The 229,163-nt window shown below is 69.5% G+C and carries 200 protein-coding genes, 3 tRNA genes and 1 pseudogene (2 of these 204 running past the window's edge); 126 read left to right on the top strand and 78 right to left on the bottom strand.

What is annotated here, in order from left to right:
• Positions 1-611, top strand: partial view of an Fpg/Nei family DNA glycosylase gene (locus tag ACRWNM_RS01495; RefSeq protein WP_431962632.1) — the 3' portion only. 190 nt of this gene lie to the left of the window's left edge; 611 of the gene's 801 nt are visible here — the last part of the coding sequence; its start codon lies off the left edge, out of view; it ends in the stop codon at positions 609-611.
• Between the two features lie 59 nt (positions 612-670).
• On the opposite strand, the gene ACRWNM_RS01500 is transcribed toward ACRWNM_RS01495, so the two are convergent.
• Positions 671-1,627, bottom strand: a complete 957-nt coding sequence (locus ACRWNM_RS01500; protein ID WP_431962634.1) for a diguanylate cyclase domain-containing protein — start codon at positions 1,625-1,627, stop codon at positions 671-673.
• A 708-nt stretch (positions 1,628-2,335) separates the two neighbouring features.
• On the opposite strand from ACRWNM_RS01500, the gene ACRWNM_RS01505 reads away from it, so the two are divergent.
• Positions 2,336-2,406: transfer RNA gene (locus tag ACRWNM_RS01505), tRNA-Gly, on the top strand.
• A gap of 46 nt (positions 2,407-2,452) precedes the next feature.
• Positions 2,453-2,529, top strand: a tRNA-Pro gene (locus ACRWNM_RS01510).
• Between the two features lie 223 nt (positions 2,530-2,752).
• Here ACRWNM_RS01510 and ACRWNM_RS01515 read toward each other — a convergent pair.
• Positions 2,753-3,241 carry an FBP domain-containing protein gene (locus ACRWNM_RS01515; protein WP_431962636.1) on the bottom strand — a complete coding sequence of 163 codons (489 nt, stop codon included), beginning with the start codon at positions 3,239-3,241 and terminating at the stop codon, positions 2,753-2,755.
• A gap of 255 nt (positions 3,242-3,496) precedes the next feature.
• Here ACRWNM_RS01515 and ACRWNM_RS01520 point away from each other — a divergent pair, with 255 nt between their 5' ends.
• Positions 3,497-4,147: a peptide deformylase gene (locus tag ACRWNM_RS01520; protein ID WP_431962638.1), complete on the top strand. Its 651-nt coding sequence runs from the start codon at positions 3,497-3,499 to the stop codon at positions 4,145-4,147.
• A gap of 203 nt (positions 4,148-4,350) precedes the next feature.
• Positions 4,351-4,509: a hypothetical protein gene (locus ACRWNM_RS01525; RefSeq protein WP_431962640.1), complete on the top strand. Its 159-nt coding sequence runs from the start codon at positions 4,351-4,353 to the stop codon at positions 4,507-4,509.
• A 25-nt stretch (positions 4,510-4,534) separates the two neighbouring features.
• Here ACRWNM_RS01525 and ACRWNM_RS01530 read toward each other — a convergent pair whose 3' ends face one another.
• Genes ACRWNM_RS01530 through ACRWNM_RS01540 form a run of 3 tightly spaced genes read right to left on the bottom strand, consistent with a single transcriptional unit; the run spans position 4,535 to position 6,200 of the window.
• Positions 4,535-5,254: an ESX secretion-associated protein EspG gene (locus tag ACRWNM_RS01530; protein WP_431962642.1), complete on the bottom strand. Its 720-nt coding sequence runs from the start codon at positions 5,252-5,254 to the stop codon at positions 4,535-4,537.
• Complete coding sequence (locus ACRWNM_RS01535) at positions 5,251-5,835, bottom strand: hypothetical protein (RefSeq protein ID WP_431962644.1); 585 nt, start codon at positions 5,833-5,835, stop codon at positions 5,251-5,253. Before ACRWNM_RS01535 ends, ACRWNM_RS01530 begins: the two co-directional genes overlap by 4 nt.
• Complete coding sequence (locus ACRWNM_RS01540) at positions 5,832-6,200, bottom strand: hypothetical protein (RefSeq protein ID WP_431962646.1); 369 nt, start codon at positions 6,198-6,200, stop codon at positions 5,832-5,834. The genes ACRWNM_RS01535 and ACRWNM_RS01540 overlap by 4 nt, the downstream gene beginning before the upstream one ends.
• 192 nt (positions 6,201-6,392) lie before the next feature.
• Between ACRWNM_RS01540 and ACRWNM_RS01545 the strand changes: the two genes are divergently transcribed.
• On the top strand, positions 6,393-6,785 hold the full coding sequence (locus ACRWNM_RS01545; RefSeq protein ID WP_431962648.1) for a DUF1801 domain-containing protein: 393 nt from the start codon (positions 6,393-6,395) through the stop codon (positions 6,783-6,785).
• 9 nt (positions 6,786-6,794) lie between these two features.
• Here the strand turns inward: ACRWNM_RS01545 and ACRWNM_RS01550 are convergent, their stop codons facing one another.
• The 4 genes from ACRWNM_RS01550 to ACRWNM_RS01565 form a co-directional block, all read right to left on the bottom strand.
• Positions 6,795-8,042, bottom strand: a complete 1,248-nt coding sequence (locus tag ACRWNM_RS01550) for a serine hydrolase domain-containing protein (protein ID WP_431962650.1) — start codon at positions 8,040-8,042, stop codon at positions 6,795-6,797.
• 582 nt (positions 8,043-8,624) lie between these two features.
• Positions 8,625-11,300, bottom strand: coding sequence for a polynucleotide kinase-phosphatase (locus ACRWNM_RS01555; protein WP_431962652.1), 2,676 nt, complete (start codon positions 11,298-11,300; stop codon positions 8,625-8,627).
• Positions 11,297-13,021, bottom strand: coding sequence for a 3' terminal RNA ribose 2'-O-methyltransferase Hen1 (locus ACRWNM_RS01560; protein ID WP_431962654.1), 1,725 nt, complete (start codon positions 13,019-13,021; stop codon positions 11,297-11,299). Before ACRWNM_RS01560 ends, ACRWNM_RS01555 begins: the two co-directional genes overlap by 4 nt.
• Before the next feature lie 132 nt (positions 13,022-13,153).
• Positions 13,154-15,622 carry a phosphoketolase family protein gene (locus tag ACRWNM_RS01565; RefSeq protein ID WP_431962656.1) on the bottom strand — a complete coding sequence of 823 codons (2,469 nt, stop codon included), beginning with the start codon at positions 15,620-15,622 and terminating at the stop codon, positions 13,154-13,156.
• 133 nt (positions 15,623-15,755) lie between these two features.
• Here ACRWNM_RS01565 and ACRWNM_RS01570 point away from each other — a divergent pair, with 133 nt between their 5' ends.
• From ACRWNM_RS01570 to ACRWNM_RS01595, 6 genes are all read left to right on the top strand, one after another.
• Positions 15,756-16,307 carry an FKBP-type peptidyl-prolyl cis-trans isomerase gene (locus ACRWNM_RS01570; protein WP_431962658.1) on the top strand — a complete coding sequence of 184 codons (552 nt, stop codon included), beginning with the start codon at positions 15,756-15,758 and terminating at the stop codon, positions 16,305-16,307.
• A 152-nt stretch (positions 16,308-16,459) separates the two neighbouring features.
• Positions 16,460-17,824: a trigger factor gene (tig, locus tag ACRWNM_RS01575; protein ID WP_431962660.1), complete on the top strand. Its 1,365-nt coding sequence runs from the start codon at positions 16,460-16,462 to the stop codon at positions 17,822-17,824.
• 407 nt (positions 17,825-18,231) lie between these two features.
• Positions 18,232-18,819: an ATP-dependent Clp protease proteolytic subunit gene (locus ACRWNM_RS01580; protein WP_431962662.1), complete on the top strand. Its 588-nt coding sequence runs from the start codon at positions 18,232-18,234 to the stop codon at positions 18,817-18,819.
• 71 nt (positions 18,820-18,890) lie between these two features.
• Positions 18,891-19,556, top strand: a complete 666-nt coding sequence (locus ACRWNM_RS01585; protein ID WP_067787453.1) for an ATP-dependent Clp protease proteolytic subunit — start codon at positions 18,891-18,893, stop codon at positions 19,554-19,556.
• 439 nt (positions 19,557-19,995) lie between these two features.
• The gene (gene clpX, locus ACRWNM_RS01590) at positions 19,996-21,276 is read left to right on the top strand and encodes an ATP-dependent Clp protease ATP-binding subunit ClpX (RefSeq protein WP_067787500.1); all 1,281 of its coding nucleotides are present in this window, start codon (positions 19,996-19,998) and stop codon (positions 21,274-21,276) included.
• Between the two features lie 231 nt (positions 21,277-21,507).
• On the top strand, positions 21,508-21,912 hold the full coding sequence (locus ACRWNM_RS01595; RefSeq protein WP_431962665.1) for an STAS domain-containing protein: 405 nt from the start codon (positions 21,508-21,510) through the stop codon (positions 21,910-21,912).
• 64 nt (positions 21,913-21,976) lie between these two features.
• On the opposite strand, the gene ACRWNM_RS01600 is transcribed toward ACRWNM_RS01595, so the two are convergent.
• Both ACRWNM_RS01600 and ACRWNM_RS01605 read right to left on the bottom strand, forming a co-directional pair.
• Complete coding sequence (locus ACRWNM_RS01600; RefSeq protein WP_431962667.1) at positions 21,977-22,354, bottom strand: nuclear transport factor 2 family protein; 378 nt, start codon at positions 22,352-22,354, stop codon at positions 21,977-21,979.
• 296 nt (positions 22,355-22,650) lie between these two features.
• Positions 22,651-23,262 (bottom strand): dihydrofolate reductase family protein, encoded by a 612-nt coding sequence (locus ACRWNM_RS01605; RefSeq protein ID WP_431962669.1) that lies wholly within the window; start codon positions 23,260-23,262, stop codon positions 22,651-22,653.
• Between the two features lie 183 nt (positions 23,263-23,445).
• On the opposite strand from ACRWNM_RS01605, the gene mihF reads away from it, so the two are divergent.
• Positions 23,446-23,760 (top strand): integration host factor, actinobacterial type, encoded by a 315-nt coding sequence (gene mihF, locus ACRWNM_RS01610; protein WP_068062535.1) that lies wholly within the window; start codon positions 23,446-23,448, stop codon positions 23,758-23,760.
• Positions 23,761-23,887: 127 nt separating this feature from the next.
• On the opposite strand, the gene ACRWNM_RS01615 is transcribed toward mihF, so the two are convergent.
• The 4 genes from ACRWNM_RS01615 to ACRWNM_RS01630 all read right to left on the bottom strand — a co-directional run bounded on the left by ACRWNM_RS01615 (position 23,888) and on the right by ACRWNM_RS01630 (position 29,311).
• Entirely contained in the window at positions 23,888-24,424 is a 537-nt protein-coding gene (locus tag ACRWNM_RS01615) for a hypothetical protein (protein ID WP_431962671.1), read from the bottom strand.
• A 94-nt stretch (positions 24,425-24,518) separates the two neighbouring features.
• A complete protein-coding gene (gene fdhD / locus ACRWNM_RS01620) occupies positions 24,519-25,355 on the bottom strand; it encodes a formate dehydrogenase accessory sulfurtransferase FdhD (protein ID WP_431962673.1) in 837 nt (278 codons plus the stop codon).
• A 316-nt stretch (positions 25,356-25,671) separates the two neighbouring features.
• The gene (locus ACRWNM_RS01625; protein WP_431962675.1) at positions 25,672-27,981 is read right to left on the bottom strand and encodes an FdhF/YdeP family oxidoreductase; all 2,310 of its coding nucleotides are present in this window, start codon (positions 27,979-27,981) and stop codon (positions 25,672-25,674) included.
• Positions 27,982-28,132: 151 nt separating this feature from the next.
• Positions 28,133-29,311 carry an FHA domain-containing protein gene (locus ACRWNM_RS01630; protein ID WP_431962677.1) on the bottom strand — a complete coding sequence of 393 codons (1,179 nt, stop codon included), beginning with the start codon at positions 29,309-29,311 and terminating at the stop codon, positions 28,133-28,135.
• A gap of 353 nt (positions 29,312-29,664) precedes the next feature.
• On the opposite strand from ACRWNM_RS01630, the gene ACRWNM_RS01635 reads away from it, so the two are divergent.
• Positions 29,665-30,192: a GNAT family N-acetyltransferase gene (locus ACRWNM_RS01635; RefSeq protein ID WP_431962680.1), complete on the top strand. Its 528-nt coding sequence runs from the start codon at positions 29,665-29,667 to the stop codon at positions 30,190-30,192.
• Positions 30,193-30,261: 69 nt separating this feature from the next.
• Here ACRWNM_RS01635 and ACRWNM_RS01640 read toward each other — a convergent pair whose 3' ends face one another.
• Positions 30,262-31,809 carry a glycerol-3-phosphate dehydrogenase/oxidase gene (locus tag ACRWNM_RS01640; RefSeq protein WP_431962682.1) on the bottom strand — a complete coding sequence of 516 codons (1,548 nt, stop codon included), beginning with the start codon at positions 31,807-31,809 and terminating at the stop codon, positions 30,262-30,264.
• Positions 31,810-31,823: 14 nt separating this feature from the next.
• Positions 31,824-32,426: a TetR/AcrR family transcriptional regulator gene (locus ACRWNM_RS01645; protein WP_431963567.1), complete on the bottom strand. Its 603-nt coding sequence runs from the start codon at positions 32,424-32,426 to the stop codon at positions 31,824-31,826.
• A 62-nt stretch (positions 32,427-32,488) separates the two neighbouring features.
• Between ACRWNM_RS01645 and ACRWNM_RS01650 the strand changes: the two genes are divergently transcribed.
• Together ACRWNM_RS01650 and ACRWNM_RS01655 are read left to right on the top strand one after the other, a co-directional pair.
• Positions 32,489-34,138, top strand: a complete 1,650-nt coding sequence (locus ACRWNM_RS01650) for an FAD-binding oxidoreductase (RefSeq protein WP_431962684.1) — start codon at positions 32,489-32,491, stop codon at positions 34,136-34,138.
• Positions 34,138-35,106 carry a diacylglycerol kinase family protein gene (locus ACRWNM_RS01655; protein WP_431962686.1) on the top strand — a complete coding sequence of 323 codons (969 nt, stop codon included), beginning with the start codon at positions 34,138-34,140 and terminating at the stop codon, positions 35,104-35,106. The genes ACRWNM_RS01650 and ACRWNM_RS01655 overlap by 1 nt, the downstream gene beginning before the upstream one ends.
• Before the next feature lie 6 nt (positions 35,107-35,112).
• Here the strand turns inward: ACRWNM_RS01655 and ACRWNM_RS01660 are convergent, their stop codons facing one another.
• Positions 35,113-35,805 (bottom strand): AAA family ATPase, encoded by a 693-nt coding sequence (locus ACRWNM_RS01660; protein ID WP_431962688.1) that lies wholly within the window; start codon positions 35,803-35,805, stop codon positions 35,113-35,115.
• Positions 35,806-35,920: 115 nt separating this feature from the next.
• A complete protein-coding gene (locus ACRWNM_RS01665; protein ID WP_431962690.1) occupies positions 35,921-36,511 on the bottom strand; it encodes a helix-turn-helix domain-containing protein in 591 nt (196 codons plus the stop codon).
• Positions 36,512-36,756: 245 nt separating this feature from the next.
• On the opposite strand from ACRWNM_RS01665, the gene ACRWNM_RS01670 reads away from it, so the two are divergent.
• From ACRWNM_RS01670 to proB, 10 genes are all read left to right on the top strand, one after another.
• Complete coding sequence (locus ACRWNM_RS01670; RefSeq protein WP_431962692.1) at positions 36,757-37,791, top strand: NAD(P)/FAD-dependent oxidoreductase; 1,035 nt, start codon at positions 36,757-36,759, stop codon at positions 37,789-37,791.
• A gap of 144 nt (positions 37,792-37,935) precedes the next feature.
• A complete protein-coding gene (locus ACRWNM_RS01675; RefSeq protein WP_431962694.1) occupies positions 37,936-40,617 on the top strand; it encodes a valine--tRNA ligase in 2,682 nt (893 codons plus the stop codon).
• Positions 40,614-42,071, top strand: coding sequence for a bifunctional tetrahydrofolate synthase/dihydrofolate synthase (folC, locus tag ACRWNM_RS01680; protein WP_431962696.1), 1,458 nt, complete (start codon positions 40,614-40,616; stop codon positions 42,069-42,071). Before ACRWNM_RS01675 ends, folC begins: the two co-directional genes overlap by 4 nt.
• A 48-nt stretch (positions 42,072-42,119) precedes the next feature.
• Positions 42,120-42,557 carry a DUF4233 domain-containing protein gene (locus ACRWNM_RS01685; RefSeq protein WP_431962698.1) on the top strand — a complete coding sequence of 146 codons (438 nt, stop codon included), beginning with the start codon at positions 42,120-42,122 and terminating at the stop codon, positions 42,555-42,557.
• Between the two features lie 113 nt (positions 42,558-42,670).
• Complete coding sequence (gene ndk, locus ACRWNM_RS01690) at positions 42,671-43,087, top strand: nucleoside-diphosphate kinase (RefSeq protein ID WP_431962700.1); 417 nt, start codon at positions 42,671-42,673, stop codon at positions 43,085-43,087.
• A gap of 527 nt (positions 43,088-43,614) precedes the next feature.
• On the top strand, positions 43,615-46,857 hold the full coding sequence (locus tag ACRWNM_RS01695; protein WP_431962701.1) for a translation initiation factor IF-2 N-terminal domain-containing protein: 3,243 nt from the start codon (positions 43,615-43,617) through the stop codon (positions 46,855-46,857).
• Between the two features lie 297 nt (positions 46,858-47,154).
• Positions 47,155-47,466, top strand: coding sequence for a 50S ribosomal protein L21 (gene rplU, locus ACRWNM_RS01700; RefSeq protein WP_068065454.1), 312 nt, complete (start codon positions 47,155-47,157; stop codon positions 47,464-47,466).
• A gap of 22 nt (positions 47,467-47,488) precedes the next feature.
• Positions 47,489-47,755 (top strand): 50S ribosomal protein L27, encoded by a 267-nt coding sequence (gene rpmA, locus ACRWNM_RS01705; protein ID WP_068065451.1) that lies wholly within the window; start codon positions 47,489-47,491, stop codon positions 47,753-47,755.
• A gap of 142 nt (positions 47,756-47,897) precedes the next feature.
• On the top strand, positions 47,898-49,358 hold the full coding sequence (gene obgE / locus ACRWNM_RS01710; RefSeq protein ID WP_431962704.1) for a GTPase ObgE: 1,461 nt from the start codon (positions 47,898-47,900) through the stop codon (positions 49,356-49,358).
• Between the two features lie 130 nt (positions 49,359-49,488).
• On the top strand, positions 49,489-50,604 hold the full coding sequence (gene proB, locus ACRWNM_RS01715; RefSeq protein WP_431963569.1) for a glutamate 5-kinase: 1,116 nt from the start codon (positions 49,489-49,491) through the stop codon (positions 50,602-50,604).
• 1,390 nt (positions 50,605-51,994) lie between these two features.
• Here proB and ACRWNM_RS01720 read toward each other — a convergent pair.
• The 3 genes from ACRWNM_RS01720 to ACRWNM_RS01730 all read right to left on the bottom strand — a co-directional run bounded on the left by ACRWNM_RS01720 (position 51,995) and on the right by ACRWNM_RS01730 (position 54,667).
• Entirely contained in the window at positions 51,995-53,455 is a 1,461-nt protein-coding gene (locus ACRWNM_RS01720) for a hypothetical protein (RefSeq protein ID WP_431962706.1), read from the bottom strand.
• On the bottom strand, positions 53,452-53,826 hold the full coding sequence (locus ACRWNM_RS01725; protein WP_431962708.1) for a hypothetical protein: 375 nt from the start codon (positions 53,824-53,826) through the stop codon (positions 53,452-53,454). Before ACRWNM_RS01725 ends, ACRWNM_RS01720 begins: the two co-directional genes overlap by 4 nt.
• A gap of 127 nt (positions 53,827-53,953) precedes the next feature.
• A complete protein-coding gene (locus tag ACRWNM_RS01730) occupies positions 53,954-54,667 on the bottom strand; it encodes an ESX secretion-associated protein EspG (protein ID WP_431962710.1) in 714 nt (237 codons plus the stop codon).
• Between the two features lie 218 nt (positions 54,668-54,885).
• Here ACRWNM_RS01730 and ACRWNM_RS01735 point away from each other — a divergent pair, with 218 nt between their 5' ends.
• The 8 genes from ACRWNM_RS01735 to ACRWNM_RS01770 are packed head-to-tail and all read left to right on the top strand — an operon-like array spanning position 54,886 to position 66,087.
• A complete protein-coding gene (locus ACRWNM_RS01735; RefSeq protein WP_431962712.1) occupies positions 54,886-57,606 on the top strand; it encodes a phosphoenolpyruvate synthase in 2,721 nt (906 codons plus the stop codon).
• Between the two features lie 16 nt (positions 57,607-57,622).
• Complete coding sequence (locus ACRWNM_RS01740; RefSeq protein ID WP_431962714.1) at positions 57,623-61,276, top strand: AMP-binding protein; 3,654 nt, start codon at positions 57,623-57,625, stop codon at positions 61,274-61,276.
• Entirely contained in the window at positions 61,273-61,542 is a 270-nt protein-coding gene (locus ACRWNM_RS01745; RefSeq protein ID WP_431962716.1) for an acyl carrier protein, read from the top strand. Before ACRWNM_RS01740 ends, ACRWNM_RS01745 begins: the two co-directional genes overlap by 4 nt.
• Entirely contained in the window at positions 61,535-62,626 is a 1,092-nt protein-coding gene (locus tag ACRWNM_RS01750) for an SDR family oxidoreductase (RefSeq protein ID WP_431962718.1), read from the top strand. Before ACRWNM_RS01745 ends, ACRWNM_RS01750 begins: the two co-directional genes overlap by 8 nt.
• Positions 62,623-63,555 (top strand): nucleoside-diphosphate kinase, encoded by a 933-nt coding sequence (locus tag ACRWNM_RS01755; protein WP_431962720.1) that lies wholly within the window; start codon positions 62,623-62,625, stop codon positions 63,553-63,555. Before ACRWNM_RS01750 ends, ACRWNM_RS01755 begins: the two co-directional genes overlap by 4 nt.
• Complete coding sequence (locus tag ACRWNM_RS01760; protein WP_431962722.1) at positions 63,552-64,538, top strand: ScbA/BarX family gamma-butyrolactone biosynthesis protein; 987 nt, start codon at positions 63,552-63,554, stop codon at positions 64,536-64,538. The genes ACRWNM_RS01755 and ACRWNM_RS01760 overlap by 4 nt, the downstream gene beginning before the upstream one ends.
• Positions 64,535-65,155, top strand: a complete 621-nt coding sequence (locus tag ACRWNM_RS01765) for a nitroreductase family protein (RefSeq protein WP_431962724.1) — start codon at positions 64,535-64,537, stop codon at positions 65,153-65,155. The genes ACRWNM_RS01760 and ACRWNM_RS01765 overlap by 4 nt, the downstream gene beginning before the upstream one ends.
• Positions 65,131-66,087, top strand: a complete 957-nt coding sequence (locus ACRWNM_RS01770; RefSeq protein WP_431962726.1) for a hypothetical protein — start codon at positions 65,131-65,133, stop codon at positions 66,085-66,087. The genes ACRWNM_RS01765 and ACRWNM_RS01770 overlap by 25 nt, the downstream gene beginning before the upstream one ends.
• A gap of 3 nt (positions 66,088-66,090) precedes the next feature.
• Here the strand turns inward: ACRWNM_RS01770 and ACRWNM_RS01775 are convergent, their stop codons facing one another.
• The 3 genes from ACRWNM_RS01775 to ACRWNM_RS01785 form a co-directional block, all read right to left on the bottom strand.
• Complete coding sequence (locus tag ACRWNM_RS01775; protein WP_431962728.1) at positions 66,091-66,273, bottom strand: hypothetical protein; 183 nt, start codon at positions 66,271-66,273, stop codon at positions 66,091-66,093.
• Between the two features lie 30 nt (positions 66,274-66,303).
• Positions 66,304-67,404 (bottom strand): methyltransferase, encoded by a 1,101-nt coding sequence (locus ACRWNM_RS01780; protein WP_431962730.1) that lies wholly within the window; start codon positions 67,402-67,404, stop codon positions 66,304-66,306.
• Between the two features lie 178 nt (positions 67,405-67,582).
• Positions 67,583-70,207, bottom strand: a complete 2,625-nt coding sequence (locus tag ACRWNM_RS01785; RefSeq protein ID WP_431962732.1) for a cytochrome P450 — start codon at positions 70,205-70,207, stop codon at positions 67,583-67,585.
• 68 nt (positions 70,208-70,275) lie between these two features.
• Here ACRWNM_RS01785 and ACRWNM_RS01790 point away from each other — a divergent pair, with 68 nt between their 5' ends.
• Positions 70,276-71,556: a glycosyltransferase gene (locus ACRWNM_RS01790; RefSeq protein ID WP_431962734.1), complete on the top strand. Its 1,281-nt coding sequence runs from the start codon at positions 70,276-70,278 to the stop codon at positions 71,554-71,556.
• A gap of 76 nt (positions 71,557-71,632) precedes the next feature.
• The gene (locus ACRWNM_RS01795) at positions 71,633-72,388 is read left to right on the top strand and encodes an ABC transporter permease (RefSeq protein WP_431962735.1); all 756 of its coding nucleotides are present in this window, start codon (positions 71,633-71,635) and stop codon (positions 72,386-72,388) included.
• 6 nt (positions 72,389-72,394) lie between these two features.
• Here ACRWNM_RS01795 and ACRWNM_RS01800 read toward each other — a convergent pair whose 3' ends face one another.
• The 7 genes from ACRWNM_RS01800 to ligD form a co-directional block, all read right to left on the bottom strand.
• Positions 72,395-73,156 carry a MerR family transcriptional regulator gene (locus ACRWNM_RS01800; protein ID WP_431962737.1) on the bottom strand — a complete coding sequence of 254 codons (762 nt, stop codon included), beginning with the start codon at positions 73,154-73,156 and terminating at the stop codon, positions 72,395-72,397.
• Between the two features lie 153 nt (positions 73,157-73,309).
• Positions 73,310-74,815, bottom strand: a complete 1,506-nt coding sequence (locus ACRWNM_RS01805; RefSeq protein WP_431962739.1) for a flavin-containing monooxygenase — start codon at positions 74,813-74,815, stop codon at positions 73,310-73,312.
• Positions 74,816-74,826: 11 nt separating this feature from the next.
• A complete protein-coding gene (locus ACRWNM_RS01810) occupies positions 74,827-75,756 on the bottom strand; it encodes a ferritin-like domain-containing protein (protein WP_431962741.1) in 930 nt (309 codons plus the stop codon).
• Between the two features lies 1 nt (position 75,757).
• Entirely contained in the window at positions 75,758-76,657 is a 900-nt protein-coding gene (locus ACRWNM_RS01815) for an SDR family NAD(P)-dependent oxidoreductase (protein WP_431962743.1), read from the bottom strand.
• A 1-nt stretch (position 76,658) separates the two neighbouring features.
• Positions 76,659-77,645: an alpha/beta hydrolase gene (locus ACRWNM_RS01820; protein WP_431962745.1), complete on the bottom strand. Its 987-nt coding sequence runs from the start codon at positions 77,643-77,645 to the stop codon at positions 76,659-76,661.
• Positions 77,646-77,867: 222 nt separating this feature from the next.
• Positions 77,868-78,818 (bottom strand): D-isomer specific 2-hydroxyacid dehydrogenase family protein, encoded by a 951-nt coding sequence (locus ACRWNM_RS01825; RefSeq protein ID WP_431962747.1) that lies wholly within the window; start codon positions 78,816-78,818, stop codon positions 77,868-77,870.
• A 158-nt stretch (positions 78,819-78,976) separates the two neighbouring features.
• Positions 78,977-79,936, bottom strand: coding sequence for a non-homologous end-joining DNA ligase (gene ligD / locus ACRWNM_RS01830; RefSeq protein ID WP_431962749.1), 960 nt, complete (start codon positions 79,934-79,936; stop codon positions 78,977-78,979).
• 118 nt (positions 79,937-80,054) lie between these two features.
• Here ligD and ACRWNM_RS01835 point away from each other — a divergent pair, with 118 nt between their 5' ends.
• Positions 80,055-80,306, top strand: a complete 252-nt coding sequence (locus tag ACRWNM_RS01835) for a DUF6364 family protein (RefSeq protein ID WP_431962751.1) — start codon at positions 80,055-80,057, stop codon at positions 80,304-80,306.
• Positions 80,303-80,611, top strand: a complete 309-nt coding sequence (locus ACRWNM_RS01840; protein ID WP_431962753.1) for a hypothetical protein — start codon at positions 80,303-80,305, stop codon at positions 80,609-80,611. Before ACRWNM_RS01835 ends, ACRWNM_RS01840 begins: the two co-directional genes overlap by 4 nt.
• A gap of 9 nt (positions 80,612-80,620) precedes the next feature.
• Here the strand turns inward: ACRWNM_RS01840 and ACRWNM_RS01845 are convergent, their stop codons facing one another.
• Positions 80,621-82,753: a RecQ family ATP-dependent DNA helicase gene (locus tag ACRWNM_RS01845; protein WP_431962755.1), complete on the bottom strand. Its 2,133-nt coding sequence runs from the start codon at positions 82,751-82,753 to the stop codon at positions 80,621-80,623.
• Between the two features lie 189 nt (positions 82,754-82,942).
• Between ACRWNM_RS01845 and ACRWNM_RS01850 the strand changes: the two genes are divergently transcribed.
• Positions 82,943-83,425, top strand: a complete 483-nt coding sequence (locus tag ACRWNM_RS01850) for a hypothetical protein (RefSeq protein WP_431962757.1) — start codon at positions 82,943-82,945, stop codon at positions 83,423-83,425.
• Between the two features lie 179 nt (positions 83,426-83,604).
• Here ACRWNM_RS01850 and ACRWNM_RS01855 read toward each other — a convergent pair whose 3' ends face one another.
• The 5 genes from ACRWNM_RS01855 to ACRWNM_RS01875 all read right to left on the bottom strand — a co-directional run bounded on the left by ACRWNM_RS01855 (position 83,605) and on the right by ACRWNM_RS01875 (position 90,070).
• On the bottom strand, positions 83,605-85,023 hold the full coding sequence (locus ACRWNM_RS01855; protein WP_431962759.1) for a lipase family protein: 1,419 nt from the start codon (positions 85,021-85,023) through the stop codon (positions 83,605-83,607).
• A 139-nt stretch (positions 85,024-85,162) separates the two neighbouring features.
• Entirely contained in the window at positions 85,163-86,386 is a 1,224-nt protein-coding gene (locus ACRWNM_RS01860; RefSeq protein ID WP_431962761.1) for an RtcB family protein, read from the bottom strand.
• 222 nt (positions 86,387-86,608) lie between these two features.
• Positions 86,609-87,709 carry an amidohydrolase family protein gene (locus ACRWNM_RS01865; RefSeq protein WP_431962763.1) on the bottom strand — a complete coding sequence of 367 codons (1,101 nt, stop codon included), beginning with the start codon at positions 87,707-87,709 and terminating at the stop codon, positions 86,609-86,611.
• Positions 87,709-89,070, bottom strand: coding sequence for a glutamine synthetase (locus ACRWNM_RS01870; RefSeq protein WP_431962765.1), 1,362 nt, complete (start codon positions 89,068-89,070; stop codon positions 87,709-87,711). The genes ACRWNM_RS01865 and ACRWNM_RS01870 overlap by 1 nt, the downstream gene beginning before the upstream one ends.
• 121 nt (positions 89,071-89,191) lie before the next feature.
• On the bottom strand, positions 89,192-90,070 hold the full coding sequence (locus ACRWNM_RS01875) for a ribokinase (RefSeq protein WP_431962767.1): 879 nt from the start codon (positions 90,068-90,070) through the stop codon (positions 89,192-89,194).
• 117 nt (positions 90,071-90,187) lie between these two features.
• Between ACRWNM_RS01875 and ACRWNM_RS01880 the strand changes: the two genes are divergently transcribed.
• The 18 genes from ACRWNM_RS01880 (at position 90,188) to ACRWNM_RS01965 (ending at position 113,263) form a co-directional block, all read left to right on the top strand.
• Positions 90,188-91,453, top strand: coding sequence for a glutamate-5-semialdehyde dehydrogenase (locus ACRWNM_RS01880; protein WP_431962769.1), 1,266 nt, complete (start codon positions 90,188-90,190; stop codon positions 91,451-91,453).
• Between the two features lie 64 nt (positions 91,454-91,517).
• Positions 91,518-92,393 carry an AAA family ATPase gene (locus tag ACRWNM_RS01885; protein WP_068065360.1) on the top strand — a complete coding sequence of 292 codons (876 nt, stop codon included), beginning with the start codon at positions 91,518-91,520 and terminating at the stop codon, positions 92,391-92,393.
• A gap of 3 nt (positions 92,394-92,396) precedes the next feature.
• Positions 92,397-93,824: a vWA domain-containing protein gene (locus ACRWNM_RS01890; protein ID WP_431962772.1), complete on the top strand. Its 1,428-nt coding sequence runs from the start codon at positions 92,397-92,399 to the stop codon at positions 93,822-93,824.
• Between the two features lies 1 nt (position 93,825).
• The gene (locus ACRWNM_RS01895; RefSeq protein ID WP_431962774.1) at positions 93,826-94,164 is read left to right on the top strand and encodes an MmcQ/YjbR family DNA-binding protein; all 339 of its coding nucleotides are present in this window, start codon (positions 93,826-93,828) and stop codon (positions 94,162-94,164) included.
• A gap of 70 nt (positions 94,165-94,234) precedes the next feature.
• Positions 94,235-95,113 carry a hypothetical protein gene (locus ACRWNM_RS01900; protein WP_431962776.1) on the top strand — a complete coding sequence of 293 codons (879 nt, stop codon included), beginning with the start codon at positions 94,235-94,237 and terminating at the stop codon, positions 95,111-95,113.
• 101 nt (positions 95,114-95,214) lie between these two features.
• Positions 95,215-95,892: a hypothetical protein gene (locus ACRWNM_RS01905; protein WP_431962778.1), complete on the top strand. Its 678-nt coding sequence runs from the start codon at positions 95,215-95,217 to the stop codon at positions 95,890-95,892.
• Between the two features lie 175 nt (positions 95,893-96,067).
• Positions 96,068-98,200, top strand: coding sequence for an ATP-binding protein (locus ACRWNM_RS01910; RefSeq protein ID WP_431962780.1), 2,133 nt, complete (start codon positions 96,068-96,070; stop codon positions 98,198-98,200).
• Between the two features lie 13 nt (positions 98,201-98,213).
• Positions 98,214-98,645: a hypothetical protein gene (locus tag ACRWNM_RS01915; protein WP_431962782.1), complete on the top strand. Its 432-nt coding sequence runs from the start codon at positions 98,214-98,216 to the stop codon at positions 98,643-98,645.
• Positions 98,646-98,793: 148 nt separating this feature from the next.
• A complete protein-coding gene (gene nadD, locus ACRWNM_RS01920) occupies positions 98,794-99,444 on the top strand; it encodes a nicotinate-nucleotide adenylyltransferase (protein WP_431962784.1) in 651 nt (216 codons plus the stop codon).
• Positions 99,441-99,845, top strand: a complete 405-nt coding sequence (gene rsfS / locus ACRWNM_RS01925) for a ribosome silencing factor (protein ID WP_431962786.1) — start codon at positions 99,441-99,443, stop codon at positions 99,843-99,845. The genes nadD and rsfS overlap by 4 nt, the downstream gene beginning before the upstream one ends.
• On the top strand, positions 99,842-100,501 hold the full coding sequence (locus ACRWNM_RS01930; protein WP_431962788.1) for a histidine phosphatase family protein: 660 nt from the start codon (positions 99,842-99,844) through the stop codon (positions 100,499-100,501). Before rsfS ends, ACRWNM_RS01930 begins: the two co-directional genes overlap by 4 nt.
• A 1,219-nt stretch (positions 100,502-101,720) precedes the next feature.
• Complete coding sequence (gene octT / locus ACRWNM_RS01935; protein WP_431963571.1) at positions 101,721-102,404, top strand: diglucosylglycerate octanoyltransferase; 684 nt, start codon at positions 101,721-101,723, stop codon at positions 102,402-102,404.
• Positions 102,405-103,247 (top strand): DegV family protein, encoded by an 843-nt coding sequence (locus ACRWNM_RS01940; protein ID WP_431962790.1) that lies wholly within the window; start codon positions 102,405-102,407, stop codon positions 103,245-103,247. It begins immediately after the preceding gene.
• A 286-nt stretch (positions 103,248-103,533) separates the two neighbouring features.
• On the top strand, positions 103,534-103,797 hold the full coding sequence (locus tag ACRWNM_RS01945) for a GNAT family N-acetyltransferase (protein WP_431962792.1): 264 nt from the start codon (positions 103,534-103,536) through the stop codon (positions 103,795-103,797).
• A 1,228-nt stretch (positions 103,798-105,025) separates the two neighbouring features.
• Positions 105,026-105,937 (top strand): ComEA family DNA-binding protein, encoded by a 912-nt coding sequence (locus tag ACRWNM_RS01950; protein ID WP_431962794.1) that lies wholly within the window; start codon positions 105,026-105,028, stop codon positions 105,935-105,937.
• Positions 105,934-109,911, top strand: a complete 3,978-nt coding sequence (locus tag ACRWNM_RS01955; RefSeq protein WP_431962796.1) for a ComEC/Rec2 family competence protein — start codon at positions 105,934-105,936, stop codon at positions 109,909-109,911. Before ACRWNM_RS01950 ends, ACRWNM_RS01955 begins: the two co-directional genes overlap by 4 nt.
• A gap of 764 nt (positions 109,912-110,675) precedes the next feature.
• Positions 110,676-111,647, top strand: a complete 972-nt coding sequence (gene holA, locus ACRWNM_RS01960) for a DNA polymerase III subunit delta (RefSeq protein ID WP_431962798.1) — start codon at positions 110,676-110,678, stop codon at positions 111,645-111,647.
• A 62-nt stretch (positions 111,648-111,709) separates the two neighbouring features.
• The gene (locus tag ACRWNM_RS01965) at positions 111,710-113,263 is read left to right on the top strand and encodes an LCP family protein (protein ID WP_431962800.1); all 1,554 of its coding nucleotides are present in this window, start codon (positions 111,710-111,712) and stop codon (positions 113,261-113,263) included.
• Between the two features lie 75 nt (positions 113,264-113,338).
• Here the strand turns inward: ACRWNM_RS01965 and ACRWNM_RS01970 are convergent, their stop codons facing one another.
• Positions 113,339-113,485 carry a hypothetical protein gene (locus ACRWNM_RS01970; RefSeq protein WP_431962802.1) on the bottom strand — a complete coding sequence of 49 codons (147 nt, stop codon included), beginning with the start codon at positions 113,483-113,485 and terminating at the stop codon, positions 113,339-113,341.
• A 197-nt stretch (positions 113,486-113,682) separates the two neighbouring features.
• Between ACRWNM_RS01970 and ACRWNM_RS01975 the strand changes: the two genes are divergently transcribed.
• The gene (locus ACRWNM_RS01975) at positions 113,683-113,931 is read left to right on the top strand and encodes a hypothetical protein (protein WP_431962804.1); all 249 of its coding nucleotides are present in this window, start codon (positions 113,683-113,685) and stop codon (positions 113,929-113,931) included.
• Positions 113,932-114,025: 94 nt separating this feature from the next.
• Here ACRWNM_RS01975 and ACRWNM_RS01980 read toward each other — a convergent pair whose 3' ends face one another.
• Together ACRWNM_RS01980 and rpsT are read right to left on the bottom strand one after the other, a co-directional pair.
• Positions 114,026-114,271 (bottom strand): hypothetical protein, encoded by a 246-nt coding sequence (locus ACRWNM_RS01980; protein WP_431962805.1) that lies wholly within the window; start codon positions 114,269-114,271, stop codon positions 114,026-114,028.
• Positions 114,272-114,432: 161 nt separating this feature from the next.
• Complete coding sequence (gene rpsT, locus ACRWNM_RS01985; protein ID WP_067840826.1) at positions 114,433-114,696, bottom strand: 30S ribosomal protein S20; 264 nt, start codon at positions 114,694-114,696, stop codon at positions 114,433-114,435.
• 251 nt (positions 114,697-114,947) lie between these two features.
• On the opposite strand from rpsT, the gene ACRWNM_RS01990 reads away from it, so the two are divergent.
• The 4 genes from ACRWNM_RS01990 (at position 114,948) to ACRWNM_RS02005 (ending at position 119,382) form a co-directional block, all read left to right on the top strand.
• Positions 114,948-116,681, top strand: a complete 1,734-nt coding sequence (locus ACRWNM_RS01990; protein WP_431962807.1) for a circularly permuted type 2 ATP-grasp protein — start codon at positions 114,948-114,950, stop codon at positions 116,679-116,681.
• 3 nt (positions 116,682-116,684) lie between these two features.
• On the top strand, positions 116,685-117,659 hold the full coding sequence (locus tag ACRWNM_RS01995) for an alpha-E domain-containing protein (protein WP_431962809.1): 975 nt from the start codon (positions 116,685-116,687) through the stop codon (positions 117,657-117,659).
• The gene (locus ACRWNM_RS02000) at positions 117,656-118,498 is read left to right on the top strand and encodes a transglutaminase family protein (protein ID WP_431962811.1); all 843 of its coding nucleotides are present in this window, start codon (positions 117,656-117,658) and stop codon (positions 118,496-118,498) included. The genes ACRWNM_RS01995 and ACRWNM_RS02000 overlap by 4 nt, the downstream gene beginning before the upstream one ends.
• A gap of 95 nt (positions 118,499-118,593) precedes the next feature.
• Positions 118,594-119,382, top strand: coding sequence for an aquaporin (locus tag ACRWNM_RS02005; protein WP_431962813.1), 789 nt, complete (start codon positions 118,594-118,596; stop codon positions 119,380-119,382).
• Between the two features lie 55 nt (positions 119,383-119,437).
• Here the strand turns inward: ACRWNM_RS02005 and ACRWNM_RS02010 are convergent, their stop codons facing one another.
• Positions 119,438-119,989 carry a type II toxin-antitoxin system PemK/MazF family toxin gene (locus ACRWNM_RS02010; RefSeq protein ID WP_431962815.1) on the bottom strand — a complete coding sequence of 184 codons (552 nt, stop codon included), beginning with the start codon at positions 119,987-119,989 and terminating at the stop codon, positions 119,438-119,440.
• Between the two features lie 247 nt (positions 119,990-120,236).
• Between ACRWNM_RS02010 and lepA the strand changes: the two genes are divergently transcribed.
• The 3 genes from lepA to ACRWNM_RS02025 all read left to right on the top strand — a co-directional run bounded on the left by lepA (position 120,237) and on the right by ACRWNM_RS02025 (position 126,337).
• Positions 120,237-122,087 (top strand): translation elongation factor 4, encoded by a 1,851-nt coding sequence (lepA, locus tag ACRWNM_RS02015; protein ID WP_431962817.1) that lies wholly within the window; start codon positions 120,237-120,239, stop codon positions 122,085-122,087.
• A gap of 224 nt (positions 122,088-122,311) precedes the next feature.
• Positions 122,312-124,480 carry a hypothetical protein gene (locus ACRWNM_RS02020; protein WP_431962819.1) on the top strand — a complete coding sequence of 723 codons (2,169 nt, stop codon included), beginning with the start codon at positions 122,312-122,314 and terminating at the stop codon, positions 124,478-124,480.
• Between the two features lie 66 nt (positions 124,481-124,546).
• The gene (locus ACRWNM_RS02025; protein WP_431962821.1) at positions 124,547-126,337 is read left to right on the top strand and encodes a dynamin family protein; all 1,791 of its coding nucleotides are present in this window, start codon (positions 124,547-124,549) and stop codon (positions 126,335-126,337) included.
• A gap of 23 nt (positions 126,338-126,360) precedes the next feature.
• On the opposite strand, the gene ACRWNM_RS02030 is transcribed toward ACRWNM_RS02025, so the two are convergent.
• Entirely contained in the window at positions 126,361-128,349 is a 1,989-nt protein-coding gene (locus ACRWNM_RS02030; RefSeq protein WP_431962823.1) for a glycoside hydrolase family 15 protein, read from the bottom strand.
• Between the two features lie 84 nt (positions 128,350-128,433).
• Here ACRWNM_RS02030 and ACRWNM_RS02035 point away from each other — a divergent pair, with 84 nt between their 5' ends.
• Complete coding sequence (locus ACRWNM_RS02035) at positions 128,434-128,712, top strand: hypothetical protein (protein ID WP_431962825.1); 279 nt, start codon at positions 128,434-128,436, stop codon at positions 128,710-128,712.
• 156 nt (positions 128,713-128,868) lie between these two features.
• On the opposite strand, the gene ACRWNM_RS02040 is transcribed toward ACRWNM_RS02035, so the two are convergent.
• On the bottom strand, positions 128,869-129,930 hold the full coding sequence (locus tag ACRWNM_RS02040) for a M48 family metallopeptidase (RefSeq protein WP_431962827.1): 1,062 nt from the start codon (positions 129,928-129,930) through the stop codon (positions 128,869-128,871).
• Between the two features lie 71 nt (positions 129,931-130,001).
• Between ACRWNM_RS02040 and ACRWNM_RS02045 the strand changes: the two genes are divergently transcribed.
• From ACRWNM_RS02045 to ACRWNM_RS02080, 8 genes are all read left to right on the top strand, one after another.
• Complete coding sequence (locus ACRWNM_RS02045) at positions 130,002-130,091, top strand: Ms4533A family Cys-rich leader peptide (RefSeq protein WP_309546086.1); 90 nt, start codon at positions 130,002-130,004, stop codon at positions 130,089-130,091.
• A 212-nt stretch (positions 130,092-130,303) separates the two neighbouring features.
• Entirely contained in the window at positions 130,304-131,350 is a 1,047-nt protein-coding gene (locus ACRWNM_RS02050; RefSeq protein WP_431962829.1) for a sulfate ABC transporter substrate-binding protein, read from the top strand.
• A 36-nt stretch (positions 131,351-131,386) separates the two neighbouring features.
• Positions 131,387-132,280: a sulfate ABC transporter permease subunit CysT gene (gene cysT, locus ACRWNM_RS02055; protein WP_431962831.1), complete on the top strand. Its 894-nt coding sequence runs from the start codon at positions 131,387-131,389 to the stop codon at positions 132,278-132,280.
• Positions 132,277-133,083 (top strand): sulfate ABC transporter permease subunit CysW, encoded by an 807-nt coding sequence (gene cysW, locus ACRWNM_RS02060; RefSeq protein WP_431962833.1) that lies wholly within the window; start codon positions 132,277-132,279, stop codon positions 133,081-133,083. The genes cysT and cysW overlap by 4 nt, the downstream gene beginning before the upstream one ends.
• A complete protein-coding gene (locus tag ACRWNM_RS02065) occupies positions 133,080-134,075 on the top strand; it encodes a sulfate/molybdate ABC transporter ATP-binding protein (RefSeq protein WP_431962835.1) in 996 nt (331 codons plus the stop codon). The genes cysW and ACRWNM_RS02065 overlap by 4 nt, the downstream gene beginning before the upstream one ends.
• A gap of 420 nt (positions 134,076-134,495) precedes the next feature.
• On the top strand, positions 134,496-135,569 hold the full coding sequence (locus ACRWNM_RS02070) for an Hsp70 family protein (RefSeq protein ID WP_431962837.1): 1,074 nt from the start codon (positions 134,496-134,498) through the stop codon (positions 135,567-135,569).
• 180 nt (positions 135,570-135,749) lie between these two features.
• Positions 135,750-136,754, top strand: a complete 1,005-nt coding sequence (locus tag ACRWNM_RS02075) for an AurF N-oxygenase family protein (RefSeq protein WP_431962839.1) — start codon at positions 135,750-135,752, stop codon at positions 136,752-136,754.
• A gap of 13 nt (positions 136,755-136,767) precedes the next feature.
• Positions 136,768-138,357, top strand: a complete 1,590-nt coding sequence (locus ACRWNM_RS02080; RefSeq protein WP_431962841.1) for an FAD-dependent oxidoreductase — start codon at positions 136,768-136,770, stop codon at positions 138,355-138,357.
• 137 nt (positions 138,358-138,494) lie between these two features.
• On the opposite strand, the gene ACRWNM_RS02085 is transcribed toward ACRWNM_RS02080, so the two are convergent.
• A complete protein-coding gene (locus tag ACRWNM_RS02085) occupies positions 138,495-139,256 on the bottom strand; it encodes an SDR family NAD(P)-dependent oxidoreductase (protein ID WP_431962843.1) in 762 nt (253 codons plus the stop codon).
• A gap of 543 nt (positions 139,257-139,799) precedes the next feature.
• On the opposite strand from ACRWNM_RS02085, the gene ACRWNM_RS02090 reads away from it, so the two are divergent.
• Positions 139,800-142,142, top strand: coding sequence for an Hsp70 family protein (locus ACRWNM_RS02090; RefSeq protein ID WP_431962845.1), 2,343 nt, complete (start codon positions 139,800-139,802; stop codon positions 142,140-142,142).
• Positions 142,143-142,182: 40 nt separating this feature from the next.
• A complete protein-coding gene (locus ACRWNM_RS02095) occupies positions 142,183-142,983 on the top strand; it encodes an HAD family hydrolase (RefSeq protein ID WP_431962847.1) in 801 nt (266 codons plus the stop codon).
• A gap of 1 nt (position 142,984) precedes the next feature.
• On the opposite strand, the gene ACRWNM_RS02100 is transcribed toward ACRWNM_RS02095, so the two are convergent.
• Positions 142,985-143,398 (bottom strand): VOC family protein, encoded by a 414-nt coding sequence (locus tag ACRWNM_RS02100; protein WP_431962849.1) that lies wholly within the window; start codon positions 143,396-143,398, stop codon positions 142,985-142,987.
• Between the two features lie 96 nt (positions 143,399-143,494).
• Here ACRWNM_RS02100 and ACRWNM_RS02105 point away from each other — a divergent pair, with 96 nt between their 5' ends.
• The 3 genes from ACRWNM_RS02105 to ACRWNM_RS02115 all read left to right on the top strand — a co-directional run bounded on the left by ACRWNM_RS02105 (position 143,495) and on the right by ACRWNM_RS02115 (position 145,985).
• The gene (locus ACRWNM_RS02105) at positions 143,495-144,442 is read left to right on the top strand and encodes a helix-turn-helix transcriptional regulator (protein ID WP_431962851.1); all 948 of its coding nucleotides are present in this window, start codon (positions 143,495-143,497) and stop codon (positions 144,440-144,442) included.
• 258 nt (positions 144,443-144,700) lie between these two features.
• On the top strand, positions 144,701-145,426 hold the full coding sequence (locus tag ACRWNM_RS02110; protein ID WP_431962853.1) for an MspA family porin: 726 nt from the start codon (positions 144,701-144,703) through the stop codon (positions 145,424-145,426).
• 136 nt (positions 145,427-145,562) lie between these two features.
• Positions 145,563-145,985 carry a hypothetical protein gene (locus ACRWNM_RS02115; RefSeq protein ID WP_431962855.1) on the top strand — a complete coding sequence of 141 codons (423 nt, stop codon included), beginning with the start codon at positions 145,563-145,565 and terminating at the stop codon, positions 145,983-145,985.
• 103 nt (positions 145,986-146,088) lie between these two features.
• On the opposite strand, the gene ACRWNM_RS02120 is transcribed toward ACRWNM_RS02115, so the two are convergent.
• Positions 146,089-146,781 (bottom strand): SGNH/GDSL hydrolase family protein, encoded by a 693-nt coding sequence (locus tag ACRWNM_RS02120; protein ID WP_431962857.1) that lies wholly within the window; start codon positions 146,779-146,781, stop codon positions 146,089-146,091.
• Between the two features lie 8 nt (positions 146,782-146,789).
• Complete coding sequence (locus ACRWNM_RS02125; protein ID WP_431962859.1) at positions 146,790-148,211, bottom strand: MFS transporter; 1,422 nt, start codon at positions 148,209-148,211, stop codon at positions 146,790-146,792.
• Positions 148,212-148,313: 102 nt separating this feature from the next.
• Between ACRWNM_RS02125 and ACRWNM_RS02130 the strand changes: the two genes are divergently transcribed.
• Positions 148,314-148,913 carry a TetR/AcrR family transcriptional regulator gene (locus ACRWNM_RS02130; RefSeq protein ID WP_431962861.1) on the top strand — a complete coding sequence of 200 codons (600 nt, stop codon included), beginning with the start codon at positions 148,314-148,316 and terminating at the stop codon, positions 148,911-148,913.
• A 55-nt stretch (positions 148,914-148,968) separates the two neighbouring features.
• Here ACRWNM_RS02130 and ACRWNM_RS02135 read toward each other — a convergent pair whose 3' ends face one another.
• The 7 genes from ACRWNM_RS02135 to ACRWNM_RS02165 form a co-directional block, all read right to left on the bottom strand.
• Positions 148,969-149,322: a hypothetical protein gene (locus tag ACRWNM_RS02135; protein ID WP_431962863.1), complete on the bottom strand. Its 354-nt coding sequence runs from the start codon at positions 149,320-149,322 to the stop codon at positions 148,969-148,971.
• Between the two features lie 425 nt (positions 149,323-149,747).
• Complete coding sequence (locus ACRWNM_RS02140; RefSeq protein WP_431963573.1) at positions 149,748-150,512, bottom strand: sirohydrochlorin chelatase; 765 nt, start codon at positions 150,510-150,512, stop codon at positions 149,748-149,750.
• 43 nt (positions 150,513-150,555) lie between these two features.
• Positions 150,556-151,851: a sulfate adenylyltransferase subunit 1 gene (locus tag ACRWNM_RS02145; protein WP_431962865.1), complete on the bottom strand. Its 1,296-nt coding sequence runs from the start codon at positions 151,849-151,851 to the stop codon at positions 150,556-150,558.
• A gap of 1 nt (position 151,852) precedes the next feature.
• On the bottom strand, positions 151,853-152,785 hold the full coding sequence (gene cysD, locus ACRWNM_RS02150) for a sulfate adenylyltransferase subunit CysD (RefSeq protein ID WP_141812355.1): 933 nt from the start codon (positions 152,783-152,785) through the stop codon (positions 151,853-151,855).
• Positions 152,782-153,501, bottom strand: a complete 720-nt coding sequence (locus tag ACRWNM_RS02155; RefSeq protein ID WP_431962868.1) for a phosphoadenylyl-sulfate reductase — start codon at positions 153,499-153,501, stop codon at positions 152,782-152,784. The genes cysD and ACRWNM_RS02155 overlap by 4 nt, the downstream gene beginning before the upstream one ends.
• 36 nt (positions 153,502-153,537) lie before the next feature.
• The gene (locus tag ACRWNM_RS02160; protein ID WP_431962870.1) at positions 153,538-155,334 is read right to left on the bottom strand and encodes a nitrite/sulfite reductase; all 1,797 of its coding nucleotides are present in this window, start codon (positions 155,332-155,334) and stop codon (positions 153,538-153,540) included.
• 125 nt (positions 155,335-155,459) lie between these two features.
• Positions 155,460-155,552 carry an Ms4527A family Cys-rich leader peptide gene (locus ACRWNM_RS02165; protein WP_355000761.1) on the bottom strand — a complete coding sequence of 31 codons (93 nt, stop codon included), beginning with the start codon at positions 155,550-155,552 and terminating at the stop codon, positions 155,460-155,462.
• 214 nt (positions 155,553-155,766) lie between these two features.
• Between ACRWNM_RS02165 and ACRWNM_RS02170 the strand changes: the two genes are divergently transcribed.
• Together ACRWNM_RS02170 and hemW are read left to right on the top strand one after the other, a co-directional pair.
• Positions 155,767-156,174 carry an SgcJ/EcaC family oxidoreductase gene (locus ACRWNM_RS02170; RefSeq protein ID WP_431962872.1) on the top strand — a complete coding sequence of 136 codons (408 nt, stop codon included), beginning with the start codon at positions 155,767-155,769 and terminating at the stop codon, positions 156,172-156,174.
• Between the two features lie 205 nt (positions 156,175-156,379).
• The gene (gene hemW / locus ACRWNM_RS02175) at positions 156,380-157,585 is read left to right on the top strand and encodes a radical SAM family heme chaperone HemW (protein WP_431962874.1); all 1,206 of its coding nucleotides are present in this window, start codon (positions 156,380-156,382) and stop codon (positions 157,583-157,585) included.
• Between the two features lie 91 nt (positions 157,586-157,676).
• On the opposite strand, the gene ACRWNM_RS02180 is transcribed toward hemW, so the two are convergent.
• Entirely contained in the window at positions 157,677-158,432 is a 756-nt protein-coding gene (locus ACRWNM_RS02180; protein ID WP_431962876.1) for an SDR family oxidoreductase, read from the bottom strand.
• A gap of 143 nt (positions 158,433-158,575) precedes the next feature.
• Between ACRWNM_RS02180 and ACRWNM_RS02185 the strand changes: the two genes are divergently transcribed.
• The 4 genes from ACRWNM_RS02185 to ACRWNM_RS02200 all read left to right on the top strand — a co-directional run bounded on the left by ACRWNM_RS02185 (position 158,576) and on the right by ACRWNM_RS02200 (position 162,239).
• Positions 158,576-158,791 carry a hypothetical protein gene (locus ACRWNM_RS02185; protein WP_431962878.1) on the top strand — a complete coding sequence of 72 codons (216 nt, stop codon included), beginning with the start codon at positions 158,576-158,578 and terminating at the stop codon, positions 158,789-158,791.
• A gap of 376 nt (positions 158,792-159,167) precedes the next feature.
• Entirely contained in the window at positions 159,168-160,199 is a 1,032-nt protein-coding gene (gene hrcA, locus ACRWNM_RS02190; RefSeq protein ID WP_431962880.1) for a heat-inducible transcriptional repressor HrcA, read from the top strand.
• A 140-nt stretch (positions 160,200-160,339) separates the two neighbouring features.
• The gene (dnaJ, locus tag ACRWNM_RS02195; RefSeq protein WP_431962882.1) at positions 160,340-161,494 is read left to right on the top strand and encodes a molecular chaperone DnaJ; all 1,155 of its coding nucleotides are present in this window, start codon (positions 160,340-160,342) and stop codon (positions 161,492-161,494) included.
• 4 nt (positions 161,495-161,498) lie between these two features.
• On the top strand, positions 161,499-162,239 hold the full coding sequence (locus ACRWNM_RS02200; RefSeq protein WP_431962884.1) for a 16S rRNA (uracil(1498)-N(3))-methyltransferase: 741 nt from the start codon (positions 161,499-161,501) through the stop codon (positions 162,237-162,239).
• Between the two features lie 106 nt (positions 162,240-162,345).
• Here the strand turns inward: ACRWNM_RS02200 and ACRWNM_RS02205 are convergent, their stop codons facing one another.
• Entirely contained in the window at positions 162,346-163,611 is a 1,266-nt protein-coding gene (locus ACRWNM_RS02205; protein WP_431962886.1) for an MFS transporter, read from the bottom strand.
• Positions 163,612-163,710: 99 nt separating this feature from the next.
• On the opposite strand from ACRWNM_RS02205, the gene ACRWNM_RS02210 reads away from it, so the two are divergent.
• The 7 genes from ACRWNM_RS02210 to ACRWNM_RS02240 all read left to right on the top strand — a co-directional run bounded on the left by ACRWNM_RS02210 (position 163,711) and on the right by ACRWNM_RS02240 (position 172,402).
• Positions 163,711-164,643, top strand: coding sequence for a LysR family transcriptional regulator (locus ACRWNM_RS02210; protein ID WP_431962888.1), 933 nt, complete (start codon positions 163,711-163,713; stop codon positions 164,641-164,643).
• Between the two features lie 139 nt (positions 164,644-164,782).
• Positions 164,783-165,838, top strand: a complete 1,056-nt coding sequence (locus tag ACRWNM_RS02215; protein ID WP_431963575.1) for a PhoH family protein — start codon at positions 164,783-164,785, stop codon at positions 165,836-165,838.
• 409 nt (positions 165,839-166,247) lie between these two features.
• Positions 166,248-166,802 carry an rRNA maturation RNase YbeY gene (gene ybeY, locus ACRWNM_RS02220; protein WP_067787232.1) on the top strand — a complete coding sequence of 185 codons (555 nt, stop codon included), beginning with the start codon at positions 166,248-166,250 and terminating at the stop codon, positions 166,800-166,802.
• Positions 166,799-168,151, top strand: a complete 1,353-nt coding sequence (locus ACRWNM_RS02225) for a hemolysin family protein (protein WP_431962891.1) — start codon at positions 166,799-166,801, stop codon at positions 168,149-168,151. The genes ybeY and ACRWNM_RS02225 overlap by 4 nt, the downstream gene beginning before the upstream one ends.
• The gene (locus tag ACRWNM_RS02230) at positions 168,144-168,503 is read left to right on the top strand and encodes a cytidine deaminase (protein WP_431962893.1); all 360 of its coding nucleotides are present in this window, start codon (positions 168,144-168,146) and stop codon (positions 168,501-168,503) included. The genes ACRWNM_RS02225 and ACRWNM_RS02230 overlap by 8 nt, the downstream gene beginning before the upstream one ends.
• Positions 168,496-169,413, top strand: a complete 918-nt coding sequence (gene era, locus ACRWNM_RS02235; RefSeq protein ID WP_431962895.1) for a GTPase Era — start codon at positions 168,496-168,498, stop codon at positions 169,411-169,413. The genes ACRWNM_RS02230 and era overlap by 8 nt, the downstream gene beginning before the upstream one ends.
• 103 nt (positions 169,414-169,516) lie before the next feature.
• A complete protein-coding gene (locus tag ACRWNM_RS02240) occupies positions 169,517-172,402 on the top strand; it encodes a hypothetical protein (protein WP_431962897.1) in 2,886 nt (961 codons plus the stop codon).
• Between the two features lies 1 nt (position 172,403).
• On the opposite strand, the gene ACRWNM_RS02245 is transcribed toward ACRWNM_RS02240, so the two are convergent.
• Complete coding sequence (locus tag ACRWNM_RS02245) at positions 172,404-173,864, bottom strand: amidase (protein ID WP_431962899.1); 1,461 nt, start codon at positions 173,862-173,864, stop codon at positions 172,404-172,406.
• 224 nt (positions 173,865-174,088) lie between these two features.
• On the opposite strand from ACRWNM_RS02245, the gene ACRWNM_RS02250 reads away from it, so the two are divergent.
• From ACRWNM_RS02250 to ACRWNM_RS02270, 5 genes are all read left to right on the top strand, one after another.
• The gene (locus ACRWNM_RS02250) at positions 174,089-174,955 is read left to right on the top strand and encodes an alpha/beta fold hydrolase (protein ID WP_431962901.1); all 867 of its coding nucleotides are present in this window, start codon (positions 174,089-174,091) and stop codon (positions 174,953-174,955) included.
• The gene (locus tag ACRWNM_RS02255) at positions 174,942-175,541 is read left to right on the top strand and encodes a TetR/AcrR family transcriptional regulator (protein WP_431962903.1); all 600 of its coding nucleotides are present in this window, start codon (positions 174,942-174,944) and stop codon (positions 175,539-175,541) included. Before ACRWNM_RS02250 ends, ACRWNM_RS02255 begins: the two co-directional genes overlap by 14 nt.
• A gap of 168 nt (positions 175,542-175,709) precedes the next feature.
• The gene (gene recO / locus ACRWNM_RS02260; RefSeq protein ID WP_431962905.1) at positions 175,710-176,471 is read left to right on the top strand and encodes a DNA repair protein RecO; all 762 of its coding nucleotides are present in this window, start codon (positions 175,710-175,712) and stop codon (positions 176,469-176,471) included.
• A 109-nt stretch (positions 176,472-176,580) separates the two neighbouring features.
• The gene (locus tag ACRWNM_RS02265) at positions 176,581-177,402 is read left to right on the top strand and encodes an isoprenyl transferase (RefSeq protein WP_431962907.1); all 822 of its coding nucleotides are present in this window, start codon (positions 176,581-176,583) and stop codon (positions 177,400-177,402) included.
• 14 nt (positions 177,403-177,416) lie between these two features.
• Entirely contained in the window at positions 177,417-177,827 is a 411-nt protein-coding gene (locus ACRWNM_RS02270; RefSeq protein ID WP_431962909.1) for a YbjN domain-containing protein, read from the top strand.
• Between the two features lie 10 nt (positions 177,828-177,837).
• Here ACRWNM_RS02270 and ACRWNM_RS02275 read toward each other — a convergent pair whose 3' ends face one another.
• A complete protein-coding gene (locus ACRWNM_RS02275) occupies positions 177,838-178,446 on the bottom strand; it encodes a TetR/AcrR family transcriptional regulator (protein ID WP_431962911.1) in 609 nt (202 codons plus the stop codon).
• 103 nt (positions 178,447-178,549) lie between these two features.
• Here ACRWNM_RS02275 and ACRWNM_RS02280 point away from each other — a divergent pair, with 103 nt between their 5' ends.
• Positions 178,550-179,530: a hypothetical protein gene (locus ACRWNM_RS02280; RefSeq protein WP_431962913.1), complete on the top strand. Its 981-nt coding sequence runs from the start codon at positions 178,550-178,552 to the stop codon at positions 179,528-179,530.
• Between the two features lie 63 nt (positions 179,531-179,593).
• On the opposite strand, the gene ACRWNM_RS02285 is transcribed toward ACRWNM_RS02280, so the two are convergent.
• From ACRWNM_RS02285 to ACRWNM_RS02295, 3 genes are all read right to left on the bottom strand, one after another.
• A complete protein-coding gene (locus ACRWNM_RS02285; protein ID WP_431962915.1) occupies positions 179,594-180,022 on the bottom strand; it encodes a Fur family transcriptional regulator in 429 nt (142 codons plus the stop codon).
• A gap of 3 nt (positions 180,023-180,025) precedes the next feature.
• Positions 180,026-180,376 carry an ArsR/SmtB family transcription factor gene (locus ACRWNM_RS02290; RefSeq protein ID WP_067787209.1) on the bottom strand — a complete coding sequence of 117 codons (351 nt, stop codon included), beginning with the start codon at positions 180,374-180,376 and terminating at the stop codon, positions 180,026-180,028.
• Between the two features lie 94 nt (positions 180,377-180,470).
• Positions 180,471-181,454: a hypothetical protein gene (locus ACRWNM_RS02295; protein WP_431962917.1), complete on the bottom strand. Its 984-nt coding sequence runs from the start codon at positions 181,452-181,454 to the stop codon at positions 180,471-180,473.
• 317 nt (positions 181,455-181,771) lie between these two features.
• Here ACRWNM_RS02295 and ACRWNM_RS02300 point away from each other — a divergent pair, with 317 nt between their 5' ends.
• A complete protein-coding gene (locus ACRWNM_RS02300; RefSeq protein WP_431962919.1) occupies positions 181,772-183,172 on the top strand; it encodes a glycine--tRNA ligase in 1,401 nt (466 codons plus the stop codon).
• Between the two features lie 111 nt (positions 183,173-183,283).
• On the opposite strand, the gene ACRWNM_RS02305 is transcribed toward ACRWNM_RS02300, so the two are convergent.
• The gene (locus ACRWNM_RS02305; RefSeq protein ID WP_431962921.1) at positions 183,284-183,895 is read right to left on the bottom strand and encodes a TenA family protein; all 612 of its coding nucleotides are present in this window, start codon (positions 183,893-183,895) and stop codon (positions 183,284-183,286) included.
• Positions 183,896-183,957: 62 nt separating this feature from the next.
• Here ACRWNM_RS02305 and ACRWNM_RS02310 point away from each other — a divergent pair, with 62 nt between their 5' ends.
• Together ACRWNM_RS02310 and ACRWNM_RS02315 are read left to right on the top strand one after the other, a co-directional pair.
• Complete coding sequence (locus tag ACRWNM_RS02310) at positions 183,958-185,271, top strand: phthiocerol/phthiodiolone dimycocerosyl transferase family protein (protein ID WP_431962923.1); 1,314 nt, start codon at positions 183,958-183,960, stop codon at positions 185,269-185,271.
• A gap of 64 nt (positions 185,272-185,335) precedes the next feature.
• Positions 185,336-186,805: a molybdopterin-dependent oxidoreductase gene (locus tag ACRWNM_RS02315; RefSeq protein ID WP_431962925.1), complete on the top strand. Its 1,470-nt coding sequence runs from the start codon at positions 185,336-185,338 to the stop codon at positions 186,803-186,805.
• A gap of 320 nt (positions 186,806-187,125) precedes the next feature.
• On the opposite strand, the gene ACRWNM_RS02320 is transcribed toward ACRWNM_RS02315, so the two are convergent.
• Both ACRWNM_RS02320 and ACRWNM_RS02325 read right to left on the bottom strand, forming a co-directional pair.
• A complete protein-coding gene (locus ACRWNM_RS02320) occupies positions 187,126-187,944 on the bottom strand; it encodes a MerR family transcriptional regulator (RefSeq protein ID WP_431962927.1) in 819 nt (272 codons plus the stop codon).
• 56 nt (positions 187,945-188,000) lie between these two features.
• Complete coding sequence (locus tag ACRWNM_RS02325; RefSeq protein WP_431962929.1) at positions 188,001-189,983, bottom strand: TPM domain-containing protein; 1,983 nt, start codon at positions 189,981-189,983, stop codon at positions 188,001-188,003.
• Positions 189,984-190,033: 50 nt separating this feature from the next.
• Here ACRWNM_RS02325 and ACRWNM_RS02330 point away from each other — a divergent pair, with 50 nt between their 5' ends.
• The 9 genes from ACRWNM_RS02330 to dnaG all read left to right on the top strand — a co-directional run bounded on the left by ACRWNM_RS02330 (position 190,034) and on the right by dnaG (position 199,842).
• Complete coding sequence (locus ACRWNM_RS02330; RefSeq protein WP_431962931.1) at positions 190,034-190,711, top strand: MBL fold metallo-hydrolase; 678 nt, start codon at positions 190,034-190,036, stop codon at positions 190,709-190,711.
• A gap of 31 nt (positions 190,712-190,742) precedes the next feature.
• Complete coding sequence (locus ACRWNM_RS02335; protein WP_431962933.1) at positions 190,743-191,888, top strand: serine hydrolase domain-containing protein; 1,146 nt, start codon at positions 190,743-190,745, stop codon at positions 191,886-191,888.
• A 71-nt stretch (positions 191,889-191,959) separates the two neighbouring features.
• Positions 191,960-193,210: a PucR family transcriptional regulator gene (locus ACRWNM_RS02340; protein WP_431962935.1), complete on the top strand. Its 1,251-nt coding sequence runs from the start codon at positions 191,960-191,962 to the stop codon at positions 193,208-193,210.
• A 121-nt stretch (positions 193,211-193,331) separates the two neighbouring features.
• On the top strand, positions 193,332-194,330 hold the full coding sequence (locus ACRWNM_RS02345; protein WP_431962937.1) for an alpha/beta hydrolase: 999 nt from the start codon (positions 193,332-193,334) through the stop codon (positions 194,328-194,330).
• A 54-nt stretch (positions 194,331-194,384) separates the two neighbouring features.
• Positions 194,385-194,600: a hypothetical protein gene (locus ACRWNM_RS02350; protein ID WP_431962939.1), complete on the top strand. Its 216-nt coding sequence runs from the start codon at positions 194,385-194,387 to the stop codon at positions 194,598-194,600.
• Positions 194,601-194,606: 6 nt separating this feature from the next.
• Positions 194,607-195,590: a hypothetical protein gene (locus tag ACRWNM_RS02355; RefSeq protein WP_431962941.1), complete on the top strand. Its 984-nt coding sequence runs from the start codon at positions 194,607-194,609 to the stop codon at positions 195,588-195,590.
• Positions 195,591-195,820: 230 nt separating this feature from the next.
• Positions 195,821-196,516, top strand: a complete 696-nt coding sequence (locus tag ACRWNM_RS02360; RefSeq protein ID WP_431962943.1) for a YdcF family protein — start codon at positions 195,821-195,823, stop codon at positions 196,514-196,516.
• A gap of 4 nt (positions 196,517-196,520) precedes the next feature.
• A complete protein-coding gene (locus ACRWNM_RS02365) occupies positions 196,521-197,780 on the top strand; it encodes a deoxyguanosinetriphosphate triphosphohydrolase (RefSeq protein ID WP_431962945.1) in 1,260 nt (419 codons plus the stop codon).
• A 151-nt stretch (positions 197,781-197,931) separates the two neighbouring features.
• Entirely contained in the window at positions 197,932-199,842 is a 1,911-nt protein-coding gene (gene dnaG, locus ACRWNM_RS02370; RefSeq protein WP_431962947.1) for a DNA primase, read from the top strand.
• A 173-nt stretch (positions 199,843-200,015) separates the two neighbouring features.
• Here the strand turns inward: dnaG and ACRWNM_RS02375 are convergent, their stop codons facing one another.
• Positions 200,016-200,264 (bottom strand): hypothetical protein, encoded by a 249-nt coding sequence (locus ACRWNM_RS02375; protein ID WP_431962949.1) that lies wholly within the window; start codon positions 200,262-200,264, stop codon positions 200,016-200,018.
• Positions 200,265-200,486: 222 nt separating this feature from the next.
• Here ACRWNM_RS02375 and ACRWNM_RS02380 point away from each other — a divergent pair.
• A tRNA-Asn gene (locus ACRWNM_RS02380) sits at positions 200,487-200,559 on the top strand.
• 24 nt (positions 200,560-200,583) lie between these two features.
• Here the strand turns inward: ACRWNM_RS02380 and ACRWNM_RS02385 are convergent.
• Entirely contained in the window at positions 200,584-200,802 is a 219-nt protein-coding gene (locus tag ACRWNM_RS02385) for a hypothetical protein (protein WP_431962951.1), read from the bottom strand.
• Positions 200,803-201,031: 229 nt separating this feature from the next.
• Between ACRWNM_RS02385 and ACRWNM_RS02390 the strand changes: the two genes are divergently transcribed.
• Positions 201,032-202,147, top strand: coding sequence for an MAB_1171c family putative transporter (locus ACRWNM_RS02390; RefSeq protein ID WP_431962953.1), 1,116 nt, complete (start codon positions 201,032-201,034; stop codon positions 202,145-202,147).
• Positions 202,148-202,191: 44 nt separating this feature from the next.
• Here the strand turns inward: ACRWNM_RS02390 and ACRWNM_RS02395 are convergent, their stop codons facing one another.
• On the bottom strand, positions 202,192-205,479 hold the full coding sequence (locus tag ACRWNM_RS02395; protein WP_431962955.1) for a protein kinase domain-containing protein: 3,288 nt from the start codon (positions 205,477-205,479) through the stop codon (positions 202,192-202,194).
• Between the two features lie 257 nt (positions 205,480-205,736).
• Between ACRWNM_RS02395 and ACRWNM_RS02400 the strand changes: the two genes are divergently transcribed.
• Together ACRWNM_RS02400 and ACRWNM_RS02405 are read left to right on the top strand one after the other, a co-directional pair.
• Positions 205,737-209,027: a protein kinase domain-containing protein gene (locus ACRWNM_RS02400; protein ID WP_431962956.1), complete on the top strand. Its 3,291-nt coding sequence runs from the start codon at positions 205,737-205,739 to the stop codon at positions 209,025-209,027.
• Between the two features lie 184 nt (positions 209,028-209,211).
• Entirely contained in the window at positions 209,212-209,685 is a 474-nt protein-coding gene (locus ACRWNM_RS02405) for a flavodoxin family protein (protein WP_431962958.1), read from the top strand.
• A gap of 185 nt (positions 209,686-209,870) precedes the next feature.
• Here the strand turns inward: ACRWNM_RS02405 and ACRWNM_RS02410 are convergent, their stop codons facing one another.
• Positions 209,871-211,424 (bottom strand): acyl-CoA carboxylase subunit beta, encoded by a 1,554-nt coding sequence (locus ACRWNM_RS02410; protein WP_431962960.1) that lies wholly within the window; start codon positions 211,422-211,424, stop codon positions 209,871-209,873.
• 293 nt (positions 211,425-211,717) lie between these two features.
• Between ACRWNM_RS02410 and ACRWNM_RS02415 the strand changes: the two genes are divergently transcribed.
• The gene (locus ACRWNM_RS02415; RefSeq protein WP_431962962.1) at positions 211,718-212,248 is read left to right on the top strand and encodes a flavodoxin family protein; all 531 of its coding nucleotides are present in this window, start codon (positions 211,718-211,720) and stop codon (positions 212,246-212,248) included.
• 102 nt (positions 212,249-212,350) lie between these two features.
• On the opposite strand, the gene ACRWNM_RS02420 is transcribed toward ACRWNM_RS02415, so the two are convergent.
• Positions 212,351-213,118, bottom strand: a complete 768-nt coding sequence (locus tag ACRWNM_RS02420) for an SDR family oxidoreductase (protein WP_431962964.1) — start codon at positions 213,116-213,118, stop codon at positions 212,351-212,353.
• 68 nt (positions 213,119-213,186) lie between these two features.
• Here ACRWNM_RS02420 and ACRWNM_RS02425 point away from each other — a divergent pair, with 68 nt between their 5' ends.
• From ACRWNM_RS02425 to ACRWNM_RS02435, 3 genes are all read left to right on the top strand, one after another.
• Positions 213,187-213,534: a winged helix-turn-helix transcriptional regulator gene (locus ACRWNM_RS02425; protein WP_431962966.1), complete on the top strand. Its 348-nt coding sequence runs from the start codon at positions 213,187-213,189 to the stop codon at positions 213,532-213,534.
• Between the two features lie 335 nt (positions 213,535-213,869).
• Positions 213,870-215,045: a serine hydrolase domain-containing protein gene (locus ACRWNM_RS02430; protein ID WP_431962968.1), complete on the top strand. Its 1,176-nt coding sequence runs from the start codon at positions 213,870-213,872 to the stop codon at positions 215,043-215,045.
• 204 nt (positions 215,046-215,249) lie between these two features.
• Positions 215,250-215,561, top strand: a complete 312-nt coding sequence (locus tag ACRWNM_RS02435) for a pyrimidine/purine nucleoside phosphorylase (protein ID WP_431962970.1) — start codon at positions 215,250-215,252, stop codon at positions 215,559-215,561.
• 59 nt (positions 215,562-215,620) lie between these two features.
• On the opposite strand, the gene ACRWNM_RS02440 is transcribed toward ACRWNM_RS02435, so the two are convergent.
• The 3 genes from ACRWNM_RS02440 to ACRWNM_RS02450 all read right to left on the bottom strand — a co-directional run bounded on the left by ACRWNM_RS02440 (position 215,621) and on the right by ACRWNM_RS02450 (position 218,156).
• Positions 215,621-216,502 (bottom strand): SDR family NAD(P)-dependent oxidoreductase, encoded by an 882-nt coding sequence (locus tag ACRWNM_RS02440; protein WP_431962972.1) that lies wholly within the window; start codon positions 216,500-216,502, stop codon positions 215,621-215,623.
• A gap of 110 nt (positions 216,503-216,612) precedes the next feature.
• On the bottom strand, positions 216,613-217,203 hold the full coding sequence (locus ACRWNM_RS02445; RefSeq protein WP_431962974.1) for a TetR/AcrR family transcriptional regulator: 591 nt from the start codon (positions 217,201-217,203) through the stop codon (positions 216,613-216,615).
• Positions 217,204-217,277: 74 nt separating this feature from the next.
• A complete protein-coding gene (locus ACRWNM_RS02450; protein WP_431962976.1) occupies positions 217,278-218,156 on the bottom strand; it encodes a helix-turn-helix domain-containing protein in 879 nt (292 codons plus the stop codon).
• 146 nt (positions 218,157-218,302) lie between these two features.
• On the opposite strand from ACRWNM_RS02450, the gene ACRWNM_RS02455 reads away from it, so the two are divergent.
• On the top strand, positions 218,303-218,722 hold the full coding sequence (locus ACRWNM_RS02455) for a nuclear transport factor 2 family protein (RefSeq protein WP_431962978.1): 420 nt from the start codon (positions 218,303-218,305) through the stop codon (positions 218,720-218,722).
• Between the two features lie 100 nt (positions 218,723-218,822).
• The gene (locus ACRWNM_RS02460; RefSeq protein ID WP_431962980.1) at positions 218,823-220,355 is read left to right on the top strand and encodes an HD domain-containing phosphohydrolase; all 1,533 of its coding nucleotides are present in this window, start codon (positions 218,823-218,825) and stop codon (positions 220,353-220,355) included.
• 330 nt (positions 220,356-220,685) lie between these two features.
• On the opposite strand, the pseudogene ACRWNM_RS02465 reads toward ACRWNM_RS02460, so the two are convergent.
• From ACRWNM_RS02465 to ACRWNM_RS02475, 3 genes and pseudogenes are all read right to left on the bottom strand, one after another.
• Positions 220,686-222,107 (bottom strand): annotated as a pseudogene (locus ACRWNM_RS02465) (BTAD domain-containing putative transcriptional regulator); the annotation flags it as partial.
• A 20-nt stretch (positions 222,108-222,127) separates the two neighbouring features.
• Positions 222,128-223,951 carry a flavin-containing monooxygenase gene (locus tag ACRWNM_RS02470; protein WP_431962982.1) on the bottom strand — a complete coding sequence of 608 codons (1,824 nt, stop codon included), beginning with the start codon at positions 223,949-223,951 and terminating at the stop codon, positions 222,128-222,130.
• A 52-nt stretch (positions 223,952-224,003) separates the two neighbouring features.
• A complete protein-coding gene (locus ACRWNM_RS02475; protein WP_431962984.1) occupies positions 224,004-224,492 on the bottom strand; it encodes an acyl-CoA thioesterase in 489 nt (162 codons plus the stop codon).
• Positions 224,493-224,593: 101 nt separating this feature from the next.
• Between ACRWNM_RS02475 and ACRWNM_RS02480 the strand changes: the two genes are divergently transcribed.
• The 4 genes from ACRWNM_RS02480 (at position 224,594) to ACRWNM_RS02495 (ending at position 226,940) form a co-directional block, all read left to right on the top strand.
• On the top strand, positions 224,594-224,830 hold the full coding sequence (locus ACRWNM_RS02480) for a hypothetical protein (RefSeq protein ID WP_431962986.1): 237 nt from the start codon (positions 224,594-224,596) through the stop codon (positions 224,828-224,830).
• 131 nt (positions 224,831-224,961) lie between these two features.
• Positions 224,962-225,408: an ester cyclase gene (locus ACRWNM_RS02485; protein ID WP_431962988.1), complete on the top strand. Its 447-nt coding sequence runs from the start codon at positions 224,962-224,964 to the stop codon at positions 225,406-225,408.
• A gap of 3 nt (positions 225,409-225,411) precedes the next feature.
• Positions 225,412-226,341, top strand: a complete 930-nt coding sequence (locus ACRWNM_RS02490) for an NADP-dependent oxidoreductase (RefSeq protein WP_431962990.1) — start codon at positions 225,412-225,414, stop codon at positions 226,339-226,341.
• 176 nt (positions 226,342-226,517) lie between these two features.
• The gene (locus ACRWNM_RS02495) at positions 226,518-226,940 is read left to right on the top strand and encodes a PaaI family thioesterase (protein ID WP_431962992.1); all 423 of its coding nucleotides are present in this window, start codon (positions 226,518-226,520) and stop codon (positions 226,938-226,940) included.
• 149 nt (positions 226,941-227,089) lie between these two features.
• Here the strand turns inward: ACRWNM_RS02495 and ACRWNM_RS02500 are convergent, their stop codons facing one another.
• On the bottom strand, positions 227,090-227,974 hold the full coding sequence (locus ACRWNM_RS02500) for a LysR family transcriptional regulator ArgP (RefSeq protein WP_431962994.1): 885 nt from the start codon (positions 227,972-227,974) through the stop codon (positions 227,090-227,092).
• A gap of 74 nt (positions 227,975-228,048) precedes the next feature.
• Between ACRWNM_RS02500 and ACRWNM_RS02505 the strand changes: the two genes are divergently transcribed.
• The gene (locus ACRWNM_RS02505) at positions 228,049-228,672 is read left to right on the top strand and encodes a LysE/ArgO family amino acid transporter (protein WP_431962996.1); all 624 of its coding nucleotides are present in this window, start codon (positions 228,049-228,051) and stop codon (positions 228,670-228,672) included.
• Between the two features lie 354 nt (positions 228,673-229,026).
• Here the strand turns inward: ACRWNM_RS02505 and ACRWNM_RS02510 are convergent, their stop codons facing one another.
• Positions 229,027-229,163, bottom strand: partial view of a glucose 1-dehydrogenase gene (locus ACRWNM_RS02510; RefSeq protein WP_431962998.1) — the final stretch only. The gene runs 604 nt beyond the window's last position; the window shows 137 of its 741 coding nt (coding positions 605-741); its start codon lies beyond the right edge, outside the window; its stop codon occupies positions 229,027-229,029.

The raw sequence follows: 229,163 nt of genomic DNA on the forward strand, positions 1-229,163 counted from the left end.
TGCACGTGCACCTCGGGCTCTACGGCAAGTTCTACGACTCGGAGCTGCCGATGGGCGCGCCGGTCGGACAGGTCAGGATGCGGATGATCGGCGGCGCGGGCGTCGGCACCGACCTGCGCGGCCCCGCCGCGTGCGAGGTGCTGCTCCCGCCGGAGGTCGAGGCGCTGACCGACCGTCTCGGCGCCGACCCGCTGCGCACCGACGCCGACCCGGATCGCGCCTACGCGCGAATCCGCCGTTCTCGCAGGCCGATCGGCGCGCTGCTGATGGACCAGAGCGTGATCGCCGGTGTCGGGAACGTCTACCGGGCCGAAGTGCTCTTCCGGCACGGCATTTCGCCCTACCGTCCCGGCGTCGATCTGAGTGCCGAAGAGTGGCGCGCCCTCTGGGCGGATCTGGTCGAGCTGATGCCGGTCGGTGTGGCGACCGGGCGCATGCACGTGGTGCGCCCCGAACACGACCACGGCGAGCCGTCTTACGCCCCCGATCGTCCGCGCACCTATGTGTACCGCCGCCCCGGCGCGGGTTGCCGAGTGTGTGCCGGACCGGTTGCTCACGCGGTGCTGGAGGGGCGCAACCTCTTCTGGTGCCCTGCCTGCCAGCCGAGTTGAGCGCGTTCCGCGCGTCTGCCGGGCCCCGGTGCGCCCGCGGGCGCACCGGGTTGCCGAGTTCAGCCGGCGACGGCCGCGTCTACCTCCGGTTCGTCGGAATCGGAGAACGCGAACCGTCGCCCACCCGCCGTCTTGGCCGTGTACATCGCCCGGTCGGCGCGTCGGAGCAGATCGGTGAAGTCGCACGGGGCGCCCGGCGGGTTGTAGGCGGTGCCCACACTCGCGGAGACCGGCACCGGGCCCGCCGACGACCACACCGGGTCGCGCAGCGCACCCACGATGCGGTTGGCGATCTCGGTGAGGGTCTTGCCGTCCCGGTTCACCGCGAGCACGAACTCGTCACCGCCGTACCGGCAGATCACCGTGTCCGGCGGGCACACCTCCCGCAGCCGGTTGGCCAGCTCGACCAGCACCTCGTCGCCCACCGCGTGCCCGTAGCCGTCGTTGATCTGCTTGAACCGGTCCAGGTCGATCAGCAGCAGGCCGACGCAGCTGTTCGGGTCGGTGGCCATCCTGCGCACCTGATCCTGGAGCAGGGTGCGGTTGGCCAGGTCGGTCAGCGCGTCGTGGGTGGCCTCGTGGCGCAGCCGGTGCTGTAAGGCGGCGATCTCCTGCACGCGCAGCGACACCTTGGCCGACAGGCTCTGCTCCTGCTGGGCCAGCGCCCGCTCCTGCAAGGCCTGGGCGTAGCTGTCGATGGCCTGGCTGGCCACGAACGGCCAGCGGGTCGCCACCAGCGAGCCCGGCCTGCCCGACGGGAAGCCGAGCAGCCAGCGGCTGGCCTGGGCCAGCATCCTGGTCCGCTCGAAGGGCGGCTCGGCGAGGCGCGCGCCGAGCATCCGCGCCTCCGGCACGGGGAAGGGTTCGTGCTTGGCCAGATACAGCAGCCGTTCGACCAGCTCGATGAGAACAGGTTCCAGCTGCTGCGGTGTCGTGTGCGAGCCCGGCTCGGAGCACACGGCCCGTGCCCAGGCGCGACACATCGCGGCGACTGGCGGTTCGATGTCGGTCGCCATCGTCTTCACCGATCGCGGGCGACGTCGGTACCCGGGTGCCCTGTGTGCACACAGGTGCCGGCTTCACCCCGATCACTACTGCTACGCGGTTCTGTCCACCTCGCTCGGTGCACGCTCACCGCCCCCTTTCCAGATACCCCCGTCCGGCAAAAAGGATCCTAGCAAGCCACCCGGCACTGAAAAACGGCGTTTTACAACGAGTTTTCGATGCCTCGCGAATGGCGATCTGATGTGTGATCGTTACAGCGGCCCGGGCGTTACACAACGATTCGGGTTCGCTGGTGAGTCGCGCGTCGACACGCCGGGAGTGTGCTGAATCACCCGCTCGGGTGGGCTCTTCGGGCTCCGGCGGAGTGCGGGCCGCGTGGTTCGAGATGTCGGGATCGGGGTGGTCGGCGTCGGTGATGTTTTCGGTGTGTCGCCAGGGTCGGCGTGTCGTGTCGGTCGGCTCGCGGTCCGTTCCGTGCGGGACCTTCGTGCGGCCTGCCCGGATCCTGGTGCGCGCGGGGTGGGTCGGTATCGGTTCGGCGTGGGACCGCCGTTCCCGGGGACGGCTCGCTCGGCTTCGGAATATCGCGCACTGGATGATCAGGGCCGACGGCTCGAAGGGCGCCGTGTGGACGGGGGCGATTGGCGTTTCCGGAACCGGATTCGGTACAGTGCGTGGTGCACACGACATCGTGGCGATCCCATCGATGTCGTATGCCTGCGGGTGTAGTTCAATGGTAGAACCTCAGCCTTCCAAGCTGATGGTGCGGGTTCGATTCCCGTCACCCGCTCAAGGAACGATTCATACTCGTCGGTGGCCCCGCCACCGCGAGGCCACGGGGTGTAGCGCAGCTTGGTAGCGCATCCGCTTTGGGAGCGGAGGGTCGCAGGTTCAAATCCTGTCACCCCGACCATCTTTCGACCTTCCCGGCCCCGATGGTGTCCGGCTCGGTGAATGTGGCTGGGATTCCTCTCCGGACGGGGCGGTCCGGTCGCTGTCGGCGCGTCTCGATCGGAGAGGAATCCCGGGCGCCCCGAGTTTCGATGGGGGAGTGGGGGACTCGGGGCGCTGTCGGGATGCGCGGTAACGAGTGTCGGCGCATGGCATCTACCTCCTTTCGGGTGGGCGACCGTGAGTCAGCTGTAGAGCCGCGTGAGGAAGGCGTCGATGTTCTCGCGGACCCGGTCGATCTTCTCGTCGAGCGTCAGGTCTTCGCGGTAGCGGCTGCCGAGGGCGGGGCGCTTCTTCCCGCGCGCGTACAGCGAGCAGGCCAGATCGGTGCACATGTAGGTGCCGATCGAGTTGCCGCGGCGGCCGGAGTCGCCCGCCTTGTGCGCGGTCATCAGGACCACGTCGCCGCCGGTGTGCGTGGTCAGGCAGATCGCGCACATCTGCGGTTTGCCGGTCCCGCCCGTCTCGTGGCGCAGTGCGACGCCGATCAGCCGCTCGTCTCGCGGAACCACCAGGTAGCAGCGGCCGGGCAGCGATGGATCACCCCAACCGAGGAAATCCAGATCGTCCCATGGGCGCTCCTCGAGGTCGCGCGGCACGGACAACCGCTTCGCGTCTCCTTTGGAACAGTTGACGAACGACGACCTGATGTCGCGTTCGGTGACAGGTTTCATGACAGTGTCGACTCCTTTCGGTCGATAGCGGACAAACCGACGCGACGTTACGGACCCCGGCGCCCGCGAACAACGGATTTTCCGGCGCGGGACGCGGCGCACCGCGAGACCGCGGGCGCGTCGGCCGAGCCCCATGTCTTCCGTCGCGAGCCGGGGAGGAATCGGGCCCGCACCGCTCCGGCCCGGATCGCTTCGTGGCCGCGAATCGGCTGCCCCGGCGCGGAACCGATCCCGCTCGGTTGCGATGCTGGCGGCATGGAGGTCCCTTTCGATGATGCGCGGCCGCTGGCGGCTCGGGTAGCCCAACTTCTCTCCGTCGACGGCCCCTTGCCGATCGTCGCGGCGGGCGACCCCGTGCTGCGCAGGCCGAGCGCACCATTCGACGGACAGCTCGACGACGACCTGCTGGCGCGGTTCATCGCCGCACTGCGCGAGACGATGCACGCTGCACCGGGCGTCGGCCTCGCCGCCGCGCAGGTCGGAATTCCGTTGCGCCTGGCCGTGATCGAGGACTTCGCAGAGGTCTCGGACGAGGTCCGCGCCGCCCGTGAGCGGCGGCCGGTGCCATTCCGCGTCCTGATCAACCCGAGGTATCGGCCGACCGGCCCGGCCGAGGCCGCCTTCTTCGAGGGTTGCCTCAGCGTCCCCGGTTGGCAGGCCGTCGTCGCCCGTCCCGCCGAAATCCACCTCACCGCCCACGACGAACACGGCCACCCGATCGACGAGATCGTCCGAGGCTGGCCCGCCCGCATCGTCCAGCACGAAACCGACCACCTCGACGGCACCCTCTACCTGGACCGCGCCGAACTCCGCTCCCTGTCGACCAACGACGCCGTCGCCACCCGCTGGCCGCACCCCACCCCGCACTCCGCCGCCGAATCCCTCGGCTTCGACCTCCCTGGGTGAGTCACCCGTAACGGATTCGCGTGCAACACTTTCGACCGCCTGTGTCGGCGTTCTGGGGGGTATCCTCGAATACGCCGAGCCGCCCTGCGGCGCGGGCTCAGTCAGGGCACCCGTACGTCGGTGCCGAACCGCCACCGAGATGACCCGGCCACCCGGTGTCGCCGGATCGGCCTTTCACGATGGATCACCTCAAAGTATTCAACGTGCGAAACTTCGGCGGGCCCGGTGGGAGCGATGAGGGCCTGCGCCAAGACGGCCCCGCGCTGATCACCGAGATCGACCGGATGATCACCGGGGTCCAAGAGTTCCTGGCGTCCTTCCTCGGCCAAGCACGAGAAGACCTCGGAATCGGCGACTCCTGAGCCGCACGCGGCGCGCGATCCGCCCTCAGCGGATGGCGGCCAACCGCGTCAGGTGGCCGGCGAGGGCGGGTTGGGTGACAGGGGCCAGTGTGAGATCGGTGCTGGTGGTCAGCAGGTAGCGTCCGTCGTCGGTGAAGTCCAGCCAGGTGCGGTGGCGGGTCGGTGGCGACATCGGGTCTTCCGGTGCGACGGTGACGGTGATGAAGCCGCGGGCGTCGATCGGCCGGTGCAGCGTCTGGCGCAGGGCGGCGGCGCGCAGCGCGTCCTCGGACTGCTGCTGCCAGTGATTGGGGTCGTCGTAGAGGACGGCTTCCCGTGGTTCCCGCATCGGGGCGAGCTTGCCCGCTGGCGCGGAGCCCATAGCCGCCACCAAGTGCTGCGCGACTTTCTTTGCGTGGCAAGCGATCACGGTGACGTCGCAAGGGCCGGCGACGATCGCAGTGCCCCACACCAGGTGGGCGGCGCCGAAAGCGAGGATGGGTTCGTCGGTCCGCCCGTCCCGCGCGTACCGGTCGCCGGAGACCGTGATGGTGGTGACGTCGCCGCGGGCGCAGAGGGTGAGCGCGCCGGTCAGGTCGGGGTCGGCGTTGGGCGCGAAGCGTTCGGCGAGTTTGAGCTTGTCCCAATCGTTCTCGCTGCGGACCGTGCCGCGGTGAGCCATGTTGATGGGGTAGGGACGACGGTCGAGACCGGTCTCCGCCGACCACACGTAGGTGAACTCGTCCGGCGTGAAGACCCACCTCACCGCGCGGCCTCGCCGCTCGGATCGGGCCTGCCGAAGACGGGCACGGCGTCGCCGGACGCCACCAGGGTCGAGTTGTAGCCGAAGGTCAGGGTGTCCTGGGCGTCGGCGAGCGCCTCGGCGGCGGCGATGTCGTGCGCCATCTTGCGCGGTCCGCCCTCGATGGCCTCCAGCACCGGGTCGGGATTCGGCGCGTAGGGTTCGGGCGGCGGCGCGATGGCGTCGCGGATCGCCTGCGCCGCCGCGGAATTCGCCTCCATCAGCCGGTGCAGTTCGGCACACACGTCGCGGACGGCCGCGCCGGCGCGGAGGAAATGTTCGGTCGATTCGCGGGCGGCTGCTGCCGCCTCACCGTGCCAGTCCGCGAATTCGTGGCGCACCGCGGCCGCGAATGCCGTGAACAACTCGTCGAGCGCGTCGGCGCCCGCCTGCCAGCCCTCGGCGACGCGGCCGAGTTCGGCGGGACGCAGCGCCTCGTGCACGAGTTCCCAGATCTCACGATGGGTGTAGGCGTCGAAGGACTCCCGATCGGTGACGTACGGCGGGTCGGTCGCCGCATCGACGCGGTCGGGCGCGCTGTTCATGCGCCGTCGTCCAAGCGGTCGGCGGCCAGTTCCAGCGCCGCGCGGTGGGCGGCGTCGGCCTCGGACACCAAGTGTCCGGCCGCCAGGTATCCGGCTTTGTAGCGCAGCGTCGCCTCTTGGAGCGCGGTCAGCGTATCCGCGAATTCCCTTCCCTTGGTGGCGAAGCCGCGAGCGAGCGCGATACCGGAGGGTAGCTCGGGAAAGCCGTTCACCTCGGCGAGGTCGGTCGTGCGTAGCTGCCGCAATCCGTCCAGGAGCGCGTCGCAGGCGGAGGCGAGTCGCAGCGCCGTCTGCTCCGACATGCGCAGTTCGCCGGTCAGCGCGGCGTCGAACAGTCCGGCGGCCCGTGCCTGTTCCGGTTGCACTGGATTCGGCCCCCTAGCTGTCGCTCGGCACGACGGTCGTCGAGCACAGCAGCCTATCAGCGCCCGACCGTGCGTTTCCGCCGAATGGCGCTGGGTTCATCGATCGCACAACACCGTCGGCGAGGTGCTGTGTCGGGTCATCGGTGCGCCGAGAGCCTGTCGACGGACCGGTATCTGTGCCACGATCGGCACATGTCCTATGTAGCCGACCCACGTGTCGATGCCTACATCGACGCACTACCCGACTGGCAGCGGGCGATCTGCCGCGAGGTCCGCGATCTGGTGCACGCCGCGGATCCGGAGGTTCAGGAGACCGTCAAGCGCACCGTCCAGCCGTACTTCGTGCTCGACGGCAATATCTGCGCGCTGCTCGCCGCGAAGACGCACGTCAACGTGTTCCTCTACGACGGCGGCATCGTCCCCGATCCCGAGGGCATCATCACCGGCGGGCACGACAACAAGACCGCGCGGACGGTCGCGATTCGTGAAGGCGAGACCGTCAACGCCCGCGCGCTGTCGGCCATGTTTCGCCGGATCATCGCCGACAATCGCGCGGGCGGCTGGCGAAAACTGAAGGGCCGCTGACCTTTCCGCTCAGCTGGCTGCGGCCTCCGGCTCGGCCGGAATGGGATCTCGGCCGCGGGCGGTGCGGGCGATGCGCTCGGCACAAGCGGCCAGCATCGGCAGGCGCGCGTCGCCGACCGACATGGCGTGGTTGCCGAGGTGATTGGTGACGAAGGCGACGGACAGGCCGAGCCCGGGGAACGCGATCCCGCCGGATCCGCCGATCCCGAAGTGGCCCAACGCCCTTCGCGTGACGCGCGGGCCGACAATGGCGCGGTGGTAACCGAGTGCGAAGTGCGGCGGCGCGCCGAGTACGTAGTCGTAACGGCTGTTCGGCGGCATCTCCGCGATGCGGCGGGTCGACTCGGCGCGCAGCAGCCGTCGGCCGTCCACCATGCCGTCGTTGGCGATCGCGCCGTACATCTTGGCCAGCGCGCGGGCGGTGAACACGCCGTTCCATCCGGGCATCATCGCGTCGTAGGGGTGGGTGCCGAGCGACATGTCGGCCCAGCCGTCGTAGAACGCGCCGCGGGCGGCGTACATCAGTTGCAGCGGCGCGAACGGCGCGATCAGGCGATCGAGCGGGACCCTGGCGATGCCGAGTCGCGGCGCGAGCTTGGCCACCCGAGGCCGCTCGCGTTCGGGGACGCCGAAGAAGAAGTCGCGCTCGCCCAGCGGTCCGGCGAGTTCCGACCGGACCAGGTCGGTGAAGTCGCGACCTGTCGCGCGCTGGGCGATCTCGGCCACCAGGGTGCCGAAGGTGATGGCGTGATATCCGGAGGCGCGCAGCCGCAACGGATCCGGCGCGGAAGCCGCCATCGCGGCCGCGACCGCGTCGTGGTTCAGCAGGTCACGCGGGTCGGGCAGCAGGCCGCGGATGCGCTGCAGACCCGCGCGATGGTTCAGCACCTCGCGCAGCGTGATGTCGGCCTTGCCGTTGGACGCGAAATCGGGCCAGTAGTCGCCCACCGGGGCATCCAGGTCGAGCAGCCCGCGGTCGACGAGCCGATGGGCGACGGTCGCCGCCACGCCCTTGCCGGTGGAATACGACAGCGACATGGAGTCGGCCCGCCAGCGACGGTCGCTGTCCGCCCAGCCGGCCCACACGTCGAGCACCGGTTTGCCGTCCAAATAGACCGCGAGTGCGCCGCCGCCCTGGTTCCTGCGGCGGAACATGCCGAAGAATTTCGCGGCCAGCCCGGTGAAGCGGTCATCGATCAGCATCGTCCGTGCGTCGGCGTCCTCGTACCCAGGGCCGTGTGTGCTGGCAGCAGGCATGGTCAGACTCCTTTGTCTGTCGGCTCCGCGCGATCGAGCCGCGCACGCCTGCGCTTACTCTTGCAAGCGCCTTGCTAGCAAATGTAACGGCCGTCACGGAGCGCCCGCAATGGTCGTTCCCGCTGAATGGGGAGTACCCCGCGTGAACCATGGGACACCTCAGCGCTTCTCGTTGCGCGCTCGTCTCGCCGATGGCACCGTCTCTGACCTGCGATGATCAACAGAAGCCGCTATGCGGCAAGCATCGTCGGCCGAAGCCCGAGGCGCCGACGAACTTGCAAGCACGGACCGGAAGCCCTCTGGACGCTCGTGTGCGCCCCGACTGCCTGAACCAGCGGTGAGATCGGACGGCGCCGCGCCCCTGCGGGTGGCGATCGCCGCACGTCCGCGTGGCCCGTTGTTCGTGTCGCCGAGGTCGCGCGCCGACCGTCGCTACACGGCCGCGCACCTCGATGTTCGTGCCGCCGAGGTCACGCGCTGGCCATCGCCACTTGGCCGTGCACCCCGATGTTCGTGCCGCTGAGGCCGCGGTTGCGGGTCCTGGCAGACCTTCCCATCCGGGCCGCGCGCCGGGGCCGCCGTTCACAGGCGCGGGTCCACGGGTTCCGATTCGAGGGCCAGCACCGCGAACACCGCCTCGTGCACCCGCCACAGCGGCTCGCCCGCGACGAAACGGTCCAGCGCCTCCAGCCCGAGCGCGTACTCGCGCAGCGCCATCGACCGTTTGCGCCCGAGGCCGCGGGTACGCAGACGACGCAGGTTCGGTTCGCGTAGGTACTCCGGTCCGTAGATGATCCGAAGGTATTCGGGTCCACGGCATTTCACACCCGGCTGGACGAGACGCGTGGACTCGCCCCGAGTAGCGGCGCTGCCCGGCCCCGAAGCATCCGGTGCCGGACCGGTTCCGTCGGCATCCGGACCGCGCTCCCCGGGCGCGTCGGCGCCAGGGCGGTCGACCGAGCGGCTCCGGACCAGGGAATCGAGCGGCTTCACGACCATCCCTTCGCCGCCTGCGGTAGTGAGTTCGGTCCACCATGCGGTCGCGATGGCTTCGCCGTCGGGATCCGCGAGGTCCACCACCATCCGGCGCGTCGGTGTGAACAGGTCCGAATCCGCGGCGACCAAGCGATCGATCACGGCCAGGTGCCAGGCGTGATCACGGGTCGCGTGGTTGACGCCTTCCGTGGCCAGCAGCTGGAACGGCGCGAGGCGCAGCCCGGCCAGGCCGTCGGTCGTCCAGCAGTAGCGGCCGTAGGCGGCGGTGAAGGCCGCGGCGTCGGCGCGTCGTCCCGCGGTGCGCTCGGCCAGCTCGGTGACGTCGTGGCCGCGTGCGGCGACCGCGCTGAACACCGCCTCGGCGCCGACGAGCGCGGCCTTGGCGGCGGCGCCGACCGCCGCGTACTGGGAGCGCAACAGGCCGATTGCCTTGGCCGACCACGGCAGCAGCTCCGCGTCGAGCAACAGCCATTCGCTGCGCAGCTCCTCGAACAACCCGGCGGCCTCGGCAGCCGCACGGATGCGCGCCAGCAAGCTTTCCGTCACCGCGGGATCGTCGAAGAACGGTCGGCCGGTGCGCGTGTAGATCGCGCCCGTACCGTCGTCCTCGACGCCGAAACGGTCCCGCGCGGCCGCAGCCGAGCGGGTCACCAGAACAACGGCGCGCGAGCCCATGTGCTTCTCCTCGCACACCACGCGGTCCACACCTTCGCCCCGGTAGTAGGCGAACGCCTCGGCCGGGTGCTCGAGGTAGCCGTCCAGCGACGAGGTCGCGCACGGCGACATCGTCGGCGGCAGGTACACCAGCCAGCGGGGATCGATGGCGAAGCGGCTCATCACTTCGAGCGCCGCTCCCGCGTTCTCCTCTTGCACGCCGATGCGGCCGTGGCTGCGCGTGTGCACGACGCGGCGGCCGATCACGTCGTCGAGATCCAGCACTCCGGGATCACGGTGCGCCACGGCCTCGGTCGCCTCGGCGGGGGCCAGCGGACGTGTCGGCTCGTACCAAACCTGTTCGGCCGGAACCGAAACCGGCTCGCGCTCGGGATAGCGCAGCGCGGTGAGGCGCCCGCCGAACACCACGCCGGTGTCCAAGCAGAGTGTGTTGTTCACCCAGCGCAGCTCGGTCATCGGCGTGTGCCCGTACAGCACGGTGGCCCGGCCGCGATAGTCCTGCGCCCACGGGTAGCGCACCGGAAAGCCGTATTCGTCGGTCTCCCCGGTGGTTTCGCCGTACATGGCGAACGCGCGAACGCGACCGGACGCGCGTCCCTGGTACTCCTCCTTCAGTCCCGCGTGCGCGACGACGAGATTGCCGCCGTCGAGCACGTAGTGACTGAGCAGTCCGCGGCAGAAGTCGAGCGCCGCCTTGCGGAAGTCCTCGTCCTCGGCCTCGAGCTGGTTCAGCGATTCGGCGAGACCGTGCGCGACCTTGACCTTCTTCCCGGTAAGGGCGCGCACCAGCTTGTTCTCGTGATTACCGGTGACGCACAATGCCGTTCCCGCGCCGACCATGCCCATCGCCAACCGCAGGACGCCGGGGGTATCGGGTCCGCGGTCCACCAGGTCGCCGACGAACACCGCGGTGCGTCCGTGCGGATGACGGGCGCCGACCGCGCGTCCGGCCGCGTCGCGCTCCACCGCGTACCCGAGCTCGTCGAGCAGCGTCTCCAATTCGGCGCGGCAACCGTGCACGTCGCCGATCACGTCGAACGGGCCGGTGAGCTCGCGCTTGTCGTTCCACGCCTTCTCGTCGACGAGGGTCGCGCCGTCGATCTCCTCGACCCCGCGCAACACGTACACCTTGCGGAAGCCCTCGCGCTCCAGCCCGCGCAGGCCGCGGCGCAGCTCGCGCTGCTGGCGATGCACCACGTGCGCCGCGAGGTGCGACCGATCCGAACGCAGCGAATTACGTTCCAGGCATACCGAATCCGGCACATCGAGCACGATCGCCACCGGCAGCACATCGTGGGCGCGCGCCACCGCGACGAGTTCCTGACGCGCCCGCGGCTGCACATTCGTGGCGTCGATCACCGTGCGCAGCCCGCGGCGCAGCCGGATGCCCGCGATGTGGTGCAGCAGCGCGAACGCTTCCGGCGTGGCCGACTGGTCGTTCTCGTCGTCGCTGACGATGCCGCGGCAGGCGTCCGACGAGACGATGGCCGTGTGCGGGAAGTGCCTGCGCGCGAACGTGGACTTGCCCGAGCCGGTGCTGCCGATCAGAACGACGAGCGAGAGCTCGGGGACGGACAGTTCGGTCATCGCGCGGCTGCTTTCGTGTCCTCGCCGGTGGGCCCGGGTGCTTCGGTCTTGGTGAACAGTGCGAGCTGGGTGGGCGCACCGAACTCGGGATGCTCGGCGCCGACGGGCCGCAGCTGAACGTGGTATCCGTTGCGCTGCGCGACGCCGGTCGCCCAGGAGGTGAATTCCGCCCGAGTCCATTCGAAACGGTGGTCGTCGTGGCGGAACTTGCCCGCGGGCAGGCTCTCGTAGGCCGTGTTGTATTCCGAGTTCGGCGTCGTCACCACGACGGAACGCGGTGCGGCCGTGGCGAATACAGCGTGCTCCAGCGCGCCGAGCCGAGGCGGGTCGACGTGCTCGATCACCTCCATCAGCACCGCGGCGTCGTAGCCGCGCAGTCGCGCGTCGGTGTAGGTGAGCGAGCCCTGGAGCAGGGTGAGCCTGCCCGCGACGCGCTCCGGCATCCGGTCGACCCGCAGCTTGCGCTTGGCGATGTGCAGCGCCCGCATCGACACGTCGACGCCGACGATCTCGGTGAACATCCGGTCAGCCAGCAACTCTCGCAGCAGCGCGCCCTCGCCGCAGCCGAGATCGAGTACCCGTCGCGCGCCGACATCCCCCAACGCGGCGAGCACGGCGGCCCGCCGCTGCACGGCCAGGGACGGCGCCCGGCCTACCGCTTCGTCGCTGTCCGGACCGGCGCCGTGCTCGGGCGTCATCGCATCGGCGGCAGGCGCGCCGGGCGAGTGGCCGCTCCCGTCGGCCTCCTCGGCGTCGGGTCCGACGAGTGCGTCGGTCCGCACCGGTGTGTCGTCGTCTGGTGAACCGGAGGAGCGCGCCGAAATCGTGAGACTATCTGGTGAATCGGCGGCGTCCGCGCCGTGCGTCCCGCTCGCCGGTGCGTCGACCGGCGAACCGGAAGTGATGTCGCCCACCCCGTTCTCGGCCTCGACATAGTCCTCCTCCGCGCCGAGTTCGTCCGGATCCGTCTCATCGATCTCCGCCAGGCGCGCCAGCGCCGTGCGTACCAGCGACTGACGGCGGGCCAGATAGCGCCGGGTGATCCACCCGCGTTCGGGGTGCTCGGCCAACCAGCCGCCGCCGGCGCGGATGAGCTTGTCGACCTCGTCGGCGGCCATCCAGTAGTGCTTGGCGCCGTCGAGGACCGGCAGCAGAACGTAGAGGTGCGACAGGGCGTCGGCGAGCCGGATCTCGCCGGTCAGCGCCAGACGCAGGTAGTGCGAATCGCCCCACTCCGGGAAGGCCGGGTCGAGGGGGATCGGTGTGGTCGACACGGTCCAGCCGAGCGGCTCGAAGACCCGCTCGGCGACCTCGGCCCCGCCTTTGCACGGCACCGCGGGCAGTTCGATGCGCAACGGCAGTGCGGCGAGCGCGAGTTCGGGGCGGGCCTTGCACTGCCCGTGCAGCGCCGTGCGGAACACCGCGCCGATCGCGACCGACAGCAGCGACGACGCCGCGTACGGCCGGTCGTTGACGTACTGACCGAGGCTGAAATCCGGTGTGCCACGGGAACGTCCGCGCACCAGGCGGATCGGGTCCACCTCCAGGACCAAGGCCGCCGTGCAGCGCGCCGGATCCGCCTCCGGATACACCACGTGCGCGGTGCCGTACGACTGCTCGAACGCCTGCACCCGCTCGGGGTTCTTGTGCAGCAAGAATCCGAGATCGGTCGCGGGCCAGGCCGCGCCTTCGGGTCGCGTGCAGGTGATCGTCAACAGCATGCTGCGATCGTCGCCGACCCGCCCGGCACCCGCAAGGAAGTTTCCACAGGTGCCGCGTATTTCCATATGGCACAAAATGATCGGCCGCCGCCCTGTGGACAACTGGTTGCGGCGGCCGATGTCGTGCGATCCTCAGAGACCGGGTTCGGGCCAGGCCCACTCCGCGACGCAGGGGATATCGGTGCCGTTCGCCCTGGTCCACGCGCGGGCCCGCCAGCGGGCGTCGACCATCTCCTGACGCAGCCCAGCGGCCTTCTCACGCAGGTCGGGTACCCGATCGATCACATCCATCACGAGGTGGTAGCGATCCAGGTCGTTGAGCATCACCATGTCGAAAGGCGTTGTGGTGGTGCCCTCTTCTTGATACCCGCGGACGTGCATCTCCGCGTGGTTGGTGCGTCGGTAGGTCAGCCTGTGCACCAGCCAGGGATAGCCGTGGAAGGCGAAGATCACCGGACGATCCCTGGTGAACAGGGTGTCGAACTCGCTGTCCGGCAGGCCGTGCGGATGGGCGTCGGCGGGCAGCAGCCGCATCAGGTCGACGATGTTGATCACGCGAACCCGCAAGTCCGGCAACCGGTCACGCAGGATCGCCGCGGCGGCGAGCGTCTCCAGCGTCGGCACGTCGCCTGCGCACGCCAGCACGACATCCGGTGTGCTGCCCACGGTGTCGTTGTTGCCCGCCCAGTCCCAGATGCCCACGCCGCGTGCGCAGTGCACCGCCGCGTCGGGGACGGACAGCCAGTCCTCCTGCGGCTGCTTGCCCGCCACCACCACGTTGACGTAGTGCCGCGAGCGCAGGCAGTGGTCGTACACCGAGAGCAGCGTGTTGGCATCCGGCGGCAGGTACACCCGCACGATCTCGGGCTTCTTGTTCAGCACCACGTCGAGGAAACCGGGGTCCTGGTGGGTGAACCCGTTGTGGTCCTGCCGCCAGACGTGCGAGGACAGCAGGTAGTTCAGGCTGGCGATGGGCCGCCGCCACGGCACCGCCGCGCTGGCGTCCAGCCACTTGGCGTGCTGGTTGAACATCGCGTCGACGATGTGGATGAAGGCCTCGTAGCAGGTGAACACGCCGTGCCTGCCGGTCAGTAGATACCCCTCCAGCAGGCCCTGGCACATGTGCTCGGAGAGCACCTCGATCACCCGGCCGGTGCGGTCGAGCGCGACGTCGTACTCGCCGATCTCGGCCTGCCAGTCGCGTCCGGTCACCTCGAGGATGTCCTGGAGCCGGTTGCTGGCCAGCTCGTCCGGGGCGAACGTCAGGAAGTTGTGCGGATTGCGGCGGGTCACCTCGCGCAGCCAGCCGCCGAGCACGCGGGTGGCCTCGTGTTTCGTGCCGCCGGGCGTGGCCACCTCGACGCCGAAATCGCGCCAGTCCGGCAGGCGTAGATCGCGAACGAGCATGCCGCCGTTGGCCACCGGGTTCGCGCTCATCCGCCGATCGCCCTCGGGCACTAGTTCGAGCAGTTCCGGCGCCGGGTGACCCTCGGCGTCGAACAGTTCCTCCGGCCGGTAGGAACGCAGCCATTGCTCCAGCACCTGGCGGTGTGAATCGTTGCCGCGGGCGGCGGGCAGCGGTACTTGGTGCGCCCGGAAGGTGCCCTCGACGGGTTCGCCGTCGACGACCGGTGGACAAGTCCAGCCCTTCGGGGTGCGCAAGACGATCATCGGCCAGCTGACCGGTCCGCCGTTGGCGCCCGACCTGGCGGCCTGCTGGATCCGCTCGATCCGGTCGAGGCAGCCGTCCATCGCGCGGGCCATCGCCTGGTGCACGGTCGCCGGGTCGTCGCCCGCGACGACGACCGGCTGGTAGCCGCAGCCGCGCAGCAGTTCCACCAGCTCGTTCTCCGGAATCCTCGCGAGGATGGTCGGGTTGGCGATCTTGTACTGGTTGAGGGCCAGTATCGGCAGCACCGCGCCGTCGCGGCCCGGGTTGAGGAACTTGTTCGCGTGCCAGCTCGCCGCGAGCGGGCCGGTCTCGGCCTCGCCGTCGCCCACCACACAGAACACGGTCAGGTCCGGATTGTCCAGCGCCGCGCCGTACGCGTGCAGCAGGGAATAGCCCAGTTCGCCGCCCTCGTGGAAGGAGCCGGGCGTCTCGGGCGCGCAGTGACTCGGCACACCGCCGGGAAAGGAGAACTGGGCGAACAGCGAACCCATTCCCTCGGCATCGCGCGGAATGTGGCTGTACAGCTCGGAATAGGTGCCCTCCAGCCAGGCGCACGCGTTCGGGCCCGGCCCGCCGTGCCCGGGCCCCGCGACGAACACCGCGTTGAGCGCGCGCAGGCGGATCGCCCGATTGGCGTGCACCCAGACCAGATTCAGCCCTGGCACCGTGCCGAAATGGCCGAGCAGCCGTGGCTTGATGTGCTCGGGCAGCAGCGCTTCGCGCAGCAGCGGGTTCCGCATCAGATAGATCTGGCCGACGGAGAGGTAGTTCGCCGCGCGCCACCAGGCGTCGATCGCGGTCAGCTCCGCGCGATCCAGCGGGCCGGGCGCCTCGTCCAGTCGATAGGGCCGGGGCGCGATGGAGACGCCTCCCTGCGCGCCGGCATTGTCCGCCGAGGTGTCGCCCCCGGGACTGGCCATCTTGGTCATTCGCCGACTCTCCTCACGCTCGCTGGGAAATCCGCCTCACCGGCGGCATTACCCGTTTCCGTGCGGCGACACCGCGACACGGCGGGAAAGCGTCGCTGGGCGCGCGGGCGTCCGGTGGTCTAGGGTCCGCCGCATGCACACACTCGGCAGGATCATCGGTGTCGGCGCCATCGCCGCGGCCGCGTTCACGCTGGCCGCCTGCGGCTCCGACGACAAGGACACCGCCGCCACCACGACGGCCACCACCGGCGCCGTCGGCCAGGCGAAGCACGGCCGGGAATGCACCGCCGAGGACATCGGGGTGACCGGCGGCTTCGGTCAAACGCCGATCGTGACCATTCCCGGCGACTGCGACCCGCCCACGAAACTGGTCGTCAAGGACCTGGTCGAGGGCAGCGGTCCCGGCGCGGTGGCCGACCAGCCGCTCACCATGAACTACGTGCTGGTGACCTGGTCGGACAAGAAGAAGCTGGACAGCTCGTTCGACCGCGGCAAGCCCTTTCAGCTGAACCTCGGCGCGGGCGAGGTCATCCCCGGCTGGGATCAGGGTCTCGTCGGTGTTCAACAGGGCGCGCGCAGGCTGCTGATCATCCCGCCGAACCTGGGCTACGGCGCGGGCAGCGGCGGCATCAAGCCCAACGAGACGCTGGTTTTCGTCACCGACGCGGTCGGCGTCGGCAACTGAACCCGGTCGGTCGGGGCGCGGCAGGGGTGCGCCGCACCGTGACCGATTGCAGGCCGCACAGGCCGGTCAACTACCCTGGCAGGGATGCGTACGCGCACCCCGCTGGGAGTCGCGCCTCAACCCGAACGAACACCGAACCAAGGAGCATGTCCGTGAAGAGCACCGTCGAGCAGCTGAGCCCGACCCGGGTCCGGATCAATGTCGAGGTGCCCTTCGAGGAACTGAAGCCGGACTTCGACCGCGCCTACAAGGCTCTCGCCAAGCAGGTCCGCATCCCCGGCTTCCGCCCGGGCAAGGCCCCCGCGAAGCTCCTCGAAGCCCGCCTCGGCCGCGGCGCCGTCCTCGAGCAGGTCGTCAACGACGTGCTGCCCGGTCGCTACAGCGAGGCCGTCACCACTTCCGAGGTGAAGGTCATCGGCCAGCCCGACATCGAGATCACCAAGATCGAGGACGGCCAGGAGCTCGCCTTCACCGCCGAGGTCGACGTGCGCCCCGAGATCGACCTGCCGACCTACGAGGACATCGAGGTCACCGTCGACGCGTTCAGCATCGGCGACGAGGACATCGAGGAGCAGCTCACCTCGCTGCGCCAGCGCTTCGGCACCCTGACCGGCGTGGAGCGCGCGGTCGAGAACGGCGACTTCGTCTCCATCGATCTCGCCGCCACCGTGGACGGCCAGGAGGTGGCCGACGCCGCCACCAGCGGCCTGTCCCACGAGGTCGGCTCCGGCCAGCTCATCGAGGGCCTCGACGAGGCGATCATCGGCCTCTCCGCCGGTGAGTCGAAGGAGTTCGCCTCCACGCTGGTCGCGGGCGAGCACGCGGGCAAGGAAGCCGTCATCACCGTGACGGTGCAGTCGGTGAAGCAGCGCGAGCTGCCCGAGGCCGACGACGAGTTCGCTCAGCTCGCTTCCGAGTTCGACACCCTCGACGAGCTCAAGGAAGACCTGAAGAGCCGCGTCGAGCGGGTCAAGAAGGTGCAGCAGGCGGGCGAGATCCGCGACAAGGTCCTGGAGACCTTGCTGGAGACGACCGAGATTCCGCTGCCGGAGAAGGTCGTGCAGGCCGAGATCGACGCCGTGCTGCACGACGCCGTGCACGGCTTCGACCACGACGAGGACAAGCTGGCCGAGGCGCTCGAGGCGCAGGGCTCCAGCCGCGAGGAGTTCGACAAGGACACCAAGGAAGCCGCCGAGAAGTCGGTGAAGACCCAGCTGCTGCTGGACGCCATCGCCGAGGCGGAGAACACCCAGGTCGGCCAGGAGGAGCTCACCGAGCGGATCCTGTTCCAGTCGCAGCGCTACGGCCTGTCGCCGGAGCAGTTCATCCAGCAGGTGCAGCAGGCCGGCCAGCTCGGCGCCGTGTTCGCCGACGTGCGCCGCGGCAAGGCGCTCGCCGGTGTCGTCGGCAAGGTGAAGGTCACCGATTCCGAGGGCAACGCCGTGGACACCGCCGAAATGTTCGGCGCGCCTGCGGATTCCGCTGACGAGGCCGAGGGCGCGGAGAGCGCCGAGTAAATCCGTGGAACACCAGCGGCATATTACGGCCGTGTGGTTTCGTGGGCGCACAGCGCGGCTGAGCGCCAGCGAAGTTGCGCAGTGAGGGAGCGGAGCGAGTGAACCAGAATCGCAGCGCGCCCTCGCGCACAGCGCGGCTGAGCGCCAGCGAAGTTGCGCAGTGAGGGAGCGGAGCGAGTGAACCAGAATCGCAGCGCGCCCTCGCGCACAGCGCGGCTGAGCGCCAGCGAAGTTGCGCTGTGAGCGAAGAAAGGGCGGTACCGGGAGTTCGGTGCCGCCCTGCTTCGTTAATGTTTGTGACAGACGAACCAGTGATGGCTGTGTGGCACTCAGCGCTGTTTAGCTTTCAGTGACAAGCCGGTGAGAAGAGAAGGCAGGTATCCGTGACAAACAACCAGGCAGGGGTCATGACATCCGCGACTGCTGGTCTCAACCTCAGTGATTCGGTCTACGAGCGCCTGCTGCGGGAGCGCATCATCTTCCTCGGCACCCAGGTCGACGACGACATCGCGAACAAGCTGTGCGCGCAGATCCTGCTGCTCACGGCGGAGGATCCGACCAAGGACATCTCGCTCTACATCAACTCGCCCGGTGGCTCGGTGACCGCGGGCATGGCCATCTACGACACCATGCAGTTGTCCGAGTGCGACATCGCCACCTACGGCCTGGGCCTGGCGGCATCGATGGGCCAGTTCCTGCTGACCGCGGGCACCAAGGGCAAGCGCTACGCCCTGCCGCACGCGCGCATCATGATGCACCAGCCCTCGGCGGGCATCGGCGGTTCCGCGGCCGATATCGCGATCATGGCCGAGCAGTTCGCCCACACCAAGCGCGAGCTCAACGAGCTCCAGGCGCTGCACACCGGCAGGCCGGTGGAGCAGGTCACCGCCGACGCCGACCGCGACCGCTGGTTCACGGCGAAGGATGCCCTCGAGTACGGGTTCATCGACCACGTGATCAGCCACGCCAACCAGGCCAATGGCTTAGCCAAGTGAGCGGCGGCCGGACCGGTTCCGGCCCGCGCCGTCAGTGAACCGTCGTTGAACACACAGACTTTGGAGACGAAATGGCTCTGATCGACCCACGCGCCGGCCTCTCCGGCATCGCGCCTGCCTCGCCGCAGTCGCGCTACATTCTGCCTTCGTTCATCGAGCACTCGAGCTTCGGTGTCAAGGAGTCCAACCCGTACAACAAGCTGTTCGAGGAGCGCATCATCTTCCTCGGCGTGCAGGTCGACGACGCCTCGGCGAACGACATCATGGCGCAGCTGCTGGTGCTGGAATCGCTGGATCCCGACCGCGACATCACGATGTACATCAACTCGCCGGGTGGTTCGTTCACCTCGCTGATGGCCATCTACGACACCATGCAGTACGTGCGCGCCGACGTGGCCACGGTCTGCCTCGGCCAGGCGGCCTCCGCCGCGGCCGTGCTGCTCGCCGCGGGCACCCCCGGCAAGCGTGCCTGCCTGCCCAACGCTCGCGTGCTGATCCACCAGCCTTCGCTGGAGGGCGGCATCCAGGGTCAGGTCTCGGACCTGGAGATCCAGGCCGCCGAGATCGAGCGCATGCGCCGCCTGATGGAGACCACGCTGGCGCGGCACACCGGCAAGGACGCGGACACCATCCGCAAGGACACCGACCGCGACAAGATCCTGACGGCCGAGGAGGCCAAGGAGTACGGGATCATCGACACGGTGTTCGACTACCGCAAGCTCAGCGCGCAGAAGTAAGACGCTCGCGGGCGGCGCCGAGTCCGGCGATCGCTCGCAAGTTGCTGTGCGTCAGGCGAATCCGGCCGGGCGGTGTGCCGACGGCACACCGCCCGGCCGCTTCCGCTACGGTGACATCGACCGTTCGCGAGGGTGGCGGACGGCGCGAACACCATGGCGGTCGGCCGGGCGTCGGGACCGGCCTCTCACGGGTGGAACGTGTGCCGAACGTGTTTCGATGTCGTGAGAACCCGCACAACCCCGGCGAGAAACATGCTCGAGTTGTCGACCTCCGTCGCGCACACCGGGTACGGTCAACCTAGGGACCTTTGCTCTCGGTTGACGGCAAGCTCGACCCGCCCGAATTACTCGAAGTGTTCGCGATTACACCCGAGTTCGGCGGATTGCTGGCAACCTGGACAGACGGTTGCACGCGGACAAGGAAGTAGGGACCCACGAGATGGCGCGCATCGGAGACGGCGGCGATCTGCTGAAGTGCTCGTTCTGTGGAAAGAGCCAGAAGCAGGTCAAGAAGCTCATTGCGGGACCTGGCGTGTACATCTGTGACGAGTGCATCGATCTATGCAACGAGATCATCGAGGAGGAACTCGCCGAGTCCAGCGAGGTCAAACTCGATGAGCTGCCGAAACCCGCCGAGATCCGTGAGTTCCTCGAGAACTACGTGATCGGGCAGGACACCGCCAAGCGCACCCTCGCCGTGGCCGTGTACAACCACTACAAGCGCATTCAGGCGGGGGACAAGGGCCGTGACAGCCGGGGCGAGACGGTCGAGCTGACCAAGTCGAACATTCTGATGCTCGGCCCCACCGGCTGCGGCAAGACCTACCTGGCGCAGACCCTCGCGAAGATGCTGAACGTGCCGTTCGCCATCGCGGACGCCACGGCGCTCACCGAGGCGGGCTACGTCGGCGAGGATGTCGAGAACATCCTGCTCAAGCTGATCCAGGCCGCCGACTACGACGTCAAGAGGGCCGAGACCGGCATCATCTACATCGACGAGGTGGACAAGATCGCCCGCAAGAGCGAGAACCCCTCGATCACCCGTGACGTCTCCGGCGAGGGCGTGCAGCAGGCGCTGCTGAAGATCCTGGAGGGCACCCAGGCCAGCGTGCCGCCGCAGGGCGGACGCAAGCACCCGCACCAGGAGTTCATCCAGATCGACACCACGAACGTGCTGTTCATCGTGGCGGGCGCGTTCGCGGGCCTGGAGAAGATCATCTCCGACCGCACCGGCCACCGCGGCATCGGCTTCGGCGCCGAGGTGCGCTCCAAGGCCGAGATCGACACCACCGATCACTTCGCGGAGGTGATGCCCGAGGATCTGATCAAGTTCGGTCTGATCCCGGAGTTCATCGGCCGCCTCCCCGTCGTCGCGTCGGTGACGAACCTGGACAAGGAATCCCTGGTCAAGATCCTGTCCGAGCCGAAGAACGCGCTGGTCAAGCAGTACATCCGGCTGTTCGAGATGGACGGCGTCGAGCTGGAGTTCACTCAGGACGCCCTGGAGGCGATCGCCGACCAGGCCATCCTGCGTGGCACCGGCGCTCGCGGTCTGCGCGCCATCATGGAGGAAGTCCTGCTGCCGGTGATGTACGACATTCCCAGCCGCGACGACGTCGCGAAGGTGGTCGTGAACGCCGATACGGTCAACGACAATGTGCTGCCGACCATCGTGCCGCGCAAACAGCAGCGTGCCGAGCGCCGGGAGAAGTCGGCGTAATTCCGAAGTCGCGATCCGGGCCCGTGGGAATTGTCCCCCGGGCCCGGATTTGTTTTCGAAATGTCCGAATTGTCGAGATTTGCTCGAAATTGTAGGTGTATCGGAGTCTTCGTTCGGGTACTCGAATCTCAGGGTTGAGTAGCCAGCCCAGCTCCGGGGCCTCGGGCGCCCGGCGCGAATACATCGCCCGGCGCGGGTTCAGCTGCCGGGTGCGACGGGACTGGGTTCCTCATGTCGACCATTCTTTCCACTCACTTCACCGAAGTCCGACCGCATCGTTCCGATCCCGCTGCGCGGGTGCGGGTTTCGATCACCTCCCCGAGCGACGAGATCACGCTGTGCGCCGTCGCGGGTGAGGTGGATCAATTCACCGTCGACGAGCTGCGTCGGCATCTGATCGGTGCGCTCGACACGGCCGCGCCTCGCGTGGTCGTCGATCTGTCCATGGTGTCGTTCTTCGGCGTCGCGGGCCTCCGGGTGCTGTTCGACGCACGTTCACGGATCGACCAGGCCGGCGGCAGGCTGCTCCTGGTCACCGGCCCGCCATGCGTGGACCGGCTGCTTCAGGTGGCTGCCGACGTCGTGGCCTTCGAGACGACGCACGTTCTGGCTGGTGCGCTGCTCGACGCCGCATAACCCTGGAGAAACCTCGACGCCGCCCGGGATGCGATTCCCGGGCGGCGTCGGCGGCGTGGACGGCTCAGATCGGCTCGCCGCGCATGTCGTCCTGGCTCCAGTAGGCGCGCATCTTGATGATCTTGCCCTGCTCGTCGAACTCCATCGTGTCGATCGGCGTGAGCGTGAAACGCTGATCGCCGACCATGGTGACGACGTCGAACATGAAGGCGGCGTGGTTGCCCGCGACCCGCACGGTGTCGGCGTGCAGCGCGGTCGACCGGTCCAGGTTGTCGAACACGGAGTAGAACTCGCGGATGGCGTCGTGGCCTTGGCGGACGGGGGTGCCCGCGGGATCCTCGACGGTCGCGTCCGGCGCGTAGAGCTCCACGATGGATTCCGTGGGCCCGGTGCCGACCAGCTTGACGTACTGCTCGACGACATCGCGAATCTGTTGTGTCATGTCAACCCCTGACGAATTGAAACGTGTTCCAATTCGGAGGCTAGCAGTCCATGCCCGCGCCGGATAGCCCGAAGGCCGTTCATCGGGACGCGGGTCGTTGTGCGGTTGTGTCTGCCTCGCCGGGACGCGGTGACGATTCGTCGTGGACGAATCGCGCCCGAGGTGGGGAGCGCCGTTGATCCCCCTGGTTCGCCATTGAACCTTGATCCCGTTGCGAAGGCTGCTGTATTTTCTTTCGCCGCCGTCACGCGATGTGTTACGTGGGTCACATTTTTTCGTTCGGTGGTGTGTGCCGGCTACTCGCCGAGGGTGCCGTATTCGGGGACGCCTGCGGCGCGGTAGGTGCCGATGTGGACGCCGGCCGGTGTCGTGCGCGAGTCGGTCAGGTGGAAGGCGGCGGGGCTGGATCCGGTCCGGAAGAGACGTTTGCCGGTGCCGAGGAGCACGGGGAAGGTCAGCAAGTACAGGGTGTCGACGAGGCCGGCGGCGAGCCGGGTGTGCGCGAGGCCGCCGCTGCCGTGGACCTGCAGTTCGCGGCCCGGGCGGGATTTGAGGTCGGCGACTTGCCGGACGAGGTCGTCCCGCAGCAGTTCGGTTCCCGTCCACTCGGCGCGCTCGAGGGTATGGGTGCCAACGTATTTCGGCAGCGCGTTGAGTTTCGAGGCGATCGGGTCGGCGGGGTCGTCGTGCTGTGGCCAGTATCCGGCGAAGATCTCGTAGGTCCGCCTGCCGAGCAGGAAGGCATCCGCGCGAGCGAACACCTCGCTGACGAATTGACCCCCTGCCTCGTCGAAGTACGGTGCGGTCCAGCCGCCGTGCGTGAAGCCGCCCTCGGTGTCCTCGTGCGGCCCGCCCGGCCCCTGGCAGACGCCGTCGATGGTGACGAACTGGGTGAGCGACAGTTCCATGGGCGGGCTTCCTTTCGTCCGTTTCGCGCACTTCGCGCGGGTTGTTCACCTGTTCTGACGACGACGCGCCAGAAAACTCATCGCAACATTTGACCGGTGTGTCGGCGGTCCGCCACCGGTGCCGTGCTGTTTACTCGGTGCGGTCAACCAGATGTTCGAGTGACGAGTGAAAGCGGAGGAGACATGGCACTGCCCACGATGACCGCCGAGCAGCGCACCGAGGCGTTGGCCAAAGCGGCTGCGGTGCGCAAAGCGCGCTCCGAACTGATCGGCAAGGTCAAGGCCGGCAAGGTGTCGGTCGCCGACCTGCTGAAGAAGGCGGAGTCGGATGATCTGGTGAAGAAGACCAAGGTCGCGGCGGTGATCAAGGCCCTGCCCGGCGTCGGTCCGGTGAAGGCCGCGAAGCTGATGGATCAGGCCGAGATCCCCGAGGACCGCCGCATCGGCGGCCTGGGCGCCCGGCAGCGCGAGGCGCTGCTCAAGGCTCTCGACGCCTGACGGCGTCGCAGCGACCTCGCTCGAGCCGGAGGCGCACGCCAGTACGCCCGAGGCGACCTACCCGGCCACGCGCCGACGGTCGCCCGGGCCCCTCGTGCGACGCCTCCGGCCAGGCACCTTCCGGGCCTCAGCGCATCGGACGGCGGCGCGGGAAGCGGAACTCGATGGGCCGGGGATCGGGCGCCTCCGGCCCACGCGGAGTCACCAGCAGACAGGCCGCGCCGAGCGCCAAGAGGGCCGCGGCGGCCAGCAGGCTCAGCGTGAAGCTGACGCCGCTCATCGCGTCCGGCTTGTGAAACGCGTGGTAGATCACATGCGGGGTGGCGAAGACGAGCCAGCCCAGCCCCGCGGCCTGCGCCAGCGCGCTGCCTCCGCGCCACAGCGCGAAGCCGCTCGCCGCAGCGAGGGCAAGGAAGAAGGCCCCGACGTCGCTGGCCAAGTGGTGGTTGTAGGGGCCGTCCACGGCGACCCACTGCATCCCGAATCCGGGGAAACTCGTATACCAGGAGTGCGGCGCGAGCACCGCCCACAGACCCACCACCGCGCCCTGGAAGGTCAGTATCCCCAACATGATTCGCACGGCCAGCCACCGGCGGCGGTGCTGCTCGAAACGCATCCGGACGCGCACGCCGCCGGACTTTCCTTCCACCGAGATCCGCATCATCGCTCCGTTCCTCGCCGGGGGGTGTTCGGGCGTGCAGTCACGGTAGAACGGACATCGAGTACCGGGCAATAGGCGTCGCGGCGGCGAGCCGACATCAGCTCGCGGGACGCGCCGCCGATCGCCGGTCCACGCGGTGCGCGCCGGCATAGATGTTCATGGTGTCGCCGCGCAGGAAGCCGACCAGGGTGAGACCGGATTCGTCCGCCAGGTCCACCGCCAGCGAGCTCGGGGCCGACACCGCTCCGAGCATCGGCACACCGGCCATCACCGCCTTCTGGACCAGCTCGAAGGACGCCCGCCCGCTCACGATGAGCACCAGATCGGACGCGGGGATCCGGTTTTCACGCAGGGCCCAGCCCAGCACCTTGTCCACCGCGTTGTGCCTGCCGATGTCCTCCCGCACCGCGAGCGCCGTCCCGTCGGCGGTGAACAAGCCCGCCGCGTGCAGGCCGCCGGTGGCGTCGAAGACCGATTGCCGCTCGCGCAGCGTCTCGGGCATGCCTGCGAGTACGGCCGAGTCGACGGCGGGCGTGTCGTCCGGGAGTGGATAACGGGTGTGGGCCCTGACCTCGTCGAGGGCGGTCTTGCCGCAGAGCCCGCACGAACTGGTGGTGAGGAAGTTGCGCGCGCGGGCGGGTACGGGGACACGCAGCTCGACGTCGAGCACGTTGTAGGTGTTGCGGCCGTCGGCGTCGGTGCCCGCGCAGTAGCGGGCGCTCACCATGTCATCGGCCGATTCGATGATGCTCTCGCTCAACAGGAATCCGTGCACCAGGTCGACATCGGCGCCGGGGGTGCGCATGGTGACGGTCAGCGACCGCCCGCCGAGCCGGATCTCCAGCGGCTCCTCCACTGCCAGGGTGTCGGGTCGCTGGATCTCTCCGGACGGGGACAGGCGCAGTGTGCGACGGCGCGCGGTCACCCGGCTCACGACGCAGCCTCGCTGCCGCTCGGCCGCGTCGTGCGCCGGGACGCGCTGTGCCTTTGGTTCACTCGCTGACGCTCCTTCACGACCCAGCCTCGCTGCCGCTCGGCCGCGTCGTGCGCCGGGACGCGCTGTGCCTTTGGTTCACTCGCTGACGCTCCTTCACGACCCAGCCTCGCTGCCGCTCGGCCGCGTCGTGCGCGGGGATGCGCTGTGCTTTCGGTTCACTCGCTGACGCTCCTTCACGACTCAACCTCGCTGGCGCTCGGCTGCGTCGCGCGCGGGGATGCGCTGTGCTTTCGATTCACTCGCTGACGCTCGCTCATGATTCGGCTCCGACGTGCACATGCCGCTCCAGCCGGATGGTCACCGCCTTGGAAACGGGCGTATTGGATCGCGCCGCGACGTGATCCAGCGGGACGAGTGCGTTGGTCTCGGGGTAGTACGCGGCGGCGTTGCCGCGCGGCGTCGGGTAGCCGACGACGCGGAAGGCTCGGACACGTCGCTCGATGCCGTCGGTCCACTCCGAGACCAGATCGACGAGATCGCCGTCGGCGAAGCCGAATTCGGCGATGTCGTCGGTGTTCACCAGGATCACCCGGCGTCCGCCGTGCACGCCGCGGTAACGGTCGTCGAGGCCGTAGATGGTGGTGTTGTATTGGTCGTGGCTGCGCAGTGTCTGGAGCACGAGCCTGCCCTCGGGTACCGGAACCCAGGTCAGCTCGTTCACCGCGAAATTGGCGCGGCCGGTGGCGGTGCGGAACTCGCGGCTGTCGCGCGGGGGATGTGGTAGCACGAAGCCGTTGCGCTGCCGGACTTTGGTGTTGTAATCGGCGCAACCGGGCACCACGCGCGCTATTGCGTCGCGAATCTTGTCGTAATCGCGCCGGTATCGCGCCCACGGCACCGGATGGTCCTCGCCGAACAGCGCGAGGGCCAGTTCGCAGACGATGGCGACCTCGCTGCGCAGCTGATCGCCGACGGGTTCGAGGCGGCCGGTGGACAGGTGCACCATCGACATCGAATCCTCCACCGACACATGCTGTTTCACGCCGCCCACGACGTCCTTGTCGGTGCGACCGAGGGTGGGCAGGATCAGCGCGGTGCGTCCGTGCACCACGTGGCTGCGGTTCAGCTTGGTCGAGACCTGCACGGTCAGTGCGCAATTGCGCAGCGCGGCCTCGGTGACCTCGGTGTCGGGCGTGGCCGAGACGAAGTTGCCGCCCATGCCGAAGAACACCTTGGCCCTGCCGTCGCGCATGGCGCGGATGGAATGCACTGTGTCCCATCCATGTTCGCGGGGGCTGGTGATGCCGAACTCGCGGTCGAGCGCGTCGAGGAAGGAGTCGGGCATCTTCTCCCAGATGCCCATGGTGCGGTCGCCCTGCACGTTGGAGTGCCCGCGCACCGGGCACACGCCCGCGCCCGGTTTGCCGATCATGCCGCGCAACAACAGCAGATTGGTCGCCTCCTCGATGGTGGCGACGCCGTGCGCCTGCTGGGTCAGACCCATCGCCCAGCAGATGATGGTGCTGCGCGATTCGGCGAGCAGGCGCGCGGTGCGCCCGAGTTCCGCCCTCGACAGTCCGGTCGCGGCTGCGACGACGTCGAGATCCACCGCGCGCGTGTGGCTTTCGTATTCGGCGAAGCCGGCGCAGTGCGCATCGACGAACGCGCGGTCCACGACGGTGCCCGGCGCTCGGTCCTCGGCCTCGAACAGCAGCTTGCCCAGACCTTGGAACAGGGCCATGTCGCCGCCGAGCCGGATCTGGAGGAAGTCGTCGGCGATCGCGACGCCCGTGGTGACGCCGCGCACGGTCTGCGGATCGCGGAAGCCGAGCAGACCCGTCTCCGGCAGCGGGTTGACCGCGACGACCCTGGCGCCGTTGGCCTTCGCGTCGGCGAGGGCGCTGAGCATGCGGGGATGGTTGGTGCCGGGATTCTGGCCCGCGACGATGATCAGATCGGCCTTGCCGAAGTCGTCGATCGAGACCGAGCCCTTACCGATGCCGATGGAGCCGATGAGCGCCGCGCCAGAGGATTCGTGGCACATGTTCGAGCAGTCCGGCAGATTGTTGGTGCCGTAGCTGCGGACCAGCAATTGGTAGAGGAACGCGGTCTCGTTGGCGGTGCGGCCCGAGGTGTAGAACACGGCCTCGTCGGGCGAGGCCAGCTCGCGCAGCTGATCGGCAATCACGCGGTACGCCTCGTCCCAGGAGAGGGGCGAGTAATGGGTGTCGCCCGGGCGCAGCACCATCGGATGGGTCAGCCTGCCCTGCTGGCCGAGCCAATATCCGGATTTCCCGGCGAGCTCGGCGACCGAGTGGGCGGCGAAGAACTCCGGCGTGACGGTGCGCAGCGTCGCCTCCTCGGCGACGGCCTTGGCGCCGTTCTCGCAGAACTCGGCGGGCCGCCGGTGCCCGGTGGGCTCCGGCCACGCGCAGCCGGGGCAGTCGAAGCCGTTGACCTGGTTGAGCCTGGTCAGCGTGCGCGCGGTGCGGACGACCCCCATCTCCTCGACCGAGCGTTTCAGCGCCACGGCCACGGCGGTGATGCCCGCTGCCTGCTCCTTGGGCGCGGTGACGGTCAGCGCGGATTCATCGATGTCCTCGGTGGGGCCCTGTCGATGCATGTCCTTATTGTCCTCTCCGCGCACTGACTGTCTCAGCAGGACTGCTGCCGCGCTCTTCGCATCGTAGGCCGCGGCGCGGGGCCCGGCATACCTCGTCGGGCCGGAATCGGCCGTCGCACCGCGGCAGCGCTGAGCAACGGCCGGGCGAGGCTCAGGAACGACGCGTTTGGGCGGTGGCCGGGTGGCGTTCGTCGGTGCGGTGGGTGAGCACCTTCTCGCCGATGCGGATGCGCCAGCCTGGCGGCAGCTCGACGGGGGCGGTGCCGATGCGCGTCCAGGTGTCGGTGCCCGGCCCCGCGACATAGGTGCCCGCGGGTGTGGACGCGTCGCGGACGAAGACCTTGCCCCGGTTCAGCGAGATGTAGGCGTGCACGCGGGAGACGTGCCGGTCCCTGGGCACCGACAGCGGGGACGCGATGGCGTTGCGCACCGAATCGTCGGTGGTGGGACTGCGGCCGATGACATACGGACGGTCGAGCGGGTAGGCGGTGTCCTCGAAGACCAGCGCCCCCGTCGGGGCTTCGGGCGAGCCCTTCGGCGGACGTGGCGGCGGGACGCGAACGCCGCGCGTGGCCGGATTCTTCTGCAACGCAACGGGTTCGGGTCGCGCGGAACCGAAGCCTGCGGTCTGGGACCAGGCGAGTGGCATCGCCCTGGTGCCGATGTCCTGCGGGTGAGCGGCGGACGGCCGACCGGATCCGGCGTTCGACTCGACGGGGGAGTCGGCGTCCTTTCGCGTGTCGTCGGAGTCGTCCGTCAACGCTTCGAAGCCCGCGGGCGCGGTCGCCGGTGGTTCGGCGGATCCGGGGTTCGCGGTGGCGGCGGCGCGTGGCGGAGTCTTCGGTGCGCTCGCCTTGCGCACGGCGACGCGCCATTCGAAGCCGCCGCCGGGCACGGCGCCCGCGCGGAGGTCGGTGCGGGGCAGCGGGGTGATCGGGGAGCCGGTGTCGGCGCCCACGGTGATCCGGCGCACCGGTTCGCGCACGATCTCGTCCACCCAGGTGAACGCCCGCGCGCCGGAGAGCCTGCGGGCGCCCTCCGCGCCGTGGATCTCGGCGGCGACCGGTCCGCGCAGCAGGATCACGGTGCCGTCGTCGGTCGGGGCGACCACGCCGAACGGCGGTGGCTCGGAGCCGCTGCCGAACACGACGGCGGCCAGCCGCTGGGCGATCGCGGCCCCGGGATGATCACCTTCGGCGACGGCCTCGATGGCGCCGAGGATCCGGTCGGTGGAAGCGGTTTCACCCGCGAGATACACCACCACCGCGCCGAAGCGTGCAATCAGACCATCGCCCGGCGCGATCCCTACGGTCGACGGGTTCTTGCGCACCCGCGCCTCCTTCCCGCGCACTACCGGCGTCCAGCATAGAGGCTCGCACAGGACGTGACGGGGCGGATCGGAACAGCAACAGGCCGCGGGGACCCGCCCGACCGGTCGCTCCGGCCGTGGAATCCGCAGGGCAGCGCGGAGAGTCGGGCGAGGTCGGCTGTCCGGTCCTCGCCCGGCGGATCGGTCGGCCGTGATCGAGCCGACTTCGCGGTCGTCCGGTGTTCTCGGGCTCTCCGCTGTCGTCCCGATCACGTGACGTCGCCTGCCCGGGTGTGCGTCTCATGGAGAGTGATCTCCTCGATGATCTGGAAATCCCCGCGACTTTCGCCCGGTGATCCGGCAATACTCCTGGCATGCCCTCCATCAGACCGGCGACCGAGGCCGACCTGCCCGTTCTGCGGGACATCGAGCGGGCGGCCGGAAAACCGTTCGCCGACATCGGTATGACCGCCGTCGCTGACGACGAGCCGCCGACGCTCGCCACGCTGCGCGAATTCCAGCAGGACGGGCGGGCCTGGGTCGCGACCGACGTTGTCGACCGGCCGATCGCCTATCTCGTCCTCGGCCTCGTCGACGGCAACGCGCACGTCGATCAGGTGTCGGTCGATCCGGAGTACGCCGGGCAACGCCTGGGCAAGCGGCTCATCGACCGCGCCGTCCACTGGGCGCGGGCCAACGGAGTGCTCACCATCACCCTGACCACGTTCGTCGAGGTGGCGTGGAACGGCCCGTACTACGAGCGCCTCGGCTTCCGGTACCTGACGGCCGCCGAGGAGACGCCGGGCCTGCGCGCCCTGCGCACCGCCGAAGCCGAGCACGGACTCGACCGCTGGCCCCGCGCTTGCATGCGCGCCGAACTCGATACGTGGGTCTTCGACTGACGTCGCGGACGCTCGGCCTGTCCCGCGCAGCCCGGAATACACGATGAGCGCGGAGCCGATCGCCGTCGATCAGATCGTGGCGAGCGCCGTGGTGGCCGCGGGCAGAGCTGCGGCGCGGTCCTCCGGAACCAGGCCGATGCGGGTGCGCCGATCGAGCAGGTCGTCGACGTGCAGTGCGCCCTCGTGCGAGAGGGCGAAGGCGAATTCGGCTCCGATGACGTCCATCCCGGGGGCGACCGGCTCGCGCAGGGCCGGGTCGAGGGCGGCGAGGGCGGCGACGGCGGGCGCTTCGCTGCCGTAGCGTTCCACCAGCAGCGGGGCGGCGGCGAGGCGATCTCGTGACGCACCGGAGACCGCGCCGACCAGCGGCAGACGTTTGGTCGGGCAGGGCGCCGCGTCGAGGCGGGCATGGCGCACCGCCGCGTCGACGACGTCCTCGGCCATCCGGCGGTACGTGGTGAGCTTGCCGCCGACGATCGTGATCACGCCGGTCGGCGAGGTCAGCACCGCGTGCCGGCGGGAGATGTCGGCGGTGCTGCCGTCGCCGGTCTTCAGCAGCGGACGCAGGCCCGCGTATCGGCCGCGAATATCGGCGTGGGTCAACGGTTCTCGCAACACGGTGTTGATGGTGTCGAGCAGGAAATCCACCTCGGCCTCGGTGGGCTGCGGTTCGTCGGGCACCGGGCCCGGCGCGTCTTCGTCGGTCAAGCCGAGGTACACCCGCCCGTGCGCGGCGGGGAAGGCGAAGACGAACCGGCTGGTGCTGCCGGGCACCGGCACCGTCAGCGAGGCGCTCAGACCGCCGAACGACTCGGCCGAGAACACCAGGTGGGTGCCCCGGCTCGGACGCAGCTCGATGCTCGAGTCGACCTGATCGGCCCACACGCCGGTGGCGTTGACGACCGCGCGAGCCCGCACGGAAAGCGTCTCGCCGGAAAGGGTGTCGCGCAGCGTGGCCGAATCCCCGGTCACGTCGAGGGCTTCCACCCTGGTGAGGATGGTGGCGCCCTGGGCGGCCGCGGTGCGAGCCAGCGCGACGACGAGCCGCGCGTCGTCCACCAGTTGCCCGTCCCAGGCCTGGAGCCCACCGCGCAGACCCGCCCTGCGCACGGTCGGAGCCAAGCGCAGCGCCTCCGCGGTGGCGACCCGTCGCGACCGCGGCAGGGTCGCGGCCGGGGTGCCCGCGCCGCGCCGCAAGGCATCGCCCGCCACGAAGCCCGCGCGGATCAATGCCTGTTGCGCCGCACCGATATTCGGCAGCAGGGGCACCAGCTGTGGCAACGGACGCACCAGATGCGGTGCGGTGGCGCCGATCAGGATGCCGCGCTCGACCGCGCTCTCGTGCGCGATCCCGATCCGGCCGCCCGCCAGATATCGCAGACCGCCGTGCACCAGCTTCGAACTCCACCGGCTGGTGCCGAACGCCAGGTCGTGCCGTTCCACCAGCACGGTGCGCAGTCCGCGCGCGGCGGCGTCCAGCGCGGCGCCCGCGCCGGTGACGCCGCCGCCGATCACCAGCACGTCGATCTCGCCGCCGTCGCCGAGGGCGCGCAGCTCGCGCGCGCGGCGCTCGGCATCGAGCGCGGAATCCCCTCGGGTCGCCGGATTGTCGGTCATGGCACAGCCTTTCGTCATTCGGGGTCGCCGGGGCGGAGGTAGCCGTCGATGGCGCGGGCCAGTTCGGTGTCCAGCTCGGGGGCGGGCAGCAACCCCGCGACAGTGCCCGCGGATTGCACCGCCGACTGCACGATGAGCAGCATCATGGTGGCCAGCTGGACGGGATCGCCGGGCCGGATGGAGCCGTCGTTCTGGCCGTCCCTGATCCCGGCGGCGAACAGTTCGACGAGGATGCGCTGATTGCGGCCGAGCCTGCCGAAGACATAGGTGAGCATCAGGTCGGTGTCGGTGCGAAAGATCTTGCCGAACAATGGGTTCGAGCGCACCATCCCCGCGCCCTCGACCACGCCCTCGACCAGCCGCGTCCGCGCCGGGCCCGCGTCGGGCATCGCGGCGGTGAGAATGCCGCGCAGTTCGCGAACCAACAGCTCGGCGACCAGCGCGCCGGTGTCGGACCAGCGGCGGTATACGGTCGGCCTGCTGACGCCCGCGCGGCGCGCGACCTCGGTGAGCGTGGTCCGGCGTACCCCGAACTCTTGGACGCAGGCGCGTGCGGCGTCGAAGATCGCCAGGTCGATGGCCGAAAGTTCGGCGTCCGGGTCATCGGTCACGGGAATCACCACCGGGCTGAGTGCGGGACGATAGTTACTGCTTGACAGTATATGTCAAACTGTAACGCATGGTCGAGACGCAGCAGGCAGGCGGGCATTCCGAGCCCGCGGCAAAGCCGGGCGCACACGCGCGGGTACCGAGTATGGTGTGGGACGCCTGGGGTATCCCGGCCGGACACAAGCCGCTTTCGGCGCAGATCCGCGGTCTGCTCGCGCAGGTCTTCGGAGTGTCCGGCGAACCGGTGGCGCGCCGCGATGAGGGTGATGTGCCACTCCGCGCGTCGGCGTTGACGCCGGCGCAGCGGGACGGGTTGGTCGCGGTGGTCGGTGCGGACAATGTGTCGGCCGACCATCACGATCGACTGCGGCACGCGGGCGGCAAGAGCACCCTCGATCTGCTGCGCCGCCGCGCCGAGGGCCCGCAGGACGCCCCCGACGCCATCGTCTTTCCCGCCGACCACGAGCAGGTGCTCGCGGTACTGGCCTACTGCGCCGAGCACGGAATCGCGGTGGTGCCCTTCGGCGGTGGCACCAGCGTGGTCGGCGGCGTGGATCCGGTGCGCGGGCAATTCGACACCGTCATCGCCCTCGACCTGCGCCGCATCGACGGGATCAGCGATGTCGACCCGGTGAGCGGCACGGCGACCCTCGGCGCGGGCCTCACCGGACCGCGGGCCGAGGAACTGCTCGCCGCGCAAGGACTTTCGCTCGGCCACTTCCCGCAGAGCTTCGAATTCGCCAGCATCGGCGGCTTCGCGGCCACCAGATCCTCCGGCCAGGCCTCGGCGGGATACGGCCGGTTCGACGACATGGTGCAGCGACTCAGGATCGCGACGCCGACCGGCTCGCTGGAGTTGGGGCGCGCGCCCGCCTCCGCCGCAGGGCCGGACCTGCGCGAGCTGTTCGTCGGCTCGGAGGGCGCGCTCGGCGTGATCACGGAGGTCACGCTGCGCGTGCATCCGCTCCCGGAAACCACCGCCTACCAGGCGTGGTCGTTCCCCGACTTCGCCACCGGCGCGGCCGCGCTGCGCGCCGTGGTGCAGGCGGGCGCGGCTCCGACGGTGCTCCGGCTCTCCGACGAGGCCGAGACCGGACTGAACCTGGCCCGCTCGGGTGACGTCGGCGGCCAGGCGGTGTCGGGCTGCCTGGCCATCACCACCTTCGAGGGCAGCGCGGAGCACGTCGCGTCGCGCTCGGCCGAGGCGACCGCGTTGCTGGCGGCTTCGGGCGGCACCGCGCTCGGCGAGCAGGCGGCCCGCGAATGGGAGCACGGCCGGTTCGCCGCGCCCTACATGCGTGACGCGCTGCTCGATGTCGGGGTGCTGTGCGAGACATTGGAGACCGCGACGACCTGGTCCAATATCGCCGAGCTGAAGGCGAAGACGACCGCGGCGCTGACCGATTCGCTCGGCGCGCAGGGCACGCCCGCACTGGTGATGTGCCACATCTCGCACACCTATCCGACCGGCGCTTCGCTGTACTTCACCGTCGTCGCCAAGCAACTCGACGACCCGATCGCGCAGTGGCAGACCGCCAAACGCGCGGTGGGCGACGCGATCATGGCCGCGGGCGGCACGATCACCCACCACCACGCGGTCGGCGCCGACCACCGGCCCTGGTTGCCCACCGAGGTCGGTGAGCTCGGCATCCGGGTGCTGCGCGCGGTGAAACGGGAATTGGACCCCGCGGGCATCATGAACCCTGGGAAACTGATCTGATGAGCCGCGAGGCGTCGAGCAGCATCCGCTCCGCACTGGTCGTCACGAACCGGTTGTCCGGCGCGGGCAAAGGACACGACACCGCGACGGTGGCCATCGCACGGCTCGCCGAGCGCGGCGTCGAGGTCACCGAGATCCGCGCGCCTTCGGCCGCCGAATCCGTTCGGCTGGTCCGTGATTCGCTGGCGAATCCGGATCCGGCCGCTCGCCCCGACGCGGTGGTGTGCGTCGGCGGCGACGGCCTGATCTGTGTGATTCTCGAGGCCGTCGCGCAGACCGGCGTGCCGCTCGGCTTGGTGCCGAGCGGCACGGGCAACGATCTGGCGCGGGCGCTCGGCGTCCCCACCGACGACCCGGCGGCCGCGGTCGACGTGGTGCTCGCGGGGCGCACCGCGGTGATGGACCTCGGCCGGATCGAGTCGGACGCACCGGATGCCACCCCGATGTGGTTCGCGACCGTCACGGGCACCGGTTTCGACGCGCGGGTGACGTTGCGCGCGAACGACATGCGCTGGCCCAAGGGCAGGCTCCGCTACACCGTCGCGGCGCTGGCCGAGATCACCGGTGGTTTCACCGTGCCCTATCGGATCGCACTGTCCGGCATCGCCGAAGGCGCGGTGGACAATCCGCCGGGCGACGGCGTGATCGAGACCGACGCGGTGATGGTCGCGGTGGGCAACACCCGCACCTATGGCGGCGGCATGTTGATCTGCCCCGACGCCGAGATGGACGACGGGCTGCTCGATCTCACGGTGGTCGGCGCAGTGTCGCGACTGGAGATGCTGCGCTTGCTGCCCGCGCTGTCGGCGGGCAAGCGCATCGATCATCCGGCCGTCGCGCAATATCGCGCCGCCGCGGTCACTCTCACCGCACCGGGCGCGCCCGCCACCGCGGACGGCGAACCGGCCGGGATGTTGCCCATCACGTTGCGCGCGGTGCCCGCGGCGCTGACGGTCCTGGTGCCCTGAGCGCGCTCACCCGTCGAACGCGACGCGGGACAGGCGATTGACGGTGGAACGGTCCACGATGACGACGGAGGAGGACGGAGCGGGCGCGGCGCGGTCGCCGGTGTCGAGCTCGCGGATCAAGCGGTCCCAGCGGCGGCAGTGCAGGGTGAAGAACATCCCGTTGATGCGGCGGCCGCGGGCATACTGTCCGGCCCTGGCCACCGTCGCAGGCACGTCGAGCATGATTACGTGCAGGTCCCTGCGGTAGCCGGCCGCCCAGCGCGCGATCATCCTGCGGCTCCAGCCGAAGGTGCCGCAGTCGTGGATCACCACCGGGCCGTCGGCGTCGCGCAGCGCCGCCCGGATGCTCGCGTAGTGCACGACGTGCACGACCGGACGCCACAGCGGATAGGGGAGCCAGCCGAGCCGGTGCCGCCAGCGGTTCCGCGCGTGCTGCGAATCCAGGACGATCGAACCGGACGGCCCGCTGAGCGGCGTCTCGGCCGTGGCGTCCGCGCCGAAGAACCTCCGCAACGCCGTGCTCTTGCCCGCGCCCGGCACTCCGGCGAAGATCAGTGCCGCCGTTGGGGGGTAACGCAATTCGTCGACCGTCTGGCCGCGCATGTCGTGCACGCCGACCGGCGTCACCGTGCAGGCGGCGGCCAGCGGGAAGCGCGGCTCGGGGGAGTACAGGGGTAGAGCATCGAGCGGGGGGTTCACCCCTTCCAGACTCCCTAGTCCGGTCCGATTCGGCAACCGGGAAAACCCTGAGATTCCAGCGGCGAATGGATGATTCGTCGCCGACCGGCCGGCTTTCCCGGCGCGCCCTGGCAACTCACCGCGCGCTGCGGCGCGGCCTCGCTCGCACATGCATGCGCTCGCCCTGGCTGCCGAACAGACTCAGGATCTCGACCGGACCGCGCCCGGCGCTGCCGAACCAATGCGGTTGCCGTGTATCGAATTCCGCGGTCTCGCCGGGGCCCATGATCAGGTCGTGTTCGCCGAGGATCAACCGCAGCCTGCCGGAGAGCACGTACAACCATTCGTAACCCTCGTGCACGCGGGGATCGGGGTCCTTGCGCTCGGGCGGGAGGATCATCTTGAACGCTTGCAGCGGGCCGGGGCGTGCGGTCAGCGGCAGCACGGTGTATCCGTCGACCTGCCGCGGTGTGGCGTGCACGCGCGGGTCCGCGATCTTGGGCGCCGCCACGAGCTCGTCCAGCGGCACCTGCAACGCCATCGCGATGGGCAGCAGCAACTCCAGGCTCGCCTTGCGCTGCCCGGATTCCAGCCGCGACAGCGTGCTCTTGGAGATGCCGGTGGTCGCCGACAGCGCCGTCAGGGTGAGGGAGCGGTGGGTGCGCAGCGCCTTCAGCCTGGGGCCGATGTCGGCGAGCGCCCGCATGATGCCCGGTTGGTCATACATGTCCCCAGTGCACGCCCCTTTCCCGGAAACGGCAAATTTCGTTGCCGGTATCGGGCCACGACCGGCAGCCTGAACGCGGAGGTGATCGCGCATGAGTGAACGGAGACAACGAATCATGTGCCAGCGCGCTTCGCGCATGCCGGAGCCGAGCGTCTGCGAGGTGGAGGCATGAGCGAACGGAGTGAGCGAATCATGTGCCAGCGCGCTTCGCGCATGCCGGAGCCGAGCGTCAGCGAGGTGGAGGCATGAGCGAACAGAACACGGAGCGGGCGACCTATGACGTGGTCGTCGTCGGCGGCGGCGCGGCGGGGCTGTCGGCGGCGCTGGTGTTGAGCAGGGCGCGGCGGCGAGTCGCGGTGGTCAAGGGCGGCGCGCCGCGCAACGCGCCCGCCCAGCACATGCACGGCTTCCTGTCCCGGGACGGCCTGCCGCCCGCCGAGTTGCTGGCGACCGGCGCCGCCGAGGTGGCTGGATACGGTGGCGAGCTGCTCGACGACGACGACGTCACCGGCGCCGAAAGAAACCGTGACACCGGCGAATTCACGCTCCACCTCGCGTCGGGCGGACAGCTGACGGCCCGCCGCGTGCTCATCGCCACCGGACTGCGCGACGTGCTGCCCGACCTGCCCGGTGTGCGCGAGCGCTGGGGCGCGGACGTCCTGCACTGCCCGTACTGCCACGGCTACGAGGTGCGCGATCGACCGCTCGGCGTGCTCGGCGGCACCGAACCCGGTGCGGTGGCCAGGGCCGTGCACGTCGCGCTGCTGCTGCCGCAGTGGTCGGCCGACGTGACGTTCTTCCCGCACACGATGGAGCCAAGCCGCGACGAGCTGGATCGGCTCGCCGCGCGAGGCGTGCGCGTCGTGACCGGCGAGGTCGCGCGGTTGGCGGTCGAGGACGGCAGGCTGCGCGGTGTGGAGCTGGCCGACGGACGCGCGGTGCCGCGGTCCGCGGTGTTCGTCGCGCCGACGTTCGTGCCCAACGGCGACGTGCTGACCGCGCTCGGGTGCGAGACGGGCCCGGACGGCTGGGTCGTCACCGACGCGCGCGGGCGGACCAGCGTGCCCGGGGTCTGGGCGGCGGGCAATGTCGCCGACCCGGGCGCCCAGGTGATCTCCGCCGCGGGCGCGGGATCGGCGGCCGCCATCGCGATCAACGGCGACCTGGTCGAACAGGAGTCGGCGCCGCGCGTCCTGGCGGATGCGGCGGACCCGGTGATGACGTCGGCGGAAGCTGAGAATTACTTGTGTATTCAGGGTCGCCCTCTGGATCGCCGGTAAGCTGTGAGGCGTAGGCGGAGTGTTCGGTGTCCCTCATCCACCGAAGGCTCCGCCTCCTTTCGTTTCCGCACCCCGGTCGCGCCGTGGAGCGCGGGCTGCGGGGAGGCGGCGAGGCCATGTCGAGCCAACCCCTAGAATCACGGAGTGACCAGCGCAGCCCCTGACAACTCGCGTAATCGTGCCGATGCCCTCCCCAAGAGCTGGGACCCCAGCGTCGTGGAGACCGAGACGTACGAGCGCTGGGTAGCGGCTGGGTACTTCCAGGCCGACACCGCGAGCGGCAAGCCCGCGTACTCCATCGTGCTGCCGCCGCCGAATGTCACCGGCACCCTGCACATGGGCCACGCCCTCGACCACACCCTGATGGACACCCTCGCCCGCCGCAAGCGGATGCAGGGCTACGAGGTGCTGTGGCTACCCGGCATGGACCACGCGGGCATCGCGACCCAGACCGTGGTGGAGAAGCAACTCGCCGTCGACGGCAAGACCAAGGAAGACTTCGGCCGCGAACTGTTCGTCGAGAAGGTCTGGGACTGGAAGCGCGAGTCCGGCGGCGCCATCCAGTGGCAGATGCGCGCCCTCGGCGACGGCATCGACTGGAGCCGCGACCGCTTCACCATGGACGAGGGCCTCTCGCGGGCCGTGCAGACCATCTTCAAGCGCCTCTACGACGCGGGCCTCATCTACCGCGCCGAGCGCCTGGTGAACTGGTCGCCCGAGCTGCGCACCGCCATCTCCGACATCGAGGTCAAGCACGAGGAAGTCGCGGGCGAGCTGATCTCGCTGCGCTACGGCTCGTTGAACGACGACGAACCGCACGTCATCGTGGCGACCACCCGGGTGGAGACGATGCTCGGCGACACCGCGGTCGCGGTGCACCCGGAGGACCCGCGCTACCAGGCGCTGATCGGCTCCACCCTGGAGCACCCGATCACCGGCCGCCAGATCCCGATCGTGGCCGACGACTACGTCGACCCCGAGTTCGGCTCCGGCGCCGTGAAGATCACGCCCGCGCACGACCCGAACGACTTCGAGATCGGCCTGCGGCACAACCTGCCGATGCCGACGATCATGGACGAGCGCGGCCGGATCGCGAACACCGGAACCGAACTCGACGGGATGGACCGTTTCGAGGCCCGCGTCAAGGTCCGCGAGCGGCTCGCCGCGGAAGGTCGTGTCGTCGCGGAGAAGCGTCCGTACCTGCACAGCGTCGGCCATTCCGAGCGCACCGGCGAGCCCATCGAGCCCAGGCTCTCCATGCAGTGGTGGGTCAAGGTGGAGTCGCTGGCCAAGGCCGCGGGCGACGCGGTCCGCAACGGGGACACCGTCATCCACCCGGCCAGCCAGGAGCCGCGCTGGTTCGAGTGGGTCGACAACATGCACGACTGGACCATCTCGCGTCAGCTGTGGTGGGGCCACCGTATCCCGATCTGGTACGGCCCCGAGGGCGAAGTGATCTGCGTCGGCCCGGACGAGACCGCCCCCGAAGGCTGGGTGCAGGACCCGGACGTGCTCGATACCTGGTTCTCCTCCGGCCTGTGGCCGTTCTCCACGATGGGCTGGCCCGACGCGACGCCGGAGCTGGCGAAGTTCTATCCGACCAGCGTGCTGGTCACCGGCTACGACATCCTCTTCTTCTGGGTGGCCAGAATGATGATGTTCGGCATGTTCGTCTCCGAGGATCCGGCCATCGTCGCGGGCAAGACCTCCGGCGCGGTGCAGGTGCCGTTCAAGGACGTCTTCCTGCACGGCCTGATCCGCGACCAGTTCGGCAAGAAGATGTCGAAGTCGCGCGGCAACGGCATCGACCCGCTGGACTGGATCAAGGGCTATGGCGCGGACGCGCTGCGCTTCACCTTGGCTCGCGGCGCCCAGCCCGGCGGCGACCTGTCCGTCGGCGAGCCGCACGCGCTGGCCTCGCGCAGCTTCGTCACCAAGCTGTTCAACGCCACCAAGTTCGCGCTCATGAACGGCGCCGAGCCCGGTGCGCTTCCCGACCGCGCGGCGCTCACCGACGCCGACCGCTGGATCCTGGATCGCCTGGATCAGGTTCTGGCCGAGGTGGATTCGGCCTTCGACGCCTACGAGTTCGGCAAGGCGTGCGAGGCGCTGTACCACTTCGCCTGGGACGAGCTGTGCGACTGGTACCTGGAGCTGGCCAAGGTGCAGTTCGCCGAATCCGAGGAGCGGGCGGCCACGACCAGGATCGTGCTCGGCAACGTGCTGGACTCGGTGCTGCGGCTGCTGCACCCGGTGATCCCGTTCGTCACCGAGGAGCTGTGGCAGGCGCTCACCGGCGGCGAGTCCGTGGTGATCGCGGCCTGGCCGCAGGTCAGCGGGATCGCCGCCGACACCGGTGCGGCACAGCGTGTTTCGGACGCTCAGCGGTTGATCACCGAGATCCGCCGGTTCCGCAGCGATCAGGGCCTGGCCGACAAGCAGAAGGTGGCGGCCAAGCTGATCGGCCTGGAGCAGGCCGACCTCACCGGGCTGGAGCCGTCGGTCGCCAACCTGGCCCGGCTCACCGCGCCCGGCGCCGCGTTCGCCGCCACCGCCTCGGTGGAGGTGCGGCTGAGCGGCGCGACGGTGACCGTCGAACTGGACACCTCGGGCGCGGTCGACCTGGACGCCGAACGCCGCCGCCTGGAGAAGGACCTGGCCGCCGCGGAGAAGGAGCTGGCGGGCACCGAGGCCAAGCTCGGTAACGAGGCGTTCCTGGCCAAGGCCCCGGAACCGGTGGTGGCCAAGATCAAGAACCGTCGCGATGTCGCCGCCGCCGAGGTGGACCGCATCGGGGCGCGGCTCGCGGAACTGGCAGTCAAATGAACGACGAGCCGGAGCGGCAGTACCGCGATGACAGCGGCGGCACCCGGCTCGGGTCGGGGCCATCGCCGGTGGAGCTCGCCGAGATGGCGCTGGTCGAGGCGGAACTCGACCAGCGCTGGCCGGAGACCAAGATCGAGCCCTCGCTCACCCGCATCGCCACCCTGATGGATCTGCTCGGCTCCCCGCAGCAGAGCTATCCGGCGATCCACATCGCGGGCACCAACGGCAAGACCTCGGTCACCCGCATGATCGACGCCCTGCTCACCGCGCTGCACCGGCGGACAGGCCGCATCACCAGCCCGCACCTGCAACTGGCCACCGAGCGGATCAGCATCGACAACGCGCCGATCAGCCCGGCCAAGTACGTCGAGACCTACCGCGAGCTACAGCCCTGCGTCGAGATGATCGACGCGCAGTCCGCCGCGGCCGGCGGTCCGGCGATGAGCAAGTTCGAGGTGCTCACCGGCATGGCCTACGCCGCGTTCGCGGAGGCCCCTGTCGACGTGGCGATCGTGGAGACCGGCATGGGCGGCACCTGGGACGCCACCAATGTGATCGACGGCCAAGTCGCGGTGATCACCCCGATCGGACTGGACCACGTCGACTACCTCGGCCCCGACCTCGCCGCCATCGCGGGGGAGAAGGCCGGAATCATCAAACGCGCTCCGGAGAGCCTGGTCCCGCGCGACAACGTCGCGGTGATCGCGCAGCAGGAGCCCGAGGCGATGGAGGTGCTGCTGCGCCGGGCCGTCGAGGTGGACGCCGCGGTGGCCCGTGAGGGCGCGGAGTTCCGGGTGCTGGCGCGTCGCGTCGCCGTCGGCGGTCAGCAGCTCGAGTTGCAGGGTCTCGGCGGGGTGTACGACGAGATCTTCCTGCCGCTGCACGGTGAGCACCAGGCCCGCAACGCGGTGCTCGCGCTGGCCGCGGTCGAGGCGTTCTTCGGCGCGGGCTCGGAGCGTCAGCTCGACATCGACGCCGTGCGCGCCGGGTTCGCTTCGGTCACCAGCCCAGGCCGTATGGAGCGGATGCGCAGCGCGCCGACCATCTTCATCGACGCCGCGCACAACCCGGCGGGCGCGCGAGCGCTCGCCGCCACCCTCGGCGAGGAGTTCGACTTCCGCAAGCTGGTCGGCGTCGTCGCCGTGCTCGGCGACAAGGACGCCGCGGGCATTCTCGAGGCGCTGGAGCCGGTGTTCGACGAGATCGTCGTCACCACCAACGGTTCGCCGCGCGCCATGGACATCGACAGCCTGGCGAATCTGGCGGTGCAGCGGTTCGGCGACGAACGCGTGGTCACCGCCGACACGCTGCCCGACGCGCTGGAGACCGCGATCGCCATCGCCGAGGAGGTCGGCGACCCGGTCGAAGCCGTCTCGGGCGCAGGCGTCGTCGTCACCGGCTCGGTGGTCACCGCGGGCGCGGCCCGGGCACTGTTCGGAAAGGACCCCGCGTGAACGGGGAATCCAGCATGCGACATCCACGAAGGGGCCGGTGAGCACGGCATGAGTGAGCCCAGCGAGCGCCGCGAGGACGCGGCCGCCGCCGAGCAACCCGGCACGAGCGCGGCCGCCGCGCCCGATCCGTGGAAGGGCCTGCGCGGCGTCATGGCGGGCACGCTGATCCTGGAGTCCATCGTGGTGCTGCTCGCGCTGCCGGTGGTCGCCGACGTCGGCGGTGGCGTCAGCTGGTTGTCCGGCAGCTACCTGGTGATTCTCGCGCTGCTGATGATTCTCGGCGCGGGCCTGCAACGCCGGTCCTGGGCGCTGCCGTTCAACCTCGGCCTCCAGGTCCTGGTGATCCTCGGTGTGTTCATCCACCTGTCCATCGGCATCATCGGCGTGCTCTTCGCGGCCGTCTGGGCGTTCATCCTGATACTGCGCTCCGAGGTCAAGCGACGGATGGACCAGGGGCTGCTGCCCAGTCAGCGGATGAACCGGTAGCGATCCGGAATCGGCTGCGAATTCGTCGAGCCGACGCGGATCGAACGCGGCCGGGAGCATCGCGGCCGATGCTGGTTCGGTAGTGGGCGGCGGGGTCAATTAGGCTGTGCGCCGTGACTGAGCAGACGTTGGTACTCATCAAGCCGGACGGCGTGGCCCGTGGCCTGGTCGGCGAGGTGCTGGCCCGTATCGAGCGCAAGGGCCTGAAGATCGTGGCCCTGGAGCTGAAGCAGGTGTCCGGGGAACTGGCCGGGGAGCACTACGCCGAGCATGCCGAGAAGCCGTTCTTCGGCTCCTTGATCGAGTTCATCACCTCCGGCCCGGTCGTGGCCGCAGTCCTGGAGGGCCCGCGCGCCATCGCCGCGTTCCGGCAGATCGCCGGCGGCACCGACCCCGTGGAGAAGGCCGTGCCGGGCAGCATCCGTGGCGACTTCGCCCTCGAGACCCAGTACAACCTCGTGCACGGCTCGGACTCCCCGGAGTCGGCCAAGCGCGAGATCGGGCTCTGGTTCCCCGAGTTCCCCGCCTGAGTTCCACCGCACACTCGCCGCGCCGCACCGGCGCGGCAAGACCCGCGCGGGCTCGCGCATCACATCATCCCTTGTCACGCCGGGTCGTGCCGATGCGGCAAACCCGGGGCATCGGGCCGCTCACGCGCCGATGGCGAACCATGGGCGCACGATGTGGGATACTGGCAGTGGTCGTCAACGACACCGACAGTTCGCGCAGGTACGCGAATGGTCGGTTGCGATGACGACCGGATGACACCGCGGTTCGATGCCGATCATCGCTGCCACGGACAATCGCGCCCGGTTGCTGAGGGTGTGGCGGTCCGCGCAGGCACGCTGGATGAGCGCTCGTTTCCGCGGAGTTCAGCCAACAGCCAGGCGCCGCGTGACCAGTTAGCCCGAAGACGAAGAACCAGGTGACAACCGGGCACGCGGGGCGAGACCACAGGACCTCGCGTCGACGGCGTGAGGTGTACGGACAGCGTCCCCCGCGTTGGCCGCGTCACTCCGTACCGGGAGGGACGCGCCCGGGGGCCCGAGGAGACTTCGTGGCCGATCAAGAGCCGCTGGAAACAACATCACAGGATGCCGATCAATTGCCGGAGCGAATCCGAGTTCACGCGCTTGCCAAGCGGCTGGGAGTGACGAGCAAGCGCATCCTGGCCAAACTCACCGAGCTGGGTGCCGACGCGCGCAGCGCGCAATCCAACGTCGACCGGGCGGTCGCGGAGTCGGTGCGCGACGCGCTCGGCGCCGCCGAACCCGATGCGGCGACTCCCCCCGCGACAGCCGAACCGCCTACCGCCGAGCCCGAGGCGGCGGAGGCGGCAGCGCCGGAGCCCGAGAAGCCCGAGGCCGCACAGCCGAGCGGGCTGCTCTTCTCCGCCCCGGATCCGGTGCACACGGGACTATCGACGGCGAGCGCCGAGCCGACGCAGCTGTTCACCCACGCCGAACCCGGCGAGCCGCAGGTCGCGGCGCCGTCGGTCTTCGAGGCGCCCTCCATCGCTGCGCCGCTGTTCCTGTCGCCCGACGCGGCGGCCGCCGAGCAGATGCGCAAGCAGCGCCGTGCCGAGCGCGAGGCCAAGCGCGCCGAGGAGGCCGCCACTCAGGAGGTCGTCGCGCAGGAGGTCGTCGAGGAGGAACCCGAGACCACCGAGGACGAGCAGGACAGCGCCGAGCAGCATGGCGACGGTGAAGGCCAGCCGCGCCGTCGCCGACGTGGCAGGCGCGGTCGCGGCCGTGGCCGCGGCGAGCAGCACGGCGACTCCGACACCGAGGGCGACGAGGGCGATCAGTCCGAGTCCGACACCGAGGACGAGTCCGCCGCCGAGACCGCCGAGGGCGCGGAAGCCGCCGAGGCGACCGAAGAGGGCGACGCCGACAGCGAGACCGAGGACGCGGTGCCCGAGGGCGCGAGCCGTCGTCGCCGTCGTCGCCGCCGCCGCAAGGTCGGCGGTGAGGGCGAAGCCGAGCCCGCCGACGACGACCCGCCGAACACTGTCGTGCACGAGCGCGAGCCGCGCGCCAAGAGCCGCGGCCGGGCCGCCTCGGACGAGGTGCAGGGCATCACCGGCTCCACCCGCCTCGAGGCGAAGCGTCAGCGTCGCCGCGACGGTCGCGAGGCCGGTCGCCGCCGCCCGCCGATCCTGACCGAGTCGGAGTTCCTGGCCCGCCGCGAGGCGGTGGACAGGGTGATGGTGGTGCGCGAGAAGTCGTTCCCCGAACACCCGGCCGCCACCCAGGTCGCGGTGCTCGAGGACAACATCGTCGTCGAGCACTTCGTCACCAACACCGGCCAGGCCTCCATGGTCGGCAACGTCTACCTCGGCAAGGTGCAGAACGTGCTGCCCAGCATGGAGGCGGCGTTCGTCGACATCGGCCGCGGCCGCAACGGCGTGCTGTACGCGGGCGAGGTGAACTGGGAGGCCGCCGGGCTCGGCGGCAAGGAGCGCAAGATCGAGCAGGCGCTCAAGCCCGGCGATCAGGTGCTCGTCCAGGTGTCCAAGGACCCGGTCGGGCACAAGGGCGCCCGGCTGACCACCCAGATCAGCCTGGCCGGTCGCTTCCTGGTGTACGTGCCCGGCGGCACCTCCACCGGCATCAGCCGCAAGCTGCCCGATACCGAGCGCAAGCGCCTCAAGGAGATCCTGCGCGACATCGTGCCCGCCGACGCGGGCGTGATCATCCGCACCGCCTCCGAGGGCGTCAGCGAGGCCGAGCTGGCCCGCGACGTGGAACGGTTGCAGACCACGTGGCGCTCCATCGAGAAGCAGGCGAACAAGGACGGCGGCGCGCCGAAGACGCTGTACGAGGAGCCCGATCTCCTGGTCAAGGTCATCCGCGACCTGTTCAACGAGGACTTCTCGCGGCTGGTCATCGAGGGCGACCGGGCGTGGAGCACGGTCGAGAGCTACATCCGCACCGTCGCGCCCGACCTGCTCGCGCGGGTCTCCCGGCACGACAACAACGGCGTGGACGTCTTCGAGACCTTCCGCATCGACGAGCAGCTGGCCAAGGCGCTCGATCGCAAGGTGTGGCTGCCCTCCGGCGGCACCCTGGTGATCGACCGCACCGAGGCCATGACCGTCATCGACGTCAACACCGGCAAGTTCACCGGGTCGGGCAACAGCAACCTGGAGGAGACCGTCACCAGGAACAACCTGGAGGCGGCCGAGGAGATCGTGCGCCAGATGCGGCTGCGCGACATCGGCGGCATGATCGTCGTCGACTTCATCGACATGGTGCTCGAGTCGAACCGCGACCTGGTGCTGCGCCGCCTGACCGAGGCGCTCGGCCGGGACCGCACCAGGCACCAGGTGTCCGAGGTGACCTCGCTCGGCCTGGTCCAGATGACCCGTAAGAAGCTGGGCACCGGGCTGGTCGAGGCGTTCTCGACTACCTGCGAGCACTGCCACGGCCGCGGCATCCTGGTGCACACCTACCCGGTGGAGCTCACGCCCGCCGAGGACACCTCGGCCCGTCGCGAGGGCGGCTCGCGTCGTCGGCGCGGCCGGGACAAGAGCGCGGCTCCCGCGGCCGCCACCAACGGCACGCCGCCGCCGAGCGAGGCGGCCGAGGAAGAGGCCGCCGTCAAGCGGGCGCATCCGGTGGCGCTGGCCATGGCCGCGCACAACGCCGATGCCGAGCAGGGCGCGGAGGCAGTCGCCGAGGCCGAGGTCGTCGCGACCGATGCCGATGCGGTGGCGGCGAATGTGGCCGACGCCGTGGCTGCCGCACAGGAGGCGGTTGCCGAGGAGGCCACCGAGGTCGAGCCGTGGGCCGAGGCGGTCGCCGAGGTCGAAGCGGTGACCGAGGAAGCCGTCGCGGTCGTGGCCGAGGAGGCCGTCGCGGAAGCGGTGGTCGCCGAGGAGGCCGAGGTCGAGAAGGTGGCCGAGCAGGTCGCCGAGGCGCTGGAGGAGCAGGTCGAAGCCGTCGTGACGGCGCCGGCGGAGGTCGCTCGGGTTTCGGTGACGGAGGAGCCCGCGCCGTCGGTGCGGGAGGAGGTGGCGGTCGCGGAAGCCGCTGTCGCCGCCGCCGATCGAGCGGTTGCCAACGGTGAACCGGAGCCCCGGCAGGTGCCTCGCCGTCGTCGGGTGGCGCGTTCGGCGGCCGCGCCCGCGGCCGACAGCGCCGGAGCCGTGTTCGTGCTGTCCAGCGCCGACCAGGGCGGCGCGCCCGCGGTCGACTATTCGCAGCAGCCCGAGCCGGTCGAACTGCCGCAGCGTGGGCGTCCGCGCCGCAGGGCCGTCGGCCGTCCCGCAGGCCCGCCGGTCGATTCGCCCAGCTGAGCGAGTGTGGTGATTCGGCCGGTCGGACCCGAGAGGGGCGACCGGCCGAATCCGTTCGGGCGTCGGACAGCTCGGTGAAATCCGCGCGTGACCGGGTTGCCGAGCGGGTGCCAGCCGCCGAATTGGGTCGTAGACCGGGGGTCTGGTAGCCTTGGACGGTCGCTGCCTGGCGATGCGCCCGAAGCTGCTTGACGCAGCGAGGTATGCGCCCCGTGCGGCAACCAGCCAAGACAATTCACGTCGCGACCTGTGGCGTGAATGAAGCACGAGAAGACATCGAGTGGAGGAAGCCGACCGATGGCAACGTACGCGATCGTCAAGACCGGCGGAAAGCAGTACAAGGTCGCGGTCGGTGACCTGGTGAAGGTCGAAAAGATCGAGGGTGCGCCGGGTTCCGCCGTCGAGCTCTCGCCCGTCCTCGTGGTGGACGGCGCCGAACTGACCACCGACGCGGCCAAGCTGGCCGAGCGTTCGGTGACCGCGGAGCTGGTCGAGCAGACCAAGGGCCCCAAGATCCGCATTCACAAGTTCAAGAACAAGACCGGCTACCACAAGCGCCAGGGTCACCGTCAGCCGCTGACGGTCCTGAAGGTCACCGGCATCAAGTAAGACATCCCGAGGAGACTCAGCTATGGCACACAAGAAGGGCGCGTCCAGCTCCCGGAACGGACGCGATTCCAACGCCCAGCGACTCGGCGTCAAGCGCTTCGGCGGCCAGACCGTCAAGGCAGGCGAGATCCTGGTGCGTCAGCGTGGCACCCACTTCCACCCCGGCGTGAACGTCGGTCGTGGCGGTGACGACACCCTGTTCGCCCTCGAGGCGGGCGCGGTCCAGTTCGGCACCAAGCGTGGCCGCAAAACCGTCAACATCGTCGTCCCGGAGCCGGTTCAGGCCTGACCGCCTAGCCGATCCAGACAAAGCCGAGCGGGTCAGGGTACGTCACCCTGACCCGCTTTTCGCGTTCTCATGGCGGCGAGCGCCGAAGAATCCGCGCGAGCCCTCGAAGAACGACCAGCCCAGAAGGAGGATGATTCGACCCATGTCGAAATTCATCGACCGTGTCGTGCTGTACGTGCGTGCCGGAAAGGGCGGTCATGGGTGCGCGTCGGTGCACCGCGAGAAGTTCAAGCCGCTCGGCGGACCGGACGGCGGCAATGGCGGCAACGGCGGCGACGTCGTCCTCGAGGTCGACGGCAACGTGCACACCCTGCTGGACTTCCACTTCCACCCGCACGCCAAGGCTGGTAACGGCAAGCCCGGCGAGGGCGGCAACCGGGACGGCAAGACCGGCGGCGACCTCTTGTTGAAGGTGCCGGACGGCACCGTCGTGCTGGGCAAGGACGGCGAGATCCTGGCCGACCTGGTCGGCGTGGGCAACCGTTACATCGCCGCCCGCGGCGGACGCGGCGGTCTCGGCAACGCGTCGCTGGCGTCGAAGGCGCGCAAGGCGCCCGGTTTCGCGCTGCTCGGCGAGGACGGCGAGGAGCTCGATCTCGTCCTGGAACTGAAGTCGGTCGCCGACGTCGGTCTGGTCGGCTTTCCGTCGGCGGGCAAGTCCTCGCTGGTCTCGGTGCTCTCCGCGGCCAAGCCGAAGATCGCCGACTACCCGTTCACCACGCTCGTTCCGAACCTCGGCGTGGTGGCCAGCGGCGACACCACCTTCACCATCGCCGACGTGCCCGGCCTGATCCCCGGCGCCAGTGAGGGCCGCGGTCTCGGCCTGGACTTCCTGCGCCACCTGGAGCGCTGCGCGGTACTCGCGCACGTCGTCGACTGCGCGACCCTCGAACCGGGCCGCGACCCCGTCTCCGACGTCGACGCGCTCGAGGCCGAGCTGGCCGCGTACAAGCCCGCGCTCGCCGCCGACGCCGGTCTCGGTGATCTGGCCGATCGCCCCCGCGTGGTGATCCTGAACAAGACCGACGTCCCCGACGCCGCCGAGCTGGCCGAGATGGTGACGGCCGAGTTCACCGAGCGCGGCTGGCCGGTCTTCGAGATCTCCGCCGTGAGCCGAGCGGGCTTGCGCCCCTTGACCTTCGCGCTCGCCGACCTGGTGCGCGAATACCGCGAGGCGCACCCGAAGGCCGCGCCGAAGCGTCCGGTGATCCGGCCGATCGCGGTGGACGAGTCCGGCTTCAGCGTGATCGCCGATCCGGAGGAGCCGGGCGGCTTCATCGTGCGCGGCACGCGCCCGGAGCGCTGGGTGCGGCAGACCCAGTTCGACAACGACGAGGCCGTCGGCTACCTGGCCGACCGGCTGGCCCGCCTCGGCGTCGAGGACGAGCTGGTGCGCCTCGGCGCCGAACCGGGCGCCCCGGTCACCATCGGCGACGTCAGCTTCGACTGGGAGCCGCAGATCTCGGCGGGTATCGATCGCGTGCCGACCGGTCGCGGCACCGATGTTCGTTTGGAGCAGAGCGACCGGGTCGGCGCCGCCGAGCGCAAGCACGCCTCGCGGGTGCGCCGCGGCCTGGTCACGGAGGACGAGGACCGGTCGTGAAAAGCGCCGCCGCCGAACGGTTTCTACCGTCCGGCGGCGGGACGGCCGGTGTGGTAGGCCGGACAGCACTTTCGGTTGCGGTACAGGGAGTTCAGTTGTGACGCAGGTGAATTCGGAGCTAGCGGACGCGGTGTCGCCCGGCGGGCTCAGTGAGGCGCGGCAGGCGATCGCCTCGGCGCGCCGTGTCGTGGTGAAGATCGGCTCGTCGGCCTTGACCAGCCTGAAGGGCGGTCTGGACACGACGCGGTTGGACCGTCTCGCCGACGCCGTCGAGGCCCGCATGCGCGCGGGTTCGGACGTCGTCGTCGTCTCGTCCGGCGCCATCGGCGCGGGTATCGCTCCGCTCGGGTTGTCCAGCCGCCCAAGGGATCTGGCGACAAAGCAGGCGGCGGCGAGCGTCGGTCAGCTGGCGCTGGCGCACGCGTGGGGCACCTCCTTCGCACGCTACGGCCGCACCGTCGGGCAGGTGCTGCTCAGCGCCGATGATTTCTCCCGCCGCGAGCACCACCGCAATGCCCAGCGCACCCTGGACCGGCTGCGTTCGCTCGGCGCGGTCGCGGTGGTGAACGAGAACGACACGGTCGCCACCGAGGAGATCAGGTTCGGCGACAACGACCGGCTCGCGGCCCTCGTCGCGCACCTGGTCGGTGCCGATGCCCTGATCTTGCTCTCCGACGTGGAAGGCCTCTACGACGGCGATCCGCGCAAGGGCGCCGCGAAGTTCATCCCCGAGGTCCGCAGCAGCGCCGATCTGGACGGCGTCATCGCGGGCAGCGGTGGCGCGCTCGGCACCGGCGGCATGGCCTCCAAGCTCTCCGCCGCGCGGCTGGCCGCCGACGCGGGCGTCCCCGTCCTGCTCGCCGCCGCCGAGGAGGCCGCCATCGCACTCGCCTCCGGCACCGTCGGCACCGCCTTCGCCGCCCGCCCGGTCCGCCTGTCGGCCCGCAAATTCTGGGTCCGCCATGCGGCCGACAGCCGCGGCGCCCTGGTCCTCGACGACGGCGCCGTCCAGGCCGTCGCCCAACGCCGCCGCTCCCTGCTCGCCGCGGGCATCACCGCCGTCCGAGGCCGCTTCTACGGCGGCGACGTGGTCGACCTCCTCTCGGCCGATCACCGCCTGATCGCCCGCGGCGTCGTTGAATACGACAGCACCGAACTCTCCACCATGCTTGGCCGCTCCACCACCGAACTCCCGGACACCATGCAACGCCCGGTAATTCACGCCGACGACTTGGTCAAAGCCTGAACCCTCCCCCTGGGCCACCCCGCCCGGCGCGCATCCCTCATCCACCCACCGGCTGTGCGGGGCGTATGCGACGCTGTGCGTATCGCAACAGCCCAGCGCCGCAACGGTACTGGCGTCAGAGTCACGCGCATCGGATACCGCCTGCACCCCCGCGGGGCTTGGGGCGGTGTACGAGGCCGCGCGAAACCGATTGTCGCAGTTGGTTTAGCCCGTGCTGGTACTGCGTGTCAGCGCCATACGCATCGGATACTGTCTCTACCCCTCGTGGGTCTTGTGGCGTGTGCTAGCGGTGCGAGATGTCTGCGAGGAGTACGAGCGGTGTACGAGGCCGCGCGAAACTGCCTGCCGCAGTTGGTCTAGCGCGTGCCGGTGCTGCCGTCAGCGCAATGGGTATCGGAACCGTCCGTACCCCGCGCGGCGCTTGTAGCGTGTACGAGGAGTGCGAAGCGGTGTACGAGGCTGCGCGAAATCGCCTGTCGCAGGCGGCTTAGCGCCGTGCTGGCACTGCCGTCAGCGTCACGCGCGTCGTATACCTATCTGTACTCCTCGCAAGGGGTTCCGCCGTGTGCGAGGAGCACGGAGGGTCTGCGAGGAGCAGCAGCGGTAGGCCGGACCGCGTACCGCAGCCCAGTTGCGCGTTGGTGCTGGGTGAGGCTGCGCTCTTCGCAATGCTGTGCGCGTGTGAGGTGTACACCGCTGTGCGGGACCGGGCGAAACCGCGTGCCGCAGATGGCGTAGCAGCCGAGGTTCTCGTCTGCCGACCATGGCGCATACCGCACTCTTCGCAGCGGTTACGGCATGTACGAGCGTGTTCGAGGCGGCGCGAAACCGATTGTCGCAGTTCGCCTAGCGCCGCGCTGGCACTGCTGTCAGCGCCATGCACAGCGGATCTGTCTGTACCCCTCGCGGGTGTGGCGTGTGCCTGGCGGTGCGAAATGTCTGCGAGGAGTACGAGCGGTGTGCAAGGCCGCGCGAAACTGCCTGCCGCAGTTGGCCTGGCGCCGCGCTGGTACTGCCGTCAGCGTCACGCGCCTCGCATACCGTCTGCACTCCTCGCAGGGGTTGCGGCGTGTGCGAGGAGTGCGGAGGGTCTGCGAGGAGTAGGGGCGCCATGTGCGCGACTGTGCGAACCACGTGCGTGCCGCAGCAGGTCAGCGCCGCCTAGGATCTGGTCTGCCGACCATGGCGCATATCGGACTCTTCGCGGCGTGGCGTGTGTCAGGCATGCGAGCGGTGTGCGTGGCCGCGCGAAACCGCTTGCCGCAGTGGGGCTTAGCGCCGAATTGGTGCTGGTAGGGCCACATGCAGCTCGCATACCTCTGCACTCCTCGCGGTGTTGTGGTGTGGGCGAGGAGTGCGAAAGGGGCGAGGCTCTGGGGGTTCCGGTGTGTTAGCTGGTTGCACCGGATTGGGGGACCACGCCGGGTTGGTCGGTGTGGGAGGAGCCCTGGTTTTGGGCTTCGGGGATGGGGCCGGTGACGCCGGGTTGGCCGCCCAGGTCGGGGAGCGGCTGGGTTTCGCCGGATGGTGGGGCGGGTGGCGGCGGAGCCTCCTGGGTGGGTGGCGGAGCGGGTGTGTGGTGGGGAGGCGGGGGTGCCTGCTGGGTCGGCGGAGCCGGGGGTTCCTGCGGAGGCGGTGCCTGGGTGGGCGGCGGGGCAGGAATGTCCTGGGTCGGCGGGGCTTGCGGTGCCGGGGGCTCTTGGGCGGGCGGGGGTGTGTCCAGGGTCGGTGGCGCCTGGGTTGGTGGCGGTGCCGGGGCTTCCTGGGTAGGGGGTGGGACGTCCTGAGTAGGCGGCTCGTGGATCGGCGGCGGCACCGGAGCCTCTTGGGTAGGCGACGGCGGGTTCTGGGTCGGCGGTGCCGGAGTTTCCTGGGTTGGTGGCGCGTCGAGAGTGGGTGGCGGTGCTGGAGCCTCTTGCGTGGGCGCTGGTGCGTCCTGGGTCGGCGGGGCCGGGATGTCCTGGGTAGGCGGTGGCGTGTCTTGGGTAGGCGGCGGTGCCTCGGTGGTCGGCGGTGCCGGGGCCTCCTGAGTCGGCGGTGGCACGTCTTGGGTAGGCGGCGGTGCCTCGGTGGTCGGCGGTGCCGGGGCCTCCTGAGTCGGCGGTGGCACGTCTTGGGAAGGCGGTGCGTCGGGGGTCGGCGTCCGCGATTCCGGGGCCGACGGATCGGGTACCGAATCGATGGGCGGTTCCGGCTGCGAATCCGACTCCGGCGGAACGCTTTCCGTCCCTTCGGGAGCTTCGCTGCCCGGTGCCCCGTACCCCGCGGATCCGTTCGACGACTGCGGGATCACCCCGGCATCCGGAACGGCGGACAGCACAGGCGGTTCCGGCAGTGCGGGGACGCCGTTGCCTGCCATCGTGTAGGCGGGCTTGTACACCATGTTCATCGCGAGCACGGCTTCCTGCCGCAGCGCTTCCTGCGCCATCTGCGCGTCGATGACGTTCGCCGCCTCGAGCAGTTGCGCGATGGCGCCGATCGGTCCGGAGCTGCCGGGCGGCACGACTGCCAGCTTGACCGCTTCGGCCGCCGCCGCCACGCCGCCGAGCCGCGCGCCGACCTGTCCCATCACGGCGCTGAGTTCGTCGACGGAGGAAGCGAAGCTGCGGGTGCTCGCATAGGCGGCGCTCGCGGCCGCGCCCTCCCATTCCATGCCGTTCATGACGCGATCAGCCCCGCCGCGGGTGAGCGGCATCGATGTGGCCAGCGCGGCGGCGACCTCGAGCCAGGTGACCGACGCGCGCAGGATCTCACCGGCGTCGATCTGCTGGGTCTTGGCGTAGATCTCCTCGTGCGGTATCGACTCGAAGTGCTCCATCGAGTTGATGTAGGTGGGGTCGGTGCCGGTCATCGGGGCAGCCTCGTTTCCACCGCGCGCAGCGCGGCCGCGTTGGCGGCGTCGGCTTCTTCGTAGAGTCCGGCGCTGATCAGGAACGCCTCCTTCATGCGGTAGGCGGCCTCGATGTAGTGGTCGAGCAGTGCCGCCGCGTCGCGTGCTTTGTGTCCGAAGCCTGCCTGTAGTTGCTGCGCGGAGACGAAGCCGCCGAATCCTTGTAGTTCGGCTACGGATTCGAGCCGTTGCTGCAGATAGATCAGCCGGTCGGCCTGATTCTCGTACATCTCGGCGCACCGCCGCGCGGCGTCCGGGTCGAACTTGACGGTGCCTGTCTGCGCTTCCTGCTTGAACCGCGCTATATCGGCTCGGCTGCTCTCGATCGTCATGCGCACCCCCGTTGATCGGTCGGTCCGCCTAAGCCTAATGGGTGCCGCCGGACGGAGTCCGTCGAAAACCGCAGCGAAGACGAAGGTATGCCTAACATGCGCCGCCGGACGAACCCGCGGCGACCGCTCACCTGGCCTGTGCCGGAATGCGTTTCTGGAGTTGTGTGGCGATCTGCTCCGGCGAGGCAGGCACGATGTGCACCGTGTCGCCTGCTTTGATCAGATAACGCCCGTCGCCCTGGACATCGATCCAGGTGTAGTGGATCGCGGGGACTGGTTCGTCCCGGTCCAGCCGCGCTTCGATGCGCAGGTGTCCCTCGGCGGTGTGCGGCTTGAGCAACAGCCTGCGGATGAGGGTCGCGGCGGGCTGGGCGGCGACGACGGTCTCGGTGTCGCGGACCGCGGCGGCGGTGGCGGCGCGGGCGGGTTCGCGCCCGGCGGGTGTTCTCGGCAGCAGCGTGGCGATGCGGCTGCCGAGCTTGCTCGCGTGCCCGATCGAGATGCGCACGCGGCCGCCGAAATCGGCGCGGGCGCCGGGTTCCTGGACGGCGAGCACCGCGCGGTCGTACACCGTGCAGGCCAGCAGGCGCAGTTCGGTGTTCGGGGTGTGCGCGCCGCCGATGGCGACGATCCTGGTGTGCGGTTCGGCGAGGATTCGCAGGCAAGCCGACAGATCAGGGTCGGCGCCGAGCGGCAGGCGCTGGTTCAGCTGCGCGCGAAGCGCCTCGGCCTCGTGTTCGGTGCGCGGCGTCTCCAGGATGCGCAGCGGGTACGGGTGACGATCCACCGCTGTTTCCCGCCAGACGTGGGCGAACTCGTCCGGGGTGAACGTCCAACCCACGCCGAATCACTCCTCACCGAACCCACGAACTGCCCGCAGCATATCGGTGTCACGCGCCGCGCGACGAACTGTTCGGGAACTGGTACCACTGGATCAGGGGCTAACGCCAAGCCGACAACTCGGATATATCCAGACAAACCCTTGGTTTTCGCGTGGCCGATACCGAGCCCGGGGCGCCCGGCTCCGGCGCGTCGATCAGGGGCGATGGGAGAGATGCCGTGCAGGTACTCGGGTCGTGGGACGAACTGGCGACGATCGTCGCGCGGGCGGGCGGCAAGGCGCGCGGATTGCACGCCGTACAGAACGGCGGCTTCCGCGTTCCGGAGTGGGTGGCGCTCGGGACCGACGCGTTCGAGCGCTTTCTCGCCGAACACGGACTGGCCGAGCGGGTTTCCGCGATCGGCGCGGCGGACGACCTGGAGCGCGCGCTGGCGCTGGGCGCAGAACTGCGCGCCGCGATCGAATCCGCGCCGCTGCCCGCCGAGCTGCGGGAACTGATCGCCGACGGGTACGCCAGGATCGGCGGCGGGCCGATCGCGGTGCGCTCCTCGACGGTTGCCGAGGACGGCGCCGAGCACTCCTACGCGGGACAGTTCGACTCCTTCCTCAACGTCAACGGGGTCGCCGCGGTGGCCGACCGGGTGCGGGACTGCTGGGCGTCCGCCTTCTCCGAGCGGTCGATACGGTACGCCTTCGCGCGGGCGCTTCCGGTCGGCGGCGCGCCGGGCGTGGTGCTGCAACGGCTGGTGGCGGCACGGGCCGGCGGCGTGCTGTTCACCGCTAATCCCAGCACCGGCGCGCCCGGTGAACTGGTGATCAGCGCGGTGTACGGCCTCGGCGAGGGCCTGGTGTCCGGTGCGGTGGACGCGGACACGGTGACCGTCGAGAAGGCGACCGGCGCCGTGCTGGACACGGTCGTCGGCGACAAGGAGAGCCGCTACACCCCCGCCGCGGAGCAGGGGTGCGAGGTCGGCGAGGTGGCGGCGGCGCTGCGCGAGCGCGCCGTGCTCACCGACGCCGAGATCGCCGAGCTGGCGGAACTCGGTCGCAAGATCGAAATCGTTTGCGGCGCACCGCAGGACATCGAGTGGGCGCTCGACGACGTGGGATTGTGGGTACTCCAGTCCCGCCCGATCACCACCGAACTGCGGCCCGCGAACACACCGGACGCACTGCTGCGCGGCGCGGGTGAGCGGCTCGCGCCCGGCGAACTGCGGATCTGGGACAACTCGAACATCATCGAGAGTTTCAGCGGCATCACCTCCCCGCTGACCTACACCACCGCCGCGGACATCTACGGTCGCGTGTACCGCGGCTACGCCGCCTCGCTGCGGGTGCCGACCGCCCAGCTGCGGCAGACCGACACGTGGACTCCGGTGCTGCTCGGCTACTTTCACGGCCGGGTGTACTACAACCTGCTGCACTGGTACCGGATGGTGGGCATCGCGCCGGGCTACCCGCTCAATCGCCGGGTGCTGGAGGCCGCGCTCGGGGTGGCCGAGCCGCTGGCCGAGGATCTCGCGAAGACATTGCGGCCCTTCGTCTTCCGCAACCCGCTCGCCCGCCTGCGCTCCCGCGCGGTGACCACGGCGACCTATCTGCGCCGGCTGTTCGGCATCGACGTCATGGTCGACGACTTCCTCGCCGAGTTCTACCGCGTCTACGACGAATACGACGGACTCGACTACGCGTCGCTGTCCGGCGAAGAGGCCTATGTCGCCTACCGCAGGGTCGATCGCGATCTCGTCGAGCGGTGGGGCCCGCTGATGGTGCTCGACGCGATCCTGCTGACCTGTACCGGCCTGCTCTACGCGCTGACCAAAGCGTTGCTACCGAAGGCGCCCGAGTGGTTCCTCTACGCGGTCGTCGGGCCCGGCGCCGACGTCGAATCGGCCGAGCCCGCCCGCGCGATGACCGCGCTCGCCAGGACGGTGGACGCGGATCCGGAGCTGACGGCGCTGGTGCGGTCGACCCCGCCGGACCGGCTGTTCGCCGCACTGGCCGATCATCCCGGCTTCGGCGCCGAGGTGGACGCCTACCTGGACCGCTACGGCTACCGCAGCCTGGACGAACTGAAGCTGGAGACGCCGGATCTGCGTGAGGACCCCTCGGGGCTGTTCATCATGCTGCGCAGCGCGCTCGGCCGGGTGCACGAGGCGGCCGCGCCGTCGGATCGGGGCGACGAGGCGGAGGCTTATCTCGACGCCCATGTGCGCGGCGCACGCCGCCGGGTCTACGAGCGCCTGCGGGGCAAGGTGTCGCGGTGCGCCGCCCATCGCGAGCGCCTGCGGTTCTGCCGCACCAGGGCTTTCGGCATGGTGAAGCGGATGATCCGGGCGATGGGCCGGGATCTGGCGGAACGCGGCGTGCTGGACGAGTTCGCCGACGTGTTCCACCTGACGGTGGACGAACTGCGCGGCTGCTACGAGGGCGCCGACACCGGTCCGTTGCGCGCGCTGGTCGCCGCCCGCAAGGCGCAGTGCGCCGCCGACGCCGAGCTGGTCGCGCCCGCGCGGTTCGTCACCAGGGGTGGCGCGTTCGGTCGGGCGGAACTGGCCGCGCAGGGCTGGGTGCCGGTCCGTGAGATGCCCGCGGCGGCGGTGGGCACCGTCCTCGGCGGCACGCCGTCGGCGGCGGGAATCGTGGAAGGCGACGCGGTGGTCGTCGGCGAGCCGGGCGATGTCGCGGGCGGCATCCTGGTGGCCTACCGGACCGACCCCGGCTGGGTCGCGGCGCTGCCCTCGGCGTCGGCGCTGGTGATCGAGCGCGGCAGCCCGCTGACCCACGTGGCGATCGTGGCGCGCGAGCTCGGGGTGCCGACCGTCGTTCAGGTCAAGGACGTCACGAAGAGAATACGGACCAGTATGCGAATTCGGGTGGACGGAACGGCCGGAACGGTTACTGTGCTGTCCGAAGGAGATCACCGCGATGGTATCTGACAAAGATGTTGCGGCCGTGCGAGATTGGCTCCTGCGGCCGGCGCGGGAGACGGGCGTCCACCTGGCCGACGAGGCCGACGGCTGGGAGTTTCGCAGCTATCACGAACTCGCCGAGCAGTCGTGGTCCATCGCCGCGCTGATGCGGGAACACGGACTCGCGGGCGGCGCGGGCGCCTGCGTGATCATGCCCACCGGATTCGCCTGCACCGCAGCCTTTTACGCGGTCTGGGCCTGCGGCGGTGTGTTCACGCCGATCGCGCCGCCCATGTTCGGCGATCTCGACCAGATCGTCGCGCACATCGCCGCCATCCTCGCCGCCGCCGAGCCGCGGCTGGTCGTGACCTCGCCGGAATTCGAGGACCTGGTGCGCCGGGCGGCGGTCGCCGCCGATCGGACCGACGAGCCGCTGGTGATCGGGGCACGGCGGCCGCAGGCGCCCGTCCGGCGCGAACTGGGCGCACCAGCGGACTGCGCGTTGTTGCAGTTCACCTCGGGTTCGACCGGCACGCCGCGCGGGGTGCGGGTCAGCTGGCGCAATTTGGCGAACAACATCGCCATGATCTCCCGGCTCGTCGACTGGCGTCCCGGCGAGGCCATGGTGTCGTGGCTGCCGCTCTACCACGATATGGGCCTGGTCGGCGCGTTCCTGACGACCGTCACGAACCAAGGCGATCTCTACCTGATGCGCCCGGACCAGTTCGTCCGCGACCCGGCTCGTTGGCTGCGCGCGATGGCCTCGGCCCAGCACACGCCCTCGCCGTCGTTCGCGTTGGGCTATGTGGCGCACCGCGTCCGGCCGGAGGAGATCGCCGATCTGGACCTGTCCGCTTGGCGCACTCTGGCCGTCGGCTCCGAGCCGGTGGAGGTGGCCGACCTGCAGGCGTTCGCCGAGCTCACCCGCCCCCGCGGATTCTCGACGGACGCCTACACCCTGGCCTACGGACTGGCCGAGGCCACGCTCATGGTGACCTCCTCGGCCCGGCGACGGCCGATCACCGCGCTGCGCCTCGATACGCCGAATCTGCGCTTCGGCCAACCGGTTCGGGTGCTGACCGAGGCGACCCTGGACGACGCCCACCGGGTCGAGGGCTCGGGGTGGATCACCGGCCTGGGGTTTTCGACACCGGAATCGACCGTCCGCGCGGTGAACGAGGCGGGGCGCGAGCTGCCCGACGGCGTGCTCGGCGAACTAGTGGTCGTCGGCGATTCGGTGGCCATGGGCTACACCGGGGACGACGACGGCGGCGCGACCCGGATCCGGGACGGCGAGCTCCGCACCGGCGATGCCGGATTCCTGTACCGCGGTGAGGTTTTCGTGCTCGGAAGGATGGGCACCAGCCTCAAGGTGCGCGGGCGCTCGGTGTTCATGGAAGACATCGAATCCCGGGTGGCGGGGGAGACCGGTCTCACCAAAGGCAAACTGGCCGCTGTCGCGCTCACCGAAATAGGCGCACCGGGCATCGCGCTGTTCGCCGAAGCCCCCTCCGGCGACTGGATAGCTCAGGCGCACAGGGTGATTCGCGGTGAGCTCGGCCCCGCCGCCGCGATCACCATCGTCACGGGTCCTCGGGGCACCATCCGGCGCACGTCCAGTGGTAAGCCGCGCCGCCGCCACCTGTGGCAGCTGTTCCGGGACGGCGAACTCACTGGGGTGGAAGTCCACGAAGCCGATGGAACAACCGCACTGACCGCCGCCGCGCAGCCCGGATCCGCTGCCCCCGAAGACCGCCGATCCGCAGACGCGGACGGCGCGGCGCCGGACGGCCCGCGATCGATGGTGTCCCGCGCCGAGCGCACGGAGGACGTTCGGCCATTGGCATCCGCCGAGCCGGTGCCCGCCCTGCCGACCGAGCGCGTGCGTCGACTCCTCGATTCCGCGCTGGAAAGTATTGCACTGCACGATGATTCGGCGGTGCTGTTCGAAGGATCGCTGGCCGAAGGCTTCGGCAACGAAGGCTCCGACGTGGACTTCCTCGCGGTCGTCCCCGGAAGCGAGGACCTGCCGACCTTGCCGACGGTCCTGTTCATCGACGGTCGCCGCGTGGAGGTCCGCACCCGCTCGGTGGCACAGCTGCGACGTCAGCTCGGTCAGGCGGCCGCGGGCGATCCGGCGGCGCTGAACGAGGATCTGCTCAACCGCTGCCAGCGTTTCCTGCGCGCCACGGTGGCCCGGCCCGGCGCGGTGGACATCGACGGCTTGCGCGCGCTGCTTCCGCACGACGACTTCCGAACTCGGATGTCGGAGTGGTGGACGGCCCGCGCGGTGCAGGCGCTGCGTTATGCCGCGGCGCTGCGCACGCTGCGCGCGCACGACGAGGCGAGCGAATGGGCCCGCGACGGACTGCTGCAAGCCATGAAGGCGTGGGCGGCCCGCCGTGGCGAGACCTATCTCGAGACCAAATGGCTGCCGAGCCAGCTCGATCGCATCGGCCCTCGCGATGTCATCGACCGCTACCGGGAGCTGAGCGACCCCGGGACGTGGACCTTCGAGACCCTCCGAGGGGACAACGGTGACGCCATGCCCGAGCCGACGACCAATGGACACCGCACAGTCGAGCCGGACTCGTTGTCCGCCACAGCATCCGGATCGGCACAGGCGGTGTCGCACCCTGACACCCCGGCCTTCCTCCCGGACTCCCGAGCGCGCCGCGCGGCCGAAGACACGACCTGGCGGCCGCTCTGGCAACTGGTTGCCGATCTCGGCATCGAGGAAACGACCGACGACCCGCACCGCATCCTGTTCGCCCGCCGCCCCGGCGTGACGACGTGGACCATCGGCGGCCGGGTGCACGTCGTCCGCCACGACCGCGACGTCTTCGCGCTCTCGGACGACGCTGCCCGCGCCTGGCGATCGGTGGTCTTCAAGCATTCCCTGCGCGACGTCCTTGCCCACGCCCCACGCGACATCACCACGGAACTGGCCGAATTCGTGCGACTCGGCCTGGTCGGGTTGCAGTGGCGCGGCGCGGGCCCGATCGAACCCGCGCTCGCCATGTGCAAGCCCGTCGCGCCCTACACGCCGGTGCCGAGCGCGCACCGGCCCGCGCTGGGACTGACCGGCGCGGCCCGCGACGACGCGATCGTCACCCTCGCGCCGCTGCCCGCGCGCCGCTTCACCGAGTGCGCACTGCACCTGGTGTGGTCGAACATCGTGCTGGAGAACGCCAGGGAGGATCTGGCTGGCGCGGTGAAGAACGGGCAGGGTGGTGTCGCCGATATCGCCGCGCATCGCATGGTCGCCATGGCGGTGCGGGTCTTGCTGTCCGCCTTCGGCGTTCATCCGCTGCCCGCCGACGTGGCGCCGGTCGCCACGGTCGCGCGCTCGGTGCCGCCGGGCACGCGGCGGCGCGCGGAGGTGCTGGCTCGGCTCGATGCCGCACGCCGGGTGCGGTTCTCGGAACTACTGCGCGGCGGCGACACTGTGGCGGGGCTGGCGACCCTAGACGATTTCGTCGCGTTGGTGCGCGAGGTGGCGGGCGGCGCCGATTCGGCGCTCGTCTTCCCCGCCTCGTTCGACTCGCGCGAACAGTGGCGGCGCACCCTCGCGATCGGCTACGACTGGCTGCGGCTGGCCGCCTACCTGAACACCGACCTGCCTCTCGACGAGGCTCGCGACCTGCTCACCACCGGTGGCCACCAGCCCCATCTCCGGGAAAGCGAACCCTCATGACCGCCGTCGCCGACACCACCCTGGCCGCCCGGGCGCGACGCCTCGTCCACACCATGGCGCCGCAACCGCCCGCCGACCTCGCCGACGAGCACCGCCTCGTGGAAGATCTCGGCTTCGACTCGCTGCGCCTGATGGAGCTGACCGTGGCGTTGGAGCGGGCTTTCGAGCTACCGAGGCAACGTCCGGAGGACCTCGTCGGGGTCCGCCGGGTCGGCGAGGTGATCGCGCTGGTCGTGGGCGCATCACGGGGGAACGGTCATGGGTGAGCGCGAGACCGTGCTGGTCACCGGTGCGACCGGCCTGGTCGGCGCCGAGGTGGTCGCTCGGCTCTCGGCCGCGAGCAGGCCGGTCGCCGCGGTGCTGCACAGCAACGCCGAGATCGTCCGCAACGACGGCACGGTCCTGGAGGCGGGCACGCCGGTGGCGGGTGACATCCGCCGCCCCGGCTTCGGCCTGTCGGCGCGCGACACGGCCGACCTGGCCGAGCGCGTGGGCGTGATCGTGCACTGCGCGGCCACCACCGCCTTCGACGCGCCCGCCGCCGACTACGACGAGCTCAACGTGCGCGGCGCAGAACACGCGATCGCCTTGGCGCTGGAGTGGGATGTGCCGCTGGTGCACGTCAGCACCGCGTACGTGTGCGGGATGCGCGGAGGGACGGTCCGCGAGGACGAGCTCGACGTCGGCCAGTCGTTCGGAAACGGCTACGAGCGCAGCAAGTTCCGCGCCGAACAAATGGTGCGTGCGGCAGACGAGCAGGGACTCCAGTGGGCGATCGTGCGGCCCGGCATCGTCACGGGCGCTGTGTCCACCGGGGAGATCCGCGAATACAAGAACCTTTACACCGTCGTGAAGCTGATGGTCGAGGGCAAGCTGCGGACCCTGCCCGGCCGCTACGACGCCACGCTGGCGCTGGCGCCGGTCGACCACGTGGCCGACGTGATCGCTGCGGCCGTACTGGATTTCGACTCGGCGAGGTACCGCACGCTGCACGCGCTCGGTCGCGACGCGCTCTCGCTGCGCGAGGTGTCCGACGTGCTGGCCGAGTACCCGTCCTTCGAGGTGGCGACCTTCGTGCCGGAATCGGCGTTCGCCGAGGACGATCTGGATCCGGTCGAGCGCGAGTACTACCGCCGGATCGGCGCGCTCTACACCAGCTACTTCGTGCGCAGGCTCGACTTCGACACCACCGGCGCCGAAATACTGCTCGGCCGCCCCGCGCCGCCCACCGGCAAGGAGTACCTGCGCCTGCTGCTGGACTACTGCCTGGAATCCGGCTACCTCGGCGTTCCGCTGCCTTCGATCGACGAAGTGTTGGCCGCCAACGGTTTCGGCGGAGTGCCGCGATGACGGCGACGCCACTGGATCGAGGCGGCGCGTCGCTGCACGCGCTGCTCGCCGAGCTGACGCCCACCGCCGCCAAGATCGACGCCTACGCGGACGACACGTACGTGCAGGAGGCCGTCGAACAGCTCGAGCGCCTCGGCATCGATCCGGTCGGCTTCGCCAGGCAGCACTCGTTGCTGTTGCTCAAACCGGACGCGATCGTGGCGCGCGCCATCGAACCGACCCTGCAATGGCTGCCCGCCAACGGTTTCCGCGTCGTCGCGGCGCACCGGATGCGGGTGAACCGGCACTTGGTGCGCGCGCTGTGGTACTTCGCGTGGAACATCGCCTCGCCCGAGCGCAGGCGGCTGGCCGATCTGCTGATCGGCATCTCGGAGGTGCTGGTGCTGGTGGTGCACGGCACAGACGACGCGCTGCCGGTGCCGATCCGCCTCACCGAGGGCAAGGGCGCCACCGATCCGCGCGAACGCAAACCCGGCGAACTCCGTTACGTGCTCGGCAGGCACAACTTCCTGCTGAACCTGGTGCACACCCCCGACGATCCGGCCGACGTGCTGCGCGAACTGGCCGTCTACTTCGATGAGGACACCCGCGCGGATCTGCTCGGGCAAGCGGCGGCGCGGGTGGACCGCACCGCGGCGGTCAGCGCGTTGGCCGCCGATCTGTACGCGAGTGTCCCGGTGCGCAGCTTCGACCGCGACGACGCGCTGCGCTCGATCCTGGACGCGCTGCGCCGCGCCGGAATCGACGCGGGCCCGGCCGAAGACGCGGACGGTGCGCGGCTGCTGTATTCGGCGTGGGCCGCGGGCGCGGAGCTGGATCCCTGGTCGGTCCTGGTGCTCGGGTCCTATGTGCTTCCGATGCGGGTCGGCTCGCAGCGCCAGACGCTGCCGCCGGTGGCCGCGCGAGAATGGTTGGAGGGCCGATCGTGACAACACCCGCGGCAGTCGAGAAGACCGCCACGCACAACCGCACCATCCCCAGGCAGCAGGCGCACCGCTGCGCGGTCTCGGAGGTGTTCGTCACCTCACTGGACGCCATCGGGCCCGACGCCTTCCTGGTCGGTGCGCAACTACCTCGCATGCATGCCTATTACGGCGACCACGCCGGATCGCTCGGCATGCGTCACGACCCACTGGTGGTGATGGAGGCAGCGCGGCAGGCGGCGATCGCCTCGACCCACGAGTTCTACGGCGTGCCCGCGGATATGGCGTTCATCGTGCGGACCTTCAACGGCACCGGCTCGGACACCCCGGCGTGGGAGATCGGCATCGCACCCGCCGATCTGGTGATGCAGGTGCGGGTACCGCGCAGGCATCGCCGCGGCGAGGCATTGCAGGGCTTGGACATGGTGCTGGAGATCTTCTCCGGCGGCGAGCCGATGCTCACCGTGGACGGTTCGTTCTCCTGGACGACGCCGAGGCAGTGGGCCGCGCTGCGTGATCAATTCCGAGAGAGCCTGGGAATCGGCGCCTTTCACGGGGCGGCGGCGCTGGGCGAGCGCGCCGAGGCGGCCGTGGTCGGCCGGGAGAACCGGCGCAATGTCGTGATCGCGGCCCCGGAAAGGGACGGTCGCGTCGCCCGTGCCGCCCTCGTCCCCGATCTGTCCCATCCGTTCCTGTTCGATCACCAGCTCGACCACGTGCCGGGCAGCCTGCTGATCGAGGCGTGCAGGCAGACCGCGCTGAGCATGGTGCTGCGCGACCAGCCCCGATTGGTCTGTCTGGCAAGCACCTTCGACCGGTTCGTGGAACTGGATCTGCACGCCGAGTGCGTCGCCGAGATCACCGAGCCCGGCCTCGACACCACCGTCGTGCACTGCGAGATCCGGCAGGCCGGCGCCGTCGCGGCCTGCGTCGACCTCGAATTTGACGCGGACGCTTTGGATTCCGAGTCACTCGCGGACCCACGATGAACGCCGCCGAGCTGCTGCGGACGACCCGCGCGTTCCGCAGACGACTCGACCTCACCCGCCCCGTGGACCGCGCCGAGCTGCTGGACTGCCTCGACACCGCCGCACACGCGCCGAGCGGCACCAACCGGCAGCCGTGGCGCTTCCTCGTCGTCCAGGACCCGCGCACCCGGCAGCAGATCGCGGAGTTCTACCGCAAGGGTTTCGCGGCGTACCTGTCCGCCCGCACCCCGCGACCCGATCAGCTCGGCGACCTAGCCTCCGGCCAATACCTGGCCGAACGCATGCACGAGGTGCCCGCGCTGGTGCTGGCGTGCTCGCTGGGCCGCCCGCCCGCGACCGGTTCGGCGCTGCACCTGGCCAGCTTCTACGGCTCGATCTATCCGGCCGTCTGGAATTTCCTGCTCGCACTGCACGACCGGGGGCTCGGCGGCACCATGACCACCGCTCACCTGGCCTACGAGCGCGAGGTCGCCGAGCTGCTGGCCATCCCCTTCGACGAGGTCACGCAGGTCGCGCTGCTTCCGGTCGCGCACCTGCTGCCCGGCCCGCCGAAGGAGACCCCGCGCAGGCTGCCCGCGACCGAGGTCACGGCGTGGGAGCGGTGGGGCGGGGCGTGAACAGCGAGGTGCGGGCGCCGAGCCCGCTCGATTCGGTGCGGCGTCTCGCGCGCTTCACCGCCGTGATGTACAAGCCGCACTACCTGCTCTACGCCGTCGTCTTCGTGCTGGCCTTGGAGGGGACGGCGGCCCTGGTGTCCCAGCCGGAGACACCGTGGCAGCCGAGCTCGGCCACAGTTTCGCGCATCGTCGTCGTCGCCTTCGTGCTGCTGTATCTGCGGATGGTCGACGAACAGAAGGACCTGGACTACGACCGGGTGCACAATCCGGATCGGCCCCTGGTCACGGGTGCGGTGAGCACGGGCGAGCTGCGCGCGGCCATGGGCGTGCTGGCGATCGGAGCGGTCGGCGCGAGTCTCGTCCTGGCGGCGGTCTCCGGCGTGGCGATCGCGGCGGTCCTGGCGTACGGATTGTTCCTGTGGGCCGTGGAGCGGTGGTCGGCCGCGGTGCGCACCGGAATCCTGCTCAATCTCGTCGTCACGTACCCGATTCAGATCCTGATCGCAGGCTACGTGCTCATCTCGGCGATCGACACCGGAGAGGTCGCCGCCCGGTGGCAGGCGGTCGCCGCCGTGGCGATCTTCGCGGGCGCGTTCCTGCATTTCGAGTTCGCCCGCAAGACCGCACGGGAACGGCGGCCGGGGGAGCACCTGTACTCGAATCGGTGGGGGGTCACGGGTTGTGCGGTCGCGATCCTCGGGTTCGCCGTGCTCGCGGTGGCGGTCGATTCGGTTCTGGTCCAGCCGTGGGAGCGCAGCGGTGTGCGAGCCGTCGCGGCGTGGATTCCCGTGGCGCTGTTGCTGATTCCGGTGTACGGGGAATGGCGGTTCCTGCGTTCGGGCAAGCCCGAACATCCGGTCCTGCCTGCCGTAGCCTTCGTGTTCGCCCTCTACCTCGCGCTGATAGCGCAGGCGTTGGTGTGCACGACCTGAGCGTCAGCCGCCGTAGCGCCGGATGAAGTCCTGATCGGGGTCGGCGGCAGGGAGGGCGTAGTCGGACGCGCTGGGTCCGACATAGATCTCCTCGATGTGCCGCGTGGGCTCCGGCGGCTCCGGCGGCAGATGCCGCCAGTGCGCGCGCGGGTCCTCGGAACGATCGCGAGATTCGTCGTGTGCCATGGCTTCCCCCTCTGGAGCACTGCCACGATGCTACCGATCGGCCGGGTATGCTTCCAGGATATTGTCCGGTGACGCGGTCGGGATGACGCGCAGCAACGTGAAGCCATAGCGCGCCAACAGCTCTCGATAGTCCGATTCGGTCCGTTCGCGGCCCCCGGCGTTCACCAGCATCTCGATATCGATGTACTTGCCGGGATGCGGCCGATTGTGCTCGGGCAGAACCAGTTCGACGAGCAGCAGCCGCGCGTCGGGGCGCATGACGGTGCGCAGCGTGCGCAGGATCCGGCCCGCGTCCGGTTCCGGCCAATCGTGGATGATGTGCTTGAGCAGGTAGGCGTCGCCGCCTTCGGGTACGGACTCGAAGAACGATCCGGCCGTGACGGTGCAGCGATCGATCACGCCGCGTTCGGCCAGACCCGGCGCCGCGTCGGCGACCACCTCGGGCAGGTCGAACAGGATGCCGCGGGATCGCGGTGCGCGGAGCAGGATCTCGGCGAGCAGGCTGCCGTGGCCGCCGCCGACGTCGACGATGGTGTCGTAGCGCGCGAAATCGTGTGCGGCCAAGAGCGGTTCGAGGGCGAGTGTGCTGATGCTCGTCATCGCGTTGTCGAACAGCTCGCCGAGCTCGCGGTCGGTCTGCACGTAGTCGAAGAACGGCATCCCGTTCAGCGCGGGCCCCACGGGCGTGCCGGTGCGCACCGCGTCGGTGAGATGCGACCAGTGGCCGCGATGCTGGGCGGACCCGAAGAACAGGAAGGCGTCGCGCAGTGAGACCGGGTTGTCCCGGCACAGTGCCCGCGCCTGCGGGGTCAGCCGGTAGGCGCCGTCACGCCGCCGCGCGAAGATGCCGTGGCTGATCAGCAGGCGCAACAGCCGGTGCAGCGCGTCCTCGTCGGCGCCCACCGCGGTGGCCAGCTCCGAGCCCTGTCGCGGACCGTGAGCGAGCTCGTCGGCGATGCCGAGCTCGGCGGCCGTCGCGATGGCCTGCGCCAGCCAGCCGGACGTCATCATCTCCATCAGCGCGATGTGGCCGGGGACCGTTCTCCGATGTAGCACGGCCAGCGCGTCGCGAAAGCGTTCGACGGCGCGCAGCAGGGGGAGGGGCGGAATCGTGGTTCGTCCGTAGGCCATGGGCGGTCCGTTCCATCGGTCGGTCGTAGGCGCACACGCTCACCGAGCAGCGTACGTCGCCCGCCCGGTTGTTCGATGGATATGGACAGGTCCCAGCCCGGAACAACGGGATGTCGCAGCCGCACGCGTCGGTCGTGCTCTGCTACGCCGATCGTCGCCCTGGTACGCCGCGCGCCGATCATCTGTGGTGCAGCACGACCGGCAGTTTGGACGGCGAGGGCACGAAATCGAGGGTGGTCGGCCGCACCCGGTACTTCGGATCGGGCGTCGGCCGCCAGTGCGCGAACAGCGCCGCGGTGGCGAGCGTGACAGTCATGACGGCGAAGTTGTTGCCGGGACAGTGCCGCTCTCCCACGCCGAACGGCAGGATCGCCTTCTTGTCGATCTCCTCGACCCGTCCGGCGAACCACCGATCCGGATCGAAGGTTTCGGGCGCGGGGTAGTAGCGCTCGGTGTGGTGCACGAGGTACGGGCTGTACACCACCGTCGCGCCGTCGGGCAGGGTGACGTCGCCGACGGTGACCGGTCCATCGGCGGTCTGCGTGCTCACCCAGGGCCCCCAGAACCGCAACGTCTCCAGCACCACCAGCCGCAGATACGGCAGCGCGACCACGTGGTCCGAGCGGACCGGCGCGGTGCCGACGAAATCGTCCAGTTCTCTGCGCAATTCGTCACCGACCTCGCGGTTGCGCATGGTCTCGTGCCAGACCCAGGCCATGATCGAAGCCGTCGAGCCGACGCCCGCCGCCAGCATCAGGATCAGCTCGTCGACGATCTCCTCGTCGGACAGACGCGCACCGGTCTCTGGGTCGGTGTGGCGGACCAGCGCCGAGAGCACGTCGTGGAAATCCCGGTCGGCCCTGCGGTATTCGGCGACCACCGCACCGATCTGCGCCCGTAGCGCGGCGGACTTCGCGGCGAAGCGGCGATTCGCGACGACCCGGACCCGCCGGACCGGCGGCGGCAGCGCGGCCCGCTGGATCACCTGACCGAGCAGCCACGGAATGTTCTCGCGTACTTCGCGTTTCGCCGCCGCGCCGAAATCGGCGGTGAACAGGGTGGCCGAGATGATGTCCAGCACCAGCCGGTGCGCCTCGTTCACCAGGTTCAGCTCGCGATCGGCGGGAAGGGCGTCGGCCCACGCGTTGACCAGCTCCGCGGCGACGGTGGTGTACTCGGCGAGCCTGCGCCTGCGCAGCGCCGGGGCGATCATGCGGCGGCGCAGTTCGTGCGGTGTGCCGCTGAGCACGTTCGAGGCGCCGTGGATGACCTCGTGCATCGCCTCCCGCAGCTCCTCGCGATGGAACGACCCGGCCTCGCCGAAGCCGACCTCGCGAATCAGTTCGGGCGTCGTCAGGACATAGGCGGGGCGCGGGCCGAGGTAGATGCGCACGATCGGCCCGATCTCGGCCAGCCTGGCGACGAACGGCAGCCCGCCGCGCAACGCGGCGAGGCTGTGACCGAGCAGCGGGAGACGACCGGGAGCGGTGGGGATGGCCGCCTGCGCCGAAGCGCGGTCGGCGCCGCCCGTCAGGTCGGTGTATTCGGCGACGATCCGATCGGTCAGCCGCGACTGCCGAGCCGTGTCGGCATACTCGCTCAGGACCTTTCGCATCGGAATCAGCCGCGCCGGATCGGCGGCCAGATCGCGCAGGGTGGCGGCGATCGACTCGACCGAGGGGGCCGATGTCCGCACACCGCCGCCCGGCGGCACAGTCTCCGCGAGATCGGGATCGCAGTAGACCACCGGCAGCTCCATGGCGACGGCCTCCAGCAGCGCCATGCCCTGGGTGTCGAATCCCGTCGAGGGGAAGAGCAGTACGTCGTGCGCCGCCATCGCGGTGAGGCAATCGAGCTGAGGCACGCCGCCGTGCAGCCGGACGCGGTCCGCGAGTCCGCCCGCCTCGATCGCGGCGTGGGCCGCGGCCTCCAGATCTCCGGTGCCGTATATGTCCAGCGTGCAGCCCGGCGTTCGGCGGACGGCTTCGAGGGCTTCCAGCAGTCGCTTCTCCGGCGACAACCGTCCACACCACAGCACACGAAGGGGCGCTGCGTGTTTCGCGCTACTACCGGTGAAAGGTGCTGAGGTTTCGCTTGTTTCGCCGCTGCTCCCGGCGGCGTCGGTCGCCGACGGCGCGATCGCGGCCGCGGCGCGGGCGGCATCGAGCAGTGCGTCGTCGATACCGTTGGAAATCACCCGAATCGGGCGGTCCAACCCGTGCGCGCGGAACCGGTCGGCGAAGTGTTCGGTCGGCACGATCACCCGGTCGGCGGCGCGCGCGTGGTTCACCATCGTGTGCCAGGCGTGCCGTGCCGCGCGAGATTCCTCGTTGTGCGACAACGATTCCCGGTGCGCGACGAAGCGGCCGTGCAGCACCCGCACGGCGAGCGCGGACAGGTACGGCGTCGGCGAGGTGTGCTGGATGAACGCGTCGTCGCGGCTGTGCACCGTCTGCACGACCGGAATCCCGTGGCGGCGCGCGGCGCGCAGCCCGGCGATCGCGACACCGTAGGTGGTGTGCAGATGCACGACGTCGACCGGACCGCGGTCGGCGAAGGCCGCGTCGATGCGGCGACTGTTCTCCGGCGTCGGCAGCACCATCGCGAATCCGTTCACCCGCACGCCCGCGAGTGCCGAAAGGACCACCAGGTCCGAGTCGGGTTCGGTAGATTCCGGCGTGGGTGCGGCGAACACCGTGACCCGGTGACCGGCCCGTGCCAGACCGCGCCGCAGGGCGTTCACCGATGTCTGGATTCCGCCGAGAGTGGCGGGATGGAAGTCGGTGAACAACGCGACGTGCATGGCCACCACCGTACGGACGCAGGAGGTCCGATGAGGGAGAATCGCGCCGACCGGCGGGAGGCGACGGCATGAAGGTGGCGATACCGCTGACCGGCACGCGCGGGGACGTGCAACCCGCGGTGGCGCTCGGTCTGGAACTGCGCCGCCGCGGCCACGAGGTGACCGTCGGCGCTCCGCCCAATCTCATCGATTTCACCGCGCGCACCGGGCTGACCGCGATCCCGTGCGGTCCGGACGTGCAGCAGCTGTACGCCTCCGACGAGGGGCAGCGCGCACTGGCCGCGGGCAGCAGTTTCCGGTTGATGCAGCTGGTCGGCAAGCAGATGGCCGATTACGCCGAGCGGATGAACCGGGAGGTCGTCGAGGTCTGCCGGGACGCCGACATCATCGTCTCCACGTTGCTCACCGAGGATCGGGCCGCGTCGGTGGCCGAGGCGATGGGGGTGCCGATGGTGACCATGCACGGATTCCCCGGCCGCAAGAACGGGGCGTACCCGTTCCCCGGCGCGCTGCCGCCGCACTGGCGTCCACCCGCCGCGGTCAACCGCGCGACCTGGGCGCTGGCCGAGAACCTGCGGCGGGTGGTCTTCCTGCGCTACCTCGACCAGCTGCGCCGCGAACTGGGCCTGCGCAGGTCGGTGGCCAGCCCGGCGGCCGTGCTGGATCGCCGCGGCGTGCCCGAGGTGCAGATCTACGATCGCGCGCTGGTGCCTGGTCTGGCCGAGGAGTGGGGTGAGCGCAGGCCGCTGGTCGGCTTCCTGCCGCTCGAGCGCTCGGCGCGCGAGGCGGTCGGTGAGCTCGCCGCCGATCACGGCGAGGTGCTGGCCTGGATCGCGGAGGGCGAGCCGCCGGTGTACTTCGGGTTCGGCAGCATGCCCATCAGAGACACGCACGCGGTGCTGGCCATCGTGGAGCAGGTCTGCGCGCGGCTCGGCAGGCGCGGGCTGGTGAGCGCGGGATGGAGCGATCTGGACGCCGCGAACGCCGAGACCGGCCCGAACGTGCGGGTCGTCGGACCGCTCGCGCACGACATCGTCTTCCCGCTGTGCGCCGCGGCCGTGCATCACGGCGGAATCGGCACCACCTTCGAGAGCCTGCGCGCAGGCCTGCCGACGCTGGTCTGCTCGGTGTCGTTCGATCAGCCGATGTGGGGCGGTCAGGTCGCACGGCTCGGAGTCGGCGCGCATCTGCCGTTCCAGCGGCTGGACGCGGAGCGGCTGACCGAAGGCGTCCGGACCCTGCTCGCACCGGAGACCAGGCAGCGGGCGAAAAGCCTGGCTGCGCGGCTGCATTCGAGCTCGGACGCGACCCGGCGCACGGCCGACATCGTCGAGCGTGCCGCGACGTGATCCTGACCGCGTCCAACGCCTTCGGTACCCGCCTGTCCAGCCCTGGCAGGACGACGCGCGCACTCGCCCGGCGCGGATGAGACGGTTGGCGGCGGCGGTCGCGGATTCCGCGGTCATGTTCCGGCGCGCGACGCGCCGTACCCTGCGCAGCCGCGACACCCTGATCGTCTCGCTGCTGCTGCCGATCCTGATCATGCTGCTGTTCGTCTACGTCTTCGGCGGCGCGATCCAGGTCGGCATGCCCTACCTCGATTATGTGCTGCCGGGAATCATCCTGCTGTGCACTGGTTTCGGCGCGTCCATTACCGCGACGGCGGTATCGACGGACATGATCTCCGGCGCTGTGGAGAGGTTCCGTACGCTGCCCGCCTTCCGGCAGGCGCTGCTCGCGGGACATGTGGGGGAGGGCGTCGTCCGTAACCTCGCTGCCGTCGGCATCGTGCTCGCGATCGCCTTCGCGCTCGGATTCCGTTCCGGCGCAGGCATGTTCGACTGGGCGGCCGCGTTCGGGCTCATCGTGTTGTTCGTGCACGCCGTCACCTGGATCGCAGTCGCGCTCGGCGTGCTGGCCAGGAGTCCGGAGGCCGCGGGCGGATTCACCTACGCCGTCATGTTCGTTCCCTACGTGAGCAGCGCGTTCGTCCCGATCGGCACCATGCCCGGCTGGCTGCGCTCGTTCGCCGAGAATCAGCCCGCCACACCGGTGATCGGCACCGTGCGCGGTCTCCTGGCGAGCGGCGGGGGAGGGCAGGCCGTCGCGGCGGTGCTGTGGTGTCTCGGGCTCACCGCCGTCGGGTACGGCTGTGCCGCGGTGCTCTACGCGCGGCGATGACGTGCGTCAGGAGCGTTTGCCGGTGCGCTTGGCTTCCCGCTCGGCGGCGGTGGCGAGATACTCGCCGAGTTCGCGGCGCAGCGTCACGTCGAGCGACCGCGCGAGGGTGGCGTGCACCGAGGCGGTGGCCAGCTCCCGCATCTTGTTCAACATCGTTGTGGTCTCGGCGATTTCGCCGCTGGTCTCGGGCAGCCAGCCCGGGCCGTGCTCGTCGATGATGTGCTGCTTGGCGGCGGTGATCATGATATGGGTGATGTCGTCGATCCGGTCGGCGACCTTGGCGTAGATCTCGATGAGGGTGCGTAGCTCCAAGCCGTATTCGTGCAGTTCGGCGAAGGAGGCCAGCAGCTGGGTGTCGGTGAACACCACGGTCTCGCCCTCGACCCGGACCAGCTTCATCTCGGTCAGCCGGTCGACCAGATCGGCGGCCTCGGCGCCGAGCAGCGTCTCGATCAGCTCGCGCGGAACCTCGAAGGTCTCGGTCTTCGCCCAGGCGGCGGTGACCGCGTGCTGGAGGCCGAGCACCTCGGTCAGGTCCTTGCCGGTCTCCCAGCTGGTGATGAAATCGGCGATGTGCGCGGTGGTGAAGCCGCGCTGCAACAGCGCGTCGATCAGCCGCAGCCGGTCCAGGTGCGTTTCGTCGTAGATGCTTGCCCTGCCGTCCTTGCCGATCGGCGGCGGCAGCAGGCCGCGCTCCTGGTAGGCGCGCACGTTGCGGGTGGTGGTGCCCGCCGCGCGGGCCAGATCGTCGATCCGATACTCGGCCACCGCGCTCACCTCCTCGCCCGCCGCGGCGCACCGGATGCCCCGGCGGCCGCGACCTTGATCGTCGAAAGAACCGAGTCTAGCGAGACGAGCCCGGCGGCACCTACGGGCGCGCGCCGGGCTCACGTCGTTCCGGCGGGTCGGCCGGCTCGCCCGCTAGGAGACCGCCGCGATCCGGGCCGCCCGCGCACCCGCGTCTGCGGCCACCACGTGATAGTCCTCGAGCCGCAGCTCGCGCAGCTGGTGCACGTACTGCGTCGCGAAACCGGGATACATGGTGGCGTTGAAGCCGTCGTCGGTCAGGTACCAGCTGTGGCAGCCGGAGTTCCAGGTGGTCGCGGTGAGCCTGCGCTGGATCGCCATGTTGTATCGGTCCTGGCGGTCCCTGCGGACGTCGAGCATGCGCAGGTCCCGGTCCAGGACGGTGCCGATCGCCTCGACCAGGTAGTCGATCTGGGCCTCCATGTACACCAGCGCCGAATTGTGGCCGGGTCCGGAATTCGGCCCGAAGGTGAAGAACAGATTCGGATAGCCCGACACGGCGACGCTCTTGTACGCGTACGCGCCCCGCGACCACTCCTCGGCGAGCACCCGGCCGTCGCGGCCGGTGATCGGGATCGGCGTCCCGGCTTTGGACACGTCGAACCCGGTCGCGAACACGATGCAATCCGCCTGGTGCTCAACACCTTCCGCGGTGCGGATGCCGTGCGGTGCGAGTCGCGCGATCGGCCAGGTGATCAGCTTGCAGTTGTCGCGCTGCAACGCCGGGTAGTAGTCGTCGGTCATCAGCAGGCGCTTGCACCCGGCACGAAACTCCGGCGTCAGCTGGCGGCGCAGCCACGGGTCGCGCACCTGCCTGCGCAGCTGGGCCCGTCCGGCCAGCTCGACGACGCGGGTCAGCGGGGTGTTCCACACGACGCCGAGCGCCACCGACTCGTGCCCGTAGAACCAGGCGCGCCTGGCCAGCGATTCCGCCCCTGGCACGTGCCGGTAGAGGCTCTTGGTGAGCGGGCTGGTGCGCCGGTTCACCCGGGGCAGCACCCAGCCGGGCGTGCGCTGGAACACCTTGACCGAGGCGGCCTTGTCGACCAGCTCGGGGATGATCTGCACCGCGCTCGCCCCGGTGCCGATCACCGCGACCCGCTTGCCGGTGAAGTCGTAGCCGTGATCCCAACGGGCACTGTGGATCTTGTGCCCTTCGTAGGTCTCTATGCCGCGGAGGGCGGGGAAGCTCGCGTTCGCCAGCGGTCCGGAGGCGAGCACCACGGTGCGTGCCCGCACGGGCGCGGCGCCTTCCACCGCGATAACCCACGTGCCCGCGTCCTCGTCGAACGCGAGTCCGGTGACGGTGCAACCGAATCGAACGTGCGGGCGCAGCCGATACTGCGTCGCCATCGACTCGATGTAGCCGAGGATCTCCGCGCTGCCGGAATAGGTCTGCGACCAGTTCGGATTGGGCGCGAAACTGTAGGAGTAGAGCCGCGACGGAATGTCACAGGCCGCACCGGGATAGGTGTTGTCGCGCCAGGTGCCGCCGAGTGCGGTGTCGCGCTCCAGGATGGCGAAGTTCTCGATGCCGCGCTGTTTCAAACGGATCGCGGCGCCGATGCCAGCGAAGCCGCCGCCGATCACCGCGACGTCGAGCGTCTGTGTATTGGTCATGGCGTTGTCTCTCAAGCAGCCGGTTCGTAGGTGATTTCCTTGGCCCAGGTGGGATCTCGGCGCAGCAACCGCTTCGGCACCCGCGCGGTGATCTTGACCAGGGCGTCGGCCAGCACGTGATACGGGTGGTCTCGGTTCACCACCCAGCCGCCGTGCATCTTCACGATCTGATACATCGGCAGCCTGCGCGCGAAATCGCTGCGCTCGCCGACAGTGCGGTAGCGCTTCAGCGCCGTGTAGAGCTTCTCCTCGTCCACGCCCATCGCGACGATGTTGTCGCGCATCTTGTTCAGCAGCGGCACGTAGCTCAGCACGCCGATCAGGAAGGTCGGCTTGACCCAACCGCCGATCAGCTCGATGAGCAGCTTGCGCATCTCGGCGTGCCCGAGCAGATCCATCACCGCGAAATCGACCGCCAGGTGCCGAGATTCGTCGGCATTGATCCGCTTGAACGCCTCCTGGCAGACTGGATCCTCGATCTCGTCCATGATGAACTTGACCAGTGCGCCGTCCAGCGCCACCTCGAGCATCGGGATCACCGTGCCGAGGAACGACAGCGACATGTCGTCGGAGTACTTGTCCAGGAAGTCGATGACCAGCTTGACGTTCACGTTCGGCTGCGGGATCTCGTCGCCGTCGAGCATGCCCCAGCGGCGCATCAGCGCCAGCTCGGCGTTGGCGTGCTTCTGTTCCTCGGCGTGGAAGTAGCGGTAGATCTCGCGCAGGGTTTCGGTGGGCGCCTTCTTGGCCATGGCCGCGAAACCGCGGGCGCCGACGTTCTCGATCCACATGAGGTCGGCCATGAACGGCTTGAGCCGCGCGTGCAGCTCGGGGGTGATGGTCTCCGCGCCGGGAGCGTCCCAGTCGATGTCGGCCAGCGCCCACTGGCGGTCCTTGATCTTGCGGAGCATGTCCTCGAAGTCCATAGCGATGGCGGCCATGTCAGACTCCCGTCTTGTCGGTGACCGCGGCGCGGTCCGGAGTGGTCGAATCGTCCTGCGGCAGCAGGCGTTCCAGCAGGCCGAGGGCGAGGGTGTAGGGCGCGGGGAAGTAGCGCTTGAGGCGCCAGATCAGCTGCGCGTCGAGTTGCGGTACGACGTAGAGGCTGCCGCGGTCGTTGGCGTCGAGCGTGATGCGTGCGACGTGTTCCGGGGTGAAACCGGTCCAGCGCATGAGAGTTTCGGCCAGCCGCATGGACTGGGCGGTGATGCGTCCGTCCTTGGCCACGTTGGTCTTGACGAAGGTCGGGCACAGCACCGTGACCGCGACTCCGCTGCCGCTCAGTTCGGCGGCCATGGTCTCCGACAGCGAAAGCACCGCGGCCTTGGAGGTGTTGTAGACGGCCATGGAGGGCGCGGCCGCGAAGGCGGCCGCCGAGGCGACGTTGACGATGCCGCCGCGGCCCGCCTCCCGCAGCATCGGGGTGAAGATCTCGCAGCCGTGCACCACGCCCCAGAGATTGATGCCCAGCGCCCACTCCCAGTCGGCGAAACCGATGGCGCCCACGGGTTTACCGCCGATGCCGACACCCGCGTTGTTGATCACCAGAGAGACCGGCTTGTCGAAAACCGATTCGGCGAAGCGAGCCAGCACCTCCACATCCGCGCGCTGGGACACATCGCAGCGGAAGGCGTGCGCGGCGCCGGGATGGGTGCGCTCGATGATCGCGACGGTCTGCTCGGCGCGCGCCTGGTCGATATCGGCGCAGATCACCTGACCGCCGCGGGCGGCGAGCTCGACCGCGAAGGCGCGGCCGATGCCGCTGCCCGCGCCCGTCACCACAGCCCGCGCCCCGTGGCTGCGGCGCGATCGAAAGCTCAGCGGGACAAGTCTTTCCAACATCTCAGCTCACCTGTTCCACATCGGTGCGCGCGGCCCATGCCGCGCCGAGAAATTCCGCGGTCCTGCGCAGCGCCAGGTCGGCCTCCGGAACCAGCCGGGGCAGCGCCTGGAAGACGTGCACCTGGCCCGGCCAGATCTCCAGCTCGCAGACGCCGCCCGCGGCGCGCACCAGTTCGTGCAGCCGCCGCGCGTCCGCGCTGAGCATCTCGGCGCCACCGGCCTGGACCAGGATCGGCGGCAGTTCGATGCCAGCGGGCACAGTGAGCCGCAGCCGGGGCGCGTCGGCGGGGAGGCCGCGGGTGTACTGACGAGGCAGCCGGGCGGCGGCGCGCGCCGAGATGACCGGATCGCGTCTGCGCCGTTCCTGTCCGGCGGCGAGGCTCAGGGTGAGGTCGAGCAGCGGCGAGAACATCGCCACGGCGGCAGGCGGCGGCAGCGCGCGGGTCTCGTTCTGCACCAGCAGATCGAGCGCGAGGTGCCCGCCCGCCGAATCACAGGCGATGGCGAGGTCTTTCGCCTCGTAGCCGCGCTGGAGCAGCCACCGGTAGCCCGCCGCCACATCGTCGGCCGCGGCGGGGAAGCGGTGCTCCGGCGCCAGCCGGTAATCGATGAGGAATACCGGGCGACCGGTCTCGCGGGAGAGCCGGGCGGCGAGCCCGCGGTGGGTGCGGGCAGAGCAGAGGACGTACCCGCTGCCGTGGATGTAGTAGATCGCGCGCCTGCCGAATTCGACGCCCGGTGCTCGCACCCATTCGCCGCGCACCGCGCCCGCGCGAACCGGGGCGACGCTGGTGCCTGCCGGTGGTGGTCCGGCCGCGGCCATGATCGCAGCGATGAGGTTGCGCGCGAACCAGATGCCCGGCGTATTCAGGGGAATGGCGCAGTTCAGCGGCCGCAATCCGTACTCGGCGGCCGCGGCGGCAAGACCGGCACGCAGGGAGGGCGCGGCGGGAACGCCGGGGACCGAGGTCCTCGTTGACCTTGTCATGGGATCAAGGATCATCTGTGAATGTGCCATTTGTCAATGGCAGATTAGGGCGCTCTCGTCACGACGCCATCGCGAACGGCGGGGTGGCGATGCTCGTGCGCGCCGAATGCGGCGGTTTCGCCTCGACGGGGTCCTGTGCGCCGGGTGCGGACCCGTGGCCGGGTGTGGTGGAACTCGCCGGTCGGCTCGGTGCGGTCCCTGTCGCCGGGGCCCGTGCGGAGGTCAGTAGCCGCGCGCGGGATCGATCGGCGCGAGCAGTTCGCGCCCCTCGACGAACCGGACGACGTTCGCCTCGACATGGTCGGCGAACGCGGCGAAACGCAGCTGCGGCGGATTCGAATCGTGCGGCGTCACAATGGCATTCGGCAGCACCCAGAGCGGGTGCCCGTCCGGCAGCGGCTCCGGGTCGGTGACGTCGAGCCCGGCGCCGCCGATCGCGCCGACAGCGAGCGCCGCCACCAGCGCGTCCGTGTCGACCAGGCTGCCGCGGGCCACATTGATCACCCACGAGGAGGGCTTGAGCCGGGCCAGCACGTCGGCGCTGATCAGGTGCTGGGTGTCCGCGGTCGCGGGCGCGGCCACCACCACGTGATCGGTGCGCGGCCACACCCTGGACACCTGCTCGGCCGAGATCGTCTCGACCGTCGACGGAATGCCTGGACCGGTGACCGGTCGACCGGACCGGTTCACCGCGATGATGTGCGCGCCGAGCGGGACGAGCATCGGGATCAGCGCGCGGCCGATGCCGCCCGCGCCGACGATGGTGACGGTCTTACCGCGCAGGGTGCCGACGTGCGGGAAGAAGTCCTGCTGGCGCCAGCTGCCCGCGCGCAGCTGTTCGGGCAGGTAGCGCACACCGGCGAGCAGCATCATCAGCGCGTGCTCGGCCACACTGGCGGCGAAAGCGCCTGCGGCGGAGGTGAACCGGACGTTCGGATGCCGGGCGATCAGACCCCCGGTGAACCAGTCCTCGACGCCCGCCGCGGGCAGCTGCACCCACACGACGGAGTCGGGCAGCCGCTCCGGGAACTCCCCGGGCCCGCCCGCCCAGATCAACGCCCGCGCCTCGGCGAGGTCGCTCAGCGTCGCGCCGCCCTCGGTGACGGCCTTCTCCAGCAGCGTCGGCGCGGGTTGGGTGGGACCGATCGCGATCGGGACCGGCGTCTCGTTCACGACCGCGCCTCGCCGACGCTCGGCTCCGTCGCGCGCGAGGACACGCTGAGCCACTGGACCACTCGATGACGCTCGATCACGATCGCGGACCTCCTTCGCCGGCACCGACGGTCCGTGCTCGGACCGACTGCTCGCCACCGCGACGGTAGCACCACGCGTTAAGAATCCTCCTCCGGCGGATCCACCTCGAGGCGCTCCCGGTCTGCCCACTCCAGCAGCTCGTCGATGGCGAAGACTGCGTCATCGATTCCGGCGTGCAGGTCGCCGAGCTCGGCGTAACGGGACGGCACCGTCTTTATCGTGAAGTCGCGCGGATCGATATCGGGGATCTCGTCCCAGCGGACCGGAGTGGAGACGGTCGCCTCCGGTACGCCGCGCACCGAGTAGGCCGCGGCAATGGTGTGGTCGCGGGCGTTCTGGTTGTAGTCGACGAACAGCAGCTTCGGATCGCGGTCGCGTCGCCACCAGGTGGTCGTGACGTCGTCGGGGGCGCGGCGCTCCACCTCGTGCGCGAATGCCAGCGCGGCCCTGCGCACGTCGGCGAAACCCCACTCCGGTGCGATCCGCACGTACACGTGCAGTCCGTTGCCGCCCGAGGTCTTCGGCCAGCCGACGGCGCCGAGTTCGTCGAGCACCTCGTGCACCACGCCCGCGACGCGCTGCACCCGCGACCACGGGCAGTCCGGCATCGGGTCCAGGTCGATGCGCCACTCGTCGGGGCGTTCGGTGTCGGCGCGGCGGGAGTTCCACGGATGGAACTCGACCGTCGACATCTGGACGGCCCAGATCACGTCGGCCAGTTCCCGCACGCACAGCTCGTCGGCGTGACGGCCGTAGCGCGGGAAGAAGACGCGCACCGTCGGAATCCACTCCGGAGCACCCTGCGGCAGGCGCTTCTGGTGCACCTTGTCGCCGGCCAGGCCCTTGGGGAAGCGGTGCAGCATGCACGGACGGTCGCGCAGAGCGTTGACGATGCCGTCGCCGACGCTCAGGTAGTACTGCACGAGGTCGAGCTTGGTCGCGCCGGACTCGGGGAAGTACACCCGATCCGGGTTCGAGATGCGCACGGTGCGGTCACCGACGTCCAGCTCGACGGCCGATGCGGACTTGCTCGCCACGGTCCGAGCTTAACGGGCCAGGGCGCACGACGTCCGTCGAAAACGCGGGCCTCGCGGCGTCCGATCGGGCACGCCGCACTGGTTCCGCGCGGTGCACCGTTCTGGTATGCATGAAGGTATGAGTAAGGCGACGCGCATCACGGTGACGCTGGATCCGCAGGTCGCCGAATGGGCCAAGCAGGCCGCCGAACGCCAGAACCGCAGCCTTTCGTCGCTGATCAACGCGTCGCTGCGCTCCGCGCTCGTGCACGACAGTCTCACCAGCCTCGCCGTCGACGACGCCGCCGACCTGGCCGCCGCCCACGACGAACTCGACCTCACCGAGTCCGCCGCCGCCGACGCCCGCCGCCGGTCCCGCGGTGCCGCATGAGGCGCGGCGAGATCTGGAGCTACGCACCGACTCTCAGCGACGGCACCCCCTTCCCCCGGCGCAGCACGGTGGTGCTCGTCTCCGACCCGGCCGTCATCACCTCGCCGTACCGCTGGCTGCACGTCGTCCCGGTGGTGGTGAGCGATCCCGGCCATGTGCTCGGCGTATACACCGAACACGGCTGGGTGGACGCGCTGGAACTGCACCGGGCCTACCGGCCGTGGCTCACCGAGAAGCTGGGGAAGTTGACCGCCGCGGAGAGCGAGTCACTGGACGCGAGTCTGCGGGCGACGCTGAGTTTGTAGACGACGCGGTCAGGTGACCGAGGCCAGCGCGAAGGGGAGGACAGCGGGTGCGCCCGCGCGGCGGAGGGCGTGGGCGGCGACCGTGAGGGTCCAGCCGGTGTCGGTGCGGGCGTCGACCAGGAGAATCGGGCCGTCGACGCCGGAGAGGTCGGGAACGTCCCACGAGTCGTAGAGGCCCGCGACGCGGTGCGCGGAGTTGGCCGCGGAGACCGGTGGCTGCCCGGGCCGGGTCGCGAGGGTGCCGAGATCGCGGAGCCTGCCGACCTCGGCGAGGCGGGCGGCGAGAGTGGCGGTCAGCACGGCGTGGCGATCGGACGCCAGGGCCATGACCGAGGTGGGGCGGGTGGACCAATCCCACTCGCGCAAGACCGCGATGCAGGCGTCGAAGACGGCGTCGGGGACGGGATCGTCGGGAGCGTCCAGCAGGGCGCGCAGGCGTTGACCCCAGCCGAGATCGGTGAGCCTGCCGAGCACTCGGCCGGTCTCCGCGCCGTCACCGATCTTGCCCGACAACGGGATACCGAGCTTGGCCATGCCGGTCGGCCACTGTTTGCGCGGCGCGAGGTCCAGGCCGGGGCGGTCCAAGCGGGCGCGGGTGGCCGCGACGGCATCGGCGTCGACCGTGGCGTCGGGGCGCGACCCGGTGCAGTTGTCGCAGCGAGCGCAGCCAGGCGTTTGTGCGTCCAGTGCGGGCAGGCCAGGGTCGTCGAGCTGGCGGCGCAGGAAGTTCATCCGGCAGCCGGTGGTCGACTGGTAGTCCAGCATCGCTTGCTGTTCGACGTCGCGGGCCGCGGCCAGACGTTCGTAGCGCTCGGTGTCGTAGGCCCACGGCTCGCCGGTGCTGATCCAGCCGCCGCGCACCCGGCGCACCGCGCCGTCCACGTCCAGCACCTTGAGCACCATCTCCAGCCGGGAACGGTTCAAGTCCACCAGCGGCTCCAGCGCCGCGGTGGACAGCGGACGGTCCAGGTCGAGGGCGTCCAGCACGGTGCGCACGATGTGCTCGCGCGGGAAGGCCACCGAGGCGAAGTAGCTCCAGATCCGGGTGTCCTCCGGGCCGGGCAGCAGCACCACCTCGGCGCGCTCGGTGCCGCGACCCGCGCGGCCCACCTGCTGGTAGTAGGCGATGGGTGAGGAGGGCGCGCCGACGTGCACGACGAAACCGAGATCGGGTTTGTCGAAGCCCATGCCGAGCGCGGAGGTCGCGATGAGCGCCTTGACCTCGTTGCGCAGCAGCGCCGATTCCAGCGCCTCGCGTTCGGCCGGGTCGGTCTGCCCGGTGTAGGCCGCGACGGTGTGGCCGTGCGAGTTCAGCACGTCGGCCAGGTCGTGGGCGGCCGCGACGGTCAGCGTGTAGACGATGCCGGAGCCGGGCAGCCGGTGCAGGTGGCCGCTCAGCCAGGCCGTGCGCTCGACCGCGTCCTCCAGGCGCACCACCGACATGTGCAGCGACTCCCGGTCGAGCGTGCCGCGCAGCACCAGGGTGTCGGTGCCGATCTGGGTCGCGACATCGGTGACCACGCGGTCGTTGGCGGTCGCGGTGGTGGCCAGCACCGGCACGTCCGAGCCGAGATCGGCGATCAGGGTGCGGATGCGACGGTAGTCGGGCCGGAAATCGTGGCCCCAGTCGGACACGCAGTGCGCTTCGTCGATGACCACGAGGCCCGCGTCGGCGGCCAGCTTCGGCAGGACCTGATCGCGGAAGTCCGGATTGTTCAGCCGCTCCGGGCTGACCAGCAGGACGTCGATCTCGCCACCGGCGACCCGATCGTGGATCTCGTCCCACTCGGTGACATTGCCCGAGTTGATGGTCGCCGCGATCACTCCGGCGCGCTCGGCCGCCGCCACCTGATTGCGCATGAGCGCGAGCAGCGGCGACACGATCACCGTCGGGCCCCGGCCTTCGGCGCGCAGCAGCTTCGCCGCGATGAAATAGACGGCCGACTTGCCCCACCCAGTGCGCTGCACGACCAGGGCGCGCTGCCGCCGCACCACCAGCGCCTCGATCGCGGTCCACTGATCCTCCCGTAGCCGCGCGCCCGCCCCCGCCAGCTCGCGCAGCAGCCCTTCGGCCCGCTCCCGCAGGTCGGAAGCGGTGCCGTCGATCGCGAAACTCTCCTCGGCCGTGGTCACGCGCTCCATGGTGCCCCATCCCACCGACACCTTCCGCCGCCCGCCCCCGCGTCGACGCGCCCGAGCAGATTCCCGCGAAGTCCCGATCCGCCACCGAACCGGCGGCTTCGCGAGATCATCGTGGTACCCCGTGGTCGCGCGAGAGCACCGCCGCGGGGCGACGATGAACAGCGATGGCGGGATCGCAGGAGGCGAACGATGTCGTACCAGTACCAGCCGCCCCCGAACTGGACCCCGCCCGGCGCGCAGTTTCGCACCAGTGGCAACGCAGGACGCACGCTCGTCGCGGTGCTGACGGGATTGGTGGTGACGCCGATCGGGATCGCGTTGGCCGCGCACGGCGCCGCCGATACCAGACAGTGGGTGATTCTCGGCGACACCGCCGACCGCCTCGGCTCGACCTTCCAAATCATCGGCGGCGCAGCGCTTCTGCTCTTGGTCGCCGCCCTGGCGGCCTACTCGCCCGTGGGGACGGTCCTGGCCGGTCTGGTATGGGGTGTGTTCCCCGGCATCGTCTACTTCCTGTTCCCGGACGACACTTTCCGTCTCATCGACGGCCTGCCGCTGCTGTCCGCGGAGACGCGCCTGGCGGTGCACGCCTGGGTGATCAACGGCAGCATCTTCCTAGCCGGTGTGCTGCTCGTCGGTGCGGGTATCGCGGGCACGTTGCGCCGCCGCTGAATTGGCGCGCGTCGGCCTCGGGGCGACTGTGGGTGCTCAGCTGCGTTGTCGCTGTCCTGAGCGCGATATCAGTGTGCTTGTCATACCGAAATGCCAGGCGTGCAACAGGATCCGCACGAATTCTGCCCGAAGCGATGAGCCAAATCGACCGCAGTCGGGCCGGATGCCTTTGTAGCGGTCTACCGATGTCCGAGGATCGCGGCCAGTAGCCCGCCGGTGTAATCAGGTCCGAGGGTGCTCAGCGCGGCAGGCGTGGTCGGGGTCGACACCGTCTGGATATCGCAACCGGTCGGCGGGAAGCCCGCATCGGCGGCTCGGTCCTTCAGCCAAGCGAAAGCGGCGGGCGCGCCGAGACCCCATTCGAAGGTGTGCGCGGAGATCACGGAGGCGATGACATCGCGCCGGTAGGTCACGGAAGTGCCTGCGGCGCAATATCCGTCGACGAACTGATCGGCGGACGCGATGGTGCTCAATTCGTCGTCGACGGCGTTGTAGACATACAGCGGCGCGGTGGGGGCGGTATCGCCCAGAGCTCGTTCCGCGAGCACGCGCTGGGTGAGTGGCGCGCTCATGACCTGCTGCAACGGCTCGGTCAAGAGGCTGTCGAAGTCACGGAACGCGAAGCTGACCAGGTTCTGCGGTGTGCAGCTCGCCGCCGCTCCCGCGAGCAGCTGCTGGCCTTCCTCGGTGACGATGCGATCGAGGAGCTCCGCGAATTCGGGAGAGTCCTGCCGCAATGCGGCCACGCCGACCGCGACCAAACCGGCTACCGGAGAACCGTTTCCATTCATGATCGCGGCGGCGAAATCCGGAACCGGCGCACCGATGGCCATCCCCGCGACGTTCAGTTCCGGTGCGTACGTCGGCTGCACCTGCGCGGCCCACGTCGTGGCGATTCCGCCGCCGGAGTACCCCCAGAACAGTGCGGGCGTCTCCGCCCCGATCGGACCGAGCGCGGCGAGGTTCTGCGCGGCTCGAACCCCGTCGAGCGCAACGTATCCCGGTTCCCGCGGCGTCAGGAACCGATTCTCGACGCCACCGAGGTCAGGCACCGACACCGCCCACCCCTGGGCCAGGCCCGCAGCGATCATCGCGGTCTCGCTGGCTGTCGTGGACAGCGTGATCGGACCACCGCTACCCCCGAACTCGAACCACGGCGCGCCGGTCCGCAGTACGTGCGAGGGCATGCAATTCGGCGCGATCGCGTCGATCATGCTGTCGTACGACAGGATCGCGGTCGCGGGCCTGCCGTGATCCGCCATCAGGATCGTGGTCACCGCGGTGTACGGATCACCGTTCGAATCCGTTGTCCGATACAGCAACTGCCACGCGCGAATCCGCATGGGAATCAGCTGGAGCGCGGCCGGCGTAATCGGCCGAGACCGCAGGATCGTGCCCGGCTCGGTCGACTCGTAACCGGCCGGAGGCAGATAGAACGCATCGCTGGTGTTCGGAATCGCCACCGCGGGTGAGGCAACCGCGACCAGAACCGCACAGGCCAGGGAGACAGTGAGGACGAGCACCCCCACCCGCCTCCGCCACTTCCGCACCGGATCGGCCCGCCTCGCCCCCGGCTGCCCAGTCGACGCTGTCTGCATGTGCAGACTATAGAACGCGTTCTAGTTCCTGTTCGCGTTATCGCGCGACGGACACCTTCGCCGCGCCGATGCCCCAGCTCGGGCTGCACTCGATCCACCCGAGCCCGGCCGGACCGCGAGGGTCCGGCCGGGTCGGAGGTCAGCCCTTCACGCAGAGGACCTGGCGCAGCGTCGCCACCACGTCGACCAGGTCGCGCTGGGCGGCGATGACTTCGTCGATGTCCTTGTAGGCGGCCGGGATCTCGTCCACCACGCCGGCGTCCTTGCGGGACTCGACGCCCTCGGTCTGGGCGATCAGGTCGGCGACGGTGAACTGCCGCTTGGCGGCGTTGCGGCTCATTCGCCGTCCCGCGCCGTGCGCGGCGGACTGGAAGGAGTCGGGATTTCCCTTGCCTCGCACGACATACGAGCGCGTACCCATCGAGCCAGGGATCAGCGCCAGATCACCCTCGCCCGCGCGGACGGCGCCCTTGCGAGTGACGAGCATCGGCATGCCGTCGATGATCTCCTCCGCCACATAGTTGTGGTGGCAGGAGATCGGCGTCTCGAAACGCACGTCGCGACCGGCGAATTCGTCACGCACCGCACGGCAGACCAGCGCCAGCATCACCGCGCGGTTGCGCGCGGCGTACTCCTGTGCCCAGGTCAGGTCGTGCCGGTAGGCGTCCATTTCCGGTGTGCCGGAGAGGAATACGGCCAGATCCCGGTCCGGTAGGTCCACGTTGTGCGGCAGCGAACGGGCGACGGTCATATGCCGTTCGGCGAGTTCCTTGCCGATGTTGCGGCTACCGGAATGCAGCAGGATCCACACCGTGTCGTCCTGGTCCAGGCAGACTTCGATGAAGTGATTGCCGCCGCCCAAGGTGCCCATCTGCTTGTGCGCCTTGGACTCTCGCGCGCCGACACCCTTGTCGAGCGTGGTGAACGAACCCCAGAACCGGTCCCAGCCCGACCGCAACGTGGCGGTGCCCACGCCGAATGCCGAGGCCTCGGCGCCGACCTTGCCGATGTTGACCGGGTCGTCGTGCGCGTGGAAGCCCACCGGCACGGCGGCCTCGATCCGCGACCGCAGCGAATGCAGGTTGTCGGGCAGGTCGGCGGCCGTCAGATTCGTCCGGACGCTCTCCATACCGCACCCGATGTCCACGCCGACGGCCGCGGGCGCCACCGCGTTCTTCATCGCGATGACCGACCCGACCGTCGCCCCTTTGCCCAGGTGCACGTCCGGCATCACGCGCAGCCCGTGCACCCACTGGAGTTGCGCGATGTTTCGCAGCTGCCGCAGCGCGGCAGGCTCGATATCGTGCTCGTTGGCCCACATCAGCGTCTGCGCCCTGGTGCCGCGCAGCTCGACGGGAAACATCGGTCTACCTTCTTTCTTTCTCTTCGGATAGTTCCACCGTAAAGACTGGTTGACCGCTGCGCACTCGATTAAAACGCGCCGCGACCGGGCTTCGTCGCACCGCACAGCGCCGCGTGGCAGGCCCGTTCCGGCGCCCCCGCCGGGCCCGTCTCGACGCGACTCGCCGTCCCCGATTCGGCGCCCGACGTGCCTCGAGGATTTCCGCGTCGCGGCGATCGCGCTCTACCGCGGTGTGGGCTTCCGCGAGGTGCCGGAGAACGGGTAGTCCCTCGCGGCATTGCCGTGGGCGAGGGTGGAGACGAGGTTGTCGGCGTCGGCGGGGGTGATGACGTCGTCGGCCAGCCATTCGTCGAGCAGCTTGCCGAGGGCGTCGCGCCACAGCACGGCTCCGAGGTAGTGCAGTTCGGGGAGGCCGTAGCCGTCGGAGGAGTAGAGCACCGAGCGGAACGGCGCGAGCTCGAGCGCTTCGGCCAGCAGCGTGCGTGCGCCGCGGCCGACGTGCGGAATGGCGAGCCCGAGATCCATCCGGACGTGCTCGAAGACGTGCGTGAGGTAGGCGGCGTTGCGGTGGAACGGCCAGCAGTGCAACAGCACGACCGTGAGTCCCGTGGGCGCGGTCGCGCGCAGGAAGTCGGTGAGCAGCAGCGGGTCGGCGTGCTGGAGGCGCAGGTCGGGGTCGCCGAAGCCGGTGTGGATCTGTAGCGGCAGGCCGAGTTCCGCGCCGATCCGCGCGCCGAGTCCGACGAGCCAGCCGAGTGTGGCCGGATCGCTGAGCCGGTGTTCGGGCGCGAGCGTCGGCGGCGGCGTGGTGGTCAGCGGGAAGTCCAAGCCGGTCCGGTACGCCGCGACCGTCTTGAGCCCGGCCGCGCCCGCGGCCCGTTCGCGCACCGCGGCCTCGATGCGGTCGAAGGCCTTCGCGGTGCCGCCCACCTCGGCGACGACCTGTTCGGCGACCTGTTCGAGCCGCACGATCTCACCGATCTCCCCACCGGCCAGTTCGCCGAACTCGGCCAGGTCGGTGAGCCCGTCGGGCAGGCCGGTGTCGACGAGCCAGCGCGCCGTGCCCGCCGCGCCGAGCAGCCGCGCGGTCACCTCGCGCCAGCCGAGATCGGCGCGGCGCGCCAGGTAGGCGTCCGCCCCGGTGTGCGGCGGCAGGTCGAGTACGGGGGCGCACCAGCGCCGGACGGCGAGCCCGAGGGCCGAGTCGAACGAACCGCGCGGTCCCTCGCCGAGCAGTGCCTCGAAGCCGGGACGGTCCAGATCGGCCGCCCTGACGCCGTGGCAGTGGTGATCGGTGAGAGTGACGGCGTCGGTGAGCGTCATCAGAACCGCCAGAGCGTGAACGCGACGAGCTCTTCGGGTCTGGCGCCGCGGTAGCGCTCGGCCTCGGCCCGCCGCACGGTGAGCAGCGAGTCGTGTAGTTCGGGCCCCATGGCCTCGGCCAGCACTGTGGACGCGGCCAGGTGCGCGGCCGCCTCCGCTGGATCGGCAGGCAGTCTGCGGACTTGAAAGCGGCGTGCGAAAGTCGCTGGGTCACCGGTGATTTCGTTGGGCAGGATCAGGCCCTCCGCAATGCCCGCGAGTCCGGCGGCGATCACCGCACCGACGATGAGATACGGATTGCCCGTCCCGTCGAAGCATTTGACCTCCGCATTGGCGGCCCAGCGCTCGGTGCCTTGCACACCCGTGACGAAACGAAGTGCCGCCTCACGTGTTTCGCGTCCCCAGCACTGCCAGATCCCCGCCCACCGGGAGGGTTGCAGCCGCAGGAAGCTGGCCGGATTCCCGGCGCCGATCGCGACCAGTGCGGGCAGTTCCCGCAGCACGCCTGCGAGGAACGCCGCGCCCGCCTCCTTCATGCCGTAGGGACCGGGCCCTTCGGCGAACAGCGAACCGTTTTCGTCGTGCGCCGAAAGATGCAGGTGCGCACCGGAACCCGCGCCGCCGGGAGCGAGGCAGGGTGCGAACGTCGCGCGCCAGCCGTACTTCCCGCTGAGCTGCCGGATGGTGTGCCGCAGCAGCACCGCCGCGTCGGCCGCGGCGACCGGATCGCTGGGCGCGATGGAGATCTCCAGCTGCGACACGGCGTATTCCGGGTGAAACTGCTCGACCCTGAGGCCCTGCCGAATCAGCAGGCTCACCAATTCGCGCGCGTACTCGGCTACTTGCCCGAGCCGGATGATGCCGTAGCCCGGGCCGTGGATGGCGGGGGTGAAACCGATCGGATCCTCGGCTCGGCCCAGCGCCCACTCGGTCTCGAAGGCCATCGACAGCCGCACTCCCGCCCGCCGCGCCGCTTCCACCTGCCGCGTCGCGAAACCGCGCTGGCAGGCCGCGAACCGTGTGCCGTCCTGGGTGTACTTGTCGGCGGGCGCCCAGGCCCAGCCGGGCTGACCGGCGAGTTCGGTGAGCGCGGCGAGATCGGGCACGAGCCGCAGGTCCCCGTCGGGTCCGCCGAGATAGCGGCCCACCGTCATCAGATCGTCGAATCCGAAGGTCTCGAAACACGGCGAGACGCCGACGCCGAAGCGTGCCGCATGCGCCAGACGCGCGGCGGGGACCGTCTTCACCCGCGTGATGCCCGCGTTGTCCACGAAGGACAGCGCGATCATCTCGGCGTCGATGTGATCGATCGGCGCCGCCGCGTCCCCGTCGGCCGGAATGCGCTCGGGCATGGTGGGCATGAATCCCAACGATAGGCGCTGCGCGGCGCGGTCGCGGGACAACGCGGGGTGGACGCGCCGGGCCCCGATCGAGCTGCCCGTAGTGGTCCGCTGGGCGGCCCGGAGCGGCGGGAAGGTCCGGCTAGTTCGCGTGCTCGCGCAGTAGGGCCTCGATCCGCTCGCGGTCCGGGATCGCACTGCTGGCGCCGAGCCTGGTGGTGGCGAGAGCGCCTGCGGCGCACGCCCATTCGAGTGCGGCGCGCGGTCCGCGATGCCACGCCGCGGCCAGCGCGCCGGTGAAGGCGTCGCCCGCGCCGGTGGTGTCGACGACGTCCACCAGGACGCCGGGAACCGACAGTTCCGCACCGTCCGGACCGCGATAGGTCGCACCGGCTGCTCCCCGGGTGACCACCAGGTGCCGGACCGCGTGCAGCGCCGCGCCCAGCTGGGCCGCCTCGCCCGAATTCACCACGGCCACATCGACTTCCTCCCACAGCTCGGACGGAAGACGTTGCGCGGGAGATGGATTGAGCATCACGACGGTACCCTTCGCGCGCGCGTGCCGCGCCGCGGCGGCGACGGTCGGCACTGGAATCTCCAACTGGCACAGCAGGACATCGGACGCGCCGATCAGCGCGAGGTCGTCGGCCGTCAGCTCGGTCAGCGCCGCGTTCGCCCCGCTCACCACGACGATGCTGTTCTCGCCTGTGCTGTCCACCACGATGGCGGCGATCCCGCTCGGGCCAGGCACCGTGCGCAGCCGGTCGGCGCCGACGCCCGACTCGGTGAGCACCCGGCGCAGGTCACCCGCGAAAACGTCCGATCCGACCGCGCCGAGGAACGCTACGGTGCCGCCCGCTCGTCGCGCCGCGATAGCCTGATTCGAGCCCTTGCCGCCGGGGACCATGGTGAACCCGCTGCCGAGCACCGTCTCCCCGGGCGCGGGCCGTCGCCGGGTGGTGGTGACCAGATCCATGTTGATGCTGCCGAGCACGGCGATGACGGGGGCGTCAGCGGTCATACCGCCGGACGGTAGTCCCCGGTCGCTCCGCACGCACGCATCCGAACGCCCCGGCCGCGCGCCGGGCTGCTCGTGCACGTGGAAAGCACCGCCGACCCGGTGCGTAGGCTGTTAGCCATGACGGTAGGAACGACGACCGAGCTGGATGTCCGCGAGGCGGTACACGACGCCGCGCGAAAGGCCCGCGTCGCGTCCAGGGCGCTGGCCCAGCTGACCACCGCGCAGAAGAACGAGGCGCTGCACGCCGCGGCGGACGCGCTGCTCGGCGCGGCCGACACCGTGCTTGCGGCCAACGACAAGGACATCGCGACGGCCGAGGCCGCGGGCACCGAGGCCTCGCTGCTCGATCGGCTGCGGCTCACCAAGGCGCGCATCGACGGCATCGCCTCCGGACTGCGCCAAGTCGCCGGTCTGCCGGACCCGGTCGGTGACGTGGTGCGTGGCTCGACGCTGCCCAACGGACTCGAGGTTCGTCAGGTGCGGGTACCGCTCGGTGTGGTCGGCATGGTCTACGAGGCGCGGCCGAACGTCACGGTCGACGCCTTCGGTCTCGCGCTGAAGTCGGGCAACGCCGCACTGCTTCGCGGCTCCTCCTCGGCCGCCGAGTCCAATGCCGCCTTGGTCGACGTCCTGCGCAAAGCCCTGACGGCGCAGGGCATCCCGGCCGACGCCGTGCAGCTGCTGCCCAGCCACGACCGCTCCAGCGTGACCCACCTGATCCAAGCGCGCGGCCTGGTCGACGTGGTGATCCCGCGCGGCGGCGCCGGGCTGATCAACGCGGTGGTGCGCGACGCCACCGTGCCGACCATCGAGACCGGCACCGGCAACTGCCACGTCTACGTGCACGCGGCCGCCGACCTGGAGATGGCCGAGCAGATCCTGATCAACGCCAAGACCCGCCGTCCGAGCGTCTGCAACGCGGCCGAGACGGTCCTCATCGACAAGGCCATCGCCGGCACCGCGCTGCCCAAGCTCACCGCGGCCTTGGAGCGGCACGGCGTCACCATCCACGGCGACCTGCCCGGTCAGGTGCCCGCCACCGACGCCGACTGGGGCGAGGAGTACCTCACCCTGGACATCGCGCTCAAGATCGTCGACGATCTGGACGCGGCCGTGGAGCACATCAACACCTGGGGCACCGGCCACACCGAGGCCATCGTCACCGCCGAGCTGGCGGCGGCGCGGGAGTTCACCGGCCGGGTCGATGCCGCGGCCGTCATGGTCAACGCGTCCACCGCGTTCACCGACGGCGAGCAGTTCGGTTTCGGCGCCGAGATCGGCATCTCGACCCAGAAGCTGCACGCGCGCGGCCCGATGGCGCTGCCGGAGCTCACGTCCACCAAGTGGATCGTCTGGGGCGACGGGCAGACCCGCCCGGCGTAGTCCGCCGCCGCGCGGGCGTTTTCGGAGGCGACAGCCTCCCGCTTTACGAAGGAAGGACTGACCAGTGGCCGATGCACCGCAAGAGCCGATCTTCACCTCGGTCGACGACGTGATCGAGCGGCTCGCCACCACCGGCTATCTGGCCGACAAGGCCACCGCCACCTCGGTATTTCTCGCCGACCGGCTGGGCAAGCCGCTGCTCATCGAGGGCCCGGCCGGTGTCGGCAAGACCGAGCTGGCCCGCGCGGTCGCGCAGACCGCGGGCGCGGAACTGGTGCGCTTGCAGTGCTACGAGGGCGTCGACGAGGCCCGCGCGCTGTACGAGTGGAACCACGCCAAGCAGATCCTGCGCATCCAGGCCTCCAGCGAAAACGATTGGCAGGAAACGAAGGCCGACGTCTTCACCGAGGAGTTCCTGCTCTCCCGTCCGCTGCTCACCGCGATCCGCCGCACCGACCCGACGGTGCTGCTGATCGACGAGACCGACAAAGCCGACGTCGAGATCGAGGGCCTGCTGCTCGAGGTGCTCAGCGATTTCGCCGTCACCGTCCCGGAACTGGGCACCATCACCGCCAGCCGTAAGCCGTTCGTGGTGCTGACCTCCAACGCCACCAGGGAGCTGTCGGAAGCGCTCAAGCGCCGCTGCCTGTACCTGCACCTGGACTTCCCGGACGAGGAACTGGAGCGCCGCATCCTGGCCAGCCGGGTGCCCGAGCTGTCGGCCGCGGTGTCCGCCCAGCTGGTGCGCATCGTGCACGTGCTGCGCGGCATGCAGTTGAAGAAGCTGCCCTCGGTCGCCGAATCCATCGACTGGGGTCGCACCCTGCTGGCGCTCGGGTTGAAGGACCTGGACGACTCCACCGTGCGCGCCACCCTCGGCGTGGTGCTCAAGCATCAGAGCGATCACCAGCGCGCGCTGGCCGAGCTGAAGCTGGCCTGAGCCATGGTCACGGGATCGGGCCCGGCGGAGACGGTGTCGCTGGACGCCCCGCACGGGCTGCCCGGTCATCTCGTCGGCTTCGTCGAGGCGCTGCGGGCGCGCGGCATTCCGGTCGGTCCGTCGGAGACCGTCGACGCGGGCCGGGTGATGACGGTGCTGGATCTGCTGGACCGCGAGGTGCTGCGCGAGGGTCTGGCCTGCGCGCTGCTGCGCCGCACCACCCATCGCGCGACCTTCGACGGGCTGTTCGACCTGTGGTTCCCGGTGGCGGTGGGGCAGCGCGGCGTCGCCGCGGACGAGGTGGAGATTCCGCGTACGCCCGCCGGTGAGGTGGACATTCCCGCCTTGCGCGAAATGCTGGCCGAACTGCTCGCGATGGACGACCCGGGTCGGCAGCTCGACCAGCTGGTGGGTCAGCTGGTCGAGCAACTCGGCCAGTATCAGTCCGCGCGCGGGCCGTCGTTCTCGGCCTATCAGGCGCTCAAGGAGGTTCAGCCGCAGACGCTGCTCGCCAAGATCCTGGCCGGGCTTGCCGTCGGGCCGGACACCAGCGCGTTCGACGCCGAGGTCGCCCGCCGGGCGGCCCGGCAGCGCATCGACGGCTTCCGCACCGCCGTGGAGGCCGAGACGCGCAGGCGGGTGGCCGAACGCATCGGCCGCGAGCGGGTCGCGAGTTACGGCGTCGCGCGGCAGGCCGAGGACGTGGACTTCCTGCGCGCCTCCGAACGAGAGCTGGCCGAGTTGCGGCGCAGCACCCAGCGGCTGGCCAGGATCCTGGCGTCGCGTCTTGCCGTGCGGCGCAAGCACGCTCGCCGCGGCGAGATCGATCTGCGGCGTACGCTGCGCAAGTCCATGTCGACCGGCGGCGTGCCGATCGACCTGGTGAACCGCAAGCCGCATCCGGGGCGGCCGGAATTGGTTCTGCTGTGCGACGTCTCCGGATCCGTCGCCGGTTTCAGCAATTTCACCCTGCTGCTGGTGAGCGCGTTGCGCGAACAGTTCTCGCGGGTCCGGATTTTCGCGTTCGTCGACAACGCCGACGAGGTGACCCGGTTCTTCGACCCGAACACCCAGCTCGACGAGGCGATGACCAAGATCTTCACCGAGTCCGACGTCGTCGGCTTCGACGGGCATTCCGACTACGGCGGCGCGCTGACCGCGTTCGCCCGCGAATTCCCCGACGCCGTCACCAGCCGCAGCTCCTTGCTGATCCTTGGCGACGCCCGCACGAATTACCGTGACCCGCAGCTGGATACGTTGCGCGCGCTGGTCGGGGTCGCCAAGCACGCGCACTGGCTCAACCCGGAGCCGCGAACCCAGTGGGGCTCCGGCGATTCCGCCGCCGACCGCTACCGCGAGGTGATCGAGATGCACGAATGCCGTTCGGCCAGACAGCTGACCGACGTGGTCTCCCGGCTCCTGCCGATCTGAGATGGACGATGCGCAGCTGCTGGCCTACTGCCTCGCCAAACCGGGCGCCTGGCAGGACGAACCGTGGGAGGGCGATGTGGTCGCGAAGGTCGGCGACAAGATCTTCGCGTTCCTCGGCGGTGCTTCGGTCGGCCTGAAGTGCGGCCGAAACCGCGACGAGGCCGACGAACTCGTGCACATCTACCCGGACGACGTCACCGCCTCGGCCTACATCGGCCGATACGGATGGAACAGCATCCGGCTCGGCGGCGCGGTCCCTACCGACGAGCTGCGCGAGCTCGTCGACCAGTCCTACGACGCGATCGTGAGCAAGCTGCCGAAATCCAAACGCCCCACATAGTCCCGGACGCGCCACGCACGATCAGGATTCGTTAAGGATTTCTTTGGCGGCCCCGATCACGATCCCCCGCATGGGGAACGGAGCGCCGGAAGGCGTCGAGGCGGGGTGCGCCGGGCAGACCGGCGATGGGGAAGGGGATCAACGGGGCGAGGACGCCGAGCGGTTGGCCGAGCTGGCCGCGGCTCGGCTGCTCGACACCCCCGGCGAGGCGGAGGAGTATCTGCGCAAGGCGCTGGCGCTCGGTGCGGGCGCGCTGCCCGCCGAGACGCTCGCGCGGTGGCATTCGCAGCTGGTCATGGTGCTGGCGGGCCGCCCGGGGCGGGAGTTGGAGCTGGCGGAGACGGCACTGCACGCCGCTGCTCGCTGGGGTGGAGTGTCGGAGGCGGACGCGGTGCATCTGACCTTGGTCGCCGCCCGCGCACTCCATCGGGCCGGGCGGCACGCCGAGGCCGTCGAACTGTTCGAGCCACCGCTCGCGGCGGGCGCATCGCCTTATCCGGCGGCCGAAATGGCGGTGCTGCGTGGACAATTCGGCAAATCGCTGCGACTCACCGGTAAGTATCGCGAAGCGGGAGAGCAGTTTCTCGAAGGCGCACGGCTGGTCCGCACCGATCGCGGACGTGTCGAGCTCCAGGCCGAGCTGGTCTGGTCGGCCGCCTCCGCGTTGGACGCGGCCGGCGCGGAGGATCAGGCGCGGCTTGCGTACCTGCGCGCCGCCCAGCTGTGGGGCGAACTCGGTCGCATCGGACCGCGCTCGCGGTGCCTGCGTTCGGCGGCTTGGCTGCGGTACTGGTCCGCGGACTCGGAGTCCGAACGGGCGGACGGGATCGCCGCGCTCGGCGAGGTGCTCGCCGACCTCGAGGCGCTGGCGCAGCGCGAACCCTCGGCCCAGGTGACCCTCGAACTCGAATACACGCGCAACCAGCTCGAGGACATGCGGGAACGCTGATGGCGTTCTTCAGCGGATGCTCAGCCTTTCTTTGGCGGTGTGCCGGACCGTAGCGACAGACACCGAGAACGCCTCGGTGCGTCGCGAATTCGGAGACCGGAATGAAGATCTACGCCGCCGCCACTGTCGTCGTGGTGGCGATGGCCGGGCTGCTGACCACCTGCGCGGCGGCCATCGAGCCGGACGCCGTGGCGGCTCCGCCGAGCGCCGTGGCGCACGCCGGGTTCTCGGAGCTCGTCACCGGGCCCGGATACGTCCTCGACGTCCCGCAGATCGTGGGCGGCGATCCCGCCGCGGCGGCGTTCAACGCGGGCATGCTCGCGGCGGCACGCTTCTGGATCGACCAGGTGGACGCGCGAACCACCCTCGCGCCCGGCCCCGGCCAGGCCACCTATCTCGGGCCGCGGGTGCTGAGCGGGCTGCTGTCGGTGTCGGTCGACACCGGCGACGCGACCGTCGTCCTGCGCACGAGTCACGTGACCGACGTGCGGACCGGCCGCACGCTCACCCTCGCCGACCTGTTCACCGACCTCCACCGCGGCCTGGACACCCTTGCCGCCCGGGCCGCCGGCCTCCTTCCGCCGCAGTCCGGCCTCTCGGCCAGCGCACTCGAGCCCGCCGAGTACAACTACCGCGTCTGGCTGGCGACCCCGGCGGGCATGCAGATCCACTTCGGCGCCCCGGCCGAGGACCTCACCGGCGACATCGTGGTCACCGTCCCGTGGTACCAGCTCGACGCGGACCTCGCGCCGGGAATGCGGGATGTGTTCGGCGGCTGAGCAATTCCTTCGCCACCGATTGTTTCGGACAGTTTCCGGCCGCCGTCGGTGTGCGGGGAATTGACTGATTGCCCGAACGAATTTCCGAGGGTTTCATGTCGCGAAAATAGCTGCGCCCGAGGAGAATCCATCGATTACTCTTTGCGCTACGACTGACGTCGCCGGGGAGATTCGCATGAATGGGGAAGACAACAGGTTTCATCGCGTCACTGTCGGCGGGAGCGTCGCGGGGCAGGTTGTCGTCGGCGAGAACAACGTCGTGATCAATGCGCAGGGGTCACAGGTTTTCGTCCGCGACGGTCCGCCGCCCGAGGTGCGGCGGCGGACCCGGCCGGTGGGAGTGCCGATTCCGCGTGCGCGCGGCGACATGATCGGCCGACTGCCCGAATTGCGGTTCGTCGCCGAGTCGCTGGATCGCGGTGTGCCGGTGGAAATCTCGGGACCGCCGGGGGTGGGGAAAACCACGTTGCTGCGCCGGTTCGCGGCGGATCGCGCCCGGGGCGGGCATTCCGTCGTCTATCTTTCGGCGGCCGGTCTCGCGGTCGAGGATCTGATCCAGTCGCTGTTCCAGGCCTGCTACGACGCTGTCGACTACCGGCCGGACCAGACGGTGTTGCGGCGGCTGATGGGATCGATCCGCGCGCTCATCGTGATCGATGACTTCGACGGTTCCGCCGCCGATCTGGACAGCGTGCTCGACATCGTGCCCGCGGGCGATCTGATCGTCGCGACGACGACGAGAACGCTGTGGGGACAAGGACGTTCGCTGGAACTCCAGGGCTTGCCCGAGCCGCAGGCCATGGCGCTGCTCGCGGGCGTGCTCGGCCGCGGTCTCGGCTACTCGGACGCGGCGAGGCGGCTGTCCCGTGCGGCGCGTGGACACCCACTCGCCCTGGTGCGCGCCGCCGCGTGGGTCGCGCACTCGGGCGCCGGCGAGCTCTTCGCCGACCCCGGCCTGCTGCAACGAGCGATGATCGCCGGACTCGCGGGGCATGTGCGCGACGCACTCGGCGTGCTGTGCGCGCTGGCGGGCGTGCCGGTGAAACCCGCGCTGCTCGGCATTCTGCTTCGCAGGCCGGACACGACGGCCGACCTCGCGGCGCTGGAACGCATCCACCTGGCCGAGCCCACCGCGGCGGGCTATCGCCTGACCGGCAACCCCACCGCGCTCACCGCCGACTGGCAGGGTCCACTGCCGGATCCCGCCGATTTCGTTGCCCCGCTGCGTGATTGGGCCGTCCGTACGGCGACCGCCGCGGAGATCCTGGAACTGGACGCCGTGGTCGTCCGGGTGTTGCGGGCGGGCATGGTCCGCGGACGGCACGATTCGGTGCGCGAACTCGCCAGGGCCGTCTCGCCGGTCCTCGGCAGGGCCCTGCGCTGGGGATGCTGGAAGGAGGTGCTCGCGGTCGGCTTGCAGGCGGCGACCCAGGTGGGTCACGCCGCCGATCTCGCGTACTTCACCAGGGAAAGTCACGTGCGCGAGCAGGCGCTCGGGATGGCGGTCGGGGTGACCGTCGGCGTCGGGGCGGGCGCCACGGTCGTCGCGGCGCAGCAAGCCGGATCGCAGGCGGTGCAGAGCGCGCTGCGTTCGGTCGCGCTCGGTCATCCCGTCGCCACCGGCACGGTGGTCGCGGCGCTCGCGGCGGCCGCGACGGTCACCGGAGTCCGCCTCACCTCCGGCGAGGCGCCGCCCGCGGTCGGCCAAGCGCCGATCACGACGGTGCTGTCCACCGCGACGACCGGTCTGCTCCCGGTCACCACGACCCCGGAACAGACCAGCGGCCCGGCTCAGGCCCCGCCTCCGCCGCGGACGCAGCGGACAGATCCCGGACCGGGGGCCACCGACTGCGCTCCGCAGACCTACCTGGTCACCTTCGAGGCGGTGGCGGGCGGGGAACCTGTGACCCAGGCGGCGGGATTTCCCTGGCTGTCGTGCGACAACGAGGCGGCCGCCGCGCTCTCGGGCGACCCGGTCTTTCGAGCGACGCCCAACCCCTGCCCGCCCGTCGGAGTCAGCGGATGTATGTACGACTTCACCTTCAGCCCCACCGAGCCCGGCGACTATGCCGCCGAGCTGATCATCCCGTCCGACTCGGGTGGCTCGGCCATCACCTTCGAACTGCGCGGCAGCGCGGTACTCCCACCGACGGGCACCACCCCGCCGACCGGCTCGTCCTCTTCCACCACTACTCCGCCGTCGACAACGACCACCACCACGACGACGACCCCGCCGTCGCCCACGGTGACCCTGCCGCCGTCGTCCAGCACGGTGGAGCCCCCGTCCATCCCCTTCCCCACGAACTGAGAGGACACCACCCGTGACCGAAGCATCCGGAGCCAACTACCACCTGAACGTCGGCGGCGACGTGCCGGGGCAGATCGCCGTCGGGCACCACAACACCGTCAGCCGGGTGGAGGCAGGCCGGGACTCGACCCAGAACGCCGGCGCCGATCTCACCGCGTTGCGCGCCGAGTTCGAGCGACTGCGCGCCCAGCTGCCCGCCGAAGGGCCGCTGCGCGACCAGGCCGCCGAGCGCGTCGACGAGCTGGAGGAGGCGGTGACCGCGTCCGAGCCGGACCTGTCGACCATGGAGTACGTCCGCAACTGGTTCGCGCGGCGGCTGCCCGAACTCGCCGGCGCGGTGACCGGGCTGATCGTCCATCCGGCCGTCGGCGCATTGGTCGCCGCGGCGGGCGGGGGACTGGCGGGCGAGTTCGTCCGCCGCTTCGGCTCGACGGACGGGGCCTGACCTGCGGGGTCGAAACCGGCGGTGACCGACTCGGCCTGCCGTCGGTGACCTTCCCGCTCCGGGACGGGCCATGCCGCCGAACTGGACGTTCGTCCCAGGACCGGGCGTCCGGGCGGCGGTTCGCGGCGGAGCATTAAGCTCGGCACTCATGCAAGAGAAAGGCCGGACCGGACGCAAGCTGGGGGTGATGGGCGGCACCTTCGACCCGATCCACCACGGGCACCTGGTCGCCGCCAGCGAAGTCGCCAACCGGTTCGACCTGGACGAAGTGATCTTCGTCCCCACCGGACAACCGTGGCAGAAAGCACACAAAAAGGTCAGTCCGGCCGAGGACAGGTACCTGATGACCGTCATCGCGACGGCCTCCAACCCGCGATTCTCGGTCAGCAGGGCCGACATCGACCGCGGCAAGGTCACCTACACGGTGGACACCCTGCGCGAGATGCACGCCCAGTATCCGGACGCCGAGCTGTACTTCATCACGGGAGCGGACGCACTGGCCAACATCCTGTCGTGGCAGGATTGGGCGGAACTGTTCGAACTGGCGAAGTTCGTCGGGGTGAGCCGTCCTGGCTACGAGCTGAACGCCGATCATCTCCAGGAACATCTGCGTGATCTTCCGGCCGATGCGGTGACCATGATCGAGATCCCGGCTCTGGCCATCTCGTCCAGCGAGTGCAGGCGACGCGCCGCCGAGAATCGGCCGGTGTGGTACCTCGTCCCCGACGGCGTGGTGCAGTACATATCGAAGCGGCACCTCTACGTGCCCGAACCAGCGGAAGGTAGCAGGCAGGCATGAGCGCATCTGTCGAGTCGGTCGAGATGGCGCAGGTCGCCGCGCGGGCGGCGGACGAGAAGCTGGCTTCCGACGTGGTCGTCCTCGACGTCTCCGAGCAACTGGTGATCACCGACTGCTTCGTGATCGCGTCCGCGCCGAACGAGCGCCAGGTGAACGCGATCGTCGACAACGTGGAGGAGCGGCTGCGGCAGGCCGGTCACAAGCCGGTCCGCAGGGAGGGCACCCGCGAGGGCCGGTGGGCGCTGCTGGACTACGTCGACGTCGTCGTGCACATCCAGCACAACGACGAGCGCAATTTCTATGCGCTGGAACGGCTGTGGAAGGACTGCCCGGTGGTTCCGGTGGCAGGCGTCGGTGATCCGCGCGCCGCGGAGGGTGCCGAGGGGAACGGCGCCGAGTGAGCAAGTATGCCAGTGTGCGCACCCTGATCCTGTTGCGGCACGGGCAGACCGAATGGAATGCCTCGGATCGTATGCAGGGCCAGATCGATACCGATCTCACCGATCTCGGCCGAAGACAAGCCAAAGAGGCGGCGCGCGAACTGGTCTCGCGCAACGCCATCGCGATCGTCTCCTCCGATCTCAAGCGCGCCCACGACACCGCGCTCGCGCTGGGGGAGCACACCACGGTGCCCGTCGTGCGTGACCCGCGCCTGCGAGAGACCCACCTCGGTGACTGGGAGGGGCTGACCCACCTCGAGGTGGACGCCGACTATCCCGGCGCGCGCGTGGCCTGGCGGCTGGACGCCACGTATCGGCCGCCCAACGGCGAAAGCAAGCTCGAGGTGGGTGCGCGCTCGCTTCCCGTCGTCCAGGAACTGTTCAGCGAGCGACAGGATTGGCCGGGCCGGACTATCATCCTGGTGGCGCACGGCGGGCTGATCGCCGCCCTGACGGCCGCGCTGCTCGACCTGCCGCCACAGAACTGGCCGATCCTCGGTGGATTGGCCAATACCAGCTGGGTGCAACTGAGCAGCCACGGTCCAGGCATCGAACAGCCCGGGTGGCGCCTCGATGTGTGGAACGCAGCGGCAAAGGTAGCTCCCGATGTCCTCTGAAGAACCGATCAGATCGGTGCCGGACGAACTGTTCCAGCAGGTGACCGCCCGGCCGGAACGCCAGCTTCCGGATGCGTTGTTCGGCGGTCCCGCGGCCAAGCCCGCCCCGTCGGGCAAGAACGCCGCGAAGGGCGACGAACCCCTGCGGACGGTGCCGGACGAGTTGTTCAAACAGGTGACGGCCAAGCCGGAACGGCACCTGCCGGATGCGTTGTTCGGCGGGCCGCCGGCGAAGCGGGACGTCGATTCGGTGGGGGAGCCGGGTGCGAGTTCCTCGTCCGATGTGGGCGTCGGTGACGGTTCTGGCGCGTCGGGTGGTGAGGTCGCGGATGAGTCGGATGCCGATGGGGTTGGTGCGGATGGTGATCCGAGTGTCGTAGCCGATGCCGCCGTGGTGCGTGCCGACGGCGAGGCAAGCGCCGTAGCCGATGCCGCCATGGTGGTCGACGCCGCGGCGGTGGCCGAAGGCGTTGCGGTGGACGATGGCGAGCCAGGTGCCGAAAACAGTGCCGGGGACGGCGCGCTGGGGGGCCTGACCGTGGACGCGGCGTCCGAAGAGTCGGCCGCGCGTGGGCAAGCGGGGATCGAGACGGCCTCGCAAATCGATGGCGCCGCTGGACAACTCGTGGCCCCGTCGGGCGACGGTGTCGCTCGAGCGAGCGTCGCGGATGTGAGCGACGTGGTCGAAGCGTCGGTTCCGGATAGTGATTCCGGAGCCGGAGCCGGAGCCGGAGCCGGAGCCGGAGCCGGAGCCGGAGCCGGAGCCGGAGCTGTGCGTGAGGGCGGCGAGGCTGTCGTCGGTGAGCTGCGGTCCGTTGGGGTCGAGGATGGCGCGAACGGTGCCGTGTTCGAATCAATCGAACCTTCGGCGGAAGAGGCTGCCGGAGAGGCCGACCCATCGCTCTCGACGCCCGAGGGCGGCGACGGTGCGGACTCCGTGCCGACCGGTGAACCCGAGCCCGTGGACCCTGCGTCGGTTCCCGGGGTGACGGCCGCATCGACCGCCCCCACCGCGGTATCGGTATCGGATTCAGTAGCCGCGTCTGCCTTCGTTTCGGCGCTGATTCCTTCCGCCGCACCGCTTTCGGCTGTGCCCAACGAGCATTCGGGCGAAGACCTTCCCGCCGAGCCCGCGGGCGAAGCTGCGAGTACGGTAACCGTGGGTGAGGTGGTGCCCGCACCCGAGGCGGCCCCGGCCAAGCGCCCGGTTCTCTTGGTGATGGCCGACTCGCTCTCCTATTTCGGTCCGAAGGGCGGTCTGCCCGCGGATGATCCGCGGATCTGGCCGAATCTCGTGGGCGCCGAACTGGATTGGGACGTGGAACTGGTCGGCCGGATCGGCTGGACCTGCCGCGACGCGTACTGGGCGCTGATCGGCGACCCTCGGGTGTGGGCCGCCGTACCCAACGCGAGCGCGGTGGTCTTCGCCGTCGGCGGCATGGACACCCTGCCGTCACCACTACCGACCGCGCTGCGCGAGCTCATCCGCTATGTGCGTCCGCCGGGGCTGCGCAGGCGCGTTCGCACGGTCTACAACTGGCTTCAGCCGAAGCTGTCGAAGCTGGGTCGCCCGGTCGCGCTGCCGCCGAAGGTGAGCGTCGAATACCTGGAGCAGTCCCGCGAGGCGCTGGCACAGCTGCGCCCGGATCTGCCGTTCGTCGCCGTACTGCCCTCGGTGCACAACTGCGAGGCGTACGGACGGGTGCACTCCGGGCGGCCGCGCGCGGTGAAGGCGCTGCAGGCCTGGTCGGAGCGCAGCGCGGTGCCGCTGGTGGATCTCGGTGAAGCGGTGCGGGAGAACATCTTCTCCGGCGACGCCAATCCGGATGGCATCCACTGGGGTTGGGCTGGGCACACCGCGGTAGCCAACGCGATGGTCAAGACCTTGCAGGAGGTTCGGTAGTTGGCCGTCGTGGTCGTCACCGATTCGTCCGCCAGCCTCCCCGCCGAACTCGTCGCCGAGCTGGATATCGCCGTCGTACCGCTGCACGTCCTCGTCGGCGACCGCGCCATCCGCGAGGGCGTGGAACCGATCGACATCGACTACGCCGCAGACACCGTGACCACCTCGGGAGCCTCGCCGGGCGAGCTGCGCGAGGTCTACGAGCGGGCGCTGGCGCGCAGCGGGGGAGACGGTGTTGTCGCGGTGCATCTTTCGCGTCAGCTGTCCGGCACCTGGGAGGCGGGCAGGCAAGCCGTGCGCGACATGGACGCCGCCGACCGGGTGCGGCTCGTCGATTCCCTCGGCGCGGGCCTGGCCACCGGACTCCCGACTCTGGCGGCCGCGCGGCGAGCGAAAGCCGGTGCGTCGCTGGACATCGTCTACGACACCGCGGTCGCGGCCGCCAGTCGTGCGCGCACCTTCTTCCTGGTCAACCGGACCGAGCAGCTGCGCAGGGGTGGACGGCTGAGCAGCGCGGCGGCGTTCTTCGGCAGCGAGCTGGTCACCAAACCACTGCTGCAAATCGTGGAGGGCCGCCTCGAACTGCGCGAGAAGGCGCGCACCCGGTCCAAGGCGTACGCCAAACTCGTGGCCGCCGCGGTGGACGCCGCCGGAGAAGACGGCGCGGCAGTGGCAGTGCAGCACCTCGAGGCGGCCGAGGCGGCCGAAACCGTGGCCGGGCAACTGCGCGAACTGATTCCAGGGATCCGTGAACTCATCGTCGCGGAGTTCGGACCGGTGCTCGGCGTGCACCTCGGACTCGGCGCGGTCGGTGTGCTCGTGGTTCCCGGCGGCTGCGCGTGACGGACGAGCGATCACGATGAGCGCAACCGTGACGATCGCGCGCGATGCCGGATAACTTCGGGACAATGACGAGTTCGACGCCGCCGACACGTCCGCCGCTGACCGTGGTCACGGTCGATTGGGCGCATCCCGACGCGGTGACCCTGCGCGAGGAGATGGCCGCCGAGGTCGGTCCCCGGTACGCCGACCTGGCCCGCACCGTGCGCGGCACTCGGAACGCGGTCGACGAGTCCACCGTGCACCGCACCTTCGTCGCCTATTCGGGTGGGCCGCCGGTCACGCGGCGATGCGTTGGAACGCGGGCGAACTCGAGCTCGAGCGGATGTTCGTCCGCCCCGCCCATCGCGGCTCGGGCGTCGCCGACGCACTGCTGACCGCGGCCGAAGACGCCGCCCGCGCCGAGGGGCTGCCCCGGCTGATCCTGCAAACCGGCCATCTGCAGCCGGAGGCCGTGCGGTTCTACGTCCGCAGCGGGTACCACCGCATTCCGATCTTCCCGCCCTACGAGGTGTTGCCGCTGTCGAATTGCTTCGCCAAGCAATTGAAGTGATGCCGTGCGGCCGTCGCGCCTGGATCTACGCGGGTCAGGGTTTCGCGGATGGGGTTGTCCACAGCGGAGCGGTTATCAACAGGTCTACGGAAATGCCTGGTCGCAGCGGGCTGTTCGGTCCGGTCGGCTGCGTACGGTCGCGGGCATGCGACGACATGACGAACGCGAGCGGATTCGACGGCAGCTCGGCGCGCTGACCGTCCGGGTAGGCGCGAGCAGGGCCGCGGGTGCAGGGACGACCCTGTCCTTCGGCGATCGCGCCCGGTCGGAGGATGTCGTTGTCGTGCGTTCCGGAGCGTCGCCGCCTGGTTCGGTGTTCGCGAGGGCGGCTAGGTCGGGCGAGACAGACATTGTCGATGTCGGCGTTCGGATGTCGAGTGCCGGTTCGGTGCGTGGCGGGCTCGCGGTGGAGGCGGGCGCGCGGCCTGTGTCGGACGAGGACGTGTCCGTGAGTTCCGTGGACAGCGCGCGGGCGTCGGTAGGCGGGGATGTGGCTGTTGTCGCGGCGGGTGTCGAAGCGTCGCCGCGTGGTTTGGTGTTCGCGAGTCGGGCGGCTGGGTCGGGCGCGACCGAGACTGTGGATGTCGGCGTTCGGCGGTCGAATATCGGTTCGGTGCGTGGCGGCCTCGCGGTGAGGGCGGGCGCGCGGCCTGTGTCGGACGAGGACGTATCCGTGAGCTCCGTGGACAGCGCGCGGGCGTCGGCAGTCTGGGATGTGGCTGTTGTCGCGGCGGGTGTCGAAGCGTCGCCGCGTGGTTCGGTGTTCGCGAGTCCGGTGGCTGGGTTGGGCGAGACCGACATTGTGGATGTCAGTGTCCAGCCGTCGAATGTCGATTCGGTGCATGGCGGGATGCCATTGCCCGCAGCGGTGGCGGGCTCGCACCAGATGGCGGACAGGGAAGCGCCCACGAGCTCCGATGGAAGCGTGTGGGCGTCGGTAGGCGGGGATTCCTCTGCGTCACATCGGGAGGAATGGCAGCGGATCCGAGGACGGTCTGAGAAGAATTCGGGGCGTTGGCATTTGGAACGCCTGCCGCCGCTGGAATCGGACGTGTTCGGGGAAGCGATGGCGGTCGATCACCCCGAATCTGGTGAAGCGGCGTCGCGAGTCGAGGAAGCACGGGTTCGAACCAAGAGTCGAGTGGCGGCCCCCGAGCGCGTTCGGTCGCGACCGACATCGAGTACGGCGGCGCCCGACCATCGTTCCGCGGCGTATTCCAGTGATGTCGTGGATTCCAGCGAGGTCGCGGACGACGAGGCGGCCGTCGGTCAGGTGAGTATGGCGGCGTCCGGCCGTCGTTCCGCGGCGTATTCCGGTCGTGTCGTGGATACCGGCGAGGTTGCGGACGACGAGGCGGCGGTCGGTCAGGTGAGTACGCCACGTTGGTTGGACGAACCCCCGCGCGGTCCGGGCTGGTGGGAGCGCTTCGTCCCGGAGCGCTTTCACGGTGCGCGTATCGATCCCGGCCGCCGCGGCGTGCTGGCGTTGGCGGTGGTCGGATTGGCCGCCGTGCTCGTGGCGACGGTCGTGGTTTTCCGTGAGCGCCCGGTGGCGCACGCGGTGCCACCGTTGCCCGCGGTGCATACCAGCACGACTCCGCTCGGCTCACGTCCGAACCGTTCTCCGGCGCAGCCGGTTCCAGCCACAACGGGGGCGATGCCCGCGGCGGGGACCGCCGAGCTGGTCGTCAGTGTTGTCGGACTGGTCCACCGCGGCGGATTGGTGCGGCTGCCCGAGGGCGCTCGGGTGGCGGATGCGCTCGCGGCGGCGGGCGGCGCCCGCGACGGCGCCGATCTGACCGGCATCAACCTCGCCCAGCGCGTGAAGGACGGTGACCAGATCCTCGTCGGACTCGCCGCTCCGTCGCCCGGGCCGACCCAACTCGGCAGCACCACGATCACCACGACCGGCCCGAGTGCGGCCTCCCGCCCGAGCGCCGGGTCGTCCGGCAAGGTCGATCTCAACAGGGCCACCGAGGCGGAGTTGGACGCCTTGCCCGGCGTCGGCCCGGTCACCGCGGGCGCAATCGTCGCGTGGCGCACGGCGAACGGCCGCTTCACCGCCCTCGAACAACTCGGCGAAGTAGACGGCATCGGCCCCGCGCGGCTGGCCCGCCTGCGCGATCTGGTGATGATATGACCACGTCCCTCGATGCGCGGGACCCGGAGGCAGCCGACGCCCTGCCGACTGTGGACGCGCGGCTGCTCCCCACCGCCCTGTGCTGCTGGGGAGTGACGATCGCCGCGCTGACCTCGGGCTGGTCGGTCGGGATCGCGGTCGCGCTCGGATTGCTGGTGACGGCAGCCGGATTGGCGGCGATGGTGCAGCGGGAACGTTTCGCGCGAGGGCGGGTCGTTCCGCTGACCCTGCTTCTCGGCGTCGCTGTCGCTGTGGTGGTTGGACTTTCGAGTGCTGGTACCGGTACCGATCTCACCGTGGCCGTGGCCGTGGCCGTGGCCGTGGTACTGGCGATGGCGGTCGGACCGGTGTCGCTGTCAGCCGTTCGCACGAAGCGTTTTGTGCGGTTGCCCGTGGCGTGCATGCTCTTGACTGCCGTGGTCCTCGGGGGCGGAGTCGTCGTCGTGGAAGTCGGTGCCGGGGTGACGGTAGTGGTGGCCGTGGTTGTCGCGGCAGCGGTAGCGGTGGCAGTCGGACCGGTGTCGATGTCAGCGTCGCGCCCGGAGCGTTTCGTGCAGCGTGCCATGGCATGCACCTTCTTGACCGCCGTGGTCTTTGGGGCCGGAGTCGCCGTCGTTGTAGGGGCCGGGGCCGGCGCGACGGTAGTGGTAGCCGTGGTGGCCGTCGCAGCAACGGCGGCGGTGGCTGTCGGATCGCGGTCGATGTCGCGTTACCGCACGGAGCATTTCGTGCGATTGGCCGTGGCGTGCACGCTCTCGGCGGTCGTGGTCCTCGGAGGCGGAGCCGCCGTCGTCGCGGGAGTCGGGGCGGGGGTGGCGGTAGCGGTAGTCGCGGCAATGGTGGTGATCGTGTCGGGGATACGAGGGAAGGGTGAGGTTTCCCAGGGGCGTCGGGCCGTGGCGTGGACGTTGCTCGCTGCTGCACTGCTCGGGGCGGGTTTCGCGATGGCTGCGGCGTGGCGGGAACATCGCGTCGCGACGCATCCGATGCGCGAGGCGTACGGGCTCTCGATGCGGGTTGTCGTCACCCCGACGGACGACCCGAAGCCGATGCGGGCCAATGGTTTCGGTGGTGAACCGCGTTGGATCGTCCGGGCCGCGCTGCGCGAATATCACAGCGCCGAAGCGACGGTGCGGTCTGGCGGCCGGGTGGTGATCCTTGCGGCGGGCACGGAGTGGGGTGACCTGCTGCCCGGGCAGCCGATCGAATTCCGGGCGCAACCACAGCCGCCGAAACATCGCGACCTGACGGTCGCCACGCTGCATGCCCTGGGGCCTCCGAAACCTGTTGCGGCACCGCCGTGGTGGCAGCGGGCGGCCGCATCGGTGCGCGACGACTTCGCGGGCGCGGCGACCGCCGCATTGCCTCCGGACGCGGCGGGACTGATCCCGGCGTTGGTTCTCGGTGATACTTCCGGCCTGCCGGAACCCGTCCGCAAGGACTTCGAAACCTCTGGCTTGCAGCATCTTTGCGTAGTGAGTGGCGCGAACTTCACGATCCTTCTGTCGGTCGTCTTGTTCGTCGTGCGGGCGCTCTCGGTGGGTCCCCGGGTGGCGGCGACGGCCGCGGCGGCGGCGCTGCTCATGTTCGTGGTGGTGGCCCGGCCGGATCCGAGCGTGCTGCGGGCCGCCGCGATGGGTGCTGTCACGTTGCTCGCGCTGGTCACCGGCCGCCGCAAACAGGCGCTGCCCGCGTTGTGCGCGGCAGTGATCGGCCTGTTGCTGGTCTGGCCGGAACTCGCGGTGAACGCCGGATTCGCGCTGTCGGTGCTGGCGACCGCCGGACTGATCCTGCTCGCGCCCGGCTGGGCCGATTGGCTGCGGGCCCGCGGTTGGTGGCGGCTGCCCGCCGAGGTGGTCGCGGTCTCGGCCGCGGCCTTCACGGTCACCGTGCCGATCATGGTCGCCCTGACCGGCCGGGTCAGCGTTGTCGCCATCCTGGCGAATGTGCTTGTCGCACCGGCGATCGCGCCGATCACCGTCGTCGGTGCGCTCGGCGCTGCCTGCGCATCGGTGTGGTCGCCGCTCGCGGAGCTGATCCTGCGTTGCGCGGGCCCGCCGCTGTGGTGGTTGCTCGAGGTCGCCGAACGCACCGCGGCGCTGCCCGGCGCGACGATCACCGTGCCCGCCGGTTCGGTCGGTGGCCTGACCGCTGCCGCGCTCGTGATCGTGGTGGTGTGGGCGCTGCGTGCCGCCCTGGTACGCCGGCTCGCGACCGTCGCGGTGCTGGCCGCGGCCGCCGTCCTGCTGCCCGCCCGGCTCTGGCATCCCGGCTGGCCTCCGTCCGATTGGGTTCTCGCGGCCTGCGACATCGGCCAGGGCGACGGCCTGGCCCTCGCCACCGGCCCTGGCACCGCCATCGTCATCGACGTCGGCCCCGATCCGCGCACCATGCGCACCTGCCTGGACCGCCTCCGCATCCACCACATAGCCCTCCTCGCCCTGACCCACCCCCACGCCGACCACATCGGCGGCCTGACCGGCGCACTCCACGGCCGCACGGTCGCCGCCATCGCCACCGCCCCAGGGGAACTCAGCGAAGCGATATCTTCGGGACCGTCTGCCGCACCGGGCGGAGTCGATGAAGTGGTGCCTTCCAAACGCTCTGCCGCGTCGGGCGGAGCTGTCGAAGTGCTGCCTTCGGGGCATTGTGCCGCCCCGAGTGAACTCGAGGGCACGGTGCCTTCGGGGCTGTGCACCGCCCCGCGTGGAGTCGATGAAGTGGTGCCTTCGGCAAGTTGTTCCGCGCTGGGCGACGCTGGTGAAGCGATGCCTTCGGGGCATTGTGCCGCCCCGTGCGAACTCGAGGGCGCGGTGCCTTCGAGGCTTTGTTCTGCCGCGCCGGGCGGAGCTGGCGAAGTGCTGCCTTCGGGGCATTGTGCCGTCCTGGGCGGAATCGACGGCGCGGTGCCTTCGGGGCTTTGTACTGCCCCGCGTGGAGTAGATGAAGTGGTGCCTTCGGCAAGTTGTTCCGCGCTGGGCGACGCTCGTGAAGCAATGCCTCGGGGACGTTTCGCTGCCCTGGATGGAGTGGATGGAGCGGCGCTTTCGGGGCTTTGTGCCACGACTGGAGTGGATAGAGCGGTGCAGTCGAGGCTTTGTGCGGCCTCGAGCGAACTCGAGGGCGCGGTGCCCTCGAGGACTTGTGCTGGCCCGAGCGAACCCGATGAAGCGATGTCTCCGGAACTTTCTGCTGCCCCGGAGGAGCTCGGCGAAACAATGCCTTCGGGACTTTCAGCCGTCCCATCCGACCTCGGTGGCCCGGGCATCGGCGGAGTCGGGTCGACAGCTGCATGCGGCGCGCCGACGGCCCATCCTGATGCGAGCGCGCACACCGAACACTCGACAGCACGGACAACAGGAGTTCGTGCGATTGATGCCGTCACGCCGGGCATCGGTGAGATCGCCCTGCCTGCGCGCCGACGCGTCACCGACGACCGTACGCCGCTCACCGGTGCGGCCCAGGTGGCGGAGATCGCCGGACGTACCGGCATTCCGCTGCTCGAACTGGCCAGCGGACACGTACTTCGTTTCGGCGCGGTGGAATTGACCGTTCTCGCGCCAGCCGGACCCGGTCCGGGCGGCCCGCACCTCGCCGACGAACCGAACGACAGCTCCCTGGTCATCGTGGCCACCACCCCGGCCGGCCGAATCCTGTTCACCGGCGACATCGAATCCCCGGCCCAGCTGCGCCTGCTCCGCGAACCGGCAGCGCTGCGCGCCGACATCTTGAAGGTTCCACATCACGGATCACGGACCACGACAAGCGAATTCCTCGCCGCCGTGCGCCCTCGGCTGGCCATCATCAGCAGCGGCGCGGACAACACCTTCGGCCACCCGCATCCCAAAATCCTCACCGAGTTGCACACCCTCGGCACCACGATCGCTCGCACCGATCTGCACGGGGATGTGCTGATCGCCGGAGGCCCGTCCGACCTACGCATCCTCACCACGCGCTCCGGACCGAGCACATGAACGACCGAGATCGCTCAGCCCCGGAATCCGAAAGGAGCAGGCCAGCGATGAGGAGCATGCTCGCACCCGCCGTGCAGGTGGACACATGGACGTTCGTGCCACTGCCACCGGTTGTCGGCGCGGGCACAGCGCCGACACCTCGTAGTCCACCGAACCCTGACCGCCGCGTAAGCGTCCGCGACAACAGCAGCCGCGTGGCGGCAGACCCGCACCAGATCGGATTGCGGATCGGCCTGCGTCTAGTTGGCCTGCGCCCGGTCGGTGTGCGCTCCGGCCTGAACACGTGAACGGCCGAGATCGTTCAGCCGTGCTGGCGGCCGATCCGCGCCTGGTCGGCCTGTGCTCGGTTGGCCCGCTCCTGGTCGGCCTGCGCGGGTCGGCTTGCGCCCCGGCCGATCCACTCCTGGTCGGCCTGCGCGGGTCGGCTTGCGCCCCGGCCGATCCACTCCTGGTCGGCCTGCGCGGGTCGGCTTGCGCCCCGGCCGATCCACTCCTGGTCGGCCTGCGCGGGTCGGCCTGTGCCCCGGCCGATCCACTTCCCAGTCGGCCTCCCCCTGGTTGGGGCTGTGCAGGGTCGGCCTGCGCCCCAGTCGACACCGTCGCCGCCGCGACATGACGCACGCACCCGAGCGATCGCCGCGCTCCGCAGCTTCGACTACACGCACCTGCACCCATGTCGTCCCGAATTCGCGCACGATCAGCTGGTCACGGGTCGTCGGTGCGGGCGAACAACCCTGTCGGCGGGGGACCGTAGGATCGGGCGGGTGAGCGAACGGTCTGCGGCGGTGCATCTGGTCCTCGGCGAGGAAGAGCTGTTGATCGAGCGTGCGGTGGCGGGGATCACCGCGCAGGTCAGGGCGGTGGCGCCGGATGGGGACGCGGTGCCGGTGGACCGGCTGCGGGCGGGGGACGCGAGTACCGCGGAGCTGGCGGAACTGTTGAGTCCGTCTTTGTTCGCGGAGGATCGGGTGATCGTCCTGGAGTCGGCGGCCGAGGCGGGGAAGGAAGCCGTCGCGGTGATCACGGAGGCCGCGGGGGATCCGCCGGACGGCGTGGTGCTGGTGGTGCTGCATTCCGGCGGCGGGCGGGCCAAGGCGCTCGCGCCCGTGCTGCAGAAGTCGGGGGCGGTGGTGCACAACTGCGCCAAGCTGACCAAGGCGGCCGAGCGGACGGAGTTCGTGCGCGGCGAGTTCCGCGCCGCGGGGGTGCGGGTGGCGGCGGACGTCGTGCAGGTCGTGCTGGAGGCGGTCGGCTCGGATCTGCGTGAATTGGCCGCCGCCTGTTCGCAATTGGCGGCCGACACCGGTGGCAAGATCGATGTCGCCGCGGTGCGGCAGTACTACTCGGGGAAGGCGGAGGTGTCCGGGTTCGACGTGGCCGAGCTCGCCGTCGCGGGCGACCGGCCCGGCGCGATGGAGGCGCTGCGGTGGGCCAACGATCGCGGCGTCCCGCACGTGCTGCTGGCCGACGCGCTCGCCGATTCGGTGCACACCATCGCCAGGGTCGGTTCGGCGGGTCGCGGCGACCCGTTCAAGCTCGCCCAGCAGCTGGGCATGCCGCCGTGGAAGGTGAAGAAGGCGCAGGCCCAGGCGCGCGGCTGGACTCCGGCCACCATCGGCACCGCCATGCAGGTGGTCGCGACCTTGAACGCCGACGTGAAGGGCGGCGCGGCGGACTCCAGTTACGCCCTCGAACACGCTTTGACGAGCATTCTCGACCTGCACGGCGCGGGGTGACCCCAGACAGTATCGATTGCGGCAAATGATTGGTTACCCAATCCGTGTCAAACTGGATTGGGATGAACGAGCGACGAGCGCGGGCTCCCCGCATCGATGCTTCCGACCGCAACGGGCGGCGTCGGGCGTCCCGCGACGTGCTTCAGCTGCCCACACCACCCCGCGGCTTCGGTCGCACGGTGGCGAAGGTGATGGCGGGCGGCTTGTCGGCGCTCGTGCTGGCCGGCGCCGCGGTGGGCTGGGCCACCGAGAACGGCTTCGACGCCGGCTTCGGCCGTTCCCACGCGCTCGGCGACGACGCGCCGCGATCGCTGGGCGGCGCGATGAACATCCTCCTGATCGGCCTGGATACGCGAAAAGACCAGAACGGCAACGACCTTCCCCAGGAAATCCTCGATCAGCTCCACGCGGGCGACAGCGACCAGGGCGGCTACAACGCCAACACGCTGATCCTGGTGCACATCCCCGCCGACCTGAAGAAGATCACCGCGGTTTCCATCCCGCGTGACGACTACGTGGCCGTCTCCGGCATCCCGGGCTACACCCACATGAAGATCAAGGAGGCGTACGGCCTGAAGAAGGCGTTGGTGCAGGAACACATGGAGGCGCGGGGCGAGACCGATCGCACGAAGCTGGAGCGGGCGGGCCGGGAGGCGGGCCGTGCCTCGATCGTGCAGGCGGTGCGCAATCTGACCGGCGTGCCGATCGACCGGTTCGCCGAGGTCACCCTCGCCGGTTTCTACGATCTGGCCAAGGCGCTCAACGGCGTCGACGTGTGCCTGCGCAAGCCGGTGCGCGATCTCGAATACTCCGGCGCCGACTTCCCGGCCGGTCGCCAGCGCCTCGATCCGGCCCAGGCGCTGGCCTTCGTCCGCCAGCGCCACGGCTTGGAGAACGGCGATCTGGACCGCACCCACCGCCAGCAGGCCTTCCTCACCTCGGTCGCGAGGGAGCTGCGGAATGCGGGCACATTCACCGACGTCGGCAAGCTCTCCGCCCTGATGGACGTCGCGCACCGCAATATCGTGCTCTCCGACGGCTGGAACGTCACCGACTTCCTGCGCACCGTCGGCTCCGCCGCCAGCCCGACCGTGGAGTTCCGCACCCTGCCGGTGCTGCGCTACGACGTGATCGATGGTCAGGACGTGAACATCGTCGATCCGGCTGCCATCCGCCGCGAGGTGCGCGCCGCGTTCGGTGAGACCGTGCCGACCGCACCGCCGCCGCTGTCGAGCACCGTCGACGTGCTCAACGCCGATGGCGAAGACGCTTACGCCGCACGGGTTTCCGCCGCCCTCGCCGCGCGCGGCTACCTGACGGGCACGGTCGGCTACGCCGCGTCCTCGGAGGGCTCGGCCTCGGCCGTGTACTACGGCCCCGGCAACGACGCCGACGCCGCCCGCCTGGCCCGGACCCTCGGCGGCCTGTCTGTCATCCGGTCCGCGACCGTGCCCACGGGCCGCATCAAGGTCGTCATCGGCTCGGACTTCACCATGCCGACGGCTCTCGCCGCCGCATCGGCCACCACCCACACCCCGACCACTCTCCCCATCCCGGACGTCGGCAAACCCGTGGACGCCGCCATCTCCGGCGACCAAATCCCCTGCGTGAACTGACAGCCCTGCACAGACGCCTCGCAGGAGTTTTAGGTGCTGCAAGGACCTGTGAAAGCGACGACCAGGCCAGTGGGCTCAGGCCCGCTGTTCGATTTTCAGGTCGCCGAAGGTGACGCTTCTGGTGAGCGGGCGGGACAGGAATTCGTGCGGGAAACCGAGGTCGACGGCGGTGGCGTGTTCCAGACGGTCGATGGCATGGAATCGCGAAATGGCTTGTCTCATAAAGGATTTCGACGCACTATCGGAACGGTGGCGCAACTCGATGTGGTTGTGCCTGCTCGATCCGGGCGCTGCGCGAGTTCTACGTGGAGCGTGAGCGCGTCATCCGGGAAGGTGTCGCGGACCTGCGCGCGGCATAGGCGGCGCACCCGGACGATCAGCGACTGGCCGACCTGATCGGCGAGTTCACGGCGCACAGCGTGGAGTTCGCGCGCGCCTGGGACCGTCACGACGTGAAGGTGCAGGGGCGCGGGAACAAGCCGCTGTGCCACCCGGAGGTCGGGCCGCTGGTCGTCACCTACGAGGTGCTGATGCCCGTGCAGGATCCCGACCAGCGGATCGTCATCTATCGGGCCGCGGACGCCGACTCACAGACGGCGTTGAACCGCCTGATGGCCGGAGCCGCGGCAAAGAATCCGCGCGCGGCGGAGCTGAGCCCGCCGAGCTGAGTCGAGCAGTGTCCGTCGAGCCGAGCTGTGTCGGCCGGACCGAGCGGCGTCCGCGGGGCTGAGTCCCCGGGACGACGCCCGCCGAGCCGGTCGCTCAGTCCGCCGAGCTGAGCAGCAGTTCGTCGTCCTCGTCCGATTCCTCGAACCGGCCTTCCCATTCGTCGTACACGGGCACATCGTCTTCCCGGGTCACGATCCACTCCAGCGAGTAACCACCGTCGTCGTCGGGGACCATGACGTTCTCGATCTTCAGGCCGAGCCCGAGCACCTCGGCGGCGCGGATGACCTCCGGGAGGTCCTCGGCTCTGACCACGGTCTGATTCGCGTACACGGTTACCATGCGCGGAATCGTAGCCCCCGACACCGACATCTCGGCTACGGTCCGGTGAACTCGTCGACGAGGCTCGGATTCGGGTCGGACACGACAAAAGCCGCCGTGGTCATCGAGGCCGCGGCGGCTGGCGTCAGAAGAATGGATCCCGGATGCCCGGGACCGGCGAATCAGCCGAGCTTGTTGTAGGCCAGCGCGAGCGCCGACTTCTTGTTGGCGGCCTGGTTGGCGTGGATCACGCCCTTCGAGGCGGCCTTGTCCAGCTTGCGGCTGGCGAACTGGAGACGCTCGCCGGCCTGATCCTTGTCACCGGCGGCAGCGGCTTCCCGGAAGCTGCGGATCGCGGTGCGCAGCGCGGACTTGACCGACTGGTTGCGCTTGCGCGCCGCCTCGTTGGTACGGATCCGCTTCATCTGGGACTTGATGTTGGCCACGCCTGTTTCCTCGTGTTCCTGTCGCTGAGTGGTATGTACTGAGAAGTCTTGCGCGTACGACACGCCCGAGGTGAACGGGTATCGCGACGCCGAAGGTCGAGGTTACCAGCCGCCGCGCGGCACACGAAATCGGCGCGTCGGGGCCTGTCCGGACGGCGGGACCGTGGCCGAATTTCGGCGGTGGCCGGACGATGCAAGAAATTTACCTGCGTCTCACATGGCGTCACCCCTGCGTGTTGCACGATTTTTGCATGACTTCCGCCTCCCCGCCGCGTTCGGGACGGTCTACGGCGCCGAATTCGAACAGGCTCCAGGGACGGCGGAACGGCAACGGGCGGGCAACCTCGACGGAGCTGTTCCAGGGGTACGGCCCGGGCCGTTTCGCGGCGGCTTTCGACGAGATGTTCGACCACGCGGGCAGGGTGCGCCAGCCGTACAAGGGGATCTTCGCCGCCCTCGCGCCCATCGATGTCGCGGACCTGGCGCGCCGCTCGGACGCGCTCGACCGCGCCTTCATCGACCAGGGCATCACCTTCTCGCTGTCCGGTCAGGAGCGCCCGTTCCCGCTGGATCTGGTGCCGCGGGTGATCGCGGCGGCGGAGTGGAACAAGCTGGAGCGCGGTATCAAGCAGCGGGTGGTGGCGCTGGAGCTGTTCCTCGCCGACGTCTACGGCGAGCAGCACATCCTGCGCGACGCGGTCGTCCCGAGGCGGCTGGTCAACTCCTGCCAGCACTTCCATCGCGAGGCCGCGGGCCTGGTCCCGCCCAACGGCGTCCGCATCCACGTCGCGGGCATCGACCTCATCCGCGACGAGCGCGGCGACTTCCGGGTGCTGGAGGACAACGTGCGCTCGCCGTCCGGGGTGTCGTACGTCATGGAGAACCGCCGCACCATGGCCAGGGTCTTTCCCGATCTGTTCTCCTCGCACCGGGTGCGTGCCGTCGGCGACTATCCCAGCCACCTGTTGCGGGCGTTGCGCGCGTCCGCCGCGCCGAACGAAGCCGACCCGACCGTGGTGGTGCTCACGCCCGGCGTACACAACTCCGCCTACTTCGAGCATTCGCTGCTGGCCAGGCAGATGGGCGTGGAACTGGTCGAGGGCAGGGACCTGTTCTGCCGGGACAACTTCGTCTACATGCGCACCACCGAGGGCGAACGGCAGGTGGACGTGATCTACCGCCGCATCGATGACACCTTCCTCGACCCGATGCACTTCCGGCCCGACTCGGTGCTCGGCGTCGCGGGCGTGCTGAACGCGGCCCGCGCCGGGAACGTGGTCATCTCCAGCGCGGTGGGCAACGGCGTCGGCGACGACAAACTCGTCTACACCTACGTGCCGAAGATCATCGAGTACTACCTCGGCGAGAAGCCGGTGCTGCCGAATGTCGACACCTACCGCTGCTGGCTCGACGACGAACGCGAGCAGGTCATGGACCGGCTGGCCGAACTGGTGATCAAACCGGTGGAGGGCTCCGGCGGCTACGGCATCGTCATCGGGCCGGACGCGAGCCCCAGCGAGCTGGAGGCGGTGCGGCGCAGGGTCGAGGAGGACCCGCGCGGCTGGATCGCGCAGCCGGTGGTGCAGCTGTCCACGGTGCCGACCAAGATCGGCAACGATCTGGTGCCCCGGCACGTCGACCTGCGTCCGTTCGCGGTGAACGACGGCGACGACATCTGGGTGCTGCCCGGCGGACTCACCCGGGTCGCGCTGCCCGAGGGCTCGCTGGTGGTCAATTCCAGTCAGGGCGGCGGCAGCAAGGACACCTGGGTGCTGGCCGGGCGTGCTTCGCCGGCGGAACGCGAGCTGGCGGGTGGGGAGTTGGTGAGCGATCCGCCGCAATCGGATTCGCGCGAGGTCGGCCGCGAGCTCACCGCCGCGCAGGCCAATCGGCAACAGCAGCAACAACAGCAGGAGCAACGCCAGGGCGGCCCGCGATCGACAGTGCCGCGGCGGCGATCCACCCGGCGCTCAGGGAAGGAATAGCCGATGCTGGCCCGCAATGCCGAATCCCTGTACTGGATCGGACGCTACGTCGAGCGGGCCGACGACACCGCCCGCATCCTCGATATCGCGGTGCACCAACTGCTCGAGGACGCCACCGTCGACCCGGACCGCACCTCCCGGGTGCTGCTGCGGGTGCTCGGCATCGAACCGCCCCGAGGCGTACTCGACGTCTGGGCGGTGACCGACCTGGTCGCGTTCGGCCACGAACACGGCGGCTCGATCGTCGACTCGATCGCCAACGCGCGCGAAAACGCCAAGGGCGCGCGCGAAGTCACCTCCAGCGAAATGTGGGAGTGCCTGAACGCGACCTACAACGGGCTGACCGCCGCGGAGAAGGCCGCGCGCAGTCTCGGCCCGCACGAATTCTTCGCCTACGTCAAGGATCGGACGGCCATGTTCGCCGGGCTGTCGGATTCCACGCTCAGCCGCGACGACGGCTACCGCTTTCTGCTGCTGGGCCGATCCATCGAGCGGGTGGACATGATGGTGCGCCTGCTGCTGTCCCGCGCGGGCGACCGCACGTCCTCGCCCGCCTGGGTGACGCTGCTGCGGTCGGCGGGCGCGCACGACACCTACCTGCGCACCCACCGCGGCGCGCTGGACGCGGGCCTGGTCGTCGAATTCATCCTGCTCGACCGGCTTTTCCCGCGCTCGGTGTTTCACGCGGTGCGGGTCGCCGAGTCCTGTCTCGCCGAGCTGGACCAGCGCCCGAGCAGCCGGGTCGGTGCGAGGCACGAGGCACAACGCCTGCTCGGCAGGGCGCGCAGCGAACTCGAATTCCTGCCGCCCGGCGCGCTGCTGGAAGACCTGCAGGATCGGCTGCTCGCGCTACAGCGCACCTGCCGCGAGGTGAGCGAGGCCATCGCATTGCAGTATTTCCACGCCGCGCCGTGGGTGGCCTGGACCGACCTGCGCAGCAGCCACGACAGCCAGGTGCCGGTGGTGGGGGAGCTATGACCTGGCGGATCAGGGTGGTGCACACCACGGGATACGTGTACGACGCGCCGGTCACCCGGTCGTTCAACGAGGCGCGGCTCACCCCGCGGGCGGACAGCAGACAGAACGTGATCCTGAACCGGGTCGAGACGGTGCCCGCGACCCGGTCGTACCGCTACACCGACTACTGGGGTACTGCGGTCACCGCGTTCGATCTGCACGCACCGCACACCGAGCTGGAGGTGACGGGCTCGTCGGTGGTGGAGACCGAACCGTTCACCGGGCCGCCCGAGGAGCTGTCCTGGGAGGAGTTGCGCGGCGCGCACCTGGCCGACCGCTTCGGCGAGATGCTCACGCCCACCGCCTACGCGCCGCGCGATCCGGAGCTGGCCGAGATCGCGAGCCTGCTGTGTCGCGGCGTCTCGCCCGCCGAGGCGGTGCTGGAGGCGGCGGAGTGGGTGCACCGGGAGATGACCTACCTGGCGGGCACCACCTCGGTGCACACCTCGGCGGTGGAGGCCTTCGCCGACCGCAACGGCGTTTGCCAGGACTATGCGCACCTGACGCTGGTGTTGTTGCGCAGCATGGGGATTCCGAGCCGCTACGTCTCCGGATACCTGCACCCGAATCCGGCGGCCGCCGTCGACGAGACGGTGGCGGGCCAGTCGCACGCCTGGATCGAGGCGTGGACGGGGCAGTGGTGGGGACACGACCCGACGAACAACATTCCGATCAGCGAACAGCACGTCTCGGTGGGCGTCGGGCGCGATTACGCCGACGTGCCGCCGCTGAAGGGAATCTTTTCCGGCGGTGGCTCGACGGACCTCGAAGTCGTTGTAGAGATCACCCGTCTGGCGTAGCGTCCCACCTACAAACACCGTTTGATCTTGAATGGTCTGGGTTCGCAGCAATACCTCGTCTACCGGTAGCTCGAGATGGCGGAAGGTGTGTCTGTATGTCTCCCACGGCGCAGGAAGTTGTCGAGGAACTGGCCGAGGACAGGCCGATCCCCGACTTGAAGAAATGGGCGGCCGAGGCGCTCGGCACGTTCATTCTGGTGATGGTCGGTGTCGGCACCTTGGTGCTGGCCGGTGAGCGGGTCGGCGCGCTCGGGGTCGCGCTCGCCTTCGGTCTCACGCTGATGTTCCTGGTCTACGCGATCGGGCCGATCTCGGGCTGTCACGTCAATCCGGCGGTCACGCTCGGTCAGCTCATCATGGGCAGGCTCACCCCGATCAGCGCGGGCGGCTATGCGATCGCGCAGCTGATCGGCGCTTTCCTGGCCGGGCTCGTGCTGTTCGCGATCGCGAAGAATCTGCCGTCCTACGACCGCAGGGTCGACGGCCTCGGCGCCAACGGTTGGGGCAAGCACAGCCCGTCGGCCAAGACCGGGCCGCTCGGCGAGGTCGTCATCCAGAACGGCTACGGCATGGCCGCGATGATCATCATCGAGGTGATGCTGACGGCGCTGCTGGTCTTCGTGGTGCTCGCCTGCACCGACCAGATCTCCGACGTGCCGCTGGCCGGTTTGTCCATCGGCGTCACCCTCGCGGCGATCCACCTGGTCTCCCTCCCGGTGGACTACACCTCGGTGAACCCGGCGCGCAGCCTCGGCGTCGCGTTCTACCAGGAGGGCGCGCCAGGGCAGGTGTGGGCGTTCGTGATCTTCCCGCTGATCGGCGGCGTGCTCGGCGCGCTGATCTACGGCCTGCTGTACGGCCGGAGCCGGGAAATGATCAGCTGAGAACGGTTCGCGCCGACGGCCCGATTCCGGCGCGGCCGGCATCGGGCCGTCGCGTTCAGCTCCAGTGGTACTCGACGACCAGCCGGTGCGCGACCAGGTCGAAGGTCTTGCGGGCCAGGATGGCGCCCTCGCGGCGGATGCCCGCCTCGGGAACGTCCAGCACCCGGTCCAAGCGCACCCAGCTCGGCCTGCCGTCGTGGTCCCAGCTGCCGCTGCCGATGCCGATCCAGTTGCGGTCGTGCGCGCGTTCGGGATTAGACGAGAGCATCAGGCCGAGCAGGGTGCGGCGGTCGCGGCCGACCACGAGCACCGGGCGGTCCTTGCCGTTGCTCGGGTCCTCCTCGTACGGCACCCAGGTCCACACGATCTCGCCGGGATCGGCGCGGCCGTCCAGGTGCGGGCAGTAGACGATCTGCCTGGCTCGCTGCGCCGTGGGGACCGGCGTCGACGCGGCCGGTCGCACGGACACGCTGCCGTTGCGACGCTGCGCGAGCGAGCCGACCAGCCGTTCCACCAGCCGCGGTCCCTGCTGCCGGACGATCTTGGGACCCTGCTCCTTCGCGATCAGGCTCAACTGCTTGCCGAGAGAGTTCCAACTTCGGGCCATCGTTGGAGGATAACGGTGTGGTGACGACTTCTCATCCGGCACGCAATCCGCTTGGCACAGCTGAGGATTTGCGGTAGGGATCGCGGGCCGCTCGGACGGCCCGTCGCGGCGGGGGACATCTCAGGAAAACCGGGCGTGGCGGTGCCGACCGGGACGGCGCGGCGTCGGGGCCGGACCAGTGGACCGGGCACACCCGCGCTCATGGGACGATAGACCACAGTTTGCCGATACCCAGCTGAGGAGTGGAGTGCCCGCCAGCTTCGCCGACAAGACGTTCACCGATCCGTCCCGGATCCGGAACTTCTGCATCATCGCGCACATCGACCACGGCAAGTCGACGCTGGCCGACCGGATGTTGCAGCTCACCGGTGTGGTCGAGGAGCGGGCGATGCGCGCCCAGTACCTGGACCGGATGGACATCGAGCGCGAGCGCGGCATCACCATCAAGGCGCAGAACGTCCGGTTGCCGTGGCAGGTGGACGGCACCGACTACGTGATGCACCTCATCGACACCCCCGGCCACGTCGACTTCACCTACGAGGTCTCCCGTGCGCTGGAGGCCTGTGAGGGCGCGATCCTGCTGGTGGACGCGGCCCAAGGCATCGAGGCGCAGACCCTGGCCAATCTGTATCTGGCCCTGGACAAAGACCTCACCGTCATTCCGGTGCTCAACAAGATCGACCTGCCCGCCGCCGACCCGGACCGCTACGCCGCCGAGCTGGCGCACATCGTCGGCTGCGAGCCCTCGGACGTGCTGCGCGTCTCCGGCAAGACCGGCGTCGGCGTGCCCGAGCTGCTGAACGAGGTGATCAAGCAGGTGCCGCCGCCGGTCGGCGACGGCGACGCGCCCGCCCGCGCGATGATCTTCGACTCGGTCTACGACACCTACCGCGGCGTGGTCACCTACGTACGTGTGGTGGACGGCAAGCTCACCCCGCGCGAGAAGATCAAGATGATGTCCACCGGCGCGACCCACGAGCTGCTGGAGATCGGCATCGTCTCGCCGGAGCCGAAGCCGACCGACGGGCTCGGCGTCGGCGAGGTGGGCTACCTGATCACCGGCGTGAAGGACGTGCGCCAGTCCAAGGTCGGCGACACCGTCACCGCCGCGCGCAACGGCGCGACCGAACCGCTCACCGGCTACCGCGAGCCGCGGCCCATGGTCTACTCCGGTCTGTACCCCGTGGACGGCTCGGACTACCCGGACCTGCGCGACGCGCTGGACAAGCTCCAGCTCAACGACGCCGCGCTCAGCTACACACCGGAGACCTCGGTGGCGCTCGGCTTCGGTTTCCGCTGTGGCTTCCTCGGCCTGCTGCACATGGAGATCACCAGGGAGCGGCTGCAGCGCGAGTTCGACTTGGACCTCATCTCCACCGCGCCCAACGTGGTGTACCGGGTGGAGATGGAGGACGGCGCCGAGCACATCGTGACGAACCCCTCGTACTGGCCGGAAGGCAAGGTGCGCAAGGTGTTCGAGCCGGTCGTGAAGTGCACCATCATCTCGCCGAGCGAGTTCATCGGCTCGATCATGGAGCTGTGCCAGTCCCGGCGCGGCGAGCTGGGCGGTATGGACTACCTGTCCGAGACCCGCGTCGAGCTGCGCTACACCTTGCCGATGGCCGAGATCATCTTCGACTTCTTCGACTCGCTGAAGTCGCGCACCCGCGGCTACGCCTCACTGGATTACGAAGAGTCGGGCGAGCAGGAATCGCAGCTGGTGAAGGTGGACATCCTGTTGCAGGGCGAGGCGGTCGACGCGTTCTCGGCGATCGTGCACAAGGACGCGGCCCAGGCCTACGGCCACAAGATGACCACCAAGCTGCGCGAGCTGATCCCGCGCCAGCAGTTCGAGGTGCCCATCCAGGCCGCGATCGGGTCGAAGATCATTGCCCGCGAGAACATCCGCGCCATCCGCAAGGACGTGCTCGCCAAGTGCTACGGCGGTGACATCAGCCGTAAGCGCAAGCTGCTGGAGAAGCAGAAGGAGGGCAAGAAGCGGATGAAGACCATCGGCCGTGTCGAGGTCCCGCAGGAAGCCTTCGTCGCCGCGCTCTCTTCCGACGCTCAGGCCGACAAGCCGAAGGAGAAGAAGTAGGCCGGATCTCGCGTCCAGTCGAGGCGTTCGTCCAGTCCGGATGGCCCGTGAAAAGGGGGCTTCCGTTCCGGTTAGCAGGATGGCAAGGTTGTTGTGCTCGTTACCGTCACGCGCTCCGGTGTCTTGGAGAATGTGACAGCTGGGTTTTCCGGATATCGTTAGGTGATCTTCACTCGGTCTTCCCAGCGAGATGAGGATCCGAAAACCCGAGATGTGGAGCTTGCATGACGCGTGACCTGCCTTTCGACGACGACACCGATCTTGCCGAGCCCGCGGGTGACACCGCGTACCGTGTGGCGACCGGTGTCGCACGCGTCGCGAGGGCTGGAGCGTACGTGACCGGTGGCGCACTGATCGCCTCCAACGGTGGCGGCGTCCCGGCTCAGGGCGGCCAGCGACTGGACAGCTGGAACGCGGGCTGGGCGCACAACACCGATCCGGATCCCGATCTGCCGAGCCCGGTGGTCACCTTCCCGGATCCGGAGCCCGATTCGCTGCCGTACGCGCCGCCGCTCACCTCGGGGCCGCCGCACACCGTGGCCGCGCCCCAACCCGCGCCCGAGTTCCACCTCGAACCTCCGCCCGCGCCCGAGCCGTCGGAGTACTGGACCGGCAACCGGCCAGGCGAAACGGAGTCCGAGTCGCCCTACGGGTGGTGGGACAGCCAGGGCGCACCGACGCCCGGGTTCGCCCCGACGCCGGACTACGGGCCGTGGGATCAGACCCAGCCCGGGCCCGCCGAGGCCGCGCCGGGCGGCGGTTCCCCGTACGAATGGTGGGAGCAGAACCAGGGTTTCGGCCTGCCGGGCCACGGGCTGGGTCAGGCGGGTCACGGTTTCGGCCTACCGGGTAACGAGGGCTTCCTCGCTCCGGGCTCCAATCCGTTCGCGCCGAAGCTGCCCGCCACCAAGTTGTCGAACGAGAGCGAGTCGGCCGCCGAAAGCACTCGGTCGGCGGACAATTCGCTGCGCGCAGGCGATTCGCTCGGCGCCGGCGACATGTTCGACGGAGTCGGGTCGCCGGGGGATTTCGGCGTGTACTTGGGCGTCGACGCCGGCGCCGAGGTCTGGACCCACCTGGACGTCGATTTCGGCATCGGGCCCGACGGCGCGTATCTGACCACCGATCTGCGGGTCGAGGCGTCCGCGGGCCTGACCGTGAAGACGGCCGCGGGCACCAACATCGGTGACCAGCTCGACGACTTCTCCGATTGGCTCGAGGGTTCGCGGCCGGAGACCGGTTCCGCGCGCGGCGCCGCCGAGCAGCACGGTCCGAACGCGGGCGGCGCCGGTTTCGCGAGTGGCCTCTCGACGCCCGGTGCGAGCGCCCCCGTCTCGCATGCGGCGCCCGCGGCCGCCGCGCCGCAGCCGATCGCTCCGGCGGTCGCCGCCGCGCCCGCGCCGGTCGCCCCCGTCGCGCCGCCGCCCGCTCCCGTGGCCCCCGCCGTGGTCGCGCCTGCCGCCGTCGCGGCGCCGGTGGTGGCCACTCCGCTGCAGACCACCATCCAGCCGGAGGCCGCGACCACGCCCATCGCGAACGTCATCGGCACGCCGACGGGCCCGTCGCCGCTGACCGCCCCCGCGGCCGTGGCGCCCGCGCTGTTCGACCCGCCCGCGCGGCCGACTCCCGGGCCGACGTCGGTGACCGACACCCCGAAGTCGACCGACATCTACCCGGGGACCACGCCCGGCGCGCCGACCACGATCACCAAGACGGTGCCGACACCCAGCGTGCCGATCCCGACCAAGCCGGACACCGGCACGCTGCCGACCCTGGAACCCGGCGTCACCAAGACGCCGGGCGTGACGATCGTGCCGACGCCGGGCACGGGCACGGACGTGACCACGAAGACGCCCGGCGTCACGGTCACGCCGCGGCCCTCCACCCCGGACGACGACGTCACCATCCCGGGTGGCGGCACCACCGGCGGTAGCACCGGAACCACGGGCGGCAGCACGGGCACGACCGGTGGCGCGACGGGCGGCAATACCGGCGGCACCACGAACCCCGGCTCCGGCGTGGACACCACGTATCCGACCGGCGGCCAGACGACACCCGACGTCCCTACGGTCTCGGTGCCCACGCAACCCCCGACGCACGACATCCCGACGCAGGCGCCTACCGTGCCTTCGGTCGACATCGACGTGCCGACCGCGTCGGTCCCGACCGTCGCCCCGGTGCCGACCCCGGTCGTGCCGGTCAAACCGCCGGTCGTGGTCGAACCGCCGAAGACCCGTCCGATCAGCGACGAGCTCGACCACGTGAGCTACCACCACGCGGTCGCTCCGATATCGATCGAGCACGGCGGACTCGACGCGGGCCTGCTGCCAGGGACCACCATCATGACCGAGACGCACCACCCCGTCGCCGGACCGGATATGACACTGGTCTGATCCGGACCACCGGGGGAGTACGCACGTCGCACGGTCGAGCGCGAACACGAGAAGTGAGGAGGAGGGTTGTCTGCCGCAGCCGGACTGGAGTCCGCGACGGTGAAACATCCGGACGCGATGGCGCCGCTCATCCGGGTACTGGACGAACTGCGGGAGATGGCCAGATCCGCGGGCCGCGACGATCTCGGCGGTCGGCTGAGCATGGTGCGCGCCAGGGTTGGTGATCCCCGGGTCCGTCTCGTCGTCGTCGGCGACCCGAAGAACGGCATGAGCACGCTGGTCAACAGCCTGGTCGGGGCGCAGGTGAGCGCCACCGATTCCGCGCTGAGCGCACCGGTGATCGTGGAGTACGGGCCGGAGTCGAGCGCCACGCTGGTCAAGTCGACCGGCCCGGGCCGCACCGAACGCCAGCCGGTGGATCCGCTGAATCCGGGTCCGGCGCTGGCCGCGCACGGCGTGATCCGCGCCGAGTTCACCGAGCCGAGTTCGCTGCTCGCCGACGGCATCGTCCTGATGGACGCGCCGGGCGCGGGCGACGAGCACACCCGGTGGTCGATGATCGCCGCCGCCGACGCGGTGCTCTACGTCGCCGAGGCCTCGGCCGAGTTGACGCCGGTGCAGCTGGAGTACCTGCAGCGGGTGCAGCAGCTCTGCCCGACGGTCGTCTGCGTGCTCAACAAGATCGACATCCACCCGCACTGGTCGCACGTGCAGCAGCGCAACCGCGATCTGCTGGACGCGGCCGGTCTCGGGTTCGCCGTCGCGCCGGTCTCGGCGCTGCTGCACCGCCAGGCGGGCAACTACCAGCGCGATATCGAGTCCGGGGTGCCGCAGCTGATCGACCACCTGCGCGACTACGTGGTGGCGCGCGCCGACACGGTGGCCCGCGATGCCGCCCTGCGCGACATCCGGCTGGTGACCGACCATCTCGCCGTCACCCTCTACACCGAGGCCGAGGCGCTGCGCGATCCGCGCCGCCGCGCCCAGATCACCCAGCAGCTGCTCGCGGCCCGTGAAGAGGCCGATCAGCTGCGCCAGCGCACCGCCAACTGGCAGGTCACCCTCGTCGACGGCGCCACCGAACTGATGGCCGACATCGAGCACGACCTACGCCACCGGCTACGCAGCCTGGTGCGTGACGCCGAGGCCGAGATCGCCAAGGCGGATCCGGCGCGCGGCTGGAGGGATTTCGGCGCCGACCTAGACGCCCGCATCTGCGAGGCCGTCGAGGAGAACTTCGTCATGGCGCACTACCGCTCGGTGGAGCTGTGCGAGCAGGTCGCCGCGAAGTTCCCCGCCGACAACCGCACCCCGCCGCTGCCCGATCTGCGCTTGGCCAACCCGGGCGAGGTGCTGGAGCCGGTGGCGCCGCTGGAGTCGCTGGAGAGTGCCAAAGCCAGTGTGACCCAACAGGTTCTGTCCGGCCTCCGGGGTTCCTACGGCGGCATCCTGATGGTCGGTCTCGCGACCAGTCTGCTCGGCATGTCGCTGGTGAACTGGTATTCGGCGGGCGCGGGCGTGCTGCTCGGCGTCAACGCGATCTGGGACGACCGCAAGAACCGTCAGCTGCGCCGCCGCGCCGAGGCCAAGGTGGCGGTGGCCAGGCTGATGGACGACGTGATCTTCCAGGTGAGCAAGGAATCGCGAAACCGGTTGCGCGCCATGCAGCGGACGTTGCGCGATCACTTCACCGACATCGCCACCGACACGCTGCGCACCGCCGACGATGCGCTGCGCGTCGCGGAGGACGCCTACGGCAAGTACGGCGACCGGCGCGAGGACCGCATCGCCGAACTCGACACCAACCTGGGCAAGCTGCGCGCCGTCCGCGACCGCGCCGACTCGCTCGCCGCGTAACCCGCCGCGGACGGCGGCACAGCTCAGGCGGGGCTGATCGGCGGGGAGTGTGCGGGCTGGAACTGTCCGGCCCCGCGCTTGGCCTCGGCCCTGATCACGTGGGTGACCGCGTTGATCAGCGCCAGATGGGTGAACGCCTGCGGGTAGTTGCCCAGGTGCCGTCCGCTGCGCGGGTCGATCTCCTCGGCGTAGAGCCGCAGCGGGCTGGCGAAGCCGAGCAGGCGCTCGCACAGGTGCCGTGCCCGCTGGAGCTCGCCGATCTCGACCAGCGCCGAGACCAGCCAGAACGAGCAGATGGTGAAGGTGCCCTCCTCGCCGGTGAGTCCGTCGTCGGTGGTCTCGGTGCGGTAGCGCAGCACCAGCCCGTTCTCGGTGAGCCGGTCGGCGATGGCGAGCACGGTGGCGCGCACCCGGTGGTCGTCGGGCGGGAGGAAGCGGGTCAGCACCACGAGCAGCAGCGCGGCGTCCAGGGTGTCCCCGCCGTAGACCTGGGTGAAGACGCCCTCGCTCGTCACGCCGTTGGCGAGCACGTCGTCCCTGATCTCCTCGGCGATCGTGTACCACTCGGTGGCGCGCTGGAACTGGCCGTGCAGTTCGGCCAGTTTGGCGCCGCGATCCAGCGCCACCCAGCACATCACCTTCGAGGAGGTGAAGTGCTGCGGTTCGCCGCGCACCTCCCAGATCCCGCGGTCGGGCTCGCGCCAGTGTGTGATCGCGGCGTTCACCTGCCGCTCCAGCAGCGGCCACAACGTCTCGGGGACCTGCTGGCGCGACTTCACGTGCAGGTACACCGCGTCGAGCATGGTGCCCCAGATGTCGTGCTGGTTCTGGTTGTAGGCGCCGTTGCCGATGCGCACGGGCTGGGCGCCGTCGTAGCCCTTCAGGTGCTCCAGCTCGCTCTCGACGAGATCGCGTTCCCCGCCGATGCCGTAGAGCACTTGCAGCGGAACGGGTTCGCCGTTGTCGCCGGTCGTCGCGTCGTTGAGGAAGCAGAAGAAGTCGTCGGCCTCGCGGTCGAGTCCGAGCGTGTACAGGCCCCACAGGGCGAAGCTGGAGTCGCGCACCCAGCTGAAGCGGTAGTCCCAATTGCGTTCGCCACCAGGGGTTTCCGGCAGCGAGGTGGTGGCCGCCGCCATCAGCGCGCCGGTCGGCGCGTAGGTCAGGCCCTTGAGCGTCAACGCGCTGCGCTGTAAGTAGTTGCGCCATGGGTGATCCGGGAATTTGCCGAGGGTGATCCACTGCCGCCAGCACTCGGTGGTCATCCACATCTTCTCTGCGGCGTCCTCGAATGTCTTGGGGGCGGGCAGATCCGACCAGGTGAGCGCGACGAAGACCTGGTCGCCCTCGCGCATCCTGGTGCGCGCCCGAGCCTCGCGCCCCTCCAGCCCCAGGCGCAGATCGGTGGTGAGCACCAGGGTCGGGCCCGCGCTGGGATCGCTGCTGCACACCGCCGTGGCTTCCTCGTAGACCTTGCCGGTGTACTCCCAGCGCGCCGTGGAGCGGTGGTAGTCGAAGGCCGGTTCGCAGCTCATCTCCAGCTCGACCGTGCCGTTGACGCATTTCACAGTGCGCAGCAGCATGTGCTCGGCGTCCCAGTCCATCGGGGTGCGCCGATGGGTCTTGCTGCGCTGGACGTTGTTGTGCCACGGCCCGAGCACCAGCGCGTCGCGCACGATGAGCCAGCCGGTGTCGGTCTGCCAGGTGGTCTCCAGGATCATGCCGCCGGGCAGGTAGCGGCGCGCGGCGGGCACGTTGACGCCGTACGGGCCGATCCGGAAGTGCCCGGCGCTGCGGTCCAGCATCGCGCCGAAGACGCTGGGGGAGTCGGGGCGCGGCACGCACATCCACTCGACCGCGCCGTTGCTCGAGATCAGGCAGCTGGTCTCGCAGTCGGACAGGAAGGCGTAGTCGTCGATGGGGGGATGGGTGCCGCGATGCCTGGACTGAGTGAGCGCGCTGAGCACCGGCAGATCGTCGGGTTCGCGAACTGTCAGATCATCCGTTGACGCCATACCCCATCATGTGTGCCGCCCAGGCCCGCCGTCCACCCGAATGCGCCGGTCGGTTGCTCAGGTTGGGCCAGTAGGCTGGTATCCGTGCATCGCGTTGCAGGTTGGTGGGACGGTTTCGAGCTGTGGGTCGCGGGATTGCCGTTCATCCCGCAGTTCCTCGTTGTCCTTGTCGGCATGGTCCCGGTGAGTTTCGCCATCGCGTACCTGCTCGACCGCGCGCTGCGCGCCGCCTTGCAGCTGCTCGGCCGCAACCGCGCCCGCGAGCTCACCGTCGCCGACGCCGCGATCCTCGCCGAGCCGTCCCCGGTCCTGGTCGACGACCGGCCGGGCGACCGCAGGCCCGTTCAGACCGGAGCACGTTGATGCCGCGCTCCCGGGTCCAACTGGCCCTGCTCGCCCTGCTCGTGCTCGTCGTCATCGCCTGGTTCTTCACCCGCTGAATCGCCCGCACGGATTCGCGGCGCTTCCGACGCCCCGCAGGCCGTCCGCGGCCTGCGGGGCGTGGGAAAGGATGCGCGCTCAGTCCGCCCGGTCGCCGTTGCGCCAGTCTGCGAGGCGCTTGCCGAGAGTGGAGATGGTTTCGCCGACCTCGTGGCCGACGGTGCCGACCGCCGCGCCGACGTCGCGGCCGAGGTTGCGCACGGTGCGCACGAGCGGGTCCTCGGACTGGTCGAAGTTCTGCCGGTAGGTGCGGGCCGCCTCCTTGATCTCCGCGCTGATGCTGGTGTTCTTGTCGTGCGCGCGGTGCGGGTAGTCGCCCGCGAGCACGCGGTTGTACTCGCCGCTCTGGATCCAGCGGCGCAGTTCGGCGGCGCGCAGCACCGAGAACGGATGCGACTGCAACTCCAGGTTCAACAGCTTGAGGACGCCGTCGCGCAGGTCGCCCGCGCGCTGGTAGTCGTCCGCCTGGGCCAGGAACGCCCCGTGGTTCATCTCGTGCACGCACGCGCCGCCCGCGGTCTTCATGTGCACCCGCACCGACGCCTCCACGTCCTGGCCGCAGAGCAGTCCCGCCCGGTCGCCCGACAGCTCCGACTTGCGGCTCCACTCCATGAGCGCGGCCACGATGGCGCGCAGCGCCCAGCCGCCGACCGGCATCCAACCGACGCTCGCCGTGAGCCGCAGCAGGTGCATGAGCATCGTGCGGTAGACCGCGTGCCCGGACAGCGCGTGCCCGAGCTCGTGGCCGACCACGAAGCGCAGTTCTTCGGTGTCCATGAGGTCGATCAGCGCGGTGGTCACCACGATGAACGGCCGGTCCATGCCGATGGTGAAGGCGTTCACGTGCGGGCTCTGCAGCACGAACATCTCCGGCGTGATCGGCGCGTCCAGGATCTGCACGCAGTCCGCGCGCAAGTCGTGCAGCGTCCGGAACTGCCGCTCGTCCACCCGTACGGCGGTGGCCAGGTAGAGCAGCCGGTGCTGGCGTTCTTGCAGCAAACCAGAGAGGGTGCGCAATACGGTGTCGAATCCGGTCAGCGAGCGCAGCGCCACCAGGGCGGTGCGGTCGGCGGGGTGTTCCCACGCGCGAGTGCTGATGCCGGGCAAACGTGTGCGGACCCGATCCGGACTGATCGTCATGGGATGAAACCCCCCTTGTTCAGGAACTCTTCGATTCGAACTAGCGAGCTGTGCTCTGCTACAGTCTGCCCGTGTCTTCGAGTGCCGTCCCGCAGGTCCGCCATGAATTGGCGTTGATCGCTGTCGGCAACCTCGCGGTCGCGGACATTCTCTGTCGTTGATCGGTGACCGGGCACGTCTGCGCGTCCCTGCCCCGTAGACTGGCGTGCAATTTTTCGCAGACGTCCCCGACCCCCGCGTCGGCCGTTTCCGGCCGGTAGTCGCGCCACTGTCGCGCAGTTCGGCGGCAGGTCTACCCGATCGACACGAATCTTACGCTGCCACGGTCTTTTTCGATCCGCGTGGCGGTCCGCAGGAAAGGTCCCACCCGACGATGTCTCGCAACACTTGGCTCGCCCCGCGCCGACGCTATGCCGCCGCCGCGCTCACCGCGGTAGCGGCGGTCGTGCTCACCGCCTGCGGCGGCGGAGCCAGCGACACCGTGGGCGGAGGTGGGGCCGACGGCAGCGGCGGCACCTTGAACCTGTACGCCTACGCCGTCCCCAAGCCCGGATTCGACAAGGTCGTCCCCGAGTTCAACAAGACCGATGCGGGCAAGGGCGTCCAGATCCAGCCGTCCTACGGCGCCTCCGGTGACCAGTCCCGCAAGGTCAAGGACGGGGCCGAGGCCGATGTCGTGAACTTCTCGGTGGAGCCCGACATCACCCGCCTCGTCGACGCAGGCCTGGTCGACGCGAACTGGAATGCCGACGCCAACAAGGGAATTCCGTTCGGCTCCGTGGTCGCGATCGTGGTGCGCAAGGGCAACCCGAAGGGCATCAAGGACTGGGACGACCTGCTGAAGCCGGGCGTCGAGGTGGTCACGCCCAACCCGTTCAGCTCCGGCTCGGCCAAGTGGAACCTGCTCGCCCCGTACGCGGCGAAGTCCGACGGCGGCAAGAACCCGCAGGCGGGCTTGGACTACCTGAGCCAGCTGGTCTCCAAGGAGCACATCAAGGTGCAGCCCAAGTCGGGCCGCGAAGCCACCGAGACCTTCCTGCAGGGCACCGGTGACGTGCTGCTGAGCTACGAGAACGAGGCCATCTTCTCCGAGCGCAAGGGTGACCCGATCGAGCACATCATCCCGCCGACCACGTTCAAGATCGAGAACCCGGTCGCGGTGCTGAAGAACAGCAAGAACCCGGAGAAGGCCGTCGCCTTCCGTGACTTCCTGTTCACCCCGGCCGGTCAGAAGGCATGGGCCGAGGCCGGTTTCCGTCCGGTCGACCCGAAGGTCGCGAGCGACTTCGCCAAGGACTTCCCGACTCCGCAGAAGCTGTGGACGATCGCCGACCTCGGTGGCTGGAAGACCGTGGACAAGGAGCTGTTCGCTCCCAACACCGGCAGCGTCGCGGTCATCTACGACAACGCGACCAAGTAGCTGGGTGACCCACAGCACACGGGATACTGGACGATTGTGACTGACAGCAGTACCGCCGGGACCGGGGTCGCCCCCGGTCCCGGCGTAACCAAGAAAGCAGCACGCCCGGGGCGCTCGCGCTGGTCGTGGCTGCGGGTGAGCGGCTCGGTGGGCCCGCTCGGCATCGCGACCACGGTGCTGTGGCTCAGCATCATCGTGCTGCTGCCGCTGGCCGCGCTGACCGTGACCTCCTTCGAGGACGGCTGGTCCGGCTTCTGGGAGGCGATCACCGCACCTGCCGCGCTCGACTCGCTGCGCATCACGGTCCTCGTGTCGGTGATCGTCGCGCTGATCAATGTGGTGATGGGCACCCTCATCGCCTGGGTGCTGGTGCGCGACGACTTCCCCGGTAAGGGGATCGTCAACGCGCTGATCGACCTACCGTTCGCGCTACCCACCATCGTCGCCAGCATTGTGCTGCTGTCGCTCTACGGTCCGCAGAGCCCGATCGACATCCACTTGAACGCCACCCAGCCCGGTCTGGTGGTGGCTCTGGCGTTCGTCACGCTTCCGTTCGTGGTGCGCTCGGTGCAGCCGGTGCTCATGGAGGCCGACCGTGAGGTCGAGCAGGCCGCGCTCTCCCTGGGCGCGGACAACTGGACCACCTTCCGCAGGATCGTGCTGCCGACGCTGGCACCCGCGATCATCAGCGGCGGCGGCCTGGCCTTCGCCCGCGCGATCGGCGAATACGGTTCGGTCGTGCTGATCGGCGGCGCCATCCCGCGCAAGACGGAGATGGCCTCGCAGTACATCCAGAAGCAGATCGAGATCGATCGGCCGGTCAACGCGGCGGCCGTCTCGGTGGCGCTGCTGGCGATCTCGTTCGTGACGCTGCTCGTGCTGCGTCTGCTCGCGGACCGCAGCGCGCGTAAGGAGCAGGCGACCCGATGAAACCGTCCGCCCTGACCCGCATTTCGCTGCGGACGGTGGCACTGGGCTACCTGTTCGTGCTCTTGCTGCTTCCGCTGATCATCATCCTGTGGCGCACCTTCGAGAACGGCATCGGCGCGTTCATCGACTCGATCACCACGCCCGCGGCCCAATCGGCGTTCCAGCTGTCGCTGCTCATCGTGGCGATCGTGGTGCCGGTGAACGTGGTCTTCGGCGTGGTGACCGCCATCGCGCTGGTGCGCGGCCGCTTCCCCGGCCGCAACCTGGTGCAGGGCATCGTCGACCTGCCGTTCGCGGTCTCGCCGGTCGTCGTCGGTGTGTCGCTGATCCTGCTGTGGGGCGCGGGCGGCTGGTTCGGCGGCCTGGAGAACGCGGGCCTGAAGGTGATCTTCAACCTGCCCGGCATGGTGATCGCCACCATCTTCGTCACGCTGCCGTTCGTGGTGCGCGAAGTGGAGCCGGTGCTGCACGAGATCGGCGACGACCAGGAGCAGGCCGCGGCCACCCTCGGCGCGTCGCGGTGGCAGACGTTCTGGCGGATCACCCTGCCCGCGATCCGCTGGGGCCTGACCTACGGCGTGGTGCTCACCGTCGCGCGTGCGCTCGGCGAGTTCGGTGCGGTGATCATGGTGTCCTCGGCGCTGCCCGGCCAGTCGCTGACGCTGACGCTGCTGGTGCACGGCCGCTACATCAACGACCACAACTCGTTCGGCGCCTACTGCGCCGCGACCCTGCTGATGGGCATCGCCCTCGTGACTCTTCTTCTCATGACTCTTCTCGAACGCAAGCGGGGCGCCAAATGATCACCGTGACCAACGCAAGGAAGAACTACGGCACCTTCGCGGCGCTAGACGATGTCACCATCGACATCCCGTCCGGCGAGCTGACCGCGCTGCTCGGTCCCTCCGGTTCCGGCAAATCGACGCTGCTGCGCTCGATCGCCGGGCTGGAGTCGCTGGACTCCGGCGTCGTCACGATCGCGGGCAACGACGTGACCCGGGTGCCGCCGCAGAAGCGCGACATCGGCTTCGTCTTCCAGCACTACGCGGCGTTCAAGCACATGACCGTGCGCGACAACGTGGCGTTCGGCCTGAAGATCCGCAAGCGGCCCAAGAACGAGATCGCGAAGCGGGTCGACGAGCTGCTCGGCATCGTCGGCCTGGACGGCTTCCAGCACCGCTACCCGGCCCAGCTGTCCGGCGGCCAGCGCCAGCGCATGGCACTGGCCCGGGCGCTCGCGGTGGACCCGCAGGTGCTGCTGCTGGACGAGCCGTTCGGCGCGCTGGACGCCAAGGTCCGCGCCGACCTGCGCACCTGGCTGCGCCGCCTGCACGAGGAGGTCCACGTGACCACCGTGCTGGTGACCCACGACCAGGAGGAGGCGCTCGACGTCGCCGACCGCATCGCGGTGATGAACAAGGGGCGGATCGAGCAGATCGGCACCCCCGAGGACGTCTACGACCGGCCGTCCAACGAATTCGTCATGTCCTTCCTCGGCGATGTGGCGCGGCTGAACGGACATCTGGTGCGCCCGCACGACATTCGCGTCGGCCGCGATGCGAGCATGGCGCTCGCCTCGGACGAGGGCACCGCGGAATCGGCGGGCGTCACCCGCGCCACGGTGGAGCGGGTCGTGCACCTCGGCTTCGAGGTGCGCGTGGAGCTGCGCAACGCGGCCACCGGCGACCACTTCGCCGCCCAGGTCACCCGCGGTGACGCCGAGGCGCTGCGGCTCTCCGACGGCGAGACGGTGTACGTCCGCGCGACCCGGATTCCGGAGCTGCCCGCGAGCTGAGTCCCCGGGTACCCGCGGTTGGCGCGGAACGCGCTGTCCCGGAACGATTTCGGGGCCGTGTGGGCGAATCCCATCGGGCTGCTGGGACATTGCTGACATCGCCAGAAGTGCGGTCGGTGCTGTGTAGAGCCGCATTGACAGTCGGCAAATGCGGACCGGCGATCGGAAAGTCACGAGGCACCGTGTCGCGTTGCGCAGTACCGGTGTGTCCCAAGGTCGATCGGGCAGGTCGGATGCTACGCCGGTGATCGGTTCGGCTCGCGCACGGCGACCGGCGGGGTGCGGACAACCCGCTGTCCGGTGGTTGGCACGACGGTCGCCGAGTGGTTGCGTGGGTGGTGTTCGAAGCGCATCGGCTCGTCGATCGGGTGAAACGCGATGGCAGTTGGTCTTGGTTTGAGCATCGGTATGGTCAACTCGGTGACCGCGCTGGCGGACACGGCATCGGCCAAGTCGCCGCCGGGTCTGCTCGGCCACCGGCGGCACGCCAGACCCGCACCGTCCGTCACCCGGCGCACCACGTTGACCTTCGACAGCACCGGGATGGCGCGCGTCGGCCTGATGCCCCGGCACGGCAGGGCGATCACCGAATTCGCCGATCTCGGTCGCCGCGGCGTCGTGACGGCCAGGGTCGGCAACCGCACGCTCGCGCCCGCGGATCTCGTCGCCGTGGTCACCGACTGCCTCATCACCGAGGCGATGAGCGACCGCAGGGCGGTGGGCGCGGAAGTCACGCTGACCCATCCGGCGGGCTACGGCGCCGACGAGCTGGCCGAGCTACGCGGCGCGCTGGACGCGATCGGCCTGCACCACGTCGCGCTGGTCGCCGAGCCGGTCGCGGCGGCGGCTTGGCTGGAGGCGGCGCACGGTCCGGTGATGCCCGGCCTCGCCCTGGTCTACGACCTGGGCGGCGCGAGCCTCGACGTCGCGCTGGTCCGGGTCGGCGCGGGCAGGCCGCACGATCCGATCGTCGGCGTCCCGCTGCGTTCCGTGGAATTCGGCGGGCGCGCGTTCGGCGCGCTGGTCGCGGCGCGGGGCGGCGGATCCTCGGCGGCAGGCGCGCTGGACGGTTCGGTCGCCGACGAACTACGCGCCGAGCATGTGCGCGCCTCGCTGGAACTGGTCTACCGCTGCCTGCGGCGGGCCGACGTGACCATGGCCGACGTCGACTGCGTCCTCGCGGTCGGCGGCGCGGCCCGGCCGACGGAGGTGTCCGGCGTGCTCGCCGAGGAACTGGCGCGACCTGTGGTCGTCGCTCCGGATCCGGAACGCACGATCGCGGACGGCGCGGCGCTGGTCGCGCGGCAGACGGCGGCGTCCGCCGAGGAAACGGCCGCGGGTGCGCATCGCAGGGGGAAGGGCCTGCGGCGCGCGCGGCGCAAGCTGACCAGGATGTCATCGGCCGCGGCTGCGTCCGCCTGCGGTGTCGTCCTCGCTTTCACGCTGCCCGCAGACGGCGTGGTCGCGGGATCGGCACCGTTCGGACCGGTCTGATCCTGGTCACAACGGCGGCGGTCGGGTGAACACACCCGGCCGCCGCCGACTCGTCTGCCGGCGCTTCCGCGCGCGGCGCGGGCCCAGACCGTGCTCCGCTGTGCGGAGAGTTGACGTCACCGGCCGTAGGTGTAACTATGGGGTACAGGTAAACGTCCCCCGAGGAAGGCAGTGACGACGATGTCGACAGCCGAGAAGCACGCTATCGATCCCGATCTCGAGCAGGCGCAGAAATACGCCGCCAAGCTGCTGCTGCTGTCCGAGGGCTCGGTGAACAAGCACTTCGACCCGTTCGAGGACATCGACTGGGACAATCCGGATTACGCCGCCGACGCGGGCGAGGAGCGCTGGATCCTGCCGCAGTCGGCCGACCCGCTCGGCCGCCACCCCTGGTACCTGGCCCTGCCCAAGGACAAGCAGATCGCGCTGGGCAAGTACCGCCAGGCCAACGTCGCCAAGGTCGGTCTGCAATTCGAGTCGATCCTCATCAGCGGCATGGTGATTCACAACTTCGGCCTGCCCAACGGCTCGCCCGAGTTCCGCTACTGCTCCCACGAGATGATCGAGGAGCACAACCACACCCTGATGTTCCAGGAGATGGTGAACCGGATCGGTCTGGATGTGCCCGGCATGGGTCCCTTGGTGAGCAAGTTCAAGTACCTGGCCGCGCCGGTCGCCGCCAAATTCCCGAACCTGTTCTTCATGGCCGTGCTCGCGGGCGAGGAGCCGATCGACCACATCCAGAAGGACATCCTGCGCTCCGGCGACGAGGTCCACCCGATCATGCTCGGCGTGATGGCGATCCACGTCGCCGAGGAGGCCCGCCACATCTCGTTCGCGCACGAGTTCCTGAAGAACCACGTGCCCGAGCGGAGCGCCGCCAACCGGTTCGTGCTGTCGATCGCGATGCCGATCGTCATGTGGATCCTCGGCCGTTCCATCGCGACCCCGCCGAGGAAGTTCTTCGAGGAGTTCGACATCCCGGCGAAGGTGCGCAAGGAGCTGTTCTACGGCTCCAAGGAGGCCGAGCAGGTCTTCGCCGACTACTTCGTCGACGTGCGCGCCCTGGCCAAGGAACTCGGCCTGATCAACCCGATCTCCAAGCGGGTGTGGAAGCTGCTCGGCATCGACGGCCCGATGAGCCGCTACCGCTCGGAGCCACTGCGCGTCGTGCACGCGGGCTGAGCGGCGGTCGACCATGCCCTACGTCGTCACCCAATCCTGTTGCAGCGACGCGTCTTGCGTGTACGCCTGCCCGGTCAACTGCATCCATCCCACGCCCGACGAGCCGGACTTCCGCACGGCGGAGATGCTGTACGTCGATCCGAAGGCCTGCGTGGACTGCGGCGCATGCGCCACGGCCTGCCCCGTCGACGCCATCACCTCGTCGAAGCGGCTGACCGAGGAGCAGAAGCCCTTCATCGAGATCAACGCCGACTTCTACCGGCAGTCCCGGCCGCGTCCGCTGCTGGCCCGGCCGGTGCCCGCGGCGGAGATCCGTGCCGAGCGGGCGCCATTGCGGGTGGCGATCGTCGGCTCGGGTCCGTCGGCGATGTATGCCGCGGACGAGCTGCTGACCCAGCCGAACGTCTCGGTGACCGTGTTCGACCGGCTGCCGGTGCCCTACGGCCTGGCCCGGCACGGCGTCGCGCCGGACCACGCCGAGACCAGGCAGGTCAGCGAGCTCTTCGACGTGATCTCGGCGCAGCCCGGCTTCGGTTCGTACCTGAACGTCGAGGTCGGCGCGCACGTCGCGCACGAGGAGTTGCTCGACCACTTCCACGCGGTGATCTACGCCGTCGGCGCGTCCTCGGACCGCAAGCTCGGCATCCCCGGGGAGGGCCTGCCCGGCAATGTGTCGGCCACCGACTTCGTGGCCTGGTACAACGGGCACCCCGACCACGCGGACGCTCGATTCGATCTGTCGCAGCGGCGCGCGGTGATCGTCGGCAACGGCAATGTCGCGCTGGACGTCGCGCGCATCCTGGCCTCCGATCCGGCCACGCTCGCCGGCACCGACATCGCGCCGTACGCGCTGCGGGCGTTGCGCGAGAGCAAGATCGAAGAGGTGGTCGTGCTCGGCCGCCGCGGTCCGGCCGAATCCGCTTTCACCGTGCCTGAATTCGTGGGTCTGCTCGGCTCCGACGTGGACATCGCGGTCGAGGGCGAGCTGCCGGAGATCACCGCCGACCTGCCGTACAAGATCGAGCAGAAGCTGCGCCTGCTGCACAAGGTCGCCGAGCGGCCGTCCGGCGAGCGCAAGCGGATCGTCTTCCGCTACCTGGCCGCGCCGACCGCCGTGCTCGGCGAGGACCGGGTGACCGGTCTGGAGATCGGCCGCAACGAGCTGGTCACCGAGGCCGACGGACGCACCAAGGCCGTCGCCACCGGCGAGACCGAGCGCATCGAGGCCGGGCTCGTGCTCACCTCGGTCGGCTATCGCGGTGTGCCGCTGCGCGGTCTGCCCTTCGACGAGCAGGCGGGCGTGATCCCGAACGCGGAGGGCAGGGTGCTCGGCGAAGCGGGCGGCGCGGTGCTGCCCGGCGCCTATGTCACCGGCTGGATCAAGCGCGGCCCCACCGGCTTCATCGGCACCAACAAGTCCTGCGCACAGCAGACCGTGCGGCAGCTGGCCGACGACTACAACGCCGGTCGCCTGCCCGAACCCGCGCACAGCGCGGCCGATTTCGATCGGCTGGTGCGCGGCCGCAGGCCCGAGGTCGTCACGGGCGGTGCCGCGGCGGCGCCGTTGGTGAAGCCGCTGCGCAAGCTGCTCGCCCGGGTCTGAACCCGGGGTGTGCCCGCGAGCTCGGTGGTGCGATGAGGTCTGCCGAGCCGCTGTTCCGCCGAACGCCACGACGATACGTGCATCGTCGTGGCGTTCGGCGTTCGGCGTTCGGCGTTCGGCCGCTGGGCGTTCGGCGCTCAGCGCGCGGTGAATCCGCCGTCGATCGCGAGGGCCGCGCCGGTGACGAAGCTCGCCTCCCTGCTGAGCAGATAGGCGCAGAACGAGGCGATCTCGTCCGGCGCGGCGATCCGGCCGAGCGGGTGCAGCGCCGCGATCGCCGCCTCGCCCTCGGGCGTCGCGCCCATCGAGTCGCGGAACGCGGGGGTGTCCACCGCACCCGACACCAGCGCGTTGACCCGCACACCCTGATCGGCGGATTCCAGCGCGACGGCCTTGGTCAGCCCGACGACGCCGTGCTTGGCGGCGACGTACGGCGCGACCGAGCCCATGCCGACCACGCCCAGGTTCGACGCATTGTTCAGGATCGCGCCGCCGCCCGACGCGACGAGCGCAGGCACCTGATGACGCAGGCCGTAGAACACGGCCGTCAGATTGAGTTCGAGGTCGGCGCGCCAGCCCGCCTCGTCGATCTCGGCGATCGGTCCGAACGCCCGCACCGCGCCCGCATTGTTGAACGCCACGTCCAGACGGCCGAACTCGCCGACGGCGGTCTCGGTCAGCCGGGCCACGTCGGCCTCCACCGTCACATCCGTCGGGACGAACAGCGCCCGGCCACCCGCGGCGCGAATCTCCTCGGCGACCTGATCACCGGCGTCCTTGCCGCGCGCACCGAGAACCACCGCCGCGCCCTCGGCGGCCAGCCGTAGCGCCACCGCCTTGCCGATGCCCGAGGTGGCGCCGGTGATGACCGCGACCTGCTCCGCGAACCGTGTCGACATTCGTGTCCACTTTCCTTCCCGTGCTTGCTCTTTCGCTGTGGCGGACGGTGCCGCCGTAATCAGTCAACCGAGCGCGGGGCGGCAGCGCTGGCGGTAATCGGACGCAGCATTTGATGTGTCATCTACTGGTCGGCGACACGCCCGGATGGCCGGAGAAATAATCATGGCTAAATATCGGTTACCGACCAGTCGGTGTGTGCCGACAGGTTTGCCACGGGCGTCCGGTGGTTTGTTTCATCCCCTGCCGATCGTGACGAACAGTCGCTGCGTGATAGCGGAATCGGGTCCGTCGCAGCCCTTTTGCGGTGTGTCGAGGGGGCTGAACCTTTCATTCGACCCTGTTTACCTGGGCATTCGACCGATTGTTGCCGGAAGCCAAACGTTTCATATCAATTCGGCATCTGGAAAGTTTGCGAACAGCTAACCTGTGGGGGCTGTTTGGAAGACGACCGCGGCCACATGGCTCGACTGTGTGCTGGACGTGGTCACGGTGCGTTGACGGGATAGCGAATGACTACATGTCTGGGTTTCAGCATCGGTTCAGTGAACTCCATAGCGGCTTCGGTCACCGATGGTCTGATTCGACCCACTGTGCGCACCAAGCGCACGGCACTCAGCTTCGACTCGGCGGGCGGAGCCCGCATCGGCGGCATTCCTCAATTCAGCTCGGCCATCACCGATTTCGCCGATCTGGCGCGTGACCCGGAATCACTGCTGGTCGGCGGGCGGCTGTACTCCCCGGCAAACCTCGTCGCCGCGGTGGTCACCGGTCTGCTGGAGGCGGCCGAGCCGAGCGCGGGCGCGGTGGCGACCTACCCGGCGGGCTACACCGACAAACAGCTCGCCCTACTACGTCAGGCGCTCGACCTGAACGGCGCGCGGCACGTCATGCTGGTGCCCGAACCGGTGGTCGCCGCCGAATGGCTGGAATACGAACACGGCCCGCTGGAGACCGGCTTCGTCCTCGTCTACGACCTCGGCGGCACCAGCCTCGACGTGTCCGTCGTGCGCGTCGGGCCGGACTGGGAGAACCATCCGATCGTCGGAAAGCCGCAGCGCTCCTACGACTTCGGCGGTCGCCCGCTGGGGGACATGATCGCGCGCTACGGGCGCACCGGCGTGCCCGGGGCCACGGTGTCGATGACGTCCATCGTCGACGTCGACGGCCTGCGCACCGAGCACATCAGGGACTCCTTCGACGTGGTGCGCGCCTGCCTGCGCTCCACCGGGCTCAGCTTCTCCGATATCGGTCGCGTCCTGCTCGTCGGTGGTGCGTCCCGGCCCGCCGAGGTGGCGGGTGCGCTGGCCGAACTCGGCCGCCCGGTGGTGGTTTCGGCCGATCCCGGCCATATCGTGGCCGTGGGCGCGGCGCGGTTCGCGGCCAGGACCTTCGCGCCCGCGAGTACCGGGGAACGGCCCGCGCCACGCGTCGCCGTGTTCTCCAGTGCCGCAGTGGCTTCCGCGCTGGCCATGTCGGCCGCGACGATCTTCGGCGGCTCCGGCGGATCGGGTCCGCTCCCGGTACTCGACCGGTTACCGGCCGCCGCTCCGGTCCCCGCCGACACGCTGCTCTACGAACCCAACGGCGACACCGCCTTGGACCAGGCCGTCCGGCAGGGCATCCCGGCGACGCTGGCGCAGCACGCCTTCTTCGACGGAAACGGCTACGACCGGCGCGTCTCGTCCATCGCGCGCAGTACGACTTTCGGGCCCTCGATCGGCGAGTCCCGCCCCGGGCCGCACAACGATCCCCGAATCTGCTGCGGCAATGGCCGATACGCGGGACCGCAGTACGCCAACCCCGCCCAGTTCGTCAATCCGCTGCCCTTCCAGCGGACGCCGCGGGTGAGCCTGCCCGGGTGGGACCGGCTGAACCCGACGATCCCGAGCGTCGGCCTGCCCTCGTGGCCCAACACCCAACCGGCCCCGAATCCCTCGGCCCCTGGCAACACCCAACCCGAGCCGGGCACGCCGACTTCTCCCGGATCACCGGCTTCCGGTGGGGGCGCCGCCTCGCCTGGAGGAACGAGCACTGGCGGCGCCGCTTCGGGTGGTACGACCGGAGACCCTGTGGCGGGTGGGGGCAATGCCGGTGGGACATCCTCGGGGGGAACGACTTCCGGCGGCGCGGCCGGGGATGGTTCCGGCGCGGCGTCCGGGCCGGGCACGGACGGTGGTTCTACGGGTGGCGGTGCCTCGTCGGGCGGTGGCGCTTCGTCCGGTGGTGATTCTTCGAGTGGTGGTGCGTCTTCTGGTGGGGGCGCTTCATCCGGCGGTGGAACGTCCTCCGGCGGTGGCGCGTCCGGGGGCGGTACGTCTTCTGGCGGGAGCGCATCGTCCGGCGGTGAATCGTCAGGGGGTGATTCGTCCGGCGGCGGAACGGCCTCGGGTGGTGGCGCGTCGTCCGGTGGTGAATCTTCGAGTGGTGGTGCGTCTTCTGGTGGTGGCGCATCCTCGGGTGGTGGCGCGTCCTCGGGTGGTGAATCTTCCGGTGGCGGAGCGTCTTCCGGTGGTGGCGCATCCTCGGGTGGTGGCGCGTCGTCCGGTGGTGAATCTTCCGGTGGCGGAACGTCCTCCGGCGGTGGTGCGTCGTCCGGCGGCGGCGAAGCGTCTTCACATGGCGGTGCGTCGTCCGGTGGTGGTGCGTACTCCGGCGGTGGAGCGTCCTCGCCGGGCCGATCGTCTTCCGGCGGAACCTCCTCCGGCGGTGCGTCTTCCGGCGGCAGCGGCAGGTCGGACTCGAAGTTCGGCGGCGGTGCGGGTGGCTCCGGCGGCGGTATGGGTGGCGGCGGTATGGGCGGTGGCGGCGGTATGGGCGGTGGCGGCAAGGTCGGTGGCGGCTCGGCCGGCGGCGGTGGCGGCGGAGTCGGTGGCGCCCGGCGCTGAATCGAAGACGAGTCATCGAGCCGCGGGGCACAATGGATTGGTGAAAGCGCTTGGGGGAGGGCCGCGGCTGATCGCCTTGGATGTGGACGGCACGCTGCTCGAGACGGGATCGCCGGTCAGTGTGCGGGTCACCGCCGCGGTGGCGGCGGCCGTCGCGGCAGGGGCGCACGTGGTGGTGACGACCGGGCGCACGCTGCTGACGACGCGTCCGGTGCTCACGGAACTCGGGCTGGTCGAGGGGCATGCGCTGTGTTCCAACGGCGCGGTGCACATCGACGTGGCCAGGGGCGTGCCGGTGGCGGTGCAGGCGTTCGACCCGGCGCCCGCGGTCACCGCGCTGCGCGCCCTGTTCCCGGAGATGATCTTCGCGGTGGAGAAGGTCGGCATCGGTACCTGGGCGACGGGCGCCAGTCCCGGCGAATTCTCCATCGGCGAATACCTTCTCGTCGATCACGGCGCGCTGAGCAGCGAGCCGACGCCGCGCCTCAACGGCTGGTGGCCGGAGGGGACGCTGGATGAGATGCTCACGCTGTTGCGGACCTTCGCCGTGCCCGGCGCCAGCTGGGTGCACGGCGAGTTCGGCCCGTGGCTGACCGTGTCGCGGCGCGGGGTGTCCAAGGGCTGGGCGCTGGAGCGTCTGCGCCTGTCGCTCGGCATTCCCCGCGCCGCGACCCTGGCCATCGGCGACGGCTACAACGACCGCGAAATGCTGCGCTGGGCCGGGTATTCGGTGGCCATGGCCAACGCGCCCGACGACGTCCGCGGCTTGGCCGACGAGGTGACCGGCGACGTCGACGCCGACGGCGTCGCCACGGTGCTGGAGCGTTGGTTCGGCCGCTGACCTACACGCCGCCGGTCTTGCCGACGACCTCCAGGTAGTGCGGGTTGGACATGATCCCGAGGACATTGCCGAACGGGTCCACCACCGCGGCGGTGACGAAACCTTCGCCGTTGCCGCGCGGGGTGATCGGTTCGTACTCGGTGGCGCCGAGGTCGAGCAGTCGCTGGAAGGTGGCCGCCAGGTCGTCGACGTGCCAGAACATGACGCCGCCCCCGCCCGGCTCGTTGCGCGCACCGCTCGGCGCGTAGGCGCGGTTCACGATGCCCAGCTCGTGCTGGTAGTCGCCGATGCGGAACTCGTAGTACCCGTTCGGCACGTGGTAGTAGGGCGCGACGCCGAGGAATTCGGCGTACCAGTCCTTGGCGGCTTCGAGGTCGTCGGCGTAATAGGTGACCGTGGCCATTCCGCGCAGCATGTCGGTGCTCCTTCGATGATCGGTTCGTGCTGGTGGAACCATCTTCGCGCGTAAAGTGCTCACCAACTGAGCACTTTGTGCGGCAGAATTTCTCGTATGAGAGCGGATCGTCTGGTGGCCACATTGCTGCTGATGCAGGCCCGCGGCAGGGTGACCGCCGCGGAGGTCGCCGCGGAACTGGAGGTCTCCGTGGCCACGGCGCGGCGTGATCTGGAGGCGCTCTCCGCGGCGGGCATTCCGGTGTATGCGCAGCAGGGCCGCGGCGGCGGTTGGTCCCTCGTCGGCGGGGCTCGGACGGATTTGAGCGGTTTGTCCGAACCCGAGGCCAGGGCGCTGTTCCTGCTGGCAGGCGCGTCCGCGAGCGCGAACCCGGAGGTGAAATCGGCACTGCGCAAACTGGTTCGGGCGCTGCCGCAGACGTTCCGCGCGGACGCCCAGGCGGCCGCCGACGCCGTGATCATCGATCCGGCGCGCTGGGGTCAGCGCGACCGGAACCGGCCCGGCGTGGTGGACTTGTTGCAGCGCGCGGTCGTGCAGCGGCGACGGGTGGGGCTGGAGTACGAGCGGGCGGGCGCCAAGACGACGCGGATGGTCGACCCGTGGGGATTGGTCGACAAGGACGCCATCTGGTATCTGATCGCGGGCACCGAGAAGGGGAGCAGGACCTTCCGGGTGGACCGGATCGCCGACGCCCAGCTGTCCGACGAAACCTTTCGCCGCCCAGACGATTTCGAGTTGTCGGCGGCCTGGGACGAAGTGGTCGGCGCGATGGAGCGGCGCCGCGCGGCCACGTCGGCCACCGCCCGCATCGCCCCCAGTTTGCTCCCGGTGCTGCGCGATCAGCAGGGCAGGCACTGCGAGGTGGACGGCCCGGTCGCCGACGGCCGGGTCCAGGTCCGGATCACCGCGCCGACGCCGCGGATGATCGCTCAGCAGCTGGCGGGGTGGGGCGCGGAGATCGAGGTGCTCGGACCGCCGGAGGTGTGCGAGGAACTCGCGCGGCTGGGCGCGGAACTGGTGCGACGGTACGGGACCGCCGAATGACCGAAAACGATCCTGCGACCACGGTTCTCCGGTTTGTCCGAGTTCGCCGGGCCCGTGCGCTCGACGCCCATTCCATTTCCCCGCTCCGACCGCGCGCCGGTTTCGTCGGCGACTCGCCGTTGCTGTACGGTTACCAGCGCTGAGCTACAGCGATATTTGGAATGCCCGTCCGCACCCGCCGAAGAGGATCAGCGACGACGGTCGGCGTGCGAGTTCGTTTGTGAAAGTTTCGTTTCGATCAGATTCGACTGGAGCGTTATGAATCGCAAGCATTCACCTGTTCTGGCCGCGATCACCACAGTGTTGGTAGTCGTCGCCGGCGCCGTCGGTGTTCAGAGCGCGGCCCGCGCCGAGCCGGGGGAGGTCGACTCCGGCGGGATGCACCTGGTCGCGTCGGTGGATGCCAACTTTGTCAAGTCCACCGGTGATCTCGCGTTGGGGGTCCCGTTCTCGCACTCGGCCAAGGTGTCCGGGAACTTCTCGACCTCCCTCGATGGAGCCTCGGCGCTGCGCAGGGGGAAGCTCATCGCCGGATATCTGATCGGCTGCGCGGTGGACATCTCCGATGGCATCGACGTCAGCATCGCGGCCGCCGTGGGCGGCAATGTCGATGTCACGACCGGACTTCTCGGGCTGAGTCTCAATGTTCCGTTCGGTGTCACCGTCGGCGACCAGGTCGCTGTCGATTTCGGCGGGAATCTCGGCATCGATCTCGGCGGGGATGTCACCTTCGGCGTCTTCAGCGAACTCGGTGGTGAGATCACCGTGTCCATCAACCCGGGCAGCGTGACAGCGGCGGTGATCGCCGAGTCGACGCTGGACGAGGATTCGTTGTTCCCCTTCACCTTCGCGCACTCCAATACCGCGCTGAACATCAACGGATGCCTCACCCCGGCATCGGCCATGCCGTTCATCACCGTCCGCGCCGACGCCCGCAACGGCATCGTGCAGACGACGGGCTATGGGCAGCAATTCGTGTTCTGAGCCGCGACGCCCGATTTTCGATCGGGAGCGAAGGCGATGACCGGCCGATCGTCCGGACCCGGCATCCGGGAGGGGAGCGGTCATGTACTGCAAGGACATTCCATGCACAACGGGTCGATGAGAGGCGGGAAGCATCATGGTCCGTAGGACCTTCGAGAACGCGGTTCGCAAGCTGATCGCGGGTGCGCTGCCGGTGGCGGCCGCTCTCGCGTTCGTCGGGGCCGCCCCGGCGCAGGCGGCTCCGGTGCAGGCGCCTGCGCCGATCGTGCAGCAGGTCGCCGCGCCTTTGCAGGTCGGCGCGAGCCTTCCGCTCGACTGGATCGCGACGAATCCGGAGGCGATGAACTCCGATCCGCTGACCAACGGCGCGGCCGCGGGCGCGGTCGTCGGCGCGACGGGGTCGGGTGTGATGAGCGCGGTGTCGTGCCTGCCCGGCTTCATCGTCATGGCGGTGCCGTGCGCCATCGTGGGAGCGATCAACGGCGCGGTAGTCGGTGCGCTCGTCGGCATACTCGTCGGCGTCGTCATGCCGGAGCTGGTGCCGCAGACGCTGCCCTGATCGCGAGCTGAACGCGGTCTCGCGAGAACTGTGTGAACCGGGCCGTGCCCCGGGGTGAAAAGCCCTGGGACACGGCCGAGCTCGTTGCCGACGGCCTCGAGGCTCAGTTGGCGGCGGTGTCGGCGAGGATTCGTGCGCTCAGCGCCCGCACCATTTCCGTGGCCACCACCGCGTGCCCGCTGGTCGTGAAGTGGATGAGATCGGCGCTCATGACCTGGGGCCGCAGCCGCAGCGGGTGGTCCCAGAAATCGACGAGCACCGCGTCGTAGCGGTGGGCCAGGTCCCGGACGATGTCGTTGAGTACCGCCATGCGGTCGCGCATCGGCCGCATCGGCGCCATGCGCTCGACCTCCCAGACATCGGCCACCGTGAACGTCATGACCTGTGCGCCACCGCGGCTCACCGCGGCGAACAGTCCGTCGAGGTTGGCACGCACCTGGTCGACGTCGCCGCCGGGCAGGAACAGATCGTTTCCGCCGCAGCTCACGTGCACCAGGTCGGGTTCGAACTCCAGCACCCGCTGGAGTTGTTCGTCGCGCACCTGCGCGGTCGTCGCCCCGATACGTCCGGTGTTGAGGTAGGCGAGGCCGGGCCGCACCGAGGTCAGCAGGGCGGCGAGGCGATCGGCCCACCCGGCCGTCTCGTATCCGGGGCTCGGGTCGCCGACGCCACGGGCGATGGAGTCGCCCAGGACGGCGAAGCGCCGCCAGGGCGCGCCCGCCAGCAGTTCCAGGGCCGCGTCGGGCGCCAGCAGCATCGGGTCGTCGGCTTCGGTGTGAATGTCGTTGTGCGTCATGGTGACTCCTAGTCGGTGACGGCGGTCGCGGCCGGATCGAGCTGCCGCGTCGGTATGGCGCACAGGCAGGCCGCCACCGCGGCGATGCCCGCGCAGACCGCGAACAGGGTGTGGAAGCCGGCGAGCGGGTCGCCGGGGTGGGCGGCGAACACCGCGGCCAGCACGGCGACGCCCAGCGCGCCGCCGACCTGGCGCGCCGTGAGGTTCATGCCGATGCCCGCCGCGAACTGTTGTGGCGGAAGCGAACTCGCCGCGGCCGTGCCGAGCACCGTCACCACGATGCCGACACCGCCGCCGCCGAGCACCCCGGCGGGAATCCAGGCCGACCACAGCGCGGGTGTCGGCCCGAACGCGTCGGTGCTCATCCAGACGAGGGTTCCGGTGAACATCAGCGCGCCGAGCACCCCGACCCAGCGGCGCGCGGCGGGGGTGGCGGCCCGTCCCGCCAGGGTGGCGCTCACCATCGATGCCACCGCGCCGACGGTGAGCGCGGCGGCCGAGCCGAGCACCGAATATCCCCAGATCGCGTCCAGGAACAGCGGTCCGGACAGCAGCCAGGCGAACATCGCCGCACCGAAGACGAACGACGCGGCGTTGGCCAGCGCGTACGGCCTGCTCTGCCACAACTCCACCGCGATGGCCGGATTGTGGTGCCGCGCCGAGCGCACCAGAGCGATGGCCAACAGCGCGGCGCCGCCGCCGAGGACGGCCAGCGTGCCCGGCGAGGTCCACCCCCAGCGCTGCCCCTCGGTGACTCCGGCGACCACACCGCCGAACCCGAGCGCGACGGCCGCCGTGCCGACCGGATCCGGCAGCGCGTTGCCTGCCGGCCGCGGGTCGGTCACCGGAATTCGCAAGCCGGGCAGGATGAGCCCGAGCGCGACCGGCAGGTTGATCACGAAGACCGACCGCCAGCCGAACGCCTCCACCAGACCGCCGCCGATCGCCGGTCCGACCACCGCGGCGAATCCGCCCGCGGCCGACCAGGCGGCGATGGCCGCACCGATCCGTTCGCGCGGTGTCACGCCGAGCACCAGCCCCAGTGCCGCGGGCACCATGAGCGCGGCCGTCGCGCCCTGGAGCACCCGGCCCGCGATGAGCCAGGCCGCGTTCGGCGCGAGCCCGCACAGCAATGACGTGAGCGCGAAACCGGCCAGCGCGATCAGGAACAGCCTGCGCCGCCCGAGCGCGTCGGCGAACCGGCCGCCGGGCGTGAGCAGGGCGGCGAACGCGACGGCGTAACCGCTGACCACCCAGGTCAACGTCGTCGTCGCGGTATCGGAGTAGTCGCGGGCGATGGCCGGGAAGGCGATGTTGACCACGGACAGGTCGAGGAAGGCGATGAACGCCGCGCCGCACGCGATCAGCAGCGTGGCGGTGGCGCTCATGGCGGGGGGACTGGCGGTGGTCCGTGCGGACACCTCGGTCATGGGAGATCCTTCGGAAGTCGAGAACAAAACGTACGACCGTTCGTACAATCAAAGTACGACCGATCGTTCGTATTTGCAAGCGTTCGGTGGAAGAATGGGGGCATGGCCGAGACGACAACCGATCAGCGCCTGGTCAAGGGCGCTCGCTCCCGGGCGTCGATCGCCCGGCACGCCGCCGACGTGGCGTCCGTCGAAGGGCTGAACGGTGTGAGCATCGGGCGATTGGCCGCCGACCTCGGGATCAGCAAGAGCGGTATCGCCACACTCTTCGGCTCGAAGGAATCTCTCCAGCTCGCGGCGGTGGAGGCGGCCAGGGAGGTGTTCGTGGCGCAGGTGATCGAGCCGACCGTCGGTGTGCCGCGCGGTGTGCCGCGACTGCGCGCGCTGGTCGATCGCTGGTTCGCGCACGTGACCGAACCGGTCTTTCCCGGCGGCTGCTTCCGCACCGCGACCCTGGTCGAATTCGACAGCAGGCCGGGCCCGGTGCACGACGCGATCGCCGCCGACCGCGAGGACTGGCTCTCTTTCCTGACCAAAGAAATTCGCAAAGCCCAGGATCAGGGCGAACTGGCCGACCGGGACGCGGACGCGCTCGCCTTCGAATTGGACGCGCTCATGAGCGCGGTCAGCACAGCGCGGCAACTCGGCGACGAGACCAAGGTGCAGACGGCACGACGGATCATCGACCGGCTGCTGTCGTGAAAGAGCTACGGGGCGTGCGGCTTCGGCGTAGCTGAACCGATGGGATGTCGGCCGGTCAGTGTTGCCCGTTCCAGAATCCGATGGCGATCGCGCCCCACCAGCACACCTGGGAGATCGTTCCGGAGGCGGCGCCCCATAGGAGCAACTTCGTCGGCAGTCTGACCGAAACCTGGTGGGCCAGGCGTCTGCTCAGGATGGTGGCCTGTAATCCGTTGAGGGTCAGCAGCAGAATCAGCACCATCTTCGTGCGGGTCGATCCGGAGTCGAGATTCGGTTCGAGAAAGCAGCCGCTCACGACGAGCCCTGCCAGGCCGACCCAGATGGGGGCGTGCAGACGCGACATGCCCGCGACCGCGTCGGCCAGCGTGGACCGGCCCGCGAGCCACAGGGCCATCAGATAATCCGCCATCAGCACCCCGCCGCAGGGATTCGAGCGGCGGCAGTTCGGGTCGTGATGGCGGTTCGAGGTCCAACGACCGGTGACCGGTCAGAACGCGGTGCCGGCGCCATTCGGTGGTGGCGATTCCGGAACTCGACGGGTTGAACGGCTGGGTGAGAGACGCTGACGGACTCGGCATTTCGGGTTCGGCCGGATCGGCGGCGATTCTCGTGCGACTTGCCGGGCTGGGGCCGTCGGGAGGTCGGCGACCGCGGTACATGGCCCGCGAACGAACTACGGGCGGCAGGTGTCCTGCGCGCGGTGTCGTCGCCGACGCGATCGAGCGGAACGTCGAGGTGAAGTCGACCAGTCAGGGGAGGCTCTTCAGGGCGACGGCACCGTGGTGGGTGGGCGGTCGAAGACCATCGGTGGCGCTGTGCGTGCCGTGCCGCCAGTCAGGCGGACAGCGGGAGGGCGGCCGCCCGCGCCGCGTCGTAGCGGTCCCAGACGATCTCGGCCATGGCGCGATGGACGCCGAGGACGTCGGCGTGCGTCAGTTCCGGCGCTGCGGCCGTCAACCGGTCGGTGAGCAAGCCGGGGGCGAGGAACCACGGCGCGACGAGGACGCGGTCCGCGCCGCATGCGCGCAGGCGGGAAACCGCCTCGTGCACCGTGGGTTCCGTGGTGGCGAAGCAGATCTCGGTGTGCCAGCCGGTGCGGGCGGCCAGGCGGCGAGCCACCGCGGCGGTGCGGGCGTTCGCCGCGGAAGACGACGAGCCGACGGCAGCCACCGCTACGCCGATGCGGTCCGCCGGGACGGTCGTGGAAGTCCCTAGGGCATCGAGCGCACGGTCCCGCAGCGCGTCGATCAGGCGCGGGTCGGGGCCGAGTACGTCCGCTTGCGTGAGCCGCAGACGAGGATGCCGGGCGCGGCACTCGTCCAGCAGCCCCGGCAGGTCGACACGTGCATGAAAGGCGCTGCCCAGCAGAAGGGGCGCCACGACGGCATGCGTATGCCCTTGACCCGCAACGGCGTCCACCACCTGCTCGACCGAGGGCGCGCTCAGATCGAGGAAAGCGAGGCGGACGTCGAGATCGGGCCGGGCGGCGGCGATCTCGGCGACCACGGCCGACATGGTGGCCGCCGAACGCGGATCGCGGCTGCCGTGCGCGACCGCGATCAACGCGGGCGCGGAGAATCGACGGTCGCCAGGCGGCATCGGCTGCGCGCCGATGCCGCGGGAGGCGAACACGTCGGTCATCTCAGGCCTCGGTGCCGACCTCGACCGCGGTCAGCACATCGCCGACCAGGCCCGCGCCGAGCGTGTTGCCGCCGGCCGGGTCGATCAGCAGGAAGCTGCCGGTGTGCCGGTTGGCCCGGTAGTCGTCGGCCGCGAGCGGCTCGGCGACGCGCACCGAGATGCGCCCGATGTCGTTGAGCTCCAGCGCTTCCGGGTTCGGGTCCGCGGCGAGCCGCTGCTCGTCGAAGCGCTCGATGAGCGCGCCGACGATGGCCTGGGTGGTGCGGGTGCCGTGCTTGAGCAGCAGCCGGGCGCCGGGGCGCAGCGGCTTGTCGCCCAGCCAGCAGACCGTCGCGTCGAAGCTGTCGATCGGTTCCGGCGCGTCGGACACCGCGGCGATGATGTCACCGCGCGAGATGTCGACCTCGTCGGTCAGGATCAGCGTCACGCTGCGCCCGGCCTGCGCGACGGCGAGCTCGCCGTCCGGGGTGTCGATCCGCTCCACGGTCGTGCGCACGCCGGACGGCAGCACCACGATCTCGTCGCCGGGCGCCACCGAACCGGCCGCGATCTGACCCGCGTAGCCACGGTAGTCCGGGTATTCGGCGGTGCGCGGGCGAATCACGTACTGCACGGGGAAGCGCAGACCCAGCGTGTGCGCGCCGGTGTTGTCGGCGTCGACCGGCACCGATTCCAGGTGCTCGATGAGCGAAGGCCCGTCGTAGTACGGGGTGTTCGAGGACCGGCTGGCGATGTTGTCGCCGTGCAGCGCCGAGACCGGGATCTCCAGCACGTCCTCCGGCGCCCAGCCGAGGGTGCCGGTGAGCTTGGTGAACTCGGCCGAGATCTCGGCGAACACCGTGGCGGCGTCGTCCACGAGGTCGATCTTGTTCACGGCGAGCACCAGCTTCGGCACGCCGAGCAGCGCGAGCACCGCAGCGTGCCTGCGGGTCTGCTCGATCACGCCCTTGCGCGCGTCGACCAGCAGGATCACCAGCTGCGCGGTGGACGCGCCGGACACGGTGTTGCGGGTGTACTGCACGTGCCCGGGGGTGTCCGCGAGCACGAAAGACCGCTTGGGCGTGGCGAAGTAGCGGTAGGCGACATCGATGGTGATGCCCTGTTCCCGCTCCGCGCGCAGCCCGTCCACGAGCAGCGAGAGATCCGGGGTGGCCAGACCCTTGTCCACCGACGCGCGGGTGACGGCGTCGATCTGGTCGGCCAGTACGGATTTCGTGTCGTAGAGCAGCCGTCCGACCAGGGTGGACTTACCGTCGTCGACAGAACCGGCGGTGGCCAGCCTCAATAGGTCGGACATGTCAGAAATAACCCTCTCGCTTGCGGTCTTCCATCGCGGCCTCGGACACCCGGTCGTCGCCACGGGTCGCACCACGTTCGGTCAGTCGGGACGCGGCCACTTCGGCGAGGATCGCCTCGTTGTCGGCCGCGTCGGAAATGATGGCGCCGGTGGTGGATCCGTCGCCGACGGTGCGGTAACGCACCGAGCGGGTCTCCAGCACCTCGCCTTCGCGCGGGCCGCCCCACACGCCCGGCGTCATCCACATGCCGTCGCGCTGGTATACCGGGCGCTCGTGCGCGTAGTAGATGGTCGCGAGTTCGACATTCTCCCTGGCGATGTAGCGCCAGATGTCGAGCTCGGTCCAGTTGCTCAGCGGGAACACGCGCACGTGCTCGCCCGGCGCGTGCCGCCCGTTGTACAGGTTCCACAGCTCGGGGCGCTGCCGCTTCGGGTCCCACTGGCCGAAGGCGTTGCGCAGCGAGAAGATGCGCTCCTTGGCGCGGGAGCGCTCCTCGTCGCGGCGGCCGCCGCCGAACACCGCGTCGAAGCGGTTCTCGGAGATGGCGTCCAGCAGCGGCACGGTCTGCAGCGGGTTGCGGATGCCGTCCGGGCGCTCGGTCAGCCTGCCATCGGCCAGGTAGTCCTCGACGCTGGCGACGTGCAGGCGCAGCCCGTACTTCTCGACCACCTTGTCGCGGAACTCCAGCACCTCGGGCAGGTTGTGGCCGGTGTCCACGTGCAGCAGCGCGAAGGGCAACGGCGCGGGCCAGAACGCCTTGAGCGCCAGGTGCAGCAGCACGGTGGAGTCCTTGCCGCCGGAGAACAGGATCACCGGCCGCTCGAACTCGCCCGCCACCTCGCGGAAGATGTGGATGGCCTCCGACTCCAACGCCGCGAGGGTGTCGAAGTCGGTGATGCCAAGAGAGCGTTCACTTCTGATGGTCTCGGTCATGATTGATGCAACCCGCATTCGGTCTTGGCGAGGCCGGCCCAACGGCCGCTTCGCGGATCGGATCCCGGCTCCGGCTTCCGTGTGCACGGAGCGCAGCCGATGGACGGATATCCCTCCTCCACCAGGGGATTGACGAGGATGCCGTGCTGTTCGATGTAGGCCTGCATCTCGTCGTCGGACCACGGTGCGATCGGGTTGATCTTCACCAGGCCGAAGGCTTCGTCGTAGGAGATCAGCGGTGCGTTGGCGCGGGTGGGGGCCTCCACCCGGCGGATGCCGGTGACCCAGGCGTTGTAGCCCGACAGCGACTTCTTCAGCGGCACAACCTTGCGCAGCCTGCAGCACTCGCCCGCGTCGCGCGCGAACAGATCCTTGCCGAGCAGTTCGTCCTGTTCGGCGACGGTGTGCTCCGGGCGGACGTTGACCACGTTCACCCCGTACACGGCCTCGACCGCGTCGCGGGTGCCGATGGTCTCGGCGAAGTGATAGCCCGTGTCCAGGAACAGCACGTCGACACCGGAGCGGACCTGCGCCGCGAGGTGGACCAGCACGCCGTCCTGCATGTTGGAGGCGACGATGTAGCCGGAGCCGAAGGTCTCCTCGGTCCAGCGCAGCAGGTCGAGCGCCGAGGCGTCGGGGCCGAGTTCGGCCGCGCCGCGTTCGGCGATCGCCCGCAGCTCGTCTTCGGCGAGCTTGTCGGCGAGTTTGGTTGTCACAGTTGATCTCCCGTCAGCCGAGTCACGATTCGATGCTCATCGCAGGTCGGCCTCGTCGGCGCGGACCGCCCACTGGGCGAACCGCTCGTCCGCGTTCCGGTTCTTGACGAAGTTGCGCACCACGCGCTCGATGTAGTCGCCGAGTTCGGCGCTGGTCACCTTGTGCTGGCGCAGCTTTCGGCCGAAACCGCTGTCGAGTCCGAGGCTGCCGCCGAGATGAACCTGGAAACCCTCGACTTGATTCCCGTCGCCGTCGTCCACCAGCTGGCCCTTGAAGCCGATGTCGGCGATCTGGGACCGGCCGCAGGAGTTCGGGCAACCGTTGATGTTCACCGTGATCGGTACGTCGAGCTGGGCGTTGACGTCGGCGAGGCGCTGCTCGAGCTCCGGCGCGAGCACCTGGGAGCGCTTGCGGGTCTCGACGAAGGAGAGTTTGCAGAACTCGATGCCACTGCAGGCCAGCAGGTTACGCCGCCAGATCGACGGACGGGCCTGCAACCCGAGCGGTTCCAGTTCGGTGATGAGCTGCTCGACCTTGTCGTCGGCGACGTCGAGCACGATCAGCTTCTGGTACGGGGTGAAGCGGATCCGGTCGGCGCCGATCTTCTCGACCGCGTCGGCCACCTTGGTGAGGACGGTGCCGGAGACGCGGCCCGCGATGGGGGAGAAGCCCACGGCGTTGAGGCCGTTGCGCAGCCGCTGGACGCCCACGTGATCGATCGGCTTGGCGGGCTGCTCGGGCGCGGGGCCGTCGATCAGCTTGCGCTTCAGGTACTTCTCCTCGAGCACCTCGCGGAACTTCTCGATGCCCCAATCCTTGATCAGGAACTTCAGCCGCGCCTTGGTGCGCAGGCGGCGGTAGCCGTAGTCGCGGTACAGGGAGACCACGGCCTCCCATACGTCCGGCACCTCGTCCAGCGGGACCCAGGCGCCGACGCGCTGCGCGAGCATCGGGTTGGTGGACAGGCCGCCGCCGACCCACAGGTCGAGACCGGGGCCGTGCTCGGGGTGCTCCACGCCGACGAACGCGACGTCGTTGATCTCGTGCACCACGTCCTGCTGACCCGAGATCGCGGTCTTGAACTTGCGCGGCAGGTTCGAGTACCGCTTGTCGCCGATGTAGCGGCGCACGATCTCCTGGATCGCCGGGGTGGGATCGATGATCTCGTCCAGCGATTCACCGGCCAGCGGCGAGCCGAGCACGACACGGGGGCAGTCGCCGCACGCCTCGGTGGTCTGCAGGCCGACCTCTTCGAGGCGGCGCCAGATCTCCGGAACATTCTCGATCTCGATCCAGTGGTACTGGACGTTCTCGCGGTCGGACAGGTCCGCGGTGTCACGGCCGAACTCGGTGGAGATCTGGCCGAGCGTGCGCAGCTGCGCGACGTTCAGCGCGCCGCCGTCGCAGCGCACCCGCATCATGAAGTACTTGGCCTCGAGAATGTCGATGTTCTCGTCGCCGGTCCAGGTGCCGTCGTAGCCCTGCTCGCGCTGGGTGTAGAGACCCCACCAGCGGAACCGGCCGCGCAGATCGGCCTTGTCGATGCTGTCGAAGCCGCCCTTGGCGTAGATGTTCTCGATACGGGCGCGGACGTTGAGCGGGTTGTCGTCCTTCTTGCTCTGCTCGTTCGGGTTGAGCGGTTCCCGGTAGCCGAGGGCCCACTGGCCCTCGGACTTGCGGCGCACGGGCTTGCCGGTGCGGGCGCGCGGCGCCGTCGACGCCTCGGGCCGCGGGCGGTCCGGTCGTACACGGCGCTCGGAGGCCGGGCGTTCGGGACGCGCCTGCCTCGGGGTCGGCTGATCGCTGGGACCGGCGTCGGTACTCGACGTCATGAGGTCGCTCCTGCTGGGTGGGTGGTACATCCGTGCTGAAGGCGTGAGGGGCTGGCTCACACCCGCGGTGTCAGCGGACCGATGCGATGGGAGTCGCCGGGAGACCCGGAAAGGGCGCCGCTGAGCTACCGGTGAGAACCGGGCAGACAGCAGGCGCTACAGACGCGCTTGTAGTCGACGTGGCGACGTGCCACAAGTCGTACTCCCGATGCGCGCATGGGGCCTATTGTGCCATGTCAGGATGGGCGTTCCGACCGTCATGCCGGTATTTCCCGCGAAATAGGGGGAAATTCCCTGGACCGGGAGGTCTATTTGTGATGGTCGTCATATTTTCCCGCGCGAACGCGGCTGGTGATTCGTCCGAAGTGTCCGATGTGAACCGTGGCACGCTCCGTTGACCTCGAGTTATCTCGAGGTACGAGTGTGTATCCCATGAGTACCGCACCCGTCGACACCGACGTCGAAATCGAAGCCATCCGCCAGATCGTCGCCACCGTCGAGCACGTGCAGCAGCACGAGCTCGTCGACGAATTCGTCGCGCTGTTCCGCGCCGACGCCATCTGGACCACGGGCCACGGCAAGCGCCTGTTCGGCCGCGACGCCATCGCCGAGTTCACCGCTGCCTTGCTGCCCGGCGCGACCACGCACGGCAAGGCGACCTACGAGCTCGAGCACGTGCTGTTCATCCGCCCCGACGTGGCCGCGGTGAAGGTGCGTCAGCGGTACTTCACCAACGAAGGGGTCCTGGAGGGCGAGGGCACCCCGATGTACGTGATGGCCAAGGAGGACGGCCGCTGGTTGCTCACCGCGAACCAGAACACGCCGATCGTCGCGGACTGAGTTCATGGGCGCGGCCGCTGGGTCGTCGCGGCCGCGGCCTTTTCGATCGCCGGCGCAGGCGGCCTGCTCGTCCTGGTGCGCGCCGCCGAGTCCCCGCTGCGACATCGCCCACGGGTTCACGCGTGGAAGTGACGGTCGGCACGTCCCCGGTGGTGGGACGGTCCCCGGGCGAAAGGTCGCACTGTTCGGCGGGCACACTGGACAGGTGAGTTCCGCCGTACCCCTCTCGGAGATCGACGCCGCCGCGCCCGTGCTGCGCGACTTCGGCGGCGGGCCGTTCGGCGTGTACGTGCACGTGCCCTTCTGCGCGACGCGCTGCGGGTACTGCGACTTCAACACCTACACCGCGGGCGAGCTCGGCAGCTCTGCATCGCCGCAGTCGTGGCTCGCGGCGTTGCGCGGTGAACTGGCCGCGGCCGCCGATCGGTTCGCGGGTCTGCCGTCGGCCACGCCCGAGGTCTCGACGATCTTCGTCGGCGGCGGCACGCCGTCGCTGCTCGGCGGGGACGGTCTCGCCGAGGTGCTCGACGCCGTCCGATCGGCATTCACGCTCGCGCCGGACGCCGAGGTGACCACCGAGTCGAATCCGGAATCCACCTCGCCGGAGTTCTTCGACCGCATCAGGGCGGCGGGGTACACCCGCGTCTCGCTGGGCATGCAGTCGGCCGCCCGGCATGTGCTCGCGGTGCTCGACCGCACCCACACCCCTGGCCGTGCGGTCGCCGCCGCGCGGGAAGCGCGGGCCGCGGGATTCGAGCACGTGAACCTGGACCTGATCTACGGCACGCCGGGTGAGCGCGACGCCGATCTCGACGCCAGCCTGGACGCGGTGCTCGACGCCGGTGTCGATCACGTCTCCGCGTATTCGCTCATCGTCGAGGACGGAACCGCGTTGGCGCGCAAGGTGCGTCGCGGCGAACTGCCCGCCCCCGACGACGACGTGCTCGCCGCCCGCTACGAACGCATCGACACTCGCCTCGCCGCTGCGGGCCTCACCTGGTACGAGGTATCCAATTGGGCGGCAAACGATTCCGCCCGGTGCAGGCACAACCTCGGGTACTGGGACGGCGGCGACTGGCTCGGCGCAGGCCCCGGCGCGCACAGCCACCTCGGCGGCGTGCGCTGGTGGAACGTCAAGCATCCGGCGCGCTACGCCGAGCGCGTCGCCCGCGGTGGTCTGCCCGCCGCAGGCTGGGAATCGCTCAACGACGACGAGCGCTATTTCGAACGCGTCATGCTGACCGTGCGGCTCCGCACCGGCCTCCCCCTCACGGACCTCGCCGCCTCCGCCACCCCGGCCGTGGACCGGATCATCGCCGACGGCTTGGCATTCCGCTCCGACGGCCATCTCGTCCTCACCGACCGGGGCCGTCTGCTCGCCGACGGCGTCGTCCGTCGCCTGCTCGACTGATTCCCAACGGCCGCAACCTTTTTCGCATGGCATAGGCTGCTTGTGCCGCTCGTTCGACCGACCCCCACGGCCGCAGCGCCTTTCGCGACGACTACCGCGCGGGGTACTTGTGGTCCAGCCACTCGTCGAAGGTCGGCCCCGCCAGGATCGCGTCCGGTCCGGGCAGCAGCGCGCCCGCGGCTTGGAGTTCCTGGTTCGGGTCCTCGGCATCGACGATCTCCTCGACGCGGGCCGGATCACCCCGGCGCGCAGCGAGTTTCGCGACGGCCACGGCGAGGTTCAGCTCCTCCGGGCCCGCGATCTCGACCACGCCGGCGGCCTCCTCGGCGAGGGCGAGCGCGGCCAGTTCTTCGGCGGTGGTGCGGGCGGCGACGAGCTGGGTACGGAATTTCGGCACGTAGGCCGTGTCGTCCCGGGTCGTCCATTCGAGCATCATCTCGGTGAACTCGTGGAACTGGGCCGCCCGCAGCACTCGCACCGGCACCGGCCCCTCGCGGTAGCCCGCCTCGTGCGCCAGCTTTCCGGCGTAGTGCCCCGCGGTGAACGGATCGATGCCGATGATCGAGACGACCGCGATGCGCCGCACGCCCGCCGCGGCCGCTTCCCGCTGCACGGTGCGCGCGATGGTGCCGAAATAGTCGGTCACCGCCGCCGTGTCGGTGGTGGCGGCATTCACCGCGTCCACCACGATGTCCACCCCGGCCAGCGCGTCCGCCAGCCCCGCGCCGGTGTAGACGTCGACGCCCGTGGCCCGGGTGATCGCCACGATCTCGTGGCCCTGGTTCTTCAGCACGTCGATCACCTCGCGGCCGATCCGCCCGCTGGCGCCCACCACTGCGATTCGCATTCGGTACTCCTTCGAGTCGATACCTACGCCCGGAGGACGACGCGGCGACCCGAGGTGTGACAAGTGTCCGCGAACGTCCTGGTGTGAGCTCTATCGCAGCCGGGGGAACCCGCGTAGGCTCCGGCTCGACACGGAGGAGTCCCATGCCCCAGGACCGACCCATCGATCTCGTTCAGAGCCCCGGCGAATTCGCCGAGGCCAGGGCCGCCGAGAAGGCGGAGCACGCGCGCAAGAGCGCGATAGCGGCCCGCACAGTTGCCGGATACGCCCACGACGCCGCCGACTGCCAGTCCCTGCTCGCCATGCTCGGCCTCGACGCTCAGGCGGGCAAGCGCGCCAAGGGTTTCGACAGCCGCTGAGAGTCGGGTACCAGCAGCCGCAGGATCCCGGTCGACACCGCGAGGACACGGCACGGTTCCGAATGCCGTCCACGCGATGGGGAAGCGGCTGCGGCTGTTGCGCCGACCGCTCCGCCGGTGGTCGGCGCGACGGCCGTGCGCGCGCGTAGACGGCGGTGGGCGCCGTCGTAGGTCGGCATCACCATCCCCGTTGCGGTTCGCGACAACGTCGCCGAGAATGCCACGGTCGCCCGGGTCACGCACTACGCGGGACCGGTCGATTGGCAGGTCGGCAACTAAACTGGATACTCAGACGACCGGGCGGCCGCGGTGTTTCGCGCGCTCCCGAATGCGTCGGCGGCCTGCGGCGTAACGAGAAAGCGAGGAGGTGGGGCCGATGTCGAGCACCGAGGATCGGCGCTTCGAGGTCCTACGCGCGATCGTCGCGGACTATGTCGCCACCAAGGAGCCCATCGGGTCGAAAACCCTGGTGGAGCGGCACAATTTGGGTGTCTCCAGCGCGACGGTCCGTAACGACATGGCGGTGCTGGAGGCCGAGGGCTACATCGCCCAGCCGCACACCAGCTCCGGTCGCATCCCCACCGACAAGGGCTACCGGCAGTTCGTCGACCGGATCTCCGAGGTGAAGCCGCTCTCGCCCGCCGAAAGGCGCGCGATCATGGAGTTCCTGGAATCCGGCGTGGATCTCGACGACGTGCTGCGCCGCGGCGTGCGACTGCTGGCCCAGCTGACCAGACAGGTCGCGGTGGTGCAGTACCCGACCGTCTCGGCGTCGACGGTGCGCCACATCGAGGTGGTCGCGTTGAATCCGGCGCGCCTGCTGCTCGTGGTGATCACCGACACCGGCCGGGTCGACCAGCGTCTCGTGGAGCTCGGCGCGGTGATCGACGACGAGGACCTGGCCGCGCTGCGCGCCATGCTCGGCGGCGCGATGGACGGCAAGCGCCTGGCCTCCGCCTCGGCCGCGGTCGCCGAACTCCCCGAGCGCGCCCCGCGTCAGCTGCGCGATGTGCTGATCCGGGTGTCCACGGTGCTGGTGGAGACGTTGGTCGAGCATCCGGAGGAACGTCTCGTGCTCGGCGGCACCGCGAATCTCACCCGCAACGCAGCCGATTTCGGCTTGCCGGGGTCGCTGCGACAGGTGCTGGAGGCGCTGGAGGAGCAGGTGATCGTGCTCAAGCTGCTCGCCGCCGCGCAGCACCCCGGCACGGTGACCGTGCGGATCGGCGAGGAGACCCAGGTCGAGCAGATGCGCAGCACGTCGGTGGTGTCGACCGGCTACGGCGTCGAGGGCGCGGTGCTCGGCGGCATGGGCGTGCTCGGCCCCACTCGGATGGATTACCCGGGCACCATCGCCTCGGTCGCGGCCGTGGCGCGCTATATCGGCGAGGTGCTGGCCGAGCGCTGACGCCGAACCGTGCTCACGGCGCTGCTACCCTCGAACCTCTGGCCGGATAAAGTTGAGTGCATCCGACTAATGCCGACGACGTCGGCATTCGGTTGGAGCGGCACAGGCGAGTCACAGCGACCAAGGACTAGAGAACTCAAGTGGCACGGGACTACTACGGACTGCTCGGCGTCGCGAAGAACGCGACCGACCAGGAGATCAAGCGCGCTTACCGCAAGCTGGCCCGCGAACTCCACCCGGACGTCAACCCCGACGAGGCCGCCCAGGCCAAGTTCAAGGACGTGTCGGCGGCCTACGAGGTGCTCTCCGATCCGGAGAAGCGCCGGATCGTCGACGTGGGCGGCGATCCGCTCGAGTCCGGCGGGGGCGGCGCGGGCTTCACCGGCGCGGGCTTCGGCGGTCTCGGCGACGTTTTCGAGGCGTTCTTCGGCGGCATGAGCGGCGCGGGCGGCGGCCAGCGCAAGCCGCGCGGCCGGGTGCAGCCGGGCGCCGACTCGCTGCTGCGCACCCGTCTCAGCCTCGCCGAATGCGCGGTCGGCGTCACCAAGCACCTGACCGTCGACACCGCCATCCTCTGTGACAGCTGCCACGGCGCGGGCACCAACGGCAACTCCAAGCCGGTGCGCTGCGAAACCTGTGGCGGCGCAGGCGAAGTCCAGTCCGTGCAGCGGTCGTTCCTGGGTCAGGTGCTCACCTCGCGGCCGTGCCCGACCTGCCGCGGCGCAGGCGAGACCATCCCGGATCCCTGTCACAAGTGCGGCGGCGACGGCCGGGTCCGCGCCCGTCGCGAGATCGCCGCGCCCATTCCGGCAGGTGTCGCGAACGGCATGCGCGTCCGGCTGGCCGCCCAGGGCGAGGTCGGCCACGGCGGTGGCCACGCGGGCGATCTGTACGTGGAGATCGTGGAGCAGCCGCACGACGTGTTCGTCCGCGACGGTGACGACCTGCACTGCACCATTCGGGTCCCGATGGTGGACGCCGCGCTCGGCACCACTGTCGTCATCGACACGATCCTGGACGGTCCGACCGAACTGACCATCGCGCCGGGCACTCAGCCCAACGAGGTGTCGGTGCTGCGCGGGCACGGCATGCCCAAGCTGCGCTCCGGCGCGCGTGGTGACCTGATCGCGCACCTGGACATCGTGGTGCCCACCAAGCTGGACGGCAAGCAGACCGACCTGCTGCGCAAGTACAAGGGCATGCGCGAACGTGACCGCGCCGAGGTGATGTCGACGCAGTCCGAGCACAACAGCGGTCTGTTCGCCCGGTTGCGCGCCTCGTTCAGCGGGCGCTGAGCCGTTGGCCGCCACGGTCTTCTATCTCGACGACATTCCCGAGCCCGGCGCGGTCGCGGTGCTCGACGGCCCCGAGGGGCGGCACGCGGCGACCGTGCGGCGCACCCGGGTCGGCGAACCGATCACCCTGTCCGACGGACGCGGTGTGCTCGCCGAATCGGAGGTCGTCGCCACCCAGCGCGACCGGCTCGACCTGAAAGTGCTGAACAAGACCGTGGCGCAGCCGGTCTCGCCGCGCGTCACGGTGGTGCAGGCGCTGCCGAAATCGGACCGCTCGGAGCTGGCCGTCGAGCTGATGACCGAGGCGGGTGCGGACGCGATCGTGCCGTGGCAGGCGGCGCGCTGCGTCGCCAACTGGGAGGGCAAGGCCGCCAAGGCCGTCGACAAGTGGCGTGCCGCGGCGCGCTCGGCCGCCCGCCAGTCCCGGCGCGCCTACATCCCCGAGGTCGCCGACCTGCACCGCACCCGCGACCTGCTCGAGCTGGTCCGAAAGGCCAAGGCCGAGGGCGCGATCGTGGCTGCGCTGCACGAATCCGGCCGGGGTCGTTTCGCCGAGCTCCCCGTCCGGGAGGTGCGGGAGGTAGTGCTGATCGTCGGTCCGGAAGGCGGGCTGGACGAAGCCGAGCTCACCGAACTCGCCGCGGCCGGAGCGGACGTCGTGCTACTCGGGCCGACCGTGCTGCGCACCTCGACGGCGGCCGCGGTCGCGCTCGGGGCGCTGGGCGCGTTGACGCCGCGTTGGTGATGTTCACAGCGCTCGCTCGGCGGGCTCACCCGTAGCCCCAATCGTTCGGCGGGGCTCGTCGCGGCATCCCGGTCGCCGAATCGGTCGTCGCGGAGAGGCTTCGGGTCTACTGGAAACCCTTGGACGTGGGCCGCGGCCGCGACGCCACGCCGGACTGGGCGCGGATCATCGAGACGGCGAAGAGGATCGCTCCCGCGGCGAGCAGCGCGGCGACGGTGCCCGTCAGCCCGAGCCAGCCCGCGTGCGCGAAGGCCACACCCGACAGGCCGCCGACGACCGCGCTGCCGAGGTAGTAGAAGAACAAATACAGCGAGGAAGCGGCCCCGCGATTGCCGTGGGCCAGCGTGCCGACCCAGGCGCTCGCGACCGTGTGCGCGGCGAAGAAGCCCGCGGTGTAGAGCAAGACGCCGCCGGCCACGCAGCCCAACCTGTCCGGCAGGCTCAGCGCCAGCCCGACGCCCATCAGCACCATCGACGCGGTGAGCATCCGGTGCCTGCCGACGCGGTCGGCGAGCCTGCCGCCCCAGGCCGACGCCAGGGTGCCCGCCAGATACAGCAGGAACACCGAACCCGCCACCGCCGCGGGCAATTCGAAGGGGCGCTGGGTGAGCCGGTAGCCGAGGAAGTTGTAGACCGAGACGAAGCCGCCCATCAACACGAAGGCCAGGCCGAACAGCGCGAGCAGCTGACGGTGGCGCAGCTGCGCGCCGAGATCGCCGAGTACGGTGCGCAATCCGGCGGGCCGGGCCACGAACCCCCGCGAGGGCGGCAACAGCTGGACGAACCACACCGTGCCCGCCGCCACGGCCACGCCGACTGCCGCCGCGGCCCAGCGCCAAGACGCAACGTCGAGGGTGAACGAGGGAATCAGGCGTCCGGCGAGACCGCCGATCGTGGTACCTGCCACGTACACGCCCATCGCCGCGCCGAGGCCCTCGGTCCCGATCTCCTCCGCCAGATACGCCATCGCCACCGCGGGCACCCCGGCCAGCGCGATGCCTTGCAGCGCCCGCCCCGCCAGCAGCGCGTCGAGCGAGGGACTGAACGGCAGCAGCAGCCCGATGATCGCGGCGGCCACCGCCGATCCGATCATCACTCTGGTGCGGCCGATCCGGTTGGACAGCGCGCTCACCGGCACGATGGCCAGCGCGAGGCAGCCGGTGGTGAGCGAGACCGCGAGGGCCGCGCGGGCGGGCGTCGCGCCGAACGCCTCGGACAGGCTCGGCAGCAGCGCCTGCGCGTTGTACATGGACGCGAAGGTGGTCAGGCCCGCCGCGAACAGCGCGAGGGTGATTCTGCGGTTGTGCGCCACATCGGCGGACGGGCTCTGCGTGCTGACGTTCGTCGACGGTCGCGCCGTTGTGCTGGTCATGGCTACCTCCTGATTTCAGGATTGTCGCCGCACGTTCCGAAAGGAAATGAATAATGATTATCGAGTTGATGCCTCTATTGCATATAGGGAGGTAGTGAGGTGCTCGGTGAGGATCTGCGGTGGTTCACGACACTCGCCGAACTGGAGCGGATGAGCGCGGCCGCCGAACGCCTGCACATCGCGCAGCCGACGCTGTCCAGGATGCTGGCCCGGCTGGAACGCAAGCTCGGCGCGGAATTGTTCGACCGGAAGGGAAAACGCATCGCGCTCAACGAATTCGGGCGCGTCTATTACGAACACGCGCGCCGCGCGCAGGCCGAACTCGACGCGGCGGGCCAAGCCGTCGCCGATCTCGCCAATCCCGCGCGCGGAGTGGTGCGGCTGTCGTTCCTGCATTCTTTCGGCGGCTGGCTGGTGCCGCAGCTGATCGCCGGTTTCCGGCGCAACGCGGGCCGGGTCACCGTGACGTTGCGCCAAGGCGGCGCGGAGAAGATCACCGGGCAGGTGCTCGACGGCGCGGCCGACCTCGCCGTCGTCTCCCCACGCCCGACGGCGCCCGGTGTCGGGTGGCGCGGACTGCTGCGTCAGCCGCTGGTGCTCGCCGTGCCCGCGGAGCACCGGCTGGCCGGGCGCAGGCAGGTGAGCATGGCCGAACTGGGCGGCGACGAGTTCGTCTCCATGCCGCCCGGGTTCGGGATGCGGCGCATCTTCGACGAACTGTGCGCGGCGGCGGACATCCGCCCGCACATCGCCTTCGAGCCCACCGACCTGGTCACCAGCACCGGGCTGGTGGCGGCGGGACTCGGGGTCGCGGTGCTCCCGCTGGAGGATCCGGCCCCGGCCGTGGCGCGCTCCGGGCCCGTCCTGGTGCCGTTGGCGGACGAGGGCGCGTCACGGGAGGTGGGACTGATCTGGTCGGCCGCGGCCGCGCCGTCGGACGCGGTGAAACGGTTCCGTGACTTCGCCGAGGATTGGTCCGACCGGCACGGGGGAATATCCAGCACACGGCGGGAATGGCCGCCGCATCGGTAGCCGTTTATTCACTGTGCGGTGTCGGTGGGGCGCGTTAAACTTTTGTCATTCACCACGGCTGTCGAGACCGGAAAGCAGGCTGTAACCACTTTTGCGAACACAAGGCGAGATCGGCGACCCGACCAACCCCACAGCAGGCATTGGCACCCGCGACAACGGCTCGGGCCCCGCGGCACGCACCGTGCGCTCCAGCATCGAACTCGCTCCCGAATCCGTGTTCCCCTTCCTCGGTTCGGCCGACCAGAATCTGCGTCAGCTCGAGCAGCTGCTCGACGCGGACATCCACGTTCGCGGCAATTCCGTGACCCTTACCGGCAAGGCGGCCGATGTCGCCCTCGCCGAGCGCGTCATCGAACAGCTCATCGCGCTGACCGGCCGCAACAGGGTGGTGACGCCGGAGGCGGTGCGGCACACGGTGTCGATGCTGACCGAAGGGTCCTCGGACTCCCCCGCGGAAGTGCTGAGCCTGGACATCCTGTCCCGGCGCGGCAAGACCATTCGGCCCAAGACGCTGAACCAGAAGCGCTACGTCGACGCGATCGACGCCAACACCATCGTGTTCGGCATCGGACCCGCGGGCACCGGCAAGACCTACCTGGCCATGGCCAAGGCCGTGCAGGCGCTGCAGACCAAGCAGGTCAACCGGATCATCCTCACCCGCCCCGCCGTCGAGGCGGGCGAGCGGCTCGGCTTCCTGCCCGGCACGCTCAACGAGAAGATCGACCCGTACCTGCGTCCGCTCTACGACGCGCTGCACGACATGATGGACCCGGAGGCGATCCCGAAGCTGATGGCCGCGGGCGTCATCGAGGTCGCGCCGCTGGCGTACATGCGCGGCCGGACGCTCAACGACTCCTTCATCATTCTCGACGAGGCGCAGAACACCACGGCCGAGCAGATGAAGATGTTCCTGACGCGTCTCGGCTTCGGCTCCAAGATCGTGGTCACCGGCGACGTCACCCAGGTCGACCTGCCCACCGGCGCGCGCTCCGGCCTGCGCGCCGCCGCGGAGATCCTCACCGAGATCGAGGACATCCACTTCGCGGAGCTCACCAGCAGCGACGTCGTCCGCCACCGCTTGGTCTCGGACATCGTCGACGCCTACGACCGCTGGGAGTCCACCCGGCCCCAGGTCACCCCGCACTATCCGGGCAATCGCGCCCAGCGCCGCGCCGCAGGTCGCGACCGGCGTTAGGCGCACCACCTCGGACCGCGTCCGGCACACAGCGAATCCACCGGCCGCCGACGTCTCGTCGGCGGCCGGTCGTCTGTCGAGATGCGGTCGCCTCGCCGTCACTCGACCTGGCGCGAGCTGCGGTCGGACGACGCCCGGCTGCGTCCAGTAGGCGGCTGCTCGCCGTTGTGTGGCCGCGCGGAGTCGCGGACGGCCGCCTCACCACGTCTACTCCGTGGCTGCTTCTCCCTTCACCCGGCCCGGCGCGGACTGCGTCGAATAGGCGGCTGCCTCGCCTTCGCTCGGCCCGGCGCAGGGCTGCGGACGGACTGCGTCCGACTGCGTCGAATAGGCGGCTGCCTCGCCTTCGCTCGGCCCGGCGCAGGGCTGCGGACGGACTGCGTCCGACTGCGTCGAATAGGCTGTTCAGGTGAGCATCGAGATCGCCAACGAGTCGGGTATCGACGTACCCGAAGAAGACCTGGTCAGTGTTGCGCGGTTCGTGATCGCCCGGATGGACGTGCATCCGGCGGCCGAACTGTCGATGGTGCTCGTCGATCTCGACACCATGGCCGACCTGCACATGCGCTGGATGGACCTGCCCGGTCCCACCGATGTGATGTCCTTCCCGATGGACGAGCTCGAGCCGGGCGGGCGTCCGGACAGTCCCGAGCCCGGGCCCTCGATGCTCGGCGACATCGTGCTGTGCCCGGAGTTCGCGGCGGCGCAGGCGCGCAAGGCGGGGCATTCGCTGGAGCACGAGCTCGCGTTGCTCACCGTGCACGGCGTGCTGCACCTGCTCGGCTACGACCACGCCGAGCCGGAGGAGGAGAAGGAGATGTTCGCCCTCCAGGCCCGGCTGCTCGAGGAGTGGTACGAGAGCCTGCGCGAGGCCAGGCGGCGCGCCGAACTCGCCGAGCGCGACGCCCGCCTGCTCGGCAAGGCGGGCTTCACCGGACCCGGTGACGCGCTGGGCCCGGCGTGAGCTCTCTGACCCTCATCCTGCTGGCTGTCCTGCTCGTGCCCGCGGGTGGATTGTTCGCCGGTGTGGACGCGGCGCTGAACACGATCTCCCTGGCGCGTCTCGGCGACATGGTGCGCGCCGATCGCCCGGGCGCCGCGCGGTTGAGCCGCATCGTGGCCGACCGCGCCCGCTACGTGAACCTGATGGTGCTACTGCGCGTGCTGTGCGAGATCGGCGCGACGGTGCTGCTCGCCGCGGCGCTCATCGATCTCTGGGACGACAACTGGGCGCTGCTGCTCACCGCCGCGGTGATGGTGCTCGTCGACTACGTGGTGATCGGTGTCGGTCCGCGCACCCTCGGCCGCCAGCACGCCTATTCGCTCGCCTTGGCCGCCGCGCTGCCGTTGCAGTTCATCGGCGCGCTGCTCGGCCCGGTGAGCAGGCTGCTGATCCTGATCGGTAACGCCATCACCCCGGGTAAGGGGTTCCGCAACGGTCCCTTCGCCTCGGAGATCGAACTGCGCGAGGTGGTCGAGATGGCGGGCGAGCGCGGCGTGGTGGACGACGACGAGCGCCGCATGATCCAGTCGGTGTTCGAGCTCGGCGACACTGCGGCCCGCGCAGTGATGGTGCCGCGCACCGAGATGGTGTGGATCGAGGCGGACAAGTCGGCCTCGCAGGCCATGTCGCTCGCGGTGCGCAGTGGCCATTCGCGGATCCCGGTGGTCGGCGAGAACGTCGACGACATCCGCGGCGTGGTGTACCTGAAAGACCTGGTGCCGTACGCCGATCGCAGCCGCAAGGTCCGGGTGCACGACGTGATGCGCCCCGCGGTGTTCATGCCCGACTCCAAGCCGCTGGACAAACTGCTCGACGAGATGCAGCGCCGCCGCAACCACATGGCGCTGCTCGTCGACGAATACGGCGGCATCGCGGGCCTGGTGACCATCGAGGACGTGCTCGAGGAGATCGTCGGCGAGATCGCCGACGAGTACGACATCGGCGAGACCCCGCCGGTGGAGGAGCTCGGCGAGGGCCGCTTCCGGGTCTCGGCCCGGCTGTCGGTGAAGGATCTCGGCGAGCTGTACGGGATGGACATCGAGGACGAGGACGTCGACACGGTGGGCGGTCTGCTCGCCCACGAGCTCGGCAGGGTGCCGCTGCCCGGATCGAAGATCGTGGTGCACGGGCTGGTGCTGCGTGCCGAGGGCGGTCCGGATCAGCGCGGCCGGATGCGGGTCAACACGGTCTTGGTCCGCAAGGCGCCGGAGAAATCCGGGAAAGCGGGCGCGGCGGTTGCCGACGGCGCAAAATCCAACGGCGGCAAGCGCAATGACAACGAGGACGAGGACGGAGCAACCGATGACTGAACTGGACGCCGAGGACACCAAGCTGCTGACTCTGGCGCGCGGCGCGATGGGCCGCACCGGAGGAACGGGGGGCGCGGCGATCCGCGACACCGATGGCCGCACCTACGCGGCGGGCGAGGTGGACCTGCAGGCGCTGCGGCTCACCGCGCTGCAGGCCGCCGTCGCGGCCGCGATCTCCAGCGGTGCGGAGGGTTTCGAGGCGGCCGTGGTGGTCGGCGGCCGGTTCTCCGACGCCGGGGTCGCCGCGGTGCGCGAGGTGTCCGGCGCGGCGCGGATCATCTTCACCGACCGCGCGGGCGCGGTGTTCGACATCGTGGACGACGCGGCGAGCACCGAGGTGCAGGGTGGCTGACAAGTCCGGGTCCGCCGAATTCCGTTCCGGTTTCGTCTGTTTCGTCGGCAGGCCGAACACCGGCAAGTCGACGCTGACCAACGCGTTGGTCGGCGCGAAGATCGCCATCACCTCCTCGCGACCGCAGACCACCCGCCACACCATTCGCGGCATCGTGCACCGCGAGCACGCGCAGCTGATCCTGGTCGACACGCCGGGTCTGCACCGCCCGCGGACCCTGCTCGGCCAGCGGCTCAACGATCTGGTGCGCGACACCTATTCCGAGGTCGATGTCATCGCGATCTGCATCCCGGCCGACGAGAAGATCGGGCCGGGCGACCGCTGGATCGTGCAGCAGATCAAGCAGATGGCGCCCAAGACCACCCTGCTCGGCGTGGTCACCAAGATCGACAAGGTGGGTCGCGAGCAGATCGCCGCGCAGTTGCTCGCCGTCTCCGAACTGCTCGGCCCCGAGGCCGAGGTGGTGCCGGTGTCGGCGGTCAAGGGCGAGCAGGTCGAGGTGCTCGTCGACGTGATCGCCTCGAAAATGCCGGAGGGCCCTGCCTTCTACCCCGACGGCGAGCTCACCGACGAGCCCGAGGAAACCCTCATGGCCGAGCTCATCCGCGAGGCCGCGCTGGAGGGCGTGCGCGACGAGCTGCCGCACTCGCTGGCCGTGGTGATCGAGGAGGTTCTCCCGCGCGAGGAGAACGAAGAGATGCTCGACGTGCACGCGCTGCTCTACGTCGAACGCCCCAGCCAGAAGGCCATTGTCATCGGCAAGGGCGGCAGCCGCCTCAAGGAGGTCGGCACCAACGCGCGCAAGCAGATCGAGCACATTCTCGGCGTGCGGATCTATCTGCACCTACACGTCAAGGTCGCCAAGGACTGGCAGCGCGATCCGAAACAGCTTGGCAAGCTGGGCTTCTGAGCGATCGGCCCGTTCGCGGGTCGCGAACTCGAGCGAACAAGGTGCCTGAGCCGGATTTGTACCGGTACAGTCCCCGATGACGCCCGGGGTGTGCGTCGCAGCCATGCATCGCACTGGGGAGGCCGTCGAATTGCCTGATACCGCCAACGATGTCCCCAAACTGCTGGAACTGCTACGCGCGCTCGAGGTGCCGGACACGAAGCCACGCGTGTTCCGCACGCTGCTGCGGCGCAGGCGCCCGCTGCCGCGCCCGATCGTCGGCTTGGTCGGCGCGGGCACGGGCGGTGCATTGCTCGTCGAGATCTACCGCTGGCTCGGCGAATCCGGCGGCAGGCGGGCGACGCCGCGGGCGCGGGTGGATCTGCAGGCGGCGGACCTGCCGCCCGACGCGCTGACGCCCGATCCGAACGCGACGGGCGAGGAGATCCAGGGCCACTGCCTGCCCATCGTGCAGCGGCTGGTCGAGGGTTTCTCCACCGACGACACGGCGATGGGGCCGATCAAGTTCCCGCGCTACCGCACCGCCGATTGGCTGACCCGCCAGCGCGTCACGAGCGACGAGACCGAGGCCACGGTGGAGCTGCGGTCGCGGCTGCCGCGCCTGCTGCGCAGCGGTTCGCCCGCCGACCGTTCCGACACCGCCGAGGGCGTCAGCGGCGACACCATCTCCCGGCTGGTGTTCGGTGTGCTCGCGCTGTGGCCGGTACTGCGGCTGTGGCTGTGGATCAGCGGTCGCATCCCCGGCATGTCCAAGGTCACCCGCTGGTTCATGCACCAGCGTTACCTGGCGCCCGAATACTCCGACAGTTTTCTGGGTTTCGCGACCCGGCTGACCGCCTCGCGGCGCGGCGACGAGAACGAGGAGCAGGTCGCCAAGCTGCTGGTGCACGCCTTCCTCGAGGATCTGCGCGACGCCTACCGTAAGCGGCTGTGGCGGCCGTCGAGCTGGCGGCGCACCGCGTATCCGGTGGCGTTGCTCGGCGGTGTCGAGCGCGACGGCGCGGCGAAGCGCCTGATCGGCTGGATCAACGACATCCGCAACGAGACAGGGCATTCCGATCCACTGGTGATATTCGCCTGCCTGGACTACGACCCCGGCCTTGCCGACGAGACCGCCGTGTCGTCGACGGACGAGCTGGCCCGGATCGGCGACCTCCAGCACCTCGACACCTTGGAAAGCCTGGTCGACCGCCCGTATTCCGGGCAGCAACCGGACCCGCTGCAACGCTGGCTGCGCGATATCGACAACATGCGCACCAACCGGGCGAGCGACGCGTGGTTCCTGCCGTTGCGCGTGCGGCTGCCCGATCCGCTGAACGGCCGCGTCCGCGACCCCGCCCTGGCCCACCTCGCGGTGCCGCCCGCGCCCCCGCTGGCAGCCCGCAAGTGGTTCGTCGCATTGTGTGTGCTGGTTCCGGTCGCGCTGCTGGTGGCCGCCGCGCTCGTGTATATCCCGCCATTGCGCGGCGCGCCCTGCGCGCACTGGCCGTGGACCGCGGGCATCTCGGTGCAGCAGCGCGACGGCGAGTGCGTCGGGTACAGCGACAACGCCGACCAGGTCTTCACCGATGATCCGGAGCTGTCGGCGATCCAGCGGGAAGTCTTCCGGCTCAACGTCTCCGCCGCGGACGCGCGCCGCGGCAACCCGCGCCGCCCGGTCGTCACACTGATCTACTTCTCCGGGCTCAGCTACGTGGACGCCAATGTGCGCTACCCGCATGCCCAGGTGGAGGAGCTCGCGGGGCTCGCGGTGCAGCAGCGCCGCGCGCTGCTCGCTTCCGACGAGTCCGAACCGCTGTTGCGCGTCGTCGTCGCCAACGGCGGCTCCAGTATGCAGCACGCGACCTGGGTGGTGGACCATCAGCTGCGCGGCCTGCTTGCCGACGAGCCGGGCATCCTCGGGGTGGTCGGTATGGACCGCAGCAACGCCGAAACCCGGCGCGCCATAGGAAGACTCGGCGAACTCGGCGTGCCGGTGGTCGCGACGACGCTCTCGGCCGACGGCCTGGAGAAGGCATCGCCGCTGTACTTCCAAGCGGCGCCGAGCAATGCGACGCAAGCGAAGTTGATCGCGGACTACGTGCAGGGCGCCCGCCATCCGGCCGGCTCGCCGCGCGCCGGACAGCCGCGCTACAACCAGGTCGCCATCTACCACCCGAAGGCCGACGGCGACATCTACGTCGAGACCCTGGTCGAGGATCTGCGCACCGAACTGGAAGGCCGCGGCGTGCCGTACCGCCGCATGGAGTGGACCGAACAGCAGGAGCTCAATCGCTTTGCCGCCCCTTGCGAGACAACGGGTTTCGACCGCGGCACCCTGTTGTTCTTCGCGGGCCGCAACGACGATTTCGCGACCTTCGCCAAGTCGGTCAGTCGCGGCTGCTTGACCGGGGAGTCGCCCGCCATCCTGGGCAACGACACGGTGACCCGGCTGATCACCGATCAGAAGGCGATGGCGGCGTTGCCCGCCAATCTGTCGGTGCGCTACGTCGCCAAGGGCGCGCCGGTGATGCTCGGCGGCGCCGAATGCGTCCGCGGCAACGGCGAACTCGGCGACGAACCGGTCGCGTTCGACTACCAGCAGTTGTGCGCGGAACTGGCGGCCCTGATCGGCGATCTGCGCGTCTACCCGCAGATGGCCGACTATCAGCCGTCCTGGCCCGGCGACCGGACCGGATTGGCCTACGACGTGGTCGGCCTGTTCCTGCGCGCGGTGCGTACCGGCCCGCAGCAGGCCGACGGCTCGCTGAACCGCACCGCCATCGCGATGCAGTTGCGCGAGACGGACTACCGGGGCGTCACCGGCACCCTGGGCTTCTCGACCAGCAGGGTCGCCGACGGCTCGTCGATCGCGGTGCTGGTCACGGCGGGCGTCGGCCAGCCGGGCCCGCAGGAGTGTCTGGTGATGTCGCCGCGTCCCGACGCGGGGGACGGCTGTCCCTCGGGCACCAAGAGCGCGCTGGAGGACTGGTCGTCGCCGCGGCGCTGAATCACCACCACGGTTCGGGGCGGTGCCGATCCCAGCGCAGCTCCGACTCCAGTTGCGCCGCAACGGAAACCAGCACCGACTCGGAGGATGCGCTGCCCATCAGCTGGGCGCCGACCGGCAAGCCCGCCTTGGTGAAGCCGGCGGGGACGTTCACGCTGGGCCAGCCGAGCACGTTCCACGGCCAGGTGTACGGGCAGGCGGCGGTGATGAGGTTGTTGGTGGCGTTGACGCCGATGCCGTCGATCTCCTCGGCGCGCGGCGGTGGAGTGGCGGTTGTGGGCGCGAGCACCAGATCGTAGTCGGTGAAGAAGGTGCCGATGCGCTTGTGCAGCAACGGTTCCGCCTGGCGCGCGGCGAAGAGCGCCGGTCCGCCGAGCACCCGGCCGAAGCGAACGTTGGCGCGGGTGCGCGGGTCCACCTCGGCGCCGGGCATCCGGTCGTGCACGGCGCGGATGCCCGCCATCGAGCGCGGCAGGAACGAGGCGCCCATCAGCAATCCGTAGTGCAGGTCGGCGACGGTGACCGAGTGGCCGAGCTTGCGCAGCGTCGAGGCGATCCCGCGCACCGCGGCCCTGACCTCGGGGTGCAGCGTCGTCTTGGTCGCGGTGAACGGAATGCGCAGGGAGAGTGCGATCTTCAGGCGTCCCGGGTCGCGCCCGACGGCGTCGGAGGCACGAATCGGCTCGGGGGTGTGCCGGTCGCCGGGGTGCGGGCCCGCCGCCGCGTCCAGCAGCAGCGCCGCGTCGGCGACGGTGCGCGCCAGCGGCCCGTTCACCGTGAGTCCCTGGAACGCCTCGGCTTCCGGCCAGGTGGAGATGCGTCCGCGCTGCGGCTTGATGCCGACGAGGTTGGTCCACGCGGCGGGGATCCGGACCGAGCCCGCGCCGTCGGAACCCAGTGCGGCGGGCACCAATCCGGCGGCGACGGCGGCCGAGGAGCCGCCGGAGGAACCACCCGGCGTGTGCTCGCGGTGCCACGGATTGCGGGTGTGGCCGAAGGCCGCGCCGCTGGTGAACGGCAACTGGCCGAGCTCGCAGGTGTTGGTCTTGCCGACGATCACCGCGCCCGCCGCGCGTAGCCGCCGAACCGCCTCGGCATCTTCGGTTTTCGGCGTGAAGTCGCCGCCGCAGCCGAAGGCCGTCAGCTCGCCCGCGATGTCGGTGTCGTCCTTGACGGCGATCGGCACGCCGAGCAGCGGCAGGCGCTCGCCCGCCGCAAGTCGCCGGTCGGCGTCGGCGGCCTCGGCCAGTGCCCGGTCCCTGCGGACCACCCGGAAGGCGTTGAGCGTCGGCTGGCTCGCCTCGATCCGGTCGAGCGCCGCCGCAACGGCCGCGGCGGAGCTGACGGTGCCCGCCGCGAGCGCGTCGGCCAGGCCGGCGAGGCCGTGATCGCCCGTCGGCAGCGCGCCGTCGGCGGGGTCCGGTTCGGCGGCAGGCCTGAGCGCTGGGTTCGGCACGGTCATGTGAGCTCCCTCTCTTCGATCGTCCGGTGTGAACCGTAGCGCTGTCCTGGACGACCGTCCACGTGGGTTATCGCCGAGCTGCGCCCAAGTGCATCAGTACCGGGTTTTCGATGGCCGTTCGTTATGCCCGTCCGTCGCGAATTCCGCTGTCGCGCCACGAACTCTAGACATACATACGGTATGTATGTAAAGATGTACGGGACGCCCGACATCTGGAGGAAGCCATGGGAATCAGCCCGTCACTCGGTCCCGCGCACGAGATCGCCCTGCCCGGCGGCCGCATCCGCTACCACGAGACGGGGACCGGCGCCCCGGTCGTCTTCGTGCACGGCCTGCTCGTCAACGCCGATCTCTGGCGCGGGGTGGTGCCCGCCGTCGCCGCCGCGGGGTACCGCTGCCTGACGCCGGACTGGCCGCTCGGCTCGCACTCGATCCCGGTGCCGGAGGCGGACCTGACGCCGACCGGGGTCGCGGACCTCATCGCCGCCTTCCTGGAGCGGCTCGACCTGACCGACGTCACGCTGGTCGCCAACGACACCGGCGGCGCCATCACCCAGGTACTGCTGGCCCGCAACACCGACCGCATCGGCCGCGTGGTGCTCGCCTCCGTCGACAGCCACGAGAAGTTCCTGCCCCAGCCGTTCACGCTGCTGCCGCTGCTCGCGCGCATTCCCGGATCGATACGTCCGCTCGCCGAGACGCTGCGCCTGCGCGCGCTGCACCGGCTGCCGCTGGCGTTCGGCTGGGTGAGCAAGCGGCCGGTGCCGGACGAGTACGTCGACTCGTACCTGCTGCCGAGCCGCCGGTCCGGCGCCATCCGAAAAGACCTGCGGCGCTTCCTGAAATCCGCGCACCGCCGCTACACGCTGGACGCCTCGACCCGGTTCGGTGACGTCCGCCTTCCGGTGCTGATCGTCTGGGCGCGCGAGGACAAGCTGTTCCCCATCGCCTACGCCGAGCGGCTGGCGCGCGAGTTCCCCGACGCGACCCTGGAGCTGATCGACGACTCCTACACCTTCCTGCCCGAGGATCAGCCCGAGTTGCTCGCGCAGCGGATTCTGGAGTTCACTCGGCTGCATGCCACGCCGTAGCCAGGAGGACCGTTCCCGTACGACAAGGGCCGCCCTGGAAGAGGCAGGGCGCCGCCTGTTCGCCGAGCGCGGCTTCGCGAGCACCTCCGCCGAGCAGTTGGTGACCGAGGCGGGGGTTACCCGCGGCGCCCTGCATCACCACTACGGCGACAAGCGCGGGCTGTTCCTGGCGGTGCTCGAACAGCTCGAGTCGGACATCACCGCGGAGATCGGAAGAGCCATCGCCGCCGTCGATCCCGGCGACATCATCGCCTCGATGGCGGTCGGCCTGAATGCCTTCCTCGACATCTGCCAGCGCCCCGAGATGATCCAAATCGCGCTCTACGACGCGCCCGCTGTGCTCGGCTGGGAGGAATGGCGCGCCTTCGAAGCCAGGCACGGGCTCGGCTTGATCATCACCGAGCTCGAACGCGCACGCGCCGCCGAGCTGATCGCCGACGCGCCGGTCGAGATCCTGGCCCGGCTGCTGCTCAGCGCCGTGGCCGAGGCGGGGCTGATCGTCGCGCACGCCACCGACAAGGACGCCGCGCGAGCCCAGACGCAGCAATCACTGCTGCTGCTGGTCGCGGGTCTGCTGCGCACGTAGGCGCGCGGCCCGACGAAGTACTCCGGAAGACGCGCACGACCGGAGCGGAAGAGGAGGTACGCAGAACCGGCGCAGCTCGACGACGATCGCGCAGGGCCCGAGCGGACGTGCGGATTCGCACACGCGAGGCGCCCGTGGCCTGTCGCCGGTTCGTGGGAGGATGACCGTGTGCGTTTGTATCGGGATGAGGCGGTCGTGGTGCGCCAGCACAAGCTGGGTGAGGCGGACCGCATCGTCACGCTGCTGACACGCCGGCACGGCCTGGTCCGTGCGGTGGCCAAGGGGGTGCGGCGGACCAAGTCCCGGTTCGGCGCTCGATTGGAGCCGTTCTCCTACATCGACGTGCAACTGCATCCCGGCCGCACGCTGGACGTCGTCACCCAGGTGCACACCGTCGAATCCTTCGCCGCCGACATCATCGACGACTACGGCCGCTACACCACCGCCTGCGCGGTGCTGGAGACCGCCGAACGCCTCGCGGGCGAGGAACGCGCGCCCGCGCCGCGACTGCACGCGCTGACCGCGAGCGCGCTGCGGGCCATCGCCGCCAAGCAGCGCCCGCACGAACTCATCCTGGACGCATTCCTGTTGCGCGCCATGGGTTTCGCGGGGTGGGCGCCCGCGCTGGACGAATGCGCCAAGTGCGCGACTCCCGGTCCGCACCGCGCCTTCCACGTGGCGGCGGGCGGAGCGGTGTGCGTGCACTGCCGCCCGCCGGGCGCGGCCACTCCCGCGCCGGGCGTCCTGGATCTGCTCGTCGCCCTGCTGAAGGGGGAGTGGGACTACATCGCGACGGTGCCCGATTCGGTCCGCCGCCAGGCCAGCGGACTGGTCGCCGCCCATCTGCAATGGCATCTGGAACGTCAGCTGCGGACGTTGCCCTTGGTCGAGCGCAGCAGGACGCCGACGCCCGCGGGCCGCGTCGGCTGAGAATTCCCGCTGGTCGGCGGCCTGATCGCGGGCACAGCGACGGCGCGACCGTTCGGTCGGTGGGTCGATCCGCGGAGGTCGTCCCACCCCGCGAGCCCGATCAGGCAGGATGGAAGCCGTGATCCTCCGTCGAGACTCCTCCACCGCGACCAAGGCGAGCAGCGCGGGCCGCGCCGTTCGCCCGCCGTCGCCGCATCCCTCGGGCGCGCGGCCGCCGCAGCTGCCGCCGGAACTGGTGCCCAACCACGTGGCGCTGGTCATGGACGGCAACGGCCGGTGGGCCCAGGAGCGCGGGTTGCCGCGCACCGCGGGACACGAGCGCGGCGAGGCGGTGCTGATGGACACCGTCGAAGGCTGCATCGAGATCGGCGTGAAGTGGCTCTCGGCCTACGCGTTCTCCACCGAGAACTGGCGGCGCAGCCCGGACGAGGTGCGCTTCCTGATGGGCTTCAACCGCGACGTGATCCGCCGCCGCCGTGACGAGATGCACGAGATGGGTGTGCGGGTGCGCTGGGCCGGACGGCGACCGCGCCTGTGGCGCAGCGTGATCAACGAGCTGGAGATCGCCGAGGAGCTGACCAGGGACAACACGGTGATGACGCTGACCATGTGCGTCAACTACGGCGGTCGCGCCGAAATCGCCGACGCGGCACGGGAAATCGCGCGGCGGGTGGCGGCGGGCGAGATCGATCCGGAGAAGGTCACCGAGGCCACCGTCGCGCGGTTCCTCGACGAGCCGGACATGCCGGACGTCGACCTGTTCCTGCGGCCCTCGGGCGAATTCCGCAGCTCGAACTTCCTCATCTGGCAGTCGGCCTACGCCGAATACGTGTACCAGGACACGCTGTTCCCTGATTTCGACAGGCGCAACCTGTGGGAGGCCTGCCTCCAGTACGCTTCGCGTGACCGCCGCTTCGGCGGCACGAAGTGAACGGCGGCACGAACATGGACGCAGCGGTCACCCCCGACCAGGAACTCCAGGCGCGGGCGGGGGCCTGCTTGTCCCAGTACGACGTCGACGTGCGCGTCGACCCGGAGGGTTCGCTCGGCTTTCAGTACGAGGGCGCGCTGTGCTCGCTGCGTGCGGTGAATCTGGCGCCGGGCCTCGACGTGGTGTCCATGACCTGCGTGCTGGCCTGGGACCGTCCGCTGAAACCGCAGCTGCACAAGCGAGTAGCGGAGCGCAACAACAACTTGCAGTTCGGCTCGCTCACCGTGATCGGTCACGGCAAGCTGGCCGACGTCATCCTGCGCTACACCTTCCCGGCCGCGGGGCTGGACGACCAGGCGCTCACCACCATGCTGCTGCTCGTCCTCTCCGGCGCGGGCCGAGCACGCCAGGGCTTGCTGCCCTGACCGACCGCCCTCAGCGTGCGGCGGGCTTGCCCGTCGGGATGAGCAGGTCGACGCCGCGGGCGAGGGTCTCGGGGTCGAGGTCGCCCAAGATCAGGTGCTGCAGGATGAAGCCGGGCAGGAAACCGATGATCGCCTTGGCCACCGCGTCGGTGTCGGCGTCGGGCGGTAGCCAGCCTTCCTCGCGCATGCGCACGGCGTAGTCGCGCCAGAGGTCGCGCATCGCGTGCATGGTTTCGCGCACTGGTTGAGCAGCTCCGTCGTGCACCAGTGCCAGCGCCCACGCCTGCGGAGCCAAGCGGACCGGTCCGTCGGGCCCGCTGCGGCGGACGACTTCCTCGGCGATGCCGCGCACCAGTTCCGCCGGCGTCGGCAGCGGGTCGGAGCGCACCGCCTCGGCCATCGCCATCCGCAAGCTCACGGTGGTCTGGGTCGCCAACGCCGCGATGATCTCGTTCTTGCTCTTGAAGTAGCGGTAGACCGCACCGGCCGAGAGCCCCGATTCGGTGAACACGTCCTGCATCGAGGTCTCGAAGAAACCCTTGCGAGCGAAGCACAGCTGCGCGGCGTCGAGGATCTGCTGTCTGCGGCGTTCCAGGTGCTCTTCGCTGACTCGTGGCATGAGCCCAAAGTAAAACGAATATCCGTTCTTGACAACCTACTTGCCTCGTGCGACTGTGGTGACATCGAAAGAGAACGAGCATTCGATTTAGTGGGAGTACGTCATGAAAACCATGCAGCGAGCGGTCGCCCTCGGCCTGGGCGCGGCCCTGCTCCAGGCGCTGATGCTGATCGCCTTCGCATGGCCCGCGGCCAATATCGCGCCGCGTGACCTGCCCATCGCCGTCGCGGGCCCGCAGGCGGCCGTCGTCGCCGAACGACTCGGGCAGCACGACCCCGAGGCCTTCGAGATCACCACCGCGTCCGACGCCGCGGCCGCGCGCGCCGCCATCGAGAACCGCGAGGTCTACGGCGCGATCGTCACCGGAGGGGGAGCGCCCGCGGTGCTCGTCGCCTCCGGCGCGAGCCCGGCGGTGGCCCAGCAGCTCACCGCCATCGCCCAGCAGCTGTCCGGTGCGCCGGCGGCCGCGGTCGAGGACGTGGTCGCCGCCGATCCGGACGACCCGCGCGGCGCCGCCTTCGGCGCGATGGTCCTGCCGCTGGTGATGGCGGGTCTCGCGGCGGGCGTCCTGCTGAGCCTGGTGATCCCGACGGCAGGCGCGAAGGTGGCAGGCCTGGTGAGCTTCGGCCTGTTCGGCGGGCTGCTGAGCATCGCGATCGTGCAGGGCTGGCTGTCGGTGCTGCCCGGCAACTACCTCACGCTGGCGGCCGTCGCCGGGCTGGTGTCCTTCACGGTCGCGGGCGCCGTGACCGGGCTGGCCGCGGTGATCGGCCGCGCGGGCATTGGTGTGGCGGCGCTGACCTTGCTGCTGATCGGCAATCCGTTCTCGGCTGCCACCTCCGCGCCGGAGCTGCTGCCGCAGCCGTGGGGCGCCATCGGCCAGCTGCTGCCCCCGGGCGCGGCGGCTTCGCTGCTCCGCTCGGTCGCCTTCTTCGACGGTGCCGGAGCCACGAAACCCCTTGTGATACTTGCGGTGTGGGCCGCAGCGGCGCTCGTTCTGCTCGGCGTGGCCGCACTTCGCGGACACGGGGCCGACGCCGAGCAGGTTGCCGCGCCGACGGCCGAACCCGCTCCGGCGGTCTGATCCGGCAATGCCGAAGGCCACCCGCTTCCTGAGGGGAGTGGGTGGCCTTCGGTCGTGAATCGGTCAGTCGCGGGGAGTCTTGGCGCAGGTCCGGCAGGTGCCGAAGACCTCGATGGTGTGGCTCACCTCGGTGAAGCCGTGTTGGCTCGCGATCGCCTCGGCCCACGCCTCCACCGTCGGGCCCTCGACCTCGACGGTGCGGCCGCAGCGCCTGCAGACCAGATGGTGATGGTGGCCGGTGGAGCACTGCCGATAGACCGACTCGCCGGAGTCGGTGCGCAGCACGTCGACGAAGCCCGCGTCGGCCAGCGACTGGAGTGTCCGGTAGACCGTGGTGAGCCCGATGCCCTCGCCGCGCTTGCGCAGTTCGTCGTGCAGTTCCTGCGCGGAGCGGAATTCGTCGATGTCACCGAGCAGCGCGGCGATCGCACTGCGCTGGCGCGTGCTGCGTATCCCGACCGGCTTCTGTGGATCCAACGTCTTCTCCTGCACGGATCACCCTTCCTCGGCGTGCGCGACGGCGTCGACGACAATGTGCGCCAGGTGGTCGTCGACCAATTCGTAGAGCACCTCGCGGCCGGATCGCTCGCCGTGCACGACGCCCGCGGACTTCAAGATGCGCAGGTGCTGGCTCACCAACGGCTGGGTCACGCCGAGCGCGTCGACCAGCTCGTGCACGCAGCGCGGCGATTCGCGTAGCTGGAGCACGATGGCGATGCGCACGGGAGCGGCGAGCGCTCGCAGCAGCTCACCCGCGTCCTCCAAGACGGTGCGCGCGGGCACCGGCGCGGGCCCGGGGGATCGATAGGGTGTGTGCGAGTGCGCGGCGGCCGTCTCGGCGGTCATCGGAACCAACTCCTTATTGGAAAGCGATCCCATTTTGATATGCATAGTTGCGCATGTCAAACGCGGCGCGCCGGGTGAGCGGGCAGACCGCTGATCACCGGCAACCGTCCTCGGTCGGCATCGGGATGTTGGGGTCGAAGTATTCCTCGCTGCGCCGGTGGTGCCCGGCGGCAGCGGCGGTCTCCCGAGGGTTGTTGTAGTCCGGCGCGAGGAAGCCGTGTTCGGATTGCGCGCAGTCGACCGAGTAGCTGAAGCCGCGCGCCTCGCCGAACCAGACGCCCCGTGCGTCGGCAGCGTACTTCGAATCATCGATCCAGCGGTACTCGATCTCGTGCCTGACCACCGCCACGATGTCCATCGGGCCGTCGATCTTCGTCGGATCGGGGACGTCGAAGGCGTAGGCGACCAGATAGTTGGTCCGGATCGTCAGCTCGCCGTGTTCGTTGACGGTCGGCGTCATCCACCCGGTGACGCGCGGCTGCACGGGAAGCAGCCGAGCCCCCGCCGCGATGCGCTCGGCCACGTACCACGATTCCTTCTCTTTGCCGGGCGCCAGCTCCGGCCGGAGTTTCTCGACCAGCGCGGGCGCCAGCTGGTCGAGCACCAGGCTCGGATCGCGGGTCTCCAGCACCGTGCGATCCAGCCGCGCGGTGATGATCAGCCGTCGCACGCGCTCCATGAACTGCCCGACCTGCTCGGCCGAGTACGGGCCGACGGGATGCGCGGGCGGCGGTTCGATGCCGCCCGCGCCCTCGCGCCACATGGCGGCGGGGGTGTCGGCGAACGGCCGGGTCAGATCGACCTCCGCGTGCGCGCGCAGCGGCGCGGTCGAGGTGCTCGCGGCGCTCGTCGGCGGTGCGCTCGCCGTCGGCGCGGTCCCGTCCAGGAAGGCGAAGCCCGCCCACGCCAGCGCCACCACGGCGCTGAACGAGAGCGCCGTGAGCAGCGCGCCGCGGCTCGGCCCGGTCAGCCCGCGAGCCTTGCGCGCCCTGGTCGCGCGCCGGTGGTCGCGCAGCGCGCGGCGCTCGGCCTCGCGCGCCCAGTCGGCATCGAACAGATCCGGTGGCAGATCGGCCACGGGCCCACCCCTAGTGCTACATGCCGACTCGTTCAAGGCTCAGCGCCCCACCCCGCCCCGGCCGTCTTCGGCAAAAACGTTGGCGCCGGGGCATTCCCGGCGGTCCGTCGGAACATGATCGCACCCGTCGGACGGGCGTGCGTCCCGGGGCCGTGGCCGCCGCGGCGGACGCTCGGGGCGAGCAGACGCCTCGCACGCGATACGGCACAGGTGGCTGGCGGTGCAAACCCGGTTGCGTGATGCCGATAGGCTGGAGGTCATCGATCGCATCAAATGAAAAAATTCGATGCAGTGAATGCAAATCCGACTCGCAGTGGATGGAGAAATCTCGCGTGGCACCCAAGTCGAAGGTGGACACCGTTGCCAACCTCGCCAAGCGCCGGGGTCTGGTGTACCCGTGCGGTGAGATCTACGGAGGCACCAAGTCGGCATGGGACTACGGTCCGCTCGGTGTCGAGCTGAAGGAGAACATCAAGCGCCAGTGGTGGCGGGCCATGGTCACCAGCCGCGAGGACGTCGTCGGCCTCGACTCGTCGGTGATCCTGCCGCGCCAGGTGTGGCAGGCCTCCGGCCACGTCGAGACCTTCACCGACCCGCTGGTCGAGTCGCTCGTCACGCACAAGCGCTACCGGGCCGACCACCTGCTGGAGGCCTACGAGGAGAAGCACGGCCACCCGCCCGCCAACGGCCTCGCCGACATCCGCGACCCCGAGACCGGCGACCCGGGCCAGTGGACCGAGCCGCGTAACTTCTCCGGCCTGCTCAAGACCTTCCTCGGCCCGGTGGACGACGAGGAGGGCCTGCACTACCTACGCCCGGAAACCGCGCAGGGCATCTTCGTCAACTACAAGAACGTCGAGACCACCGCGCGCAAGAAGCCGCCGTTCGGCATCGCCCAGATCGGCAAGAGCTTCCGCAACGAGATCACGCCGGGCAACTTCATCTTCCGCACCCGCGAGTTCGAGCAGATGGAGATGGAGTTCTTCGTCAAGCCGGGCGAAGACGAGCAGTGGCACCAGTACTGGATCGACACCCGCATGGCCTGGTACACCGACCTCGGCATCGACCCGGAGAATCTGCGGCTCTACGAGCACCCGAAGGACAAGCTGTCGCACTACTCGACGCGCACCGTCGACATCGAGTACCGCTTCCGCTTCCAGGGCAGCGAGTGGGGTGAGCTGGAGGGCGTCGCCAACCGCACCGACTTCGACCTCAAGACGCATTCGGAGCACTCCGGCACCGAGCTCAGCTACTACGACCAGGCAGGCAACGAGCGCTACATCCCGTACGTCATCGAGCCGGCCGCGGGTCTGACCCGTTCGCTGATGGCGTTCCTGGTGGACGCCTACGCCGAGGACGAGGCCCCGAACGCGAAGGGCGGCGTGGACGTTCGCACCGTGCTTCGCCTGGACCGCAGGCTCGCGCCGGTGAAGGCCGCCGTGCTGCCGCTGTCCCGCAACGCCGACCTGACCCCGAAGGCCAAGGACCTCGCCGCCCAGCTGCGCAAGCACTGGAACGTGGAGTTCGACGACGCGGGCGCGATCGGCCGCCGCTACCGTCGCCAGGACGAGATCGGCACCCCGTTCTGCATCACCGTCGACTTCGACACCCTCGAGGACCAGGCGGTGACCATCCGCGAGCGCGACTCGATGGCGCAGGAGCGGATCGCGCTGGACAAGGTCGAGGGCTACCTGGCCCAGCACCTCATCGGCGTCTGAGTTCCCCGCGCGACGACCCGCGACCGGTGTACCGGTCGCGGGTCGTCGCGTTTCCGCGACGCTCGAATCGCGTTCAGCGGCAAGGGGTCTGGTCGGTCCCGGTCGATCCCGTCAGTCGAGCGGCACGTCCCAGAATGCCAGCTCGTGGCGCATGCCTTCGCGGAAGAGGAGCTCGGCGCGCCCGGGATCGACGCCGGACTCGTCGAGCATCTCGGCGCAGCGGCGGGTCAGCGCGGCGAAGCCGGGATCGGCGTAGGTATCCACCCAGCGCCGATAACGTGGCTCGGCGGGCGGGTCGACGGCCAGCTGCGCGCCGAGCGTGGAGTAACCCCACATGCACGGGTAGAGCGCGGCCAGACCTTCGCCGTAGTTCGCGGCCGAGTCCAACAGAAAAGCGGCGTAGTTCGCGCACGGGCCGCCCTTGACCGCGCCGTCGAGATCGGCGCCGAACTCGGCGGCCAGCGAGCGGTGCAGGGCGAGTTCGTTGTGGAAGGTGGCGTGCGCCAGGTCGACCAAGTCGCCGAGATGCGCGGCGGGCGCCTGCCAGGCCAGCCTGCTGAACACCCGCACGTAGTCGAGCAGGAACAGGTAGTCCTGCTCGAGCCACGACCGGAACACCGGCTCGGGCAGGTCGCCCGCGGCGATGCCCGCCACCGTCGGGTGCGCGCGCTGCGCCGCGACCAGCGGGCCACCGATGTCCTCCAGATGTGCCGCGAGACTCATGTCTCTCAGTCTTCCGTACTGTTCGGTTTGCGCGGGACCCGGCGGTGCCGCACGCTGGGCGTGTGTGGTGGACAGTGGACGACACGGTGCGAGTGCTCGCGCCGTCCGAGCAGCGTTTCGTGCGGCACGCGACCTACACCGGTCGCTCCGTTCTGGTCGAGGGAAAGCTCGACATCGCCGTGTTGCGAAGCGCATTCGGCGCACTGCTGCGCACCCATCCGATCCTCGCCTGCCGCATCGGTGAGGACGCCGACGGGACCGGTCATCTGCTGCGCCCGGCGGGCGACGCGGTGGGGGTGTGGGTCCGCGCCGGTGACACCGCGACCGTCCGGCTGCCGGACGGGACGCTCGATCCGTCGGTTCAGCTCGCCTATCTCGACGTGGTGATCGAGGACGCCCGCGCGCGCGTGACGCTGTACGCGCACCACGCCGTCGCGGACGCGGGCCACTGCGTGGCGCTGCTCGTCGCGCTGTGGGACCGCTACACCGACGAGGTGTCCGGCGCGGCGAATGACAGTGTGCCGCAAGACTTTCCGCGTCCGCTGGAGTGGTACGCCGCACGGCATGGTATTCCCAGGTCGGCGGTGTCGGGTCTGGAAGCCGCGTCCCGGCCGCTGCCGCACGCGCCGATCCTGCCGCCCGATCCGGCGACTCCCGCTCCCGCTTCGCTGGCCCGGCCGGAGCGGACGATCCTCGGGCCGGAGGCGACCGCGCGGATCGTGGAGCTGAGCCGTCGCCACGGCGTCACCGTCAACGGGTTGGTCACGGCCGCACTGCTGCGGGCGTATGCCGAAACTGCCTCGGGGCCAGTCGATTCGGTGCCCGGAGATTCGGATGCGCGCGTTGCGGGGCCGGGCGACGCCCTGCCGCTGCGCTGCGTGTATCCCGTCGACATGCGCTCGCGACTGACTCCGCCGGTGGCTGCCGCCGACGGCACCAACATGGCGGGCCTGGCCGCGTTCGCCGCCGACATCACGTCCGCCACGGACGTCGTCGAACTGGCGCAACGCATTTCGGCGCGGCTGAGCCACGACCTGGCCGAGGGCATCGTGCAGCAGTCGGTGCTGCACTTCCCGGAGTTCTTCGGGCCCACCGCGATTCACTCGCTCGCCGGGCACATCGCGGTGACCAACACCGGCAGGGTGCCCCGCTTCCGCACCCCGCAGGAACTCACACTCACCGATTACGAGATCGTCTACCTCTCCGCCCACCCGCGCCCGTCGGCCGGACCGTCGGCGGCCGTCACGTTCCTCGTCTACACCTTCGCCGACCGGCTCTGCGTCGGCGTGCTCGGCGGCGGTCAGCTCGCGGCGCGACTACCGGACGCCGTCGGCCGCGAACTCGCCCAGTTGGCCGCGGTGTCGATCGACGCGTGATCCGAGCGGGCCGACGGGCTGGCCGTGTCCGCGATTTCGTGGACAATGCTGGGGGAGAACATCGATGACGATGCGGCGGAAGCGGGTGTTTCGGACAGTGCGGACGAACGGAAAGAGCGGCCTCGGGGCGGCCGCGGTCGGGGTGGCCGCGCTGGGGCTGGGGGAGGCGATCGCGGCCGCCGGGGGCGGGTCGCTGATCGACACCGTCGGCCGGGGCCTGATCGACACCGCGCCCGTGCCGGTTGTAGAGGCCACCGTCGCGCTGTCGGGTCGGCACGACAAAGAGATCACCCGGCTCGGAGTCGGCGCGGGTGCGATCGCCGCGACCACTGTGCTCGGCGCGCTGCCGCCCCGGCTTCGGACACCGGCCGCGGCGGCGTTCGGGGCGGGTGCGGCGGCGCTGGCGCTGCGCAGATCGACCCGGTCCCCGTCCACGGCCGCAGGCGCGTCGGCGGCGGGCGCGGTGCTGGCGGCCGGGTTGGGCAAGCGGCCGGGCGGGTTGTTCGGCGCGCTGGCGTGGACGGCGGCGGGCGCGGGATTGCTCGCCGCCGCGCGGACCCTGCACCGCGATCGTGATCGCGTGCGCGACAGCGCGATTCGAAACGTCGGCCCGCTGGGCGGCATCGGCTTGGTGCCGGACGACGGCCTCGACGAGCCAGGTCTCTCCTCGCTGATCACCACGGCGGGCCGGTTCTACGTCGCCGACGTGAACCTGCGCCCGCCGCGCATCGATCCGGACCGGTGGCGGCTGGCCGTGACCGGCATGGTCGCCCACCCGCTGCGGCTTTCGCTGGCCGAATTGGCCGCCGACGCGGTGGAATTCGACGCGGTCATGGTCTGCGTGCACAACCGGGCCGGGCAGGGCAGGGCGGGCAACGCGCGCTGGTTCGGCGTGCCGCTGGCGCACCTGCTGAAGCACGCCATTCCGGAGCCCGCCGCCACCCGCCTGGTGACCCGCGCCGTGGACGGCTACACCATCTCGCTGCCGGTCGAGCCGTTGCGCACCGGAGAGCTGCCCGGCTACCTGGTGATCGGCATGAACGGTGCGCCGCTGCCGCCCGAGCACGGCTTCCCGGCCCGCGTCTTCGTGCCCGGACTCTACGGCCAGTACACCGGCGCGAAATGGCTGTCCGAGCTGGAGCTCGCCGACGACAGCCACACCGATTACTGGGTACGGCGCGGTTGGCCGACCGATCTGCTGTGGGTCGAGCCACACGCCCGCATCGACACCGCCGCCCCGGGACGCACGATCTCGGGCACGCTCACCGTCGCGGGCGTCGCCTGGGCCCCGCCGCACGGCGTGGCGGCGGTGGAGCTCAGCGTCGACGACAGCACATGGCGCCCGGTCGATCTCGGCACCGAACTGGCCCCCGCCGCCTGGCGCCGCTGGCGCACCACCCTCGAGCTCCCACCCGGCACGCACACGCTGCGCGCCCGCACCATCAGCCGCTCCGGACAGGTACAGGAAAGCGCCACCCGCGCGCCGTTCCCCGCGGGACCCACCGGCATCCACACCGTCACCGTGCAGGTCTGAGCGAGCGTCACGGAATGATGCCTGCTGTCACCTCGCCGACCGGTCCCGTGCGTGCTGGTCTGAGCCAGCCCGACGCCCAGGGGGGATGGCTTCCGTTGCCAGTCGAGAGCGGTCCCGCGCCGCGCGGTGTCTTTCCGAGCGAGTGTCACGCCGAGCAGGGATAGCTTCTACTGCTGGCTAGCCGACCGGTCCCAGCGCCGCGCGATGCAGATCTGAGGGTCGCGCGGAGCGGGGACGGGTCCTGTCGACAGGCGCCCAAGCTGTTCACGCCGCTGGATTCGGCTCGAAAGCGCTTGCACCGCAGCGGCTCCGGGTGCGCTTCACCGGCGCGCGATCGGCTCCTGCAACTCCGTGACCCACCCGCTCGGGTCCTCGGTGAACTCCAGGGTCACCTCGCGCGCAGGGCCGTGCGAACGGTAACCGTTGGCGTCGATCCACCGGCCGAGCGCCTGCCAGGGTTCCAGCACTTCGTTCATGCTGCCGCGGTGCACCACGGTCGCGGCCCGATCGATCGCGGGCAGATCGACGATCGAGAAGTCGTGTCCCGCACCGGGTTCCGTGGCGACCGGCAGCGCGGCGTGCACCAGCACCGAACCGTCGGGGCGCTCGTCGTAATAGGCGATGCCGGGCCCGACGGGTTCGAGCCCCGCGCGCTCCAGCCGTGCGCACAACTCCTCGAACAGTGGGCCCACCACGGGACCGATCGACCGCGGCTCGAAATCGCCCGCCTCGCCGGTCAATTCGGCGACCCGGACGGCAGGGACGGACTTGACGACCACATCGTGCACGGGCATGGCGCCCTCCTTCTCGATGACGCGGAGTCTCGTCTCGACCTGGACGAGCCGGTCCCGGTCCGTCGCGATGCGCTGCTCCAGTTCCGGGCGGCGCAGCGTGAGCATGCCGCGCAGTTCCGCGCCGCTCACCTCGTCGTCGAGGATCCGGCGCACCTGTTCCAAGGTGAAGCCGAGCTCCTTCAGCGCGACGATTCGGTTGAGCCGGGCGAGCTGGCCCGCCGCGTAGGACCGATAGCCGGTTGCCGGGTCGACCACGTCGGGCCGCAGCAGCCCGATGCCGTCGTAGTGGCGCAGCATGCGCACCGACACCCGTCCGTGTCTGGCGAAATCTCCGATACTGAACATGACGCCTCCGGTTTACGGCCTCACACGGTGTCAGGGTCAAGCGCCGCGCGCGGTATTCAGAACCGCCCGCCCCGGCTGACCCGCCGCGACCCGCTGGACCCACCGTAGGAGCCGGGCCGATACCCGCCGCCCGAGCCGTGCCGCATCCCGCCCGCCGCGCCGCGCAGCAAGCCCTCCAGCAGGATGCCGCCGAGCACCGCGCCCGCCTGCGCACCGCCCGAGGGCGGCCTGTTCGACTCCCAGGCGCGCACGCTGGCCTGCGCCTCTTGGAGCGCGCGACCCGCCAGCTCGGCCGCCGCCTGCGCGTGCCGCAGCGCCTGACCGGGGTCGGTGGCCGCGAGCCGTTGCGCCGCATCGAGATTCCGCTGCGCCTCGGAGAGCCGGGTGCGTGCGGTGGCGTCGATGCCGCCGCGGCGCGTGGTGACGAACTCACCCGCCGCGCGCACCCTGGCGCCCGCATCGGTGAGCGCCTGGTCGAGGCGGCGGCGCAGATCCTCGGCGGCAAGCTTGCGATCGGTGGCGGCGGCGATGGCCCGATCCAGATCGCCGTCTGCGGCCACCGCGCCGTGAAAGGCGTCCAGCGGATCGGCGTCGGCCATGGCGGATGCCTTGTCGAGAGCCTGCCGCGCCGAGGCGGTCGCGGTGGCCAGTTCCGGGCCGCCGAACGCGGCGAGTTCGGTGGCGGTGGCGATGTCCTTGCGCAGTTCGTCCAGCACCGCGGGCAGGCCGTCGCGGGCCTGCTGGATGTCGGTCGCCGCGTTGTCGACCGCGTCCAGCAGCGTGCGCGCCTGACCGATGGCCCCCTCGGCGGCCCTGATCGCGCCGACCGCGCCGCCCTGCTTGCCGACCGGCAGCGCCATGGCTTCGCGTCCGGCATCGATGTTCTGTTCGGCGAACGAGATACGTTCGCGCGCCATCGCCGTGTTGTCCCGAATGGGGGCGAGCACGCTCGCCGGATGCGCGGCGCTGAGCCGGGCCAGTTCGGCCTCCGACGCGGGCACCCGGCCGGTGAGGTCGACCAGGTCCCTGGTCAGCGCGTCCAACCGGCTCGGCGCGTCGATCAGCAGGTCGCGCATCGCGTCGAATTCGGCGACCCGCCCGTCGAGTTCGCGATCCGCGCGGCCCACGGCGCCGATCAGCTCGATCAGCAGACGGCGCTGCTCGTCGGCGGTCTCCGGAATGTCGTCGTCGAGCCGCTGACGGAGGGTGAACGCCCTGGCGGCCGCGGCCTTCGCGTCGTTCAGCGCGGTGGTGAACGGCGCCGCGGCCGTCGCGCCGAATTCGCCGACGGCCAACTCCAATTCCTCGCCGCTGGTACGTACCGCGTTGTCGATCTCGACGAGCACCTCACGGGAACGCGCGTGCAGCGCCTCCAGCGGAAGCGCGGCGAGGGCGGTGCTGTCGCCGGGGTCCACCCGCCGCGCGGTGTCCAGCTCGGCCCGCTGCCGATCGCGGCGGCGTGTGCGCGTGTACAGCAGCAGCGCGCCCACCGCGACCGCGACGACGAGCGCCAGGATCAGCAGCGTGCGGAAGCCGACCCCGCCCGCGCTCATCGCCGAGTTCAGGCCGTCGGCGGTCGCGATCCCCGCGGCGGCCCAGTCGCTGTCGCGCAGTGCGGGCTCGACCCTGCGAGTCAGCAGTTCCTCGAGCTCGCTGTCGCTGACCCCGACCGGCAGCTCGCCGTAGAACCAGTAGTCGCGCGAGCCGGTGGCGACTGCCAGCAGCAGATCTCGGGTGCCGAATCCCGATGCGGCGGCGGTCCTTTCGGCCCACGCCTCCGGGCCGAGCCCGTCGAAATCGCGGGCGTAGGCGATCCACAGCCGGATCTGCCGGTCGTCGTAGAGACGGTCCACCGCGGCCCGCACGCTGTCCAGCTGAGCACTGTCCAACGCGCCCGCGCTGTCGACGACGTAGGTGTCCATGCGGCTCGGCGGCTCCGCCGCCGCGGTCGGCGCGCCGAGCAGCGCCGTGACCAGCAGCAGGAGGCAGGCCACCACCGGGGCGGTCCGGCGGGCGCGACGATTCGGCTGCGACGGCATTCCACGAATCTATCCCCGGTTACCGCCGAATCAGTGGATAGCATCGTGGCGTGATCACGATCGACCGCCCCTACACCGGACACGTGTCCGCGGGATCGAACCCGCAGCAGCGCGACCTCGACGGCGCGCGCGTCATCAAAATGTCCGTCGGTGCGATGGACAACAACGTCTACCTCGTGCAGTGTGCCGCCACCGGCGCCGCGCTCCTCATCGACGCCGCCAACGAACCCGACCGCATCCTGGAGCTCATCGCCCAGGAAGCGCCCGGCAAGGTCCGCCTGATCGTCACCACCCACCAGCATCCCGATCACTGGTGGGCGCTGAAGGAGGTCGCCGCCGAACTCGACGTCCCCACCGCAGCTCATCGGCTCGACGCCGACCCGCTGCCCGTCACCCCCGACCGCCTCCTCGCCGATGGCGACATCGTCGAGATCGGCGACCTCATCCTCGCCGCCATCCACCTCAGCGGCCACACCCCGGGCTCCATCGCCCTCGCCCTCCCCGAGGAACCCGGCCGCATCCACCTCTTCACCGGCGACAGCCTCTTCCCCGGCGGCGTCGGAAAGACCAACAGCCCCGAAGCTTTCACCTCCCTCTACACCGACGTCACCACCAAGCTCTTCGACCGCTACGACGACGACACCGTCGTCTACCCCGGCCACGGCGACGACACCACCCTCGGCGCGGAGCGCCCGCATCTAGGGGAGTGGCGCGAACGCGGCTGGTGACAGTCGAACTGAAACATGTTCTAATTCCTGAGTGACGGATTCCATCGCCGGGACCTGCGACCCCGCCTTTCGCGAGGTGGGGGAGGTGTTCGCGGCGAGCTTCGCCGACGGGCAGAACCGGGGCGCGGCGGTGGCGGTGTTCGCGGGCGGACGGCCGGTGGTGGATCTGTGGGGCGGGGTGGCCGACGAGCGCAGCGGGCGCCCTTGGCTGGCGGACACGCCGTGCGTCGCTTTCTCCTGCACCAAAGCGGTCACCGCCACGGCCGCGCTGCTGGTCATGGAGCGCGAGGGGACCGGACCGGAGCAGCCGGTGCGCCGCTGGTGGCCGGAATTCGCCGCGCACGGCAAGCACGCGGTCACCGTCGAGGACCTGCTGACCCATCGCGCGGGCCTGCCCGCCTTCGAACGGCCGCTGACGAAGTTCGATGCGGCCGATCCCGCCGCCATGGCCGCCGAACTCGCGGGGCAGATCCCGGTGTGGGAGCCCGGCGCCAAGCACGGCTATCACGCGCTCACCTTCGGCTGGCTGGTCGGCGAGTTGGTGCGCAGGCGCACCGGCCGGACCGTCCCGGAGTTCGTGAGGGAGCATTTCGGCGCGGAACTCTGGGCGGGCCAGGGCGAGATCGCGAACGCCGCCCGCCTCGGCTTTCCACCTGCCACTGAAATGGAGTGGCGGACAGAGGATCTGCCCGACAACACCGCGGTCCGGCGACTGGCCGAGTCGTATCGGGATCCCGACTCGCTGCTGATGCGCGGGTCGACGAACCCCACCGGCTCCTACAACGATCCGACCGTGCTCGCGGGCGGCTGGCCCGGATCCGGCATGGTGACCACACCGCGCGCGCTGGCCCGTTTCTACCGCGACCTGATCCGCGGCGACCTGCTGCGCGCCGAGACGCTGCGCGACGCCGTGCGCGAACGGGTGCGCGGCGCGGACGAAGTCCTGTCCCTGGACAGCGCTTTCGGGCTCGGCTACATGCGTCCGTCGCTGAACTTCCTGCTCCCGAAGAGCGCACGGGCGACCGCGTTCGGCCATCCCGGCGCGGGCGGCTCGGTCGGCTTCGGCGACCTGGAACACGACCTCGCACTGGCGTTCATCCCGAACCTGCGCCGCGAAGGCCTCGCGGGCGACCGCCGCGCCTACGACCTGATCGCCGCGGTCTACGCGGCGCTCTAGCACCGCGGCCCAGGGCTTCCGGCGCGGCGACATATCTTGCCGCAGCCAGCCCGCGCGGTCACAATGCCGCCATGTCCGCCGTGCAGCCCCGCCTGTCGGTCGATGCTCCGATCATCAACCGGCTTCTCCCGCGTCTCACCGATCTGTTCACCGAGTTGCTCGATGCCGGGATCGCGGCGATCCCGGGCGCCGAGGGGTTGCCCGACGGGCATTTCACCGACGAGGTGATTCCCGCGATCGTCGCGGGCGCCGGGCTGTTCCTCGAAGCGCTCGACGAGGGACGGTCCTGCACTCCCGAGGAAGTCGCCGAGCTTGTCGTTCCGGTGGTGCGGAGGCACGCCGAAGACCGAATTCCGTTGCGGGCCTTGCTCTTGGCGTTGTTCGGAGGTATGCGGCACCTCTGGGCGAAGGCAGGGTCGCTCGCCGAGCCGGACGACCTGTCCGATCTGTTGGCCTTCTCCGACCTGCTGCTGGACCTGCTGGCCAATCTGACCGTGTCGATCACCGAGACGCACAGCGACGTGGAGCAGTCCATCTACGGCAGCGAACGGGAGGCCCGCAGGCTGCTGTGCGCCGCCTTGCTGCGCGGTGTCGAGACGGCCGAACTGGCCGCGCGCGCCGACATCACCCTGGCCGATCGCTACGACATCCTCGCGATCCAGGTCGTCGCGTTCAGTCAGGCGGGTCCGATGGTGGACGCCGTGATGGCCCGCCGCCGAATCCGGCTGGTGCAGCAGACACTCGACACGCTCGCCGGAACCACCGCGCTGAACACCTTCGACGGCACGACCGGTATCGCGCTGCTCCCGACGGCCGCCGACCCTTCGATCAACGCTCCGTACGCGGAGCTGGGCGCGGGGCTGGCGACCCGCCTCGGCGACGCCGTCGTCGTGATCGACGCCGGATCGGTGCCGCGCAGCGAGCTGGCGGTCGCCGCGGGCGAGGCCGCCGAACTCGGCGATCTCGCCAGGGCCCTCGGTCTCCCGACGGGCAGCTACGTGCTCGACGACCTGATGCTGGAATACCAGCTGACCCGTCCGGGACGGTCGCGAGATCGACTGGCGCAACGCATCGTTCCGCTCGAGCCGTATCCCCACCTGATCGAGGCGCTCGACGCGCACATCCGGCACGGTTCCGATCGCAAGGCGGCGGCGGCCGACGTGCATCTGCACCCCAACAGCTTCAGTTATCGCCTGCGCCGCGTCGCCGAGCTGACCGGCTTCGATCCCTCCGATCCCAGCGAATCCAGGCTGTTGTCCGCGGCGTTGATGGTCTACCGGCTCTACCCGCCCGCCGCGAGTGCGACCATCGACTCGAATTGACGGCGGTTCGTTCCGCGTGACTAATGCGGCGGGTCGTATTCTCGTATCAATGCAGTGACACCGACTCAGACGGTTGCCGATACTTGTGACACGATCACAACGTACGAGAAGGGCTGTCACCATGAACTCGGTCGACGTGGACCGTTCCGCCCAACGCCCCCAACCGAATCCGCTGCGCACCGATTTCCCGGGCGGCAGTCGCCGCTCCCGGCTGCTCGACGCGGTCATCCGGTACTCCGTGCGCCCTTTCCTCGCGCTCTGGTCGCGCTACCCCGATCTGCCGTGGCCGTACGATGCGGTCGACCACCTCGGGCGCGTGCTGCGCACCACGCCCGGACTGGTCCGGCAGCGTATCGCCCTGCCGCACTGCGCGGCCGAACTCACCACTCCGCGCGTCGTCGACGACTCCCGCTTCGTGCTCTACCTGCACGGCGGTGCGTTCCTCATCGGGAACCGGGCGCTGCACCATCAGATGATCGGCCGCTTCGCCGACCTGCTCTCGGCTCGAATCCTCGCGGTCGGTTATCGCAAGATGCCCAAATACGGGATTGCCGAGGCGGTTTCGGATTGCGTCGACGGATACCGGCACGCACTCGAGATGGGCGTCGCGCCGGAGAACATCACGTTGATGGGCGATTCCGCAGGCGGCTACCTCGTTTTCGTGACCGCGCTGGAGATTCGCGACCAGGGTCTGCCGATGCCCGCCGCGATCGTCGCCATGTCCCCGATGACCGACTGGGACCACACCGCCAAGCTCGCGGCGCCCACCGGTGGCGTCTGCGCGGTCTTCCCGGTCCGCGCGGTGCCGATGCTCGGCATACTCGCCGAGCGCACCCGTGGCGCAACGCCTTTGGTGTCGCCCGCGCACGCCGATCTGGCCGGGCTGCCGCCCACCCTGATTCAGGCCAGTTCCAGCGAATTCGTCTACCCCGACGCAGAACTCATGGCCGCTCGCCTCGCCGAGCACGGCGTGCCCTGCGAACTGCACATCTGGCCCGGACAGGTGCACGTTTTCCAGGCGGCCGCCTCGATCGTGCCGGAAGCCGCCCACGCCGTCGCGGAGATCGGTGGGTTTCTCGATCGCACGCTGTGGCAGCGGACCGAACGCCGCAGCGCCTGACTCCGAATACCCGATCAGCCAACTCTTTTCCGACACTCAGGAGCCCGTACCGGGATGACCGACCCGAAAAGCGAGTTGCTCGCCGAACTGGCCGAGCCGCGCGAAATTCTCGACCAGCTCACCGACGAGGAGGCGACGACCCTGCTGACCCTGTTGCGCCGCGCCGAAGAACAGCAGCGGCACAGCCTCGACGCGGCCATCGACGCGGCCTTCGACGTGCTGCCCCGGCTCGTGCGCATCCCGGCGCGCAAGATTCTGTTCGGAAGGTAGGCGACGATGACCGATCTGCTGACGCGTGGCCAGCTGGACATGCTGGCCCAGACGCTGAACGCCGACGCCGCCGACCTCGCCGGGCTGACCCGCCTCGGCGCACAGAACCTGCGCGAATTGCGGGAGCGCATCTCCGACCGGCTCTTCGACGCGCACGCGGCCACCTTCGCCAGGGTGAGCAAGCTCGCACCGCTGATGCCCAACGCGCTGGCCGCCAAGGTGGCGCTCCAAGCGGTGCCTGCCGAGGTCGGCGGCAGGGCCGGGGGAGCGCTCGGGCTCGACCATCCCGACCGGGCGGCGGGGATGCTCGGCGAACTCACACCGGAGTACCTCGCCGACGCGGCGCCCTATCTGGATCCGCGGGTCATTCCGGTGCTCGCCCCTCGGGTGCCCGCGGAGGTGCTGGTGCCCACCGCCAACGAGCTGCTGCGCAGGCGCGACTACGTCACCGCGTCGCGGTTCCTCGAGCACGCCACCGACGAACTGATCCGCGGCTTCGAGCGCGGCATCGCCGACGGCGAAGGGTTGCTGCGCACCGCCGCGCTGACACCGTCGGCCGATCGGCTCGAGGACGTCGTCCGGGTGCTGCCCCCGGCGCGTCGCGGCGCCATCGTCCGGGCCGCGTCGGCCGGCTCGGACGAAACGCTGATCGCCGGGATCTCGGTGCTGTCCCGGCTGGAGCCGGAGCTGCGCCGCGAGCTCGGCGCCGAGTTCCTCGACGATCTCGACGAGGCGGGCCTGGACCGGTTGCTCACCGTGGGCACCCGGGACGAAGCGGTGGTCGAGCTGCTCACCGTGTTGTCCGAGGTGGACGAGCGTCACTTACGCTCGATCGCCGACCGGTTGAGCAAGGGCGACGGCTCCGTGGTCGGCGCGCTGCTCGACCAGGCGACCACGCCGGCGGCGCGGCGCACGCTGCACGCCATCGGCGAACTGCTCGAGCCGGCCGAACGGCCCGATCTCATCGATCTCGTCGACCGGACGAAGTGAGGACTGTCACCTGCGGGACGACGCTGTCGTTCGCCTCGTGTCGGCAGGTGAGTGCGGATTCGTCGGGGCGGCAGCGCGATTCGCGGTGGCCTGGTCGGGCGGCTTCGTTTCCCGGTCGGCGCAGCCGCGCCGGATGCGGGCCGCCGGGCGGATTCCCTTCGCGTATCGATGCGGCCACACCCCGTGCGCAGGTCGGCGAGGAGTCGGGGTGACCTGGCAGACTTGGTGAAGTGATTTCGGCACCTCAGCGCAGCACGCCGGCCTCGGCGCACGAATCCGGCCTCGTGCGCGGGGCCGGAGCCGGGGTGGTGCGCTGGACCCGGCGGATCCTGATCGCCGCGGTGCTGATGAGCCTGGTGTTGGTCGGCGGCACCGCTTTTCGGGTCTGGCAGGTCGCGCGGATCGACGACTACACCAAGGCCGACGCGATCGTCGTACTCGGCGCCGCACAGTATTCGGGCACACCGTCCTCGGTGTTCGAGGCTCGCCTGGACCAGGCGTATCAACTGTTCGAGGCGGGTATCGCGCCATGGGTGATCACCGTCGGCGGTAAGCAGGAGGGCGATCTCTACACCGAGGCCGCCTCCGGCAAGAACTATCTCCAGCGGCGCGGCGTACCGGCCGACCGCATCCTCGCCGTCGAGACCGGCTCGGACACGCTGCGCAGCGTCGAGGCCGTTGCCCTGGCCATGAAGGCGCGCGACATGTCCTCCGCCGTGCTGGTCAGCGACCCGTGGCATTCGTTGCGCACCCGCACCATGGCGCGCGATGCCGGGCTGCACGCGTGGACCGCGCCCACCCGCACCGGTCCCGCCGTCTACACCCGCGAATCCCAGGCGCACGGCATCGCCAGGGAGACCTTCGCGCTGCTGTGGTACCAGCTGACGCATTTCTCCGCCGACTTCCCCTACACCGCGGGTCAGTGACTCGATGGACAGCTATACCGACCACGACCGGGAACGGATGGCCGCCGAGGGCGCCAAGACCGCCGGCCTCGCCCCGCCCCGCAGCGAGTTCGAGAACGGCCACCGCACCGAGTTCGCCCGCGACCGCGCCCGTGTCCTGCACTCCGCGGCGCTGCGCAGGCTCGCGGACAAGACCCAGGTGATGGGCCCGCGCGACGGCGACACCCCGCGCACCAGGCTCACCCACTCGCTGGAGGTCGCCCAGATCGGCCGCAGCATCGCCGACGGTCTGCGCTGCGATCCCGACCTGGTCGACCTGGCCGGGCTCGCACACGACATCGGCCACCCGCCCTACGGCCACAACGGCGAGATGGCCCTCGATCAATTCGCCGACGCGCACGGCGGATTCGAGGGCAACGCGCAGAACCTGCGCATCCTGACCCGCCTCGAACCCAAGGTGCTCACCTCCGACGGCGCGAGCGCCGGGCTCAACCTGACCCGCGCCGCCCTCGACGCGGCGATCAAATATCCGTGGGGCAGAACGGGATCCGGCACGAAGTTCGGCGCCTACGATATCGACCTGGACCGGCTGGCGTGGATACGCAAGGGCGCGCCGGACCGCAGGCGCAGCCTGGAATGCCAGATCATGGACTGGTCCGACGACGTCGCCTACTCGGTGCACGACGTCGAGGACGGCATCATCGCGGGCCGTATCGACCTGCGCGCCCTCGCCGACCCGTCCGAACAGTGCGAGCTCGCCCGCATGGGCCACGCCCAGCACGGCAGCCTCACCACCGACGAGCTGATCCAGGCCGCCCAGCGTCTGTCGGAACTGCCGGTGGTCGCCGCGGTCTTCCGCTACGACGGCACCCTCACCGCCTCGGTCGCCCTGAAACGACTCACCAGCGAGCTCGTCGGCCGTTTCGCCACGGCCGCCATCATGGCCACCCGCGCCGTCGCGGGCCCCCAACCGCTGTCCCGCTACGCCGCCGACCTCGAGATCCCGCCGGTCGCCGCCGCCGAAGTGGCCATGCTCAAAACCGTCGCCCTGCGCTACGTCATGTCCGACCCCGACCACCGGCGCCGCCAAGCCGCCCAGCGTGAACGCATCCTCGCCGTAGCCGCCCGCCTGCACACCGAAGCCCCCCGCCACCTCGACCCCCAACTCCTCCCATGGTGGCACGCCGCCACCACCCCGACCGCCGAGATCCGCGTCATCGTCGACCAGATCGCCTCCTACACCGAAAGCCGCTTCGAACGCCTCGCCGACTATTTCGGCTGTTGACGTAATCATTACGTCATTACGTCATTGCCTCGCTGGTCCGCGCCGGGGTTCGGTCGCAGTTCGACGTCCGTGTGATCGACCCCTGAAGCGCGCCGTTCCGGAGAACCGGTGCCGCTGCCTCGGTAGTCGCCGGACTGGCTAGACTCGTCGCGTGGCCGGACGACTCCCTGATCGCGATATCGCGGCAATACGCGAACGCGTCCGGATCGAAGACGTGGTGGGGGAGTACGTCGCGTTGAAGCGTGCGGGCGCGGACTCCATGAAGGGGCTTTGTCCGTTCCACGACGAGAAGTCGCCGTCGTTCCACGTGCGGCCCAATCACGGCCTTTTCCACTGCTTCGGGTGCGGCGAGGGCGGGGACGTCTACAAGTTCCTGCAGAAGATCGAGCACATCGGCTTCGTCGAGGCCGTCGAGCAGATGGCCGACCGGATCGGCTACCAGATCAACTACGAGGGCGGCGGCACCTCGGTGCAGCGCGATCGAGGCACCCGTGCCCGCCTGGTCGCCGCCAACGCCGCCGCGCACGAGTTCTACATGGCCCGGCTGCGCGAGCCGGAGGCCGAGGCGGCGCGCAAATACCTCACCGACCGCAACTTCGACGGCAACGCGGCCCTCCAGTTCGGCTGCGGCTACGCCCCGGACGGCTGGGACGCGCTCACCAAGTACCTGCTCCGCAAGGGCTTCGACTTCAAGGAGTTGGAGGCCGCGGGCCTGTCCAAGCAGGGCAAACGCGGCCCCATCGACCGCTTCCACCGCCGCCTGCTGTGGCCGATCCGCAATCTCGGCGGCGAGGTCATCGGCTTCGGCGCCCGCAAGCTCTTCGACGACGACACCATGCCCGGCAAGTACGTGAACACGCCGGAAACGTTGCTGTACAAGAAGTCTCAGGTGCTGTTCGGCCTCGATCACGCCAAGCGCGAGATCGCCAAGGGCCGCCAGGCCGTCGTGGTCGAGGGCTACACCGACGTGATGGCCATGCACCTCGCCGGCGTGAAAACCGCCGTCGCCTCCTGCGGCACCGCCTTCGGCGACGAGCACATGGCGATCCTGCGCCGCCTGCTGATGGACGACAACTTCTGGCGCGGCGAGATCATCTACACCTTCGACGGCGACGCGGCGGGTCAGGCGGCCGCGCTGAAGGCCTTCGCGGGCGATCAGAAGCTGGCGGGCCAGACCTACATCGCCGTCGCGCCCGACGGGCAGGACCCGTGCGAGCTACGCCAGCGCTCCGGCGACGGCGCGGTCCGCGACCTGATCGCGCGGCGAACCCCGCTGTACGAGTTCGTGATTCGCGGCCTGCTCGCCGAACACAACCTGGACGCGGTCGAAGGCCAGGTGGAAGCGCTACGCCGCGCCGTCCCCGTGGTCGCGCAGATCAAGGACAACGCCACCCGCAAGGCCTACGCCACCCGCCTCGCGGGCTGGGTCGGCTGGGACGACATCCAGACCGTGGTGCGCCGCGTCGGCGAGGAAGCCAAGCGCAACCGTCTCGGTGGGCCGCGCCGCGCTGAAGCCCCCGCGCCGACCGCCAAGGTCACCGAGCACCCTGCCGCCCGCCCCAACCCGAACGACCCGGTGCTGCTGCCGCAACGCCAAGTCCTCTGCGCCGCTTTGCAATACCCGGCGATCGCGGGCACGGTGTTCGACGCGCTGGAGACCGAGGCGTTCACCCACCCCGCCTACGTCGCGGTCCGCACCATGGTCGCCGAAGCGGGCGGCGCGTCCGCCGGACTGAGCGGCGCGGAATGGGTCAACGCCGTCACCGACGCCACCGACGACCTCACCCTGCGCGCCCTGGTCTCCGAACTCGCCAACGAGCCGCTGCCGGTGAAAACCGTCGACGACATCCCGCGCTTCATCACCGGCGTGCTCGCCCGCGCCCAGGAGGCGTGGGTCGGCCGTCAGATCGCGACGCTGAAATCCAAGCTGCAACGGCTGTCCGCCACCGAACAGACCGACGCCTACATGGCGCTGTTCGGTGATCTTGTCGCGCTGGAGCAGTACCGAAAGAGCCTGGAAGCTCAGGCGATGGGTAACTCCGACGATTTCGCCGCTGGGTGATCGCGGGTCTGTCACTCAGAGCTAGACGCTCCCGAGGTGGCGGCCCTACTGTTGCCCGCTGATCGACGAGCGCGGCTCGGGGCGCTGATGAGTATGGCTGGGCTCGGGACGATGACCGCCGACCCGATCGCAGTCGTGGTCGGCGGCGTCTGTTCGCTCTACGCTCGCGTCGCTCAGCGGCGCCGCAGCTGATCGTGCGGCACGAGCACGGTGGTGCGCTCGTCCAACGGCACCATCGGCTCCAGCTGCGGACGGGTGCTCAACTTGTCCGACAGTCGCTGCCGCCCCACCTGCACCAGCTTTCGGGTCACCGGACTCGAGGTGACCGCGCGTGTGGCCGCGCTGATCTGTTCGTAGCGAGCCCGCCCGGCCTTACTGCCGAGCACGTAACCGGCCGCGACGCCGATGATCAACCGCAGCATTCCTCGAGCTCCTCCCAATCGCCTGTGCGCGGCTACCATCCTGCCCGACGCCCGGTCCGCCTGTCGATCCGGCACCGAGTTACCCCTGAGACACCAGGTACCCCACCAACCCCACGCGCACCCCGGCATCACCCCAGGTAGACGCGCGATTTGGGAACCCGCCCGGCAATACGCTAAAGTTTCACCTCGGCCCGCCCAGTACGGGAGAGCCGCCCAGAATAGTCCCCTATAGCTCAATTGGCAGAGCAGCCGACTGTTAATCGGCAGGTTTCTGGTTCGAGTCCAGATGGGGGAGCCGAGAACGGCCCCTGACCAGCGCTTAGCGTACACGGTCGGGGGCCGAATTCGTTTCCAGACCGCGAATAGCGCCGGAAAGTCTCTCAAAAGTCGAAATCTGTCCTGCACCGTCGCTGTCCTGCTCACGGTGACCGAGCCCGCCCATGACCGCACTGTGGATCACCACCGCAGCGTCATGGTGCACCCGCCCGCGAGCCATGTACTTGCGCTGAGTCATCGCCGGATCGGCGTGCCGCAACATGCGTCCGCACCTCCGCTTCGACCTCGGCTGCCGTGTCGAAGGCCACCGAGTGGCGCACTGCCCGCAAGTATCCGAGCGATCGCAACCGCCGAGCACCGTCGATCGGATGAAATCCAAGACAGGTCAATGGTTGCCGGGTATAGGTGATCCGGCGCCGCGTGGTTGTGCACCCGAGGCGGCAGTATCCTCCGACCGGACACGAGTTCCGCCGGACCAAGAGGATGCGTCGATGTCGTCTCCGATACCGGGAGTCCTGGCCTGGGCGGTGATCGGCTACGTCACGGTTCTCCTGTCGGTTCGGTTATGGCTCGGCGGCGGCGCTGTTATGGATCGGCTCGTGAACCACACGGGCCTGTGGAGCATCGCGACCCTGCTGGTATACCGGTGCGCATCGACGCCGACCATCGACGACCCGGCGAATCAGCTTGCCCTGGGCGGCGTTCTCATGATCACCACATACCAGTACAGCATCGATCGGATCGTCAGCGCCGATGCCGAGCCGGATGCCGTATGGCGCCACCAGCGCAACGCCGCTCTGCTCGCCTCGGCCGTGACGGCCTCGACAGTCCTTGCCGTGGCATCGGCGAGATACTCGGGACGATCGGTCGACCTGCGCCTCGCGGGGGTTGGACTGGTCATCGGTTGCGCCTTCGCCGTCACGTACAACACGGTCGTGCTCACTCGCGCGTGTCTCGGCGTACTCCGCGATGTCGATACCCCGCGCGCGGCGCGGATCGTGTGTGGCGTCCTGATCGCCGGCAATGTCGTTCTCTGGGGCGCGCTGGCACTCTCGCTTTCCCAGCTGGCCACCGGATGGCCCGGCGGACCGCAACTGTCGCTGGTCCAGGCCGCGTTCGCCCTGTGGGTCGCGATCAATGCGACACTGCACGCGATACCGCTGATCGCGGAGCTGGTGCTGCGCGCGGGTATGGATCGCGCCACCAGAACCTGCCGTCGACTGTTGCCGCTGTGGCGTGATCTCACCGCGGCGGTCCCGGAGATCGTCATGCCCGTCGATGCGCGGCACGGCTCGGATCCAGCCACCCGTCTACTGCGGATGACCGTGGAGATCCGCGACGCAATGCTTCACCTAGGCGCTTACCTCCCGGCCGAAACCGGTGAAACGCAACGCAATACCGTGCGAGAGCCCGAATCGGACCGAGAGCTCACCGATTACGCCCATCGGCTGATACGGGCGGCGCAGGCCAGAAAGGCGGGCCTACCGCCCGCCGGCACCGGGGCGCCATCGTCATTGCCGGTGGTCGCGCACGATTTCGACGCCGAACTCGCGCACCTGATCGATCTGGCCCGCATCTGGCCGAAGGCCAAGGCCGCGATGGAATGAGCCGATCGCGCAGACCTGGACGTAGACGGTTCGCCGATGACCGGCTAGCTCCGCTCGGCGACCCAGGCGGCGATCTGGGCGCGTGAGGTGAATCCGAGTTTGGTCAGGATGTGTTCGACGTGTCCCTGCGCGGTGCGCAGGGAGATGCTCAGGCGGGTGGCGATGGCCTTGTTGGTGAGGCCGTCGGCGATCAGGCCTGCCACCTCCTGTTCCCGGGCGGTCAGCTCCGCCGAGGGGCCGGCAGCCGTTGCTTGCGGTTGCTCTCCCAGGGCGTAGCCGATCGCGGCGTCGAGGTCCAGCGCGGCCCCTTCACGGAAGGCGGTCTCGAATGCTCGCCGACCGAGTTCGTGACGCGCCGCTCGTTCGCACTCGTCGTGGTGGACCATCAGGGTCGCAAACGGCACGGTGGCGATGCCGGTCGACCGAGACTGTGCTGTCGCAGCGCCCAGCAGCACGGCGGCGCGCCGCGCACTGCCCTGGCTTCCCACAACCCACGCGAGTATCTCCAGGGCTATGCCGCCCATCAATTGATCTTTTTGCTGCCTGGTCAGCTGCAATTCCTGCCGTAGCAGCGCTAGCGCACGATCGCGGTCGGCCTGGCGCCACGCGGCCACGGCCGCGCCCCACAGGACATAGGAACGATGGAGGGAATCGCCGTGAGATTCGGCGATCGCCAGCGCCTTCTCGTGGTACGGACGAGGTGCCGCGCCATCTCTCTGCAGTTCCTGCGTCCAGCAGAGCGCGATGAGGGTCCATATCTGTCCGTAGACGTCACCCTGCGCGGTGAACGATTCGAGGGCGGCTTCGAGAGGGGCGCGTACGGGCGGAGGGCCGCCGCTGCTGACCGCGCGGAGGGCTTGGGTGAGCTCCGCGAAGGCGTGCACGATCGGGTGCTCGGTCTGTTCGGCGAGCCTCTGCGCCTGCATGAGCAGGGCGGACAGCGCACGGGAATCGTCTTGGGCCGCAGTGACCAGCGCAGCGCGCCACAGTGCCTTGGCGCGTAGCGGAGTGGCGGCAGCGGGACCGGTGGCAAGGGCGCGGTCGAGCCAGCGCCGCTCCTCACCGAGCTGGCCGCGGGGGAGCCAGAACAGCTGCAGGGCCGCCGCGAACGACAGCGCGGCCTCGGATTTCGATTCGGTGTCGTCGAGGCAGAAGGCCAACGCCTCGCGCAGGTTGGGTTGCTCGCGGTCGAGGCGGGCGATCCAGTCGAGCTGGCGGGGGCTGATCCAATCTGCCTCGGCGTCTTCGGCCAGTTGCCGGTACCAATCCGTATGTCGGCGTCGGAGTTTCGTGTATTCACCAGTTTCGTCGAGTTTGTCGCGGCCGTATTCGCGTACCGTCTCGAGCAGCCGGAACCGCACCGCCGGACCCGACTCCTCCCTGATCAGGATGGATTTGTCGACCAGGGCGGTCAGCACGTCGAGCAGGTTCTCGTCGCCGAGGTCGTCTCGGCAGACCTGTTCGGCCGCGTCGAGTTCGAAGCTGCCTGCGAACACCGAGAGCTGGGCCCACACTGCTTGTTCGGCCTTGGTGCACAGCGAGTAACTCCAGTCGACGCACCACCGCAGGGTCTGCTGACGGCTCGGCGCGGTGCGGCTGCCGCGGGTCAACAGCGCATATCGATCGGTGAGGCGTTGCCGGATCTGCTCGGGTGACAACGCTCGCAGCCGGGCTGCGGCCAGCTCGATCGCCAAGGGCAGCCCGTCGAGGCGGCGGCAGATCTCGGTCACCGTCGCGAGGTTGTCCTCGGTGAGGGCGAAGCCTGGCACGGCCGCGGCGGCCCGCTCGACGAACAGGGTGACCGCGTCGTAGCGCGGCGCACCGCGCAGTGTCGGCCGCCGATCCGGATCGGGAACGGTCAGCGGTCGCACGCGTAGGACGGACTCCCCGCCGATGCCAAGGGGCTCGCGGCTGGTGGTGAGGATCCGCAGTGCCGGGCACGCCCGCAGCAAGGTCTCGGCAACCTTCGCCGCGGCATCGACGATTTGTTCGCAGTTGTCCAGCACCAGCAGCAGCCGCCGTGAAGCCAGGTGGTCGACCAGCACCTCGAGAACCAGCCGTCGGCGTGGTCGCAATTCCAGAGCCGTGGCGATCACCTCCGGCAGCAGGCCGCCGTCGTGCAGCTCGGCGAGCTCGACCAGCCACACCCCGTCGGCGAAATCCCGTTGCGCCCCGGTGGCGACCCGCGTCGCCAGTCGGGTCTTGCCGACCCCACCGATCCCGGTCAACGTCACCAGCCGGGAGCGTGCCAGCAGACTCTTGACCTCGGCCAGTTCGACTCGGCGGCCGACAAAGCTCGTCAGCTCGAGTGGATGAGGCGCTTTTGCGCTGACCGACGAAGCGGACGGCACAGGACCCAGAACCGGCGAGCGACCGGTGGTCGGCGGAATCAAGGAAACCGGAGCGCTCTCGGGCCGCCCCCCATCTGCTTCGGCCCGCACGGCTATCTCGTCGACCGGCAACCCGCGTCCGGCCTGCAGTCGTTGCAGTTGCTCACCCAATGCCGCCGCGGAGGGCCGTTGTTCGGAGGTGCGGGCCATGGCATGTTCGATCACCTGCGCGAGGTCGTCATCGATGCCGTGCTCGCGCAGGTTGGGCAGCGGCTGAGTGGTGATCCGCACGAATTGCGCCACCACCTGCTCGCCGCTGCGTCGCTCGAACGCCGCGTGCCCGGTCAGCGTGGCGAACAATGTCGCGCCGAGTCCGTACACGTCGGCGGCGGGGGTGGGTGCCGCACCGCCCAGTACCTCCGGTGCGGTGAACGCGGGTGAACCGGCGACCGTGCCGGTCGCGGTGTGGAACCCGTCGGGAATTCGCGCGATGCCGAAATCGGTCAGCGCCGGCTCACCGTAATCGGTGATCAAGATGTTGCCGGGTTTGACGTCGCGGTGCAGGATGCCGAGCCGATGTGCGGTCTCGAGAGCCCCGGCGAGCTTGACCCCCAGACGAAGCACCTCCTCGACCGACAGGGGACCGTGACTGCGGACACGGGCGTCGAGAGAATGCTGCGGGTAGTAGGGCATCACCAGATAGGGCAGCCCGGACGTGGCGGTGGTGCCGACCTCGAGCACCTCCGCGATATTGGGGTGCCCGGTCAGCCTGCCCATCGCCCGCTGTTCCCGGACGAACCGCTCCTGATTCCCCTCGTCCAGGTCGGCGGTGAGCACCTTGATCGCCACCGTCCGGTCCAAAGCGACCTGGGTGCACCGATACACCACCCCGAATCCGCCGCGCCCGATCTCGTGCGCGTCTGCGAATCCGACCGCCGCCAGCTCCGCCGTGATCTCGGGGATCACGGCGCGCTGTGTCTTCAACGAATCGTTTTCGCCCATGCGCCGGTCCTGCTTCGTGCCGTGCTCAGGATATCGCGCAGTCCATCCTGGTCACGGCTCCTTTCCGCCCCCGGCCTGCGACTCGGCCGTCGCGTTGCGGCACCGCGCCGGCAACACGGCGGAACCGGTTCCCCGCACGCGGGCGGCAACGAGACCCGTGGTCCCTCACCCGGCGATATTCTCGAGGTAGTCATCGAGAGGCGAGCAGGACAATGATGCTGTTGCCATGGCGTGGTTCGGACGTATCGGTGTAGTCGATGACCGACGCCGATCCCTTCGCGACGCAACGTGACGCGTCCGGTTCGGTCGCGGCGGAGCTGGCGGCGGCCGGGTTCGACGACGCCATGGAGATCGGCCGCGGCGGGTTCGGTGCCGTCTACCGGTGCACGCAGGCCGAGCTCGATCGTGTGGTAGCGGTCAAGGTGCTCACCGCCGATCTCGACGAGGACAATCGGGAGCGGTTCTTCCGCGAGCAGCGGGCCGCGGGTCGATTGACCGGGCATCCCAATATCGTGCATGTCCTCCACGCTGATGTGACCGGCAATGGTCGGCCTTTTCTCGTGATGCCGTACTACCCGCGCAGTTCTCTCGAGGCGCGGATCCGCAGCGACGGGCCACTGGAGTTGCAGGAGGTGCTGCGCCTCGGGGTGAAGCTGGCTGGAGCTCTGGAGACGGCGCATCGCTTCGGGGTTCTGCATCGCGATGTGAAGCCCGCGAACATCCTTTTCACCGATTACGACGAGCCAACGCTGGTGGACTTCGGAATCGCCCATTTCGCAGGCGGTTTCGTCACCGGCACCGGCATCGTGACGGGTACGCCGGCTTTCACCGCGCCGGAAGTGGTCGCGGGCCAGTCACCGAGTCCAGCCACGGACGTCTATGGCTTGGGCGCGACGTTGTTCGCCGCGATCACCGGTCATGCCGCTTTCGAACGTCGCAGCGGTGAGCAGGTGGTGGCGCAGTTCGTTCGGATCACCTCCGAGCCGGTCCCGGATCTGCGGGAGCAGGGCATTGCCGCGGATGTCAGCGCCATCGTCGAACGAGCCATGGGCAGCGACCCGCGCAGCCGCCCGTCCGCGGCCGAACTGGGTGAGCAACTTCAGGCATCGCAACGCCACCATGGTTTCCCCGTCGACGAGATGGCCTTGCACACCCCGTCCTCGGCCGAGCATGGGGCCGAGCCAGACGGAAAGGGAACGTCCCCCTCGCGCGGATCGCGCGAGCCTCGACCGCCGGAGTCTTCTTCGGGTTCGGGCCGACCGGGCAGGGTTCCGTTGGAGCTGACCAGTTTCGTCGGCCGGCGCACGGAGTTGACCGAAGCGAAGAACTCGTTGTCGGCCGCGCGGTTGGTGACGTTGACCGGGATGGGTGGGGTGGGCAAGACGCGGCTGGCGGTGCGGGTGGCCACTGACGCGCAGCGTGACTTCGCCGACGGCGTGGTTTTCGTGGAGATCGGCGAGGTGCGTGACGAGTCGCTGCTGGCGAGCATCGTGGCGGCCGCGCTGGGGTTGCAGGACCGGTCGGTGCGGCCCTTGCTCGACGTGCTCGCCGAGTTCCTGGCCGATCGGGAATTGCTTCTCGTGCTGGACAATTGCGAGCAGATGGTGGCCGGGGTGGCCAAGCTCGCCGAGTCGCTGCTTCGTGCGTGCCCGGGGTTGCGGATTCTCGCGACGAGTCGCGAGCCGATCGGCCTCGACGGAGAAGCGGTACTGCCGGTACACCCGCTTGCGGTCCCCGATCCCGATCGGCTACCGAGGAGCCTGTCCCGCAACGACGCGATGCGATTGTTCGCCGAGCGGGCCGCCGCGGCTGTCGCGGGCTTCGAGCTGACCGAGGACAACAAGGTCACCATCGCCCGGATCTGCCGTCAGCTGGACGGCTTGCCGTTGCCGATCGAGTTGGCGACGGCCTGGTTGCGGGCGATGTCACCCGAGCAGATCTTGCAGCGGTTGACCGATCGGTTCGCATTGCTCACGCGTGGTAGGAGAGGCGCCCCGGCGCGGCAACAGACCTTGCGACTGTGTATCGACTGGAGCTACGACCTCTGCACACCGTCCGAGCAACGAGTGTGGTCCCAGCTGTCGGTGTTCGCCGGAAGCTTCGACCTGGAGGCCGCACAGTTCGTCTGCGGGAATGATTCTGCGGCAGAGACCCTTTGGGATACGATCGCCTTCCTCGTCGACAAGTCGATCCTCATCCGGGAGGAGTCGGGTAGCTCGATGCGGTTCCACATGCTCGACACCGTGCGCGACTACGGCCAGGAAAAGGCGCGCCAGTCGGGCGAATATCTCGAGGTTTGCCGCCGCCACCGCGACTGGTATCAACGGCTTGCTTTCGATGCGAACGCCGGCATGACCAGTTCCCGAGCGCTCGAATGGATTTCCCGGTTGAACAGGGAGCAACCGAATCTGCGGCAGGCGCTGGAATTCTGCGTGTCCGACAACCCCGAAGCCGGGATTCGGCTCGCCGTAGCTCTTTCCAGCTCCTGGTTCTTTCAGGGCTTGCTCGGTGAGGGGCGGCGCTGGCTCGAGCGCCTGCTTGCCCGGTGCACCGGAGCAGCCACCGTCGACCAGGCCGCCGCGATCTACGTCGCCTCGCTGATGGCCGCGGTGCAGGGCGACCTTCCCGCGGTGGCGCGTCTGGTGCGTGATGGGCGAGCGCGCGTCGAGCAGGCGCCCGATCCACTGGCTCGCGCACACATCGACTTCGCCGACGGAGTCCTCGCACTGTTCGGTGGGGACCCATCCACCGCGCGCCCATATTTCGAGAAAGCCATCCGGGTGTACGAGGAACGAGCTGAAGTCCCGTTCCGGGTCGATGCTGTGATGTTCCTCGGTCTCACCCACGAGTTTCGCGACGACACCGACAGGGCAGTCGAGTACTACGAGCACGCGATCGCGCTCACCGAAGAGCACGGCGGTACGATTTTCCAGTCCTACGTGCTGTGGTGGCTGGCTTTCGCGCTGTGGCGGCAGGGCCATCCCGAGCGGGCGACTCAGTTGCTCGCGGAGGCACTGCGGCTGAGCCGGATGCTGAAAGATCGTGCGAACGCGGGTATTTGCCTGCAAGCGCTGGCGTGGATCGCCGCCGAAGGACAGGATGCGGAGCGTGCTGTCGTGTTGACCGCGGCCGCCGAGCGGATCGGCCGGTCGGTGGGCACGGTGCCGGTGATGTTTTCGGACCTGAGCGTCCACCAAGAAGAGTACGAGCGCCGGACGCGACAGGCACTGAGCAATCGGAGGTACTCCGCCGCCCAGCGGGAAGGCGCTGCGCTCAGTTTCGACGCCGCGATCGCCTATGCCTTGGGTGAACACACCGCGCAGGCACCGGCCGACGTTACCGGTCGCAAGCTGACGAAACGGGAACGGGAAGTCGCCGAACTGGTCGCCGAAGGGCTCACCAATCGGGAGATCGCCACTCGCCTCGTCATCTCACCGCGAACCGCCCAGGGGCATGTGGAGCACCTGCTGACCAAGCTGGATTTCACCTCGCGGGCACAGATCGCGGCGTGGATCGCGGGATCGCGGGACGAGATTTCGGAACCGTGAGCGCGCTGTTCCGCCGAACGAGAAGACTCAGCCGCCCGCGCTCGAATTCTCAGCGATGCATGGGATCTGCTGGGCTCAGCGCGCCCCGCCGCAACCGCTAGGGTCGAGGCAGGACAGATGGGAGCCGGTGACTCGGTCCAGCGAGCGCCGGACTCGAATGCGGAAAGTGAAGGGGGACATAGTTATGAAGGCCATCATCGTGTGCACCTCGGTGTCGCACGGCAACACCAAGCGGGTCGCCGACGTCATGGGGCAGGCCCTGGAGGCCCGTGTTGTCGAACCCGGCCAGGTCGATGCGGCCGAGCTCGCCACCTATGACCTGGTGGGGTTCGGCTCGGGGATCTTCCTGGGATCGTTCCACGCTGACTTGCGCGAGTTCGTTCAGTCGCTTCCGGTGGGGCGGCGAGGCAAGGCATTCGTGTTCGCCACCAGTGGATTTCCCGAAGCGGGATTCCAGCGCTTCTCCCGCCCCCTCGTGCGGCTTCTCGAGCAGAAGGGCTTCGAGGTGGTCGACACCTTCTCGTGTCGCGCGTTCGACACCTACCTCCCGTTCAAGCTCGTCGGCGGTATCCGGAAGGGACGACCGAACGCGGCCGATCTCGCGGCAGCGCGCACATTCGCCGAAGGGCTGCGCGCCCGCATCGGCGCCACGCTCTGACCCCTGCCGGGGAATTCGGCTGCCCGCCACCGAACTGTGCTGTTCGGCGGCGGGCACCGTGCCCATGCCCGCCAGCGGATGTGCGCTGCGCTGGGCCCGAAACCTGTTGAACGCGAACGGCGGACGTCATGGCCGCACGATGGATCATCCTGTCACTGACCGGGCGGATCAGTGGTTCGGGAAGATCACATCGGGTACACCGGGTGCTTGCGCGGGTTGAACTCCGGCTTGACCGGCGGCTTGTCGCGCAACAAGCGCAGCGCGCTCCGGATCTCCAGACGGGTGCGCGCCGGCTCGATGACCGCGTCGATGTAGCCGCGTTCGGCGGCGATCCACGGGGTGGCGATCGTCTCGTTGTACTGGTTGACCATGAACTCGCGCGCCGCTGCCCGGTGCTCCTCCGGCACCGCCGCCAATTGCCGCCTGCCGATGAGGTCGACCGCGCTGTCGGCGCCGATCACCGCGATCCGGGCCGTCGGCCAGGCGAAACTGATATCGGCACCCACCTGCCGGGCCGCCATCATGCCGTAGGCGCCACCGTAGGATTTGCGCACGACCAGGTTGATGATCGGGACCGTCGCCTCGATGATCGCCCGCGGGACCCGGCCGCCGCGGATGATCACACCATTGGCTTCCTGCTCGAGCCCCGGCAGCACGCCCGGGGTGTCGGCGACGAACACCAGCGGGATATTGAACGCGTCGCAGAGCCGGATGAAGTAGGTCGACTTGTCCGAGCAGGCGGCGTCGATGGAACCACCCAACACCAACGGCTGATTGGCGATCACACCGACCGGATAACCGTCGACCCTGGCGAACCCGGTGATCAGATTCGGCGCGAAGGCTTCGCGGACCTCGTGGAATTCACCGTCGTCGAAGATCCGCAGCAGGATCTCGTGCATGTCGTAACCGGAGCGATCGGAATCCGGGATGATCTTGTCGAGCTCCCGATCGGAAGCGGTGATCTCCGGCTCCAGGCCGGGGTTGACGATCGGCGGTTGCTCGAGGCAGCTCGTCGGCATGTAGCTCAGGTAGTTGCGGGCCCAGTCGTAGGCTTCCTGCTCGGTGTCGGCCACGTGATGCAGGGTGCCGCGTTCGGCCTGCACCTTGGCGCCACCGAGTTCCTCGGCGGTGATGTCCTCACCGTTGACGGCTTTGATCACCTCCGGCCCGGTGACGAACATGTAGGAATCCTTGGTCCCGATGAGCACGTCGGTGTTGATCGGCCCGTACACCGAACCCGCGGCGCACTTGCCGAGAATGATCGACACCTGCGGCACATACCCGGACAGTTTCTCCAGCACCCGGGAAATATCACCGAACGAAGCGATCGAACCCACCGCGTCCTGGATGCGCGCACCGCCAGAATCATTGATCGTCACCACCGGGCACGCGGTGTCGAACGCGAGTTGCAGCGCCCGCATGAACTTGCGGGCGGACGTGATACCGACCGACCCGCCGTACACGGTCTGGTCGTGGGCAATCACCACCACCGGACGGCCCCCGATCAGCCCGCGACCGGTGACCAGCCCGTCACCGTAGAGAGCATCCGGTTGGCCGGGCTGACGAGCCAACGCACCGGTCTCGATGAACGTCCCGCGGTCGAGCAGCATGTCCACACGCTGGCGAACGCTCGGAATGCCCTTCTTCTCCCGCTTGGCGACACCGGCCTCACCTGCCGGTTCTTCAGCGATCGTCAGGATCTTGGCCAGTTCGTCGATCTTCGCCTGGGTACCTGCCACGCTCGCTGCCACCTTCCAAACCAACTGTTGTGCCGTCGCGACGTTAAGCGGTATCGACACGAATTGCGTCATTGAACCGGAGATACGGGATAAATCACAGTCGAGGCCGGACGTACATCACATCCCACCCAACAAGTTCGAACGTGGTCAGCGGTATGCCTGTCGCTGACCACCTCGAGAGAGTCGCCTGAGCGACGGCAGGATGCCACCCTCAGGCCCCACCGCTCTCAGTGCAGGAGGCCGACTGAGCACGTCACCACAACGGCTACGCTGGCCGGGCGGAGCAGTCGCTCGTGACCCCGATCCGACTGCACCGCACCGAAATCGGGAAAGCGAAGGGGGACATCGCAATGAAGGCCGTCATCGTCTGCACCTCGGTGTCGCACGGCAACACCAAGAAGGTCGCCGACGTCATCGGGCAGGTTTTGGAGGCCCGTGTCATCGAACCCGGTCAGGTCGAGGCGGCCGAGCTTTCCACCTATGACCTTGTGGGATTCGGCTCGGGGATCTTCCTGGGGTCCTTCCACGCAGAGCTGCGTGAGCTCATCCTGTCGCTGCCGGAGGGCCAACCGCGCAAATCGTTCGTGTTCGCTACGAGTGGGTTTCCCGAGGCGCGGTTCCAGCGCTTCTCCCGGCCCCTCGTGCGGATGCTGGAGCAGAAGGGCTTCGAGGTGGTCGATGCCTTCTCGTGCCGGGCATTCGACACGTACGCGCCGTTCAAGCTCGTCGGCGGTATCCGGAAGGGGCGGCCGAACGCCGCGGATCTGGAGGCGGCGCGCACGTTCGCCGAAGGACTGCGGACTCGCATCGGCGCCACATCCTGACGAACATCGCGTTCGAAAAATTTCGCCTCGAGGGGAGGTGGTGAGCCGGTTGGACAGGCCCACCTCCTCGACCACTGAGCGCCAACCAGCTCGTCGAAGCCGCTAGTCGATCGACGTCCCCGCGAGGTAGTCGTCGCCGCCGATGTAGACGGTGTGGCCGGATTCGGTTGGGGCCGTAGTGGCGTCGGCGATGGCGGTGGCGAATTCCTCGATGGTGGGGAGGGGGCCGTGGTCGCGGCGGGTGGTGACGGCGCCGGGGTTCCGGCGTTCGAGGAGGCGGACGATGATGGTGCCGTCGATCATGTCGCCGGAGACGATGGTGAGGGTGATGCCGCGGGTGGCGAGTTCGGGGATGAGGGCGCGGAGGGCGTCCTCGCCCGCGCGTTTGCTGGCGGCGATGGGTTCGTAGTCGGCGGGGACGGGTTTGCGGCCGTGGAAGTGGGCCTGGTGGCTTGTGACGAAGACGATGCGCGCCCCGGATGGCATGAGGGGCAACGCGAGGCGGGTCAGGCGTAGCTGCGCATCGCGGTTGATGGACATGGCGTAGTCGGGGGCGGCGTCGCGTTCGAGCCCACCGGATGCGTTGAGTACCAAGACATCCAGGCGGCCGAAGCGGTCGGCGAGGTCGGCGATCAGTGCGCTGGCCGCGGTTTCGTCGGAGACGTCCGCGCCCGCGATCGATGCGCTGCCGCCCGCGGTAGTGATCTCGTCGGCGATGGTCTCGGCGCGGCGGCGCTTCTCGCGGTAGTTGACGACCACGTGGTCGCCGCGGGCCGCGAGGATGCGGGCCGTGTCGGCGCCGATACCGCGGGAGGCGCCGGTGATGAGGGCGATTCGCCGGTCGGAGGAGATGTCCTGTTCGTGCACCACGTTCCTTTCCTCGGCGGACCGCCGCCCGCGCCACTGCTTCTAAAACAGAATCACTATCGTGGTTCGAAATGAGAAGCGCAAGCGGTGCGAAGCCGTCGCGGGGCGAGGCCGACCCCGCGAACGAACCGATGCTGGCCGCCATGGAACTGCTCGGCCAGCGGTGGATGCTGCGCATCGTGTGGGAGCTGGAGCCCGGCACGCTGGGCTTTCTCGAACTGCGGCGCCGGATGGGGCAGTGCTCGTCGAGCATGCTGTCGGTGCGATTGCAGCACCTTCAGGCGGCGGGGCTGATCGTCAAGAAGCCTGATAAGTCGTACGAATTGACCACGGCCGGAAGGGAACTCGGCCAGGCACTGCGTCCGGTGTGGGAGTGGTCGCAGCGATGGGCGACGTCGTTTCCTGTGGTGGTCGACTGAGCGGGCGGGTGGTGTAGCGCCGCCGATCGCTCGTGGATCAGCTGACCGCCTCGGCGTAGATCGGGATTCCCGGGGGAGACCGCTCGGCCACGGCAGGCTCTCGTCCATGCCACCCATTCCCGGCTGGCTGCTGACGGCGCGTCGACTCCCGATGGCTCCGCGGAGACGGGCAGCTCGACTGAAGGTGCCTCGCCGGGCACCGGCGATTCAGTGGGCTCGGCTGATGCGGTCAGTTCGGCGGCGTCTTCGCAGCGGAAGCGCAAGACGGCGCTCGAACGCGAACCGCATTGCTAAATCGGTATTCTCGTCGAAGCGACATACGTCGAGGGGGGACAATGCGAATACTGAGATGTGCCGCAGCCATCGTTGCTGTCGTTGCGCTGACCGGCTCGGTCGCCACGAGCGCCGCTGCCGTGCCCGGTGCCGATCGCAGCACGGTGCATCAGGCGATGCGGGAGCTCGTCGCGGCCGGTGCGACGGGTGTGCAGATTCGAATCCACGACGAAGCGGGCGACTGGACAGGCAGTGCGGGCGTCGCGGAAAGGGATCGGACCGAGGGTGTTCCGACGGACGGACGGTTTCGGGTCGGCAGCATCACGAAAACGTTCGTCGCGACAGTTGTGCTGCAGTTGGTCGCCGAGGGCAGGCTACAGCTCGATGATCCGGTGCATCGGCATCTGCCCGAGTTCGGGCTGGATCCGCGCATCACCGTGCGGATGATCCTGCAGCACACCAGCGGCCTGCGCACCCATACGACGGAGCCGAAGCCGGACGGGACATTCGAGCCGGGGCTGATCGACGATGTCGAACGCACCTATCTCCCCGCGGACATGGTGCGGTTCGTCGCGGCCAAACCGTTGAAATTCGAGCCGGGTACGAACTGGGCGTATTCGAACACGAACTACCTGCTGGCCGGACTGCTGATCGAGAGACTCACCGGAACCCCCTATGCGTGGCAGGTGTACCTGCGAATTGTCGCGCCGCTCGGTATGTGGCGTACCGAGTTGCCCGGAGCCGGTAGGGAGATTCTCGGACCTCACGCCCACGGGTACATGGATTTCCCGGACGACGATGCGACGCTCGTGGACGTGACTCGACTGAATCCATCCTTTGTCGGCGCTTCCGGCGAAATCATCTCCACCACACAGGATCTCGATGTCTTCCTGGCCGCTCTGCAAGGAGGTCGACTCCTTCCGCCCGCCCTGGCCGCCGCGATGCGCGACTTTCGCCCGGTGGAGTCCATCGCGAGTTACGGCCTCGGGCTCTCGCAGTTCGCGTTCCGTCCCGACTGCGTCGCTCAGGGGCACAATGGCCGCATGCCCGGCTATACCTCCCAGATGTACGGCACCGCCGACGGCCGGGCGCGCGTGACGATATCGGTCACCGAAGGAGCCCTGGACCCGCTGAGCGGCGCCTTTCATGCGTCCGTGGCGCGGCTGCTGTTCACGGCGCTGTGCGGTCCCGTCGGCTCCGGAATGCCGACGGCCGGTACATGGTGGCCTATCGGGTGACGATCCGCACCCCTGTGATCGGGCTCGGCCAGGTCGCGACCGACGCCGAGGCTCGGACCGAGCTGGGGCGATCGCAGGCTCGGCCGACGTCGTTGGCGGACCTGACCTTTGTGCGGCAGCGGCTCGTGTTCTCCCAGGTAGGCGCGGGAGCCGCCGCGCCACTGCAGTAGGCTGACGACTCCACTTCAGCACGGGAAAGAGACCATGTCGCAGTTCGAGAATGTCAGCGTCACCAAGAAGGCCAACGTCTACTTCGACGGCAAGTGCGTCAGCCACAGCATCGAGCTGGCCGACGGCACCGCCAAGTCGGTCGGCGTCATCCTGCCCTCGACCCTGACGTTCAACACCGGCGCGCCGGAGATCATGGAGCTCATCGAGGGCGAGTGCAAGGTCACCCTCGCCGGTGCGACCGAGGCCGTGACGTACAAGGGCGGCGAGTCGTTCGATGTGCCCGGCGACAGCTCGTTCCAGATCGAGGTGCTCGACACGGTGCACTACGTCTGCCACTTCGGCTGAGTTTCGGACTTCGCTCCGAGGAGGGAGCGGAAACATCCGATCGGTGGACTGCGCAGGACTCACTGACTTTCGGTGAGGGGCGCCAGCCGCCGGCTGAGCTCGAGGACGTTCTCGACCGTCCTGGTATCGGTGCTTCCGCGGAAGGCTGGGACGGGGTGGGCCTTGGGGCCGATGAGCAGGCCGGTCTGCCCGTCCAGGGAGGAGTCGGTCGCGGCGAAGATCGACGGCCGGGCGGCTACCGACGCGGGGCCTGCGGTGGCGTGTTCGAAGGTTCGACGAACCAACGGCCACATCAGGCGCAGTCCCGGAGAGACGATCTTCGGTGATCGCATGGTGCCGTCGGTCATGTCCGTTGCGGCGCCGCCGGGGTCGGCCGCGAATACCGAGACACCTGAGTCACGTAGGCGCTCGGCCAAGTCCAGTGCATAGGCAAGGTTGGCGAGCTTGGCTCGGCCATACCAGTGGAAGCCGTAATAGCCGCCCGGGGGTTCGATGGCGTCGAAGGTGCGCTTGGCCACCCGGATCGCACCGGAGCTGACGTTCACGATCCTGCTCGGCGCGCCGGCTCGGAGCTGATCGAGCAGCAGTTCGGTCAGGAGGTAGGGCGATAGGTGGTTGACGGCGAACGTCGCCTCGATGTCGTCGACGGTCTGCTGCCGGTCTGCGAACATCGCGCCGACATTGTTGACCAGAACCTTCAGCGGTCCCTCGGCCGCCAGCTGTGTGGCGAGCGCGCGCACGTTGCCGAGCGATGCGAGATCGGTTGCCACAAAACGTGGCTCGGCTTCGGTGGCGGCCGCCGCGATCCGCTCGACCGCGCGGGCGCCGCGCTCGACGTTGCGGCCGACCACGGTGACGGCGAAGCCGCGCGCCGCTAGACCTATCGCCGTCTCGAGACCGATTCCGCCGGTCCCCGCCGTTACTACTGCTCGTTGTTCCACAGGCCTGCCCTCGCTACGCTTCCATCGAATCGGATAGCTATCCGGTTCCTTCGGCAACTTAGCAGAACGGATAGATATCCGCTTATTGGAGTTCGGGATGAGACGGTCGGTCAGCGCGCGGGCCGCAGGCCCTCGAGGAGGACGTCGAGGTAGGTCTGGGTGCGCGTCGAGTCGCTGTCGCCGGAGCGCAGGGCATGCTCGATGCCGCACAGCAGGCGGCGCACATCGTCCGGCTCGATGTCGCGTCGGATGGCGCCGGTCACGCGCGCACGGTCGAGCAGAGTCGCGACGGCGCTGTCGAGTTCGGCCTTCATAGCTGAGGTCCGTGTCTCGGCGTCATTCGCTGACTCGAGCACAGCCGCGAACCCTGCGTCGTCCAAGGCGCGTTCGAGGGCAAACCGCAGTAAGCGGTGCAGACCCACCAGTGCATCCTCGTCGGCGGCGGCAGCCTGCGCCTCGCCGACGAGCTCTTGGAAGCGCTCCGCCAACAGCGCCTCCCGCAACGCATGGCGGTTGGGAAAGTGCCGGTACACGGTTCCCACGCCCACTCCGGCGAGCCGGGCGATGACGTTCAGTTGGAGCGAGTCGTCACCGGCGGCCAGTTGCTCGCTGGCGACCTGTAACACCCGGGCACGATTTCGCGCGGCGTCGGCCCGCAGCACTGGTTCCTGCTCAGCTTTCGGTGTCACGGCGCCCAGCATAGTGGGGCGAGTTCCTCAGCCGGTCCAGGATTCCTGCCGCGCAACGCGGCAGATGAGGACATTTCGCTTGCGGATCAAGGAGCGTGGGTTGTCCGATTCGTGGTGTCGAGGCTCGTATCGGTGAGGTCCTGGGTACCGATGACGGCGAGCAGTCGCAATTGTTCGACCGCGGGGCTCCCCGGCGGGGCCGTGAAGAATTGGAGCCGTTGACGCCCGTCCTCGCTGAACAGGTTCTGGCAGTTGACATCCAGCACGCCGAGCGTGGGGTGGTCGATGCGTTTGCGGTCGCCGCGCCGGACGGCCACGTCGCCGGTATCCCAGAGTTCGGCGAACTCGGCGCTGGCCCGGCGCAGGCGCGCGACCATATCTCTGGAGCGCGCGTCGTGGTCGCGGCGGACGACAGCGGCACGCAGGTCGGACACCATCACCTTGGCATGGTGCGGATGGTCGGCCTCCGGATACACGGTTCGGCTGGCCGGGTCGGTGAACCAGCGGTAGACGAAGCTCGTCGCGTGACCTTCGGCCGGGACCGGTGGGCCGAGCAGCGCCACGGCCAGCCGGTTCTGCACCACGGTTTCGTGCAGGTCGGTGATGATCTGCGCGGGGGTGGCGTGCAGCTCGTCGAGCAGTGCCAGCAGGGCTGGTTGGACGTGTGCGGTGGTCCCGCTCTCCGTGGCGGGCTCGCGTCCGGCGAGCCGGAACAGGTGGTCGCGTTCGTCGGAGTCCAGCCGCAGGGCGCGGGCAAGGGCGGCGAGCATCTGGGGCGATGGTTGCGCGCCACGGGCGCGTTCGAGTTCGATGTAGTAGTCCACGGACGCGCCCGCCAGCTGCGCGACCTCGTCGCGCCGCAGGCCGGGGACGCGGCGGCGCGAACCCGTGGGCAGACCGACCTCGGTGGGCGTGATCCGCGCGCGGCGCGATTGCAGGAAGGCTCCGAGTTCAGGCAGGTCCACCTGGCCATTCTTATCGGGCACGGCCAACGGAAGCCAGGGGGTGCGGACCCCTGGCTGCGGAGATCTCGTAGGTCGTTCGGCCGATGCGTGCCGGGGGCGGATGTCGAGAGGATGGGCGCCGGTATCCGAAAAGAAAGGTGAACATCATGAGCGGCAGTCGGATCACGGAACTGCGGGAGACGGCCAATGAGGCCGTGGTGGCCGGAATGTACCTCGATCTCGCCGAGGGGAACGGCGAGGCTCTGCTGGCGACGCTGAGCCCGCAGATCAGGTGGACCGTCACCGCTGGTCTGCCCTACGGCGGCACCTACGTCGGCCCCGATGCGGTGGCGAGCAATGTGTTCGCCCGATTCACCACCGAGTGGGTGGACTTCGCGGTGATCCCGGACGAACTGTTCGGTGTGCGGGATGTGGTGCTCGCGCTCGGCCACTACGTCGGGCAGCGCCGGGAGACGGGTAAGGCGATGCGCGCCCGGTTCGTGCACGTGTGGCGGATGGAGGGCCGGGTACCGGTGGAGTTCGAGACGATCGCGGATACGCACACTATGGTCGCCGCGATGTCGTGACCCCGCGCTGGTGCGATGACCAGACCGGTCCCGGGTCGGGGCCGGTCTGCCCTGTGGCCGAGGTCTGCCGCAAGGGTCACGCGATGTTAGTGTCGGGCTGATGCGATCGGTACGAATAGCGGAAATGCTTGCGGCGCTGTCGCTCACGACCGATCTCGCGGCGGGTGTGCCGTTCGAGAAGGGGCTGCGCACGTGTGTGGTCGCCACGGCATTCGCGGAGTCCTTGCTCGGCGCCGATCCGGTGACCCTTCGGGTGGTATTCGAGACCGCGCTGTTGCGCTCGATCGGCTGTACGTCGTTCGCGCCGGAGCTGGCGGCGATCTTCGGTGACGATGTCGCGTTCCAGGCGGCGCTGAAAACCCTGGATCCCGGTGACGAGGCGATGTTCGCCGCGCAGCTGCGCGACTTCGGCCACTGGGCCGGAGCCGATGCACCGCGGCTCGCGCGGACTCTTGTCGAAGTGCTCCCGACGGTCGGTGTCGAGGCGATGCGCAACGGGTGCGAGGCCGGCCGGGCACTCGGCGGCGGGCTCGGCCTGCGGTCGGATTCGATCCGTGCCCTCGACGATGTGTACGAGCGCTGGGACGGCCGCGGTATTCCGGACGGTCGTGCGGGCGAGGATCTTTCGCTGGCCACGCGGGTGATCCACCTCGCCGAGCAGGCGGTACTCGCCCATGCGGTGGGTGGACTGACCGGCGCGGTGTCCGAGATCCGGCGCCGGGGCGGCCGGCATCTCGATCCGCATCTGGTCGAGGTGTTCTGCGCCGATCCGGGTGCGGCGTTGGCCCCGCTGGAGCACCCGGACGCGATCGCGGCCGTGCTCGCGGTGGAACCGGTACCGCACATCACAGTCGCGTCCGACGCGCTGCCGCGGCTGTGTGCGGTGCTGGCCCGGCTGGTGGATCTGAAGAGCCAGTGGTTGCTCGGCCACAGCGAGCATGTCGCCGCCTTGGCGGCGGGTGCGGGCAAGCTTGCCGGTCTGGATGCGGCCGCGGTCGTCGAATTGCGGTGCGCCGCTCTGCTGCACGATCTCGGCCGGGTCGGCGTGCCGAGCAGCATCTGGGATCGGCCCGGTCCGCTGGGGATCGCCGAGATGGAACGGGTCCGGATGCACACCTACTGGACGCAGCGGGTGCTCGATCGGGTGCCCGCGCTGGCGCATCTCGCGCCGATCGCGTCCGCCCATCACGAGCGGGCCGACGGCACCGGCTACCACCGCGGCGATTCGTCCACGCAGTTGCCGTTGGCCGCCCGCATCCTGGCCGCCGCCGACACCTTCGCCGCGCTCACCGAACCCCGTGCGCACCGTGCGGCGTTCGATCCGCAGGCCGCGGCCGAGCTGCTGATGAAAGAGGCCGACGACGGCACGCTCGACCGGCAGTCCTGCGCGCTGGTCATCGAGGCCGCGGGCCAGCCCCGGCCGCGTCAGGGGCTGCCCGCAGGCCTGACCGAACGGGAAGTGGAGGTGCTCTGTTTGGCCGCCCGCGGCCTACGCAACCGGGAAATCGCTGAGCGGCTGCGGATTTCGGACCGGACGGTGGGCCACCACCTTGCGCACATCTACAACAAGACCGGACGGCGAACCCGGGCCGGTGTCGCGGTCTTCGCCATGGAGCACGGCCTGTTGCCTTAGCTCCGCGCGTGCGAAGCTGCGCAGCAGCTCGTGAAATCGGTAGTGGCCATGTCTGATCGGCTCCAGCATGCCGTGGTCGACCAGGTCCTCGCACAATCGTTCGGCCGCACGGTGATCGCGCTCCAGCGCACCCGCGATCACCGGCAGTGTGAGTACCGAGGTGTCGACCCGGGCGAGCAGTCGGAATGCCTGTGCCGCTTCGGAATCCAGCCGTGCATACCCCGATCGGAAGGCCGACTCCACGGTGATGCCGCCGAATTCGAATGCGTCGGGCCCCGCCCGCCGGGCGGTGATCCGATCGGCCGCCGAGCGGAGGGTCCATTCGGGCCGCATGGCGATCCGGCCTCCGGCGAGCCGGATCGCCAGCGGCAGATGCCCGCACAGGTGTACGAGGTCTCGAGCGGCCCGGGGCTCGGCGGCGACGCGGTCGTGTCCCACGATCCGGCCGAGCAGCGTCACACCGGCGACCATATCGAGCACGGCGAGACGCCGGGATCGGATACCAGGCAGGACGATCGGGCGGCGACCGGTGATCAGGACGGCGCTACCCGGGCCGCCCGGTAGCAGGGGCGCTACCTGCTCGGCGTCGTACGCGTCGTCCAGCACGACCAGCATTCGGCGACCGTCGATCATCGACCGCCACAGGGCGCCGCGTTGATTCGACTCCGGCGGGATGCCGGTATCGGGTACGCCGAGCGCGCGCAGGAACGCGGCGAGCGCATCGCCCGGCTGGACCGGATCGGGACGGCTGCCCCGCAGGTCGAAGTGGAACTGGCCGTCGGGATAACGATCACGGACGCGGTGCGAGATGTGCACGGCCAAAGCCGACTTGCCGACTCCGGGCATGCCCGTCACACTGGCCACGACCACCGTGCCGGAGGGGGTGAGATCAATTTCCAGTGCTGCCGCTTCGCCGGTGCGGCCGGTGAAATCGGCAGTGTCCGTCGGCAATTGGGCTGGCAACCGCTGCACTACCGGCGCGTCCCTCGTGCTCGCGGCCGGTAGCGTCACCTTGCTCTCGGTGAGGATCCGTCGATGCAGTTCGGTCAGCGCCGGTCCCGGTTCGAGGCCGAGATCGTCGACGAGACGCTGCCTGGTGTGCTGGTAGACGGTCAGTGCCTCGGCACGTCGGCCCGCGTAGTGAAGCGCGGTCATCTGCAGCGCGCAGAGCCGCTCGCAGTGCGGATCGGACGCCCGGAGCGATTCGGCCTCGGCAATGGCGCGGTCATGATCGCGGAGTGCGAGGGCGATATCGATCGACTGCTCCCGCAGTGCCCGGTGCAGCCTGCGTAGCCGGGATCGCTGGCTCTCCGCCCACGGCCCGGGTACTCCCGTCAGTGGGTCGCCGCGCCACAGTCCTAACGCCGCATCGACTTCCGCCTTCGCCTCGGTGAATCTACCAGCGGTGCAGGCAGACTCGGCGGCATCGCGATGCCTCTCCGCGATCGCCGCATCGGTGCCGACGGGAATGGCCAGGTGATATCCACCCGGCACCGACGCCACAATATCGGTGGAGTCGGTGCGGACGGCGAGGTGCCGCCGCACCGACCACACGAGGTTGCGGACCGCGCCGATCGCCGAATCCGGACTGTTCGCGCCCCAGATCCCGTCGATCAGCTCGGTGATCGATACGGTTCGTCCGGACATCGCGATCATTGCCAGTAGTGCCTGATTCTTCGGCTGGGAAATCGCGATCACGGTCGAACCGGCACACGCCTCGACCGGTCCCAGTACCGATACTTGCCACCGCATCCTGTCAGTGCTCCTGTCGGTCAGGTTCGGTGATGGACCTGCTGCAGCCCGTACACCGGGGTGGGAATGTTCGCGTAGTGCGCGGCGAGCTGCACTGCGAGATATCGCGAGTAGAAGCGCGTTTGGTGCAGGTTGCCTCCATGGAACCAGAGTCCATCCTGCGCGGTGGGCTTCCACATATTGCGCAGCTCGCCTTCCCAGGGGCCGGGGTCCTTGGTCGTGCCCGAACCGTAGCCCCAGCATCTGCCGACGGTCTCGCCCGTCCCCGGGCCGATGAGGTCGGCGACCCAATGGTGCATCGGTGCGTAGCCGGTGGCGTAGACGACGAGATCGGCGAGTAGCGCGGTGCCGTCACCGAGGACGACGGCGTCCTCGGTGAGTTCACGCACCTCCCCGTGGGCGAGTCGGATGTCGCCGTTGGCGATCAGTTCCGAGGCGCCGGTGTCGATATAGTAGCCGGACCCGCCACGCAGATACTTCATGAACAGCCCGGAATCGTCGTCACCCCAATCCAATTGGAATCCGGCCCGCTTCAGCCGGGCATAGAACTCGGCATCGCGTTCCCGGATGGCGGAGTAGATCGGAACCTGGAGGCTCGGCAGCAGTCGATAGGGAAGCGAGGCGAAGATCAAGTCCGCCTTCTCGGTGGTGATCCCGTTCGCGACGGCCTGTTCGGAGTACAGCTCGCCGAGCGCGAGCTCCATGGCCGACTCCGATCTCACGACATGCGTCGAGGAGCGCTGCACCATGGTGACCCGGGCCCCGGCCTCCCACAGTGCGGCGCCGATGTCGTGGGCGGAGTTGCCCGAGCCGATCACCACCGCGCGCTTGCCCGCGTAGGCGTCCGGTCCGGGGTGGCGGCTCGAATGCTGTTGCTCGCCGCGAAACCGATTCGCACCAGGAATATTCGGCACATTCGGCTTGCCGGACATGCCGGTGGCCAGCACCAGGTGTCGCGGTGTGAGTACCAGCGATTCCCCGTCGCGCCGCACGTGCACGCCCCATTGCCGATGCTGTTCGTCATAGGAGGCGCGTACGCAGGTGGTCTTCGACCAGTACGGCACCTCCATGACGCGGGTGTAGAACTCCAGCCAGTCGGCGAGTTTGTCCTTCGGGGTGAATACCGGCCAGTTGTCGGGGAACGGCAGATAGGGCAGGTGGTCGTACCACACCGGATCGTGCAGGGCCAGTGACTTGTAGCGGGCGCGCCATCGATCGCCTGGGCGGTCGTTCTCGTCGATGACGAGGGCGGGCACGCCCAGCTGACGCAGCCGCGCGCCGAGCACGATACCGGCCTGCCCGCCGCCGACCACCACCACATAGGGCTGGCGGCTGCGGCCGAGTTCCAGGTCCTCCTGTTCGCGATCTTCGGCGCCGATCCGGTGTCGAATCGCCTCGTGCGTTACACCTTTCGGCCGCTGCGCGCCGACCGGCTCTGGGCGGCCGTGAAGTTCGTGCAATGTCGTGAGTAATGTGAAGGCCCCGGCGTCGGTGAGGCGGAGCAGTCCGATCCCGCTGCCGACGGCGGTGTCGAATCCGATCGACGCCGTGATCACGCCTTCGGATTCGGTTGCCGCATCGGTCGTGTGGAAGCCGCGCGGGCGGATGTCGGCGACCTGGGTCCGCACCATATCGGCGATTTCGACACGGCCCTCGAGCGTCTTGATGTTCCAGGTGAATGCCACCAGATCGCGCCAGAGGCCATCGACGGTGAACATCGCGGCCGCGGTGTGCGCGTCGCCTGCGGCGAGCGCCGATTCGAAATCGCGGAGCCAGGCGTCGGCCCGCTGCCGCGGTCCGGTGTCCGCCGCGGGAGCGGGATTCGGTTCGGTCGTGCGAGTCATGTATTCTCCAGTACGGCTAGCATTGTTCTGCTGCGGCACAGCGGATTTCGCCTCACCGGTCGTTGGTCTCGGAAGCGGCGGGCTGCTCCGCGATCGGTGAACGCTCGAAGAGCGAATCGGCCAGCTCGCGAGTCGCATCGGCCCACGGCGCCGAACGCAGCGAGGCGAGATCGATGTTCACCTCGGTGCGCGTGCCTTCGGCGTGCACGGTGTGCCCGTCGGTGGAAGCCACCTGGAAATCGAAGACCATGCTGCTCTTGCCCAGGTGCTTCAGCCAGAACCGAACCGCAACCCGCCCGACACCGCGAACGGGACTGCGGTACCTGATCGTCTGCTCCAACACGACATGTACGACATCGGGATGTGTTGGTACCCCGTCGACGATGGAGTATCCCGCGCGTGCCCACACCGCGACCAGTGCCCGCTCGATCAGCAGCGCATACCGGCCGTTGTGCAGGTTCCCCATGAAGTCGAGATCGTCCAGATGTACCTCGGCGGGCTCGATGCACCCCACGCCGACCGTCGCAGCAGCGCTGACCATGAATTCTCCTTCCATCGACGGGGTGATCCCCGACCTCGTGTGCCCAAGATGATCTAGAAGGCGCTGTCTCGGCCGCATCGGCCGAACGACCTATGGGTTCGGTGGATGTGATCGACTGCGCGATCTCCACCGTCGCTCGGTGCCGCCATGCCAACCAGGTGGTGTTCTCCCGTGGGGCGGGATCCCCGGTCTGCCAACGCGATTCCCTGGCTGCCGCCGCGGGCGATCAGATCCGCAACGAAAGCTGCCGCAGCCGAATCAGTTTCGCCCTGCTGAGGGCGAATGTCGCGGCTGCCGAATGGCGCGTGACCGAAGAGAATCTGGCCGGTTTGCCCTGACGGTGGGGCTGCCGACCCCGGTGCAGGCGCCACCTGGATGCCGTTTCTCGAGCCGACGACACTCAGAGGAGTTCGAACCGGGGTATCGGCGAAAGTCGCGATCCCGGCTACCAATGATGAACGGAGACAACATGATGGCCAGCCCGCCGGATGAACTGCTGGCAACCTTCTATCGGGCCTTCAGCGGCGAGGTGGATCTGCTCGACACCGTTCTGACGCCCGGCTGGGAGGATATTCCGCTCGCACCCGGGCAGGCGCCGGGGCGCGACGGGATCAAACCCCTCATCGCGGCATTCTCCCAGGCCTTTGCGGAGGTGAAGGTCGTCATCCACGCCATCGTCGACGGGCGTGACGACAACGGCGACGGGCTCGTCGGTGTCCGGGGCGAGATCTGCGGCACGCATCGCGGCGAATGGTTCGGCGTCCCGGGATCCGGACGGGAAGCCCACATCCCTATCCACGAATTCCACGAGATCGCTGCGGGGCGCATCGCCCGGACCTGGCACCTCGAGGACTGGTTCGGCTGGGTCCAGCAGGTCGGCGCGTGGCCGGCCGAGAAGGAAAAGGAAGAAGCGTAGGTCATGAAGGCAGTACAGATTCGAGCTTATGGCGGGCAGGCCGAGGCGGTGGACATCGACGATCCGGCGGTCGGACCGCGCGAGGTTCTCCTCCGCGTATCGGGTGTCGCACTGAATCCGCTCGACCTGAAGATCGCCTCGGGCGCCGTGCAAGGATTCTTCCCGGTGCAGTTCCCGTACACGCTGGGCACCGATGTGTCGGGGACCATCGCCGAGGTGGGCGCCGAGGTCGCCGGATGGTCGGTGGGGGATCGGGTGGTCGCCAGGCTCGATCCCACCCGGGGCGGCGCCGCCGCCGAATTCACTACGGTTCCGGCCGACCAACTGGCCAAGGCTCCCGCGTCGGTATCCCTTCCGCTTTCGGCGGGCATTGTGACCGCCGCGGGTACCGCGTGGCAGGCACTCACCGAGGTGGCGAGCCTGCGGACGGGCCAGACCGTGCTCGTGCACGGCGGGGCGGGCGGTGTCGGCAGCTTCGCGGTTCAGTTCGCCCGGGATATCGGTGCCCGCGTGATCGCCACTGCGTCGGGTGCCGGTGTCGATATCGCACTGAAACTCGGGGCGCACGAGGTTGTCGACTACAAGGTTGCCGATTTCACCGAGTCGATCTCCGGGGTGGACGTCGTGCTGGATACCGTGGGCGGCGAGAACGAAGCACGATCGCTCGAGGCGCTGCGACCCGGTGGATTGCTTGTGGCGCTGCCGGTACCGCCCGACGTCGAACGCGCCGAAGCGCTTGGCCTGCGTGCGGAGTTCGTTTTCCATACTTCGGCTGCGGGACGTCTCGCGGCGGTGGTGCGGAAGATCGATGACGGCGCCCATATCCTGCTCGACCGCATGCTGCCGCTCACCGCGACACCGGATGCGATGAACCACCTGCACGACGGCAAGGCGGCGGGCAAGGTCATCCTGGTGGCCGACAAGATCGTCTGAGTGGACGCGGCTACCAGGCGACCGTCGCGCAGCCGCCGCGTTCGAGCGCCGAAAGACACAGGTTTGCGTGCACCACAGCGGTGGGTACTGTCTCGATCGGTGATCGCGCAACCAAGGGGGAACACATGGTCATGGCGAATACTTTGCGGAAGTTGTCGGCCGGGCAGTTTCGGCTGATGACGAACGCGTACCCGGTCTTCCTGATGGGCGGTATCCGCATCGAGCACGTGGCCGATGATTGGTCCAGTATCACCGTGCGGCACAAGGTGAGCGGCTGGAACAAGAACCACGCCGGCGTGGCGTTCGGCGGCATCTTGTCCATGATGACCGACCCGTTCTTCGGTCTGATGGCCCTGTGGCAGCTGGGTGACGGACACTGGGTCTGGAATACCACGGCCACAACGGAATTCGTCCGCCCCGGCCGCGGGTTGGTGCGCGTGACGATGCAGATGCCCCCCGAGGACATGGCGATGATCCGTCGAAACCTGGAGTCGGACGGTGTCTCCCGTACCAACCACTCCGCCGAGCTCGTCGGTCCCGACGGCGAACTCGTCGCCCGCACGAGCCAGGAACTGTACGTGCGCAAGCGCTCTCGATGACGCCGTGGCGCGCACTCGATGAGCGGCGCCGCTGATATCTCAGCACTCGGTACAACCTGCCGATAGCTCAGTTCGACGCGCCGGAAAGCTCTGCCCTCGACGACCCAGCACTGCGCGCCCGCCCCTCAGCACGCACATACCCGACCGGCTCACCGCAACGCCGCGGCGGCCGCCTCTGCGATCGCCCCGGCGACCGCGCTCAACGCGGGCGAATGCAACTTCCACTGCTGCCAGTACAGCGGCACGTCGATGTACGAATCCTCGTCTATCGGAACCAAACTCGTCGGTGAGTCGTCGGCGGTCTGTAGATCTGGCAGCATGCCCCAGCCCAGGCCGAGGCGGACTGCCGTGCCGAAGGCGGTGGACGAGGGGACATAGTGGCGGGGCGGGTCGATCGGCTGGCGGGTGCGGCGGCGGAGGTGGCGATCTTGGAGGTCGTCCTTGCGGTCGAACAGGACGACGGGTGCGGCGGCGTAGGCCTTGGCGGTGGGCCCGTCGGCGAACCAGGTGCGGGCGAACGCCGGGCTGGCCATCGGGCGATATCGCATGGCGCCGAGCTTGTCGACCTTGCAGCCCTGCACCGGCTTCGCGGTGGCGGTGATGGCCGCCATGACGGTGCCGTCGCGCAGCAGCGCGGTGGTGTGCTCCTCGTCTTCGCGATGGATCTCGAAGCACACGCCGGGCGGCGCCTCGCTGAGAGCGGGCATGACCCAGGTCTCCAGGGAGTCGGCGTTGACCGCGATGGGTAGGCGGATCGGGCGGTCGACCGGGTGGTCGGCGTCGCCGAGTTCGCGGGCGGTGTCGCCGGTGAGCAGGTCGATCTGGCGGGCGAGGCGCAGCACGGCGAGCCCGGATTCGGTGGCGCGCACCGGTTTCGTGCGTTGCAGCAGAATGCGACCCGCGGCGTCTTCGAGCGCCTTGATGCGCTGGCTGACCGCCGATGGTGTGACGCGGAGACTGCGGGCGGCGGCCTCGAAGGTCCCTTCGGTGACCGCCGCGTTGAGCGCCCTGAGCTGGTCGAGCTGCAGATCCATGTTGAGAAAGTCTAATGATGCTTCAGAATCTTTAGCTTGTCTGGTTGGATGGCGCGGACTTAGCGTCGATGAACGTGACGGTTTCCTCGGCGGGCTTCGCCGCACTCTCCGGTCTGGGCTTCGGGCTGTCGCTGATCGTCGCGATCGGCGCGCAGAACGCCTTTGTGCTGCGTCAAGGCGTGCGCGGTCAGCACGTCGCCGCGGTGGTCGCGGTGTGCGCACTGTCGGACATCGTGCTGATCGCCGCGGGCATCGCCGGTTTCGGGGCCCTGGTGGAATCGCTGCCCTCGGTGGTGACCGCGGTGCGCTACGCGGGTGCGGCGTTCCTCATCGGCTACGGCGCGCTCGCCGCGCGGCGCGTGCTGTCCGGCGGCTCGCTCACCCCCGACGGTGCGGGCGCGTCGGTGGCGCTCGGCGCGACCGTCCTCACCTGCCTGGCGCTGACCTGGCTGAATCCGCACGTCTACCTGGACACGGTCCTGCTGCTCGGCTCCTTCGCCAACACCTACGCACCGCCCGACCGCTGGTTCCTCGGCGCGGGCGCGATGCTCGCCAGCATCCTGTGGTTCGTCACACTCGGCTTCGGCGCCCGCCTCCTGGGACCGCTGTTCACCCGCCCGACGGCTTGGCGAGTACTGGATTCGGCGATCGCGCTGGTGATGTTCGCCCTAGCTACGGGACTGCTGCTCTCCAGCTGAGGTGCGTGGGAAGCGCGACAGGACAGGAGATCTCGTGACTACCTCCGGGTGCGGGCCGTTGGCGGTTGCCGTCGCTGGGTGACTGCGGTGCGTGGCCGCCAACGAATCCTGCTCGAGATCATCGCCCCCGCTGAGGCGTAACTGTCCCGGGTGTGGGTCGCCGGGGCCGCTGGCGGATGCGGCCGAGGGGTGATTGCCGGTGTGTGCCCGGTGCCCGGTGCCACGTCGTCGCGTGCCGCCCGAGGGCGCCGCATTAGGTGACGGCCGGTATGACCGCTGCCGAGGTGCCAACGGGCGACAACGGGAGCGCGGCCACCCGACCGGTCCCGCTGAGGACCCGACCAGGCGCTTCGACTAGAACGTCTTGTGCGGAACCCCCACCGTCAACCCCCCATCGATGACGAACTCGGCCCCCGTCGAATACGACGATTCATCACTCGCCAGATACGTCACCAAATTCGACACCTCCTCCGGATCCGCCGCCCGCCCCA

Source organism: Nocardia sp. bgisy134, assembly GCF_965341865.1.
Classification (GTDB): domain Bacteria; phylum Actinomycetota; class Actinomycetes; order Mycobacteriales; family Mycobacteriaceae; genus Nocardia.

What these genes read in the sequence shown, in the direction of transcription:
- ACRWNM_RS01565 (WP_431962656.1), bottom strand. Translation starts at nt 15,622, where the DNA reads ATGACCAAGATGGCCAGTCCCGGGGGCGACACCTCGGCGGACAATGCC.
- ACRWNM_RS02275 (WP_431962911.1), bottom strand. Translation starts at nt 178,446, where the DNA reads ATGCCACGAGTCAGCGAAGAGCACCTGGAACGCCGCAGACAGCAGATC.
- ACRWNM_RS01785 (WP_431962732.1), bottom strand. Translation starts at nt 70,207, where the DNA reads ATGCACGTCGCGTTGTTCACCGACTTCCATCCCGCCACTCTCGGCGGA.
- ACRWNM_RS02365 (WP_431962945.1), top strand. Translation starts at nt 196,521, where the DNA reads ATGGACAGCTATACCGACCACGACCGGGAACGGATGGCCGCCGAGGGC.
- ACRWNM_RS02265 (WP_431962907.1), top strand. Translation starts at nt 176,581, where the DNA reads ATGGAAGCCGTGATCCTCCGTCGAGACTCCTCCACCGCGACCAAGGCG.
- ACRWNM_RS02205 (WP_431962886.1), bottom strand. Translation starts at nt 163,611, where the DNA reads ATGACCAGCACAACGGCGCGACCGTCGACGAACGTCAGCACGCAGAGC.
- rplU (WP_068065454.1), top strand. Translation starts at nt 47,155, where the DNA reads ATGGCAACGTACGCGATCGTCAAGACCGGCGGAAAGCAGTACAAGGTC.
- ACRWNM_RS02065 (WP_431962835.1), top strand. Translation starts at nt 133,080, where the DNA reads ATGATCACCGTGACCAACGCAAGGAAGAACTACGGCACCTTCGCGGCG.
- ACRWNM_RS02375 (WP_431962949.1), bottom strand. Translation starts at nt 200,264, where the DNA reads ATGCTGCGGTTGATCATCGGCGTCGCGGCCGGTTACGTGCTCGGCAGT.
- ACRWNM_RS02425 (WP_431962966.1), top strand. Translation starts at nt 213,187, where the DNA reads ATGAGAAGCGCAAGCGGTGCGAAGCCGTCGCGGGGCGAGGCCGACCCC.
- ACRWNM_RS01955 (WP_431962796.1), top strand. Translation starts at nt 105,934, where the DNA reads ATGACCACGTCCCTCGATGCGCGGGACCCGGAGGCAGCCGACGCCCTG.
- ACRWNM_RS01595 (WP_431962665.1), top strand. Translation starts at nt 21,508, where the DNA reads ATGTCGACCATTCTTTCCACTCACTTCACCGAAGTCCGACCGCATCGT.
- nadD (WP_431962784.1), top strand. Translation starts at nt 98,794, where the DNA reads ATGCAAGAGAAAGGCCGGACCGGACGCAAGCTGGGGGTGATGGGCGGC.
- ACRWNM_RS01775 (WP_431962728.1), bottom strand. Translation starts at nt 66,273, where the DNA reads ATGGCACACGACGAATCTCGCGATCGTTCCGAGGACCCGCGCGCGCAC.
- ACRWNM_RS02325 (WP_431962929.1), bottom strand. Translation starts at nt 189,983, where the DNA reads ATGCCGTCGCAGCCGAATCGTCGCGCCCGCCGGACCGCCCCGGTGGTG.
- ACRWNM_RS01670 (WP_431962692.1), top strand. Translation starts at nt 36,757, where the DNA reads ATGAGCGAACAGAACACGGAGCGGGCGACCTATGACGTGGTCGTCGTC.
- ACRWNM_RS02000 (WP_431962811.1), top strand. Translation starts at nt 117,656, where the DNA reads ATGACCTGGCGGATCAGGGTGGTGCACACCACGGGATACGTGTACGAC.
- cysD (WP_141812355.1), bottom strand. Translation starts at nt 152,785, where the DNA reads ATGACCGAGACCATCAGAAGTGAACGCTCTCTTGGCATCACCGACTTC.
- ACRWNM_RS01625 (WP_431962675.1), bottom strand. Translation starts at nt 27,981, where the DNA reads ATGCATCGACAGGGCCCCACCGAGGACATCGATGAATCCGCGCTGACC.
- ACRWNM_RS01545 (WP_431962648.1), top strand. Translation starts at nt 6,393, where the DNA reads ATGTCCTATGTAGCCGACCCACGTGTCGATGCCTACATCGACGCACTA.
- ACRWNM_RS02340 (WP_431962935.1), top strand. Translation starts at nt 191,960, where the DNA reads ATGTCCGCCGTGCAGCCCCGCCTGTCGGTCGATGCTCCGATCATCAAC.
- ACRWNM_RS01650 (WP_431962684.1), top strand. Translation starts at nt 32,489, where the DNA reads ATGGTCGAGACGCAGCAGGCAGGCGGGCATTCCGAGCCCGCGGCAAAG.
- ACRWNM_RS01890 (WP_431962772.1), top strand. Translation starts at nt 92,397, where the DNA reads ATGGTCACGGGATCGGGCCCGGCGGAGACGGTGTCGCTGGACGCCCCG.
- ACRWNM_RS01945 (WP_431962792.1), top strand. Translation starts at nt 103,534, where the DNA reads ATGCGTTGGAACGCGGGCGAACTCGAGCTCGAGCGGATGTTCGTCCGC.
- ACRWNM_RS01840 (WP_431962753.1), top strand. Translation starts at nt 80,303, where the DNA reads ATGAGGCGCGGCGAGATCTGGAGCTACGCACCGACTCTCAGCGACGGC.
- ACRWNM_RS01635 (WP_431962680.1), top strand. Translation starts at nt 29,665, where the DNA reads ATGCCCTCCATCAGACCGGCGACCGAGGCCGACCTGCCCGTTCTGCGG.
- ACRWNM_RS02050 (WP_431962829.1), top strand. Translation starts at nt 130,304, where the DNA reads ATGTCTCGCAACACTTGGCTCGCCCCGCGCCGACGCTATGCCGCCGCC.
- ACRWNM_RS01990 (WP_431962807.1), top strand. Translation starts at nt 114,948, where the DNA reads ATGACTTCCGCCTCCCCGCCGCGTTCGGGACGGTCTACGGCGCCGAAT.
- ACRWNM_RS02005 (WP_431962813.1), top strand. Translation starts at nt 118,594, where the DNA reads ATGTCTCCCACGGCGCAGGAAGTTGTCGAGGAACTGGCCGAGGACAGG.
- ACRWNM_RS02255 (WP_431962903.1), top strand. Translation starts at nt 174,942, where the DNA reads ATGCCACGCCGTAGCCAGGAGGACCGTTCCCGTACGACAAGGGCCGCC.
- ACRWNM_RS02120 (WP_431962857.1), bottom strand. Translation starts at nt 146,781, where the DNA reads ATGACGCACAACGACATTCACACCGAAGCCGACGACCCGATGCTGCTG.
- ACRWNM_RS02300 (WP_431962919.1), top strand. Translation starts at nt 181,772, where the DNA reads ATGGAGAAATCTCGCGTGGCACCCAAGTCGAAGGTGGACACCGTTGCC.
- ACRWNM_RS02390 (WP_431962953.1), top strand. Translation starts at nt 201,032, where the DNA reads ATGTCGTCTCCGATACCGGGAGTCCTGGCCTGGGCGGTGATCGGCTAC.
- ACRWNM_RS01850 (WP_431962757.1), top strand. Translation starts at nt 82,943, where the DNA reads ATGTCGTACCAGTACCAGCCGCCCCCGAACTGGACCCCGCCCGGCGCG.
- ACRWNM_RS02040 (WP_431962827.1), bottom strand. Translation starts at nt 129,930, where the DNA reads ATGACGATCAGTCCGGATCGGGTCCGCACACGTTTGCCCGGCATCAGC.
- ACRWNM_RS01970 (WP_431962802.1), bottom strand. Translation starts at nt 113,485, where the DNA reads ATGAGACAAGCCATTTCGCGATTCCATGCCATCGACCGTCTGGAACAC.
- ACRWNM_RS02500 (WP_431962994.1), bottom strand. Translation starts at nt 227,974, where the DNA reads ATGGATCTGCAGCTCGACCAGCTCAGGGCGCTCAACGCGGCGGTCACC.
- ACRWNM_RS02165 (WP_355000761.1), bottom strand. Translation starts at nt 155,552, where the DNA reads ATGCGCGCATCGGGAGTACGACTTGTGGCACGTCGCCACGTCGACTAC.
- ACRWNM_RS01555 (WP_431962652.1), bottom strand. Translation starts at nt 11,300, where the DNA reads ATGACCGAACTGTCCGTCCCCGAGCTCTCGCTCGTCGTTCTGATCGGC.
- ACRWNM_RS02290 (WP_067787209.1), bottom strand. Translation starts at nt 180,376, where the DNA reads ATGACCGCCGAGACGGCCGCCGCGCACTCGCACACACCCTATCGATCC.
- ACRWNM_RS02085 (WP_431962843.1), bottom strand. Translation starts at nt 139,256, where the DNA reads ATGTCGACACGGTTCGCGGAGCAGGTCGCGGTCATCACCGGCGCCACC.
- ACRWNM_RS01980 (WP_431962805.1), bottom strand. Translation starts at nt 114,271, where the DNA reads ATGGTAACCGTGTACGCGAATCAGACCGTGGTCAGAGCCGAGGACCTC.
- ACRWNM_RS01835 (WP_431962751.1), top strand. Translation starts at nt 80,055, where the DNA reads ATGAGTAAGGCGACGCGCATCACGGTGACGCTGGATCCGCAGGTCGCC.
- ACRWNM_RS01535 (WP_431962644.1), bottom strand. Translation starts at nt 5,835, where the DNA reads ATGAACAGCGCGCCCGACCGCGTCGATGCGGCGACCGACCCGCCGTAC.
- ACRWNM_RS02140 (WP_431963573.1), bottom strand. Translation starts at nt 150,512, where the DNA reads ATGCCGCCTGGCGACCGTCGATTCTCCGCGCCCGCGTTGATCGCGGTC.
- ACRWNM_RS02230 (WP_431962893.1), top strand. Translation starts at nt 168,144, where the DNA reads ATGACTGAACTGGACGCCGAGGACACCAAGCTGCTGACTCTGGCGCGC.
- ACRWNM_RS01965 (WP_431962800.1), top strand. Translation starts at nt 111,710, where the DNA reads ATGAACGAGCGACGAGCGCGGGCTCCCCGCATCGATGCTTCCGACCGC.
- ACRWNM_RS02180 (WP_431962876.1), bottom strand. Translation starts at nt 158,432, where the DNA reads ATGCGAATCGCAGTGGTGGGCGCCAGCGGGCGGATCGGCCGCGAGGTG.
- ACRWNM_RS01845 (WP_431962755.1), bottom strand. Translation starts at nt 82,753, where the DNA reads ATGGAGCGCGTGACCACGGCCGAGGAGAGTTTCGCGATCGACGGCACC.
- ACRWNM_RS01515 (WP_431962636.1), bottom strand. Translation starts at nt 3,241, where the DNA reads ATGAAACCTGTCACCGAACGCGACATCAGGTCGTCGTTCGTCAACTGT.
- ACRWNM_RS01810 (WP_431962741.1), bottom strand. Translation starts at nt 75,756, where the DNA reads ATGGCCGCCATCGCTATGGACTTCGAGGACATGCTCCGCAAGATCAAG.
- ACRWNM_RS01910 (WP_431962780.1), top strand. Translation starts at nt 96,068, where the DNA reads ATGAATGGGGAAGACAACAGGTTTCATCGCGTCACTGTCGGCGGGAGC.
- ACRWNM_RS02030 (WP_431962823.1), bottom strand. Translation starts at nt 128,349, where the DNA reads ATGGCGTCAACGGATGATCTGACAGTTCGCGAACCCGACGATCTGCCG.
- ACRWNM_RS02490 (WP_431962990.1), top strand. Translation starts at nt 225,412, where the DNA reads ATGAAGGCAGTACAGATTCGAGCTTATGGCGGGCAGGCCGAGGCGGTG.
- ACRWNM_RS02495 (WP_431962992.1), top strand. Translation starts at nt 226,518, where the DNA reads ATGACGAACGCGTACCCGGTCTTCCTGATGGGCGGTATCCGCATCGAG.
- ACRWNM_RS01870 (WP_431962765.1), bottom strand. Translation starts at nt 89,070, where the DNA reads ATGCCCACCATGCCCGAGCGCATTCCGGCCGACGGGGACGCGGCGGCG.
- ACRWNM_RS01570 (WP_431962658.1), top strand. Translation starts at nt 15,756, where the DNA reads ATGCACACACTCGGCAGGATCATCGGTGTCGGCGCCATCGCCGCGGCC.
- ACRWNM_RS01880 (WP_431962769.1), top strand. Translation starts at nt 90,188, where the DNA reads ATGACGGTAGGAACGACGACCGAGCTGGATGTCCGCGAGGCGGTACAC.
- ACRWNM_RS02455 (WP_431962978.1), top strand. Translation starts at nt 218,303, where the DNA reads ATGAGCGGCAGTCGGATCACGGAACTGCGGGAGACGGCCAATGAGGCC.
- ACRWNM_RS01605 (WP_431962669.1), bottom strand. Translation starts at nt 23,262, where the DNA reads ATGGAACTGTCGCTCACCCAGTTCGTCACCATCGACGGCGTCTGCCAG.
- ACRWNM_RS01900 (WP_431962776.1), top strand. Translation starts at nt 94,235, where the DNA reads ATGGGGAACGGAGCGCCGGAAGGCGTCGAGGCGGGGTGCGCCGGGCAG.
- ACRWNM_RS02485 (WP_431962988.1), top strand. Translation starts at nt 224,962, where the DNA reads ATGATGGCCAGCCCGCCGGATGAACTGCTGGCAACCTTCTATCGGGCC.
- ACRWNM_RS01500 (WP_431962634.1), bottom strand. Translation starts at nt 1,627, where the DNA reads ATGGCGACCGACATCGAACCGCCAGTCGCCGCGATGTGTCGCGCCTGG.
- ACRWNM_RS02475 (WP_431962984.1), bottom strand. Translation starts at nt 224,492, where the DNA reads ATGGTCAGCGCTGCTGCGACGGTCGGCGTGGGGTGCATCGAGCCCGCC.
- ACRWNM_RS02460 (WP_431962980.1), top strand. Translation starts at nt 218,823, where the DNA reads ATGCGATCGGTACGAATAGCGGAAATGCTTGCGGCGCTGTCGCTCACG.
- ACRWNM_RS02135 (WP_431962863.1), bottom strand. Translation starts at nt 149,322, where the DNA reads ATGGCGGATTATCTGATGGCCCTGTGGCTCGCGGGCCGGTCCACGCTG.
- ACRWNM_RS01580 (WP_431962662.1), top strand. Translation starts at nt 18,232, where the DNA reads ATGACATCCGCGACTGCTGGTCTCAACCTCAGTGATTCGGTCTACGAG.
- ACRWNM_RS01720 (WP_431962706.1), bottom strand. Translation starts at nt 53,455, where the DNA reads ATGACCGGCACCGACCCCACCTACATCAACTCGATGGAGCACTTCGAG.
- ACRWNM_RS02245 (WP_431962899.1), bottom strand. Translation starts at nt 173,864, where the DNA reads ATGACCGTGCCGAACCCAGCGCTCAGGCCTGCCGCCGAACCGGACCCC.
- ACRWNM_RS01790 (WP_431962734.1), top strand. Translation starts at nt 70,276, where the DNA reads ATGAAGGTGGCGATACCGCTGACCGGCACGCGCGGGGACGTGCAACCC.
- ACRWNM_RS02405 (WP_431962958.1), top strand. Translation starts at nt 209,212, where the DNA reads ATGAAGGCCATCATCGTGTGCACCTCGGTGTCGCACGGCAACACCAAG.
- ACRWNM_RS02470 (WP_431962982.1), bottom strand. Translation starts at nt 223,951, where the DNA reads ATGACTCGCACGACCGAACCGAATCCCGCTCCCGCGGCGGACACCGGA.
- ACRWNM_RS01905 (WP_431962778.1), top strand. Translation starts at nt 95,215, where the DNA reads ATGAAGATCTACGCCGCCGCCACTGTCGTCGTGGTGGCGATGGCCGGG.
- ACRWNM_RS02100 (WP_431962849.1), bottom strand. Translation starts at nt 143,398, where the DNA reads ATGCTGCGCGGAATGGCCACGGTCACCTATTACGCCGACGACCTCGAA.
- ACRWNM_RS01750 (WP_431962718.1), top strand. Translation starts at nt 61,535, where the DNA reads ATGGGTGAGCGCGAGACCGTGCTGGTCACCGGTGCGACCGGCCTGGTC.
- ACRWNM_RS02125 (WP_431962859.1), bottom strand. Translation starts at nt 148,211, where the DNA reads ATGACCGAGGTGTCCGCACGGACCACCGCCAGTCCCCCCGCCATGAGC.
- obgE (WP_431962704.1), top strand. Translation starts at nt 47,898, where the DNA reads ATGTCGAAATTCATCGACCGTGTCGTGCTGTACGTGCGTGCCGGAAAG.
- ACRWNM_RS02305 (WP_431962921.1), bottom strand. Translation starts at nt 183,895, where the DNA reads ATGAGTCTCGCGGCACATCTGGAGGACATCGGTGGCCCGCTGGTCGCG.
- ACRWNM_RS01685 (WP_431962698.1), top strand. Translation starts at nt 42,120, where the DNA reads ATGAGTGAGCCCAGCGAGCGCCGCGAGGACGCGGCCGCCGCCGAGCAA.
- ACRWNM_RS01865 (WP_431962763.1), bottom strand. Translation starts at nt 87,709, where the DNA reads ATGACGCTCACCGACGCCGTCACTCTCACCGATCACCACTGCCACGGC.
- ACRWNM_RS01640 (WP_431962682.1), bottom strand. Translation starts at nt 31,809, where the DNA reads ATGACCGACAATCCGGCGACCCGAGGGGATTCCGCGCTCGATGCCGAG.
- ACRWNM_RS01860 (WP_431962761.1), bottom strand. Translation starts at nt 86,386, where the DNA reads ATGTTTCCCGTCGAGCTGCGCGGCACCAGGGCGCAGACGCTGATGTGG.
- rpmA (WP_068065451.1), top strand. Translation starts at nt 47,489, where the DNA reads ATGGCACACAAGAAGGGCGCGTCCAGCTCCCGGAACGGACGCGATTCC.
- ACRWNM_RS02160 (WP_431962870.1), bottom strand. Translation starts at nt 155,334, where the DNA reads ATGACGTCGAGTACCGACGCCGGTCCCAGCGATCAGCCGACCCCGAGG.
- ACRWNM_RS01520 (WP_431962638.1), top strand. Translation starts at nt 3,497, where the DNA reads ATGGAGGTCCCTTTCGATGATGCGCGGCCGCTGGCGGCTCGGGTAGCC.
- ACRWNM_RS02145 (WP_431962865.1), bottom strand. Translation starts at nt 151,851, where the DNA reads ATGTCCGACCTATTGAGGCTGGCCACCGCCGGTTCTGTCGACGACGGT.
- ACRWNM_RS01895 (WP_431962774.1), top strand. Translation starts at nt 93,826, where the DNA reads ATGGACGATGCGCAGCTGCTGGCCTACTGCCTCGCCAAACCGGGCGCC.
- ACRWNM_RS01725 (WP_431962708.1), bottom strand. Translation starts at nt 53,826, where the DNA reads ATGACGATCGAGAGCAGCCGAGCCGATATAGCGCGGTTCAAGCAGGAA.
- ACRWNM_RS01795 (WP_431962735.1), top strand. Translation starts at nt 71,633, where the DNA reads ATGAGACGGTTGGCGGCGGCGGTCGCGGATTCCGCGGTCATGTTCCGG.
- ACRWNM_RS01745 (WP_431962716.1), top strand. Translation starts at nt 61,273, where the DNA reads ATGACCGCCGTCGCCGACACCACCCTGGCCGCCCGGGCGCGACGCCTC.
- ACRWNM_RS01765 (WP_431962724.1), top strand. Translation starts at nt 64,535, where the DNA reads ATGAACGCCGCCGAGCTGCTGCGGACGACCCGCGCGTTCCGCAGACGA.
- ACRWNM_RS02315 (WP_431962925.1), top strand. Translation starts at nt 185,336, where the DNA reads ATGACGATGCGGCGGAAGCGGGTGTTTCGGACAGTGCGGACGAACGGA.
- ACRWNM_RS01560 (WP_431962654.1), bottom strand. Translation starts at nt 13,021, where the DNA reads ATGCTGTTGACGATCACCTGCACGCGACCCGAAGGCGCGGCCTGGCCC.
- ACRWNM_RS01550 (WP_431962650.1), bottom strand. Translation starts at nt 8,042, where the DNA reads ATGCCTGCTGCCAGCACACACGGCCCTGGGTACGAGGACGCCGACGCA.
- folC (WP_431962696.1), top strand. Translation starts at nt 40,614, where the DNA reads ATGAACGACGAGCCGGAGCGGCAGTACCGCGATGACAGCGGCGGCACC.
- ACRWNM_RS02280 (WP_431962913.1), top strand. Translation starts at nt 178,550, where the DNA reads ATGAAAACCATGCAGCGAGCGGTCGCCCTCGGCCTGGGCGCGGCCCTG.
- octT (WP_431963571.1), top strand. Translation starts at nt 101,721, where the DNA reads ATGGCCGACTCGCTCTCCTATTTCGGTCCGAAGGGCGGTCTGCCCGCG.
- cysW (WP_431962833.1), top strand. Translation starts at nt 132,277, where the DNA reads ATGAAACCGTCCGCCCTGACCCGCATTTCGCTGCGGACGGTGGCACTG.
- ACRWNM_RS02250 (WP_431962901.1), top strand. Translation starts at nt 174,089, where the DNA reads ATGGGAATCAGCCCGTCACTCGGTCCCGCGCACGAGATCGCCCTGCCC.
- ACRWNM_RS01600 (WP_431962667.1), bottom strand. Translation starts at nt 22,354, where the DNA reads ATGACACAACAGATTCGCGATGTCGTCGAGCAGTACGTCAAGCTGGTC.
- clpX (WP_067787500.1), top strand. Translation starts at nt 19,996, where the DNA reads ATGGCGCGCATCGGAGACGGCGGCGATCTGCTGAAGTGCTCGTTCTGT.
- ACRWNM_RS01665 (WP_431962690.1), bottom strand. Translation starts at nt 36,511, where the DNA reads ATGTATGACCAACCGGGCATCATGCGGGCGCTCGCCGACATCGGCCCC.
- ACRWNM_RS01820 (WP_431962745.1), bottom strand. Translation starts at nt 77,645, where the DNA reads ATGACAAGGTCAACGAGGACCTCGGTCCCCGGCGTTCCCGCCGCGCCC.
- ACRWNM_RS02430 (WP_431962968.1), top strand. Translation starts at nt 213,870, where the DNA reads ATGCGAATACTGAGATGTGCCGCAGCCATCGTTGCTGTCGTTGCGCTG.
- ACRWNM_RS02355 (WP_431962941.1), top strand. Translation starts at nt 194,607, where the DNA reads ATGACCGATCTGCTGACGCGTGGCCAGCTGGACATGCTGGCCCAGACG.
- ACRWNM_RS01655 (WP_431962686.1), top strand. Translation starts at nt 34,138, where the DNA reads ATGAGCCGCGAGGCGTCGAGCAGCATCCGCTCCGCACTGGTCGTCACG.
- ACRWNM_RS02110 (WP_431962853.1), top strand. Translation starts at nt 144,701, where the DNA reads ATGAATCGCAAGCATTCACCTGTTCTGGCCGCGATCACCACAGTGTTG.
- ACRWNM_RS02185 (WP_431962878.1), top strand. Translation starts at nt 158,576, where the DNA reads ATGCCCCAGGACCGACCCATCGATCTCGTTCAGAGCCCCGGCGAATTC.
- ACRWNM_RS02435 (WP_431962970.1), top strand. Translation starts at nt 215,250, where the DNA reads ATGTCGCAGTTCGAGAATGTCAGCGTCACCAAGAAGGCCAACGTCTAC.
- ACRWNM_RS01875 (WP_431962767.1), bottom strand. Translation starts at nt 90,070, where the DNA reads ATGACCGCTGACGCCCCCGTCATCGCCGTGCTCGGCAGCATCAACATG.
- ACRWNM_RS02170 (WP_431962872.1), top strand. Translation starts at nt 155,767, where the DNA reads ATGAGTACCGCACCCGTCGACACCGACGTCGAAATCGAAGCCATCCGC.
- ACRWNM_RS02320 (WP_431962927.1), bottom strand. Translation starts at nt 187,944, where the DNA reads ATGTTCAGTATCGGAGATTTCGCCAGACACGGACGGGTGTCGGTGCGC.
- hrcA (WP_431962880.1), top strand. Translation starts at nt 159,168, where the DNA reads ATGTCGAGCACCGAGGATCGGCGCTTCGAGGTCCTACGCGCGATCGTC.
- ACRWNM_RS02105 (WP_431962851.1), top strand. Translation starts at nt 143,495, where the DNA reads ATGAGAGCGGATCGTCTGGTGGCCACATTGCTGCTGATGCAGGCCCGC.
- ACRWNM_RS02020 (WP_431962819.1), top strand. Translation starts at nt 122,312, where the DNA reads ATGACGCGTGACCTGCCTTTCGACGACGACACCGATCTTGCCGAGCCC.
- ACRWNM_RS02345 (WP_431962937.1), top strand. Translation starts at nt 193,332, where the DNA reads ATGAACTCGGTCGACGTGGACCGTTCCGCCCAACGCCCCCAACCGAAT.
- ACRWNM_RS02075 (WP_431962839.1), top strand. Translation starts at nt 135,750, where the DNA reads ATGTCGACAGCCGAGAAGCACGCTATCGATCCCGATCTCGAGCAGGCG.
- ACRWNM_RS01780 (WP_431962730.1), bottom strand. Translation starts at nt 67,404, where the DNA reads ATGGCCTACGGACGAACCACGATTCCGCCCCTCCCCCTGCTGCGCGCC.
- ACRWNM_RS02445 (WP_431962974.1), bottom strand. Translation starts at nt 217,203, where the DNA reads ATGCTGGGCGCCGTGACACCGAAAGCTGAGCAGGAACCAGTGCTGCGG.
- ACRWNM_RS02350 (WP_431962939.1), top strand. Translation starts at nt 194,385, where the DNA reads ATGACCGACCCGAAAAGCGAGTTGCTCGCCGAACTGGCCGAGCCGCGC.
- ACRWNM_RS02270 (WP_431962909.1), top strand. Translation starts at nt 177,417, where the DNA reads ATGGACGCAGCGGTCACCCCCGACCAGGAACTCCAGGCGCGGGCGGGG.
- ACRWNM_RS01815 (WP_431962743.1), bottom strand. Translation starts at nt 76,657, where the DNA reads ATGTTGGAAAGACTTGTCCCGCTGAGCTTTCGATCGCGCCGCAGCCAC.
- ACRWNM_RS01615 (WP_431962671.1), bottom strand. Translation starts at nt 24,424, where the DNA reads ATGATGCGGATCTCGGTGGAAGGAAAGTCCGGCGGCGTGCGCGTCCGG.
- ACRWNM_RS02400 (WP_431962956.1), top strand. Translation starts at nt 205,737, where the DNA reads ATGACCGACGCCGATCCCTTCGCGACGCAACGTGACGCGTCCGGTTCG.
- ACRWNM_RS01855 (WP_431962759.1), bottom strand. Translation starts at nt 85,023, where the DNA reads ATGCAGACAGCGTCGACTGGGCAGCCGGGGGCGAGGCGGGCCGATCCG.
- ACRWNM_RS02385 (WP_431962951.1), bottom strand. Translation starts at nt 200,802, where the DNA reads ATGTTGCGGCACGCCGATCCGGCGATGACTCAGCGCAAGTACATGGCT.
- mihF (WP_068062535.1), top strand. Translation starts at nt 23,446, where the DNA reads ATGGCACTGCCCACGATGACCGCCGAGCAGCGCACCGAGGCGTTGGCC.
- ACRWNM_RS02395 (WP_431962955.1), bottom strand. Translation starts at nt 205,479, where the DNA reads ATGGGCGAAAACGATTCGTTGAAGACACAGCGCGCCGTGATCCCCGAG.
- ACRWNM_RS01995 (WP_431962809.1), top strand. Translation starts at nt 116,685, where the DNA reads ATGCTGGCCCGCAATGCCGAATCCCTGTACTGGATCGGACGCTACGTC.
- rsfS (WP_431962786.1), top strand. Translation starts at nt 99,441, where the DNA reads ATGAGCGCATCTGTCGAGTCGGTCGAGATGGCGCAGGTCGCCGCGCGG.
- ACRWNM_RS02115 (WP_431962855.1), top strand. Translation starts at nt 145,563, where the DNA reads ATGGTCCGTAGGACCTTCGAGAACGCGGTTCGCAAGCTGATCGCGGGT.
- ACRWNM_RS02130 (WP_431962861.1), top strand. Translation starts at nt 148,314, where the DNA reads ATGGCCGAGACGACAACCGATCAGCGCCTGGTCAAGGGCGCTCGCTCC.
- ACRWNM_RS02010 (WP_431962815.1), bottom strand. Translation starts at nt 119,989, where the DNA reads ATGGCCCGAAGTTGGAACTCTCTCGGCAAGCAGTTGAGCCTGATCGCG.
- ACRWNM_RS01805 (WP_431962739.1), bottom strand. Translation starts at nt 74,815, where the DNA reads ATGACCAATACACAGACGCTCGACGTCGCGGTGATCGGCGGCGGCTTC.
- ACRWNM_RS02240 (WP_431962897.1), top strand. Translation starts at nt 169,517, where the DNA reads ATGCATCGCACTGGGGAGGCCGTCGAATTGCCTGATACCGCCAACGAT.
- ACRWNM_RS02080 (WP_431962841.1), top strand. Translation starts at nt 136,768, where the DNA reads ATGCCCTACGTCGTCACCCAATCCTGTTGCAGCGACGCGTCTTGCGTG.
- ACRWNM_RS01755 (WP_431962720.1), top strand. Translation starts at nt 62,623, where the DNA reads ATGACGGCGACGCCACTGGATCGAGGCGGCGCGTCGCTGCACGCGCTG.
- ACRWNM_RS01585 (WP_067787453.1), top strand. Translation starts at nt 18,891, where the DNA reads ATGGCTCTGATCGACCCACGCGCCGGCCTCTCCGGCATCGCGCCTGCC.